Below are 227,176 nucleotides of genomic sequence, written 5' to 3'. Positions count from 1 at the left end.
CCGGGAAACGTACGGGAGCTCCGTAACGTCGCCGATCGCTTCGTGCTTGGCGTGCTCGACGGCAAGGTCATCAACAAGCCCGGGTTGGGTACATCGGATGTGTCGCTGCCTCGACAGTTGGAAAACATCGAGCGATCGATCATCGAGGACGCGCTGCGGCGCAAGCAAGGCGACGTTCAGGCGACTGCAATGCTTTTGGGCATCCCGAAGCAGACGCTGTACGACAAGATCAAGCGCCTTTCGGTCAACGTTGACGAGATCAGGGAGGGAACAAATGTTCGCTCCGGCTCCTGACGACAACAAGCGGCCATTTGCGACACCCTGGACAGGCTTGGCGGCCGAAGCCACGGGTCCGGCCGGATAGCTGACAAGCTCTTGGCGCATACGAGAGCGAAGGGCGCCGACAGAAGCTGCCCGAAGAGGAAACGAACGAAACATTCAATCTTGCTGAGCGAGGGGTAGTTGATGAATCGGCCATTCAATATACCTGACGAATTTGTCGAAGGGTTCATGAAGGCAGGCGCGAGCCTCTGGCGGTCGCTGGGATGGGCGCCGGGTGCCGACGGCGACGGTACGACGTCGAAATCGTCTCTGGGTTCGTCGAGGCGTATCGCCGAACTACAGGCTGACCATCTGATGCGTCTGTACCAACTCACGGAAAGCGCCTTCAAATCGGCTGCGGGAATGCAGACCGAAGCGGCGCTCGAACCCGCGCGCGGCGATCGCAGGTTCAACGCCACGGAATGGCGGGACAATTCGCTCCATAGTCTGCTGAAGCAATGCTATCTGCTGAATTCGCGCTATTGCACCGACTTCGTCGAAGCGCTGGATCTGGACGAAAAGGAGAAGCATCGGCTGCGTTTCTTCACGCGCCAACTCGTCGAAGCGATGAGTCCGACCAATTTTCTTGCCACCAATCCCGACGTCATCAAGCTCGCGACGGACACCGAAGGCCAAAGCCTCAAGGCAGGCCTGGACAATTTGATGTCGGATCTGGGCAGGGGCAGCCTGACGATCACGGACGAGGGCGCTTTCGAGGTCGGGAAAGACGTCGCGACGTCCAAGGGCGCCGTCGTATTCGAGAATGCCCTGTTTCAACTGATTCAATATGAACCGGCGACCGAGCAGGTGGCCGTGCGGCCATTGCTGATCGTGCCGCCCTGCATCAACAAGTTCTATATTCTTGACCTTCAGCCGGCCAATTCCTTTGTCAGGTTCGCGGTCGAGCACGGCATGACGGTCTTCATCGTTTCCTGGCGCAACCCGGATGCCTCTTGCGGGCATTTTGGATGGGATGATTACGTCGAGCATGGCGCAATGCGCGCCGTCGAGATCGCCCGATCGGTTTCCGGTGCTGACAAGGTCAACGTGGTCGGCTGGTGCGTCGGCGGAACGATCCTGTCGTCTGCCCTCGCTATCCTGCGGACGCGAGGCGACGAATCGGTCGCCAGCGTGACACTGCTGACGACCATGCTCGATTTCCGCGAGCCGGGTGACCTCGGCGTATTTGTGGACGAGGATAGCGTGCGACAGCGTGAGCAGACCATTGGGAATGGAGGCATCTACCGCGGCTCCGAACTCGGGTTCGTCTTTCAGACCCTGCGCTCGAAAGAGTTGATATGGCCGAACGTGGTCAACAATTACCTGAAGGGGAAGTCGCCCGAGCGTTTCGATCTCCTGTTCTGGAATGCCGACGTGACGAATCTGCCGGGACCGATGTACTGCTGGTACATCAGGAACATGTACTTGGAGAACAATCTCCGGCACCCGAACAGGTTGATGATGTGCAACACGTCAGTCGATTTGGGGCGGGTCGACCTGCCTGCCTATGTTCTGGCGACCGTCGAGGACCATATCGTGCCGTGGCGGTCCGCCTATCGGACGACGGGCCTCTTCCGCGGCGACACTCGCTTTGTTCTCGGCGCGAGCGGACATATCGCTGGTGTGATCAATCCGGCGTCGAAGAACAAGCGAAGCTATTGGGTATCGACCGATCGATGCGAAGATCCCGCGACATGGCTGGCCGGCGCCAATGAAAAGCCCGGCAGCTGGTGGAATGACTGGATCGGCTGGCTCAAGCCGCAGGCGGAAGAGCAACTGCCGGCGCGCGCGCAACTCGGCAGCAACCTCTACCCTCCCGGTGAATCTGCGCCCGGCCGATATGTGAGGGAAAAGGCCGACTGACAGTATCAATAATGAGCGTGGATATTCGCGAAATCGGGAACACCGTCAACGCCAAGGATGACAGCTTCGCCATCGATCAACTAATCTGCTCAACACCGAGGACAACGAGAAGAGTTTTGCAAACGTTTCAGAAGTGACCGGATATAGCCGGAGAATGGAGGTGGTTTGCAAAACCAAGTGAGAGATTTCAACGGCTTAGCCCGAAAGTCGTTGTGCTACCGTTACACCATTCCCCAATAATTGCTCAGTGACATCAATAGGTTAGGTGGATGTCCGGGCAATCGGCTGGAGCGGGGATTTTGCAAATCGCCGCTTTCGCTGGTGCGTCGTTCTACTCGCTCGGTCCGGGCCTTTTCGGGCCGAATTGCAGGGGGCTGCGGGCGGCATTTACCGCGGTCCCGGGTCAGCCCTGCGAACGATGAGCCGGTTTTTTGCGACCGCGCGAATTGCGAACCGTCGGCGCCGTCATCTCCGCCTGCAGCAACAGCAGCAGGCAATTCGCCAGCCGCTCTTCCATTTCCCGGTCGTGAATCGACAGCGGCCCGGGATCGTTGAGGATAGCATTGACCAGCGTTCCCAGCACGACCTGAAAGCCGAAGGCGATGGCGCGCGTTTTTGCCGCCTTGTCGGCCCGGCCCATGGCGCCAAGCAGGATTGGCGTGGCGTCCGCCACGTTGGCGCGCGCCAGCCCCTTGAAGGTGGACCACCGGTCCGGCCTTGTGTCGTCGTGCTGCAGTGCTGCGCGCAGCACGCCTTCGTGGTTTCGTACCCAGCCGATGGTGCCGCGGACGAGGAGGCGGCTGAGCCCGGCGAGATCGGCATCGGCCAGCCGCTTGTCCTCCTTCATCCGGGACAGTCGGCTTCCGCCGTCGCGCGCGGCCAGTTCGATCAACGCATTGAAATAGGCGTCCTTGCTCTCGAAGCGGCTGTAGAAGGCGCCGACGGTGGCGCCGACCTGCCGGCACAGCACCTCGATCGACAATTCCGCGAGGCTGTGCGTGCGCAACATCTCCGCGCCGGCCTGGAGCAGGGCGGCCGTGGTCTCGCGGCTGCGCTGCTGCCGCGACGGGGTGACGCCGGGAAGGTCGAGTTCGGGCGGTCGCTGCATTGGGAACTTGCGTCTCCGTTCGAAATAACAATAATGATAATTCGGATTATGGTTTCTGGCAATGCGCAGGCAGCGCGTTGCCGTGGCCCCGGCGAACCTGTGGGTCAACCGCGGTCGCATCCAAAAAACGGGAGGAAAGCATGGCGGCAGGCAGCGCAAAGCCGTTCGGCGGCACGATCGGGAAGACGGTGGCCGGATCGAAGCCGTGGTGGCCGTCGGCGCCGAAGCCGCCGCAAGGCGCGCCGAACATCCTGGTCGTGCTGTTCGACGATGTGGGATTCTCCGATTTCGGCTGCTACGGCTCGGCCATCAGGACGCCGACCATCGACAGTCTCGCCGCCGAAGGCCTGCGCTATTCCGGCTTTCACACCACCGCGATGTGTTCGACGACGCGCGCGGCGCTGCTCACCGGGCGCAACCATCATTCGGTCGGTGTCGGCTGCCTCGCCAATTTCGATAGCGGCTACCCCGGATATCGCGGCAAGATCGCGCGCGAGGCGGGGACGCTGGCGGAAATGCTGCGGCCGCACGGTTATCGCAACTACATGGTCGGCAAATGGCACGTAACGCCGTTGACCGAAAGCGGCGCCACCGGGCCATTCGACGGCTGGCCGCTCGGCCGCGGTTTTGATCGCTTCTATGGCTTTCTCGATGCCGAGACCGATCAGTTTGCGCCGGAACTCGTTTCCGACAACACCCACATCGATGCGCCCGGCACCTACGCGGATGGCTATCACCTCACGTCCGACCTGATCGACCAGTCGATCCGCTTCATCGCCGATCACACCGCCGACCGGCCTGATATCCCATGGCTGACCTGGGTGGCGCTCGGCGCCTGCCACGCGCCTCACCAGGCGCCGATGGACATCATCAAGAGCTATGACGCCAAGTTCGCCCATGGCTGGGACGTCGAGCGCGAGCAGCGGATGGCACGGCAGAAGGCGATGGGCATCGTGCCACCGGAAACCCGATTGCCCGCACGCAATGACGGCGTGAAGGCATGGGACGAGCACAGTGCCGACGAAAAGCGCGTCTTCACGCGGCTGCAGGCGGCCTTCGCCGGCATGCTCGATCATGCCGACCAGCATCTGGCGCGGCTGATCGGCTTTCTCGACACAGCCGGCATTCGCGACAACACCCTGATCCTGGTGCTGTCGGACAACGGCGCGAGCCAGGAGGGCGGGCCGCTCGGCTTCGTCAACGCGATGGGGCCGTATAATTTCCGTCCCGAACCGATCGCGGAAAAGCTGCGCCGGATCGACGACATCGGCGGGCCGGCTTCGCACAGCAACTTTCCGCACGGCTGGGCGATGGCGTCGAACACGCCGCTGCGCCGCTACAAGCAGAACACCCATGGCGGCGGCATCCGCGATCCCTTCGTCATGACCTGGCCGAAGAAGATCGCCGCCAAAGGCGAGGTGCGCCATCAATTCGTCCATGCCTGCGACCTGACGCCGACCTTGCTCGACCTGATCGGCATCACGCCGCCGGCCGAAATTGGCGGCGTCGCGCAGATGCCGATCGAAGGCGAGAGCTTTGCTCGCTCGATTGCCGATCCAGCCGCGCCGTCAAAACCTTCGCCGCAATACTTTGAAATGTTCGGGCATCGCGGGATCTGGCAGGACGGCTGGAAGGCGGTTTCCTTCCATCCCTCGGGCACGCCGTTCGAGAACGACAAATGGGAGCTGTTTCACCTGGCGCAGGATTTTTCGGAAACGAACGATCTGGCGGCGCAAGAGCCCGAGCGGCTGGAAGCGATGATCAGACTGTGGTGGAGCGAGGCCGAGAAGCACAAAGTCCTGCCGCTCGACGACCGGTTCGGCCCGCGCTTTGCGGAGAACGCGGCGCGCTTCCACGGCGCCCGTAACAAATTCACTTTTCACGCCGGCATGGGGCACGTGCCGACCGACGTCGCGCCCGATGTGCGCAGCCGCAGCTACACCATCGAAGCCCATGTGGAGATTGGCGATGATGGCGCCGAGGGCGTGCTGATCGCCCATGGCGATGCGACGTCAGGCTACAGCCTCTACATCAAGGACGGCGTGCTGGTGCACGATCTCAATATCGGCGGCGGCCATGAGATCGTGACCTCCAACCGCAAGGTGCCATCAGGCGCGCACCGTCTCGGCGTGCATGTCGAGCGTCTGCTGCGCAAGGAGCCGCCGGCCAAGGGCTCCCGCACCGGCGTGACGGCCTATACGCTCCTGATCGACGGCGAGGCGGCAGGCTCGATCCAGACCCAGCTTGCCTTCAACAACTTCATCTCGTGGTCCGGCCTCGACATCGGCCGCGACCGCTCCAGCCCGGTCTCGTACTACGAGGCGCCGTACGAATTCACCGGGCAGTTGTTGCGGGTGACGGTCGACATGCATGACGACCAGAAGCTGGACGGCGAGGGGGTGGGGGCTGCGGAGATGGCGCGGCAGTAGCTGGTGTAGGACCCGCCGCAAGCAGACCCGTCATTGCGAGCGAAGCGAAGCAATCCATTTTGTCATCTGCGGAGGGATGGATTGCTTCGCTGCGCTCGCAATGACATGGAGAGAGCGCCTACTTAATCTTCTCATACGCCGCGGCGAAATCGCCCAGCGGCATGGGAATTGTAATCGTCTCCTTCGCCAGATTCTGGAACGACACTTTCAACTGCTTGCCGGATTTCAATGCGGCCAGCACGTCGGGCGAAATCTGCAGGTTGGCGTAGCAGCCGCGGGCCTCGCAGGTCTGGATCTGCAACTCGGACGCCTTGCCGTCGTCGACCTGGATTCTGGCGCCGGCCGGCAGGTTGAGCCCGAGCGGCAATTGCACCAGTGCGATCGGCGCGCGGGTTTCGGCTGATACGCGGATATTGATCAGCACGATCAACTGGCCGGTCTTGGTCAGAACCGCGCTCTGCTCGATCGCGCATTCGAGCGGTGCGCCACGGCTTGCGCTGCTGCATCGCGCAATCCAGCCGGGAGGCGCTGGTGTATTCGCACCCTCGGTCGCTGCGGCGGTAGGAGCCGGCGCTGCCTGGGCCAAGGGCGCGGCGTTATTTTTGGCCTTGGGCGCCTGGGCGTGGCTATGGCCGCATAAACCGAAGGTTGTCGCGGCAGCGACTGCAAATTTTACTAAAATTTTCACTGAACCGGCTCCGAAATGAACTACCTTCGGTAGTGCCGGTTCCCGCACAAAGTCAAGTCATTCGGCCGCTTGCTTGACCGAGCCGCCAGCGTCCAACTGCGCATCGTGGTTAGGATTGGACGAACGGCCCCATCGTGCAAACGCGTTAGAGAGCCGGTCGAGATAGAGATAGACCACCGGCGTCGTGAACAGCGTCAGCGCCTGGCTGACGATCAGGCCGCCGACCATGGCATAGCCGAGCGGCTGGCGGATTTCCGATCCGGTGCCGGTACCCAGCATCAGCGGCACGCCGCCGAGCAGCGCCGCCATCGTCGTCATCATGATCGGGCGGAAGCGCAATAGCGCCGCCTTGCGGATCGCGGCCTCGGGCTCGAGACGCTCGTCGCGCTCGGCCGTGATCGCGAAATCGACCATCATGATGCCGTTCTTCTTCACGATGCCGATCAGGAGCACGATGCCGATCAGCGCGATCAGGCTGAAGTCGAACCCGAACAGCATCAGGATCGCGAGCGCGCCGACGCCGGCGGACGGCAGCGTGGACAGGATCGTGATCGGGTGGATGTAGCTTTCGTAGAGAATGCCGAGGATCAAATACACCACGACGAGCGCTGCAAGGATCAACAGCGGCACGGTACCGAGCGACTGCTGGAACGCCTGCGCGGTGCCCTGGAAGCTCGAATTGAGCGTCGCCGGCGCGCCGAGTTCGACCATCGCCTTCTGCACCGCGTCCGTCGCCTGTCCCAGCGCCACGCCCTGCGCGAGATTGAAGCTGATCGTGATGGCCGGGAACTGGCCTTGATGGCTGATCGACAACGGCCGCACCGGCACGCTGGTCCAGGTGGCAAAGGCCGACAGCGGCACCTGGTCGCCGGTGGCCGGCGATTTCACGTAAATCTTGTTCAGCGTGTCGAGACTGCCCTGCAATTCCGGCAGCACTTCGAGCACCACCTTGTAGGTGTTGAGTTGGGTAAAGAACTGCGTCACCTGGCGCTGGCCGAACGCATCATATAGCGTGTCGTCGATCAGTTGCGGCTGGATGCCGTAGCGCGAGGCGGTATCGCGGTTGATCTGCAGCTCCAGCGTGGTGCCATTGGTCTGCTGGTCGGTGGCGACGTCGCGAAGCTCGGGCAGCGTCTGCATCTTCTGAAGGATCTTCGGCGCCCATTCGTTCAGCTCGGCAAGGTCGGCGTCCTGCAGCGTGAACTCGAACTGGGTTCGCGTCGGCCGGCCGCCGAGCCGCACGTCCTGCGCCGCCTGCATGTAGAGACGGGCGCCCTCGACCTTCTCCAATTGAGGACGGAGGCGAGCGATGACCTGCTGGGCGGACGCCTTGCGCTCGTCGCGCGGCTTCAACGTGATGAACAGATTGCCATTGTTGCCGGCGCGGCCGCTGCCGCCGATCACCATCGCGACAGAGGCCACATCGGGGTCGGCCTGCACGATCTTGCCGAGTTCCTCCTGGCGCCGCTTCATGTCGGCGAAGGAGATGTCCTGGCTGGCCTCCGAAGTAGCCGTGATCAGGCCGTTGTCCTGCTGCGGGAAGAAGCCTTTGGGAATGATGACGAACAGATAAACCGACAGACCGAGCGTTGCGAAGAAAATCATCAGCGTCGTGAACTTCCAGCGCAGCGCGAGGTCGAGACCGCGCTCGTAAGCGCGCAGCATCGCATCGAAGGCGCGTTCGCTCCATTGGTAGAACCGGCCGTGCCTGGTTTCGCCGTGCGCGCGCAGGAAGCGCGAGGCCATCATCGGCGTCAGCGTCAGCGACACGATCATCGAGACGAAGATGGTCATCGCCAGCGTCACGGCGAATTCGCGGAACAGCCGCCCGATGATGCCGCCCATCAGCAACAGCGGGATCAGCACCGCGACCAGCGAGATACTGATCGATACGATGGTGAAGCCGATCTCGCGGGCGCCCTTGAAGGCCGCGGCGAGCGGTTTTTCGCCTTCCTCGATATAGCGCGTGATGTTTTCCAGCATCACGATGGCATCGTCGACCACGAAGCCGACGGCGATGGTGAGCGCCATCAGCGAGAGATTATCGAGCGTGTAGCCGAACACCCACATCAGCGCGCAGGCGCCGAGCAGCGCCAGCGGCACCGTCACGGCCGGAATCACGGTCGCCCAGAAACTGCGCAGGAAGATGAAGATCACCATGACGACCAGCGCGATGGTGAGCAGCAGGGTGAACTGCACGTCTTCCACCGCCGCGCGGATTGTCTGGGTGCGGTCGCTGATGACTTCGATCTTGATCGCCGATGGGATCGCAGCGACCAGCCGCGGCAACTCCGCCTTGATCTTGTCGACGGTCTCGATGACGTTGGCGCCGGGCTGCTTGTACACGATCAGGAACACGCCGCGCTTGCCATTGGCCCAGGCCGCCTGCTTGGCGTCTTCCGGCCCGGTAACGGCCTGGCCGATATCGCGAATTCGTAAGGGGCCGCCGTTGCGAAAGGCGATAACGACGTCGTTCCAGTCCTTTGAGTCCGGCAACTGGTCGTTGGCGTAAATGGTGTAGGCGCGACGGTCGCCGTCGATATTGCCCTTGGGACTGTTCACGGTCGTGATCGCGATCTGGTTGCGCACGTCCTCCAGCGACAGGCCCTTGGCGACGAGCTTGGCGGGGTCGATCTGAATGCGGATCGCCGGCTTCTGCTGCCCGCCGATGATGACCTGGGCGACGCCGGATATCTGGCTGATCTGCTGCGCGAGCTGGGCATCGACGGCGTCGCTGACTGATGTCAGCGGCAGCGTGTCCGACGTCGCTGACAGCAGGAGGACGGGCGAGTCGGCCGGGTTGACCTTGCGATAGGTCGGCGGCGAGGGCAGGTTCTTCGGCAATTGGCCGCTGGCCGCATTGATCGCGGCCTGCACGTCGTTGGCGGCGTCGATCGAACGGTTGAGATCGAATTGGATATTGATCGCCGCGGTTCCGAGATAGCTGGTCGACGTCATCTGCGCGACGCCCGGAATTTGCGCGAACTGACGTTCCAGCGGCTGCGCCACTGACGAGGCCATGGTTTCCGGACTGCCGCCGGGCAGAGAGGCCGAGACCTGGATGGTCGGAAAGTCGACTTGCGGCAGGGGCGCAACCGGCAGCAAGGGATAGGCGACGAGGCCGACGAACATGATCCCCGCCATCATCAGCGAGGTGCCGATCGGGTAGCGAATGAAGGGGGCGGAGATTCCCCCGCTCATTGGCCGGTCACCTTGGCCTGGGCCTGAGAGCTGGCGACGGCCGTCGTCACCAGCGTGCCCGGCTGAACCTTGAACTGGCCCGCCGTGATCACCTGCTCGCCGGGCGACAGCCCTTCGTCGACCACGGAGCGGCCGTCGGTCGAGCGCGTCGCCCTGATCTTGCGAAGTTCAGCCTTGTTCTCCTTGTTGACCGTGTAGGCGTAAAGACCATTGGGGCCATGCTGAACGGCATCGTCGGGAACAACGGTGGCGTCTTTCAGCGTCGCTACCAGCAGCTGGGTCGAAACCGACTGGCCAGGCCACAGCGCGTGGTCCTTGTTGTCGAACACGGCTTTGAGCCTGATCGTCCCGCTTGACGTGTCGACCTGGTTGTTGATCAGCGAAAGCGCGCCGGTGGAAAGCACCCGCTTGCCGTCGGTGGAGAGCGCGATCGTCTTGGGAGAGCCGGCGGCGAGCGCGGCCTTGATATCCGGCAACTGGTCCTCCGGCGCGGTGAAGATCACGGCTATCGGCTCGATTTGGGCGATGCTGACGATGCCGGTCTGCGTCGCGGCATTGACGATGTTGCCGACGTCGACCTGGCGCAGGCCGGCAATGCCCGAGAACGGCGCCTTGACGGTCGCGTAGTCGAGCTGCGTCTGCGCATTGGCGATTGCTGCATCGTCGCCGGCCACTTGCGCCGTCAGTTGCGCGACCAAAGCCCGCTGGGTGTCCGTTTGCTGGCGGGTCGCGAACTCACCGAGCCGGGTGGAGCGCTGCAGGTCGAGGTTGGCATTGGCGAGATTGGCTTGGTCCTGCGCCTTCTTGGCCTTGGCCTGATCGAGCGCAGCCTGGAACGGCCGCGGATCGATCTCGACCAGCGTGTCGCCTTCACGAACGAACTGGCCTTCCTGGAACGCGATCCTGTTAATCTGGCCGTCGACCCGAGTACGGACCAGCACCGTGTTGAAGCCTTGCACGGTGCCGAGGCCGGTCAGATAGACTGGAAAATCAGCCTTTTCGACCGGGGCAATCCGCACGGGGACGGCGACACGGGCAGGCACGCGCTTCTGAGCTTCAGCTTGCGCCTGATGATCCCCGCCATGGAATCGCTGCCAGCCCAAAAAGCCCAACGCAGCGATCGCTACGATCAGCAAAGCCCAACGGATGGTGCGTGACCTCGACATATCAGCCCATGGATTGAAGGAAGTTCCCCCGCATGCCGATTTAAAGTCCGCCCGCTTGCCCTGTACAAACACTAAGGCTTGAAAATCCTAAACAATTGGAAAGGTTTGAAACAGCCGTCGAGCAGCGTTCTGCGCCAGCGCCAAATGACGCGCGATCGTCAGTGTGTCTTGCGAGCAGGGTGAATGCGCGATTGGTTGCAGCGGAGTTCTTAGAACCATTTCAAACTACAGATTAGAATCGCTGTGATCTGAGCGTATTCAACCAGAGTCCTGCTCCAATCGCGTTGACCCCAAATTTCTTGCTCGGTACCTACCGCGGGACTACTCGCCGCATGTCGATCTGCGCGAATTGAAATCGATCAAAGGCACGTAATGAATTTTGCAATGGCGCCGGACGCTTCCGCCTGGGAGGACGGCCGCTCTACTGCGGGGGCGCAAATCGGATGGTGAAGCGCAACGAGCAGCTTCCGCCGGACAGCGAGGTTGCGCGAACGCTCGGCAATCGCCTGCTTTCGGCGCTGACGGCCAGTCCGAGATCCATCTCGGCGGCGATCCCGCTGCAGATCTTTCCGCCGCTATTTAATCGCTACGTGGCCTCCGGCGGGCACCATTTCGGCCTCCATGTCGACAACGCGGTGAGGGGAGATCGTCTCACCGGCCAGCGGATCCGGACCGACCTGTCGGTGACGTTGTTTCTGTCGGAGCCGGACGAGTATGATGGGGGCGAGCTGGTGGTCGAGGATCTCTATGGTTCCCACGAAATCAAGCTCGCCGCGGGGGACCTCGTGCTTTATCCTGCGTCTAGTTTGTATCTGGTCACGCCGGTCACACGAGGTATGCGCGTGGCGTCTTTTTTCTGGCTGCAGAGCATGGTACGGGATGCCCACGCCCGCAGCCTGATCTTCGATCTCGATACCTCGATCCAGGCCCTGGTGGAGCGGCTTGGGCGAGACGACCCTGAAACGGTCAAATTGACCGGTATCTATCACAACCTGATCCGCTACTGGGCCGAAGTATGAAGAACATGTCTCTTTCTCGCGTGACGACATTTGCGGTGATCTCGGCGCTGGCGATGCTGTCGCTGGCGGGGTCGTCGTCGGCCCAGCAGGGCGCGACCCCTGCGGCACCATCCGCACCCGTGGCCCAGCAGGCGCCTGCCGTATCGCAGCCTCCGGCCACGCTGTCCCAGCCGGCCGCCGCTGCTGCGCCGGCCGCAGCTTCGGACGCGGCCGCCACGCCGGCGGAGCGCGAGGGCAAATTGCTGAAGGCCGCGGCCGCCGAACTCAAGGAATTGTCGCCGTGGACGATGTTCAAGTCGGCCGACGTGGTGGTCAAGGCGGTCATGATCGGCCTTGCCTTTGCCTCGCTGGTGACCTGGACCATCTTCATCGCCAAGATGCTCGAGCTGACGGTCGTTCAGCGCAAGGTGCGCTCGGCGCTGGCCAAGATCGGCGACGCGCGGTCGCTGGCGGAAGCGCAGTTCGCGCTGGGCGCCAAGGGCAGCGTGCTGGCGTCCTTCCTTGCGGCAGCGATGCGTGAGGCGCGGCTGTCGGCGGGCATATCGAGCGACGCTGGCATCAAGGAGCGCGCCGCTTCCAGTTTTGCCGAAATCGTGCGCGCCGAGGCACGGCGCATCCGGCTCGGCATGGGCCTGTTGGCAACGATCGGCGCAACGTCGCCCTTCGTCGGACTGTTCGGCACCGTCTGGGGCATCATGAACAGCTTCATCGGCATTTCGAAATCGCAGACCACGAACCTCGCCGTGGTGGCGCCCGGCATTGCCGAAGCGCTGCTGGCCACCGCCATCGGCCTCGTCGCGGCAATCCCCGCCGTCATCATCTACAATCACTTCGCGCGGGTTACCAAAGGCTACCTCGAACTGGTCAACCGCGCGTCAGGTGCCGCAGGGCGCCTGTTGTCGCGCGATCTCGACCGCACGCACGTTAGCGGCGGGCAGCGCGCCCGTGGAGCAGCGGAGTAGGCAATGGGCGCCTCGATCGCAGACACCGACCTCGATGACGACAGCGATTTTGCGGAATCGCACGAGATCAACGTCACGCCGTTCATCGACGTCATTCTGGTCCTCCTGATTATCTTCATGGTCGCGGCGCCGCTATCGACCGTCGACCTGCCGATCGATTTGCCGACCTCGACCGCGACCCCGCAGAAGAAGCCGGACAAGCCGACCTATGTCAGCATCAAGCCGGATCTCTCGGTTGCGATCGGGGAAAACATGGTCAAGCGCGTCGACCTGGTGCGCTCGCTCGATGCGATGGCCGATGCCAGCAAGGAACGCCACATCTTCCTGCGCGCCGACCGCGCCGTGCCTTACGGCGAATTGATGGACATTCTCGAAATCCTGCGCGCCGGTGGCTATTCCAAGATCAAGCTGGTGGCGCTCGAAGGCGTTCCCGAAGTAGCCGCGGCGCAAGCGGCGCCGGCAAAGCCTTGACCGGCCCCGACGAGCAAAAGCCATCCCGGCGGCTCTGGATTTCCGCCGCGGTAATCGCGCTCGCGCTTCACGTCGGCGGCGCGGCGCTGGCGATTGTGCATTTGCAGACCGAGGAAGCCGATGACGCGCTTGGTGCATCGGCGATCGAGATCGGGCTCGAAATGGCCTCTGTCCGTCGGGAGGTGACCGACCTCCCACCGGGTCCGGATACCGATGCTTCCGCTGCGTCGCCTCAGCTCTCCGAGCAGAAGGCCGAGGTCAAGGAAACCGAGCTGCCGCAGGACAGGCCGACCGAGCCTGAAGAGGCCGACCGGGTGGTGACGGAGACCGAATCGAAGAAGCCGAAAGAGGACGATCCGAAGATCGCGGCGGTGCAGACGCAGGCTTCCACCGAGTCGATTGCCGCCGAAGCCACCGCGACGCCGAGTTCGGAGGCCATTCCGGAAGGGCAGCGTTCCGTCGCGCCGGTGATCGGTACCGGCGAGAGCGCGCGGCGTGCACGCGCGACCTGGCAGAAGGAGCTGGTCGCGCATCTCGACAAGCACAAGCGGTACCCGAAGGAACGGCAGCAAAAATCCGCCGAGATCCAGATTCGCTTCACGCTCGACCGCATGGGCCACGTGCTCTCGACCGATATCGAAAAGGGCTCGGGCGATACGGCCTTCGACGAGGCGGCGCTGGCGATGGTGCGGCGCTCCGATCCGGTGCCGATGCCACCGCCTGTCATCGCCGACGAAGGCCTGACTTTCACCCTGCCGGTGATCTTCCGCGTCAAGACCAAGAGCTGACGCGTCGCCACTCCCGGCCATGGCGTTTTCGAGCGAAGTGGATACCGGTTCGCGTGAAGAAAACGCGTCAAAACAAGAATCTAGAATATGGCTCTGATTCAATCAGAGCCAGATTCTATATCGGATAATGCTGCGGTCCGGTCTCGATCGTGATCCAGCGTAGCTCAGTGAATTCGGCAATGCCGGCCTTGCCGCCGAAGCGGCCATAGCCCGACGCCTTGACGCCGCCGAACGGCATTTGCGCCTCGTCGTGAACGGTGGGGCCGTTGACATGGCAGATGCCGGAATCGATCCGTTTGGCGACCTCGAAGGCGCGGGCGATATCGCGGCCGAACACGGCGGCCGATAGCCCGTATTCGGTGTCATTGGCGACCCGCACGGCTTCGTCCACACCGTTGACCCGCACGATGCAGACCACCGGCCCGAACGACTCCTCGCCGTAAATGCGCATCGACGAGTTGACGCCGTCGATGACCGTTGCCGACATCAGCGTGCCCTCGCTGCGCCCGCCTGCGACCACCTTGGCGCCCTTGCTGACGGCGTCGTTGATCAGGGCCTGGATGCGGGCCGCGGCATCGGTGCCGATCAGCGATCCCAGCGGCGCATTGCCCTTGCGGGGATCGCCGGCGACCAGCGATCCGGCCTTCGCGGCGAGTTTGGTCACGAAGGTGTCGGCGATCTTCTCGTCGACGACGAGGCGCTCGGTCGACATGCAGATCTGGCCCTGGTTCATGAAGGCGCCGAACGCCGCGGCGGCAACGGCCGCGTCGATATCGGCATCGTCAAGCACGATCATCGGCGCCTTGCCGCCGAGTTCCAGCAACGCCGGCTTGAGATATTTGGCCGCGACCTGTGCGATGATGCGGCCGACCCGCGTCGAGCCGGTGAAATTGACCCGGCGCACGGCGGGATGGCCGATCAGCATTTCGATCAGGGCAGGGGCGTCTTCCGGTGCGTTGGTGATGACGTTGAGGACGCCCGGCGGCAGGCCCGCGTCGCGCAGGCACTCCGCGATCAGCCGATGGGTACCCGGACAGATTTCGGAAGCCTTCAACACCACGGTGTTGCCGCAGGCCAGCGGCAGCGCGATGGCGCGCACACCGAGAATGACCGGCGCGTTCCACGGCGCCATGCTCAGCACCACGCCCGCGGGCTGGCGAACGGCCATGGCGATGCAGCCCGGCTTGTCCGAGGGGATGACTTCGCCCGAGATCTGCGTGGTCATGGCGGCGGCCTCGCGCAGCATGCCGGCGGCGAGGTGAACGTTGAAGCCGGCCCAGCCGGCGGTCGCCCCGGTTTCGGCTGCCATCAGCTCGATGAATTGCGGAGCCTTCGACGCCAGAAGATCGGCGGCTTTCAGCAGGATCGCGCGCCGGGCATTTGGGCCGGTGGCGGACCACGCCGGGAAGGCGGCTGCGGCGGTATCGGCCGCGCGCTTCGCATCCGCGATCTGGGCCGCCGCGGCGCGGCTTGCGACGTCACCCGTGACGGGGTTGAGGCGATCGAACGTCGCACCGTTCGACGCCGGGACATCCTTGCTCTCGAGCAGCAGCGTGATTTCGTACATGGCTTTCTCCTTTGGCGTGGCGTTACGATGATGGTGCGCCGCCGAGATAGGCGCGCTGGACGGCGGGATCGGATTTCAGATGATCGGCGGTGCCATGCCCGACGATGATGCCGTTTTCGAGCACATAGCCGCGATCGGCAATCCGCAGGCTCTCCTGCGCGTTCTGCTCAACGAGCAGTAATCCGACGCCGGCCTCGCGCACCCGCCGAAGCGTTGCGAACAACTCCTGCACCATGGCGGGCGAGAGCCCGAGCGAGGGTTCGTCGAGCAGCAAAATGTCCGGATTGGACATCAGCGCGCGGCCGATGGCGAGCATCTGCTGTTCGCCGCCGCTCATGGTGCGCGCGATCTGGGCGGCGCGTTCGCGCAGGCGGGGGAATAGCCCCAGCACCTGTTCGCGCCGCGCCGCTTCGCCGTCGCGGGCGCGCTTCGGGTTGGCACCGAGCAGGAGATTTTCCTTGACCGTCAGGTCGCCGAATATGCCGCGGCCTTCGGGGACCAGCGCCAATCCGCTTTCGACGATCTCGTGTGCCGGGAGCGCCGAGATATCGCGGCCGGCGAGGCTCACCTGCTTGCCTGGAAGTGTGCGTACGACGCCCGCGATGGCTTTCAGAAGCGAGGTCTTGCCCGCGCCGTTGGCGCCGAGGATCGTCACGATCTCGCCGGCCCCGACACTGAGCGCGACGCCGTCGAGCGCGCGATGCAGGCCATACGCCAGGCTGAGATTTCTGACCTCAAGCATCGGCGGCTACTCCGCCGAGATAGGCCTTCACGACGGCCGCATCGCTCAGAACATCAGCGGTCGCGCCTTCGGCGATCTTGCGGCCACTGCTCATCACGACGCAACGATCGCACAGCGCGCGCACCGCGTTCATCACATGTTCGACCAGCACGATGGTGATGCCATCAGCCTTCAGCGACCGGATCAGGTCGATGCCGATCATGAGTTCGGATGGATTTAAGCCCGCGAGCCATTCGTCGAGCAGCAGCAGCCGCGGCCTGGCGGCGAGGGCGCGTGCGAGCTCCAGGCGCTTGCGGTCGATATAGGTGAGGTCGGCCGCCGGCCGCCGGTCGTGCCCGGCAAGGCCGACGCGATCGAGGAGCGTGTCGATCCGGACCTCGGCCTCGGTGGCGGGCAGATGCGGCTTCTGGAACGCCAGCCCCGCCCTGATGTTCTCGCGGCAATCCATGCCATCGAGCACGCGGACGAGCTGAAATGTCCGCGCCAGGCCGAGCCGCGCGATCCGGTACGAGGCGAGGCCGGCGATGTTCCGGCCCATCAGGCGGATGGTGCCGGCATCGGGACGCAGCACGCCCGACATCAGATTGAGCGCCGTCGTCTTGCCGGACCCGTTGGGGCCGAGCAGGCCCATGATTTCACCGTGCCCGACCGCAAAACCTAGGTCGTTGACCGCAACCAGCCCGCCGAAAGCGCGCCGCAGGCCGGCGACCTCGAGTACCGGTGTTCCGCTTTCCCTGATCATGCGGCCACCCGTCCGGTGGTTTTGCCGCCCGGCGCCGCCGCCAGCTTCTCGATCAATCCCGCTACGCCCCGCGGCAGCATGTAAACGATCAGCAGGAAGATGCAGCCGAGGATGATCGTGAACGTATTCGGAAAACGCGCGCTCAGGAGCTCGAACAACAGGGTCAGCGGCACGGCGCCGAGCACCGGCCCCCACAGCCGGTGCGCACCGCCGAGCAGCGCCATGATCAGCACCTGAAACGAGATCATCGAATTGAAGGCGATCGATGGTTCGATATAGGTCCAGCGCGGCGCCATGATCGCGCCGACCAGCGTCATGACGGTGGCGCTGATCGTGAACAGGGCGACCTTGGCGAAGGTGGTATCGATCCCGCAATGCTTGGCGACGGTCTCATCTTCGCCAATGACGCGCAGCGCAAAGCCGAGGCGAGATCGCGCGATCAGCCAGCCCAGCAGGAACACGGCCGCCGCGAGCGCCAGCAACTGCCAGTAAATATCGGCCTGGGTGATGTCGACGAAGACATAGCGCCCGAGCACGCGCGATTTGTTGACCTCGAACCAGACCACGAGTTGGCGGATCAACTCAGTGAGGCCAAATGTGAAGATGACGAAATACACGCCGCTCAGGCGCAGCGTCGAGAGCCCGACAATGGCTGCCACGAAGGCGCCGAGGGCCGCTGCGATCAGCAGCACCAGCGGCCAGGGCAATATCTCGCCGAGCACGGCAACCGTGTAGGCACCGACACCAAAGAAGGCGGTCGTTGCCAGCGAGACGTAGCGTGTGGGGCCTGAGAACATGCCCCAGGCCGTTGCCAGCACGGTGTACTGCAAGAGGCTGATGGCGAGCGCGAGGTAATAGGGATTGCCGAGACGCGGCACGAAGGCCAGCAGCACAAGGGCTACGAGCGTGAGGACACCGAGGCCTGCGGTTCGCGCGGTCATCGTGTCGCCCTGCCGAACAGGCCGGCCGGCTTCACCAGCAACACGGTGAGGAACAGGGCGAAATTGACCGCCAGCGTCAGGCCGGGATCGACATAGGAGGCAACCAGCGACTCGCTGAGACCAAGCGCCAGGCCCGCAACCAGGCAGCCGAGCATGTTGCCGACGCCGCCCATCACGACGACGATCAACGCCTTCATCGTGAAGACCACGCCGGATGACGCGCTGAAGGTGAGGAAGGTGCTGACCAGCACGCCAGCCGCCGCGACCAGCGCGCCGCCCAGTGCAAAGGTAAGAGCGGAGGCCTGCGGCACGTTGATGGCGACAAGCTGGGCGGCAAAGGGATCGACGGCAACGGCGCGTACCGCCGTGCCGGCGCGGGTCCGTGTCAGAGCCAGATAAAGCACAAGGCCAAGCAGGATGGTGATGCCGAGAGCGGCGAGGCGGTTGGCCGCAACGGTCTCGCCGAGAAACTGCACCGGGAAGGCGAGGAACGAGTAGCTGTAATAGGCCCCGCCAAACAGCGCGAGCATCGAGCCCTGAATGACGAAGGTAAGCCCGAAGGTTGCGAGAATGCTGTCGACCTCGAGTGCGTCGCGGTTGGGCGCGCGGCGCACCAGCGGCGTGAGCAGCAGCTTGTAGATCGCGAAGTTCAGCAGGAAGGCCGCAGGCACGACCAGCGTCAGTCCGACAAACGGACTGATCGCCCAGCCCGTGAACAGCCAGTGCGAGGCAAAGGCGGCTGCAATCAGAAACTCGCCGTAGGAGAGGTTCATGATGCGCGCAACGCCGTACTGGAGCGTGAGCCCCATGGCGATGAGCGCATACATGCCGCCCAGCATCAGGCCGGTCAGGATAGCATTCGTCATGACAAGACCGGCCGCGTTAGTGTGACGTTACGGCGCCACCCACGCCGGCTTCGGAACGATCGCTTTACGCGCACCTTCATTGCCAGCCGGAGCGATGCCGTAGAACTCGCCATCCTGCCATTGACCGACCCACCAGTAGCGGGTCGGCATGTTGTTCTCGAGCTTGACCTTGCCGATCACGGTATCGAACGAGCCGGTCTGCAGGTCCTTGATGACAGCGGCACGATCGATCTTGCCGACGCGTTCGATCGCCTGCTGCAGCATCTGCAGGCTGGCGTAGGTGACTGCGCTCGCCCAGCGGTCCGGCTCGGCGCCGTTGGCGGCGGAGGCCTTGTGGCGGGCGAGATAGTCCTTGATCGCCGGGCTGTCGCCGCTCCAGCCGCCGATGCCCATCACGCCTTCGGTGTTCTTGCCGAACTTCCCGCGATAGAGCGGGAAGGCGGTGCCGACGCCGGTGTAGAACACCTTCGGATTGAAGCCGGCGATGCGCGATTGCTCGGTCAGCGCCAGCGTATCCGGCGGATAGCTGAAGGCGATGAAGACATCCGGATTGAGCGCCTTCACCTCGTTGATGATGGGCGCGAGATCCTGGGTGCCGATCGGATAGCTCTTGTCGTAGGCCAGCTTGAATTTCGCGTTGGTGATCGCCGGCCGCGCCGCGCTCGACAGGTCGATGCCGAAGCCGTCGGCAATGCTGACCATCGCAACCGTGTCGCCGATCTTCTTTTCATCACGCAGCTTGGACAGCAGTTCGACCAGCGTCTTGGCGGCATCGGCGCTGGTGCCGAGCATCCAGAAACTGTTGGGCCAGCGCTTGGCGAGTTCCGGCGCACGGTCGGTCACGGCGGTGGCGGCCAGGTGCGGATAGCCTTCGCGGTTGAGCGTCGGGCCAACCGCCAGATTGAGGCCGGTGCCCCATGGCGGCAGGATGAAATCGACCTTGTCCTGATTGATCAGCCGCTCCAGCGCGCGCACGGCTTCTTCGGCGTTGGAGCGGTCGTCATACTGCACGACCTCGATCGGGACGCGCTTGTCGCCGAGCTTGATGCCACCGGCGGCATTCACTTCCTTCACCCACAATTCGTAGTTGGGGATCGTGGTGACGGCGGCGCCGCCGGTGTTCGGGCCGGTGCGCGAAATGGCGTAGCCGATCTTGATCGAGGTTTGAGCTTGCGCGACGGCGGCCAGGCCGAGCGTGGCGGCGCAGGTGGCGGCCACAAGCAGTGCCGTGCGTCGCGTCAGGAATGTCGTCATGTTGTCCTCCCCGGGGTGCATCTGCCGGCGCCATTGAACTGGCGCTCATGATCGCCCTGACGTTAGGGGAGGTCCCGGGATGCTTGGAATTGGACGAAGCCGGGGAAAGATTGTACTTTTCTGGCAATTCGGCCTGTTCACAGGCGGCGGATTGTCTCAGGAGACGGGGTATGTCGGCATCGCCAGGGCTGAACGGATTGTCGGTCGGCACCGCGCTGGCGGTGCGTGCGGAGGTGTTTTCGGCATCGCTGGCGGCGCGATCGTGGGTGATCCGTCAGAAGTCCGGGCGCCGGGCGCATCTGTTGTTGCTGCAATCGGACCGCGGTCATGCGTCATGGCACGGGACCGGCGTTGCGCTTGAAGCGCCGGCGCTGCTTTGGCTGCCGGGGAGCATCGATGCGACGGTGGAAGTGGGGCCGGGCGCGCACGGCTTCCTGTTGTCGGTAGATGATGATTTCCTGATCAAGATCGTCGCCGGCAATGCCGAGGCGCTGCATCTGCGCAGGACCACCGAGCGCGTTGCGCTGATCGCCGGCGAAGTGCTTCCGCCAACTCTCGACACCATCGCTGAATCATGCCGCGCCATCGTGGCGGAGCTGCGCACGCCGGGCTATGGCGGTGCGACGCTGATCTCCTCGCATTTGCTGTTGCTGTGCTTGCAGCTCTGGCGGCTCAGCGCTTCGCACGACGAGCGTCACGAGGTGGCGGCACGCGGCGGTCCGGCGCTGGTCGGCAATTTCCTGCAAATGGTCGAGCTGCATTATCGCGACGGCTGGCCGGTGGCACGCTATGCGGACGCGCTTGGCGTTACCTCCGACAAGCTGCACGCCCATTGCCAGCGCGAGAACAACTGCGGCCCGCGCGCGATCATCCACGAGCGGCTGGTTCGCGAAGCCTGCACGCGGCTGCAGCAGCTCGACCTGCCTGTCGAGCAGATCGGATACGGTCTGGGTTTCCGCGATCCAGCCTATTTCAATCGATTCTTCCGAAAGTATCGCGGGGCGTCGCCGGGCAACTATCGCCGGCAGATCAGGCTGGAGCACGCGCGCAGCGGGCCGTCGTATGCGGCGTGGCCGTGAACTAAGGGTGCAGAATATACGGCCTCACGCTATCCGTTCTCAGTCTGAGACACGCGATCTCCTTGTCGGAAAGGGGGCGCAAGGCGGTCCTCTTGTCTTCCCGAACGATACCCGGATAGCGCAGGATAGCCTCTTCCGCGTCACCTACCTCACGCGTTCCAACCGCAAAGAATCTGGGATCAGCTTCCCGTTCCGCCAAGCGTAGCTCGACGAGCCAACCACATTGCGCAAGTCCCGTTACGCCCGATTCATCTCCGCACGACTGCTCTCCCAGGCTGACTTGGCTGGCTATCGGATATGAGTTTTCGAGGCTCGGTATCGGCACCGGTACGGACTAGCGACGTCCTGATCGCTTGAGTTCGGCGACCTGAAGCTTCTCCCCGGAAAGCTTGCCCGCGGCGTGCAGGCTGCTGCAATACCACCAGACCTCATATTGTCTCCAGGCCAAAAACATTCCGGTCTCCCTGCACTCCTGGTAGGTTTTGTAGTTGCGTCCGTTTCTGCACGTTGTCGATAAAGTAAAATCCCCGGACGACGTGGAGCATCCGTTCCACGGTTGATTGCCGTATTTGAAGCTTGTTTGGCAACCGTCGGTGCAATTGCTGGAGGTCTTCTCAAGCGCGGCAATCCTCGCCATCACTGAACCGGGCGCCGGCTTTTGAGCGGTTGTCGGTGGGGTTTGAGGGGCTGGCGAGGTCGGGCGAGCTGCAATCGTGTTTGCCACCGGCGGCGCCTGCCTCTGTGGTCTTGCCACCGGCCTTGCCACCTGCTTCGGCGCCTGGACCGTGATGCTGGGAAGCTGGTTGGTGGGGCCTGTTGCGGTTTGCGAGGCTGCCGTGCCGCTCAGCAATGCGGTTGACAGAACAGCGACAGCTGAGGGCGCGACAAGGCTCGATGACATTCTCATAACTCGTTCTCCCAAATCCGGAAATAAATGCCGTCCCCGGTGCGGACACCGTGTCTTCCAACCAGCATTTCCGAAGACAAATGACAGACGGGGTTCAGCTGTCCGCTATTGAGCCTCGATACGCATGCGCTACCTGTTTCGATTCTCTGCGGTGACCCGAAATTTCCCCCCAGCCAGCATGCCGGTGCAATACCACCAGACTCGTTGTCGGTCCCAGCCCAGGAACATTTTGGTTTCTACGCATTGCACGTAGTCCCTGTGAGTGAGTGTGTCTTTGCAGGTTGCTGAGAAAACTGAGAAGTATCCCGCCGATTCGCTGCATCCAACCCAAGGGTCCTTGCCGCGTTTGAAGCTTGATTCGCAACCATCGTTGCAACTGCTGGCCTCTCTCTCGAGCCGGCCAAGCTTCGCCATGACAGGCCCCCGCGCAACCGACGGCGTCGCTCCCGCTGTTTGAGCCGTCGTCCGGGTGGCCAGCCCTCTCCGGAGACCTGCACCGGTGTTTGCCGCCCGCTCCTGCCTCTGTGGCGGCCTCGCCCTTTGCTCAGGCGCCGTGACCGTGACGCTGGGAAGAGTGGAGCTTGGCGTGGTTTGCGAGGCTGCCGTGCCGCTTAGGCCGCACAATAACGAAGTTGACAGGATCGCGACAGCTGAGGGCGCGACAAGGCTTGATGACATTCTCATGACTCGTTCTCCCAAATCCGGAAATAAACGCCGTCCCCGGCCTCTCCTGGCAGCGCGAGCATGTCCTTGTCCGGGTCGACCGACATCGCAAGCATGATTGGAAGTGTCCGATGTATCCTGCGAATTTCCGCCTGTGCCGGTTTTGAAATTTTCTATGTCGGGCCGGCAGGACGATACATTACGTTACAAAATGGGATGTCACTTGCCGCGGCGGTTGGATACTCTGGCGTGTATGGAGAAGCCGGACCATATTCTCGTCGTCGACGATGACCTGGGTTTGCGCGAACTGCTGGACCGATACTTTGTCGGCAACGGCTATCGGGTCACGACGGTGGCCAACGGCCGGCAGATGCGCGAGGTTCTCGCCAACCACCGGATCGATCTGATCGTACTCGACCTCATGCTGCCGGGGGACGACGGCCTTACGCTCTGCCGCAACTTGCGCGCGAATCAACCCTATGACATTCCGATCCTGATGCTGACGGCGCGGGGCGATGAAGCAGACCGCATCGTCGGCCTGGAGATGGGGGCGGACGACTACCTCACGAAGCCGTTTGCCCCGCGCGAGCTGCTCGCACGAATCCGCTCGGTGTTGCGCAGGGCTGAGATGCTGCCCCGCAACCTTGCGGCATCGGAGAAAGCCCGGCTCTTTCGGTTTGGCGAATGGAAGCTCGACACGGCCGGGCGTTGCCTGGTCGACGCCCACGAGACCGTGGTCTCGTTGAGCGGCGCCGAGTATCGACTGTTGCGCGTGTTTCTCGATCACCCCCAACATGTCCTCAATCGCGACCAACTGCTCGACCTGACGCAAGGCCGCGAGGCCGAAGTGTTCGACCGGTCGATAGACCTTCTTGTCAGCCGCCTTCGCCAGCGATTGCGCGAAGACGCCCGGGAGCCGTCCTACATCAAGACGGTGCGCAGCGAAGGCTACGTCTTTACAGCCGCCGTCGAGGCATTGCAGGGGCCGACATGAGCGCTCGTTTTCGGCCCATGGCGGCGCGTCTTTGGCCGGACTCCCTGTTCGGTCGGCTGGCGATCATCCTGTTTTCCGGCCTTGTGGCGGCTCATGTGCTGGCCTTCGTTTTGATTGCCCTCGACCGCATCGCTATCGAAGACGAGCTGGGGAGTAAATATGCTGCCGTGGACATCGCGGAAGCGGTCGCTTTCCTCGACTACCTCAAGCCTGAAGAAAGACCCGCCTGGCTCGACCGCCTCTCTCGACGCCATTGGCGATACATTCTCAGCGGCGAGGGAGAGCTAGAAGCGGAGACACCCAAACGACGGCAAGCGAACATCGCGCGTTTGCGGGCCGCGCTGGGGCCCGACCACGACGCGAATTTTGTCCACTTTGATCCACCGCAGCGACTGCGACGGGGCATACGCATGCACCTGAAGGACGGTAGCCCCGTGACGATCGCGGTCTTTCCGCCGAAGGAAATCATTTCGCCGTGGTTGCCGGCGGCGCTCGCCGTTCAACTCTGTATCATCGCATTCTTCGTCTGGGTTGCCGTAAAGCTCGCGACGCAACCGCTGGCGCGCCTCGAGCGCGCGGCCAACGGCCTGGGCTCGGATTTGCGCGGCGAGCCGCTCCCGGAGGATGGTCCGAAGGAAGTGGCGCGCGCCGCTGCCGCGCTCAACGCCATGCAGCGACGCATTGCCGAGCAGGTCGCGGAACGAATCCAGATTCTGGCGGCGATCTCGCACGATCTTCAGACCCCGATCACGCGGATGCGGCTGCGCGCTGATTTCCTGGGCGACAGCGACGCCAGGGAAAAGCTGCAGGGCGACCTGCAGGAAATGCAGACGCTCGTCAAGCAGGGGCTTGCCCTGGCGCGAGAGTACGACATTGTCCCGTCGGACACCACGCATGTCGCCGTCGAAGCATCGCGGGAGCCGTCATGAGCGCCCAGCTTCGACGTATGGCGGCGCGTCTTTGGCCGGACTCACTGTTCCGCCGGCTGGCGATCATCCTGTTCGCCGGTCTGCTGGCTGCGCATCTGCTGTCCTTTGGTCTGGTCGCCCTCAATGTATTCGGCCCCTCCAACGAGTTATCGGATGACTATTTCATGAGGGCCGTCGCGACGGAGGTCGCTATCCTCGACCGGGTCAAGCCCGAAGAAAGACCCGCATGGCTGGAGCGCCTCGCTCGACCTACATATCGGTACGTTCTCAAAGGCGGCGGCGAGGTATATGCGCCGCTCAGACGTCGAGGGGAACTGTTTTTGGCGGGCCTCAGGGCCGAGCTTGGGGCCGACCACGACGTGAACTATGTCTACTTCGATCCGCCGACGCGATCGAAACGAGGCATGCTCATTCACCTCAAGGACGGCAGTCCGTTGACGATGGAATACCTCGCGCAGAGGAGGGTCATGTCGCTCTGGCTACCCGCGGCGCTCGCGGTTCAACTCTGTTTTCTCGCCTTCTTCACCTGGATTGCCGTGAAGCTCGCGACGCGACCGTTGGCGCGCCTCGAGCGCGCGGCCAACAGCCTGGGTTCGGATCTGCGGCGTGAGCCGCTCCCGGAGGATGGTCCGAAGGAAGTGGCGCGCGCCGCGACCGCGTTCAACGCCATGCAGCGGCGCATTGCCGAGCAGGCTGTGGAACGGATCCAGATTCTGGCGGGAATCTCGCGCCGCCTTCAGACTCCGATCACGCGCATGCGGCTGCGCGCTGATTTCCTTGGTGACAGCGACGCCAGGGAAAAGCTGCAGGGCGACCTGCAGGAAATGCAGACGCTCGTCAAGCAGGGTCTTGCCCTGGCCCGCGGACGCGACGAGATCGCCAAGCAGCGGTGCCAGACCGACCTGCATGCGCTTATCGACAGCATCGTCTGCGACTATTCCGACGCCGGAGAATCCCTTCGATTTTCCGGAGAACGCGGGGTGACGATTCTCACGCACCCGCAGGCCTTGCGCCGCATCATGATCAACCTGATCGATAACGGGCTGAAATTCGGCGAAGATGTCGCAGTCGCCGTCGATGTGCAACGGTCGAACCGCATCACGATCACCGTATCGGACCGCGGACCCGGTATTCCCGAGGAGCATCTGAAGTCGGTATTCCTGCCGTTCTATCGGGTGGAAGCTTCGCGCAATCGCGAAACCGGCGGCACCGGGCTTGGCCTTGCCATCGCCCAGCAACTTGTCAGCGCGCTTCGCGGCACACTCACGCTCGCCAATCGCGACGGCGGCGGATTGGAAGCGCGTCTCGAATTTTCGAGCTGACAACACGATGACGTTGACTCAGCGCACATCGCGCAAGCTGCGGTCAACGGCTGCCTCCTGGTCGAGAGCGGACGCGAGCGCTTGACCCGGTTGGGTTTCTTAGGGACGAAAACCAAGTTGACGAAGTATCCCGATAGCAGTCAGCGCCCGCAACGGTCGGCTCCAACTGCGTGGCCCGCAAGGTGCCTGAACGAGAGCAGGGTTGAGATCGGTTTCTGCCGCGGTGGCTGAGCAGTTCGTGACTGGGTCACGCGGCGGCGAAAAGTGCCGCGAATTCAAGCCCGTCTCTACTGTGCATGGGGTTGTTTTCGATATTTTGTGTTCGGACATGCAAAAGCCCTCTCCCGGCGACGGGAGAGGGCTTCGTGACGTCATCCGGGATCGCAACCCTCAGGTCCTCTTGAGCATCGGGCAGACGCTCTTTCGCGAATATTCCGCTGCGCGGCGAATTCGCGAAAAGGAGGCTCAGCAATGTGAGGAAACGCGCGTCAGCGCCAGTAATAGCGGATGCCGACATAGACCACGGCGAGGCAGGCAAAGATCAGCGCGACCGGCAACCGTGGTTTGGCCACCGGGCCGGATGCGGCGGGCTTGGGCCGCGGGGGCGGCCGTCGGAACGCGGTGACGGTGCCGGTATCGGCGACCGGCTCGCTGGCGCGCGTGGGAATTTCGGGGGGCGTTCCGGAGCCGCCCATCTCGGCATAATAGCTCTTGTACATGAGCTGGATGGTGGCCTCGGAGGCGTCCGCCTCGGTCATCCTCGCCAGTAACTGCCTATAGCCTTCCAGAAAGCTCTGCGCCTCGGCGGGCAGGGCGGAGAAGCCGTTGAGCTTGGCCAGCATTTTCCAGGTTGCAAAATCTGCCCTCGCACGGGTATCGGCGCGGCGTGCAATCAACATATCGGCAGCTTTTGTCGCCATGGCCCGAGCTGATTCTTCCCTGTCCTCTGTTTTCTATCTGAAGTTTAAGCGTTGCCGGTGATGAAGAGAAGCGCGCTGATCACATATCCGGTCAGTGTCCGAAGTATCGCCGAAATAACATCAAGATTTAGGCCGAGCTGCGCGCCGATGACGGGCAGCAGGATCAAAAGGCCGAGCAGGATCAGCATCCCGTAGGGTTCCAGCCGCGACAGCGGGTAAGCCAGCACCTGCGGCAGCAGCCCAACGGCGACCCGGCCGCCGTCCAGCGGCGGGATCGGCATCATGTTGAAGATCGCCAGCACGATATTGATCAGGAAAGCATTTTTGAGGTTGTCCGCCGTCCATTTGGCGGCGTCCGCCGGCACCAAAGGCAGGGCATGGAAGGCAAACGCCACGATCGTCGCCAGGATGATGTTGGTGACGGGGCCGGCCAGCGCCACCCAGACCATGTCGAGCCGCGGGTTGTTCAGGTTCCGGAAATTCACCGGGACCGGCTTGGCGTAGCCGAACAGGAACGGGGAGTGCGCCAGCAGCAGCACGCCCGGCAGAATCACGGTCCCGAACGGATCGATATGCTTGAAAGGGTTGAAGCTGACCCGGCCAAGCTGCCAGGCGGTATTGTCGCCGAGCTTGTATGCCACAAATGCGTGCGCGGCCTCATGGAAGGTGATGGCGATGAGGAGGGGGAGAATCCAGATCGAGATGCCGTAGAGTGAGATGTTCAATCGATCTGCCCCGGTTTGCCCGGCATCGTAGCCCGGATGGAGCGAAGCGCAATCCGGGATCGATCCATCCGCATGTGAAATAATCCCGGATTACGCTGGCGCTCCATCCGGGCTACGGAACCGTCTCCTGATATTGCGGTAAACCGTCGTCGAGCCGCACCCAGGCCATCTTTTCCGAGACCCAGATGTGCCCGGTCGGTGCAAAGGCGTTGCGGTCGTCGAAGACGGCCAGCGCAACGCCGACCACGGTACCGTTGGTCCGCCGGGAAAATAGGCGCGTCCCGCAAACCTTGCAGAACACCCGGTCGAGCGCCTCCGATGACGGGTAGCGCGCGGTGTCGCCCTCGACCGAAAGCGCCCGTTGGTCGAACAGCGCGCGGGCAAAGAACGGCGAGCCCATCGCCTTCTGGCAGTTGCGGCAGTGGCAGACGCGGACGTTGAGCGGCTCGCCCTCGGCCTTGAACCGGACCGTGCCACACAGGCATCCACCTTCTCTGGTCATTGTGTCTCCGCGGCTGCATTCGCCGTTCTGGCGGTTGGTATCCTGGTGATACTCGTTACGCCTCGGCAATGGCCTCTATTTCCAATAGCCAGGCTTCGTCGAAAATGCCTGCAATGATAACTGTAAGCGCGGGGGCGTGATCACCCAAAGCCTCGTGTCGCGCTTGACGGTTTTCGAGCGCGTATTTTCTGTCAGACAGGAAGATCGTAACCTTCACAAGATTGCCGATCGTCATGTCTGCGGCTTCGAGCTGCGCAAGGACGTTGGCCCATACAAGCTTCGCTTGTTCAGCAAAGCTGTGCGGCACCGCGCCGCCGCGAGCCATGGGAATCTGACCGCTGATGTAAAGCCGCCGGATGCTGTTCGTTGCTTCCAGGGCTTGGGAATAACCGCCGACCGCCTCAGGGGCCGACTTGGCGTTTATCGATCGAAGTTTCAATGGCATCGTTTTTTGTCCAGCAGTTTGCTCGGGCGATCCAACCGACGGGCCGTAAGAAGGCAGCCGCCGTTGTCGTATGGGTCTCGCCTCGGCGCCAACAGTCTATCGGCTAATAAGTCGCCCGGCCGCCGGAAATGTCGAACACCGCGCCGGTCGAGAACGCGCAGTCTTCCGACGCCAGCCACGCCACCATCGCCGCGAGTTCTTCCACCAGCACAAATCGTCCCTTCGGAATCTTCGACAGCATGAAGTCGATGTGCTGCTGCGTGAGCTGGTCGAAGATCGCGGTTTTCGCCGCCGCTGGCGTCACCGCGTTGACGAGGATGTCGTGTTGCGCGAGCTCCTTGCCGAGCGACTTGGTCAGTGCGATCAGGCCGGCTTTCGAGGCGGAATAATGCGCGGCGTTGGGGTTGCCTTCCTTGCCGGCGATCGAGGCGATGTTGACGATGCGGCCGTATTTCTGCGCCAGCATCGCCGGCACCACCGCCTTGCAGCAGATGAAGGGGCCGTCGAGATTGATGCGCAGCACCTTGCGCCATTCCTCGAGGTCGGTCTCCCACACCGTCTTGTTGATGCCGGCGATGCCGGCATTGTTGACGAGGATGTCGATCTTGCCGAGCGCCTTCAGCGTCTCGTCACGCGTCTTCTCGACCGCGGCGAGATCGGAAACGTCGACCTTGAAGGCCGACACGGCAGGGCCGATTTCCCTGGCGGTCTTTTCCGCAAACGGCAGGTCGTGATCCCAGATCGCGACCTTGGCGCCGGAGGCTGCGAAGCGCTCGGCGATGGCGCGCCCAAAACCCTGCGCCCCGCCGGTGACCACGGCGCAACGGCCGTTCAGATCGATCTTGTTCATGAGATTTCTCCTGCGTTACAGCGTCCAGCCACCGTCGATGACATGCGCGACACCCGTGGTGAACGCGCTTTCGTCGCTGGCGAGATAGACGGCGAGCGAAGCGATCTCCTCGGCGGTGCCGAGCCGTCCCATCGGCTGCCGTGAGATGAACATCTCGCGTCCGTTGGGGCCGGCGGCGGCGGCGCGATCGAGCATCGAAGGGGTTTCGATGGTGCCGGGGCAGATGCAGTTGCATCGTACGCCCTTGCTGACGAAATCGACGGCGACCGAGCGCGTCAGCGCGGCGACGGCGGCCTTGGTCGCGCCGTAGACGTAGCGGTTGGGTGCTGCCTTGAACACGCCGGCGGCGGAAGAGATGTTGACGATCGCGCCGCGGCCATTTTCCAGCATGCCCGGCAGGAATGCGCGGATCGTGCGGTGCATCGACTTGACGTTGAGGTCGAACGAAAAATCCCAGTCTTCGTCGGAGCAATCCAGCACGGTACCGTGATGCACGAAGCCGGCGGCATTGAGCAGGATGTCGGTGTTGCCGGCGCGCTTGGCCATGGCGGCAACCGCTGCGCTGTCGCGCGCATCGAGCCTGGCCACTTCCGCGATTCCTTCGCTCTTGAGCGCGGCGAGCTTGGCCTCGTCGATGTCGGTGGCGAACACGGTCGCCCCTTCGCGCGCAAAAGCCACTGCACAGGCGCGGCCGATGCCCACGGCGGCGGCGGTGACGAATGCGCGCTTGCCCTTCAGACGGTCTGACATTTTTTTCTTCTCCTTATCCTTTCGTCATTGCCTGCGACAAACGCGACGCGTTTGCACAAGGGAGCGAAGCGACGAAGCAATCCATTCTCGCCTTGCGGCACGATGGATTGCTTCCGCCTTCGCTCGTTGAGCTACGGCGGACAAGTCGCTGCGCTCGCAATGACGGCAATGGTCAATGATTATCCCGCGCCACGCCGACCGTGCCCGCAATATTTTGATAGCGCGTGGCGAGCTCCATGCAGGCGCCGGTGGCCTGCTGGCCGACGGTCGAACGATAGAGCTCCTGCCACGGTGTCTGGTTGGCCGGGTAGGGGAAGCCGCCCTTGTCCTTCAGCTCGGCGCGACGCTTCTTCAACTCATCGCTCGTGATCAGGATGTTGGCGTCGCCCTTGTTGAGGTCGATGCGAACCTTGTCGCCGGTCCTTAAGATCGCAAGCCCACCGTCGGCGGCGGCTTCCGGCGAGGCGTTGAGGATCGACGGTGAGCCTGAGGTACCGGACTGCCTTCCGTCCCCGATGCAGGGCAGCGACAGGATGCCGCGTTTGATCAGCGCCGCCGGCGGCTGCATGTTCACCACCTCGGCGCCGCCGGGATAGCCGATCGGCCCGGCGCCGCGGATGAACAGCACGCAGTGCTCGTCAATATTGAGCGCGGGATCGTCGATCCGGTCATGATAATCCTCAGGCCCTTCGAACACGATGGCGCGGCCTTCGAACGCGTTCGGGTCCTTGGGATTGATCAAATAGCGGTCGCGGAATTCCTTCGAGATCACGCTGGTCTTCATGATCGCGGAATCGAACAGGTTGCCGCGCAGCACCAGGAAGCCGGCGTCCTTCACCAGCGGCTTGTCGTAGCTCCAGATCACGTCGCCGTCGGGCTTGGGTGCCTCGCGGCAGTTCTCGCCCATGGTGCGGCCGTTGACCGTCACGGCGTCCTCATGGATGCGCTTGTGCGCCATCAATTCGCGTACCACCGCCGGCACGCCGCCGGCGCGATGATATTCCTCGCCGAGATAAAAACCGGCCGGCTGCATGTTCACCAGCAGCGGAATGTCGTGGCCGTGCTTCTGCCAGTCGTCGATCGAGAGCTCGACGCCGACATGCCGGGCCAGCGCGTTGATATGGATCGGCGCGTTGGTCGATCCGCCGATCGCCGAATTCACCACGATGCAGTTCTCGAACGCCTTGCGGGTCAGGACGTCGGAAGGCTTGAGGTCCTCCCAGACCATCTCGACGATCCGCTTTCCCGTCTCGTAGGCGATCTGGCCGCGCTCGCGATAGGGCGCGGGAATCGCCGCGCAGCCCGGCAGCGACATGCCGAGCGCTTCCGCAAGCGAGTTCATGGTCGAGGCGGTGCCCATCGTGTTGCAGTGGCCGACCGACGGGGCCGAAGAGGCCACGATTTCGATAAACTCGTTGTAGTCGATCTCGCCGGCGGCAAGCCGTTCGCGTTGCTTCCAGACGACGGTGCCTGAACCGGTGCGCTCGCCGTTGAACCAGCCGTTCAGCATCGGGCCGCCCGAGAGCACGATCGCGGGCAGATTGACGGTCGCCGCCGCCATCAGGCAGGCCGGCGTGGTCTTGTCGCAGCCGGTGGTCAGCACCACGCCATCAAGCGGATAGCCGAACAGGATTTCGACCAGGCCAAGATAGGCGAGGTTGCGGTCGAGCGCCGCGGTCGGCCGCTTTCCGGTTTCCTGGATCGGATGCGTCGGAAATTCCATCGCGATGCCGCCGGCCGCGCGGATGCCTTCGCGCACCCGGTGCGCCAGTTCGAGATGGTGGCGGTTGCACGGGGAGAGGTCGTTGCCGGTCTGCGCGATACCGATGATCGGCTTGCCGGATTGCAATTCCTCGCGGGTCAGGCCGTAATTGAGATAGCGCTCGAGATAGAGCGCGGTCATTCCCGGGTTATGCGGGTTGTTGAACCACTCGAGGGAACGTAGTTTCCGGCCCTTGCCGTTGGTGGCAGTTTTGTTGTCGTTCTTTTTCATTGGTTCCTCCCGCACTGCAAACTCGTGGACGGCTTAAGTCACGGCAGCGACCATGCCAAGAATTTCATCCGCTGCAACGCGCTTGCCTTCTCCCGTCCGAGCAATCCGATCTTAGTTCGACCCAAAAGGTAGCGCTACCATTTTCTGTCCACGCGCAATCCAAGCCGCAGACGGCGATCAAGTGCTTTGCGGCGTCGAGCTCTCGCGGACCATCAACTGAAAACCAAGGTTGAGAACCGGCTCCCGCGGGCGACGGCCCTCGATCGCGTCGATCACCATCGTCACGGCGTGCCGGCCCATTTCGTAGCGATTGGTGCGCACGCTGGTGAGTGAGGGGACCGCGGAAGCCATGAACTCCAGGTCGTTGAAGCCGACAATGGCCAGGTCACTGGGAACCGATATCTGGCGGCGCTGGCATTCAAACAGAACGCCGAGAGCAAGGTCATCGTTGACGCAGAAGACCGCGTCGATGTCGGGCGCTTGGGCGAGAAGATCGGCGAACAGTGTGCCGCCAAGCGTGACGGTGGTTGGTACGGAGGTGGTGACAACGAGGTTCGGATCGAACAGGGAGACCGCTTTCATGGCATCACGATACCCTTCGAGCCGCCGCTGGACGCGAGGATCCATGCGTGCACCGAGAAATCCGATACGCCGGCACCCTTGCTCGAGAATGTGGGAGATGGCCGCAAAACTCGCATCGTAGTGCGAGAAACCGACCATCATGTCGACCGGACTGTCGCCGATCTCCATGATCTGCGTGACCGGACAATTCATGGACTCCAGAATCGCGCGCGATTCCGCGGTCTGGTTGATGCCGGTCACGATCAGTCCCGCCGGCTTCTGCGCCCGGAACAAACGCAGGAGCTTCTCTTCCTGCAATATACTGTAGCGGGTGTTGGCAAGCTGAATACTATAGCGGCTGCCTTCGGAAGAATCGTAGACACCGCGCAATACATCTGCGAACACGTTGTTGGTGAGGGAAGGGATCACGACGCCGATGACTTCGGTACGGTGCGAGGCCAACGCGCGCGCCGCGAGATTGGGTACATAACCCAGTTCCTTCACGGCGCTATCGACGCGTTCCCGCTTGCTCAACGACAGCGCTTCGGGGTTCCTGAAAAAACGCGATGCCGTGATTGGGCTGACGCCAGCGAGCTTGGCGACCTCGGTGAGGCGGATTTTGCCAGACTTTGTCTGTTTTCGTCCCATCTTGCGCTCATATCACAACAGATTAGACGTTTGAACAATTATTGACAGCGCTACCATCGGATTGCTAAAAACCGCCAAACTGCGGATGATGATGACGGTTGAATTCGGCTTCCGGCATTAAAGTCGAAAAAGACAGCAGAGCGCCGCCGCCCACCCGTGGCGCGCCACAAAACAGAAAATGAGGGGAGAGAGTTCGATGTCGTCGGTACAGATTCGCGACGTGCGGAAGTCGTTCGGCAATTTTGAAGTTTTGCACGGCGTGTCGATTCCGATCGAGGATGGCGAGTTCGTCGTGCTGGTCGGCCCATCCGGCTGCGGCAAGTCGACCTTGTTGCGGATGCTCGCGGGCCTCGAAAACATCACCTCGGGAACCATTTCGATCGGCGATCGCGTCGTCAACAATGTCCAGCCGAAAGAGCGCGACATTGCGATGGTGTTCCAGAACTACGCGCTCTATCCGCACATGACCGTCGCCGACAACATGGGCTTCTCGCTCAAGCTGCGCGGCGCGAGTGCCGATGAAATCTCGAACGGCGTCAAGCGCGCCGCGGAAATCCTGGCCCTGACGCCGCTGCTCGAGCGCTATCCCCGGCAATTGTCGGGCGGCCAGCGCCAGCGCGTCGCGATGGGCCGCGCCATCGTGCGCGATCCGCAGGTGTTCCTGTTCGATGAACCCTTGTCCAACCTCGACGCCAAGCTGCGCGTCGCGATGCGCACCGAAATCAAGGAGCTGCACCAGCGGCTGAAGACCACGACGGTCTACGTCACCCACGACCAGATCGAAGCCATGACCATGGCCGACAAGATCGTCGTAATGCATGACGGCGTCGTCGAGCAGATGGGCACCCCGCTCGAGCTCTACGACACCCCGGCCAACCAGTTCGTGGCGGGCTTCATCGGCTCGCCGGCGATGAACTTCCTCAAGGGCCAGGTGAAGTCGAACGGCAGCGCGGGCTTTGAGGGACCGAATGGCGTCAAGCTGCCGCTGGCGTCGGCGCCGGCCAATTCGGAAGGGCGGCCCGCAGTTTATGGCGTCCGTCCCGAACATTTCACCATCGCCGATGACGGCGCCGAAGCCGAGATCGTCGTGGTCGAGCCGACTGGCTCGGAAACCCAAGTGTTCGCCAAGCTCGGCGGCGAGCAGGTCGTCGCCGTATTCCGCGAACGTCACCAATTCAACCCGGGCGACAAGGTCCGGCTGAAGCCAGACCCGGCGCTCGTGCATCTGTTCGACGAGCAGACCGGGAAACGACTGAACGCCTAAAAAATAAAGTCAAAATTATAAATCAACGGGAGGATGGACTATGCAGGATTTTACTCGCCGCACTCTGCTTCAGGGCGGCACCGCGCTCGCTGCGGCCGGCGCACTGACCGGGCCGGCGCTTCTTGATTTCGCCAAGGCCTGGGCGCAAGCCGCGCCGTGGAAGCCGGAGAAGGGTGCCAAGCTCACGGTGATGCGCTGGAAGCGCTTTGTGCCGTCGGAGGACGACGCGTTCAATGCGATGGTCGCGGCATTCAAGGCGGCGACCGGCGTCGAGATGAACGTATTCAGCGAGGGCTTCGAGGACGTGCAGCCAAAGGCTTCCGTCTCCGCGAACACTGGCTCGGGCCTCGATCTAGTCTGGGGCCTGCATACGACGCCGCAGTTGTTCCCGACCAAAGCGCTGAAGATGAACGACGTCGCCGATTATCTCGGCAAGAAGTATGGCGGATGGACCGACGCTGCCGCAAAGACCTGCAAGCAGGGCGACGACTGGCTCGCCATTCCCGTCGCGACGGGTGGCGGTTACATGACCTACCGCAAGTCGGCAACGGACAAGGCAGGCTTCAGCGAATTCCCCAAAGACCTCCCGGGCTTCCTTGAGATGTGCAAGGCCCTCAAGAAGAACAACACGCCAGCCGGCTTCGCGCTCGGGCATGCGTCGGGCGACGCCAATGCATGGCTGCACTGGATGCTGTGGGCGCACGGCGCCTACACCGTCGACAAGAACGACAAGGTCATTATCAACTCGCCGGAAACCGTGAAGGCGCTCGAATACTGCAAGGCGCTTTCCGACACCTTCATTCCCGGTGTCGCTTCATGGAACGACGGCTCCAACAACAAGGCGTTCCTGGCGGGCGAGCTCTATTGCACCTCCAACGGCATTTCGATCTACGTCGCCGCCAAGGACGACCCGACCAAGAAGGAAATCACCGAGGATACCTATCATGCGCTGTGGCCGATCGGTCCGGTCGGAAAGCCGACCGAACTGCAGCTCTGCTTCCCGATTATGGCGTTCAATTTCACCAAATATCCGAACGCTGCAAAGGCCTTCGTCGCCTTCATGCTGGAGAAGGAAAACTTCGATAAGTGGCTGACCGGGTCGCGCGGTTATCTGACCCACACGCTCAATGCCTATGACAACTCGCCGGTCTGGACCGCGGACCCGAAGAACCAGGTGTTCAGCCAGGCCAGCAAGCGCTCGCTTCCCGCCTCCGGCATCGGCACGGTGGGCGAGAAGGCGGCGACCGTGATCGCCGACTTCCTGGTGGTCGATATGTTTGCCAACTACTGCACCGGCCGCGAAGACATCAAAGGCACGATCGCGGTGACGGAACGGCAGTTGAAGCGCATCTATCGCTAACGACACTGAAGCGAGCCGCGAGCGATTGCGGCTCGCTTCAACAAGAAAAATGCGGACGACGGTAATGCCGTCGATGACATCGCGGGATTTCGCCAATGGCTGACATCGCACTGCAACCCCGGACGGCCAAGCGGCAGATTCGCGAGGCCACCGCGTGGGATCAGCTCAGGACCAACCGCAACTGGCTCGGTTTCTGGTTTATGATGCCGGCGATGGCGTTCCTGATATTCTTCTTGGCCTATCCGTTGGGCCTCGGCGTCTGGATCTCCTTCACCGACGCCAAGATCGGCCGGCCCGGCGAATTCATCGGCGTCGAGAATTATGAGTGGTTGTGGGGCGACACCATCTTCTGGCTGTCGGTATTCAACACACTCCTGTACACATTCATCGCAAGCGCGATCAAATTCGGGATCGGGCTTTATCTGGCGCTGCTGCTGAACGAGAACATGCCGTTCAAGGCGATGCTGCGCGCGCTGGTGCTGATCCCCTTCATCGTGCCGACCGTGCTGTCGGCGCTGGCGTTCTGGTGGATTTTCGATTCGCAATTCTCGATCATCTCGTGGTCGCTGAAGCAGATGGGCGTGATCACCGAGAACATCAACTTTCTCGGCGATGTCACCTGGGCACGGATATGCGTGATCTTCGCCAATATCTGGCGCGGTGTTCCCTTTGTCGCGATCACGCTGCTCGCCGGCCTGCAGACGGTGCAACCCTCGCTCTACGAGGCGGCAACGCTCGATGGCGCCAGCAAATGGGAGATGTTCCGCTTCATCACCTATCCGCTGCTGACCCCGATCATCGCCGTGGTGATGACGTTCTCCGTGCTCTTCACCTTCACCGACTTCCAGCTGATCTGGGCGATGACGCGGGGTGGTCCGGTCAACGCAACGCACCTGATGGCGACGTTGTCGTATCAGCGCGCCATTATCGCCGGCCAGCTCGGCGAGGGCGCTGCGATCTCGAGCGCGATGATCCCGTTCCTGCTCGCCGCGATCATGGTTTCCTGGTTCGGGCTGCAGCGTCGCAAGTGGCAGCAGGGTGAAAACAATGACTGATCTTCCCACCTCGCGGATTGATCTCAAGGCCGTACTGCATGGCTCGGCGCCGACCGTTGCGAAGGACGATCACAGCGAGGGCATGAGCTATCTGCAGTCGGTGCCGCGACGGATGGTGACGCTCTATATGCCGCTGGCGATCATCGTGTTCGTGCTGCTGTTTCCGTTTTACTGGATGGGGCTGACGGCGATCAAACCGGACGAGCAACTGCTCGACCTCGACAAGTACAACCCGTTCTGGACCTGGAATCCGACCCTCAAGCACTTTTACAAGCTCCTGTTCGAAAGCCACTATCCGATGTGGCTCTGGAACACGATGTATGTCGCGGTCTGCGCCACCATCCTGTCAATCATCGCCAGCGTACTGGCGGCCTACGCGATCGTACGGCTGCGCTATCGCGGCGCGCAATGGGTCGGCGGGCTGATCTTTCTGTCATACTTGGTGCCGCCCTCGATCCTGTTCATCCCGCTTGCGACCGTCGTGTTCCAGTACGGTCTGTTCGACTCGCCGATGGCGTTGATCCTGACCTATCCGACCATCCTGATCCCGTTCTCGACCTGGCTGCTGATGGGTTATTTCAAGACCATCCCGTTCGAGCTGGAAGAATGCGCGCTGATCGATGGCGCCAGCCGCTGGCAGATCCTGGTCAAGATCGTGCTGCCGCTGGCGATCCCCGGGCTGATTTCGGCGTTCATCTTCTGCTTCACGCTGTGCTGGAACGAGTTCATCTATGCGCTCACGTTCCTGCAATCGACCTCCAACAAGACGGTGCCGGTCGCGATCGTCAACGAATTCGTCGATGGCGATGTCTATCGCTGGGGTTCGCTGATGGCCGGAGCACTGGCGGGCTCGCTGCCGCTGGTCATCCTTTACGCCTTCTTCGTCGAGCATTATGTGTCGGCCATGACGGGAGCCGTGAAAGAGTGAGCGCTTGAGGCCCGTGTCGGACATTATTTCTTGACGCGTTTTCTTCACGCGAACCGGTTCCCACTTCGCTTGAAAACGCTATAGAAGAATTCAAAAAGGAGACGGGTCTTGCACATTCTGATTTTGGGCGCCGCCGGCATGGTCGGCCGCAAGCTGACCGAACGGCTGCTGCGCGAAGGCCGCCTCGGCAAGCACGACATCACCCGCATGACGTTGCAGGACGTGGTGACGCCAGCCAAGCCCGCCAACGCGTCGATTCCGATCGAGGTCGTGGCCTCTGATTTCGCTGACGCCGGGGCGGCGGCGCCGCTGATCGCCAATCGGCCGGACGTGATCTTTCATCTCGCCGCGATCGTCTCCGGCGAGGCCGAGGCCGAATTCGACAAGGGTTATCGGATCAATCTCGACGGCACGCGATTTCTGATCGATGCCATCCGCCACGCCGGCGGCGGCTACAAGCCTCGGCTGGTGTTCACGTCCTCGATCGCGGTGTTCGGCGCGCCGTTCCCGGAAAAGATCGGCGACGAATTCTTCCACACGCCGCTGACGAGCTACGGCACGCAGAAGTCGATCTGCGAACTCCTGATCAACGACTACACTCGCAAGGGCATGCTCGACGGCATCTCGATCCGCCTGCCGACGATCTGCGTGCGGCCGGGCAAGCCGAACAAGGCCGCTTCCGGCTTCTTCTCCAACATCATCCGCGAGCCGCTGGCGGGCGAGGAGGCGGTGCTGCCGGTCTCCGAAGACGTGCGGCACTGGCACGCCTCGCCGAAATCGGCGGTGGGTTTTCTGATCCACGCCGGCACCATGGACCTCAACGCGATGGGGCCGCGGCGTAACCTGAGCATGCCCGGCATGTCGGTGACCGTCGGCGAACAGATCGCAGCCCTCGATCGCGTCGCCGGCAAGAACGTCACCGCGCGCATCAAGCGGGTGCCCGATCCGACCATCATTGGCATCGTCTCTGGCTGGCCGCGCGACTTCGTCGCCGACCGCGCGCTCAAGCTCGGCTTCACCACCGCCGAGAAGACGTTTGACGATATCATCCGAATTCACATCGAGGGTGAGCTGGGCGGCAAGTTCGCAGGCTAACGTGACTTCACGTTTCTTCACGCGAATGCGGTCATGAGCAAGGTAGCCTGCATCGGCGAATGCATGGTCGAGCTGAAGCAGGCTGACAGTGGCCTGTTTTCGCGCGGCTATGGCGGCGACACGCTCAATACCGCCGTCTATCTCGCCCGGCTCGGCGTCGGCGCCGACTATGTCACCGCGCTCGGCGACGACAGCCTCAGCGACGAAATGATCGCCGGCTGGGCGGCGGAGGGGATCGGGACCAGGCGGGTGATGCGGCTGCCGGGCAAGCTGCCGGGCCTCTACATGATCCAGACCGACGACAAAGGCGAACGCCGATTCTTTCACTGGCGCGATAGCGCAGCGGCCCGCAGCCTGATGGATTTGCCGCAGACGCCGGAGATCCTGAATTCGCTCGCTGGCTATGATTTGATCTATCTCTCGGCGATCACGCTCTCGCTTTATGGTGGAGAGGGCCGGGCGCGGCTGTTTGCGGCGCTCAAGGGCGCGCGTGAAAGTGGGGCACGTTTTGCCTTCGATACCAATTTCCGTGCGCGCGGCTGGCCCGATCTCGACGTCGCACGCGCCGTTTTCCAGGAGGCCTTTGCCGCAGCCGATATCGTGCTGGCGTCCAGCGAGGACTTGCTGCCGCTCTATCCCGGCGAAAGCAATGAAGCCTTGCTGGCGCGGATTCCGGGTGCCGAGGTGGTGCTGAAGCTTTCGGAACCGGCGAGCATTCTTCGCCTTCAGGGCACGCTTCATCCGGTCAAGGCCGAGCCGTTGAAGGCGCCCGTTGTCGATACCACGGCGGCCGGCGACAGTTTTGCTGCCGCCTATGTTGCCGCGCGCCTCCTTGGCGCGGAGCCGATCGAAGCCGCGCGGGCGGGGCACCGCCTCGCCGGGGTTGTGGTATGCCATCCCGGTGCGATCATCCCGCGCGCGGCGATGCCGCCCGGACTCATTCCCGCTATCTCTCGCAAGGCATCTCCATGACCGCAGCCACAAGGCAGGAAAAACTCGCCGCCATCTTCAAATCCGCCACGGTGATCCCCGTGCTCACCATCGAACGGCTTGAGGACGCGGTGCCGCTGGCGCGCGCGCTGGTTGCAGGCGGGGTGCGCGTGCTGGAGGTTACCCTGCGAACGCCGGTCGCCGCAGACGCAGCCAAGGCCATGATCGCGGAGGTGCCGGAAGCCGTCGTCGGTATCGGCACGATCCTGAACGGCGACGATCTGGCGCGAGCCTGCGCGCTCGGAGCCAGATTCGGCATCAGCCCGGGGGCGACGCCGGAACTATTGAAAGCCGCCGCCGCGAGCGACCTGCCGTTTGCGCCGGGGATCGCGACAGCTTCGGAGCTGATGCAGGCGCTGGCGGCCGGCTTCGATCTCGTGAAATTCTTTCCCGCCGAGCAGGCCGGCGGTATCAAGGCACTTCGGGCGCTGGCCGGGCCGTTTCCGAATATCTGGGTTTGCCCGACCGGCGGCATCGGCGAGGCCAATGCGGCGAGCTGGCTGGCCGAGCCGAATGTGGTGGCGGTGGGCGGTTCCTGGCTCTGTCCGGCCGCCGATATCAGGTCCGGCAACTGGGCTGGCATAACCGCCATGTGCGCACGGGCCCTGAAATCGCTGAAACCGGCGTGAAGTCTTTTTCCCGATAGGCTACAAAGGCTTCAGAACCGAAACAGGGAGAACGACCATGACAGCCAGCATCGTCGGATGGGCGCACACGCCATTCGGCAAGTTCGACGCGGAAACCGTCGAGAGCCTCGTGGTCAAGGTTGCGACCGATGCGCTGGCCGACGCCGGCATATCAGCCGAAGACGTTGACGAGATCGTACTCGGGCATTTCAATGCCGGCTTCTCGCCGCAGGATTTCACGGCCTCGCTGGTGCTGCAGGCCGACCCGAAATTGCGCTTCAAGCCGACGACGCGCGTCGAGAACGCCTGCGCCACCGGTTCGGCAGCGGTGCATCAGGGCATCCGGGCGATTGCTGCGGGCGCGGCCAAAATCGTGCTGGTGGTCGGCGTCGAGCAGATGACGCGGACGCCCTCGGCCGATATCGGGCGTTATCTCCTGAAGGCGTCCTATCTGCCTGAGGACGGCGACACCGTCGGCGGCTTTGCCGGAGTGTTCGGCAAGATCGCGCAAAGCTATTTCCAGAAATATGGCGACCAGTCGGACGCGCTGGCGATGATCGCGGCCAAGAACCACAAGAACGGCGTCGCCAACCCCTATGCGCAGATGCGCAAGGACTTTGGCTACGAGTTCTGCCGCGCCGAGAGCGAGAAGAACCCGTTTGTCGCCGGCCCCCTGAAGCGTACGGACTGTTCGCTGGTGTCGGATGGCGCGGCGGCGCTGGTGCTGACGGATTCGGAGACCGCGAAGACGATGGCCAAAGCCGTCAACTTCCGCGCCACCGCGCACGCGCAGGATTTCCTGCCGATGTCCAAGCGCGACATCCTGCAGTTCGAAGGCTGCACGGTTGCCTGGCAGCGCGCGCTGGCGCAGGCCGGCGTGCAGCTCTCCGATCTGTCGTTCGTGGAAACCCATGACTGTTTCACGGTTGCCGAACTGATCGAATATGAAGCGATGGGCCTGACGCCGCGCGGGCAGGGCGCCCGCGCGATTCTGGAAGGCTGGACCCAGAAGGACGGCAAGCTGCCGGTCAATCCGTCCGGCGGCCTCAAGGCCAAGGGCCACCCGATCGGCGCCACCGGCGTCTCCATGCACGTGATGAGCGCGATGCAGCTCGTCGGCCAGGCGCCCGAGGGCATGCAACTCAAGAACCCCAAGCTCGCAGGCATCTTTAACATGGGCGGCGCGGCGGTGGCGAACTACGTCTCCGTGCTGGAGCCTGCGAAGTAGCCAGAAACGTGCTACCGTAGGGTGGGCAAAGGCGCGCTAGCGCCGTGCCCACGCGTTAAGTGCCGTCGGATGAGGCTGGTGGGCAGGCTTCGCTTTGCCCACCCTACAATTTCCGGAGCGTGCATCATGAGCAACGAAAGTTCGTTGTCATCGGCAGAACTGAACAGCCGGATCAGGATTCTGGAAGACAATATCCGGCAGTTGATCGAACAGGCTGCCGCCGCCTCCGGAGAACGGAACGAAGCGCGCATCGCCGACCGCCTCAGCCAGCAGAATGAAGAGCTGGAGCGCCTGACCCGGGAACGCGACGCCAGGTCCAAGAAATAGCCGCTAACACCGCTCTATCGTCGTCCCTGCGAACGCAGGGACCCATAACCACAGGGTGTGGGTTAAGGCAGGCCGGGGCGAAGGCAACCAGAACTTCCCGTAACCACCGGCCGCACGGCGTATGGGTCCTGTGTTCGCAGGGACGACGTCGGTTATTGGTCTCCAGCGCATACGCCCATACGCCAGGCGCGCTTGATCTTGGTAATATCCTCCCGCTACTTGGCCGGAACGACAATCCGGGAGCGAATTGACCATGGGACCATTGGAAGGCATCAAGGTCATCGACATGACGACCGTGCTGATGGGGCCCTATGCGACCCAGATGCTCGGCGACTACGGCGCCGACGTCATCAAGGTGGAATCGCTCGACGGCGACGTGACGCGGCAGATCGGGCCGACCCGTCATCCCGGCATGGGGCCGGTGTTCCTCAACACCAACCGCAGCAAGCGCTCGATCTGTCTCGATTTGAAGAAGCCGGCCGGGCGCGACGCCGTGCTGCGGCTGATCAAATCCGCCGACGTGCTGGTCTACAATGTGCGCCCACAAGCGATGGCGCGGCTGAATCTCGGCTACGACGTGGTGTCGGAAATCAACCCGCGCCTGATCTACGCCGGTGTGTTTGGCTTCGGCCAGGACGGGCCCTATGCGGCAAAGCCCGCCTATGACGATCTGATCCAGGGCGCGACCGCACTGCCGGCGCTGATGGCGCAGACCGCCGACGGCGTGCCGCGCTATGTCCCGAATGCGCTGGTCGACCGTATCGTCGGGCTCACTGCGGTCGGCGCGATCTGCGCCAGCCTCGTCGATCGCAACCGCACCGGACGCGGCCAGCGCGTCGATATCCCGATGTTCGAGACCATGGCCGGTTTCGTGATGGGCGATCATATGGGCGGTCTCACCTATGAGCCGCCGCTCGACAAGGGCGGCTATGCGCGGCACCTGTCGCCGGACCGGCGGCCGTACAAGACTTCGGACGGCTATATCTGCGTGATCGTTTATAACGACAAGCAGTGGCAGAATTTCTTTGATGCCACCGGGCGCGACGACCTTCGCGTCCACCCGAAATTTGCGACCTTCGCCGGCCGCGCCGTCAATATCGATACAGTCTATGCCGAACTGGCGCGCATCCTCGAGACCAAAACCACCGCCGAGTGGACCGCTATCCTGGAAAAGGCCGACGTGCCGGTCATGCCGATGCACGACCTCGAAAGCTTGTTGCAGGATCCGCACATCGTCGCGACGGATTTCTTCCCGGTCGTCGATCATCCGACCGAGGGCCGCATCCGCAACATGAGGCCGTCGGCGCGATTTTCGGAAACGCCGGTGGAAACGAACCGGCTGGCCCCGCGCCTGAGCGAGCACGGCGCGGAAATCCTCCAGCAAGCAGGCTTTTCGGCGGATGAGATCGCAGCGCTGGTGCGCGATGGCGTCACCAAGACCGCTTCAAACACGTAAGGACGGATAGATGGATTTCGCACTCTCAGCCAACCAGGAATCGATCCGGGATGCGGTCGGAAAAATCTGTTCGCGCTTCGACGATGCCTATTGGTTGAAAAAAGACAAGGAGGGCGGCTACCCCGCCGACTTCCATCGTGCGCTGGCGGACGCCGGCTGGCTCGGCATCTGCATCCCCGAGGAATATGGCGGGTCGGGGCTCGGCATTACCGACGCTGCGATCATGATGCGGACGATTGCGGAATCGGGCGCCGGCATGTCCGGTGCTTCCGCCGTGCATATGAACGTGTTCGGGCTCAATCCCGTCGTCGTGTTCGGCACCAAGGAGCAATGCACGCGCATGTTGCCGCCGATCATCGACGGTCGCGACAAGTCATGTTTCGCCGTGACCGAACCCAATACCGGGTTGAACACGACGCAGCTGAAAACCCGCGCAGTGCGCCAAGGCGACAAATACGTCGTCAACGGCCAGAAGGTCTGGATTTCCACCGCCCAGGTCGCCAACAAGATCCTGCTGCTGGCGCGCACCACGCCGCTGGAAGAGGTGAAGACGCCGACGCAGGGCTTGAGCCTGTTCTACACCGACTTCGACAAGCAGCGCGTCACTGTGCATGAGATCGAAAAGATGGGCCGCAAGCCCGTCGATTCCAACGAATTGTTCTTCGAGAATTTCGAGATCCCGGTCGAGGATCGCCTGGGCGAAGAAGGCCGCGGCTTCGAATATATCCTGCACGGCATGAATCCCGAGCGCATCCTGATCGCGGCGGAAGCGGTGGGGCTCGGCCAGATCGCGCTGTCGCGCGCCGCGGCCTACGCCAAGAACCGCATCGTGTTCAACCGCCCGATCGGCATGAACCAGGGCATTCAGCATCCGCTGGCGAAAAACTGGATGGAGCTGGAAGCCGCGTGGATGATGGTGCTGCGCGCGGGCTGGCAATACGACCAAGGCATGCAATGTGGCCCGGCTGCCAATGCTGCAAAGTATCTCGCAGCGGAAGCCGGGTTCCACGCCTGCGAACAGGCGGTGATGACCCATGGCGGATTCGGTTATGCGAAGGAATATCACGTCGAGCGTTATTTGCGGGAATCCCTGATCCCGCGCATCGCGCCGATCAGCCCGCAGCTCATTCTCAGCTTTATCGCCGAGAAGGTGCTGGGTTTGCCGAAGTCGTACTGAAGATGAGATTACGGTTTCCCCACAGCGTCATTCCGGGATGCGCCGTCAGGCGCAGGCCCGGAATCCATTGCAATGCATGCGACGGCGGTGAAATGGATTCCGGGCTCGCGCTCCGCGCGCCCCGGAATGACGGGGAGAGACGATCATGAGCTTCATCACCGGCGTCGGACTCACGTCCTATGGCAAGCACGAAGGATCGTCCTCGCTCGATCTCATGAGCAAGGCGGCCGAGCTTGCCATTGCCGATGCCGGGCTGAAGCGATCTGAGATCGACGGCATTCTCTGCGGCTATTCGACGGTTTCGCCGCACATCATGCTGGCGACCGTGTTCGCCGAGCACTTTGGCATCCAGCCATCCTATGCGCATGCCGTGCAGGTCGGCGGCGCCACCGGGCTCGCCATGACCATGCTGGCGCATCATCTGGTCGATGCCGGCGTCGCAAAGCATGTGCTCGTGGTCGGCGGCGAAAACCGCCTCACCGGGCAGAGCCGCGACGCTTCGATCCAGGCGCTGGCGCAGGTCGGCCATCCCGATTACGAAGTGACCTTGGGACCGACGATCCCCGCTTATTACGGCCTTGTGGCGTCGCGCTACATGCACGAATATGGCGTGACCCAGGAAGACCTCGCCGAGTTCGCGGTGCTGATGCGCGCCCACGCCTTGACCCATCCCGGCGCGCAGTTCCGCGAACCCATCACAGTCGCCGACGTGATGGCCTCAAAGCCGGTGGCGATGCCGCTCAAGCTGCTGGATTGCTGTCCGGTGTCCGACGGAGGTGCTGCGTTCGTGGTCAGCCGCGAGCCGACCTCTGCGACCGGCATTCGCGTGCGCGGTTGTGCGCAGGCGCATACCCATCAGCACATCACGGCAGCGCCCGCACTGAGCGAACTCGGCGCCGAGATCGCGATCGCCAAGGCCAAGGCTGAGTCCGGCGTCGCGATATCGGATGTGCGTTACGCCGCGGTCTATGACAGCTTCACCATCACGCTCGCAATGCTGCTGGAAGACCTCGGTCTTGCCAGGCGCGGCGAGGCGGCGGCGCGGGTACGGGCAGGGCATTTCAGCCGCGAAGGGGCTATGCCCCTCAACACCCATGGCGGGCTCCTGAGCTACGGCCATTGTGGCGTCGGCGGCGCGATGGCGCATCTGGTGGAGACGCATTTGCAGATGACGGAGCGCGCCGGCGCCCGGCAGGTCCGCGACGCCTCGGTCGCGCTGCTGCACGGCGACGGCGGCGTGCTGTCGTCGCATGTCAGCATGTTCCTGGAGCGGGTGCGATGACCGACCAACTGGCTGACTGGACCAAGGGCGCCGAGGCCATCGTCTATCAATCCTGCGATGCCTGTGGAGCCGTGCAATATTTCCACCGCAGCTTCTGCGCCGCCTGCGGTGCGCCGAATCCGGTAGAGAAGCGTGCCAGCGGAACCGCGACGGTCTATGCGACCTCGCTGGTGTGCCGTGCCGCGACGCCGGAGACTCGCGCGCATGTTCCCTACAATATCGTGCTGGTCGATGCGGCGGAGGGCTTTCGCATGATGGCCCACGGCGACAACGATCTGGCGATCGGCGACGCCGTCATCGTAAGCTATCGGCCGTTTGCGGGAAGGCTGGTGCCGTATTTCGAGAAGGAGGTGAATGACAGGCATCAATGCTCACGCTACGAAGCAACCCAGAATTACGCGGAACAGGTGAAAATCTGAGTGCTTCGACGCGTCAACATTCAGTGCCAGTAGAACACGACGCTGGCGATAACGAGCATTGCTGTTACCGCCATCATCTGCGCAAGCGCTTCCGAGGCCGCCTTTTTGGTGGCTTCCTTCATGCCTAACTCCCTAGACTTGGGCATGAGTCATCAATGCCCGCGAAGGCTTGATGGCTCAGTCGGTTTTTACTCGGAACACCCCGCGACGAGTATTCGCTCTTTTGAGTCCCCACTCAGCGAATATCGACAGTCCTGAGAATCGACCAGCATTGAGGCGGCAATTTGGCTCGCTCGCAGCCGGTTTGTGCACGAGAGAGGGAGTTTTTTGGCGCGACCAGAACCGCTTGGGCGCAGGCGCGAACCCGTGGCGGCCGCGTTTCGACAGTTGATCAGCTTCCTGCTGCGGTGCATGATCCCGCTGTCAACAAATCAGAAAATCCCCAAACCCCAAGGTGATGCATGGCCCGCGTCGAATACAGCGATCCCGCCAAGCACAGCGAGCGCACCCGCGAATTGCTGGGCAAAAACCGCAATGCCAACATCTTTCGCATGATGGCGCATTCGCCGAGCTACCTCGAGCAATACTGCCGACTCGGCGGGGCAATCAGGCACAAGGGCGAACTGGACCCGATCGTGCGCGAGCTCGCCATCACCCGCACCGGCATCCTGTGCGAGGCGCCCTATGAAATTGTCGCCCACAAGCGGATCGGCAAGAATGTCGGCGTCACCGACGAGCAGAACGAGGCGCTGGAGAACTGGGAAGCGGCGACCTGCTTCAACGAAGTACAGCGCGCGGCGCTCGCCTTCACCGATGAAATCGTCAGGCGTCACAAGCCGACGGACGCGACCTTTAACGCCATTGCCGCCAAGTTGACCCCGGCCGCATTGGTCGAGCTGCAGCTCTCGGTCGGCTTCTACATCATGACGTCGAAATTCCTGGAAACGTTTGCCATCGATCTGCAACCGGTGACGGAAGTGGTGGGCTGATCGACGGTCGTTCTCAGCTCAAAGGCCCGTATCGTCGTAGCGCCTCCAGCGTCAATCCTTTTCCGACGGCGCCGAAGATGTCGCCTTCGACGACCCGGGCCGACGGCACGGCTTTGGTGATCGCCTTGTGGACGTGAGCGAGGTTCACCGAGCCGCCGGTCAGGAACACGGCGTCGATATCACCGGCAGCCAATCCCGCCTGAACAAGGCAGTTGTTGATTCGCGCCGCGATGCGATCGGCCAGCTGCTTTGTATGGCTGACGAGATCGGGGCGGCTGATATCAGCGCCAAGACCGGGGGTAACCCACTCCAGCGGGATGTCCGCCCGGCGCTTCTCGGACAGGGCGATCTTGGCGTCTTCGACTTCCATCGCCAGCGTATGGCCGCGCTGTTCGTGCACCACGCGTATCAGCCGGTCGAGAAGTTCCGGCTCGCTCGCCTCCTGCCGCACCTGGCGGATATCGGCCATCACGCGTGGCTCATACATGCGGTTGATGCTCGACCAGGTCGCGAGATCGTGGAAGTAGCTCGACGGCACGTCAAGCCCGGGACGCTTCATGGTGCTGCGGAAGCCGAACAGCGGCATGACCACGCCGAGGCTGAGCTGGCGGTCGAAATCGGTACCGCCGATGCGCACGCCGTCATTGGCGAGAATATCGGCTGCGCGATCGGCCTTGCCGTGGCGCTCGGGCCCCAGACGCACGATCGAAAAGTCGGACGTGCCTCCGCCGATATCGGCGATCAGTGCGACTTCCTCGGATGTGATCTGTCGCTCATAGTCCAGCGCCGCAGCGATCGGTTCGAATTGAAACGTGACCTCGTCAAAGCCAATCCCCCGCGCAATTATCCGCAGCATTTCCTCCGCCTTGCGATCGGCGTCCGGCGCATTGTCGACGAAGTGAACCGGCCGTCCGTGGACAACATTACGCAGTTCATGGCCAGTGGCCTGTTCCGCGCGACGTTTGACCGCACCGAGGTAATAGGCGATCACATCGCGAAAGCTGACCCGTGCGCGTCCGAGCCGGGTGGTTTCGTCGATGAGCGAAGTTCCGAGCACCGACTTGAGACTCCGCATCAGGCGGCCGGGCGCACCTTCGACATAGGCTTCCACGGCCCTGCGGCCGATCAGAACGCCCCCGTCCACCTCATAGAACATCGCACTGGGTATAGTGGTCTGTGCGGCCTCCAGGGCTACCAGAACCGGCGCATGGCCCTCGATGGTGCCAAGCGTCGTGTTCGACGTTCCGAAATCAAGGCCACAGATTGACATGGGTGCTCCTGGAAGGAGCGTCCGTTTACACACTACAACGTCATCGATCCACCTTTATCTTGTGTCATCGCAACCGGTTGTTCGCACATATTGAATTGTTCGATTAAGGCCATCCACAGATCAATTTGTTTCCCGCGACGCCTTGATGAAATAATCTGCGATGGTCCATAAGCGGCCTCCGGCAGCGGGGGGCGATTCACCTGCCGCCCTGGTTTCGGGAAAGATTTGGCCGTGGCAAATATCAATCGACAGATCGCGGAAGAACTCGGCGTTCGCGAGCAGCAGATCGTGGCGACGGTGGAACTGCTCGACGGCGGCGCCACCGTGCCGTTCGTGGCGCGCTATCGCAAGGAAATCACTGGCGGGCTCGACGACGCGCAATTGCGCACGCTGGAAGAGCGGCTGACCTATCTGCGCGAACTCGAGGAGCGCAGGACCACCATCCTCAACTCGGTCCGCGAGCAGGGCAAGCTCGACGCCGCGCTGGAAGCCGCCATCATGGCGGCCGACAGCAAGGGGCGTCTGGAAGACATCTATTTGCCGTTCAAGCCGAAGCGCCGCACCAAGGCCGAGATCGCCAAGGAAGCCGGGCTCGAACCATTGTCCGAACTGTTGCTGATGCAGCCGCAGAACGATCCGCAAGCCGTGGCCGCGACCTTCGTCGACGCCGAGAAGCAGGTGGCTGATGTCGCCGCGGCGCTCGAAGGCGCGCGTGCAATCCTGGTGGAGCGCTTTGCCGAGGATGCCGATCTGATCGGGCGCTTGCGCGAAGAAATGTGGTCGAACGGGGTGATGACATCCACCGTGCGCAAGGGCAAGAAAACCGAAGGCGAGAAGTTCAAGGACTATTTCGACTACAACGGAGCCCTCCACAAGCTACCGTCGCATCGCATTCTCGCGCTGTTTCGGGGCGAGAAGGAAGAAATCCTCGAGCTGCAGATGATGCCCGAGGCGAATGTTCCGGCGGCCGGCGTCCCCAGCACGTATGAACTGAAAATCATGCAGCGCTTTGCGATTACCGATCAGGGCCGCCCGGGCGACCGCTGGCTGATCGAGACCGCGCGCTGGGCCTGGCGCACCAAGATCCAGGTGCACCTCAACATCGACCTGCGGATGCGGCTGTGGACGGCGGCGGAGACCGAGGGCGTGCGGGTGTTCGCCTCGAATTTGCGCGACCTGCTGCTGGCGGCACCGGCCGGCGCGCGCGTTACCATGGGGCTCGATCCCGGCTACCGTTCCGGCGTCAAGGTCGCCATCGTCGACGCCACCGGCAAGGTGGTCGCGACCACCGCGGTCTATCCGCACGAGCCACAAAGGCAATGGGACGCGACGTTGGCGACGCTGGGCAAGCTGGCGGTCGCGCACCGCGTCGACCTGATTGCGATCGGCAACGGCACCGCCTCGCGCGAGACCGACAAGCTGGCGACCGAGCTGGTCAAGCTGCTGCCGGACCTGAAAATGTCGAAGATCGTGGTGTCCGAAGCGGGCGCGTCGGTCTACTCCGCCTCGGCCTTTGCATCAGAGGAATTGCCGGAGCTCGACGTCACCTTGCGCGGCGCGGTGTCGATCGCGCGGCGCCTGCAGGATCCGTTGGCCGAACTCGTCAAGATCGACCCGAAGGCGATCGGCGTCGGGCAGTACCAGCATGACCTCGGCGAAACCAAACTGGCGCGCTCGCTCGATGCCGTGGTCGAAGACTGCGTCAACGCCGTCGGCGTCGATGCCAACACGGCTTCCGCGCCGCTGCTGGCGCGGGTATCGGGCATCGGCGCAGGGCTGGCGCAAAGCATCGTGCAGCATCGCGACGCCAACGGGCCGTTCAAATCGCGAAAGGCGCTGAAGGAAGTGCCGCGGCTGGGACCGAAAGCGTTCGAGCAATGCGCAGGCTTCCTGCGCATCAACGGCGGTGAGGACCCGCTCGATTCGTCCGGTGTGCATCCGGAAGCCTATCCTGTGGTGCGGCGGATACTCACCGCAGCCAAGAGCGACATCAAGGCGCTGATCGGCAACGCCGAGATCGTGCGCCAGTTGAAGCCGCAGGCCTTTGTCGACGACACGTTTGGTCTGCCCACGGTGACCGACATCCTGCGCGAGCTGGAAAAGCCCGGCCGCGACCCGCGTCCGGCATTCAAGGCCGCGGTGTTCAAGGAAGGCGTCGAGGAGATCAAGGACCTCAAGCGCGGCATGATCCTGGAAGGCACGGTGACGAACGTCGCGGCCTTCGGCGCCTTCGTCGATATCGGCGTGCACCAGGACGGCCTCGTGCACATCTCGGCGATGTCAAAAACCTTCATCAAGGACCCGCGCGAGGTGGTGAAGCCGGGCGATATCGTCAAGGTAAAGGTGCTGGAGGTCGAGGTCGCCCGCAAGCGCATCGCACTGACGCTGCGGCTGGATGACGAAGTGGGCGAGAAGGGCCCCAAGCTGTCGGAAAACAAGATGCGCGAGTATTCCAAGGCGTCGATGACGTCATCCGCGCCGCGCAAGGCACAGGAACAGGGCGGTGCACTGGCTGATGCCCTGCGGCGTGCCGCCGAGAAGAACGGACGGGGCAAGGCGGGGTAGGAAATGCGCCTTGCCGCAGGTGGCTTCATCCTTCGAGACGCCGGTGCGCGGCTCTTCGTAGGGTGGGCAAAGGAGCGAAGCGACGTGCCCACCATCTCTCACCGAGCGCGGTGCGAAATGGTGGGCACGCTGCGCTTTGCCCACCCTACGAATCGAACCATGTGGCCCGAGATCAGCTCGACGTCAACACATTCAACTTGGCGTTGGCCAGGATCAGGCGATCGGCCAGCAAATGCGCAAGATTGCGCATGATCCGCTCGCCGGCGTGCGGATGCTGTTTTCGGAATCGCTCGAAATCGCGCAGCGGCACTTCGTACGCGGTCGCGGCCATGTCGGCCAGCACATCGGCCGAGCGGCGCGGCTCCAATAGTGCCATCTCGCCGAACGGCATTCCCGCCGTCAGCGTCGCCAGGCGGATGCCGTCGGGCAGGGTGACATGCACCACGCCGCTCCGCAGAAAGAACACCGAGGTTGCGGGATCGCCGGCGGCCATGATCTTTTCGCTCGCCTGATAGGTCCGGATCGACGCGAGCGAGGCAAGATCGGTCAGTTCCTCGTCCGTCAGTCCCGCTAGCAGCGCCTGTTCGGAGAGGTGGGTCGCCTCGAAGAAATCGATCGCGCCGCCGTAACGATAGACCACCTGGTCTTCCGCCCATTCGATGGCGGCATCGAGCAAATAGTAGTTGCGGATGTTGCTGAGGCCTTCCGTCCATTCCCCGATCATCTTCCATTCCGGCGAGGATCGCCTGATGCCGGACAGGATCACGGTCACGTTGTACGCGGCGAGCTCGCGGAATTCCTCGGCGAGCAGGCGGGCGCCGGCGCGGGTCATGGCCGTGACACGGCGCAGGTCGAAGATGACGAGCTGCGGCCGCGGCTTGGCAGCGAGCTGGCGCGAGACATAATCGACATTGGAGAACGACAGCGTGCCCACCAGTTCGATGACGCGAACGTCCTGGTGGTGCGCGGCCAGGATGTTCTGTTCCTGCGCGCGCCGCACACGCCGCGACGGGCTGTTGCCGATGTCGTAATCGGCGATGATGCTGTTGCGCGCGTCGTCGCTGCGGTTCAGCATATGCAGGTCGTAATGCGATGACAGCGCCTCGCAGACCTTGATGCCGCGGACGCTGTTGCCGTGCTTGTCGAGTTTCGGCGAATAGCTGCCGAGCCCGAGCCGCGCGGGTAGCGCCGCGAGGATGCCGCCGCCGACGCCGCTCTTTGCGGGGATGCCGATCCGGTAGATCCATTCCCCGGCGTAATCATACATGCCGGAGCTCGTCATGACGGAGAGTGTCCGCGAGATGGCATACGGCGTCAGCACCTGTTCTCCGGTCACGGGATTGATGCCGCGGTTGGCCAGCGTCGCAGCCATCACAGCGATATCGCGCGCCGTCACCAGGATGGCGCATTGCCGGAAATACACCTCCAGCACGGCTGCCACGTTGTCTTTGATCACGGCGTTGGTGCGCAGCAAATAGCCGATCGCGCGGTTGCGGTCGCCTGTAGCGCTTTCGGAGGCATAGACGGCGTCGTCGACGTCGAGATCGCGCCCGGCAAACCGGCCCAGCGCTTGACGGATATAGTCGAACGCGGCGTCGCCCTTGGCCTCATGGATCAGGCCGGAGCAGGCGATCGCGCCGGCATTGACCATCGGGTTGAAGGGATGGTTTTCAGCGTTGAGGCGGATCGAGTTGAAAGGATCGCCCGACGGTTCGACGCCGATCACGCTCTCGACCCGCGCCGCGCCCAGCGTGTCCAGCGCGAGCGCGAACACGAATGGCTTCGACATCGACTGGATGGTGAAAGGGACTTGTGTGTCGCCGACCTCGTAGACATGGCCGTCGAGGGTGGCGAGGCTGATGCCGAAATGGGCAGGGTCGGCCTTGCCGAGTTCGGGGATGTAATTGGCGACCGCGCCGCTGGTCTCGTCAGCGAATTCCGCGTGGCACGCATTCAGGAACCGCAGCAAGGGCGGCTTTGAACTGGTCCAAGCCGCGGGGCTGGCGTTAAGCGGAGGAGGCGATTGTTTCATCGCCTCCTCTTGTGCAACGCAATCAGGGAGCGTGCAACTGGTTCGCCGCTGGAGGCTGGCGCCGTATCAGCACCAGCGCGATTAGAACGGTCGGGATCAGGATCGCCAATCCAAGAGAGGTGATCTGCCATTGCGACAGCGGCATGATGCCGCCGCCGGGCGTCGCGATCACGAAGCCGCCGATGACGAGCAATACCCGCAGCGGCCATTCCAGCATGCCTGCGCCCCGGAGGTCGCCGACAAACACCTGGTAGCCCTGAATGCCGCCGCAGATGAATAACGTGCCGAAGCCCGCCAGCGCCATCAGCCCGAGCCCTTCGAGATACGGGCTTGGTCCCTGCAGCACCAACGCCGGGTTCAGCACGAAGAAGAACGGGATAAAATAGATGATGCTGCCGACCCACATCGATTCCCATCCCGTCTTCATCGCCGGTGAGCCGGCGATGCCGGCCGCGGCAAAGGAGGCGATGGCGACCGGTGGTGTGATCGAAGACAACATGCCCCAGTAGAAGATGAACATGTGCACGGCCATACGGTTGAGGCCGAGTTTTTCCAGTGCGGGCGCCACCAGGATGGCGAGGAAGATGTAGCAGGCCGTCGTCGTCAGTCCGAGCCCGAGGACGAGGCTGGTAAAGGCGCACATCACGAGCAGCAGCAACGCATTGTCGCCCGCGATCCGCAACAGATCGTTGGCGAGGCTGGAGACCACGCCGGTCATCGAGAACGCGCCGATCAGGAGGCCGCAACCAGCCAGGATGCCGACCAGCTCGACAAAGGTGCGTCCGTTGACCTCGAAGAACTTGTTGATGGTCGAGAGCGTCCAGCGCGTGTCCTTCGAGAAAAGCTGGTTCAAGACCAGAAGCAGCGCGGTCGCGTAGAACGGCGCGTGGCTCTCGCGCTTGAAATACAAGAGCATCACGATCAGGAGCGCGATGACGAAGATGTAGTACCATCCTTCCTTGATGGTGTCCCAGACCTTCGGCAGTTCGGCGCGCGGAATGCCTTTCAGGTTGTGACGCGCGGCATAGGAATCCACCTGCATGAACAGTCCGGCGTAATAGAGCACCGCAGGAATGATCGCGGCGAGCGCGACGTCGGCGTAGCTGATGTTGAGGAACTGCGCGATCACGAATGCGGTCGCGCCCATCACCGGCGGCGCCAGCACCGCGCCGGTCGACGCGCAGGCCTCGATCGCGGCGGCATAGGAGGCGCGGAAGCCGCTCTTCTTCATGACCGGAATGGTCATGGTGCCGGCGGTCAGCACGTTGGAGATGATCGAACCCGACATCATGCCGAGCAGCCCGGAGGCGAAGATGCAGACTTTTGCCGCGCCGCCGCGGAAGGTGCCGCATAGCGAGAATGACAGGTTGATAAAAAACTTTCCGGCGCCCGTCATCATCAGCGCGGTGCCGAACACCAGAAAGCCGATTACGGTGTCGGCAAAAGCCTGGATCGGGATGCCGAGCAGGCTTTCCCCCGACAGCACGTGATAGGACGTTGCCTGTTCAAGCGTCGATTGCGTGCCGCGGAACGGTCCCAACCACTTCGCGTCTGCAAACAGCGGATAAACCGTAAATGGCAGCACGCTCAACAGCAGGCTCCAGCCGCCGGTGCGCCGCAACGCTTCCATCAGCACTACCCACATGATGACGCCGGCGACGATGACGTCCGTCGGCGCGCCGCCGAATTCCCAACCAGCTTCCGCCGCCTTGCGGACGCTGCGCATCAGGAGAATGGCGCAGGCGAAGGTGACGACGAAAAGCAGGATGTCATACCAGGGAATGCGATCGAGCGGCGAGCGCTCGGTTCCTGGAAAGATCAGGAACGTGAACGGCAGCATCAGCGCGATCAACAGATAGAAATACTCGGTGTTGAGCTGCGTGTAGCCGAGGAAGAAGCGCAGCGAGAATTGCTGGTTGATGCACAGCAGGATGGTTACCGCGGTGGCAACAACCAGCGCCCAGCGCCAGGCCCCACGCAATGTTCGCACCCGCGTGACTTCGGCTTCCTGCATGTTGGCATGCGGGTCGTCGAACTCAATTCGTTTTGCTGGCGCGACGATGCTATCGCTCGCAGAAGGTGACATCATTTCCCCCGAGACGGTGTTGGCCTTCGACTTGAGCGAGTAAAGGCGGTACTATTGTTCAAAGCCGTTCGACATATTCGCCTTTGCCAGCGCCGCAGCGCGCGCCTTCATCCAGCCGTCAAGAAACGCCTTGTCATCCGATGGCGGATTGGCCTTGCCATAGTCCGTCCATGCGGCGGCTAGCACTTGCTGGCGCTTCAGCAATTCCTTGTTGTGGGCTTCCTGTGCGTCGGTCCACTGACCGGCTTCCTTCAGCGCCTTGGCTGCGCCCGGATGCACCGGGACCACCCAGTTCTTGGTCTGGCGGTCGGCCGCAAGGCCGCCCGCGCCCGGCGCGGCATCCTTGTAAGCGTCGTAGCCCGTGATCATCGCCTTGGTGATGGCATAGACCTCGTCGGCGCCCAGCGATCCGTAAGACACGAAGATCGGGTAGGGGTAGTTGCCGAGCTCGATCGGCTTGTCCTTGGTGATGCCGGCACCGCAGGTCGCGGTGTGCGGGAAGAAGAACGAGCCAACCTTTTTCACGCGCTCCCAGCCGGCCTTGTCGCTGGCGGGCAGCGGCGGCCAGATGATGCCGCGCGGTGATGTCTCAAGTTCTTTCGCCGGGCCGGTGATGGTGGTGGCGAAGGCGGCATCGACGTCGTTGTTGATCATGCCCTTCCACATCGCGCCATAGCTCGAGAATTCGACGATCTTGACGTCGCTTTGCTTGAGGTCGCCGAACGCCAGGATCGCGAGCGCATTTTGGTTCAGCGCCGGCGAACCGACGACGAAGCCGACGCGCTTGCCCTTGAGCTGCTTGATCTCGGTCACGCCGGTATCCTTGGCGACCCCGAGCGTAGCGGCGTTGCAGTCGACGGTAGACAGCACCAATTGCAGGGCTTGCGGACCCCATTCCTTGGTGCCGAATTCGAACACGCCTTCCTGAGCGAAATAGGAGCCGGAGCCCATCGCGGACATGGCCGCGCGCTTGGCGCGCAACGGTGCCAGTCGCGCCACGTCGTTGCCGGCGGGCAGCACGCGGACATCGGTACCGTATTTGTCCTTCATCATCTTGCCGATGCCGACGGCGATGTTGAAGCCCGCCGTTCCGGTGTCATAGGCGGTGACGACCATGGTCGGTGGCAGCTTGACGTCTTGGGAATAGGCCGGCGAGGCCAGCAGCGAGATGCCTGCCAGGGCAATTGGCGCGAGCGCCGTCAACCGATGAATCATAGTTTTTCCCTCAGATGGTTTTCGCTTTGCGAAAGTCTCTTGTTAGCGTTGATCATGTCATCGGCCGCTGGCGATGGCAACGTTAGGTGCGCAGACGTCTACACCCGAGCTGGACAGATTGTCGCGGAAATCGTCGCAAGCACGTCGCAAGCACATCTATGCCGTGATCCGGTTAAGCTTCGATGATTGCGACGACCTGTCCTTCGGCGATGACGTCGTCGAGTTTGACCAGGATAGCCTTGATTCTTCCTGCCGTCGTCGACGTGACCGGAATTTCCATCTTCATGGCTTCGACGAAAGCAATCTCGTCGCCGTCACCGACATCTCCGCCGGTTGTGACGGGAAGTGCGCACACGCGACCGGCGACTTCGGTGACGATCTTGATGTCTGGCATTTCCGTTCTCCGGGGACCGTCTGACGGACTGGTGTCCTCGCGAACGGCTTTTTGTTGTGGCCGCAGATTGCCTGAGGTAGTTTGTTCTGCAAGTGGAATTTTGTTCCGCAGGGCGGAATTAGGCCATGGAGCCATAACAATGGGAAGACGCTCGGAACGGCTTAGCAAGCAGGGAATGCTCGCCAGCGATCTCGCAGGCGAGGGTGATGTGATCCAGGTGGTGTCGCGGGCCTTCGATGTCCTGCGATGCTTCGAGGGTCATGAAGCGAGACTGGGTAATCTGGAAATTTCCAGCCGTTGCGGACTGCCGCGATCGACGGTGTCGCGGCTGACCCACACGCTGACGCGGATGGGCCAGCTCGTTTATCTGCCGCGCGATCAGAAATACCGTATCGGTCCAAGCGCGGTGGCGATGAGCACCTCGATGATGAAGGGGTTGCAGCTTCGCAACCTGATCAGGCTGCGGCTGCAGGACGTCGCCGATCAATTGCCGGGTACCGTCGGCTTCGTGATTCCCGATCGCTATCATCTGGTCTATCTCGAATTCGCGCGTGCCGCGAACGCGCTCGGCCTGCATGAAGGCACCGGCAGCCGCATCTCGATGACGAGCACCGCGGCCGGCTTTGCCTACACCGCAGCGCTCGATATAGATGTCGGCGATGCCTTGATCGCCGAAATGGAGCGCGAGATTCCGGGAAACTCGGGATTGTTGAAGTCGCGCATCGAGGACAACCGCCGCCATTTGCGCGAACACGGCTATGTCGTGGGCTGCGGCACCTGGAGTCCACACATCAACGGTTGCGCGGTGCCGGTGTGGTCGCCGCAGTATCAAACCTTCGTCGTTGTGACGATCGGCCTTCTCGCCGCGATGTTTGACGAGAAGCGGCTGCACAGGGAAGTGGCGCCGCAGATGCTCCAGCTCGGCGTTGCGATTGGCAGCCTGCTCGAAGGCGCCGAGGGCGACATCTTCGCCAACCGTATCGAAAGAAAGCCGCTTCCGGTACCGATCCATAATAACAACAAGATCATCAAGACGGAGGATACGAATGAACTGGAAGCCGGAGCTCGACGACCTCGCTCGGCGCGAAGCGTTCGCGCGCGAGATGGGAGGCGTTGACAAGGTCAAGCGCCAGCATGACCAGGGCCGGCTCACGGTTCGTGAGCGCATCGACAGACTGATCGACAAGAATTCCTTCCACGAGATCGGCGCCATCTCCGGCATCGCCGAATACGACGACAACAGCGAACTCAAGCACCTGACGCCGGCGAACTGCGTGTTCGGCCGCGGCAAGATCGACGGCCGCACCGTGGTCGTCGTCGGCGACGATTTCACCGTGCGCGGCGGTTCGGCCGACGCCTCGATCTCGGCCAAGCCGCTGATGGCCGAGGAAATGGCGCATGATTTCCGCCTGCCGATCATCCGCGTGATCGAAGGTTCGGGCGGTGGCGGCTCGGTGAAGACAATTGAAACGCGCGGGGCGGCTAATCTGCCCGGCGGCGTCGGCGGCACGCGCTGGTACTGGTTCACGACCGCGAACATGGCTCGCGTGCCCGTGGTCGCCCTCGGGCTCGGTTCGGTCGCGGGCCTTGGCGCGGCGCGGCTTGCCGCCAGCCATTATTCGGTCATGACCCGGAATTCCGCGATGTTCGTCGCAGGTCCGCCGGTGGTGAAGCGCCTCGGCCAGGACCTGACGAAAACAGAACTTGGCGGCGCCGAGATCCAGACCCGCGCCGGCGGCGTCGACGATGCCGTCGATACCGAGGAGGAGGCGTTCGAACGCGCCAGGCGCTTTCTGTCCTATCTGCCGTCATCGGTGTACGACCTGCCGCCGACCACGCCCTGCACCGATGATCCGGAGCGCGCGGAAGAATCGCTGTTGAAGGCAGTGCCGCGCAATCGCCGCCAGGTCTACAAGATGCGCCCGATCATCGACGCCGTGGTCGACAAGGGCTCGTTCTTCGAGGTCAACGCCAATTTCGGCCGCCCTGTTATCACCGGGCTTGCGCGGCTCGAGGGGCGCGCGGTGCTGCTGCTGGCCAGCGATCCCTTCCACTATGGCGGGTCGTGGACCGCGGAGGCCTGCCAGAAGGTGGTGCGCTGGGTCGATTTCGCCGAGACCTTCCATCTGCCGGTGGTCTACTTGATGGATTGTCCGGGCTTCATGATCGGGCTTGAGGCCGAGAAGTCGGCGACCATCCGTCACGGCGTGCGCGCGATGGCCGCCGTCAACCAGTCGACCGTGCCCTGGTGCACCATCATCGTGCGCAATGCCTTTGGTGTTGCCGGCGTCGTGCACCAGCCCGCCAATCGCTATTCGATGCGCTATGCCTGGCCGTCGGCCTATTGGGGTTCGCTGCCGCTGGAAGGCGGCATCGAGGCGGCCTACCGCGCCGACATCGATGCTTCAGATGATCCGGCCGCGAAGCTGAAGGAGATCGAGGATCGCCTCAACAAGCTGCGCTCGCCGTTCCGTTCGGCCGAGAAATTCTGGGTCGAGGAAGTGATCGATCCCCGCAAGACGCGTTCGCTGTTGTGCGAATTCGCACGGCTCGCCGAACCGATCCGCACCGTAGGGCCGGCGACGAACATGGCGATCCGGCCGTAGTTGACGCCCAGATTGTAGGGTGGGCAAAGCGAAGCGTGCCCACCATTCTGTGCCGATGAGAAAAGATGGTGGGCACGGCGCAAGTGCGCCTTTGCCCACCCTACGAGATACTCACGCCGCCACCGGCTTCGGCCGTGAGATCGCCAGTACAATCAGCGCGGCGACAATGCAGAGCGCACCGGCGACGAAGAACGCCGGCAGATAGGTCTGCAGCATCGTTCGCGACAGGCCGGCGCCGAAGGCCGCGACGCCCGCACCCAACTGATGGCCGGCAAAAATCCAGCCGAACACGAGGTTGGCGCGCTCCGGGCCGAATCGTTGCGCGGTGAGCCGCACGGTCGGCGGCACGGTCGCGATCCAGTCGAGCCCGTAGAACACCGCAAATAGCGACAGGCCGTAGAGCGTGAAATCGGAGAAGGGCAGGAACAGCAGCGACAGGCCGCGCAGCCCGTAATACCAGAACAACAGCTTCCGATTGTCGTAGCGATCCGACAGCCAGCCCGAGGCAATGGTGCCGACAAAATCGAAAATTCCCATCGCCGCGAGCAGGCTTGCGGCCTGCACTTGCGGAATGCCGAAGTCGAGGCACATCGGAATCAAATGCACCTGGATCAGGCCGTTGGTGCTGGCGCCGCAGATGAAGAACGTCGCAAACAGGATCCAGAACACACCCGACTTCGAGGCATCGCGGAGAGTGCCGAGCGCTGCCGCCATGATCGGTGCGTTGTTCGGCGGTGGCGCCGGCAGCGGCTCGGTGCCTTCGTCGCCGTACGGCCGCAGGCCGACGTCGCTCGGCCGGTCGCGCATGACCAGCAGCACGGCGAAGGCGGCCACACCCAGCATCACGCAGATCAGCGCCAGCGCGATCCGCCAGCCGTAATGATCGGTCAGGCTTGCCAGCAGCGGCAGGAACGCGAGTTGTCCCGTCGCGACGCTCGCGGTGAGAATGCCGACGACGAGGCCGCGCCGCGCCACGAACCAGCGCGCGGCGACCGTTGCGCCCAGCACCAGCGCCGTCATGCCGGTACCGAGCCCGATCACCACGCCCCACAGCAGCATCAGCTGCCAGACCTTGGTCATCGCCAGCGACGCGACGAGCCCTGATACGACGATCAGCAGCCCCGACAGCGCCACATTGCGCAGGCCGTAGCGGTTCATCAGCGCCGCGGCAAATGGCGCCATCAGCCCGAACAGGATGAAGCGGATCGAGAGCGCCGAGGAAATCTCCGCGGTGGTCCAGCCGAACTCCTTCTGCAAGGGCACGATGAAAACACCGGGCGCGCCGACCGTGCCGGCCGAGATCAGGGCGGTGAGGAAGGTCACGCCAACCATCGCCCAGCCGTAATGGATGTTGCGGCGGGAGAGGGCGGCTGACAGCCAGTTCGAGATCATTGGGCCTCAGAGAATCCAGTGGGAAGGTTTGTCTGGTTTGCTGTGTGCATTCTGACCCGACGGCAGTCTGACATAAATGTCATACTTCCCTCGTTTCAGGACACGAAATGGGAACGCCCTGCGTCAGCATTGATCCGCGCGCGGGTCAGCTGCGCCCATTGAATTATACTTATAATATTATGCGCGGCGGAGAATCGCAACGGATCATTCCATGAAAAAACGCGGCCATTCGCATGAGAGAAATTGATCGATCTCCGTCCGGGCAAGGTTTGTCGAACGCTCGCTATTCCAGTCCGTCGAGCGCGGTCTCGATGGCTTTCCTGAAGGCCGCGACGTCGCCGAGTTCGTGGCCGAGCACGAGCGCAAGCCGGGTCAGGAACAGCGCTTCGCGTGCGGCCCCCGCCTGATCGATCGCGGTCGCCAGCGTCTCATAGGCGGTCTCGAAGTCTTCGAACGGCATGGCGCTCATGGCGTCTCGCTTCCCAGGCAAAGGCCTGCGGTTTTCAGGATCTCGCCGGGAGCGACGGCCTTCCATCGCCCGGCAATATGCAGGTCGGGCCGCAGCAGATAGAGCGTACCGGGCACGGCAGCGAACACGCGGGCGATTTCGCCGTCACCGTCCGCAATGGCTTTCGCTTCGAAGGCGGAGCCGCTTGACGTGACCACCACCGGAACGAAACGCTTGTCGATCCGGCCGAGTTGCGCGAGCAGCGCCGCCTGTTCGGCAGTGGGTTGCCCCTCGCAGAACAGGATCGCCGTCATGCCGTTGCCGGCGCGATCCAGCAGATAGCTTCCGTCAGCGAGCCCAGCGTTCGGCGCGGCGCTGCCGCAAGCAGGGCCGCCGGCAAATTCAGCGTCGCGTCCGGCATAGGGCGTCAGCAGGCTTTCCGAATAGGTGTACGGCTGCATCTGGCGCGGATTGGCGAGCCCGCGCGGAAACTCGTGCTTCAAGCTGAGCGACAGGGCCGCCTCGCGCGCCAGTCGCCAGCCGCGCGTCGGCGGCGTCATGAAGCGCGTGCTCTTGGTGGCGTTGGCAAACACATCCAGCGTGGCGCCGCGCCGTTCCGGCGAATAGCTGTCGAGCAGGCGGTCGTCCGCCTCGCCATGCAGAACAAGCGCGAGCTTCCAGCCGATGTTTTCGGCATCCGCCAGGCCGTTGTTCAGTCCGCGCACGCCGAAGATCGGCACGATGTGCGCGGCATCGCCGATGAAGAACACGCGATCGTGCCGGTAATCGTCGAGGCAGAGGGTGTTGGCGGAGTAGACGCTCCACCAGTCCAGTTCCCACGGTTTTGTGTGGCCGATATCGGCGAGGATCGCGCTGACGCGTGCGCGGATGTTTTCCTCCTTGAGAGCTTCTTCCTCGCTCTCGCCTTCGCGAAGCTGATAGTCGACGCGCCAGATATCGTCCGGCTGCTTGTGGATCAGCACAGTGCCTCCGGGGTTGCCGCTTGGCTCAAAGAACGCCCGCCGCTCGGTCGGGAAGTCATGATCCATGCGGATGTCCGCGATCACATAGCGGCCTTCGTAATTGTCACCTTTTAGGCGGAGCCCGAGCATCGACCGGATCGGCGAGCGCGCGCCGTCGGCCGCCAGCAGATAGAGAGCGTCGAGATAGTAGTTTCCTTCCGGCGATGAAATACGGGCAGAAACCCCGTCTACGTGGCGCTCGAGGCCGGTAAGTTCGCTCTGCCAGCGCATGTCGATGAGTTCGCTGGTCGCGACCGCATCGTGCAGGAATTTTTCGATGTACTGCTGCTGCAGATTGTACATCGGCAGATATTTTTCGCCCGGCGGTTGCGGCATCTCCAGCCGGAAAATCTGCTCGCCGCGATAGTAGCTGCGGCCGAACCGCCAGCCGAGCGCCTTTTCGACGAACGGCGCGATCGCGCCGATCCGTTCCAGAATATGCATGCTCGGCCGCGCGATGCAGATCGCGCGGCTGCCGTCATTAAATGTGTCCTTGCGATCGATCAGGACGCTGCGGATGCCGTAGCGCGCCAGCACCAGCGCCGCGGTCATGCCGATCGGGCCGGCGCCCGCGATCAATACCGGGCGTCGTGTCGTGGCGCCGTCAAGTTCGGGGACACGCCGCGCAGCGAACCTAGGATATTCGAAATAGAGCGATTCCAGCGCTCCCTTGCCGGCAGGTCTCATATCTCTCTTCTCTCTCCGTCTATTTCTTGCGGTCGAGAAACCCTTGCATCAGCCGCTGCGGCTCGCCGGTCAGGAAGGATTTTCCGAAGACGCCGACGCTTAAGTTGACGGATTCGGTCAGCGGCAGTTCCTCCCACTGGCGCATCAATGCCTTCTGCGCGCGCAGCGCTTCGGGACCGCATTCGAGCAGCGCGTTGACCGTATGCTCGACCGCATCGTCGAGCCCGCCTTGCTTCGCTACCACGTCGACCAGGCCCCAGGCGAGCGCGGTGGGCGCGTCGATATTCTCTGCCGTCATGACAAGCCAGCGGGCGCGGCCCCAACCGATCAGCCGCGGCAGCAGCGCGGCATGGATCACCGAGGGGATGCCGACCCGCACTTCCGGCATGCCGAACTTGGCATCATGGGCCGCAATCCGGAAATCGCAGGCGGCGGCGACTTCGAGGCCACCGCCGAGGCACCAGCCCGGAAGCCGCGCGATCACGGGCGCCGGAAAGTGGCGCACGGCCTCGCAGAGGTCGCGCAGCCGGGTGATGAAGGCTTCCGCGGATTTCTGGTCGAGCTTTGCCATCTCCTTGATGTCGGCGCCGCCGATCATGCTCTTTTCGCTCTGGCCGGCGAGGATCACCGCGCGAATGTCCTTGTCGCCGGCGAGATCCTCAAACCCTTTGCGGACCCCGTCGGTGACGGCGGAGGAGAGGATGTTGAGGGAGCCTGCGTTGCAGATCGACAGGCGAATGACGCCTCTGCCGTCGCGGTCGACGCCGCAATGGGGATTGAGCATTTCCATTTTGTTTTTCCCGGACTTGTTCTGGCGGTTGGCGTCACTTCCAAGACATTACGCCGGCTTGTCAAGGGCAGGCGGATGGGCGTTGCGTGGCGGAATATGCCGTTATAAAATGACGATCATCATTCAAAGGAGCTGCCATGACTACGACCGAGACCGCCGATCTGTTTTCGTTCGATACGCGCAGGCACCGGGTGGTGGACTGGCAGGCGCCGGGGCCGGTGGCGAAGGCGGCCTCCGGCATGTCCGGGCTGGAGACGATGTGCGCGATCCGCGACGGCATCCTGCCACCGCCGCCGATGGCCCGATTGATCGGTTTCGAGATGCGCATCGCCGAACCCGGCCGTATCGTGATGGAACTGGACCCGGATGAAAGCCTCGAAAATACCATCGGACTGCTCCACGGCGCGACCGCCGCGGCACTCCTGGATACCGCCATGGGTTGCGCCATTGCCACCATGCAGCCGGCGGGGCAGACCTCGGTCACGCTGGACCTCAAGCTGACCTATCTGCGGCCGTTGTCGGTGCAATCACGCACGATCTCGGCGGAAGGCAGAGTGGTAAAACTCGGCCGCCAGACCAGCTATGCCGAAGGCTTCGTCCGTGACGGCGCGGGCAATCTTGCAGTGCACGCGACCGCCACATTCACGATGATCGGCGTTGAAAAAGCGAAATAGATGCAGCTTTTCGCCCGCACAACTGCTATTATATGACTGCAAACATTTCATGGGACGCGTTGATGCGTTATTCGAAAGAGCACAAGCAGGAGACCCACGCGCGGATCGTGAAGAAAGCCTCGGTGCGGCTTCGCGAAAAGGGCGCGCATGGCATCGGTGTCGCCGACCTGATGAAGGAGGCAGGCCTGACCCATGGCGGCTTCTACGCGCATTTCGATTCCCGCGACGCGCTGGTGATCGAGGCCTTTGCCTATGCGATGGACCGCTCGGCCGAGCATTGGCGGAAGATCGCCGCCGAGACGCTGCCGGAGAAGCGGCTCTCGACGATCGTCGATTCCTACGTCTCGACGGTGCATCGCGACGATCCCGGCCGCGGCTGCGCGGTCCCGACGCTCGGCGCCGAGATCGCCCGCGAAAGCGCCAAAACCCGCAAGGCCTTTAGCGCCAAGCTCGAACAGTTGATCGATGTGATGGCCGAACAGATTCTGGATGTGCCGCGAAAGACGGCGCGCAAGCAGGCCATGGGCACGCTGGCGACCATGATGGGTGCCCTGGTGATGTCCCGCGTGGCCGGCAGCGGTGAACTGTCGGACGAAATTCTCGTCGCCGGCCGCGAGGCGGCGCTGGCCCGTGCCGAGGCGACGAAGCCAGCCGTGAAGAAGGCGCGGGCGAAGGTGAATTGAATTCGAAATTCGCCGCCGTCATTGCCTGCGACAAACGCGAAGCGTTTGCGCAAGGGAGCGAAGCGAAGCAATCCATGCTTCGGCTTGCGGCGCTATGGATTGCTTCGCTTCGCTCGCAATAACGTGGTGAGAGTTCACCTTCCTCCAAACAGCGCGCGCTCGCTGTCCACCGTCTCGTGGATGTAATCGGCAACCGCCCTGATCCGCGCCAGATCCTTGCTGTCGGCGTGCATCAGCATCCAGAAGCTGCGCGAGATCCTAATCTCATCAGGCAATACCGGGCGCAATTCCGGATGCGCCGTCGCCATGAAGTGGGGCAGCACGGCGATTCCAAACCCCGCGATGGTGGCGTTGAGCTGCGCGATCAGGTTGGCGCTGCGGAATTTGGCGGAAATCTTTGGCGAGACCTGGGGCAGGTAATCCAGTTCCGGCGTGAACAGCAGTTCCTCGATGTAGCCGACGAAGCGATGCGCGGGCAGGTCGCCGCGGCTCCTGATCGCGGGCGCGCGGTCGAGATAGGCGGGGGCGGCGTAGAGCCCGAGGCTGTAGTCGAGCAGCTTGCGCCCGACGATCCGGCCTTCCTTCGGCATCGTCAAGCTGATGGCAATGTCCGCTTCGCGCTTCGACAGGCTGAACAGCCGCGCGGTCGCCACGAGCTGCAGGTCGAGATCGGGATACCGTTCGGTGAATTTGACCAGCCGCGAGGCCAGAAAATGGCTGCCGAAACCGTCGGGGGCGCCGATCCGCACGGTGCCGGTCAGATGCGCGCGCGAGCCGCCGACCGCCTCCTGGTTGGCGACGATGGTGGATTCCATCGCTTCCGCGCTGTCGGCGACGCGCTGGCCGGCCTCGGTCAGGAGATATCCGGTCTTGCGGCGATCGAACAGCTTTGCCGTGAGATGCCGTTCCAGGCGGTCGACACGCCGGATCACTGTGGCATGATCGACGGCAAGCTGCTTGGCGGCAGCGGAAACCGATCCGCCGCGGACGATCGCCAGCACGAAACGGAAGTCATCCCAATCGATCGTCTTGGTGCCTTGATCCAGCATTTCCGCACATCTAAGGTGCAATATATCGGACTTGTATCCTAAGAAATGCAGGTCAAAAAGGGCTCCATAGCGCTTTCGAGCGAAGTGGGTACCGGTTCGCGTGAAGAAAGCGCGTCAGAACATCGTTTAGAGCCTCGGTTCGACCGAGGCTCGGCTCTCAGGGAGATCATTCATGCGCTCAATCGGACATTTCATCGGTGGTAAAGAGGTCAAGGGCACGTCCGGGCGGACGGCTGACGTTTTCGAGCCGATGACCGGCGACGTCCAGGCCAAGGTGGCGCTGGCCTCCAAGGCCGAGGTTCGCGCCGCCGTCGAAAACGCCAGGGACGCGCAGGTCGAGTGGGCCAACACCAATCCGCAGCGCCGCGCGCGCGTGATGATGAAATTCCTCGAACTCGCGCAGCGCGATTACGACAAGCTCGCCGACATGCTGGCGCGCGAACACGGCAAGACCGTTCCCGACGCCAAGGGCGACATCCAGCGCGGCCTCGAGGTCGTCGAGTTCGCCTGCGGCATCCCGCATTTGATGAAGGGTGAATACACCGAAGGCGCCGGTCCCGGCATCGACATCTATTCGATGCGGCAACCCTTGGGCGTCGTCGCTGGCATCACGCCGTTCAATTTCCCGGCGATGATCCCGATGTGGAAATTCGCGCCTGCGATCGCCTGCGGTAACGCTTTCATCCTGAAGCCCTCGGAGCGCGATCCTGGCGTGCCGATGATGCTGGCGGCCTTGATGATCGAGGCAGGCCTCCCGCCCGGCGTCCTCAACGTCGTCAACGGCGACAAGGAAGCGGTCGACGCCATTCTCGACGATCCCGACATCAGGGCGATCGGCTTCGTCGGCTCTTCGCCGATCGCGCAATATATCTATGAGCGCGCAGCCGCCACCGGCAAGCGCGCGCAGTGTTTTGGCGGCGCCAAGAACCACGCCATCGTGATGCCCGACGCCGACATGGACCAGACCGTCGATGCACTGATCGGCGCCGGCTATGGCTCGGCGGGCGAGCGCTGCATGGCGATTTCGGTCGCGGTGCCCGTCGGCAAGACCGCCGCCGACCGCCTGATGGAAAAGCTGATTCCGCGCGTGGAGTCGCTCAAGATCGGCACCTCGGTCGATCCGTCCGCCGATTTCGGCCCGCTGGTGACGCGCGAAGCGGTCGAGAAGGTGAAGAACTACATCGATATCGGTGTCAAGGAAGGCGCGACGCTTGCCGTCGACGGCCGCGGCTTCAAGATGCAGGGCTACGAGAAGGGATTCTATCTCGGTGGTTCGCTGTTCGACAACGTCACCAAGGACATGCGTATCTACAAGGAAGAGATCTTTGGCCCGGTGCTGTCGGTGGTGCGCGCCCACGACTACAAGGAAGCGCTGGCGCTGCCATCGGACCATGACTACGGCAACGGCGTTGCGATCTTCACCCGCGACGGCGACGCCGCCCGCGATTTCGCGGCCAAGGTGAATGTCGGCATGGTCGGCATCAACGTGCCGATCCCGGTGCCGATCGCGTACTACACCTTCGGCGGCTGGAAGAAGTCCGGCTTCGGCGATCTCAACCAGCACGGTCCGGATTCGATCCGCTTCTACACCAAGACCAAGACGATCACCTCGCGCTGGCCGTCCGGTGTCAAGGAAGGCGCGGAGTTCTCGATTCCGACGATGAACTGACGCATCACAGCGCGAGGCGCGGAGATGCAGTTCGCTCTCAATGAGGACCAGGTGGCGGTTCGCGACATGGCGCGCGAATTCGCCGCGGAGAAGATCGCGCCGCATGCGTTGCGCTGGGACGAGGAGAAGCATTTTCCGGTCGATGTGATGCGCGAGGCCGCAAGCCTCGGCATCGGCGGCATTTACATCAAGGACGACGTCGGCGGCTCCGCCATGACCCGCTTCGACGCCGCGCTGATCTTCGAGGCGCTGGCGACCGGCTGCCCGACCGTGTCGGCCTTCATCTCGATCCACAACATGGCGTCGTGGATGATCGATGCCTATGGCAATGACACCCAGCGCCAGAAATGGCTGCCAAAGCTCTGCACCATGGAGCTGTTGGCGAGCTATTGCCTGACCGAGCCGGGCTCCGGCTCGGACGCCGCGGCGCTGCGCACCCGCGCGGTGCGCGACGGTGACCATTATGTGCTCAACGGCCAGAAGCAGTTCATCTCCGGCGCCGGCAAGGGCGATCTTTATGTGGTGATGGTCCGGACCGGCGCCGACGGTCCCGGTGGCATCTCGACGCTTGTCATTCCGGCCGACACGCCGGGCGTCTCGTTCGGCGCCAACGAGCGCAAGATGGGCTGGAACGCGCAGCCGACCCGCGCGGTGATTTTCGAGAATGCGCGCGTGCCGGTCGAAAATAGACTTGGCGACGAGGGTATCGGCTTCAAGATCGCGATGGCCGGGCTCGACGGCGGCCGCATCAATATCGCGGCGTGTTCACTCGGCGGCGCGCAAAGCGCGCTCGACAAATCGCTCGCCTACATGAAGGAACGAAAAGCCTTCGGAAAACGCCTCGACGAATTCCAGGCGCTGCAGTTTCGCCTCGCCGACATGGCGACCGAACTGGAGGCGGCGCGGACTTTTGTGTGGCGTGCGGCGGCTGCGCTCGACCGCAAGGATGCCGACGCCCCCATGCTGTGCGCGATGGCCAAACGTTTCGGCACCGACGTCGGCTTCGAGGTCGCCAACCAGGCGCTGCAACTGCATGGCGGCTACGGTTACCTCAGCGAATACGGCATCGAGAAGATCGTGCGCGACCTGCGCGTGCACCAGATCCTGGAAGGGACCAACGAAATCATGCGGATGATCGTGTCGCGCAAGATGATCGAGGGCGCGCGATGACAGCAACTGCTGCAGCCGCGCTCATCGAAGGCGACGTGATCGCGCAGCGCGAAGGTGGCGTTGGTGTGATCCGGCTCAATCGGCCGAAGGCTATCAATGCGGTGACGCTGGAGATGTTTCGCGACATCGACAAGGCGCTCGATGCCTTCGAGGCCGATCCCGCAGTCGCCGTGATCCTGCTGGAAGGCGCGGGCGAGCGCGGTCTCTGCGCCGGCGGCGACATCCGCGCGCTCTGGGAGAGCTCGAAGGTCAGGGGTGACCTCGGCAAGATCCTCTGGCGCGAGGAATACATCCTCAACGCCCGCATCAAGAAATTCCCGAAACCGTACGTCGCCTTCATGGACGGCATCGTGATGGGCGGCGGCGTCGGGTTATCGGCGCACTCCAGCCACCGCGTCGTGACCGAGAAAACGAAGCTGGCCATGCCCGAGGTCGGCCTCGGCTTCTTCCCCGATGTCGGCGGCACCTGGCTGTTGTCGCACTCGCCGGGTGAGATCGGCACTTATTTCGGATTGACCGGGCAGACCATGAATGGCCCCGACGCGATCCATGCAGGCTTTGCCGATCTGGTGGTGCCGTCCGAAGAACTGGCCGCCCTGCGCGAAGTTCTCACTCGGGCCGGACCCGGTATAACGTCCGGCGAAATCAGAACCCTCATCGAAACCTTTGCGACAGGCGAGACCGCCGGCCCCGTCGCAGCGATGGAATCGAAGATCGACGCATGGTTTGCCCATGATCGCATGGAAGATATCGTCGCAGCGCTGCAGCGCGATGGGTCGGAACTGGCGCTGTCGACGTTGAAGACGCTGAACGAAAAGTCGCCGCGTGGCATGGTGGTGACGCTCAAGTTGTTGCGGCTGGCGCGTACGGCCCGCTCGCTGGAGGAATGCCTGGTACGGGAATATCGCGCCGCGCTGGAAGTCTTCGCCAGCGACGATTTCCGCGAGGGCGTGCGCGCGGCCGTGATCGACAAGGACCGCAGTCCAAAGTGGTCGCCGCCGCGGATCGAGGACGTGACGCCGGCAATGGTCGCGCCGTATTTCGCCGAGATCGGCGCCGCCGAATTGAAATTCAGCTGATCAAAATAGAAAAGTTTCAAGCGGAGGATTCGAGATGGCAACTATCGCATTCATTGGTCTCGGCAACATGGGCGGGCCGATGGCGGCCAATCTGGTCAAGGCCGGCCACAAGGTCACCGCGTTCGATCTGGTCGCGGCCTCGCGCGATCAGGCCAAGGCCGACGGCGCGGCCATTGCGGAGAGTTCGGCTGCTTCCGTGAAGGGCGCCGACGTCGTCGTCACCATGCTGCCTGCGGGCAAGCATGTGCTGTCGGTCTGGAACGAGGTGATCCCCGTGATGACCAAGGGCACGCTGATCATCGATTGCTCGACCATCGACGTCGAGAGCGCCAAGCAGGCGCACGCGCTGGCGTCCAAGAGCGGAATGCTTTCGGTCGACGCCCCGGTGTCGGGCGGAACCGGCGGTGCCAAGGGCGCAACACTGACCTTCATGTGCGGCGGCGAGGACAAGGCGTTCGCGGCAGCAAAACCGGTGCTGGAGAACATGGGCAAGAAGCTCGTGCATTGCGGTGGCGCGGGCGCGGGGCAGGCGGCCAAGATCTGCAACAACATGATCCTGGGCATTTCCATGATCGGCGTCGGCGAGGCCTTTGCGCTCGCGGAAAAGCTCGGCCTGTCGCATCAGGCGCTGTTCGACGTCGCCTCGACCTCCTCGGGGCAGTGCTGGGCGCTGACGTCCTATTGCCCGGTGCCGGGCCCGGTGCCGGCCTCGCCGGCGAACAACGGCTACAAGCCGGGATTTGCCTCGGCGCTGATGGTGAAGGACCTGACGCTGGCGCAGGACGCGGCCAACGCCGCGGGCGCTGCGACGCCGCTGGGCAAGCACGCGCAGGAGCTCTACAAGGCGTTCGACGCCGCCGGCCACGGCGGGGTGGATTTTTCCGGGATTATCCAGCACGTTAGGAGTCTCGCCGGGAAATAACGGAGACCTGATGACGACCTTCCAGGAAGCGCGCGCCTTTCTGCTCAAGCACCGCACGGATTACGATACGGCCGTAAAAGGGTTCCGCTGGCCCGATCCGGTTCCGTTCAACTGGGCGCTCGACTGGTTCGATGCGGAACTCGCACGCAATGCCGACAGCCGGGATCGCACGGCGCTCTGGATCGTCGATGCCGGCGACAAGGAGACAAAACTCTCCTTCGCGGCGCTGTCGCGCCGTTCCAACCAGGTCGCGAACTTCCTGCGTGCGCAGGGATTGAAGCGCGGCGACCATCTGTTGTTGCTGCTCGGCAATGTTGTGCCGCTATGGGAGACCATGCTGGCGGCGATGAAGCTCGGTGTGGTGGTGATCCCCGCCACCACGCTTCTTACCCCGGACGAATTGCGTGACCGGCTCGATCGCGGCAAGGCGAGGGTGGTGGTGGCTTCACAGGATCAGGTCGCGAAGTTTGCTGGCCTTGGCGCCGACAATCTGGCGCGCATCGTGGTCGGCGCGACCTCGAAGCACGACGGTTGGCTCCCCTTCGAACAGTCGGCGAGCGCATCCGAAACCTTTGCGCCTGACGGTCCGACCAACGCCGACGACCCGATGCTGCTCTATTTCACCTCGGGCACGACCGCAAAACCAAAGCTGGTGCGGCACAGCCAGCGCAGCTATCCGGTCGGCGCACTGTCGACGATGTTCTGGCTCGGGCTGCAGCCGGGCGATGTGCATCTGAATATTTCCTCGCCGGGCTGGGCCAAGCATGCCTGGAGTTGCTTCTTCGCGCCATGGAATGCGGGGGCCACTGTGTTCGTGGTCAACCAGCCGCGTTTCGATGCAAAAGCCTTGCTCGCGACCATCGGGCGCTGCGGCGTCACCACGCTGTGCGCGCCGCCGACGGTGTGGCGGCTGTTCATCCAGGAGAAGCTTGCCGAGTTCAAGGTGAGCCTGCGCGAGGTCTGCGGCGCCGGCGAGCCGCTCAACCCGGAAGTGATCGATCAGGTGAAGACGGCGTGGGGCCTGACCATCCGCGACGGCTACGGCCAGACCGAAACCACCGCACTCGCGGGCAACTCGCCGGGCCAGAAGGTCAAGGTCGGGTCGATGGGGCGCCCGCTGCCCGGCTACCGTGTGCAGATTACCGACAATGACGGCCACGTCACCAAGGAGGGGGAGGTGACGCTGGTGCTCGGCGCCGACCGCCCGGCAGGCCTGATGCAGGGCTATCAGGGCGAGGATGGCAAGCTCTCCGGCGCCGACGGCGATCTCTATCGCAGCGGCGACGTGGTGTTCGCCGACGACGAGGGCTACCTCACGTTCGTCGGCCGCTCCGACGACGTCTTCAAATCATCCGACTACCGCATCAGCCCGTTCGAGCTGGAGAGCGTGCTGCTGGAGCATGAATCGGTGGCCGAAGCCGCAGTCGTACCGAGCCCCGATCCGATCCGGCTGGCGATCCCCAAGGCCTATGTGCTGCTGGTATCGGGCGTGGAGCGTTCGCCCGAAACCGCGCTGTCGATCTTCAAGCACCTGCACACCCGGCTCGCGCCGTTCAAGCGCATCCGCAAGATCGAACTGGTCACGGAACTGCCGAAGACGATTTCCGGAAAGATCCGCCGCGTGCAGTTGCGCCGGCTCGAACATGATAATGTCAGAAGCGATGCGTTGCGCGGCGCCGAGTTCCGCGAAGAAGAATTCCCGGAGCTGCAGAAGGTGCGGACCGCCGGGCTGGAGAGCTGATCAATGAATGAAGTCTGGAAGAAACCGCCGGTCTCGTTTGAGGCCTATCAGGCCATGGTCGGCAAGGAGATCGGCGTGTCGTCATGGCACTTGATCGACCAGAGCCGGATCAACGTTTATGCCGACGTGATCGAGGACCATCAGTTCATCCATGTAGATCCGGAACGGGCGAAGAAGGAAACCGCGTTCGGCAACACCATCGCGCATGGCTTCCTCACCATGTCGCTGATGAGCATCATGTCCTATGAGGTGATGCCGGTCATCGAGGGCACCGCGATGGGCGTCAACTATGGCTTTGACAAGCTGCGCTTCCTCTCGCCGGTCCGTGCCGGCTCGCGCGTCCGCGGCCGCTTCACGCTCATGGAGGCCAAGCTGCGCAAGCCGAAAGAGCTGCAGTCGCGAACCAACGTCACCGTCGAGATCGAGGGCGAGGATAAGCCGGCGCTGGTAGCCGACTGGATCGGGCTGATCTATTTCAATTGACTTCGGCCCGTAATGGCCGGGCTTGTCCCGGCCATCCACGTCTTGCTATGCAGCAACCAAGAAGACGTGGATGCCCGGCACAAGGCCGGGCATGACGAGAGAAACCCACATCCAGGAATTCCACTCATGGCAATCAGGTTTGACGGACGCGTCGCTATCGTCACCGGCGCGGGCAATGGTCTGGGACGGGCGCATGCGCTGGGGCTGGCAAGCCGCGGCGCCAAGGTGGTGGTCAATGATTTCGGCGGCGCGCGCGATGGCACCGGCGGCTCGCTGACCCCTGCCGAGGCCGTGGTCGAGGAGATCCGCAAAGCCGGCGGCGTCGCCATGGCCGACGGCGCCGACGTCTCGAAGTTCGGACAAGTCACGGCGATGGTCGAGCGGGCTACGAAGGAGTGGGGCAGCGTCGATCTCCTGTGCGCCAACGCTGGCATTCTCCGCGACAAGTCGTTCGCAAAAATGGACATCGCCGACTTTGCCAAAGTACTCGATGTTCATCTCGTCGGCACTTTTTACTGCTGCAAGGCGGTGTGGGATGGCATGCGCGAGCGCAACTACGGCCGCATCGTGCTGACCACCTCGTCGTCGGGCCTGTTCGGCAATTTCGGTCAGGCTAATTACGGCGCCGCCAAAGCCGGCATGGTCGGCCTGATGAACGTGCTGGCCGAGGAAGGCCGCAAGAACAACATCCGCGTCAACACGATTTCGCCGACGGCCGCGACCCGGATGACGGAAGAACTGCTGCCACCGCAGGCGCTGGCCCTGATGCGCCCCGAGGCGATCACGCCGGCGGTGGAATTCCTGCTCAGCGAGGACGCGCCCACCCGCACCATCATGGGCGCCGGCGCAGGCTCGTTTGCGGTGATCAAGATCATCGAGACCGAAGGCATCAACCTGGCTCAATCCGACTGGACGCCGGATGCGATTGCCGCGCATTTTGCCGAGATCGACGATGTTTCGAAGGCGAAGGCGCTGCAAGGCGCGTTCGAGCAGACACAGAAGTATGTAGCGCAGGCCGCGGCGCGCGCGGGGATCAAGCTGTAGCTCGCCGGCCAATTCGTAGGGTGGGCAAAGGCGCACTTTGCGCCATGCCCACCACGCATCTCCGATGCCGGTGAATATTGGTGGGCACGCTTCGCTTTGCCCACCCTACAAACTGTGAATCCGGCTTACACTCCCGCCATGTCATCACCTCCCAAGAACGTCGCCATCATCGGCGCCGGCCCGGCCGGCCTGATGGCGGCGGAAGTGCTTGCGCAAGGCGGCGCTGAAGTCACCGTCTATGACGCGATGCCCTCCGTCGGCCGCAAATTCCTGATGGCGGGGCGAGGCGGGCTGAATCTCACGCATAGCGAGCCATTGCCGCAATTCCTTGCGCGCTACCGCGAGGCGATGCCGCATCTGAAAGCCGCGATCGAAGCGTTTCCGCCGAGCGGCTTGCGCGACTGGAGCGAAGCGCTGGGACAGGAAACTTTTGTCGGCTCCAGCGGCCGGGTTTTTCCAAAGGCCTTCAAGGCGTCGCCGTTGCTGCGGGCGTGGCTGCGGCGGCTGGATTCGATGGGCGTAAAACTGGCGCTGCGTCACCGCTGGACCGGCTGGGACGAGCAGGGCCCGCTGCGCTTTCAAGCACCGGATGGACTGCATGCCGTCAAGGCGGGCGCGACGGTACTGGCGCTCGGCGGCGCAAGCTGGCCGCGGCTGGGCTCCGACGGCGCATGGGTCGAAACGCTCGCCGCGAAAGGCGTGCAGATATCGCCGCTGCGCCCGGCCAATAGCGGCTTCACCGTCGCTTGGTCGGATATCTTTCGCGACCGGTTCGAAGGTCAGCCGCTGAAAGGCGTGGCATTGAGCTTTGGTGCGCACACCGTGCGCGGCGAAGCGATCATCACCCGAGCCGGCATCGAAGGCGGCGCGATCTACGCGCTGTCGGCCGATTTACGCGAAGCCATTATCCGTTCAGGTCGGGTGACGCTGTACGTGGCGCCGCGGCCCGATCTCGACCTGAAAGCGCTGATCGCGAAGGTCTCGGTGCCGAAAGGCAAACAGTCTCTGTCGAATTTCCTGCGCAAGGCCGTTGGCCTCTCGCCCGTTGCGATCGGATTGCTGCAGGAGGCGGCCAAGGCATCCGGCGCTTCGCTCGCGTCGTTGTCGCAGCCCGACCTTGCCAGCCTGATCAACGCCGTCCCGATCGAACTTACGGGCGTCGCGCCGATTGCGCGCGCGATTTCCACCGCGGGCGGGATACCGTTCAGCGAACTCGACGGCGACTTCATGCTGCGCCGCTTGCCCGGCGTGTTTGTCGCCGGCGAAATGCTGGACTGGGAAGCGCCGACCGGCGGCTATCTGCTACAGGCGTCGTTTGCGACCGGGGCGGCCGCAGGGCGGGGCGCACTGAAGTGGCTAAGAACGTAGGATGGGTAGAGCGCAGCGAAACCCATCATCATGCGGAAACAAATTGATGGGTTTCGCTGCGCTCTACCCATCCTACAAGATCAACGCAGCTTCCCCCGCGCCGCGACCGGCAGCGTGCCGATGATTTCGTCGCCGCGCACCATCACCACCTCGTCCATCATGTTGACGACGACGCAGACGTGATTGGGAACGATCCGCACGACGTCGCCGACGACAGGCCGCGTGTTGCTGCGGGCCAGATCGAGAAAGCCGTGCTCTTCGGCAAAGCGTGCGATCTTGGCTTCCGGGTGCTCCAGGATCAGCCCGTAACCGTCGAGCCCGCCGCCGGGGTCCGAGGTCAGCGTTTTCGAGCCCGCATCCAAAATGCCGCGATCGGGACCGGCGCGGCTCACCACGGTGGCATAGATGTTGAGCGCGCAATCGTCCCATTCGGCGACGCCAGCCGCGACCTGCATGCGGTCGTTGTAGATATAGGTACCGGGACGATGCTCGGTCGCGCCCTTGAGCTTGCCGAGGTTTTTAAGGTTCGGCGAGCCGCCGGTTGAAACCATCGTCGCATCCAGCCCGTGCGCGCGGACGCCGGCCAGCGCCTCGTCGAAAAATTTTTGCGCCTCGGTCCAGCCGGTCTCGGTCGGGTACAGCATGAAGCCCGCAAACTTCAGCCCCTTCGAGGCCGCGATCTCGCGGGCCAGCGCGATGGCTTCGGCCGGCGTCTCGACGCCGGCACGCTTGCGCCCGGTGTCGCATTCGACCACGACCGAGAGCGGACGGCCCGAAGTGGCGGCGGCCTGCGGCAGGCCCGCGATCACGGTCGAATTGTCGGCGGCGACCGTCATGTTGGCCTTGGCCTGCAGTGCCGCGAGCCGGGCCATCTTCTCCTCGCCGATCAGATTGTAGCTGATCAGGATGTCGTCGATGCCGGCTTCCGCCATCACCTCGGCCTCGCCGAGTTTCTGGCAGGTGATGCCCTTCGCGCCGGCCGCGACCTGCATCTGCGCCAGCAAGGGGCTCTTGTGGGTCTTGATATGCGGCCGGTTGGCGACGGCTGCCGTATCGCAGGCCACCTGAACCCGCGCGATGTTGCGCTCGACCCGGTCCATGTCAATCACGGCGCAGGGCGTGCCATATTCACGGGCGATTTTGGCGGCGAGGGGCGTTGTCATGCTCTTCTCTCTGTTCGAAATCGATGGACCGTAGGATGGGTGGAGCGCAGCGATACCCATCAGTCTTGTCGATGCCACGTGATGGGTATCGCTTCGCTCCACCCATCCTACAAACTACGCCTGTTCTATCTCTTCCCGCAAAACCTCAAGCTCCAGCCACCGGTCTTCCGCAGTCGCGAGTTCTTCCTGCGCCTTTGCGATCGCTGATGAAGCCGCGTCGAATTTCTTTCGATCCTTGGTGTAGAGATCGGGATCGTCAAGCAGCTTTTGCTGTTTTGCAATCTCGGCATGCAGTTTCGCGATCGTTTTCGGCAGGGTCTCCAGCGCGTGTTTTTCGTTGAAGTTCAGCCGGCGCTTTGATGCCGCGGAGGGGGCGGCAGCCTTGGTTTCCTTCTTTTCCTCGACGGGAGTCATGCTGGGAGCCTCGCGCGCGAGATCCTCGCCGCGTTGCGCCAGCATGTCGGTGTAGCCGCCGGCATATTCGATCCAGCGGCCATCGCCCTCGGGCACGATCACGGAAGTGACAACGCGGTCGAGGAAGTCGCGGTCGTGGCTGATCAGGATCACGGTGCCCTCGTAGTCGCCGAGCATCTCCTCCAGCACGTCGAGGGTTTCGAGGTCGAGGTCGTTGGTCGGCTCGTCCAGCACCAGAAGATTGGAAGGCTTTGCCAGCGCGCGCGCCAGCATCAGCCGGCCGCGCTCGCCGCCGGAGAGCACCTCGAGCGGCGTGCGCATCTGTTCCTGGGCGAACAGAAAGTCCTTCATGTAGCTGACGACGTGCTTCGGCTTGCCGCCGACCATGACATGGTCGCCACGCCCGCCGGTCAGCGCCTCGGCCAGTGTCGATTTGGGGTCGAGGCTTTCGCGATGCTGGTCGAGCGTCGCCATCTCGATATTGGCGCCGAGCCGGATCGTGCCGCTGTCGGGCGGATCGTTGCCGATCAGGAGATGAACCAGCGTGGTCTTGCCGGCCCCGTTCGGTCCGACGATGCCGATGCGGTCGCCACGCTGGACGCGGATCGAAAAGCTATCGATGATCGTGCGATCGTCATAGGCTTTGGCGATGTTCTTGGCCTCGATGACGAGCTTGCCGGATTTGTCGGCCTCCGCGGCGGCGAGGTTGGCATTGCCGGTCGCGCCGCGATAAGTGCGCCGCTGGTCGCGCAGCGCATGCAGATTGCCGAGCCGCTTGACGTTGCGCTTGCGGCGGCCGGAGACGCCGTAGCGCAGCCAGTGCTCTTCGTTGACGATCTTGCGGTCGAGCTTGTGCTGGTCGCGCTCTTCCTCCGCCAGCACCTCGTCGCGCCAGGATTCGAAGGCGGAAAAGCCGCGGTCGATCTGCCTGATCTGACCGCGGTCGAGCCAGGCGGTCGCGCGCGAAAGATTGGACAGGAAGCGGCGGTCGTGGCTGATGATGACCAGCGCGCAACGTCGGCTTTCCAGTTCGCCTTCCAGCCATTCGATGGTCGGGAGGTCGAGATGGTTGGTCGGCTCGTCCAGCAACAGGATGTCGGGCGAGGGCGCCAGCACCCGCGCCAGCGCCGCGCGGCGGGCCTCGCCGCCCGAGACATGCGCGGGGTCTTCGTCGCCGTGCAGCCCGAGCTGCTCCACCAGATAGCGCGCCTGGTAGTGATCGTCGCCGGGGCCGAGGCCAGCCTCGACATAGGCCAGCGTCGTCTTGTGGTCGCCGAAATCAGGCTCCTGCGGCAGATAGCGGATGGTGGCTCCGGGCTGCACGAAGCGGCTGCCGCCGTCGGACTCGACGATGCCGGCGGCGATCTTCAGAAGCGTCGATTTGCCGGAGCCGTTGCGGCCGATCAGGCAGACGCGCTCGCCCGCGGACACGGATAGCTCCACGCCCGACAGCAGCGGCGTGCCGCCAAAGGTCAGCCGGATATCTTTTAACTGGATCAGCGGCGGCGCCATCGTTCAATCCTGATTTGGCGCAGGCTGTTGCGCCTGCTGGCGCTGGATGCGGCGGATGGTTTGGTCGAGCGCCGACAAAAATGCCGAGCGGTCGCGCGGGGAGTAGGATTTCGGACCGCCGGTGACTTCGCCCGATGAGCGCAGGTCGGTCATCAGATTGCGTACCGCCAGCGTCATGCCGATCGATTGTTCGGTAAACGGCTTGCCATTCGGTGCGATCACCTCAGCGCCCGATTTCACGCAGCGGCTGGCGAGCGGGATATCCGATGTGATGACGATGTCGCCTTTGCCCGCGCGCTCGGCGATCCAATCGTCGGCGGCATCCATTCCGGAACCGGCGGCGATGCGCTCGATCAGCGGATCCTGCGGCACGCGGATGAAATTGCCCGCGACCACGCTGACCGGCAAGCGGTGCCGGATCGCGACGCGATAGATCTCGTCCTTCACCGGGCAGGCGTCGGCATCGACATAGATGCGGGTGGGGTTCAATTCAGGCATATCTCAGCGGTGTCTTCTTTCCCGCGTGGTAGCCTATTCGATGCCCGAATGCGAGGAAAACAGGGGTGGGAACACGCTTGCCACGATACATTCCTTGCGTACGATAAATGGCTGAAAACAACCAAGAATAAGAGGAAACCGGCATGACTATCGAGCCGTATCGCGTCCAGGCCTACAACACCGCCAAACAATCCGAAAACAAGATGCATGACGACACCGTGGCAAAGCGGTTCGGATTCTCGGGTGGGCTGGTCCCGGGCGTGGACGTGATGGCCTACATGATGCATCAGCCGGTCGCAAAATGGGGCCGCGCTTTCCTCGAACGCGGCCTGATCGACGCCCGTTTCATCAAGCCGGTCTATGATGGCGAACTCGCGGAGCTGGCGGCGGAGGAAAGCAATGGCGTGCTTTCGATAGAAGTGCAGAGCCGCGGCGAGCCTTGCGCCACTGGCACGGCGTCATTGCCGGCATCTGCGCCGGCTGTTTCGATTGCGGACTACTCGGAAGTTGTAGCCGTGGCAGAGCGCAAGCCCGTCAGCGCTGCTTCCTACGAAGTCGGTAAATGGCTCGGCACCACGCCGCTCGACTGGGCGGACGGTGCGGCCAGTGAATATCTCAGAAATATCAGGGAAGCCGATCCGATCTACGCCAGGGAAGGTCTCGGTCATCCCGGCCTGCTGCAGCGGGTGATGAACCGGGCGCTGGTCGACAACGCCATTCTGGGGCCATGGATTCACGTCGGCAGCCGCATGCAGCTTCTTTCCGCGGCAAGGATCGGTGACGTGATCACGGCCCGCGCAAAGGTCATCGGCAATTACGACAAGAAGGGCCACCGCTTCGTCGAGCTCGACGCGCTGGTGGTTGCCAACGGCAAGACGCCACTGGCGCATTGCCATCACGTCGCGATCTACCAGCCGCGCGAGCAGGCTGCGGCGTAACACGACGTGCTATTGCCGGGCTTGACCCGGCAATCCATCCGCCGCGAGAGGCTGTTCCTCCCTGGCCTGCCGCCATGTAGCGGGCGGCGAGCCGACCACCCGCCGGAACGCCCGGTTGAAAGCCGCGTCGGAGTCATATCCGACGCGTCCGGCGATCTCGGCCACGCCAAGCGTGCTGTCTTGCAGCAGGTGCTGGGCCAAATGCATCCGCCAGCCCGCGAGATACTGGATCGGCGACTCGCCGACCAGTTCGACGAATCGTTTGGCGAGCGCCGCACGCGAGACCCCGACTTCCCTTGCAAGCGCTTCAACGGTCCACGGCCGTTCCGGCTGCGCATGAAGCAGGGTGAGCGCGGGACCCACCTGGGGATCATGCAGGCCCGCCAGCCATCCGCCGCCATGGCCCTGTGTCGCAAACTGCAACTGCCACCGCAGCAGCTCGAGGAAAAGCGACTCGGCCAATCGCGCCAGCACGGCACGATTGCCGGGACCCGGCGTCGCGGTTTCGCTCATCAGGTAGCGCACCGACGCCCGCCACCACTCCTTCTCCTGCGGATGCGTGATCGCCTGCACACGCCTTCCGGTGGCGTCCAGCGTCTCGAGCGTAAGGGCGTCTTCGCGCGAGCGGACGCAAAGAATCGCCGGCAGCGATTTCAGCAGCGGATCGAACCGCTGATCGGCGTGCAGAAAGCCGCAGATGAAGCGCGCCGGCGGGCCGCCGCCGCCGTGATTCACGACCGTGATCCGCTCCGCGGACGGCTGCGAATAGATGTCCTGTATCGGGACAGGCGCCAGTTCAGGGTCGCTGGCCATCACATGCTGGTCGCCGCGCGGGAACACGATCACGTCGCCGCTTTCGATGTGGATTGGCGGCAATGCCCCCGATGTCACCAGGCAATTGCCCTCAGTGACCACATGAAACGGTGTCACCGATCCTTCGGAGGATTGCAGGCGCGCCGCAAGCAGCGCCGGCGGGGATGAAAGAATGGCCCACGGATGCGTGAATTCCGCGCGAAAATGAATCGTTCCGGACAAACGGACGACGCGCAGGACTTCCGACAATACGTCCACAATCTGATCCCAAATTCCTGCTGTCGGCGCGCCTGCGGGCTGGGCGAAAGCTTTTCAGAATGCACGCTCCAGTCAAGCGCCATAGCGTCGCGGCAAAGCTTCCTGGAGCCGTGGTCATTGCGCTATTGGCCAAGCTTCGCCACATACTGCGCACATTATCTGTACCTAACGATAAAACAGCATACGGGAGAATACGATGCCGAGTTCAGTGAAGGATTTACTTGCAGCGGCTAACAGCTCCGTTCCAGCCATCAGCCCACAAGACGCGAAAGCCCTGATCGAGCGCGGCCAGGTCCTGGTGGTCGATGTGCGTGACGGGCTTGAGCTACAGAGCACCGGCAAGGTTCAGGGCGCGAAACACGTCGCGCGCGGCATGCTCGAGTTCAAGGCGGATCCTGACAGCCCTTATTATGACAATGCATTCGATCGGGAGAAAACCGTGATCGTCTACTGCGCCTCCGGCGGTCGGTCCGCGCTTGCCGGCAAGACGCTGCAGGACATGGGCTACAAGGACGTGCGCAATCTCGGTGGCTTCAAGGGCTGGGCCGAAAGCGGCGGCGCGGTCGAGAAGGTGTGATCAATAGCGAACAGGCGGCTCGGTTATGGCCGGGCTTGGCTCATCAATCCACCAGTCGTCATGCCCCGCGAAGGCGGGGCATCCAGTACGCCGCGGCCTCTCGATCCTATCGCAAACGTCTCTGGTATACTGGATCGCCCGCCTTCGCGGGCGATGACAGTTTTCTATATGGCTAGTAGTGGAGCGCTCACGCCGCCTTCGCCTTCGCATCCTGGATCGCCCGCCACACCCGCTCCGGCGTCAAGGGCATATCGATATGGGTGATGCCGTAGTCCGACAGCGCGTCGACCACCGCGTTGACGATGCAGACGAGGCTGCCGGCACAGCCGGCCTCGCCGCAGCCTTTGGTGCCCAGCGGATTGGATTTTGCGGGCGAGGGGTGGTCGCCGACTTCCATCGGCGGGATGTCCTCCGCGCGCGGCAGCGCATAGTCCATGAACGAGCCGGTGATCGGCTGGCCGCTTGAATCGTAGCTGACTTCCTCCATCAGCGCCTGGCCGATGCCTTGCGCCACGCCGCCATGCAACTGGCCGGCGACGATCATCGGATTGACCACGGTGCCGAAATCATTGACCGCGAAATAGCGCACGATTTGCACGACGCCGGTCTCGGGATCGATTTCCACTTCCGCGACATGGCAGCCATTAGGGAAGGTGGACGGCGTATCCTTGGTGGCGTGGTCGACGTCGAGCGACAGCGGCACGCCCTCGGGCATCTTGCCTTCGCGCAGGCGCTGCGCCAGCTCCATGATGCCGATCGACCGATCAGTGCCGGCGATGGTGAAGCGGCCACTGGCAAATTCGATATCGCCTTCGGACGCCTCCATCAGATGCGCGGCGGCCTGCTTGCCTTTTGCGATCACGAGCGCGGAAGCCTCCACGATCGCCTGACCCGTCGCCGTGATCGAGCGCGAGCCGCCGGTGCCGTTGCCGAAGCGGACGAGATCGCTGTCGTTCTGCTCCATCGTCACCTTGTCGAAGGGAACGCCGAGCTGCGCCGACAGCACCTGCGCGAACGGCGTGGCGTGGCCCTGGCCGTAATCGAGCGTGCCGGTCGTCAGCTTCACCGAACCATCCGGCTCAAACGTGATCTTGCCGAGTTCGCCGCTCGGCGGCGCGGTTACTTCCAGATAGGAGCCGACGGCGATGCCGCGCAGCTTGCCGCTCTTCTTGCTCTCCTTCTTCCGCTTCGCAAAATTGGCGTGATCGGAAATCTCCAGCGCCTTGTTGAAGACGCCCGCGAAATCGCCGCTGTCATAGGTGACGCCTGAGGCCGCCGCGAACGGCAGTTGCGACGGCTTGATGAAGTTACGCTTGCGCAGCGTCAGCCGGTTGATGCCCATCTCGTCGGCGGCGCGGTCGATCAGCCGTTCCATGTAGTAGTTGGCTTCGGGCCGGCCGGCCCCGCGATAGGCGCCCATCAGCGTGGTGTTGGTCAACACCGTCTTGATGTCGACGCCGAGCAGCGGCGTGCGATAGACGCTGGCGAGATTCTTGCCGGTGTTGAGCGACAGCGGGCCCGGTGCGACGCCGGTGATGTAGGCGCCGAGATTGCCGTAGCCCTGCAGGCGCACCGCGAGAAACTTGCCCTCGGCATCCAGCGCCAGTTCGGCGTGCATGAGCTGCGCGCGGCCGTGGCTGTCGGACAGAAAACTCGTCGAGCGCTCGTCGGTCCACTTCACCGGACGGCCCAAGATCTTCGCCGCATGCAGGATGCAGGTATATTCGGGATAGCTGACGTTCTTCATGCCGAAGGAGCCGCCGACATTGGCGGTCAGGATGCGAACCTTGTCGTTCGGCACGTTGAGGATTTTCGCCAGCGTCACCTTGTTGCCGGAGACGCCCTGCGTCGCCACCTGCAGCGTGAAGCGTTCGGCCGCCTTGTCGTAGGCCGCCAGCGCCACGCGCGGCTCCATCGACACCACGGCAACGCGGGTGTTGACGATGTCGAGCTTGGTCACATGCGCAGCGCTGGCAAACGCCGCGTCGATTTTGGCGATGTCGCCATAGTGATAATCGAGCGCGACGTTGTTCGGGATGTGATCGTAGAGCAGCGGCGCACCGGGCTTGGTCGCTTCAGCCGCATCGGTCACGGCGGGCAAAGGCTCGATGTCGAGTTCGACGGCCTCCGCCGCATCGCGCGCCTGCGCCAGCGTTTCCGCGACCACAAAGGCAATGGGGTCGCCGACAAAGCGCACCTTGTCGGTCGCCAGCGCCGGACGGTTGGTCTGCAACAGCGGCGAGCCGTCGCGGCTCTTCAAGGGCAGGCCGCAGGTGAAGGGGTTATAACCGGCGGCTTCCAGGTCCTTGCCGGTCCAGACGCCGAGCACGCCCGGCATAGCCTTGGCGGCGGCGGTGCCGATCCCCTTGATGATCCCGTGGGCATGGCTGGAGCGCACCATCCAGCAATAGGCCTGGCCGGGCAGGGTGAAATCGTCGGTGTATTTGCCCTTGCCGCGCACCAGCGTGTCGTCTTCCTTGCGGCGCACAGGCTGCCCCACCCCGTATTTTTGCAGTGCGATAGCGTTGTCCAGGGAGGAGGCCGACGTGTGATCTTGCATCGAAAAACACCTGAAATGCTGGATTTTCTTGGATTTATAGGGTTCCGCGGGTTCCCGCTGAGATAACGCACTGCGTCATGCCCGACAACGCCTGATTGGGCATAGTCCTATGTGATGGGTTGTTGCGTAGCCCCTTGGCGCTGCTAAAGTTTCCGTGAACGGTAATTTTCTTCGGCGGCCGGAAGCGGCCGCGGAAAGACAGTTTTGATGAATGACGATACGCGGCTGCGCGCGGGTCTTGAGGCCTGCGCAAGCCCGTCAGGGTCGGTTGTGGCGGCCACGGCAAACGGTGTCTATGCCGCGCTCGACCTTGGCACCAATAATTGCCGGCTTTTGATCGCCAGTCCGGCCGGCGACAGTTTTCGCGTCGTGGATTCGTTTTCGCGGATCATCCGGCTCGGCGAAGGCATTTCTGCGACCGGTTCCATCAGCGAGGCGGCGATCGACCGCGCCATCGCGGCGCTCAGCATCTGCAGCGACAAGATCCGCTACCGCAAGGCCCACCGTCTGCGGCTGATCGCAACCGAAGCCTGCCGCGCCGCCGCCAATGCCGACAGCTTTCGCGCCCGCGTCGCGAGCGAGACCGGCATCCGCCTTGAGGTGATCGATCGCGAGACCGAGGCGACACTTGCCGTGATCGGCTGCTCGCCGCTGCTCGACGCAAGAGGGCGGGGCGCAATCCTGTTCGATATCGGCGGCGGCTCGACCGAATTGGTGCGGATCGAGCGCGATCCGGAAGAGCAGAATGCGCCGCCGCGGATCAAGGCCTGGATGTCGATCCCGCTCGGCGTTGTCACGCTCGCCGAGCACTTCGGCGGCAGGGATGTCACCACGGAATCCTATGGGAAAATGGTGCGCGAGGTCGCGCAGTATGTCGCGCCGTTCGCGGCCGAGCACGGCACGGATTTGCGCGACATGCACATGCTGGGCACCTCGGGCACCGTGACGACGCTCGCCGGCGTCCATCTCAATCTGGCGCGTTACGATCGCCGCCGCATCGATGGCATCTGGATGAACGGTTCCGACGTCACCACGGTGATCCAGCGGCTGCGCGGCATGAGCTATCAGGAGCGCGCCAACAATAATTGCATCAGCGTCGAGCGCGCCGATCTGGTGCTGGCCGGCTGCGCCATTCTCGACGCGATCCGCGATGCCTTCCCGCTGCCGCGGCTGCGCGTCGCCGACCGGGGCCTGCGCGAAGGCATGCTGGTCGAGATGATGCGCGAGGACGGCGCGCTCCGCGCGTGCTAATGCGCGAGCGAAGAGCGGCAGAGAGTCAGCCGCTCTTCGTTAGGTCCGACCGCGGACAGCGCTAGGCGGCTCGCCGGATCTCTTCCATATTCTGGTTGATCTGCTTTCCGGCATCGTCGGCCACTTTGAGCGACATGTCGGCTATCCGATGGCTGCTCTCCAGAACAGTTTCCACGGTCTCACGCACCATGTCACTTTGTATGGCTACAAAATCGTGAGGAGTTCGGCAGGCCCATAGTTCATGCATGTGGTCCATGTTCTTCTCGACCTGGCGCCGAACCAACTGGAGGTACTCTTGAGACATTCCACCCATCACTTTGGCAGCGGCGGTGCTGGTGTAAAGTATGGTTTGGGCGTTGCGGGCCGACCGTTCGGTCGCCTGTTGCACCCCGTCGCCGGACAAGCCGAGCGTGCGGCCAAATTGCTCGGTAGACCGGCCCATGACCGAGGTCGCCATTTCCAGCCCGGAGCGCCAGGCGTTCTGGAATGTCTCGGCGTTTTGCTTGAGCAGATTACCACTTGCCCGAGCCACTTCCTCTCCGGCCGCAGCCGCAGCCTGCCCGACACGCGTCGTCTGCTCGGCAGCAGTTTGACCTAAACGGCCGGTCTGTTCGGCAGCCCTCTCGCCGGCGCGACGGGCTGCGTCTTCCATGCCTTGCGTAGACCTTTCCTCTTGGCGTGGGTTTGCCATCTTATTTCTCCGCGATTGCAGGTTGATGACTTGCCCCAGCTCCTTCCCGAGCAACGCGATCTGGGTGAGACCGTTCCCGGCCTGCCGATCTTTTCCCGCGACCCTCGCCATTGCGCTGGGAAAGACCGCTGCATTTCCGGTTATGCCGTAGACCGGCTCTTCCACTGCCGCAATTGGCTGGCTAAGCACGTCACGAGGCTGAGCAAATGTCCGCTGCTGAAACCGTCCGCGTTATCGTTGTGGTATTCTCCGCAATGGCGGGGTAGGCACGTCGTCATACTCCCTTCAATGCCGATCCGGTTCCGTGTTATTGATTCCAGGCGCCGGGTCTCGGATGACGTTTCAAGACAAGCACGAATATGGCAAAAGACACCACCGGACGGCTGCACGTCACGGTCAAGAGCGGTGGCAAGCGCAAGCTGTCATCGAAGCTCTGGCTGGAGCGGCAGCTCAACGATCCCTATGTGGCGCAGGCCAAGCGGGACGGCTATCGCTCGCGCGCGGCCTACAAGCTGATCGAGATCGACGACAAGTATCATTTCCTCAAGCATGGCATCGCGGTGGTCGATCTCGGCGCCGCCCCCGGCGGCTGGAGCCAGATCGCCGCCAAGCGCGTCGGTGCGACTGGCGGCAAGGGCAAGGTGGTCGCGATAGATCTGCTGGAGATGCCGGAAGTCCCCGGCGTCGATTTTGCGCAGCTCGATTTTCTTAGCCAGGACGCGCCGGAAAAACTCATCGCCATGATGGGCGGTCGCGCCGACGTCGTAATGTCCGACATGGCGCCCAACACCACCGGCCACCGCAAGACGGATCAGTTGCGCATCGTCGGCCTGATCGAAACTGCGGCTGCGTTTGCCACCGACGTGCTCAATCCCGGCGGAACGTTTCTGGCCAAGGCCTTTCAGAGCGGCGCCGATGCCGAACTGGTCGCGCAATTGAAGCGCGATTTTTCCAGCGTGCGCCACGTCAAGCCGGCGTCGAGCCGGCAGGATTCGTCGGAGCGCTATGTGCTGGCGATGGGATTTCGCGGGCACCGCGACCAGCCGTGAAGCGCAACCCTGACGGCGCGACGACTGGACAGCGTCTCCCATGGTTGCGGTATGCGGGGTGGCAGGCGCCGGGCCCTGAGCGAATCCCGCTGGAACTTTCCCCCATAGGGCGTATTCTCTAGCCAGGCGCGGTCTGTTTATCCGCATGCAGCTCTGCCGCCACCGGGAATTCTGCAGCGAGCCGCGCCTCCGTCTGGGAAGGAGTATTCCCGTGATGGAGCAGAGGGCCAGAGTTGGTAATCGACTGTTAGCTGCGTTGCCGCCAGCAGACCTCGATTTGCTTGTGCGTCATTTCCGACTGGTTGAGCTTGAACGGGATGCCGTGCTGGTGCGGTCGGGCGATCCAACAGAACGGATTTATTTCCCCCTTAGCGGCTTGATCGCCTTCATCATGGAAATGCCAAACGGCCAAACGGTCGCGACCGCCGTCGTCGGCAATGAGGGAGCCGTCGGCGTCCTGTCGACACTGGGGCCCACCCGCTCTCCGATGACAGCGGTGGTGCGGGTAGCGGGGCTGGCATTGCAAATTTCGCCAACACGATTTCATGCGGCGCTCAGCCGCAGTAGAGCCTTGAACGGCGCGGTTCAGACCCTCAACAGGGCGCTGATGGCGCAATTCCAGCACGTCGCGGCCTGCAATGCGTTGCACTCGGTCGAGGCGCGTCTGGCGAGGTGGTTGCTGCAGGTGCGCGATCGGGCAGATGGAGACGTGCTGCCGCTGACCCAGGAGACGCTTGCGGAATTTCTTGGCGTGCGGCGGACGACGGTGACGCAGGTCATTTCCAAGCTTCGCGATTCGGGCGCCATCCGATCCAATGCGCGCAGCTCGATCGAGATTGACAGGCCGGGGCTCGAAGCGGCGGCATGCGAATGTTACCAGCTCATGCGCCGCAGGATCGATCGCATCGTCCTGACGGAGGAGATGAAACCGCAGCCGCTTAGGGCTGAAGTCCCCCTGTTTGCCGACGCGGACGAAGTGCAGCGGCGCACAACGACGCCGGGAGCGACCGGCCAACGGCCACGGGGCCATTGACCGGAGTGCAGGGCATCAACGGCTCTACGCCGGTTGCAGGGCGAATGCGGGCTCGTGCATGCGCCCTTTCTCTTCAGGCTCGTGAACCCAGGCCTCCCGGGCAAACCATTCGTGACTGGTCTGGCAGATCGAGCAAAAGGTGCGCGCGAAAAACACCGGGCTGCATCGAAACCTCTCCCGGTCCGCTTTCATGCCTGTCGGGATAGCTCGTCCCGTCCCGGGGCACTTGATCATGACCACGCCCATTTTTCCTCCTTCGTTGCTGGATTTTTTGTGCCGACGGCAAGTTGCTTCGCCATCGGCTGGAATGCGCCCTTCTCACGGGGGAAGCGCTTGTTCCAGCCGATCCCGGCGGGCTGCAAAAGGTTCGACTAAGAACTAGGCCGCCTTCTGCAGCACGCTGGCAAAGCTTTTCTTGATCGGATCGGCGGTCTCGCTCGCGACCTTGCGCGTGAGCTCCCAAAGCTCCCGGCTCTGCGCGGCCGTGGCTTGGAAGTTCTTGCAGCCTTGCGCGGCGGAGAGCTGCAGGATTTCCGAGGGCAACTTCATGCCCAGGAGATGGGTAAGAAAATCAAAGGCGGAACTGGTATTGGCGCCGGAGAACTCGATGACTTTGGAAGCGTAGTCCGCAGCGCCCTTTGCGTTGGCCGAATAGGCTTGCAGGAGAGCGTCGTTGATCGCTCCCGAGGCCATTTTCATCTTCTCGATGTTTTCCTTTGCCCGGGTCATGTTCTGCTCGGCGAGCCCATCAAAAATGCCCGGCACCGCAAGGAACTGCATGCCTGAGGGCTTCTCGTCGGTGCCGGCTTTCGGATCGGCATTCGTTTCCTTCGTATTGGCTTGATTCACGCGTCTTCGTCCTTTCAATCGAAACTGAATTAAGGGAAGAATTCCCAACATGGTGGGTCCCGGCACGGAACGGCTCCGCGCCGCGTCTGACCAGATATGGCTGACAGTTGCGGAGGCTTCCGTTCGCTTTCTGACTCTCACGTCAGATTTTTTACGGCGCGGATGCCCTGCGGTCAGGGAGTGAAGCTAATCCGGCGCTTGAGCCACGTGAAACGCGGTGAACCTTGAGAAGCTACCCCAGCCGCTGGTCCCGCGCGTCCTCGGTGCCTTCGCTGGCGGCCTTGGTCGCCGCCTTTGCCGCGCCCTTGCGGCTGGAAATCTCGACCGCCTTGCGGCCGGAGATTTCGTGGCCGGCGTCATCGGGCATCTGCCAGAAGAAATACGCCGACACGGCCGAGATGACCGCGACCACGAGGAACGCCGGCGGGAATACGCCGGCGCTCAGTTCGGTGACCTGCTGATACAGCATGGTCGATTCCACGGAGAACGCACCGACCGCGACGCCCGCGGAAATCGCCAGTTGCTGATTGACGCTGACCAGCGTGGTGGCGCGGCTCATCTGCGCCGGCTCGACCTCGGCATAGGCGACCGTATTGATCGCGGTGAATTGCAGCGAACGGAAGAAGCCGCCGACGACCAGGATGATGAAGATCAGCAGCAGCGGCGTCGTCACCGTGAACAGGGCGCAGGCGGCGAGGAAGACCGCGCTGACGACGGCATTGACCGTCATCATGTAGCGGAAGCCGAAGGCGCGGATGATGCGCGCGGCCAGCGTCTTCATCCCCATGGCGCCGACGGCCGAGGCAAACGTCACCAGTCCCGATTGGAATGGCGACAGCCCAAAGCCTTCCTGCATCAACAGCGGCAGCAGGAACGGCAGTGCGCCGATGCCGAGCCGGAACAGGAAGCCGCCGATGATGCTGGCGCGCATGGTGGAAAGGCGCAGCAGCGAAAAATCCAGCACCGGCGAGCCGGTTCGCTTGGCGTGCATCACGTAGAGCGTCATCGAGATCGTACCGACCGCGACGAGGCCGGCGACAACAGGCCAGGGCAACAGGCCGAGTCCGGCGACCGAGAGGCCGAAGGCGATGCCGGCAAGGCCGATGCCGGCCAGCACCAGCCCGTAGAGATCGAAGCGCTCGGGATCCTCGCTCTTGATCGGGTCGATGTACTTCATCGCCATGAAGATGCCGAGCAGCCCGATCGGGATGTTGATCAGGAAGATCCAGTGCCAGGAGAAGTAGGTGGTGATGAAGCCGCCGAGCGGTGGGCCGATCACCGGCCCGATCAGCGCCGGCACCGTCACCCACGTCATCGCGTTAACGAGTGCGCTCTTGTCGATCGAACGCAACAGCACCAGCCGCCCGACCGGCGTCATCATCGCGCCGCCCATGCCCTGCAGAATACGCGCGATGACGAAATGGGTCACGTTCTGCGACAGCGCACACCCGATCGACCCGATCATGAACACGCCGATGGCGATCGAGAACACCATGCGCGCGCCGAAGCGATCGGCGGTCCAGCCGCTGGCGGGGATGAACACGGCGAGCGACAGCAGATAGGATGTGATCGCAAGCTTCAGCGTCAGCGGGCTGGTGCCGATATCTGCCGCGATCGCCGGCAGCGACGTCGCAATCACCGTCGAGTCCATGTTCTCCATGAACAGGGCAGTGGCCACGATCAGCGGGATCAGGCGTTCTTTGGTCATCGGGTGAGGCAGACCGGAAGAGAGGCAGGCAAGGGGCCTGTATCATTCCGTTGCCATGCAAGCCATTGCGGAGCCGGGCAGACCACCTAAATCCTGCGTGACGCTGGTATGCACCGCCAGCCGCTGGAGGTCCGCATGATCTATGTACTTGCTGCCTTGTTGCCGCCGCTCGGGCTGCTGCTGAACGGGCAGCCGTTTTCGGCGATCTTCAACCTGGTCCTGATCGTGTTTTGCCTGGTTTTCGGGCTGATTTTCCACGTCCTGCTGCTGGTGCCGTCGGCGCATGCGCTGATCGCGGTTCACATGAAGCGGGAGGACCGCCGGCACCGCGAGGTGGTGGAGGCGATCCGCCAGCACGGCCCGCCGCCGGGATATCGGTCCTAAGGCTGCCGCTAACCCCTTGGGATTGCGGCTTTTCCCGAAAAGCCTGTGCATAGCTGGCAAACGCTTTGATTCGGCGTCCCGCCATGCTATCGACCACCGTCAACCCCACCGATGGGCTTCGATTCGACGGCGATGCCGATAGCATCGCCGGAGGCGGCGTTCATCCATAAGAACTGATCGCGGCGGTGAGCCGCCGAAAGGAGTTGGCAAATGGCGCAGGGACTTCAGGGTATCCGTGAAGCCTTCACGTTCGACGATGTGCTTCTGAAACCCGGTCTCTCGGATATCCTGCCTTCTGAGGCCGATATCCGCTCCCATGTGACCCGCGCGATCCCGCTCAACATCCCGATCATCGCGTCCGCGATGGACACGGTCACCGAAGCGCGCATGGCGATCGCGATGGCGCAGGCCGGCGGCGTCGGCGTCATCCACCGCAATTTCGATCCGGAGGGACAGGCCGCCCAGGTGCGGCAGGTCAAGAAGTATGAATCCGGCATGGTGGTCAATCCGCTGACCATCGGCCCCGACGCGATGCTGTCCGACGCGATGGCGCTGATGAAGGATCACGGTTTTTCCGGCATTCCCGTCGTCACCGGCGCGAGCAAGAATTCTCCCGGCAAGTTGATCGGCATTCTCACCAACCGCGACGTCCGCTTTGCGACCGATCCGAAGCAAAAAGTGTCGGAACTGATGACGCATGAAAACCTCGTCACCGTGCGCGAGGGCGTCAGCCAGGACGAGGCCAAGCGGATGCTGCACAAGCACCGCATCGAAAAGCTCCTTGTCGTCGACGACCAGTATCGCTGCGTCGGCCTCATCACCGTCAAGGACATGGAAAAGGCGGTCGCGCATCCGCTCGCCTGCAAGGACGCGCATGGCCGTCTGCGCGTGGCGGCGGCGACCACGGTCGGCGAGGGTGGCTATGAGCGCACCGAGCGGCTGATCGACGCCGGCGTCGACCTGATCGTGGTGGACACCGCGCACGGCCATTCTTCCCGCGTGCTCGAAGCCGTCAACCGGATCAAGCGGCTTTCCAACGCCGTGCAGGTCATCGCCGGCAACATCGCGACGAAAGAGGGCGCGCAGGCGCTGATCGATGCGGGGGCGGACTCGATCAAGGTCGGCATCGGCCCGGGCTCGATCTGCACCACGCGCATCGTCGCCGGCGTCGGCGTGCCGCAGCTCACCGCGATCATGGACGCGGTGGAAGCGGCGAAGAAGGCAAACGTGCCCGTCATCGCCGACGGCGGCATCAAATATTCCGGCGATCTGGCCAAGGCGCTTGCCGCCGGCGCCGACATCGCCATGGTCGGTTCGCTGCTCGCCGGTACCGATGAGACGCCGGGCGAAGTGTTTTTGTGGCAGGGCCGTTCCTACAAGGCCTATCGCGGCATGGGCTCGGTCGGCGCGATGGCGCGCGGCTCGGCCGACCGCTACTTCCAGCAGGACATCAAGGACACGCTGAAGCTGGTCCCCGAAGGCATCGAGGGCCAGGTGCCTTATAAAGGCCCGGTCGGCAACGTCATGCACCAGCTCGCCGGTGGCCTCCGCGCCGCGATGGGCTATGTCGGCGCGCGCAACCTCGCCGAATTCCACGAGAAGGCGCAGTTCGTCCGCATCACCGGCGCGGGCCTGCGCGAAAGCCACGTCCACGACGTCACCATCACCCGCGAAAGCCCGAACTATCCGGGCGGAGTTTAGTTGATTATGGTCGATTGGTCGGACGACAGGATTGCCGCGCTTTCAAAACAGGATTTGAAGAATCTGCTCGCCAATGCTGAGCGGAAATCCGCCGCCGAAATCATCGCGCGATGCAAAGCCGAGATGGATAAGCGGGATACGTCAAAGCCGCGCAAGGCATCGAAGCCGCGTACCGAGCTGAAAGAGTTCGAGCACGCCATGTCGGAGCAACTCGCTGAAATCGGCAAGGCGATGGCCGCGAAATACGATCTGTCGGAGGAGACCGCGAAAGCAAGATCGGCGGGCGTGAAGGGCTTCAAGGCGCACAAACTGCTGGACTCGAGTGGCTATGCAAAACTGGGCGGGATGCAACGCGACGGCTCGGTCGCGGTCGACCGCTATATTTCATACCGGCGTGGCAAGGATATCGTCTCGATCGGGGTCTTCCTGCTGAAAGATCAGCCCATCGAAGCCCATGAGTTTCACGTGATCGCGCCCCTGGCCGTGCTCAATGGTGGAAAGCCGATCGCGGAGATTCGCCCTTCCGCGACGGAAGCGCAGAAGCAGACCGCCGATGGCGGGCTTGCCTTCACGGATTTGCCGAGCGCGACCGCCGCGTTCGAGGCGGCGCTCTCCAAAATCGCGGCCTGATATTTTGGAGTTCAGGCGGTAATTGCGATCAAAGACCGTCATTGCCTGCGACAAACGCGAAGCGTTTGCGCAAGGGATCAAAGCGACAAAGCAATCCAGCTTTTGTTTGGCAAGAATGGATTGCTTCGCTACGCTCCCAATGACGAAGAACAACAAGCAAAAATTGGAGGAACCATCATGTCCCAGGGCAAACGCATCGTTCTTGCATCCCGTCCCGTCGGCGAACCAAAACCCTCCGACTTCCGCCTTGAGGACTGCCCGGTCCCGACGCCGGGTGCCGGCGAGGTGCTCCTGCGCACCATCTGGCTCTCGCTCGATCCCTATATGCGCGGCCGCATGAGCGACGGGCCGTCTTATGCCCAGCCGGTTCCGATCAACGGCGTGATGGAAGGCGGCACGGTCAGCGAGGTGATCGCCTCGAACAATCCTGGCTTTGCCAAGGGCGATATCGTGCTGTCGCGCGCCGGCTGGCAGACGCATGCGGTTTCCGACGGCAAGGGTCTGGCAAAAATCGATCCGAAGATTGCGCCGATCTCGACCGCCGTCGGCGTGCTCGGCATGCCCGGCATGACCGCCTACACAGGCCTGCTCGACATCGGCAAACCGCAGGCGGGCGAGACCGTCGTTGTTGCGGCAGCTTCCGGCGCGGTCGGCTCGGCCGTGGGCCAGATCGCACGCATCAAGGGCGCCCGCGCGGTCGGCATTGCCGGCGGCAAGGACAAGTGCGCCTACGTCAAGAATGAGCTCGGCTTCGATGACTGCCTCGATCATCGCGATCCCGATCTCGCCGCGAAGCTGAAAGACGCCTGTCCGAAGGGTATTGACGTCTATTTCGAGAACGTCGGCGGCGCGGTATTCGAGGCGGTGTTTCCGCTGCTCAACGCGTTCGCGCGCGTGCCGGTCTGCGGCCTGATCGCGCATTACAATGACACCCAGGCCGTGGCGCCGAAATGGGCGGCGGCGATGATGCGCAACGTGCTGACCAAGCGCCTGACCATCCGCGGCTTCATCGTCAGCGACTTTGCCGCGCGTCACGCCGACTTCCTGCGCGACATGTCAGGCTGGGTGCGCGAGGGCAAGGTCAAGCACAAGGAGTTCGTCACCGAAGGCCTCGACAGCGCGCCGGCAGCGTTCATGGGCCTTCTGAAGGGCGCCAATTTCGGCAAGCAGCTGGTGCGCGTCGGGCCGGATAAAATTTGAGCCAACTGGAACCTGCAACGCGAACCTCACAGCCACTTGAGATGGATGGGGGAACGTCCCTTCGAAAGCATCGTTTGGTTTTGACATCCAATGGAGAAGCCAAATGATGAACTGCAAGAAACTATCGCTCGGCCTGGTTGCCGCCACGATGCTGGCCACTCCTGCAATGGCTCAAGTGGTCTATCAGGAACCCGGCGTGACGGGCTCCAACTATCCGAACTCCGCTTACGTCACAGGAGGCTACGGTGTCAGGGCAACGCCTGGACCGGGCTACTATTACGGTAACCGGTTTCACCCGGCCCCACGCGTCGGCGCCTTTGCGACCGCGCCATGGGACGATCGTTCCTACTCCTCCTATGGCCTCGTTGAGCGCCAGTGGTGATGCGCTCTGACGTGTGAAGCATGATCCGAAAATCTTTCGAGCGAAAATCTTTCGAGAGGGTCATGCTCAAATCAGAGCGATGGAGCGGGTGACGATTTGAAAAAGTCATCCGCTCCGGGATTTCCTGCCAATCAGTGAATCCAGATCAACATCGGTCTGTCCCGGCGCCCTGACGTGGCGGACCTCAAAGGCGTCGGGCTGGAAACGATACTCCACCAGCCCGACTTCCTTTGTGCCGATCACTTCCTGCATCCGATCAGGAATGATGAAGCCGGCGGAGGGAGCCCAGACATGGCGGGTATGACCATAAGTGAAGTCTCGCCGCTGGTGAACGTGGCCGGAGGCAACCAGCCGCAGATCGACCGCCGAAAACATCTCGATCAAGCTCCTGCGCCGGGGCTGCGGCACATAGCGGATCGCCGTTCCCTCCGTCTCGGGATCATCAGGCGTGTTCAGATAAAGCGGCTTGTGCAGGAAAAGCGCGACCGGCCTGCCGTTGATGCGCGCAAGCTCTGAAGCCAGCCAGCCGAACTGCTCGGCCTCGCTCTCGATCCCGGTGTTCATGATCAGCGAGTTCAATCCAATAAAGCTCCAGCCGGCTGCGTCGAAGCGCCAGCGGTCTTCGCCGATCACGGACAGATAATTCTGTCGCTCTTTCTCGGTCGCCGGTTGCTTCGGCACGGGACCGACCGCCGTCGGGTTGTCGCCGATGTCGTGATTACCCGGCAAATGCCGGCACGGCACCGGCAGCGCGTCGTGCAGCTCCTTGGCGAATTCGAGATCGCTGCGGCTGGTGGGTCCGTCGAAGGAGATATCGCCGCTGTTGATCACGATATCCGGGCGTGTCGCGTCGATATGCTCGCTGACGCGGTGAAAATTGTCGGTGAGCTTTTGCAGGCGGCGGGCGAGGTGGGTATCGGAAATTTGCGTGAGGCGAAATTCGGTCATGCAGTAGTCCTTTCGGGCTGATCATAGCGAAACCCGAAGTCGGAACGATGACGATAATTGAATTGCCGCCTCAACTTCAATCGTCGTACCCCGCGAAGGCGGGGTACCCAGTACGCCGCGGCCTATCGGTTCAATCGCTGTCGTCTCTGGAATACTGGATCACCCGCTGGAGCCTGTCATCGGGCGGCGCTTTGCACCGATCCGGTGACGGGTGATGACGACTGTTTGCGTGGCGCACGCTCCCTCAAGCGTCTCACCCCAGCGTCCTTCGCCAGAACGCCAGCATGTCCGCCTTGAACAATTCTGCATCGCCATCGCGACTTCCAATTCTCGCGCCCTTGCGGCCATAGCCGGCCTTCAGCGCATAGATCATCAGGTCGCGATCGACGAGCTTGCTGTCCGCGACGCCCGTGAGCGGATGGATGAAGGCGCCGTCATTGGCGATATAGGCCGTCGGCGCAGCGGGAGAGACGGATGCGTCGGGAACGTTCTCGATATCGGTGCCGCGGTCAAAACTGTGCTGCGCGCCGCCGATCAGCCGCATCGTCGCTCTTCCGCCGGAGAGGCGGATGGCCTGGCAGTGGCCCTGCACCTGCATCGGCGAGCACCATTCATCCGCATCGCCCATGATGACGCGGATTTCGGTTTCGTCGACGGATGGATCGAGAAACTGGTGGCCGCTCCAGGGGTAGGCGGCGAGCACGCTGCGAAAACCTGCGCCGGCGCCGACCACCGCATCGGCAAAGCGACGGGTCGCAGCGGTCAGCACCGCCGAGCCGCCGCGGCTGTGGCCTTGCGCGCCGATGCGGGAGGCGTCGATCTCGGGATGAACAGACAGCACCTGCCAGGCCGCCAGCACGTCATAGGCGCTGGCGGCAAAGGAGAACTGGGTCTGGTTGGCGACGGTGGACGTCACGCCGCGCGCGCCAAAACTGTCGAGCACAAAAGCCGCAAAGCCGTCGCCGACCACCGTCTCGGCGTGCGCAAGGTGCGAGGGCGCGACGCCGAGGCTGCCCGGCACCACCATGACAAGCGGCAGCTTTCCGTTGCGTTTGCGATGGTCCGAGGCCGGCAGGAACAGCTTGCCGTCGATCGCAAGCTTCGGCAGCTCGGCGGAATTACTGATGACGTGGAAGTAATTGGCCGGATTGGCGGTGGGAATTTCGAAATTCTGTCCCTTGCTGGGTGCTGTGGCGCCGTGGGCGAAAACAATGTCCTGATCGCAAAATCGCAAGTTGTAATCCTCCTGCGGCCGCTCTTTTTCGGCGGCCGTCAGGGATAGAGTAGAGCGCTGGTTGTTCCCGTCAAAGCAAATGTCCCCCCGGTCTTGCCGTCTTTGCTTTCTTGATGTTTCCGGGCAACGCCATCTGCATGTTGGCGGGCACAGCGACGCGCGCGCCGCAGATCGACTCCGATATTAGTTATGCCACCGAAATCGCCGGCATTGGCGGCCTTCTCGGTCCATATCGGGTCTTGGTGATGTCCGGATTGATCGCGTCGCCGGCAATTGTCGTCGGGCTTCGCAGGTACCGTCTGCGAATTAAATGCATACTACCCATCGGTAGATTTGCGGTTGAAGACATTGAGCGCATGGTAACTGGGATCAGCGATTGTCCTGAACATGGCGTTGGCAATCTTTTGCGATCCTTCCGCTTGCGATCCTTGGCTCGCCTGTCCTCTCGCGTGGAAGGTGCGCTTCGTGTGGACAGGCTTTTGGGGCGTGGTCGAGTCTTTGATCGAAGCGAGCGACGGCAATGCATTGCGGCGGTGTGCTCTTCTTGCTTTCGCGCGCTTCTCACCTCCATCTCAGCGATGGCGCCTTCGTATCGGCAAATAGAGCGAATGACGAACTCACAGAAATTATAATCAAACTTGACGATTAAAAAATTCATTTGCAACGTTAGAAAGTGTGACTTACGAATACAGTCGGTCGTTGAGTCTGCACATGGCGGTCTTGGGCGACCCTTGGAGTTCTTGTGACTGGGAATTCAGGCCTCTCGCTTAGTCCAGGATCGGGCGAAAGCGTATATGTGCAGCCGGCGAGAAAACGCTTGCTCGTAGCCAGTTGGCGGTGCGAAGCGCAGCACTGGACTTCTTTCATCGATGCTTTGAAGCCTCCAAATCACTGTTCAGCTAAATTGTCTTCCGGTAAGCGTTCCCGGATGTTCGGGATTCGAGCTTCGATTAAGCGATATGGGACAAAGTCGGTGAGTTTCGCAGATCGCATATCGCGCGAACGAGGCTGTCTGTCGTGATGCCCTTCAGCCGCAAGCGTGGCGACTCCAATCCAAGTCAAGCGGTTCGCTTGATCTGGTTTCATTTGTTTTTCCTGTCGCCTATGGCTGCGATCGCCTATGTAGCCACTTATGAGCTCAAGGGCGCGGGCCAAGATGCGTTGATCAGCGTCTTGTTCATACTTGCTGTTTCGCTGATTGTGAGCCTCTTTTGCGCAATTGCGCAGCCGATCCAGATCATCGACGAATCTTTAATGACGAGTGCGGGGCGCGCCAACCTGTGTCTTGCCGTCGTTGATACGATCATCGTAGAGGACGCTAATGACTTGGCAGGTGAAATCGGAAGCGGGCATCACGTGGTCAACGTTGACAATTCGAACTACGCTTCCAGGGCAGGATGGACTGCAGGGCAGCTCCAGGACGAGAGTAGCGTGATAGGCCAACGGATTAGGAAGTTCGCATGATAAGATTTGTCGACCGCTTGCCCTATGCTCTTGTTGTGGCGATTTGTGCAGCGGTCGCACCTCTGTTGGTTATGTTGCCCTTTGCCACCACGGAAGTCCGGCCGTTGGTTGTCGTGCCCGGCATGGGGCTAGTCCTTGGATTTTTCGCAGCGATCATCATCCTATGGAGCAAGAAACTTCGCTGGTCGGCGACCACGGGCGAAATGATGTCAGCGATACGCGCGGAAGGTGGAGCCGACAGCGGGGCGATCTCGTTGTCGTTACGAGAGAACCATGAAGTCGAGAATGGAAGTTATTGGACGCGCGCAGTCAGCTTCAGTGATTTCTATTTCCTGAACCGACCACAAATTACTCGGATGCTGATGATCGATTGGCTCACCGGAATTCTGGGTTGGAGCGTGGCCTTTCTTCTTTTCAGCCGGCCAAGTTTTGCGCTGACTGTGACACTAGCCGGCTTGCTGGCAGTACATATCGCCCGGATTGCGTGGCTAATACGCCAGCACAATTTATTGCTGACACTCTACCAATCCACAGTGACAATTGTAGTTGGAGGAACCGCGGGGGTAACAATTGTACTTCTCGCCTATGTGGGCAGTACGCTGGACCTGATAGGATCGTGGCCAGTGTACCGCCACGTCAGCCTCGCACTGCTGCTCCTTCTCGTTTTCTTCGTGTTTGTTGACATCGCGATCGCTTCGATTTTGCGTAAGTTGCTGAGATAAGAAAAGGAAGGCCGTCATGTCGGTGCTTGAGCTTTTGGACACAATTACAGGCGCTTATAACAACTGGACGGACGGCATTAAGAATGACGATCCAACATTCATCAGTCAAATAAAGGGAGCCTACATCTCTTCAGCGTTGGTATGGCCACAGGAACAATTTTCGCGAAATTCGGCGCCTATGTTTTGGAGGGAGGAACCGTAGGTCAGTTGGCAGCAGGGATCGCTCCCTCCTTGGAAGTCTTTGGTAGGTTCGGGCTGGCGGCAGACGTTGCCTCCAGTGTGATTGGGATAGGCATTGCCTATAACAAATACAACGCAGATCCAACGGCCGCAAACCAGCAGGCGGTTACGGACGCCTTTATCAAGTTCGCGATGCAAGGGTTGCTCGCCCTAGCGGTGGGTTCCTTGGGGGGTGGATTTGTTGCCGCCGCAGTGACCTTCGGGCTTGTGGGACTGGCGATTGATCTAATGGACCCAAAGAACTTAGTAAACCTCTTTGAATTCTTCGATAATGTTCCCAATTTTCTTCATCTGGCGCTGCGCGACCCCATTGTTTTGGACCTCAACGGAAATGGTATCGAGCTCACGGGCCTTGCAAACTCGAATGTTCATTTTGACTTCGCAGGAGATGGATTCGCGGAGCGAACAGGCTGGGTCGCACCGTCCGATGGGATGCTTGCGATCGATGCGAACAACAACGGTCTGATCGACAACGGATTCGAACTCTTCGGTTCGCCGACTGAGGACGGGTATGCCATCCTCGAGAAGCTCGACACAAACGGCGACGGAAAGATTGACGCGCAAGACGTCGACTTTGCTAAGCTAAAAGTTTGGCGTGACCTCAATCAAAACGGACTTTCAGATCCGGGCGAACTCCAATCTCTGGCTGAGGCTGGCATCGCATCTATTTCGCTCGCCACACAAAAACTGGCTGGAGATAACGCGGGGCATGCTTTGGGTTATCAAAGCAGTTTCACACGGACTGACGGAACGGCGGGTGTTGGGCAAACCATCTACTTTCAAACCGATAATCAAGACTCGCTCTCGGACAATACGCCAGGTTTCACGCCTTCTGAGGAAGCTCAGAAAGTTCCTCAACTTGCGGGATCCGGCCTGATTAACAGTATTGCCTACAAGGCGACAAATGATGCCGGTTTTCTCGCTGATTGGACTGCCCTTGCAGACAACGCAGGCAACTTGGACCCGGCTGAGCTGCAGGACGCTTTTGAGCAGCTTATGCTGCGGTGGGCAGGCGTTGAAGAGATTGATCCACAAAGTCGCGGTCCGTATGTAGATGCGAGACACTTAGCTTTTATTGAGAAGTTCTTTGGAGACACCTACCGCTTTTTTGAAGGCGATACGGAAGCAAGCACATATCCAAAGAGCGTTCGTGTTGGTGGCATCGTAGAAGCTGGTTTTCAGGAGATTCTCTCGATCTACAAGACTGCGTTTTTGGCGCAACTTACCCGCAGCGCGTTATTGCGTGGCACTGCCGACGTCGATGACGCTATTGCAAACCCATACTTCTATTATGGTTTATTGGATTTTGGCTCTCACGCCGCTAATGACCCCGCAGCGCCCAATTCTCCAGGCAATGTTGGTATGGTGGTGGATTTCATAATAGCAGCCGCGCCTTCCGCCAGCGGCGCTCAAACGATTTACCTTATTAAGGCGCTAGGTGGCCTGGAGGGAGTAGTCGAAATCATTTTTGCGGGCGATAGACAAGCGTACGTAACAGCGGTCCAGCCGCACCTTGACGCTATCAGCGATGCTACGGTTCGAGACCTTGCTGAAAGCATTATCTCAGGTTTCGGACGTTTCGGAACGAGTTCTGCCGAGGGCATCAACGGCACCTCCGCCAGCGACGTCTTCATCGGCGGCGGTGGCGGCGACGTTGAAAGCGGCGGCGCGGGCAGCGACATCTACGTCTACGCCAAGCATGACGGCAATCTCTGGATCAAGGACAACGGCGAAGCCCCCGCGGACAGCGACAAGCTCGTCCTCACCGACCTGAATGCGTCCAACGTGACACTGGACCGGATCGGCAACGACCTCCTCATCCGCGTCACCGAAACCGGCAAGACGATCGCGGTCACGGGTTTCTTCGCCGGCCAAGGCATCGAGGTGTTGCGCTTCGCCGACGGCACCGAGTGGAGTCGCACCCAGATCAAGGACGCCAGCGTCTTTCGCGGCGATGGCCACAACAACGTTATTCTCGATTCCAGTTCCGATGACGTCATCCATGGCAGCCAGGGCGACGATTACATCCAGATTGGCGCCGGCAACGACAAAATCCTGTACGGCAAGGGCGACGGCTACGATATCGTCAACGATTCATCGAGTTCGCCGACCGAGCGCGACACGGTCGTTCTCACCGACCTCAACGCGTCCGACATTCAATTGTCGCGGGTTGGCGGTCACCTGTTCCTGACGGTGAAGTCGACCGGAGAGTATGTTGATTTCGTCAATTTCTTCCCGGGCAACGCCGAGGTGTGGAGCACGACGGCACCCAACATCGACGAGATCAAGTTCGCGAACGGCGAGTCGTGGAGCCGGCAGCAGATCCAGCAGTATGCCTGGTTTCGCGGGACCGATCGCGCAGACAATATCTTTGCCTCCGAACTGAACGACACCATCGAGGGTGGAAGGGGCGACGATGTCCTGGAGGGGTGGAAAGGAAGCGACACTTTCGTTTGGAAGAAGGGCGACGGCAGCGACCAGATCTCGGATTTCTCGTCCAAGATCGGGGATCCCAGCAATTCCGACATCGATACGCTTTGGCTGAAGGACGTATTGGCGGGGGAAGTTTCTTACTCCTATCAGGGCCGCACGCTGGTCCTGACGATCAATTCAACCGGCGAAATCATCACCGTTCCGAACTTCTTCTCGGGCGTGACCGATCTTTTGACGGGCGCGGGCGACAACCAGGTCGGCATCGACGTCATCAAGTTTGCGGACGGCAGCACCATTGGCCGGCAGCAGATTATCTATAATTCCGGCGCGCAATACATGGGGTGGAAGCCTGTCGTGTCCACCTATGTCATTCAGGGCGCGATCCAGTGGCAGGTTTTCGTCGATGAGTTCGGGCATGAAGGCAATATCGTTGGCCACTTCGTGCCTGGAATCAACGATATTTGGAATGCCTCCTCGTTAGGGGGGCTTGGCGGCACCCTGGGCAGCCCGGACGCGTTGCAGCCTCAGCCGTTCCATGGCGGCGGCAACAACGTCCTGAACGGCAACAAGGGTAACGACGTCATGGCCGCCGGCGGCGGCAAGGACATCGTCAACGGCGGCGAGGGCAACGACATCCTGTATGGCGATAGTGCCGGCGACGATATCTTCGGCGACAACGACGTCATCGACGGCGGCTCCGGCGACGACGCCATCTATGGCGGCGGCGGCATGGATTTGATCTTCGGCTTTACCGGGAACGACTATCTCTCCGGCGGCGCCGGGAAGGATTACATCTATGCGTCCTCTGGTGACGATATTCTTGTCGGCGGCGCCGGCGACGATGTTCTCATCAACAACGACGCGGGAACGTCGGGCAGCGACACCTACATCTATTCGAGAGGGGACGGCAGCGACACCATTTACGAATCCGGCAGCGGCGACTCGGCAGGCGAGACCGATGTTCTGGTTCTCACGGATATCGAAAGCGCGGACGTGCAGCTCACGCGCTCGGGAGACAACCTTCTCATCCTGATCAAATCGACCGGCGACATCATCACCGTCGCTTCCCACTTCTCGGCTCGGTACCCGAACAACTTCGCCGCCGGCAACGGCCTGGAATTGATCCGCTTTGCGGATGGCCAATGGGATCGAAAGCAGATTTTCGAAGCGGCATGGATCCGCGGCACCGACGGCCGGGACGTTCTCGAAAATCTTTCGACCCTCCAGGGAGATGACACGTTTCATGCCGGAAAGGGCAACGATGTCATCCAAGCGGGGCAGGGCACGAATACATTCATCTACGCCAGTGGCGACGGCAACGACGTTATCTCTGACGGCGCCACGAATTTTTACGGGCCGACAGCAATCGATATGCTGAAACTGACCGATTTGAACGCTGCCGATGTCGAATTGAGTCGCTCAGGCAACGATCTGCTGGTCAAGGTCCTCGCCACCGGCGAGATCATAACGGTGCTCTCGCAGTTCAATTCGCTCTCGACGGCGCCGGATCCCGGCCTGGAGGCGATCAGGTTTGCCAACGGCGAGGAATGGGGACGTCAGCAGATCCTGCAGAATGCATGGTTTCGCGGCACCGACGGGCGTGATGCCATCAGCCTAGATGCCCGGTCGAACGATATCGTAGAAGCCGGGCGGGGCGACGATCTCATTTCGTCGGGACTCGGCAGCGATACGTTTGTGTATTCCAGGGGCGACGGCAACGACGTCATCGAGGCGGAAGCCTCGAGCTTTTACAGTACGACGGACGTTGACATCCTGAAGCTCAAGGACATCGACAGTTCCGATGTCCGGCTCAGCCGCTCGGACGACAAGCTCATTATAAAGATCATCTCGACGAACGAGACGATCAGCGTAATGGGACAGTTCAGCGGATCCGCGGCCGCCAACGGCACCGGCCTCGAATACATCCAGTTCGCCAACGGCGATCAATGGGGGCGTGAGACGATTCTCAGCATCGCAACGAGTTCGGCTCCGTTCATCGCGGGGACGAGGGGCGACGACACGCTGGTCGGGTCTTCGGTCGCGCAAAACATCTATGGCGAGGCTGGCAATGACCGCATCGACGGGCTCGGCGGAAACGACCTGCTCTATGGCGGCCAGGGCGACGATACGCTTCTGATCAGCGTCAATGCGCCGGGTGATTTCGTCACCGCTGACGGCAGCCTCGGTACCGATACGCTGGATTTGTCCGGCTTCGGCGCGGCCGCATGGGTCGATCTGGTGACGAACGGTGCGGAGGTCAGAACAACGGATCAGGCCGATCTGACCGCAGGAACATGGCGGGACGTCGCCGATGTCGCGCGGGTCGAAAACGTCACCGGCACGACGTATGCCGACCAGATCTCCGGCGACGCCGGAAACAATATTCTGATCGGAGGTGGCGGTGCGGACATTCTCGATGGCCGCTCCGGCAACGACACCGTCCTCGGCGGTACGGGCAGCGACACCCTGACCGGTGGAATGGGGGCCGACCTGCTCGATGGCGGCGACGGCGCTGACGTTCTGAACGGAGGCCTCGGGACCGACACGCTGATAGGCGGCGCCGGCGACGATGTGCTGACCGGAGGGACCGAAGCCGACGTGTTCGTTGTCGGTGCAGGTTCGGGCTCCGACACGATCACCGATTTCGTTGCGGGAAGCGGCGCGGATCACGATGTCATCAGGTTCGATCGGGCTGTGTTCGCCGATTATGCCGCGGTCTTGGCTAATGCCAGCCAGGTCGGCGCCGATGTCGTCGTTTCGCTCGGCAACGATTTCAATCTTACATTGCAGAATGTAAATATATCCGCAATAGTTGTGGAAAATTTTGAATTCCGCCGCCTGGACAACCAGGCGTCGACGGCGATTTCGGTAACCGGTGGCTCGGTGGCGGAAAGCGCGGCGGCCGGCACGGTCGTCGCCACCTTGGCCGCCGTCGATGCCGGCGACGCCGGAACACACACCTTCAGCCTGATCGGAGGCGACGATCTGTTCGAAATCGTCGGCAACGAGATACGGGTGAAGGCCGACGCCAACGTCGATTTCGGGGCCGGCTCGCAGCACCAGATCAGCGTGCGGGTGACCGATGACGATGGGTTGTCGGTTACATCAGCCATCACGATTCACATTGTCGATCAGACGGAAACGCTGACGGGCACGGCCGGCAACGACGTCCTGACCGGCGATGCCGGAGCCGACGTGCTGGTCGGCGGCGCCGGCAACGATCGCCTCCTCGGCGCCGGTGGGGCCGACGAGTATCGATACAACGCAGGCGACGGAAGCGACCGCATCGTCGATACCGGCGGCGCTTCCGACATCGATCGGCTCGTCCTTGGGGCCGGTCTCGATCCTTCGAGCGTTGTCGTCGGCCGTTCGTCCCTTGGCAATTCCGATGTGGTTCTGCGGTTCGCAAACGGCGAAACCATTGTCCTGCAGGATCAATTGTCCAATCTGCCTGGCGCCGGTCTCGAGGAAATTAGGTTTGCCGACAACACGACGTGGAGCCGATCGGATATCCTGAGCCACCTCAATCCTCATTTGATCATTGGCAGTACGGACAACGCAGCGCTGATCGGCAACGAAGGTGCCGATATCTTTGTAGCTGGAGCCGGAAACGAATCCCTTGCTGGCTACGGCGGTTCGGACACTTACCGCATCGGAGCAGGGGCCGGCAACGATGTCATCGTCGAAGGCGGTACAGGCGGAACGGATCGTATCGAGCTTGTCGGCCTGAACCGCGGCGACGTCCAGTTTTCACGAAGCGGCGCCGATCTGTTGATCACGATCACCACGACGGGCCACACGGTTACGGTGCTCGGCCAGTTTGGCCTGACCTCTGCCGGCGTCGAGGAAATCGCATTTGCCGATGCGACGGTCTGGAGCAGGGCGCAAATTTCCGTCAACTCGGGAACCCCAGGGACATCCGGCGCCGACACCGTCGTGGGCACCGTGGGAGATGACGTTGTTCGGCCGGGCGCTGGAAACGACCTGATCCAGGGCGGTGCCGGCAGCGACACGCTTCTCTATGCTCTCGGCGATGGCAGCGACACGATCGACGATGGTGTCAACGCTCCGGCACAGGTGGACGCTCTGCGGTTCGTCGATTTGAATGCGAGTGATGTGACGCTGGTGCGCCGGGGCAACGATCTTGTCGTCAATGTCCTCAGTTCCGGCGACACAATCACGGTCAAGTCGCAGTTCACGTCTCCGACGGAGTTCTGGGGGATCGAGCAGATCCAATTTGCGAACGGGACCGTCTTGGACAAAGCCGCAATAGCGGCCGGCGCGTTGAGCCTCGTGCTGGGCACCAACGGCGCGGAAACGCTGACCGGAACGTCGGACGCCGACCTCGTGAACGGCCTTGGCGGTAACGATACCCTGCAAGGCGGCAACGGTGGCGACACTTACCTATACGGCGTCGGCTCCGGCAATGACGTGATTTCCGAAGGCAGTGCAAATACGGGAGTCGATATCGTCAAACTGGTCGGTCTCAATGCCTCGGACGTCGAGTTCATGCGTTGGAGTAACAACCTCTACATCACGATCATCGCGACCGGCGAGCGCATCCAGGTCAACGATCAATTCTCCGGCGGGGCCGGCATCGAGCAGGTGAGTTTCGCTGACGGCTCCACGATGGGCCGCGCTCAGATCTCTTCCGCAGCGTGGTACCGCGGTTCAGCGAACGGCGAGAGCATCAGCGGCAGCTCGGGCGATGACATCATTGATGGCAAAGGCGGCAACGACAGCCTGACCGGCTATGGCGGCAGCGACACCTACGTGTACGGCGTCGGCTACGGCAACGACACTGTTGCCGAAAGCGGGTCGGATGCCGGAACGGATAGTATCAGACTCGTCGGACTCAATGCATCGGACGTCGAGTTCATGCGTTGGAGTAACAACCTCTACATCACGATCATCGCGACCGGCGAGCGCATCCAGGTCAACGATCAATTCTCCGGCGGGGCCGGCATCGAGCAGGTGAGTTTCGCCGACGGTACCGCGTGGGATCGCGCTCAGATCTCTTCCGCAGCGTGGTACCGCGGTTCAGCGAACGGCGAGAGCATCAGCGGCAGCTCGGGCGATGACATCATTGATGGCAAAGGCGGCAACGACAGCTTGACCGGCTATGGCGGCGGCGACACTTACATCTACGGCGTCGGCTACGGCAACGACACTGTTGCCGAAAGCGGGTCGGATGCCGGAACTGATAACATCAGACTCGTCGGACTCAATGCATCGGACGTTGAGTTCATGCGTTGGAGTAACAACCTCTACATCACGATCATCGCGACCGGCGAGCGCATCCAGGTCAACGATCAATTCTCCGGCGGGGCCGGTGTCGAGCAGGTGAGTTTCGCCGATGGCTCTTCTTGGGATCGCGCTCAGATCGCCAGCGCTGCATGGTACCGCGGTTCAGCGAACGGCGAGAGCATCAATGGAAGCTCGGGCGATGACACCTTCGATGGCAAAGGCGGCAGCGACACCCTGAGCGGCTTTGGCGGTAGCGACACCTACATCTATCGCGTCGGCTCCGGCAATGATGTGGTTTCCGAGAGCGGGGCGGATGCCGGAACAGATGTCGTCAAGCTGGTCGGCCTCAACGCCTCGGACGTCGAGTTCATGCGTTGGGATAACAACCTCTACATCACGGTCATCGCGACCAGCGAGCGCATCCAGGTCAATAATCAATTCTCCGGCGGGGCCGGTATCGAACAGGTGAGTTTTGCCGATGGCTCCACGTGGGATCGCACTCAGATCGCCTCCGCTGCATGGTTCCGCGGTGCGTCCGGCAACGACACCATCTCGGGAACGTCGGGTAACGACACGATCTTTGGCGGTGCAGGTAACGATTCCATGACCGGAGGAGCGGGCAACGATACCTTCGTTTTCCGCGCCAACCTCGGCCAGGACACCGTTACGGATTTCACGGTCGGCAGCGACGTGCTCGAATTTCGAGATGGCATTTTCGCAGATGCCGCAGCGGCGCTCGCAGCCGCGACGGTCTCGGGAAGCGATACGCTAATCACCATCGACGCCGGTAACACCATACTTCTGAAGAACGTGGCGGTCGCCAACCTGCATGCGGGAGACTTCCACATCATATGAGAAGTGGCTGAAAGCGAACGGCGGTTGCGCGAGCGCCCGCGCGCGTGCGTCAGAGCACGCGGTAGCGGATCGCAAAGTCGTCATGAAGCTCTGACGTCACCGTGCCGCCATTGACGGGGACGATGCCGTCGGCCAGATGCCACGGGCCGAACTGGGGGGAATGCGAGGGAGACGCCGGCAGCCGCAGCCGGAACGTGCTTTGGGCCCGGCCGGGCAGGTTCAGCACCATCACGCGCTCGGTGGTGCGGTAATCAAGCGTCACGGTTCCCCGCAAGATGCTGCGGCCGTCGGGGGCGGAGTCCAGCGCCTCCTGAACCTTTGCCAGTTTCTGGTTCCGGTCGGTCAGCAATTCGACCTGGGTGTCGGCGGCGGTGGTCAAGACCGCCTTCGGCAGGCGGATTTCAAATTCCACCGCGGGCTTCGCCGGATTGAGGCCGAGATAGGCCAGCGCCGCCTGCCGCATGTCCGAGATCGCGAACGCGACCAGGACCAGCACCGCGGAGGCGGCCAGCCCGTGCCTGAACAGATCGTGGCGGCTGCGATAGCTGCTGCGGAAGTAGACGGAGAGCACGATCGCGACCGCCAGCGCCGCGGCGATGCCGGCCAATGCCGACATGACGATGCCGAGGCCGCCATCGGGGCTGTCGCTGAACCCGAGCCCCCGGAGAAAGGAGGTCACGGAATCGCCGGGCAGTTCGGCGGCGCGGCCGGCGCCGGTCAGGATCGGGGAGGTGATGTTCATCGCCTGCTCGCGGGTTACTTTGGGGCCGGTTCGAGACCAGAACCATCGGAATTCTCGATAGTTGGTCGCCGAGGCTTCGTCCGTGGTTCAAAAGGCTCGGGCGGCGGTTCAAGCGATCGTCGGCAAGTGGATTTGTCAGGTGAGAGGCCTCTCGTTATTGCTAGAGGTCTGGCGCAGGTTTCGGGGGAGATTCTCATGTCGGTTCAAATGGTTTTGCTGCCGGTCTTTGTTCTGGTCGGGCTCACTTTCTTCCTGATGCTGTGGATGGTGACGGCCCGCACACGCGCGGTGAAAGCCCGGGAAACCAGCCTGAAGGACATTGCGGCGGGACAGCCGAAATATCCGGCCCGCGTGGCCCAGATCGGCAATTGCTTCAGCAATCAGTTCGAAGTACCCCTCCTGTTCTACATGCTGATCGCGCTGGCGCTGCCGCTGCGCCGGGCTGATCTCTTCATCGTGCTGATGTCCTGGGTGTTCGTGGTGACGCGCTTCGCCCATGCCGGCATTTTCGTCACGTCGAACAACATCCAGCAGCGCAGCCTGGCCTGGTTTGCCGGCGTGCTGGTGTTGTTCGCGATGTGGATCTACTTCGCACTGAAGCTGCTGCTTCTGATCTAGAAAGCTTTGAATGACTCCTGCTGCCCGGCTGTCTGCCGCCATCGAACTGATCGAGACCATCGACGCGCAGCGCGTTCCCGCGGCGAAGGCGTTGAAGGAGTGGGGCACCGCGCATCGCTACGCCGGCTCGGGCGACCGCGCGGCGATTTCCGGCCTGATCTGGGACGTGCTGCGGCGGCGGGCGTCGAGCGCCTGGCTGATGGAGGCGGATACGCCGCGCGCGCGGGTGCTCGGCATGCTTCGGCTCGAGCGCGGCATGGATGCCGATGCTATCTCCAATCTGTGCCACGGCGAACGATTTGCGCCGGCGCCGCTGAGCGGGGCCGAGCGCGCGGCGCTGACCTCGCGCACCCTCGATGGTGCGCCGCCGCACATCGCGGGCGACTATCCGGAATGGCTGGATGCGCCGCTGGCAGCCGTGTTCGGCGACGAACGCGTGGCGGAGGCGACCGCAATGGCGAGCCGCGCGCCGCTGGATCTCCGCGTCAACACGCTGAAGGCCAATCGAGAAAAGGTTCTGCCGCGGCTATCGCATCTCGGCGCCACGCCGACGCCGTGGTCGCCGATCGGCCTGCGCATCGAACTCGGCGCCGATGCGCGCAATCCCGGCATTCATGCCGAGGAGGATTTCATCAAGGGCGGCATCGAAGTGCAGGACGAGGGCTCGCAGCTCGCGGCGCTGTTCTCGGCCGCAAAGCCCGGCGAGCAGGTGATCGATCTCTGCGCCGGCGCCGGCGGCAAGACGCTGGCGCTGGCGGCGATGATGGGTGGCAAGGGCCGGCTGATCGCGACCGACCGCGACAAGCGCCAGCTCGCGCCGATCTACGAGCGGCTCTCCCGCGCCGGCGTTCACAACGCCGATGTGCGCGCGCCGAAAGGGGACACTGATCCATTGGCCGACATCAAGGCCTCCGCCGATCTGGTGCTGATCGACGCGCCCTGCACCGGCACCGGCACCTGGCGCCGCAATCCCGACGCCAAATGGCGGATGCGCCCCGGCGCGCTGGAAGTCCGGTTGAAGGACCAGGCGGAAGTGCTTGATCGGGCAGCCGCGCTGGTCAAGCCCGGCGGCCGGATCGCTTACGTTACCTGCTCGGTGCTACGAAGCGAAAACGGCGACCAGGTGCGCAGTTTCGTTTCGCGCCATCCGGAATTTTCGATTCAGCCATTGAACGAGACGGCGAGCGTGCTCTGGGACAAGGCGGAAGATTTTGAGAAAGCAGCGCTGAAGTCGGCCGAAGGCTGGTTGATGACCCCTCGTCGTACCGGCACCGACGGGTTTTTCGTTTCGGTGCTGAAGAAGGCATGATCGCGTAGGGTGGGCAAAGCGAAGCGTGCCCACCATCTATCCGCGACCGTTGTCTTGAATGGTGGGCACGCTTCGCTTTGCCCACCCTACGATTCCTGCGGAAGGCGCGCGGTTAGAGCATCAATCCACAATGAACAGCTTCGCTCCCGTCTCCGTCGATGAGCGATGCGCGGCGTCGCCGAAATCCGACACCTGATAGCTCATACCCGGCTTGAGCTTGAACGTGCGCCCGTCACGCAATTCGGTGTCGAGCTCGCCTTCGAGCACGTAGAGTACATGCCCGCGGTCGCACCAGTGATCGGCGAAATAGCCCGGCGAATACTCGACCATCCGCACGCGCAGATCGCCGATATCGAGCGTGCGCCACAGCGCTTCGCCGGTTTCGCCGGAATGTTTCGTCGCGGCGACCTGGCTCCAGTCGGTGACGGTGAAGGGCAGTGTCGGAATCTTCATGCGGGAGGTCCTTGGTGAGCTGTGTAGGGTGGGCAAAGCGAAGCGTGCCCACCATCTATCGACAGAGTCATCGCGAAATGGTGGGCACGCTTCGCTTTGCCCACCCTACGATGCCGGTGCTAATGCGCGAGATGATTGGCCGAACCCTGCCTTATCTTTCCCCTCGCATCGAGTCGAAGATACTCGCAGATCTGCGCGCCGCGCTCGTTCTGGTAAAACACGACCACGCTGTCGGGGCTCACATAAGTGTCGATCAGGTCGAAATGCAAATTGGGCAAAAGCTCGAACGCCTTGCCCCAGTACATTCGAAGCTTGTCCTTCCCGCGCAGCGTGCCGCTGGCCTCGAGCCCGAGCGCCTGAATGCGGTCGGAGGTCATCTCGGCATCCTCGGCATAGAGCGCGAGGATGCGTTCGAGGTCGTGCGAGTTCCAGGCGGCGATCCACTCCCGCCCGAGCGCGGCGAGGTCGGCCGCCGCGTAGTGCTGGCTTTGCATGGTTTCCTCCGCTTCTCCCGATTTGCGCTGTGCAAATCGCCCGATCGGCTCTTGGGCACCGTCGGAGCAAACTAGGTCAATAATACTTACCTATATGAATTTGTCCATCCCCGCAGAAGAATGTGGGCCACGGCCTTCTCGCGGTTGCGAGGTCGCCCCCCGTCGCGTATCTGCTTGCCATGACAGCCCCACAGAAAGCCCGCGAGCAGACCACCACAGTGGCCTCGGCGCATGACAAGATTCTGATTGTCGACTTCGGCAGTCAGGTGACGCAACTGATCGCGCGCCGGGTGCGCGAGGAGGGCGTCTATTCCGAAATCGTGCCGTTCCAGAAGGCCGAGGCCGCCTTCGACGAGATGAAGCCGAAAGCGGTGATCCTTTCCGGCGGCCCGGAATCGGTGCATGAAAAAGGCTCGCCCCGCGCGCCGCAAAAGATCTTCGATTCCGGCGTTCCCGTGCTCGGCATCTGCTACGGCCAGATGACCATGGCCGCCCAGCTCGGCGGCGAGGTCGAGGGCGGCCACCACCGCGAATTCGGCCGCGCTGACGTCGAGGTCAAGGCGGCGAGCAACCTGTTCGAGTCCACCTGGGTCTTGGGCGAAAAGCATCCGGTGTGGATGAGCCATGGCGACCGCATCACCAAAATGCCGCCGGGCTTCACCGTGGCTGGCGTCTCAGCCAACGCGCCGTTCGCCGTGATCCAGGACGAGAAGCGCAAATATTACGGCCTGATGTTCCACCCCGAAGTGGTGCACACGCCCGACGGCGCCAAGCTGATCCGCAATTTCGTCCGCAAGGTCGCTGGTCTCACCGGCGACTGGACCATGCGCGCCTTCCGCGAGGAAGCGATCGAAAAGATCCGCGCGCAAGTCGGCAAGGGCAGGGTGATCTGCGGCCTCTCCGGCGGCGTCGATTCCGCCGTCGCAGCGGTGCTGATTCATGAAGCGATCGGCCACCAGCTCACCTGCGTGTTCGTCGATCACGGCATGCTGCGGCTCGATGAAGCAAAGACCGTCGTCGACCTGTTCCGGCATCACTACAACATTCCGCTGGTGCATGTTGATGCATCAAAGCAATTCCTCGGCGAACTCGCCGGGGTCACCGACCCCGAAATCAAGCGCAAGACCATCGGCCGCCTGTTCATCGACGTGTTCGACGCGGAAGCGAAAAAGATCGGCGGCGCGGATTTCCTCGCCCAAGGCACGCTCTATCCCGATGTGATCGAGAGCGTCTCCTTCACCGGCGGCCCCTCGGTGACCATCAAGTCGCACCACAATGTCGGCGGTCTCCCCGAGCGCATGAACATGAAGCTGGTCGAGCCCCTGCGCGAACTGTTCAAGGACGAGGTCCGCGTGCTGGGCCGCGAGCTCGGCCTGCCCGAAATCTTCGTCGGCCGCCACCCGTTCCCGGGCCCCGGCCTCGCCATCCGCTGCCCCGGCGACATCACGAAAGAGAAGCTCGACATCCTGCGCCAGGCCGACGCCGTCTATATCGACCAGATCCGCAAAGCCGGCCTCTACGACACCATCTGGCAAGCCTTCGCCGTGCTGCTGCCGGTGAAGACGGTGGGCGTGATGGGCGACGGCCGCACCTACGAATACGTCGTCGGCCTGCGCGCGGTGACCTCGACCGACGGCATGACCGCCGACTTCTATCCCTTCGACATGAAATTCCTCGGCGAAACCGCGACGCGGATCATCAACGAGGTGAAGGGCGTGAATAGGGTGGTGTACGATGTGACGTCAAAGCCGCCGGGGACGATTGAGTGGGAGTAGGGCGCAGGATAGTGGAGGATGCGTTAGGACAGTATCGCGCATCCAACCGAATGATGGTCTTCGATAGACCTTGAGCGTTACCGAACGACCGCTGATTGCTCAGCTCCACGAAGTTGCGCGGCGCATGACCAACATCACGACCTTCTTCATGTTCGACGTGCCGCCGAAGCGTGGTCACACCGACAAGGCGGCGCGCAGACTGTGTCCAACCTCACTTCTGCGCAACGTCCGCAGCGCCGATGTTCTGGTTGGCGACTCCTGCCGTGATGCCTTCCAGGCGTGGCCGCTGGATGACGCCGGCGGCCATCGAGTTGTCCGGCGTCTGGCTGCTGTCCAGCAGGATCAGCACTTGCGATCGGCCTCTGCCGGCCGATCGCGGTTGTGTTCGACTTAAATACCGGGCAATGCCACCTGCAGCGCCGTCTCCAGCGCCACCATGATCTGCTCGCGGATGATCGATGATAACAAACATATTAGACGCTATGGCTCCGACGGCGATTGTCTTGCACGGTACTACAAGCGCGGGCAAGTCGAGCATCGCCAAGGCGCTGCAGGCGACCGCACCAGTGCCAGCATTCCACATCTCCCTGGATGCATTCGTCACAATGTCGAATCGCCGCGATATGCGGAGCGACGCGGAACGCGCTCAGGCCTACAGCATCCACTGCGAAAACCTGCGCTCGACACTTGCACGTGTCGTGCAAACGCACTTCGACATTGTCCTGGACTTCGTCTTGCGGGATGAGGTCCAAATAGATGCATGTTTGAACGTGCTTCGCGGACGGCCCACTTACGTCGTCCGCGTCTGGGCTCCGCTTGACGTTCTTGAGGAACGAGAACGGTCGCGCGACAACCGCGCGCCTGGGATGGCCCGTGAACAGGTCGATCATCCGGCATACCGTCGCGCTTACGACCTGGAGGTAGACACCTCGCTGTGTACCCCGGAAGAAGGCGCGGTTGCGGTGCGACGCCTCATCGGAAGCATCTAGCCGGGTAATACATCATTAGATGATCCCGCTCTGGGCGGGCTCATGATTCCCGCGGGTCCAGGCCCGACGGCTAACGGCCGGATCGCGCGCTCGGTGAATTACGGTGACGGTGCACTAAATTGCCAAGCTGCCGGGCTTAGCCGGTCTTATCTATACTGGAAGCGTAGCCCCGGGTGGGCGCGCCAATACCCGGACTTCTCCTTCCGCATATCGCTGCGCTCATGCGGCCTACAAATCTGCTCGCCACGCAGATCATCCCGCTCAAACGCCGGCTGCACACCCTAGGCCGCCGTGTTACGACTCTGCATCGCCCCTCCGGAGCCAGCCTTCATGTCCGTCGCGACTGCACCCAGCCAGACCGTCACTCCAACCGCCGCCGAGACCGATCCACAAAGGCTCGGCTGGATGCAGGGCTTTCCTCCGCCGCGCGATAAGACCATCACCTTCCAGGACGGATCGTTCCGCAGCTTCCCCGAATTGCGCTGGGCGTGGAGCAATATCCGCCAGCTGGTGCCGACGGTGAATGTCTGGCGCGGGGCGGGGCCGGCGTCGGTGTTGCCGCGCGAGGAGCATGATATCGGCGCGTCCGCTTCGGTCACCATGGACGGGCGGCCGATGACGTTTGAGCGCATGCTCGAGGAGACCTATGCCGATGGCATTGCCGTGCTGCACCGGGGCAAGCTGATCTACGAGCGCTATTTCGGCGCGCTGAAGCCGCACAAGCCGCATATCGCGATGTCGGTGACAAAATCGTTCACCGGCACGCTGGCCGGCATTCTGGTGGCGGAGGGCAAGATCGATCCGCAGGCGCCGATCACGGACTATGTGCCGGAGCTGAAGACCAGCGCGTTCGGCGACGCACGCGTGCACGAGACGATGGATATGACCACGGGCCTCGAATACACCGAGGTCTATACCGACAAGAATTCCGGCGTGTTCGGGCTACGACGCGCGAACGGCATGGCGCCGATCGAGCCGGGCTATGCGGGCGCGACCAATATTTTCGATTTCCTGTGCGCGCAGAAGAAGCAGGGTGAGCACGGCAAGGCCTTCGCCTACAAGACCGTCAATTCCGACGTGCTGGCCTGGATCTGCCGGCGGGCGAGCGGCATGACGCTGTCCGATCTGCTCTCGATGCGCATCTGGATTCCGATGGGCGCGGAGGAGGACGCGCATTATCACGTCGACCGCATCGGCACGGAAAGCGGCGGCGGCGGCCTTTCGACCAGCTTGCGCGATCTCGCCCGCTTCGGCGAGACGATCCGCAACCACGGCCGCTTCAACGGCCGCCAGATCGTGCCGTCGGCCGTGGTGGAAGACATCGCGCGCGGCGGCGATCCCGCAAAATTCAAGCCGGCCGGCTACAGCACATTGCCCGGCGCCTCCTATCGCAATCAATGGTGGATCACGCACAATGCGCACGGCGCCTTCATGGCGCGCGGCGTTCACGGACAGGGCATCTATATCGATCCGAAGGCTGAGATGGTGATCGCCCGCTATGCCTCGCACCCGGCGGCCGGAAACGCCGCCAACGACCCCGTGACGCTGCCGGCCTACATGGCGCTGGCAAAGGACCTCATGGCGGGAGGCTGAAGCCGTATGCCCGCTCCGGATCAGGCCCGTAGCCCGGGTGAGCCAACGGGTCGCGCGAATGCGCGCCCGATGACAGGCTCCGCGATACCCGGGACTGCTATTCCCGCATATCGCATGCGCTCATGCGGGCTACGAACTCTGACGCCGCTTCGCTCTAGCCGCGCACCGCCGCCTCGATCTTCGCAACGTCGATCTTCTGCATCGTCAGCATCGCCTCGAACGCGCGCTTTGCCACTTCGCCGCCCTTGGCCATCGCGTCGGTCAGGACGCGCGGGGTGATCTGCCACGACAGGCCCCATTTGTCCTTGCACCAGCCGCATGCGCTCTCCGTGCCGCCATTGCCGACGATCGCGTTCCAGTAACGGTCGGTCTCCGCCTGGTCGTCGGTGGCGATCTGGAACGAGAACGCCTCGCTCTGCTTGAAGATGTCGCCGCCGTTGAGGCCGATGCAGGGCACGCCGCACACGGTGAACTGCACCGTCAGGACGTCGCCGGCCTTGCCGCCCGGAAAGTCGGACGGTGCTTTATGAACCCCGTCGACGCTGCTGTCGGGAAAGGTTTTGGCGTAAAACCGCGCGGCCTCTTCGGCGTCATGGTTGTACCACAGGCAGATCGTGTTCTTGTTCACCGTTGTTCTCCTTACATTTTCCGCAGGCGCGAGGCTTGCCCGCGCCGATACCAGCAGAGGACGATCGAACAAGTCGCGTTCCGACATCGCTGAACTCTTTTTTTGCCAGCGTGAAGCAGGGTCCGCTGCCGGCAGGGGTTGTTTGGCCGGCGGGCACGGTCATGCCGGCTTCGATTACGGCATCACAGGCAAATCACTTCTGATTTTCCGAAATCGTGTCAAGCCCGGGGATCAAAAATATTCTGCTTTCGTTCTCACCCAAATCAGTCGCATAACTCCGCCCGTCTCACGGCAGATGAGGGGCGCTTCGCGATCGTCACGAACGTGCGGTGAGATGCGGTGGACGCTGAGGGCGCGATAGACGTACGCGCCGGAAGCGTACGGCGAAGTCGTGTGGTTCGGGCGCCGCGGTGCTGGCGTTAAGTTGGCGGTTGCGCATCGATCCTATCGGATCGAGCGCGGTATCCCGCCGGCGACGGAGGCAAAAGAGCCGTTCTCCGGGAAGAGCACGAAGTAAGCCGTAAAGCCATTGCGCAGGGAAGGCCGGAGTGTTCCCGCTGCCCTGTATGCTCGTGTGCAGCTTTGTTTGCGCAAATTGCACGCGAGACCGCGGGTGCAGCAAGCACCCGGTCTTCCCTGCGCCCTCTGATTTCGAAGAGGGCAAACGAAGAGACAAACCTCGGGCGCAATTGCGCCGCGAGAAAGCGGACCCATGTCCCACGCCGTTAAAATCTTGGATCGAGGCCTTGCCTTGCATGAACGATCGCACGCAACTTGCAGCGTTCGACCTCGGGCACGGTTGCAGGTCTGCCATTCTGGTCGAGAGGCTGCGGCCCACTGCCTGTCGTGGCATGTTCGGCGGAATGTTCGAAGGCTTCACCACATTTTCGGATCGGGCGGCATGTCTGACGATTTGAACTGGCTTTCCGCCCGCGAGATGGTGCGGCGCTTCGCCAAAGGCGACTTGTCGCCGGTTGATGTGCTGGAAGCTACCCTGGCGCAACTGCATACGGTCAATCCGGTTCTCAACGCCACCTGCCTGCTGGATGAACCGCAGGGCCGGCGCCTGGCCGCGGAGTCGGCGGAACGTTGGCGCCGCAGCGCACCGCTCGGGCCGCTCGACGGCGTGCCTGTCGCGATCAAGGACACGGCGCATGTCGCCGGCTGGCCGACGCGCATCGGCTCGCACGCGACGGCAGCGGCGCCGAGCGCGGAGGATACGCCCGGTGTCGCCCGCCTGCGTGAGGCCGGCGCGGTGTTCTTCTGCAAGACATCTACGCCCGAATTCGGGTGGAAAGGCATCACCCACGGCCCGCTGACCGGCATCACGCGTAATCCCTGGGATACATCCCGCACGCCCGGCGGCTCCAGCGGCGGCTCCGCCGCATTGGTGGCAGCAGGCGTTGTACCCTTGGCCACGGGCGGCGATGGCGGCGGCTCGATCCGGATTCCGGCGGCGTTCAGCGGCGTGTTTGGATTGAAGCCGAGCTACGGCGTGGTGCCGAATTTTCCGGGACCAATGGGCACGCTCGCGGTCTATGGCGGCCTGTCGCGTGACGTCGCTGACAGCGCGTTGATGTTGAACGTGCTCACGCGGCCGGACGCGCGCGATTCCTTTGCCATTCCCTATCGCGGCATCGACTATCTCGATGGCCTCGACAGTGGCGTGGCGGGCATGCGGATCGCATGGTCGCCCGATCTCGGCTTCCCGGTCGCCGATCCAGCCGTCGTGGCTGGCATGCAGCCCGCCATCGACGCGCTGGTGAAGGCCGGTGCTGACGTGCAGCGTGTCTCTCTCGATCTTTCCGGTGCGCAGCAATACGCTGGAAGTGATCTGGGGCGCATCGCATGCCGCATTGGTGCGTGATTTCGACGGCGCGCAATTGGCGGCGCTCGATCCGGGCCTGCTGCGGCTGGTCATATCAGCCCAAAATATTTCCGCGAGCGAATTGCAGGCCGCCTATGCCGAGATGCGTGCGCTGAGCCAGAAGATGCAGTTGTTTCATCAGGACTATGATTTCCTGCTGACGCCGACCGTTCCCATCACCGCTTTCGCAGCCGGCGTCGACACGCCCGACGCCACGCACTTCCCGCAATGGTTCGATTGGACGCCGTTGACATGGCCGTTCAACCTCACCCGCCAACCTGCGGCCTCGGTGCCCTGCGGATTTGTCGAGGGTCTGCCGATCGGGTTGCAAATCGTGGGGCCGATGTTCAGCGAGCAGAACATCCTCCGGGCCAGCCGCTGCGTCGAGCAGGCCTGCGCCAGCGGTGCGAGGCCGAGCCTTGGCGCAGGCGGGCATGCCCGCGACATGACGTGACGAGCAAGCCGCCGGGGACGATTGAGCGGGGATAGGGCTGGTTGCAGGCCAGGATGCCTGCTATCGAAGGGTTAGCTAATGGAATGCGGTGGCAATGGTAAACTTTCCTTATGAGGTCGTGGAGACGAGCGGCGAAGACGCGTTGGCCACGTGGGAGAAACTCAAGAACGCCGGCCGCGGCACACCGGTCGTGCTCGGCAGCGGGATAGAAAATTATCTTCCCACCCCGGCGCAACGTGCGCAGCTTCCAACAGTGCAAGATATTCTTGCAGTCGCCGCCACGATCAAATTTCCCGATGATTTTTTGAGATTTCGTCGCGACGAACTCGCGGCGGCCATGGCGAGCCTCAGCGAGATGAATCTGCCGACGGGCGCCGCAGATGAAGAATATGAGCCGCCTTTGGGCGAATGGCCCACAGAAACCGGGGAGTCGACGGGGCTGTCGGTCTTATATGATTATGCGACTGGACTTCGATCGCGTGTGCAGATCGCGCTGATACCTACAGATGATCCAGCGGCTATCCCGGCTTATCTTCATTGGGGCGATTGGAACGATTGTCCTTCGCCGGCCTATCATGTTGCTGCGCTGCGCGCCTGGCGTGCGCAATATGGTGCCGAGCTCGTCGGTATCGACGGCGATACGATGAATTTGCGAGTCTTGCGAAAGCCCGTCACGCGCGAAGAGGCTCTCGACCTCGCGCGTGTGCAATATGCCTATTGCAATGACATCATCGATCAGGGCGTTGGCTCCTACCGGGCACTCGCTGCCGAATTGATGGCGCATAACTGGTGGTTCTTCTGGTGGGATTGATCGATAAAAGACATGACCGGCACGTATGACGTGACGTCAGAGCCACTGGGGACGACTGAGTTGGGGGGAGGGGCACAAGCGGAATGAGCGATATCTATGATCCGCAGTTCGTAAAGGCCGTCTTCGATCGCTGCTCGGATCGCTACATCACCTTCAGCCTGATCTGCTCGTTCGGTTTCACCGAGCGCTGGCGCCAGCAATGCGTGGCGGCGATGCCGGCGCTCGGAGCCGGCGGCGCGCGCGGCTACGATCTGATGGCGGGGACCGGCGAGGTCTGGCCGCATCTGTTGAAGCGCTTTGACGATATTGGATCAATCACCGCCGTCGATATCTCCTCGGGCATGCATCGCCGCGCCATGGAGCGGCTTCATGCCCACCGTGCCCACCGGATCGAATTCATCGAGGACGACGTACTGGCAAGCGATCTGCCGTCGGAGAGCGCGGACTTCGTCATCTCCACCTTCGGGTTGAAGACATTCAATCCCGAACAGCATGCGCGCCTGGCCGCCCTGATCGCGCGCGTGCTGAAGCCCGGTGGCGTCTTCTCCATGATCGAGGCTTCAGATCCGAAAGGGTGGTGGCTGCGGCCGCTGTACCTGCTTCATCTCAAGGTGGTTCTGCCGCTGGTCGAGCGCATCCTGCTCCGCGGCGCACAGGATTTTGCGATGATCGGCACCTACAGCACCAATTTCGGCAGCGCCGCGGAGATCGCGGCTACGTTGCGCAGCCACGGGCTTGAGGTGGAGTTCTCAAAATACTTCTTCGGCTGTGCAACGGGCGTTTCGGGCCGCAAGGTCGGGCCCGGCTCGTAGGGCACACCATGTTCCGAAAACTACTACCGAAACTGCGGACAACGATGCACGTAATCCCAGGGAATATCATACACGCACGTGTAACGGAGATCGTCTGATTGCTTTAGCGGCGGAGCCACTGCTACCGGTTCGCGAACCTCATTCGGTAGACCATAGAAGACGCCGCCGCCCGCAGGGAAGAAACCGCCGCCGCGGTGATGGTGATGATGCCCGGGTCGGGGGAATGACGGGAAAGCCGGACGCGACGGAGCAACCCCCGCGCCCGCACCGCGTGCTACGCCCGGATCGGCAATTGCCTCGCTCGCGGCAAGGACAAGCGCGACTACACCGAGGGACGCGATAATCGTCGTTCTATAGGTCATGGCACTCACCCATTGGTAGGTTACTGAGCAGCATTCCCAAAACGCTAAGCCGTGGCTTTCGTGCCCGCAAAGGCATAATTAATTATTAGTTAAGACGTAATCTTAACGGAGGGACGCATTCATCTCAACTGCGCGACATCTTCTCAAAACGCTTGATCAGCCGCTCGCGCCTGAGGCGGGACAGCCGCTTGATCCAGAACAGGCCGTTGAGCTGATCGATCTCATGCTGGTGGCAGACCGCGCGCAGCCCCTCCGATTCCTCGGTCTGCAGGTTGCCGTGGACGTCCTGATAGCCGATCCGGACCCGCGCATGACGGCTTACCTCGTCGTTAACCCCGGGCATCGAGACGCTGCCTTCCTGATGCAGGATCATCTCTGATGATGCCCAGATGATCTCCGGATTGACGTAGGTCCGCGCGCCCTCGGTTGCGTCGAGATCGAGCACCACGACCCGCTGGGAGATGCCGATATGCGGAGCGGTAATCCCGATCCCCGGCGCAGCGTGCATGGTCTCCAGGAGGTCGCTCGCCAGTTCGCGCAGCGCGCCGTCAAACACGGCCACGGGCTGCGCCGGGAGCGCCAGCCGAGGGTCGGGGTAACGGATGATGGGGCGGATGGTCATGATATGTTACGCTTTGCCGTTGCACCCCACGAGCTAACGATGCCCGTAAAGCCGCTCATCCCACCACACCGGCTCGGGCAGGGCATGCGTGATGCCCCTGGCGTCCGGGTGCGCCGGGTTGATCAGAAAGTTGCGCTCCAGCCGCGTCGGGATGGAGGGGACGATCAGGAGCGCCGAACGCTTCTCTTCGTACCAATTCTGACCGAAAGTCTTGCAGGTCGTTTCATTCCGTGAGTCCCAGCCGGGATGCGCTGCGGTCTGGAAAATCTCATACGAGACGCCGTTTGGAATCGTGATCTCGATGAAGTGCTGATTGGCCGGCATCACCAGATTGGCGTGCACCAGCTTTTCCAGGAGCGCGGTGGAATAGTGCTCCGAGGTGTAGATCACCGGGCTCGTATGCGTATTCCAGCGGCCCGGGTAGAGCCGCGCGCCCTCGGAATCATAGATCGGGAAGGCGCCGTCCGGGTCCCCGATGCGATAGCATTTCAGGACGCGGTCGGTCTTCTGAACGCTCATACGCCGCCGCTATACGCCGCCCGGCCCATCAGGTTGATCACCGCATCGGCGCCGGGGCCGGTCGCGAGCGCCAGTTCGAGCGGCGCCTTGTCGTCCAGCATCGGGTGGGGCCGCTCGAGAAAGGCGCGGACCTTGGCTTCGTCACGGAAGACATCGATCCCGAAGGCGAACACCTTGGCGACGCGCGCGAGGCGGTCGCTTTCTTCGCTGGTCAAGAGCTGCTTGTGCTTGCGCCGCCGTTCGAGCGTTGGCTTGGGCACGATCCGATAGGTGAAGGTGCGGACATCGTTCGGGCTGACACGGTCAGCGAACTTGTCCAGCGCCGAGACCGGCAGGCCCTTCTCGACGGAGTAGGCCAGCGTCAGCGTCGTCTCGGTGTTCTTCGGTTTGACGCCGAGCAGTTCGGCGGCGGTTGCAGCCTGATAGCGCATGAAGCCCTCTGCATCAGTTGAGGCAAAGATATGCCTCATGTGAGGCGAGGTCAAGGGCCCCCTTTGCCGCGGGCGGCCTCGCTACGCCTCAGGCCGGATCAACTTGATGTCTTGGTCGGCGGCCCATTGCGCGACGTCCTCGCGCTTGAGTGCGGTCGCCATCAGATCCGGAAACTGGTCGGGCGTGCAGGCGAACACGGGGATGCCGAGTGCGGCGACCTTTGCCGATAATGCAGGATCGTAGGAGGGGCGCCCGGTATCGGTCAGCGCCAGTAGCACGATCACGTTGACGCCGCGCACCGACAACCGCGCCAGCCGGTCGACCAGCGCGTCGGCGTTACCGCCCTCATAGAGGTCGGTGATCAGGATCAGATGCGCTTTGGTCGGCCGCTCGATCCGCTCCTCGCAATAGGCGACCGCGCGGTTGATGTCGGTGCCGCCGCCGAGCTGGACGCCGAACAGCACCTCGACGGGATCGGCCAGTTCCTCCGTCAGGTCCACGATCGCGGTGTCGAAACACACCAGCTTGGTCGCGACGACAGGCAGCGACGCCATCACAGCCGCAAAGATCGAGGCATAGACGACCGACGTCGCCATCGATCCCGACTGGTCGACGCACAGCACCACCTCTTCGAGATCGACGATGCGCCGCTGCTGGCGCAGGAAGCCGATCAGCCGCTCGGGGACTACAGTGCGATGCTCGGCCTGATAATGGCGGAGATTGGCCTTGATGGTGCGCGGCCAGTCGATATCGGAAAAGCGCGGGCGGTTGGTGCGTTGCGACCGGTTCAGCGCGCCGCGGATCGCATCCGCCGTGCGCCGCTCCAGCCGCTCCATCAACTCCTTGACCACCTTGGCGATCACGATCCGCGCGGTTTCCTTGGTCTTGTCCGGCATCACGCCGCGCAACGAGACCAGGTCGGCGATCAGGTTGACGTCGGCCTCGACGGTGGCGAGGAATTCGGGTTCGATCAGCATCTGGCGCAGGCCCTTGCGCTCGAACGCGTCCTTCTGGATCACCTGCACCACGGGGGCGGGGAAAAATTCGCGGATGTCGCCCAGCCATTTCGCGACGCGCGGCGCCGATCCGCCGAGGCCGCCGCGGCCTTTCTTGGGCGCGTCATCGCCGTCGCCATAAAGCGCCGTCAGTGCGTCGGACATGCGGCGGTCACTGTCGGATAGGGCAAAGCCGCTCTCGGCATCAGGGTCGACACCGAGCGCGAGCGTCCAGCGGCGATTGCGTTCGTCGGTCTCGCTCATCGCGCCGCTCCGGATTTCAAAAGTTCGATCACCCGCGCCTGATGCTTTGGCCAGATATCCGCCGCGCCCGCGATCAGGCGATAGCCTTTGGCGCCGCCGCCGCGGCGTTCGAACAGCGCGTCCATCAGCCGCCGCCGCTCGGCAGGGTCCAGCGCCGAGAACACCCGGCGGAACAGCGGCAGGTTGGCGGTGAAGGCCTCCTCGTCGAGCGCCATCAGCCAGGCGTCGACCGCGCCGCGCAGCGCCGCGTCGTGGATCAGTCGCTGGCCGGCGCCTTCGAAAAAACCCTCGAAGAATCCAGCCGCTTCAGCGACCGGCGTGCCCGGCGAGAGCATCCGCGCCAGCAGGTCCGAGGCTTGCCCGGCGGTGAGCAGTTCGACCTCATAGAGCAGCCGCGCGGCGGTGCCGGCGACCAGCCGCGTCGCCTGATTGTCGCGCAGCAGCGCCTGCAGCGCGTCGCGCCAGCCGGCCACCACGTCCGCCTCGAGCTGCGCGAGCTGTATCGCGCTGTCGGCGGCGAGGATTGCGCCGCGCAGCTTGCCCGCCGCAGCCGCATCCAGATTGCGCGCGGCGTAGGGCAGGGCAAGTGCTGCCTGCACGACGATGCGCGGCATCAGCGTTGCCAGATGCTCGACGGTGCCGGCGCGCGCCTCGCCATAGCGCAGGATGTCGGCCATCGGCGGCAACGCGGCGAGCAGGGCTTCGCAGTCGCTGGTGAGCGCCGCCTTCTCCTCCAGCGCGGCGATGCCGAATTCGGTGGCGCGCGGCAGATCGGCGATCATCGCGTTGCGCACCTGCGTTGCCAGCGCGCCGAGTTCGGCCGCGCTGCGCATCGCTTCCATCAGGCGGCCGCCGGCGGCTTCAGCGATGGTCGAACCGTAGATCAGCTTCTCGACAAGCTGCACCGCGAACTCAGGCTCCCAGCGCAACTGCCAGTTCTCGCGGAAGGTGCCACGGCTGCGCCCGGCGTCGGTCAGCCGTCCCCAGGGCACATCGAGCGCATTCAGCCTGTGCAACAGTGTCGAGCGCATCAGCCCGCTCTCGCTGCGCAGGTCGAGCGTCAGCGCCCGCTCCAGCGCCTCGGGCTTGAGACGGGTCGCCTTCTGCTGGCGCTGCAAATCCTCGAGCAACGGCGCGAGCGGCGTCGCGGCGGGGATCGATCCGACGCCAGATCCGATCAGGAGCTCGGCGGCGACATCGTTCCAGAGCGCGCGCTCGCCGCCGCACAGGCAGGCGATCGCGGCCTCCCGCAATTCCTCGAAGCCGGGCGAGGGGCGGTCGCGAAGCGCTGCAAGCGCAGTACCCAGCCGCTGCGCCTCGATCACCGAGGCGGTCGAGACGAAATGCCCGCGATCGCGCAGCACATACGCGACCCTGGCAAGCCACACCGCACCGCGATCGGCACCGTCGCGCGTCGCCCACAGATGCGCGCACCAGCCGGGCGCGACCACGCCTGCGCCATAGCCGCTCGCGCGTGCCAGCCGCGGGGCGGTCCACGGCGCCCACGTCGCCTTGATCTTCGCCTTCGGCCGCCCCTTGAGCAATTCGCGATCGGCCGCGAGGCTGCGGCGCTCCGCAAGTGCCGGCACATGCCAGGCGCCGCACACCACCGCGATCGCGCCCTCGCACTCCTTCGCAGCCTTCGCGATCTCGATCCGCATATGCGCCTCGCGTGCGGCTTCGCGGGGCGAGAGCGGTTTCGATTCCGCGCGCAGCGCCGTCATCGCATCGGCGACCGCAGCGAACACCGGCCCCGACGCGGGATTTTCCTCGATCACGTCGGACCACCAGGATTCGCCATCGTCATATCCCGCCGCCGTCGCCAGCACGCCGATCGGGTCGCGGCTGATCGGATCGTCGTCGGCAGTCGCCACCGCCTCATCCTCGATGCCGCCGCTGGCCACGCCCAAGCGGTCCGATGCCGGCAGGTCGATGAAGCGCAGTGCTGTGCCGTGGCGGACCGCCCAGCGCGCGGCCTGATATTCCGGCGAGTATTCGGCAAAGGGAAAGAAGCTGGCGTTGGCGGGATTGTCCTCGGCATAGATCAGCAACGCCACTGGCGTCGCCATATCGGGATCGGCCAGCATCGGCAGCAATTCGGACGCTTCCGCAGGCCCCTCGATCAGCACCGCTGATGGCCTGAGGTCGTCAAGCGCCTGCACCAGCCGCCGCGCCGATCCCGGCCCGTGGTGGCGGATACCGAACAGGAATATCTGGCCCGTCATGGTCTCAGATCAGGTCGGTCAGCGATGCGTAATAGCCCTCGAACCCGCGCCGCTTCTTCAGCACGGTCTCGAGATATTCGCCGAGCACGGCCGTATCCTGCACCGGGTCCTTCACGACAGCGCCGAGCATGTTGGCGGCGAGCGTCTCCGGCGTCAGCTTGCCGTCGTTGAAGAAGGTAGCCTGGCTGATGCCGCCGATCATCACGGCGATTGCTTCCGCAGTCGAGAGCCCGCCCGAAGGCGATTTGAGCGCGATCTTGCCGTCCTCGGTCGCGCCGGAGCGCAGCTCGCGGAAGATCGACACCACCCGCGCCACCTCGTCGGCGACGTTCTTCGGCGCCGGCAGGTCAAGGCTTTGCGCCATCTCGCCGACGCGCTTGACGATGATCTCGACCTCCTGCGCGGCATTGTCGGGCAGCGGCAGCACAACGACGTTGAATCGGCGCTTCAGCGCCGAGGACAATTCGTTGACGCCCTTGTCGCGGTTATTGGCGGTGGCGATGATGTTGAACCCGCGCTGCGCATAGATGGCGGTGTTCAGCTCCGGGACCGGCATCATTTTTTCGGAGAGCACCGTGATCAGCGTGTCCTGCACGTCGCTGCCCATCCGCGTGAGCTCCTCGAAGCGGCACAGCTTGCCACCCTCCATCGCCCGCATCAGCGGGGTAGGGACCAGCGCCTCGCGGCGCGGCCCGTGCGCAAGCAACTGCGCATAGTTCCAGCCATAGCGGATCTGGTTCTCGTCGGTGCCCGCCGTGCACTGGATGACGAGCGTCGAATCGCCGGTGATCCCGGCGGCGAGATGTTCGGATACCCACGACTTGGCCGTACCCGGCACGCCAAGCAACAAGAGCGCGCGATCGGTGGCAAGCGTCGCGACGGCGGTCTCGATCAGCCGCTTGTCGCCGACATATTTCGGCGTGATGACCGTGCCGTCACTGGCCTTGCCGCCCATCAGATAGGTCACGACAACCCGTGGCGAGAGCGCCCAGCCCGGCGGGCGAGACCCGCTGTCGCCGGCGGCGAGCGCCTTCAGCTCGGCCGCATAGCTCTCCTCGGCGGGCAACCGTAGTTTCTCGCTCATGGTTTTGCTCCATTGTCGTCCAACGCGGCGTTGAGCCGCAGCATGTCGAGGCGCGGATCGCCCTGCAGCAACCCTGCGCCGTTCAATCGTTCCAATACCTGACGCGCCGCGGCGCGCGAGGCGATCAGGCCGAGCGCAAAGAGCTCCGTCAGTTCATCGGAGGGTTTTGCATCGTCGCGCCGGAGCGCGGTAAGCAGCACCTCGCCTGCAGGTACCGTCAGCGGATTTTCCAGCCGCGCCGTCCCGCCCGCAATCGTCTTCGCCACGTCGAAGCTGAAGCCGCGCGTGCGCAAAACCTTTTCGGCGAGTTCAGACCGCCGGCCGGGCGGAAGGCGCGGCGTCAGCGCGGCAAGGAAGACACTGGCATCGCCTTGGCTCATGGCTTCGGCGGTCTGGGCGACCAGGGAGTCCGTACCGGTGCGCGAGACCAGGTCAGCCAACGCGGCGTCGGCCTGTCGATCCACGTCCCAGCTCCAGGCGTCGACCAGCTCCTGCGGGGTGAGGGTGAGCGCCCGCGCAAGGGAAGTGATATCGGCACTCGCGAGCAGCGCCGCCCGGCGCTGCGCCTGTGCGTGCGTCTTGTTGTTCTCGAACTGGATCACGCGCGCGCGGCGCAGCAGGCCCTTCATCTTCACCGAGAAAAAGCCGGCGAGTTCTGCGATATCCTCGCCGACCGCCGGGCCGCGGCCGAGCCGGGCAAGCAGCGATGCCGCAAGCGCCTTGACCTTGGGTGCGCGATCGTTCGCCGCGAGGCCCTCGAGGAAGGGGACATCGGCTTCCGACAATCCGGTTGCCAATAGTGAAAGCAGGGGCAGCCGCACGTCTGCATTCTCGTTGGCGAGTTTTGCTTCCAGCACCATGCGCGCAGCTTCGGGATCGCGGCGTCTGAGTTCGGTCAGCGCCACCTTGCGCGCCGCCGGCCAAAAGTCCTCCCAATTATCAGCGGTGAGCTGGTCGCCTGCCTGCCGTCGCACAACGCTGTTGGATGCCGCGATCCCGGCCCAGTCGCGCCACGGCGCGTAGACGTCGGGTGCATCCTCGTCATTCGCCGTCGGCATCCATTCGGCAGGATGCGTGGTCCAGCCGCGCGCAGCGAGGAAGTCGAGCAGCTCGGTCTTGCGCTGCGTCTCCTTGAACGCGGCCAGGATGCGCTGCACGAGCGGGCGCAACGCCTCGGGCACCGTCGGCAGCGCGAGAGGCGGAATATCGGGCAACACGCGCAGCTCCGGCGGCGGCTCGGCCGTCACCGCGATGCCGAGGAACTGGCCCGACAGCGCCAGCAGGCGCAACTCGGCCTCGGCAGGTTCAGTGCCAAGCTCGGCGCTCCATACCGGGGCGGCGGGCGCCGCGGCCGATCCCATGGTCCAGCGCGTCAGGACCGAACCCATCGCATCGTAGATTGCCTCAGCCATGGCCGCCGATTCGCCCCCATGAGGTCTGCGCGGCGAGGATCGTCAGCCGGTTGCCGGACCAGATCGCGGCCGTGCGTTTCAGATCGGTGCCGCACAACAGGCCTTCGGCACTGCCCGCGATCGGCAGCGTGTTCGCGCCATCGGCCGACCGCCACCAGGGATGGCCTGCGTCGTCGAGCGCGATCCGCCCTGCCGGCAGCAGCACCGGAATTTCGATCGTCCATGGCTCGGCGAGCAGGGGCCCCGTCAAGGTCTCGGCAAGGGCTGTCTCCGGCGTCGGCCATTCCGGCTTGGCGGCGTCTTCCGCGGCTTCGCGAGCGACGAGCAAAGCGCGCAGCGGCTGTCGGGACGGATAGAACGCGAGCTCGCCCTGAAACCGTTCGCCCGGTGTAAACACCGAGCCGCGCCGGCCCACACTCGCCGGGAAAAAATCGAGCAGCATCGCAAAGCGGGGGTCACCATCATTGAGGCTGAGCAGCCATGTGGTCTGCGACACCAATCCGTCACGCCGCGTCTGCACCTGTTCGGCGAGCACTTCCCAGCACGCCTTGACGCGCAGCGTCTGCGGATTGGTGAGCACGGCCTCGCGTGTTTCCGAGGCCGCAACCGCGCGCCGGATCTCGGCGTCGCGCGGCGTAGTGCGGAAGGCACGCGCGAGCAGCACCAGCTTGCCGAGTTCGACCACCGCGCCGCGCGGCCGGTCGCCCGGCGGAAGCGCGAGGATCCGGCCCGGCAGCTCGTCGATCCGCCCGGCCAGTACGGCTGCCTTGCCGTCGACCAGCCGCGCCGCGATCCGCCGGCAACGCGCGGTCACGTCGTCGACAAACGCGGAAAGGCCCATGCGCAGTTGATCGCCGATCCATTGTTCGAGTGCATCGAGCGCATCAAAAATCGCGCGCTCGGTATCCTCGCTTCGCTTGGCCGCCGCGGCTTCACGACGCGCGGCATCCTTCGGGTCTTCGACCGCTTCCGGTTCGGCCTGCTGCGCGGCGCGCAGATCCTTGGCGGCGGATGGTGCAACGCTGGGCGGCGCTTTGGGTGTGCCGGCGCCGGCGCGCCGCCGGCCGAGCCAATCGCTGACCCAGGCAGGCGTATCGGCCGGGGCAAACGGCATCACCGTCTCCGCCTTCAGCCACAACAGGCCGAGTACGTGCTTGCATGGGAATTTGCGCGACGGGCAGGTGCATTTGTTGCCGAGATCGCGCAGATCGGCCATCACGCGATAAGGATTGGCGCCGGAGCCCGCGCATTCGCCCCAGACCAGCGCGCCGTCATGGCTCACGCCAACGCCCGACCATTTGGCCGGCTTGGCGAGCCCCGCCGCTGCCTTGAGCGAGGATTGATCGGTGGCGAGTTGCTCGATTGCTTTCAGATCAATCGCCACGCAGTGATCCCAACCGAATCCAACTGAGCCATTATATATCGGGATATATCGGGCGACAATGAACGCCCCATGTCGGTGGCATCGTGAAAGTGGCGGGCGTGTGACAGGGGCAACACCCTGTCCCGAGCGTTCAGTTATTCTCAACGCGCCATCGCCGACCCGTTTTCCGAACCGCCCAGTCCCTGCTTCACGCAGTTGCAATCCAGCCGCGCCAGGTAAAAGCGGCGTAGAACAGCTCCACATCCCTGAATCCGGCCTCACGCAGAATTTGCGCGTCCTGTTCCGGGCTGAACAGGTTCAGGTTTGCGTCGACCGCGGCACGCGCATTGTTGGCCTGGTCCGGATCGGCGCCGGAGGCGATCGCATAGGCGGCATAGCGCGACAGCCACCGCGCACGCTCAGCGTCGGCTTGCGGAAAACTGGAATGGGCCGCCACAAAGGGCGCGCCGGGCCTGAGCCGCCGGTGGATTTCCCTTGCCGTCCGCCGCCGTTCGTCGGCATCGAGGAAATGAAACGTGAGCAGGCAGGTGGCGGCATCGAACGGCCCGTCGGGCGCATCATCGATGTAACCTTGCTGCAGCTCCACGCGCGCGTTGAATGGCCCGAGCGTCTGCTCGGCGAGCTTCAGCATCGCCAGAGCGGGATCGACGCCAACGAAGCTCCAGCGAGGCTCGGCCTCCGCCAATGCCTTCAATTCCAGGCCGCCACCGGCGCCAAGCACCAGCACCCGCGCATCTTGCGCAACCTGTTCCGCCAGCAAGATGCGAGTCATGCGGTGAAGGTCCGCAAACCCGGGCACGAAGCGCGGCGGCCCATCCGCATAATGCCGCACCGCCTCGGGATCGGAGAAGTGGGCCAGCCAGGGCTGGACGGCTGTGTCACGATGCATGGGCGGTCTCCAGACGATGGCGGTTGCGCCGGTCGCCCAGGCGCTTTTGAAAGTCGGCGCTCAGCATCGCAAGCGTCACGTCGCCCAGGCGCGACAGCAGCAGCGCCTCCGCGTCATCGAAAGCCCGGTCGAGCGCGGCATTGACGGCCTGCTCGACAAGACAGCCCGGTGCTTCCGTTCGGTTTCCTACCGCGAACAGCGAGGGCTGACCGAGAGCCTCATAGACATCCCGCAGCGATATCGTCGCGAGGTCGCGGGTGAGGGTCCATCCGCCACCATGCCCTTTCTCCGATCGCACATAGCCCTGATCGCGCAGCCCGGACATGATCCGCCGGATCACCACCGGATTGGTGTCCATGGCCTTTGCCAGCACCTCGGATGTCACCGGCGCATCGCGCTCGGCCATGTGGAGCAGGACGTGGAGCACGCCTGACAATCGACTGTCCCGTTTCATGTAACTATCGATATTACATGAGTGGTCGCCGGTCAAGACACGTTGCAACGCATCGCCTCGCAAAAAAGTGAGCCAGCGGCGGTCTCGGCCTGTCGGTTCCAGCCCATCCCGTTCGTCTTCCACCAGAGAGCGCTACAGTGGAGATCAGGAATGGAAGATTCTCGCTATCGCTGGGTCATCGTCGCGGCCGGTGGCCTTCTTGGCTGCGTCGCGATCGGCGGCATGTTTTCGCTGCCGGTGTTTTTGCAGCCGATTGCGCGGGATACCGGCTGGTCGGTGACCGGCATATCCAGCGCCATGACCATCGGCTTTCTCGCCATGGCCTTCTCCAGCATGATCTGGGGCACCTTGTCCGATCGATTTGGGCCGCTGCCGGTGGTGTTGACCGGATCGGTCGTGCTGGCGGTCAGTCTCGGGCTGGCCAGCCTTGCGACATCGCTGGTTGTATTTCAATTCGTCTTCGGGCTGTTGGTCGGCTGCGCCATTGCTGCGATCTTCGCGCCGATGATGGCGTGCGTCACAGGCTGGTTCGATACCCATCGCAGCCTCGCGGTGTCGCTGGTCTCGGCCGGCATGGGCATGGCGCCGATGACGATGTCGCCGCTCGCCGCTTGGCTGGTCTCGAACCATGACTGGCGGACCTCGATGCAGATCGTGGCTCTTGTCGTCGCCGCGATCATGATTCCGGTCTCGCTGCTGGTGCGCCGCGCGCCCGCGCTCGAGAGCGGGGCGTCCACGCCGTCTGGCGATCCTTCACAACCGGACATGACGCTCGCGCAGGCGCTGCGCTCACCGCAATTCATCATCCTGCTGCTGACGAATTTCTTTTGCTGCGCCACCCATTCGGGCCCGATCATCCACACCGTGAGCTACGCCATCAGTTGCGGCATCCCGATGATCGCGGCCGTGACCATCTACAGCATCGAGGGTCTGGCAGGGATGGGCGGCCGTATCGCCTTCGGCCTGCTCGGCGATCGCTTGGGGGCCAAGCGCGTGCTCGTGTTCGGCTTGCTGGCGCAGGCGTTCGGTGCGCTCGGTTATGTGTTCGTGCGCGATCTCGCCGCGTTCTATGCGGTCGCGGCGCTGTTCGGCTTCATCTATGCCGGCACCATGCCGCTCTACGCCGTCCTCGTGCGTGAAAACTTTCCGCTGCGGATGATGGGCACCGTGATCGGCGGCACGGCGATGGCCGGCAGCCTCGGCATGGCGACAGGCCCTCTGGCGGGCGGTTTGATCTACGACACGTTTGCCAGCTACGCTTGGCTCTATATCGGCTCGTGGATCATGGGTCTCGGCGCGTTCCTGATCATCCTGACGTTCCGGCCGATGCCGGCGGTGCGTGCTGCTGCGCCGGTGCCGGCGTAAGACACCACACGACGCCTCTCCGTCATTGCGAGCGCAGCGAAGCAATCCACGTCTCCGCGAGCCGCGCTATGGATTGCTTCGCTGCGCTCGCAAGGACGTGGAGGGGGCGCGGCGTACTGGATCGCCCGGTCGAGCCGGACGATGACATCGGGGCTGTTTGAAAACTGAATCGGAAACGCCGCCTACTTCTCCACGTGCTGATGCACGAACGACGCGAGCGGCTGACCTTGCTCGACGATGTAGGTCGACAGCATCCGTCCCGTCTCCGGACCGAGGTCGCGCGCATTGTGCGGGGTCCGCGGCGGGATCAGGAAACCGTCGCCGGCGCGCAGGATGACGGTGGGACGTCCCTCGACCTTCATCTCGACCTCGCCGGCGATGATGTAGCCGACCTCTTCGCCGGGATGAACGTGCCATCCGGACTCGACGCCTGCGGGAATCTCCGTCTCCACCTGCACGATCTCACGGCCTGGGATCGAAGACGGCGCGCGCTGGATGATGCGCCGGACAAGCTTGCCGGCCAGATCGTCGCGCGGCCGCTCGGATGCCGCCGAGGTTCGATCACCCGCGGCGCCCTGTGTCGTCTGAGCCGATGCCGGTGCGGCTGAAAGCATTAGAGCCAGCGCGAGCGCGGTCACCGGAATAAGAAAGAAGCCCTTGGATAGCGTACGCATTGCAAATCTCCATGATGGGTTGGCTGATGCATCGGCGGCTAAATCGCCAGGAGCTGCCGCCGTTGCCTGCCGTCACAAGCGCTGTTCATGCGGCCTGCTGCTGGCCGCTCTGTTCGTTGACGATGTAGTCGGCGTACCAGTCCGGCCAGTTCTCATCGTGCTTGCCGCCGTTGCGCTTTTCGTATTCGCCATGGGCGGCAGCCGCCCGGCGGAACGTGGCGGCGAGATCGGCCGACGAGGTGAACGACGTGCCGTTGCCGTCGATGCGGCCGGGCAACCGCGCGGTGACTTCCTGCAGCAGCCAGCCATTGCCGTCGGGATCGCTGAACGAGGCATACGAACGATAGCTGCCGCGTGCCGGATCCGGGCCGCTCAGCCGGACGCGCCCGAACAGATAGGGCTCGTCCGCACCAACGTGCACGTCGCCGCCGGCGTGAAACGCTTCACTGATCGCAACGCCACGGCCGAGCAACGCGTTGCGGGCGGCCTCGATGTCGGAGACGATCAGGTACAGGCCCTGCGCGGAGCCGGGCGCGGCAGAGGTGACGTTCTTGCCGAAGATCACCGAGGCGTTGGAGCCGGGCGGGGTGAACTGGATCACGCGATAATCGTCCGGGCCGGCGAAATCGGCATCGAGCCGCCAGCCGAGTTTTGCATAAAACTGCTTGGCGCGTTCGACGTCGGAGACCGGAAGGACGACGATTTCGAGCTTCAGGTCGATCGCCGGCGCATTCGAGGTCTGGTTTGCAGATGTGGTGGTCATGGCTTTCTCCTCTGATTAGATCGCGTGCGATGTATTCGCGTGCGGCCTATAAATACCTGGGAGGCCCGACTGTCAACCCTTCCGATTTAATCGGATGCGATATATATGGATGCGAGACTTCACATGTTCGTGTCAAAAAGGACGACCTCCATGAAATCCAATGATGGTCCCAAATCCGGTCAGGCCGGTTCCAGGGACAATTCCCGAGACAATTCAAAGGCCGGCCAGAAGGGGAAACCATCAGGGGCCGACCGGGGCCTTGGCGATTTCCTGTGCTTTGCGATCTACTCGGCCAACCTCGCCTTCGGCCGGGCCTACAGGAAGGGCCTTGAGGATCTCGGTCTGACCTACCCGCAATGGATCGCGATCGTGGCCTTGTGGGAGCGGGACGGCCAGACGGTGAGCGAGCTTGGCGAAAAGATGTTCCTGGAATCCAACACGCTCACGCCGGTCCTGAAAAAGCTCGAGACCATGGGTTACCTGCGCCGTCAGCGCGATCCCGCGGACGAACGGCAGGTGCGCATCAGCCTTACCGAGGCCGGCCGGCTTCTGCGCGAGAAGGGCATGCACATGAACCTCGTGGCTTCGACCGGACTCAAGGAAGATGAATTCGCTCGGCTGCAGAAAAGCGTCATTGCGCTCCGTGACAATCTGATCGACGCGACGGCGCAGCAGGAGAAGTGATGGCAGCATCGGAGGCTCCGCTTCGCGGACGTATCGCCGTCGTGGCGGGCGCGACGCGCGGCGCCGGCCGCGGCATCGCCACCGCGCTCGGCGAGGCCGGCGCGACGGTGATCTGCACAGGGCGCAGCAGCACGCGCGCCGATGCGCCGACGCGATCCGACTATGACCGGCGCGAGACGATCGAGGAGACAGCCGAACTTGTAACGGGGCTAGGCGGCAAGGGCGTCGCCATCGCCGTCGACCATCTCGAACCGGCACAGGTCGCGGCGCTGGCCGAACGCATCCGCAACGACCATGGCCGCATCGACGTGCTCGTCAACGGCATCTGGGGCGCCGAACGGCTCAAGGGCGGGCCCGCCGAATGGAATACGCCGATCTGGAAGCTCGACCTGCAGAAGGGCTTGCGGATTCTGCGGCTCGGCATCGAGACGCATCTGGTGACGTCGCATTATCTGTTGCCTCTGCTGGTCGCGCAGCCCGGCGGCCTGCTGATGGAAGTCACCGACGGCACCGCCGATTACAACGCGCAGCATTACCGGATCTCGGTGTTCTACGACCTCGTCAAGCAAAGCGTGAATCGTCTCGCCTTCTCGCAAGGTCATGAACTCGCGCCCCACGGGGCGGCGGCGGTGGCGATCACGCCGGGCTGGCTGCGCTCCGAGATGATGCTGGAGAATTTCGGCGTCACCGAAACGAACTGGCGCGAGGCGCTGACGGAGCGGGGAGGCGGCAGGCCACAGGCGCCGCCGGATTTCGCATTGTCGGAATCGCCGCGCTATGTCGGCCGCGCCGTGGCGGCACTCGCCGCCGATCCCGATCGCGGCAAATGGAATCAGAAGTCGGTCAGCTCCGGCGAACTCGCCCGCCACTACGGCTTTACTGATATCGATGGTTCGCGGCCTGACATCTGGCGCTACACGGCCGAGGTCCGCGAGGGCGGCAAGGTGGCGGACCTTGGCGACTACCGTTAGGGTTGTCGTGCCATTGAGTGAGAATGAAAGCAGCCTGATGCCCGTTCACAACAACTCCAGCCATCCCCTCGATTATCCGATCTGGACCGCGCTGACGACCACGCATCAGGCGTTGGCCGAAGGCGATGCCCGCGCGCGGCGCTATCCGACAGAGATCACGCCCTTCGCCGCGACGGCGGACATGTCGCCGGAAAGCTTTGCAGCGCTTCGCGCGCTGATGTCGCCGCAGGACATTGCCGTGCTGTTCACGCCGGATGCCGTCCAGCCGCCTGCCGAATTCAAGGTCGTGCTGGCAGACACCGGTGAACAGATGATTGCTGGAGCGCCGGTTGAAGCGCCGACCAACGGCGTCGATATCGTCACCCTCGGTGTCGACGACGTGCCAGCGATGATCGAACTGACCGCGCTCACCAAGCCGGGACCGTTCTACGCGCGGACCCATGAACTTGGCACCTTCCTCGGCATCCGCGTCGACGGCCAGCTCGTCGCGATGATCGGCGAGCGGATGAAGCCCGCTCACTACACCGAGATCACCGCCGTCTGCGTGCATCCATCCCTTCGCGGCCGCGGCTACGGGCAGATGCTGCTATCTGCCATCTCCCGCCAGATTGTGTCGCGCGGAGAAATTCCCTTCCTGCACGTCTTCACCAACAATCATTCGGCCATCGCGCTCTACCGGCGGCAGGGGATGGAAATCCGCCGCCGTCTCCACGTGACGGTGTTGAAGAAAGAGGAATGATCGCCCAGCGATGCACGCCTTGACCGATATCTTCCTCACGCGTTGCGGGTGCCGCCCGGACCCCGATCCGGGCCGGGATCCTCGCCGGAGGCCGCCTTGGTCAGCCTGTCGATATAATGGATCCAGCCCTTGGCGTGGCTCGCCTGGTGAGCCGCGCTGGGAAGCCCGCTATGGGTCATGCGCAGCAACGTGCCGCCATCCTGTTCGATCAGGTCGATTTCGATCAGGCCCGATCCCGGCGGCACCTCGTCATTGCCTTCCCAGCCAAAGCTGTAGGCAAGGCGATGCACCGGCACCACCTCGCGGAACGTGCCGCGCGCCGTCGCGCTGCCGACGCCCTTCAGGAGATAAAGCCCGCCCGGATGCATCTCCGTCACGGCCTCGCTGCCCATCCATTGCACGATCTTCTCAGGGTCCGTCAGGAAGGCGAACACACTGGCGCGCGGCGCCGCGATCTGCGTCTCGCGCTGGACCACAAATGATTCAGGCATCGAAAACCTCACTGGTCGTTGACATGGCGGGGGCTGCAACCCGTACGAGAACATATGCCGGCGCGAGGATTTACCAAGTGCCGATGATGACAATCGATGGTCCCTGCCGCATGGTCGGCCCATGCAACTGAGTTCGACGCTGACATGGCTGGTCGATGCGGCCAGCGCTTCGCCGGGCGCCGACCGGTTCCTCGCCGAACTCGGCATGCGCTTGATTGCGGACAACATGCCGCTCGCCGGCGGCGCGCTGACGCTCGCCGTACCGCACCCGATCATCGCCCGCCGCACCTGGCTGTGGCGGGCCGAAAATGGCGCGGTGATCGAGGCGGTGGGATTTGCACCGATGGGATTTGGGGGCGCGGGGAGTTCGTCCGGCGATGCGGGCCGGAGCTGGTTGGCCGGGCTCGCGGGCGGTGCGGTGCATGAAGACAGCGTTGGCGCGGGAGAAGGCGGGCCGGTGCTTGGCTGGATAGGGCCGCGCCGGTTCACGGAATCGGAAGTAGATCGGTTGCGCGAAGCCGCCCGCTTTGCCGCAGCGCCGCTCGCCGTACTCTCGGCCCGCGCGACGCTGTCGGCCGCGCTTGAGGCTTATCTTGGCCGGCGCAGCGCCGCGCGCGTGCTGGCGGGGCCGCTGCGGCGTGAAGTCGGCGAGACCATTCGGGCGGTGTTGCTCTATGGCGATCTGCGCAGCTTCACCGCGCTGTCCGAGGCCGAGCCTCCGGCCGCCGTCATCGCCGCACTCGGCGGCTGGTTCGACTGCGTCGGCGGCGCCGTCCACGCCTTTGGCGGCGAGGTGTTGAAATTCATCGGCGATGGCGTGCTCGCGATCTTCCCGGTCGGCGAGAAGCCGCGCGAAGCCTGCGATGCCGCGCTGCGCGCGGTTGCTTCCGCGAAAGCCGGAATGGCGCATCTCGATACGAGCCGGCGAGAGCAGGGGCTGCCGCCGCTGTCATTCGGCGTGGCGCTGCACCTTGGCGAAATTCTGTGGGGCAACGTCGGCGCGGCCGACCGGCTGGATTTCACTGCGATTGGTTCTGCGGTGAATCTGGTCAGCCGGCTGGAAGGGCTCTGCCGGCCGCTCGGTCACACTGTCCTGATCTCCGGTGCGGTCGCCACTGAGACAAGCGCGACACTGATCCCGCTGGGAACGCATGCGCTGCGCGGCATCGCATCTCCCTGCGCCGTCTACACGATGTCGGACGGTTAGTTAGGGCGGGGCCGGAACTCATCACGAAAACGTTAAACCGATCGGTTGACTATCGGCGCTGCGTGTCTATACTAAACCACATGGTTGAGTATTCGACACATCTCGATGCTGTTTTTCACGCGCTGGCGGACCCGACGCGCCGGGCGATGCTTGGTCATCTGGCCGAGCGGGAGCTCACGATCGGGGAACTGGCGACGCCATTCCACATGAGCTTCGCCGGCGCGTCGAAACATGTGCGGGTGCTGGAGAATGCCGGGCTGGTGAAGCGCACGATCCGTGGCCGCACCCATCTGTGCCGCCTCGAGGCGGCGCGGCTCGCGGAAGCCGATGCGTGGCTCCGCCGTTACGAACGTTTCTGGAGCGAAAAACTCGACTCGCTGGAAGCCCTGCTGCGTGCAGAGGACGAGGCGAAAGCAAAGCAGGTGAAGGAGTAGACAATGAATGCAACGACAAAGCCCGATGCCTATGGCGAGTTGATCGAGCCGACCACACTCAAGATCCAAAGGCTTCTGCCCGGTCCGATCGAGCGCATCTGGGCCTACCTCACCGACAGCGGCCTGCGCAGCAAGTGGCTGGCGGCGGGCCAGATGGAGATGAAGGTCGGCGCGCCCGTCGAATTCGTCTGGCGCAACGACGAGCTCAACGATCCCCCGGGCAAGCGGCCGGAGGGATTTCCGGAAGAGCATCGCATGCAGAGCCGGATCACCGAGCTCGATCCGCTCCGCAAGCTTTCGATCGCCTGGAACAACAGCGGCGACGTGACGTTCGAGCTGGAGCCCAAGGGCTCGGGCGTGCTGCTCACCGTGACCCATCGGCGTTTGCCCGATCGCTCGACCATGCTCAAGGTCAGCGCCGGCTGGCACATGCATCTCGATGTCCTGGTCGCCCGTGCCAACGACAAGGAACCGGCACCATTCTGGGACGGCTGGGCCCGCCTGCAGCAGGAATACGACAGCCGGCTGCCGGCCTGACGTGCAACGCAACAAGCACTGCAACAAACAGGAGACTAAGCCATGCAGACTCACGTCGTATCAGCGCAGGAGTGGGAAGCCGCGCGCAAACAGTTGCTCGTGAAGGAGAAGGAATTGACCCACGCTCGCGACGCACTGGCCGCCGAGCGTCGGCGGATGCCGTGGTTGGCCGTGGAGAAGGAATACAAGTTCGAAGGGCCTGCGGGCACGGCAAGCTTGCGCGACCTGTTCGAGGGCCGCCATCAGCTGATCGTCTACCGCGCCTTCTACGAGCCCGGCGTGTTCGGCTGGCCCGACCACGCCTGCCGCGGCTGCTCGATGGTCGCCGATCAGGTCGCCCATCTCGCTCATCTCAACGCCCGTGACACCACGCTCGTATTCGCATCGCGCGCGCCGCAGGCAGACATCGCACGCCAGAAGGCGCGAATGGGATGGGAGATGATCCCCTGGTACACCGTCACGGACAGTTTTGACGCCGACTTCGACGTCGGCGAATGGCACGGCACCAACGTGTTCTTCCGCGACGGCGACAAGATTTTCCGTACCTACTTCATCAACAACCGCGGCGACGAGCAGATGGGGGGCACCTGGAACTACCTCGACATCACGCCGCTCGGGCGCCAGGAGGAGTGGGAGGATTCTCCCGAAGGCTATCCGCAGACGCCGACCTACAAGTGGTGGAATTGGCACGACAGCTACGTCGAAGGCGCAGCGCCCGACAAGAGGTGGGTCGAGGTGTCGGACGCCGGAGAGGCCGCGTTCCGAAAACAGAGTGCGGGTGCGAAGCCATGAGCCAAGGCTATTCCGGCGGATCCGGCGGCGTCTCGCCCCGCCGGAATGCCGTCGCACGTAGGGCGGCCAACGGGCTCTATCTCGCGGCCGCGCCGACCTTCGCGACAATGGCGTTACTGACGGGGGTGTTTGGCGGCGGATCGCCGGATGCGTTGTGTTCGACCGCGAGTGCATCACCCCTCGGTGGAATGGTCCCGATGTATTTGCTGATGAGCGCCTTCCATCTGGCGCCGTGGCTGAAGCTGATCTCCAGCCGCACGCCGATGTCGCAGGTCGGCGTAAGCCGGGCATGAGACGCACGGCGGCGCATTCGAAAAGTTCGTGGTCCCCCCGTGTTGTTTTATCGAAGGAAGAAAAACATGAGTGAAGCTTACACCGGCGGATGCGCCTGCGGCGCGATCCGATATGAAATCTCTGCCCAACCGATCGAGATGAACGATTGCCAGTGCCGTCAGTGCCAGCGCAAGAGCGGCACCGGCCACGGATCCTATTTGACGTTTCCGCGGCCGGCCGTGAAGGCCGAGGGCGAGGCGAAGCATTGGGACCTGGTCGGTGACGGTGGAACGGTCAAGTCCCGCGCCTTCTGCCCGACATGCGGCTCACCGGTCTATCTGACATTCCCCGGCATTCCCGAGATCTTCATCGTCCACGCGGGAAGCCTTGACGATCCCAGCCGATACAAGCCACAGAAAGTTTTATGGACCGCTGCCGGCCACGCCTGGGATCATCCCGATCCGGCCGCGCGAAAATTCGACAAGATGCCGCCCGGCTGAGATGCAGACGGCGTGATTTCAATGAATGCCCGGGCGCGTGTTGGCGCGCCCGGGGTACTTGTTGTCACAGATGGATCAATGCTTCGTCTCTTCCGAAGCCGCGATCCACGCGATCACGGCTTCCGAGAAGCCGTGCACACGCGTCCACGCATCGTATCCGACACCGTGCTGGTACGAGGCCACATTCACCATGGTGCCGCGACCCCTGGGGTCGGGGACGGTGTCGTGGCTCTGCTCGTCGGTGAAGACGATCAGGCGATCGCCCTTGCGGTCGATCTCGCGCGGCGGAATCTTCACGACCTCATTGCTGAACGTGAAGGTCTCCACCTCGTCACAGACTTCGCGGGCGAGGATCGCCAGACCGCAGGCCGCCTCAGCGCGGGTCATCTCCGACTGCGCCGAGAGCGGATAGAACATCGATCCCGACACGTCGATCAGGAGCCGCGTGCGGCCCGGAAGCCGCGCATAGCCCTTGATCGACTTCAGCATCGCGGATTCGAGCTCGGGCTCGAAATCCGGCGCATAGCGCGCCGCCGTGATGAAGCGGTAGGGAAGGATGCGGTCGGTCCGCATCGCCTCGATGGCCTCCGCGATGGTGCTGCGCGGCACCTCCGCCTTCTGCATCAGGCGCAGATTGCGGAGCAGCGCGAGGCCGCCCAGCCTGTTCTCGGCGATCAGCCGCTCGAAGGTCGCGCGCTTGTCCTTGCCGGACGAAAGCGAAACCTCCCAGGTGTCGGGAGAAGCCAGTTCGCCGTCGACGAGCTGCTTCCACACCTTGGCCTGGTCCGCGTCCTTCGGCTTGGCGTGGACCAGGAACAGGACGTCCCTGATACGCACCGCGCCGTCGCGGTCGTACTTCGCAAGCTGATAGGCGTCGAACTTGGTCACCGCGCGCGCCAGGCCCTTCTTGACCTGCGCCGAGACGGGCTGACGCTTGCGCTGCTGCATCGGTCCGAGCGCATCCGCCCAGTAGATTGCAAGCAGCTCCGTCATCTCGTCGGGGCGCTGGATCAAATGGGCCAGGGTATCGGCGACGAGCGCACGATGCTTCTCGTGCCGCGCCATCTCGCGCACCACCAGCAGCGGCGCATGCCGAAGCTTCATCACCTCGCGCGCCTCGATGGCGAGCGCCGCGACGCGCGCGGGATCGACCTGCGGCACCAGCGCCTTGATACGCTCGGCGATCGCAACGCCATCCTCGTAGAACTGGCTCTCCCACGGGAGGCAGTTCATCAGCGCGCGCCTCAGCGCCATCTCTGGCGTGAAGCGCTTGGCCGGCGCGCCCTCGAAGGTGAGAGCGCGAACGATCTTGTTCAGTCTGACCATGACGGCCTCCTCTAGGGTTGATTATTGATCGGAAAGGGCGCCGGGGAACGGGCGAGGCTGTACTGCCCTTGCGGGCGTTGTCACACGCTCTCCCTCTGAGCTACGGACTTATCGTCCGGAAGGAATCGAACCTTCGACCTTGTGAGTGCGAAGTAACAGAACTCTTCACCACCGGCATTTTGGAAACCACGATCCGGGAACAGGCGATGCTGAGACCCCGATCGGCAGCTTACCCTGCCGATTGGGAAGCGCTCTACCACTGAGCTACCAGCGCACATGACGCCGGGCGGGATTCGAACCCGCGACCTCTCGTTCCAAAGACGATGTAACAGCGATCTTCACCACGGACCGTGGAGAGAGTTGGCGGGGAACGGACGATGCTGTTGCCACCCTTGCGGGCGTACGGGCCTTGAACCCGCCCGGCGCCATAGCGCCCTACCGAAGTAACAGCCATCTTCACCACCGCCCTGCCGATGCCTGCGCATCGGCAGTTGAAAGGCACGCTGGGGAACAGGCAATATCGGCGTCAGTGACAACAACGCAGTTTCGCTCCTTGCGGAAGCGAAACTGCGCCGGGCCGCGTGCAAGCCCTCGCGAGGCCGCATCCCGGTGCGTGCGTCAAGGGCGGGATTCGAACCCGCTCTTTCCATGGTGCGAAGTATCCGAAATCTTCACCACCAGCGTCGGTTTAGCCGCAAGAGGCGGCAAACCGGATTGGAAAACAAATTTCATTCGCGGCGCTCTGAACGGCGCCGCTGCTGCGAACCCCCTGGGGTTCGCTCTGCCATCGGTATCCGGCTTGCGCCTCGTTCCCTCCGACAGGCCCCGCGCTTCGGGGCACGCGCCTGCCGGCGCGAGCCCCGGGATCCGGGTCTCCCGTTCCGGCTTGCGCCGGGATGTTTCGAATGAGCCTGCTTCGGACAACAAAAAACCCTCCGGAGCGGTTGGCTCAGGAGGGTCCGAATAGAGCGGACTGTCGATCTCGCTTAAGCGAGATCGCTCCCATGAGCCGGGCGTGCGTCATCGAGTGGCCGATAGCCATTCGATAGTCTGACGCGCTTTGCGCAACTGTGGTTCATCACACGGCTCATGTTCAGTCGCGAACCCAATGCTCGCGAAGGGCGCGGGAAATACGCTTGTAATTTTGGATTGTCAACCCGAAGAATGGACAAAATTGCAAACGCCACGCGACACCGGCGGTAGCTCGCGTGATCAGAAGCCGATGTCTCGCTATCGGCAACGCCTGAAGAATTGCTATTCTTCCTGCACCCCGTCGCTACGCGTGGCAAGCGGGAGTAAGGTGCCCCTGATTTTATGAAAAGCAGGCGCTAGATTGGTGCCCCATCCAAAACGACAAGAAAGAGCTTCGCGGCACGCGTGCGTTGTATTGCCAACTGGGAAATGAGATGCGTCTGAAAAACTGCCACAACTTTCACGATTTTCGTCAAATGGCCAAGCAGAGCCTTCCTGCACCGATTTTCAACTACATCGACGGTGCGGCCGACGACGAAGTCACGCATCGTCGCAATACGCGAGCCTTCGAAGATTGCGACCTGGTGCCGAACGTGCTGCGCGGGGTGACCGATGTGGACATGTCGGTGACGATCATGGGGCAGAGGCTGGCCATGCCAGTCTATTGCTCACCGACTGCGCTGCAGCGATTGTTCCATCCCCAAGGCGAGCGCGCGGTGGCGGCGGCCGCTGGCAAATACGGCACCATGTTCGGCGTTTCCTCACTCGGCACCGTAAGCCTCGAGGAAGCGCGCAAGATCAGCAGCGCTCCGCAGGTTTATCAGTTCTATTTCCACAGGGATCGCGGCTTGAACCGCGAGATGATGAATCGCGCCAAGCAGGCTGGTGTAGAGGTCATGATGCTGACCGTTGACAGCATCACCGGCGGCAACAGGGAGCGCGACAAGCGCACCGGCTTTGCCATCCCGTTCAAGCTGAATCTGGCCGGCATGGCGCAGTTCGCGATCAAGCCGGCCTGGGCGATCAACTATTTCATGCATGAAAGCTTCAAGCTGCCGCAGCTGGACACCCATGTCGACATGGGTAGTGGCACCATGTCCATCAGTCGCTACTTCACCGAGATGCTTGACCCGTCGATGAATTGGGACGACGTGGCCGAGATGGTGCAGCACTGGGGTGGGCAGTTCTGCCTCAAGGGTATCATGTCGGCGGCAGACGCCAGACGCGCAGTGGAGATCGGCTGCACGGGGATCGTGCTTTCCAACCACGGCGGTCGGCAGCTTGACGGTTCGCGCAGCGCCTTTGACCAACTGGCGGAGATTGTCGACGCGGTGGGCGACAGGATCGACGTCATCATGGACGGCGGCGTGCAGCGCGGCAACCATGTGCTCAAGGCGCTGTCGCTCGGAGCCAAGGCAGTAGGCGTCGGCCGCTATTATCTCTTCCCCCTGGCTGCTGCTGGCCAGGCTGGCGTGGAACGCGCGCTTGAGCAGATGCGGACCGAGATCGAACGGGGCATGAAGCTGATGGGCGCTACATCTCTCGACCAGCTATCGCGCGAGAACCTGCGCTTCCATGCTAGCAGCTTCACTTCTTCGCGCTACTCGTCGTAATATTGATGAGCTGCGGCCAGCGCCTCGCTGGCCGCTCGCGTGAATTGCGGACGGCTAATATTTCTTGCTCAAACGATCGAAGGAAACCTGATGGCACGCGTGCGCTGTATCACCGAAATGGGCATGGGCGTCGACGTTCACGGCCGCGATGCCACCAAGGCTGCCAAGCGCGCCGTCTCGGACGCCATCCGCCATTCCAGCCTCGGCTTCTTCCGGATGCTGGGGAAGACCGCCAACGACATGTTCGTCGAGGTCACCGTCGCGGTACCGGACCCGAGCGGGGTCGACACTGCGGCAGTTGCCAAGGAATTGCCGTACGGCACCGTAAACGTGACGGCGGTCAAGGGCGGGCTGGAAGTGCCTGCCGAGAGCGGAAGCGACTCCATTATCATCGCGAACGCCGCCGTGATTGTGAGCTTCGACGACGGCAAACCTGGCTAAACAAGACCGGCTAACAAGACTGGCTAAATCGTTTAGTGCCAATCAGGCCGGACGCCGAAACCGCGATCAACCAGAAGATCTGGAGCACCCCATGACGACGCAGGACAGCAGCACCTACTGGAAGCGGGGGCGGGTTGAGCTGCGCGCCGCCGGATTCGATCCGGACCGCGCGGCGGAGACCAACGCGGTGGTGACGATTGCCAGCGCCTACACCAATGCCCATCGCTGCAACAACCGCGTGCGCGCTATCACCGGCCTGCTGGTCGATATCCTGGCGGAGCGCGGCGGGCAGGGGTTGATCGTCGGTGCGCCGGCGGTGTCGGATGCCCTGACGCAGGGCACGCCGACGGCGGGCTATAGCCTCGCCTCGCGCGACGTCGTTGCCGATTGCTTCGAGATCGGTCACTACGCGCATCACGGCGACGCCATGATCGTGATTTCCGGCTGCGACAAGACCGGTGCGGCCGCGCTGATGCCGCTCGCGCGCACCAATGCTTTCGGGCTCGTGCTCTATCCCGGCACCGGCACGCCGGGCCGCGTCTCGTTCGGGGCATGGGCCAGCAAGGGCAACAACATCACGATCCTCGATTACGCTGAAGCTCGCGCCGCAAACGAGTCCGGCCGCATCTCCGGTGAGGAGTTGCTGGAAGTCGAGCGCAATGTGATGCCGGGCAGCGGCACCTGTGGCGCGATGTTCACGGCCAACACCATGAGCACGATCGCGGAATCGATCGGCATGATGCTGCCGCGCGGCGCATCGCATCCCGCCGACTACGACGCCGGCAGCGACATCCACGCCGACGTCCGCGCGCAGGCCCGCGCCTCGGTCGATGCGCTGTACCGGCTGATGGAGGCCGGCATCCGGCCACGCGACATCATGACCGAGCGGGCGTTCGAGAATGCGATCACGACCGTCTACGCGATGGGCGGCTCGACCAACATGTATCTGCATCTGCTCGCGGTCGCGCGCGAGGCGCAGGTGCCGATCACCATCGAGCGCATTCAGGCAGTCGGTGAGCGCGTCCCGCTATTGGCCAATCTGCAGCCGCATGGCCCGTTCGCGATGGGCAGCCTGCATGCGATCGGCGGCGTGCCGGTTGTGATGAAGGAACTGCTGCGCGCGGGCCTTCTGCATGGTGACGTCATGACGGTGACCGGCAGGACGCTGGCGGAAAATCTCGCTGATGTTCCGACGCTCGAACAGATGCCGCCGCAGGAGATCGTCCTTCCGGTGTCGAAGCCGATCGCGCCGGCGAACAATCACATCAGCGTCCTCAAAGGTAATTTGGCGCCGGAGAGCTGCTTGCTCAAGCTGTCGGGCAAGGCGCTCGAGAAGGGCCAGTTCCGCGGCACGGCGCGCGTCTTCGAGTCCGAAGCCGATACAATGGCCGCGATCCGCGCCGGCGAGATCGTGGCTGGCAATGTCATCGTGGTGCGCAATGTCGGCCCGGTAGGCGGACCCGGCATGCCTGAAATGGTGATGTTGACGATCCAGCTGCAGGGGCGCGGCCTTGGCGAGGACGTCGCGCTGATCACCGACGGCCGCTTTTCCGGCGTCTCGCACGGCATCCTGATCGGCCACGTCTCGCCGGAAGCGGCGCGCGGCGGCCCGATCGCCGCGGTGCGCGACGGCGATGCCATTGTCATCGACCCCGGCGCCCGCACCGTGAACCTTGAAGTGCCAGCGGAGGAGATCGCCCGCCGCATGGCCGACTGGCGCGCGCCGGCTTCTGTTGCGGCGGTACGGCCGGGATCCGTGCACGACAAATACATCCGGCTGGTGTCGTCGGCGCATTATGGCTGCGTGCTGTGAAGGAGCTTGGTACAGTGGCGGCATCAGAACTAATTCGCTAGACTTTCAACCCATCCTCTGGCCGAGACCCGGCCATTTGCTGCAACGACGCATATGCAAGCCAAGGATCAATCCCGCTTCAGTATCGATGCATTGCGAGACCTCGCCGGCGATAAGGCGTTTGCGCGCGGAGAGGCTTATCATCGCGGCGGTCAGGTGCAGATTCTTACGATCGAACCGAAGCGCGTGTTGGCGCAAGTCGCGGGCACCGAGGATTACCGTACCGAGCTCACCGGACGCGGCAGCAATATCGGTGGCCATTGCTCCTGCCCCGCATTCAGGGATTGGGGAGTTTGCAAGCACATGGTCGCCGTGGCGCTGGCGGCCAATGCCTTGGGCCCCGAGGCGGAGGCGGAAGGCGCGGGTGTGCTGTCGCGCATTCGCGACCATCTGAAACAAAAAAGCGTCGATGCACTCGCCGGAATGATCATGGAACTGGCAGAGCGGGATCCTGCCTTGTTGAGCAGGCTGGACGTGGCGGCGGCGGTCGTGCACGCCGACGACGGGACGCTCCGGACGCGCCTGCGCAAGGCAATTGACGCGGCGACGCGGACACCGGACTATTTGGAATACGGCGAGGTGCCGGACTGGGCATCAAGCGTGGCGGCATCGCTCGATGCCATCGCCGATCTTGCTTCGGGATCCCGCGCCGGCCTCGCGCTGGAACTTGCGGAATACGCGATCGACCGGATCGAACGCGCCATCGACAGCATTGACGATTCCGAGGGCGGTTGCAGTGAGCTGTTGGATCACGCGCGCGACATCCATCTCGCCGCGGCCGAGTCCGTGCGGCCCGACCCCGTGCAACTCGCCCGCGACCTCTTTGCCCGCGAAGTGGATGGCGACTACGGTACGTTCGGAGATGCCGCACAATTTTACGCCGACGTGCTCGGCGAGCCGGGCCTCGCCGAATATAACCGCCTTGCCGTGAAGGCATGGGAGAAGCTGCCCAAACGCAGCGGGAGAGGGCACGACGACGAATTCCCCGCCGGCTACGAGCGGCTGAAAGGAATCCTCGACTTCTTTGCCGAGCGCGCCGGCGATGTCGATACACGGATCGCGTTGCGGGCCCACGACCTGTCCTCCGCTTGGCGCTATCTGCAACTGGCGCAATTCTGTCATTCGCAGGGCCGCGTCGATGAAGCGCTGCGCCGGGCCGAGGAGGGCTTGTGGATGTTCGAGGACCAGCAACCCGACGAGCGGCTCGTATCGTTCACTGTCGAACTGCTGTCGAAAGCCGGCCGGAAGGCAGACGCCGAAGCGCTCTTGTGGCGGGCTTTCGAAAAGGCGCCGAGCTTCGAGTTATACAAGCAACTCCGGGAGCTTGGCGGCAAAGCCGCACTCCAGCGCATCATTGGAATCCTCGAGATGCGATCGGCCGGCAAGAAGCGCGCGGGCTGGTACACTACCGCCGATCTTCTCGTCAGCATCCTGATCGAAGAAAGCATGTTCGATGCGGCGTGGGCCATTACGCGCAAGGACGAGGTATCATTCGGAGCGAGGATTGCCCTCGCCGACGCGAGCAAGACCAGGCACCCGCGCGAAGCGCTCGAAGTCTACGCTGAGCGCGTCAACCAGTTCGTGAGCACGGGTGGCAATCACGCCTATGGAGAGGCGGCGAAGCTCATCGCCCGGATGGCTGCCTTGCAAAGCGAGGCTGAGCAAGCAGCTTACGTCGCGACGCTGAAGGAACGCCACAGACAGAAGCGCAACTTCATGAAGCTGCTGGGGTGAGGCGATGCGGCGCGCGAAGATCGAGCAGCAGAACGAATATCTTCTGATTCAACAACGCCGGTTTCGCGTGGCCGCAGACGTCGTGACGGATGCGTGGATGGCGTTTCCGGAGGTCCATGCGGTTGCTGTGATAGGCTCGGTTGCGAAGGCGCTATGGAAGGAGATTCCGCGTTTCAGCGATTTCCGTCGCGAGCGCATCGAGGTTTGGCATGAATGCCGCGATCTCGATCTGGCGCTCTGGATCGAATCCCAGCAAAATCTCCGCGAAATACACCGGGCGGCTAATCGTGCTTTGAGCAACGCATTTGAGTCCGGTGCCGACACCAGCGTTGTCCCCCATCAGCTCGATATCTTTATGTTCGATCCGGCGAGCGACGCCTATCTGGGCAGACTCTGCTCGTTCAACCAATGTCCCAAGGGAAAACGCGATTGCCTCGTTCCCGGTTGCGGCGCAATCGCGTTCAACAAAGTGATCGACGGATTTGTGCCGCGCGCTGATCTTTTGGCGCCGGCCCAGTATGCGATGCTCTATCGGCGCGGCGTCGGGCGATTGCGGTCCGCACTTGATTTGCCGGGTGTAGAAGCCTGACCCAGAGACGGCTCTCCACAGCAAAATTCGTAGACGTCGCGAGCGGCTGCAAGCAGCACCGGCTCGGAAATAGCCACGGCTCACTTCTCGGCTTTTGCCTCCCTGGACTCCCACGGGGCGGTGCGTTGAAAGAGTTCGACCATTTCAGGTACTGGGCGCACAGGCTGCGAAAGGACTTCAACAAGGGCCTTGAAGCCGGTCGGACTCATCCGAATGACCACTGCTTTCCATCAGAACAATCCTCCGCTGCACGTACCTCTGCCTCGCGCATGAAATCGGCGCGCGAACGGCCTTGTCAAACAAATATGTTCATGTTCTGTTCTAGTCTACCATGGACGAGTTTGCAAGCAGTGGTGGTGCCCGCTTATTTCTCGCAGCCGTTCCCGACGCGGGCACGGCCGAGCGAATCCACCAATTGGCCGGCGTGCTCAAACGCGCCCATAAATTCGACGGCAAACTCATCGCGCCGCAGCGCCTGCACATTTCGTTGTTCTTTCTCGGCGGCTTGCCCGAGCGCCATATTCGGGCGGCTTGCGAGGCTGCTACCGAGGTGCGGACGGAGCCGTTCGAGGTTTCGTTCGACCGCACCGCGAGCTTCCGGGGCAGGCCGGGCAATCGTCCGTTTGTCCTGATCGGAGAGAGTGGATTGCGCCGGTTGGAGTCATTTCGGCGGATGCTCGGCGCTGCGCTGACGCGAAGCGGGTTGAGACGGGTGGCGAACACGAATTTTACGCCGCATATCACGCTGTTGTATGACGCGCGCAGTGCCGACGAGCATCCGATTCAACCGATCTTCTGGACCGTGACGGACTTCGTGCTCATCCACAGCATGAAGGGCCACGATTATCGCGGGCGCTGGCCGTTGCTGGCATGACGGGAATTGGCGCGAGGCTGGCGTGGATGCATTCGGCTGCGCTATCTCGCCCCGGCAAGCCGCTGCGTCATCTCTTCAACGGAATTGAACAGATGTGTCGGCCCAGCCGCCTGCAACGCCGAGGGGAGAGCGTAGCCCCACGCTACCGCACCTGAATCCATGCCGGCGGCTTTCGCGGCTTCGATGTCGCGGATCTCGTCGCCGATGCAGATCGTCTCCGAAGGCTTCGCGCCAAGCTTCCGTGCGACGCGTCGAAATTTCCAGTGCTTTCCGAACACCGCCGCGCCGCAGTCGAAGCGGGTGATCTGGGCGGTGGTGGGTCCGAGTACCTGCCGGACGGATGCTTCGCTATCGGAACTGACGATGGCGGTCTTGATGCCGAGGTGTTGCAGGTCGGTCAGTATCGCCGGGATGCCGGAGAACAGCGATATCTCGCTCGCTGCCGCGAGCTTGCGTTTTCGCATGTCGCTGACGATGGCCGGCAGTTGCCACATGGATACATTGAGCCGCGCCATGATTTCGCGCGCCGACATTCCGCGCAGCCCTTCCACCTCGTCGTCGCGGACGGGCGCAAGATCGAACCGCGTAATCATGTCCTGGAACGAGGCACGAAACCAGGGAAGCGAATCGGCCAGCGTACCGTCAAAGTCGAAGATGGCGAGGCGATAGCGGGTCATGAGGAAAGGGCCTTCAGCGGGTTACGTGTCATCGCCGCCGAAATAGGCGGGCTTGCCCGTGGTCCAGGTTTCGCCCCAGAGCTGGCCGCCGCCGTCGACCGTCAGCGTCTCACCGGTCACGAATTTCGCGGATGGTCCGGCGAGGAAGACGCTGGCCTCGGCGACGTCCCATGGCGAGCCGACGCGCATCATGGGGTTCGAGCGCGGGTAGGCGGCGCGGGCTTCCGGCGAGTAGACGTTCCAGCCTTCGGTTTCGATCGCGCCGGGCGCCACGCAGTTCACCCGGATGTTCAAGGGAGCCCATTCGACCGCGACGGCGCGGGAGAGCCCGATCACGCCGCTTCGCGCCGCGATGGTGTGGGCAATGCCGTAGAGGCCGTGCGTCGTTACGACCACGATGTTGACGATGCTGCCGGGATGCTTGTGGTCGCGCCAGCGTTGCGCGGCGGCCTGCATCATGTACCAGGTGCCGTTCAGATTGGTGTTGATGACGGCGTTCCAGCCCTTCACGGAGAAATCGATCGCAGCTTGCGGAAATTGTCCGCCGGCACTGTTGATGAGACTGTCGAGGCGGCCATGCGCGACCCAGATCGTGTCGAACAGCGCGTTGACCGCATCGGGCTCCCTGATGTCGGCGACATGCGCGGATGCCTTGAAGCCGCGGCCGGCCAATTGGGCGACGAGCGCATCGAGCTTGCCCCCGTCGCGCCCGATCACGGCGACATGCGCGCCCAGCCGCGCGAACAGCCAGGCGATCGCCCGCCCGATGCCGCCGGCGCCGCCCGTGACGACGACGACCTGATCCTTCAGCGAACCGGCCGCGAACATGGTCGGATGAGCCGCAAGCTCTTCATCAGTGAGGCCGAGCTTCGCCGGAGACGGTTGATCGGTCATGTACGGCGCGGGCCCTTGTTATATGCGGCATCAGCCGTACATTAGCCGCGCAGCAGCAACCATGCAAAACGAGTTTCGATGTCCGATCTCTCCGCCTTCCCGATCACCACACGCTGGCCCGCCAAACATCCCGACCGCCTTCAGCTCTATTCGCTACCGACGCCGAACGGCGTCAAGGTCTCGATCATGCTTGAAGAGATCGGATTGCCGTACGAAGTGCATCTGGTCGACTTCAACAAGGACGACCAGAAGACGCCGGAGTTCCTGTCGCTGAATCCGAACGGCAAGATCCCGGCCATCCTCGATCCGGACGGGCCCGGCGGCAAGCCGCTGCCGCTGTTCGAGTCCGGGGCGATCCTGCAATATCTCGCTGACAAGACCGGCAAGCTCCTGCCGGCCGATCCGGCGCGGCGATACCAGACCATCCAGTGGCTGCACTTTCAGATGGGCGGGATCGGACCGATGTTCGGGCAGGTCGGCTTTTTCCACAAATTCGCCGGCAAGGAGTATGCCGACAAGCGGCCGCTCGAGCGTTATGTAGCCGAGTCAAAACGTCTGCTGGATGTGGTGGAGACGCGGCTTGCCGGACGGCAGTGGATCATGGACGACGAGTATTCCATCGCCGACATTTCCATGCTCGGTTGGGTGCGCAACCTGATCGGCTTCTACGGTACGCGCGATCTCGTTGCGTTCGATACGTTGAAGCAGGTACCGGCATGGCTGGAACGCGGGCTCGCCCGGCCGGCGGTGCAGCGCGGGCTCGACATACCGAAGCGGTCTTAAGCCGTGCGCTTGAGCAGTTCGTAAACGACGGGGTTGTCGGCGCAGGCGCCGAAGCCGCATTCCAGCAGCGTCGTCACCACGTTGGCCGCCGTGAGCGCGATCACGAGCCACACCGCGGTTTGCGCGAAGCCGCCGGTGGCCGGCAGCACGGCTTTGTCTTCCCCGAACTGGCGGTCGAACAGCAGGATCGCGGCAAGCAGGACGATGGCGGCAATGAAGCCGAGCAGTGCCCACGTATAATAATGGTAGCCGAGCAGCGCCGAACCATAGCCGGCGTCGCCGGGCATGATGTGCAGCAGCACCTGCCGGGTCGACGCCACCGCGCCGGCGACCGCCGCCAGCAGCGACATCGCATAGTGGCTGGGGCGGGGGCCGAAGCGGATATTGAGGATCGGACCGACGGCCAGCGCCGCGAACAGGATACGCTGCAGCAGGCAGAGCGGGCAGGGCAGCTCACGAAGGATGAACTGCGCCGCATAGGCCGCCGCCAAGACCAGCGCCACCGCGTAGAGGCTGAGTGCATTCAGCGTGATGGCGCGCGCCGGGGTCATGCGTCCCTCAGAACGACAGTTTCAGCGTATCGGTCGCGTGGTGCAGATAGGTGGCGACGCACGCGATCAGGATGGCTCCGAACAGGCCGAGCGCCAGTGGACGTTGACCGCGCCAGGCGATCAGCATCACGATGGCCGTGGCCAGAAACAATACGGTGAATTCCATCGGTTGGTCCCGGCAGAAAGGGATACGCCAGTCTATGATAGATTCGCCGATCCGCTTAACTCTAATCCGGTCCGACAGGACCAATAACGCCAGTCCGGAATGCAACGAAAATGCCCATCACGATCTACGGCATCAAGAACTGTGACACCATGAAGAAGGCGCGCGCCTGGCTTGACGATCACGGCGTGGCTTACGACTTTCACGACTATAAGCTTGCCGGCATCGCCAAGGACAAACTCAAGCAATGGTCCGACGAACTCGGTTGGGAAACGCTGCTCAACCGCGCGGGCACGACGTTCAAGAAGCTGCCCGACGGCGACAAGGAAGGCCTCAACGAGCGCAAGGCGCTGGCGTTGATGCTGGCGCAGCCTTCGATGATCAAGCGTCCGGTACTCGATCTCGGCGGCAAATTGCTGGTCGGATTCAAGCCGGAGGTCTACGGCAAGGAAGTGCCGTCCAAATCGCGCGGGCGCAAGGCCTAGAGCCTTTTCCGTTCCGATGGAATCGGAACGGGGCTCTAGATTTTTGATTTGACGCGTTTCCTGACGCGAACCGGTCGCCACTTCGCTGGAAAACGCCCTAATCGAACTCGACGATCTCGTCGGACGACGACGCGTCCGCCGGGGCCGCAGCCGGCACGAACTGGCGATCGATGATCGCCCTGACAAGCGTCACCGGCCCGGCCTTTGGCCTCAGGCCCATCAGATTGCTGATCTTGAATCCGCCTTCGATGCTGATGCTCTTGAAGGATCCGACGATCTGGCTGACCACATTGCCGTCGCCGAGCGGCATCAGCAGCCGTTCATAGGATACGTCCTTGCCGTCGGCGTCCTGTACCGTCGAAATGGAATAGGTCGGCCGCTGACGGGCCACGCAGGCCCGGTACAAGGCAACGACGTTGGCATATCGTTCGGGTCCGATCGCATCGTCGAGATAGCGGTTGGTTCGCTGTGTGGGCTCGATATGGTCGCTGCCGTAGGTGGTAGCGAGCCTGGCGCCTTCATGCGTGATTAGAAATCGCGCGCCATCGCCCTGGCCGACGACCTCATATTGCATCATGTCGACCAGTTCGTCGGCGACCTGCTCCGGCTGAAAATCACCGGGCGGAGGCATGGTTCGCTGCTTGCCGGCCGCGCGCAGCCATTCGTTCAGGAGATAGCGCTGCCTGATCGACTTGACGACCGAAGGATCGGCACTTTCGAATTGCATCGCGGCTTAACTGAATTCGAGTTCGTCGCCGGACGGAATGCGGCCGGGCGCGCGATGGAAGAGATCGCGGTCGATGATGGTGCGCAGCTTCGGCACCGGCAGCTTGTCGTTTCCGCGCATCAGGTTCTTGATCTCGAAGCCGCCGTCCTCGCTGATGGTCTTCAGCGAAGCGATGATGTGGGTAATGCCGCCGCCGTCGGAGAACGGCAGCAACAGCCGCTCATAGGCGACGATTCGCCCGTAGATGTCATCGATATTGGCGATGGTATAGGCGGGAAGGCGGCGCGCGATGCATTCATGATAGACCGGCATCACGATCGGAGCGAGCCTTGCGCCCAGATACTCGTCGAGATAGCGGCCTTTGCCGGTATTCCCATAAGCCGTCGACATCCGCGTCCCGTCGCTCTGAATGGTCAGGCGTGGCGGCTGCGTGCTGGTATCGACGGTGTAGAGTACCAGGTCGGGAAGTTCGTCCTCGATCCGCGCCGGCTGGTATTCCGACATGCGCGGTATCGACTGGTCGCGGGCGTATTGCCGCAGCCAGGTGTTCAGCAGGTCGCGCTGTTTGATAGATTTGACGACCGACGGTCCGGCGCTTTCAAATTCCAAGGCGGCAATTCCTGGCTGTCTAAATCGCGTGATGATGCGGCTGAGGCGGAAATATTGTATGAAAGCGCCCGATTGCAGCAGAACACCGTTAACGATGGCTTGCCGGCGCAAAGATCGCGGTTGAGCACGGATAGCGGGCCAGCCAGGCCGGGCAATCGGCGCAATTCGACTTATGGCGCATCCGGAACCGGCACGCGCGTTTTCCCCGTGGCAGCTTTCCACCTTGCCTAACCCATACCGTTGACGGCATATTCCGGCCCGGAGGCGGCGGGCTCGGGACGGTTTCCAGGACGTCCGGCAGAGCCTGCCCGAACAGGAAAAATTGGCCGCGCGCGGGCGAACTCGCGGAGACGGCTGACGGGGGAAATTTGTTTGGCTGATGAGTTCATTCTCGAAACCCACGGATTGACCAAGGAATTCGCAGGTTTCTTCGCCGTTCGCGATGTCGCCCTCAAGGTGCGTCGCGGTAGCATTCATGCGCTGATCGGGCCTAACGGCGCCGGCAAGACGACATGCTTCAACCTGCTGACCAAGTTCCTGAGGCCGTCGGCAGGCCAGATCCTGTACAAGGGACAGGACATCACCGCGATGGCGCCGGCCGATGTGGCGCGTCTCGGGCTGGTGCGTTCGTTCCAGATTTCGGCGGTGTTTCCGCACTTGACGGCGCTGGAGAACGTCCGCGTCGCCTTGCAGCGCCAGCACGGGGCTTCGTTCGATTTCTGGCGTTCCAAGAGCGTGCTCGACCGCTTCAACGGCCGCGCGCATGAGCTTCTCAACGATGTGGGCCTGAGCGAGTTCGCCAGCACGCCGGCGGTCGAGATGCCCTACGGACGCAAACGGGCGCTCGAAATTGCGACGACGCTGGCGCTCGACCCCGAGATGATGCTGCTCGACGAGCCGATGGCCGGCATGGGCCATGAAGACATCGACAAGATCGCGGCGCTGATCAAGCGCATCTCGGCGAAGTACACCATCCTGATGGTCGAACATAATCTCTCCGTGGTCGCCAACCTGTCCGACATCATCACGGTGCTGACGCGCGGGCAGGTGCTGGCCGAAGGCAATTATGCTGAACTGTCCAAGGACGAGCGCGTCAAGGAAGCCTATCTGGGGGCCGGTCATGCCTGAGTTGAAAATGGCCGAAGCCGCCGCCAAGCCGGCGGGCGGGGAAATTCTTTCCGTTTCGGACCTGCAGGCCTGGTACGGCGAATCCCACATCCTTCACGGCATCAACTTCAATGTGAAGGCCGGTGAGGTGGTTACGCTGCTCGGCCGCAACGGCGCCGGCAAGACTACGACGCTGAAGTCGGTGATGGGAATTATCGGCAAGCGTACCGGTTCGATCCGCTTCAACAATGAAGACATCATCCGCGCCTCGTCCGACAGGATCGCGCGGATGGGCATCGCGTTTTGTCCCGAGGAGCGGGGCATTTTCGCAAGCCTCGACGTGCGCGAAAACCTGCTGCTGCCGCCGATCGTGCGCAGCGGCGGGCTCTCGCTCGACCAGATCTTCGAACTGTTTCCGAACCTGAAGGAGCGCCTCAACAGCCAGGGCACCAAGCTTTCCGGCGGCGAGCAGCAGATGCTCGCGATCGCCAGAATCCTGCGCACCGGCGCGCGCTTCCTGATGCTGGACGAGCCGACCGAGGGTCTCGCGCCTGTCATCATCCAGCAGATCGGCCACACCATCGCGCGGCTGAAATCGGAAGGCTTCACCATCCTGCTGGTCGAGCAGAATTTTCGCTTCGCCTCCACGGTGGCCGACCGCTACTACATCGTCGAGCACGGCAAGGTCATCGACGGGTTTGCGAATTCGGAGCTGTCGGCCAACATGGACAAGCTCCACACCTATCTCGGCGTCTGATTGTTACTGCGACTGCACTCAGGATTAATGGAGACAATATGAAACATCGCATTTCAGCTCTTTTCCTCGGCACCGCCCTGGCGTTTGCCGCAGGCGGCGCCCTGGCACAGGACAAGAACGTCAAGATCGGCGTTCTCACCGACAATTCCGGGCTTTACTCCGACCTCGGCGGCGCCGGCTCGACGTTGGCGGCGCAGATGGCGATCGAGGATTCCGGCCTTGCGGCCAAGGGGTGGAAGATCGACCTGATCTCCGCCGACCACCAGAACAAACCCGACATCGGCACCACCGTCGCGCGTCAATGGATCGACGTCGAGAAGGTCGATATCTTCGTGGATGTTCTGAACTCCGGCGTTGCGCTGGCGGTGAACAATCTGGTGAAGGAAAAGAACGCCATCATGATCAATACCGGCGCGGCGACGTCGGACCTCACCAATGCCCAGTGCTCGCCGAACACAATTCACTGGGTTTACGACACCTACATGCTGGCGAACAGCACCGGGCAGGCGCTGGTGAAGGCCGGCGGCGACACCTGGTACTTCCTGACCGCGGACTACGCGTTCGGCCACGCGCTGGAACGCGATACCGCCGCAGTCGTGGTTAAATCGGGCGGCAAGGTTATCGGCACCGTCAGGCATCCCCTGAATTCGTCGGACTTCTCCTCGTTCCTGCTGCAGGCGCAGGCCTCCAAGGCCAAGATCGTCGGCATGGCCAATGCCGGCGGCGACACTACCAACACCATCAAGCAGGCCGCGGAGTTCGGCATCGTCTCGGGCGGCCAGAAACTCGCGGGACTGCTGCTGTTCATCAACGACGTTCACTCCCTCGGCCTCAAGGTGGCTCAGGGCCTGAATTTCACCGAAACGTTCTACTGGGATTTGAACGACGGCACTCGCGCGTTTTCGAAACGCTTCTCCGAGCGCATGAAGAACAAGGCGATGCCGTCGATGGTGCAGGCTGGCGTGTATTCGGGCCTGATCCACTATTTCAAGACGATCGATGCGATGGGCGGCAATCCTCATGACGGCGTCAAGGTGGTTGCGAAAATGAAGGAAGCGCCGACTGACGACCCGCTGTTCGGCAAGGGCACGATCCGCGCCGACGGCCGCAAGCTTCATCCGGCCTATCTGTTTGAAGTCAAGAAGCCTTCCGAATCCAAGGGACCGTGGGACTATTACAAGCTGGTCGGAACAACCCCGGCGGACCAGGCCTTCCGACCGCTTTCGGAAAGCGCCTGTCCGCTGGTAAAGAAGTAAGAACGATAGCCCGCCGGCATCCGTGCCGGCGGGCGCCCTCTCGCGTCACAACGCGATTTGCGTCATAAACGAGATTGAGTGCGAAACCGATGCAAGCTCTTTACGCCCAGCTCTTGGTGGGATTGATCAACGGATCGTTCTACGCGCTGCTCAGTCTCGGGCTCGCCGTGATCTTCGGCATGCTCAACATCATCAATTTCGCCCATGGCGCGCTCTATATGATGGGTGCGTTCTGCGCGTACTTTCTGTTGAACATCGCCGGCATCGGCTATTGGCCGGCGCTGATCATCGCGCCCATCGTCGTCGGTATCTTCGGCATGATCCTGGAGCGGACCATGCTGCAATGGCTCTCCGGCCTCGACCATCTCTACGGATTGCTGCTGACCTTCGGCATCGCGCTGATCGTGCAGGGCGTGTTCCAGAATTATTTCGGCTCTTCCGGGTTGCCTTACGCGATCCCGGATGAGCTGAAGGGCGGCATGAATCTCGGCTTCATGTTCCTGCCGATCTATCGCGGCTGGGTGGTGGTGTTCTCGCTCGTGGTCTGCATCGCGACCTGGTTCCTGATCGAGAAAACGCGGCTCGGCGCCAATCTGCGCGCCGCGACCGAAAATCCGACCCTGGTGCGCGCCTTCGGCATCAACGTGCCCAGGATGATCACGCTGACCTACGGGCTCGGCGTCGGTCTTGCCGCGCTGGCCGGCGTGTTGTCGGCCCCGATCAACCAGGTGCGGCCGCTGATGGGCGCCGATCTGATCATCGTCGTGTTCGCGGTGGTGGTGATCGGCGGCATGGGCTCGATCATGGGATCGATCATCACCGGCTTCGCCCTCGGCGTGATCGAGGGACTGACCAAGTATTTTTATCCCGAGGCTTCCAACACCGTGGTGTTCGTCCTGATGGTGCTGGTGTTGCTGGTGAAGCCTGCGGGACTGACCGGACGGGCTGCCTGACATGAGCGCATTGACTGACGACACACTGCCGACAAGCCCGCGGGCCATCCGCGACGAAATGATCGTGTTCGCGGCGATGGCGGTGCTGCTGGCCATGGTGCCCGCGACCGGCATCTACCCGTTCTTCGTCATGCAGGCGCTGTGCTTCGCGCTGCTCGCCTGCGCGTTCAATCTCCTGATCGGCTATGGCGGCCTGCTGTCGTTCGGCCACGCGATGTTCCTGGGCACCGCGGGTTACTGCACGGCGCATGCGCTGAAGGTTTGGGGTTTTACGCCTGAACTCGGAATTCTGGTCGGAGTCGCCGCCGCCGCGGCTCTTTCGGTCGTCACCGGCTTCATCTCGATCCGTCGGCAGGGCATCTATTTCTCGATGATCACGCTGGCGCTGTCGCAACTGCTGTATTTCATCTATCTGCAGATGCCCTTTACCCATGGCGAAGACGGCATCCAGGGCATCCCGCAAGGCTATCTGTTCGGTGTCTTCAATCTCGCTAACCCGACCGTACTTTACTACGTCGTGCTGGCCGGCTTCCTCGGCGGATTCCTGCTGATCTACCGCACCATCAACTCGCCGTTCGGCGAGGTGCTGAAGTCGATCCGCGAGAACGAGCAGCGCGCGATCTCGCTGGGCTACAAGACCGACCAGTACAAGCTGCTCGCCTTCATCCTCTCCGGGACCATCGCGGGCTTTGCCGGCTCGCTGAAGGTGTTCGTGGCGCAGAACGCCTCGCTCACCGACGTGCACTGGACGATGTCGGGCGAAATCGTGCTGATGACGCTGGTTGGCGGCCTCGGAACGGTGTTCGGCCCGGTGGTCGGCGCCTTCGTCATCATCGCCATGCAGCAATATCTGGCCGGGTTCGGCCAGTGGGTGACGGTGATCCAGGGCGTCATCTTCGTCGCCTGCGTGCTGACCTTCCGCCGCGGCGTGATCGGCGAAATCGCGCATTATTTCCGGAGATCGCTGTAAAACTGCCGGTTTTGACGCCTGTTTCGGTGCCACAAAGCGGTGGATGACCCGTTTCCCGGGGCCTGCCGTCGCGCGCTTTGTCTTCGGATGGTCTATGACAGCTTCGTGACGGGCCGCCCCGGGCGGCCGTTCCTGAACGATGGATAGTACCTATGCTGCGCTGGTTTCGTGCCTTTTTGCCCAAGGAGGAGCGGTTTTTTGACCTGTTTGACCGGCACGCCCAGACGGTGCTGCAGGGGGCGTTGGCGCTGCAGGACATGCTGCGCGGCGGCGACGAGACGCCGGTGTTCTGCCAGCGCGTCAACCAGTTCGAAAATGACGCCGACGGCATTACCCGCGAGGTGCTGACAGCGGTCCGACGCACTTTCATTACCCCGTTCGACCGCGGTGACATCAAGAACCTGATCACCGCGATGGACGATGCGATCGATCAGATGCAGCAGACTGCGAAGGCGGTGGTGCTGTTCGAGGTCCGCATCTTCGAGCCGCCGATGCGCGAGATCGGGACCCTGCTGGTCGAGTGCGCCAATCTGGTCGGTCGTGCGCTGCCGCTGATGCAGTCGATCGGAAACAACGTCGCGATGCTGACCGCCATTACCGAGGAGATCGGAAAGCTGGAGGGCCGCATCGACGATCTCCACGACATCGGATTGAAGGAACTGTTTCTCAAGCACCGAGGCGGCAACTCGATGGATTTCATCGTGGGCGCCGAAATCTACAAGCATCTTGAGAAAGTATCCGACCGCTTCGACGACGTCGCCAATGAGATCAATTCCATCGTGATCGAACAGGTATAGGGCAGGGCCAATCAAGTGGACGCCTCGCTCGGTCTTCCGATTCTGGTCTTCCTGATCGCGGTCGCGCTGCTGTTCGACTTCCTCAACGGGTTGCACGACGCCGCCAATTCGATCGCAACGATCGTGTCGACCCGCGTGTTGCGCCCGCAATATGCGGTGATCTGGGCCGCCTTTTTCAATTTCATCGCCTTCCTGGTGTTCGGGCTCCACGTCGCCAATACGATCGGCACCGGCATCATCGAACCGAGCGTTGTCGATGCCACCGTGATTTTCGCGGCACTTGTGGGCGCCATCGTCTGGAACCTGATCACGTGGGCGCTCGGGATTCCCTCGTCCAGTTCGCACGCGCTGATCGGCGGGTTGGTGGGCGCCGGCATGGCAAAGGCCGGGATTTCGGCGGCTGTCTGGACCGGCCTGTCGAAAACGCTGCTGGCGATCGTGCTGTCGCCGCTGGTCGGGTTCCTGCTGGCGCTGGTGCTGGTCGCGATCGTGTCCTGGCTCTCGGTGCGCTCGACGCCGTTTGCGGTCGACCGCGCCTTCCGCATCCTGCAATTCGTCTCGGCGTCGCTCTATTCGCTCGGCCATGGCGGCAATGACGCGCAAAAGACCATGGGCATCATCGCGGTGCTGCTCTATTCGCAGGGTCACCTCGGCGCGGACTTTAACATCCCGTTCTGGGTCGTGATTTCCTGCCAGGCGGCCATGGGCCTCGGCACCCTGATGGGAGGCTGGCGGATCGTCCGCACCATGGGGCTGCGGATTACGAAGCTGACGCCGATGCAGGGTTTTTGCGCTGAAACCGGCGGGGCGGCGACCCTGTTCATGGCGACCTTTCTCGGGGTTCCCGTATCCACGACCCACACCATTACCGGCTCGATCATCGGCGTCGGCGCGGCGCGGCGGGTTTCGGCGGTGCGCTGGAACGTGGCGAGTTCGATCGTCTATGCCTGGGTGATCACCATTCCGGCTTCCGCGATCGTGGCGGCGTTGACCTATTGGGCGGCACTGCTGTTGCGCTGATCAGGTGACAAGCTTGAGCCCGGCAATGCCGGCCACGATCAGGCCGATGCAGGCGAGGCGGGCGGCGGTAGCAGGCTCGCCGAACAGGGCGATGCCCAGGATGGCCGTTCCGACCGCGCCGATACCGGTCCACACCGCGTAGGCGGTTCCGATCGGCAGCGCTTTCAAGGCAAGGCCGAGCAGGAGGATGCTGCCCGCCATGCAGGCGAGCGTCAGGACGGATGGAACGAGGCGTGTGAAACCTTCAGTATACTTGAGGCCGATAGCCCAGCCTATTTCCATGAGGCCGGCGACGAACAATACGATCCAGGCCATCACGACCCTCCGAACCAGGCAGGGTCGTCCCCGCGGATGAGCTGTGAAATGGAAGGCCGTCCTTCCGCTGCCGATATGGGTCTGGCCAACGCCCTCCGCAACCACCAAATGAGGCTTGATTAGCCCGGTTTTCCCTGCCAAACGCTCGAGCCTCATGTCCGACATTGCCGTCACTGCCGAATCGCCGTCCCGCTCGCCGCTTGCCGATGAAGTGGCGCGGCGGCGCACGTTTGCGATCATCTCCCACCCGGACGCCGGCAAGACCACGCTGACCGAAAAACTCCTGCTGTTCGGCGGCGCCATCAATCTGGCGGGACAGGTCAAGGCCAAGGGCGAGCGGCGCAATACCCGTTCCGACTGGATGAAGATCGAGCGCGAGCGCGGCATCTCGGTCGTGACCTCGGTGATGACGTTCGAGTTCCAGGACCTCGTCTTCAACCTCTTGGATACGCCGGGCCACGAGGACTTTTCCGAAGACACCTACCGCACGCTGACCGCGGTCGATTCCGCCGTGATGGTGATCGACGCCGCCAAGGGCATCGAGGCGCGGACGCGAAAGCTGTTCGAGGTGTGCCGGCTGCGCGACATTCCGATCATCACCTTCATCAACAAGATGGATCGCGAGAGCCGCGACACGTTCGAACTCCTGGACGAGATCGAAAAGACGCTGGCGCTCGACACCACGCCGATGACCTGGCCGGTCGGCCGCGGCCGCGACTTCCTCGGCACCTACGACGTCGTCAATGGCGGTGTGCGCCTGCTCGAAGGCGGCGGCGCCAAGACCGGCGCGACCGAGCAGATCGACATCGCCGATCTCACCGGCCGCAACGCCAATCTCGACGTCGCCGAGATCAAGGATGAACTCGCGCTGGTCTCGGAAGCCTGCAAGCCGTTCGAGCTGCAGGCATTTCGCGAAGGCCATCTCACGCCGGTCTATTTCGGCAGCGCGCTGCGCAATTTCGGCGTCGGCGACCTGCTGGAAGGTCTTGGCAAGTTTGCGCCTGCGCCCCGGGCGCAAGATTCGAACCTGCGCAAGGTCGAGGCGGCCGAGCCGCGCATGAGCGCGTTCGTGTTCAAGATCCAGGCCAACATGGATCCGAACCACCGCGATCGTATCGCCTTCGCGCGCCTATGTTCAGGCAAACTCAGCCGCGGCATGAAGGCAAAACTGGTGCGCACCGGCAAGAACATGTCGCTGTCGTCGCCGCAGTTCTTCTTCGCCCAGGATCGTTCTGTGGCAGACGAAGCCTTTGCCGGCGACGTCGTCGGCATTCCCAACCACGGCACGCTTCGGATCGGCGATACGCTGACCGAGGGCGAGGATATCACCTTCGTCGGAGTTCCGAGCTTTGCGCCGGAAATCGTCCGCCGCGTGCGCCTGACGGACGCGATGAAGGCGAAGAAGCTGAAGGAAGCCCTGCAGCAGATGTCGGAAGAGGGCGTGGTGCAGGTGTTCCGGCCGCGCGACGGCGCACCGGCGCTGGTCGGCGTCGTCGGTCCGCTGCAGCTCGACGTGCTCAAGGCGCGGCTCGACGCGGAATATTCGCTGCCGGTGGAATTCGAGGTCTCGGAGTTCCAGCTCGCGCGCTGGGTCTCGTCCGACGATCGCAAGAAACTCGACGCTTTCATCGCCGCCAACGGCTCCGGCATCGCCGATGACGTCGACGGCGATCCGGTATTCATGGCCAAGAACGAGTTCTATCTCGGCTATACCCGCGAACGGGCCGAGGGGATCAATTTTTCCAACGTCAAGGACGTGAAGAAGAAGGCGTAGTCGGAGCGCTGTCGCTCCGCCCCATCTGTCGTCCTCCGCGAAAGCGGGGACCCAGTACGCCGCGGCCTCACGGTGAATCACTATTGTCTCTGGAATACTGGATCGTCCGGTCAAGCCGGACGATGACGCCTCTTTGCCGGGAGCCAGCAGGCATTCGCCGAGACATATGCATCCAGTGGATGCCAGCATGCATTTCCCGTCTGGAGAAATCCCTTGCGCCGGATCCGTGTCCGCTAAAGTATCCACTGGATACTTATAACGACAGGGAGGCAAATCATGACTGATCTCGCGACCTATTCCCGTTCCGGCCCGGTCGGCGCCATTGTGATCGACGACGGCAAGGCCAATGTGATGTCGCTTGCGATGCTGAATGCGCTGCACGCGGCGTTCGATCAGGCGGAAAAAGACAAGACCGTCGTGATCCTGAAGGCGCGGGGCAAGCATTTTTCCGGCGGCTTCGATCTTAGCGTCTTCGCCAAGGGGAGCGCCGAGGACCAATATCTGATGGTGAAAGCGGGCGCAGAACTGGCGCTGCGCATCCTCTCGTTCCCGACACCTGTGGTGGCGGCCTGCCAGGGCAACGCCTATCCGATGGGGGCCTTCCTCATCATGTCCAGCGACCATCGCATTGCCGCCGAGGGCGACTACCGGATCGGCATGAACGAGGTCGCGATCGGGCTTACCGTGCCGCGCTTCGCCATCGAGATCGCGCGACAGCGGCTGACGCCGGCCTGTTTCAGCAGGGTGGTGATGACAGCGGAAATGTTCGGCCCCACCGAAGCCGTCACCGCCGGCTTCTTTGACCGCGTCGTTCCGGCTGACGCGCTGGAGCGCAGCGCCGAGGAGGCCGCGCAGGCGCTCGCCACCCTCAACATGACCGCTCACGCCGCCACCAAGGCACGAGCGCGCGGGGCCGTGATCAAGATGATCCGAGGCATGATCGACGAGGACATCACGCCGCAATATGGCGAGGACCGTGTTGCCCAGCGGGCGTCGGCCTGAGACGCCAACTTCGACCCGTCCGGTGGTGGCGTTGCGTCCCGTGCCTTTGTATGAAGGAGGCATGACAGTGAAGCCACGCCGGGCGACCTATCGCCATGGCAATCTGAAATCCGCGGCGCTGAAGGCCGCCACGCGCCTCGTGGCCGCGGCCGGCCATGAGCAGCTGAGCTTGCGTGAGGTCGCGGAGGCCGTCGGCGTCGCGCATCGCTCGCTGTACAATCATTTCGCCGACCGCGAGGCGCTGCTGGATGCGGTGGCGACCGAGGCCTATACCCGGCTCGCCGCCATCCTCGTCAAGGCAGAGACGCCGCAGGACTATACCGCGAAATATGTCCGTTTCGCCCTGGCCAATCGCGCGCTCTACGCTCTGATGACCAGCCGCCCGCACGCGACCATGAAGCACAATCCGCCGCTGCAGGCCGCGGTCCACAAGGTCATCACCCAGGCCATGCGGATATTCTGCCAGGATATCGAGAGCCCGGCCGATCGGCGCCGCGCGGTGATGAAGGTCTACATCACGCTTTATGGCGGCATCTCGCTCTATACGGCCGGCGTCCTCGACCAGCCCGGCGAGAAGGCCCTGATTGCGGAACTGTCGGCCATGAACGCAGGGATGTGAACGCCATCAGCCTTGATGCGGACGAATATGCGCACCAGCTTGGTTGGGTCGTCCATGAGGACCCGCCCGCATGCTTCGGTGCATCATCGTCTGTCTGATCGGCCTGTTCGTCGGGATGAGCACGGCCGATGCCCAGTCGCGGCGGCAGATCGACGCGACGCCGTTTGCGCATGCGCCCTGCAGCGTGCTCGACGGCCAGCCCTGCACACCGTCGTTTTGCAGCGTGTTCAATGATGGTCCGTGCATTCCCGAGATCGATTATCCCTACGGCCAGAACCTGCAACTCACGATCGAAACCGTGCCACCGCAGGACCAGGCCGCGAAATATCGCAAGCCCGACCACGATCTCGATACCATCGGCGACCTGTTTGCGGCGCTCCGGTCCTGCTGGTCGCCGCCGCCTTCCGATATCGCGCGGCCGGGCATGCAGATGTCGGTTCGCTTCAGCTTCAAGCGCTCGGGCGAGATCATCGCCGCCCCGCGCGTGACCTATGCCACGGCCGGCGCCCCGGCAGATACCCGCGCTGCCTATCTCAAAGCGATCAACACCTCGCTCGCGGGCTGCGCGCCGCTCAAGTTCACGTCCGGACTGGGCGGTGCGCTGGCCGGGCGGCCGATCGCGATCCGCTACGTCGACAACCGCGATTTGGCAAAGCAGGCGGAGAAGCCGTGACGACGTCCGCGTGGCGCATTGCGCACCAAGCCCCTAAGATGATACGCGGATAATACCGGCAAACCAGCCGCGCAACGGGAGGACATCATGGGACTGCTGGTGTTGATCCTGGGCCTGCTCCTGTTCTTCGGCGTCCACACGCTCACCATCCAGCGCAAGCTGCGCGCGCAGGTCATCGCCGCGACCGGCGAGGGCGGTTACAAGATCGGCTATGCGCTGGCCTCGTTCGCAGGGCTTGCGCTGATCATCTGGGGTTTTGCGAAGTATCGTGCGACCGGCTGGATCGACGTCTGGACCCCGCCGACGGCGCTCAAGCACATTACGCTGGCCCTGATGCTGCCCGCGGTCATCATGGTGGTTGCGTCCTACATTCGCGGCCGGATCTATACGACGCTGAAGCATCCGATGCTGACGGGCATCAAGCTGTGGGCTGCGGCGCATCTGCTCGCCAACGGCGATCTCGGCTCGATCATCCTGTTCGGGTCGTTTCTCGCATGGGCGGTATATGACCGTATTTCGCTGAAATCTCGTTCCGACGCCGGCGCGCCGCCGATCCCCGTCGGTGGTCCCGGCAACGATCTGATCGCGATCGCGGTCGGCCTCGTCGCCTATCTGGCGCTCGCATTCGCGTTCCACCCGGTCGTGATCGGCGTCCCCGTGGTTGGAGTCTAGCATGTCGGTTCAATCTGCGATCAAGCGCAAAACTGCGCCGGATATCCGCGCGCGCAAGAACGGCGAGCCGATCGTGATGCTGACGTCCTACCATGCGCATACCGCAGCGCTGGTGGATCGCCACTGCGACGTCATTCTGGTCGGCGATTCCCTCGGCAACGTCATGCACGGTTTCGAGACCACGGTGCCGGTGACGCTCGACATGATGATCCTGCAGGGGCATGCGGTGATGCGCGGGTCGCAGCACGCGCTGGTCGTGGTGGACATGCCGTTCGGCTCCTATGAGGCCTCGAAGGAGCAGGCATTTCATTCCGCGGTGCGGATATTGAAGGAAACCCATTGCGGCGCGGTGAAGCTCGAAGGCGGAGCGCGGATGGCGGAGACCGTCGCGTTCCTGTCCGAGCGCGGCGTTCCTGTCATGGGCCATATCGGGTTGACGCCGCAATCGATCAACACGCTCGGTTCGTTTCGCGCGCAGGGCCGCGACGAGGGCAGTTGGGACCCGATCCTGAGGGATGCCCAGGCGATTTCGGATGCCGGGGCATTCTCGGTCGTGGTCGAGGCGGTCGCCGAGCCGCTGGCGCGAAAGATCACGCAGACCATCGCCATTCCGACCATCGGCATTGGCGCCAGCTCAGCTTGCGACGGGCAGGTGCTGGTGCTGGAGGACATGCTGGGCCTGTCGCCCAGGACGCCGAAATTCGTTCGCCGCTACGGCGATCTCGGCCCCGCGATCGAAGCCGCGGTCCAGGGCTACGCCAGCGACGTGCGCTCGCGCGCTTTCCCGGGGCCTGAGCACGTCTACGAGATGAAGAAGAGCTGACGAGGCACGCCATGGACTGGTCGCAGCATTCCATTCCGGCGATGCGGCTAGAACCGCGCTTCGGCGATCGTATCGTTCCGGCTTTTTGCGAACGGCCCAAAAGCATCCCGGCGATGGTAGCCGATGCAGTTGCTATGAATCCGGACGGCGAAGCGCTGGTCTGCGGTGACAGGCGAATGACCTGGCGCGAAGTCGCGCAGCAGTCTGCGCAGATCGCGGCAGGCTTCGGGAAGTTTGGCCTCAAGCGCGGCGACCGCGTCGCGGTGCTACTCGGCAACAGAACCGAATTCGTGCTGACGATGCTGGCCGCGGCGCATGCCGGGCTGGTCACGGTGTTGCTTTCGACCCGCCAGCAAAAGCCCGAGATCGCCTATGTGCTCACCGATTGCGGCGCGCGGCTCCTGATCCACGAGGCTGCGCTGGCCGACCGTGTGCCCGATGCGGGCGACATTCCCGATGTGACGCACCGGATCGCGGTCGATGATGATCCGAAACTCTCGCGCTTCTCGGATCTGGCCGATCACGCGCCGCTGGCTGCGCCGGTCGAGGTCGGCGAAGAAGACACCGCCATGATCCTCTACACGTCGGGCACGACCGGGCGGCCCAAGGGCGCGATGCTTGCCCATTGCAACATCATTCATTCGGCGATGGTGTTCGTGTCGTGCCTGAAGCTAACAGCGGCGGATCGTTCGATCGCCGCGGTCCCGCTCGGCCACGTTACAGGCGTCGTCGCCAACATCATGACCATGGTCCGCTGCGGCGGTGCGCTGATCGTCATGGCGGAGTTCAAGGCGGCGGAATATCTGAAGATGGCGGCGCGTGAGCGCGTCACCTACACCGTGATGGTGCCGGCGATGTACAATCTCTGCCTGCTGCAGCCGGACTTCGACAGCTACGATCTGTCGAGCTGGCGGATCGGCGGCTTTGGCGGCGCGCCGATGCCGATCGCCACGATCGAGCGGCTGGACGCCAAGATTCCCGGTCTGAAGCTGATGAATTGCTACGGCGCGACCGAGACCACGTCGCCGTCGACCATGATGCCCGGCGAACTGACCGCCAGCCACATCGACAGCGTCGGCTTGCCCTGTCCGGGCGCGCAGATCGTCGTCATCGATGCCGAGGGCCGTGAGCTGCCGCGCGGCGAGATCGGCGAAATCTGGATTCACGGCGGATCTGTCATCAAGGGCTACTGGAATAATCCGAAAGCCACCGCCGAGAGTTTTACGGCCGGCTTCTGGCACTCCGGCGATCTCGGCTCGATTGACCAGGAGAACTTCGTTCGCGTATTCGATCGGCAGAAGGACATGATCAACCGTGGCGGATTAAAGATCTATTCGGCCGAGGTGGAGTCGGTACTCGCCGGTCACCCCGATGTGTTCGAGAGCGCGATTATCGCCAAGCCGTGCCCGGTGCTGGGTGAGCGCGTGCATGCGGTCGTCGTCATCCGCGGCGCGGCCGGGGCCGAGGTGCTGCGCGCCTGGTGCGCCGAGCGGCTGTCTGATTACAAGGTGCCGGAAACCGTGGATGTGCGGACGGACCCGTTGCCGCGCAATGCCAACGGCAAGGTGATGAAACGGCAGCTCCGCGACGCCGCTGATCAAGCCGAGGTTCTGCCTACGAATTCCTCCAGGTAGGCAGGCACTTCGTGCCCCTCGATGTCGCAACGACAGCGGATTTCTCGCGCGACATCCTTGGACAAATCGTCGGTCCAGTGCTCCAGCGTGTTGAAAGCAACGACCTCGATCGGGTCGTTGAATTGTCCCGACAGAAGATCGGCAATGACCGTCTCGATGTCAGCGCGCTCGGTTTGCCGAGCGGTGCCATGCGGCCCTGGACCTTCCACGACCAGATATATTGTCTGATCAGCGCCATACGGCACAGTCGGAGGAAATCCGCGCATTGCCCGAACTCCATGTAACGGAGATTCAATGACAGCGCGGGCGATAGGTTCCCGTGACGCGTTTCAAAAAAACGTCTGGCGGATGGCACCGATGAACGCGCCTACCGTCGCCGCGTGTCGGCGCGCGCGAGGGCTAGAGTTTCGGCGCGCTGCCCTTGGGCATTGAGCCTTCGCTCGACCCGCCGGCAAGCGCCGCACTGTCGATCGCGGCAGCGCTGACGAGCTGCTTGACGTCCAGCAGGGTGAATTGCGCGATGCCGACGCGGTCGGCGGGCGTGCCCGGGACGAACTGCACGCTCAATACGCCGTCGCAATTCGCACCCTTGGCCTCGGCGAGCATGGCGCTAGGTTCTTTGGCCTTGGTCTGCGCGCGCTTGACGACCGCCACGCAACTGCCGCGGACGGTGTCGCCGTTGAGCTTGACGGCGGCCCTGGGGTCAAGCGGCTTGTCGATCGCTTCCAGCGCGGTCGCTTCCTTGTACTTGCCGCCGACCGACATGATCGAGCCCTTGCGGTAGATGTAATACAGATGCTGATCGCCGACGATGGTGGGCACGCCGTATTTGCCCATGACTTCCTTGATCATGTCGGCCTTCGACGGCTGCTGGTCCTGGGCGAAGGTCAGGTTGCGCGCGACGAAATAGGCGCGGTTGGCGCTCGCGGGCGAGGAGAAGCTGGTCGAGAGCATCTCGCCGTTCTGTTTCGAACCGGCGGGGAGGCTGAAACTCAACGCAGCGACGTAGCTGGCGCTGCCATTGCCGAATTTTTGCTGCTGGATGTCGGTCTTGGTGTCGGTACGGCCCTTGAACAGGGAATCAAAGATGGCGCGCGCGGATTCGGCGTTCGATTCGGTCGAGATACCCAAAATGTCGGGGCGCAATTTGCCCGAGAACGCCGTCTCGGGCGCCTTCGGCTTGATGTCGTCGGCCAGTGACGCCGCGGGCAGGGATGCCAGTCCCAATACCAAGCTCATGGCAAGCATCGAAACCAACGCATGGCGAGGCATGAAACACCCAGGAAATCGGGATAAGATTCGAAATGGAAGCGGGCGGGATTACGCCAAACTTTGAACCGCGATGTCAACATTGTCAGCCGATTTCGGAGGCATATCGAGCCGCTGTTAACGCTTTGATCCACCTCGCTTTGCCTTGCCACCGCCATATCGATAGGCTACGTCGCGGCCATGCGGGGATCGGGCGCACGATGCTGCCGCCCAAGGCGCGGTTCCTCGGGGATGGGATATCTTTAAGTGTCTGAATTATTTGATGAAGTCGACGAGGAGGTCCGTCGCGATCAGCTCAAGAAGCTGTGGGACCGATACTCGCTTTATATCATCGCCGGCATGATTTTGATCATCGCCGCCGTGGGTGGCTGGCGCGGCTACCAATATTTGGAGGCCAAGAAGGCGGCCGAGGCGGGGGCTGCGTTCGACAAGGCCGTCGAGCTTTCGGAAGCCAACAAGCACGCCGAGGCCGAGGCGGCCTTCGCCGATCTCGTCGCGAAGGCGCCGTTCGGCTATCGCGTGCTGGCGCGGTTGCGCATGGCGACGGAAGTCGCCAACCGCGATCCGCAGGCCGCGGCAAAGATGTTCGATGAGATCACCGCTGATCGCAGCGTCGGCGTCGCCGAGCAGGATCTGGCGCGGATTCGCGCCGCCCAGTTGCTGTTGGAAAGCACGAGCTATCCCAACATGAAAGAGCGCCTCGAAGCTGCTGCGGCGCCGGGCGCGACTTTCCGCCATACTGCGCGCGAATTGCTGGCGCTATCGGCCTGGCGCGCCAACGATGCCTCCGCGACGCGGCAATGGCTGGATATGATCGCCAATGACGGCCAGACGCCGCCGAGCCTGCGTTCGCGCTCTGAGGCGCTGCAGGCCTTGCTTCCGCCGGTCGCCAAGAGCTGACGGAAAAAGAGTTGAGTGGGAAAACAACCATGCGCCGCCCGCAACGTTTGATCGCAGCCGCCGTTCTCGTCGCACTTTCCGGCGCGCTGGCGGGCTGTGGCGGTGGCGGCATCGGCAATTTCGATCCCTCCGACATGCTCGACTTCCTCGATACCAAGAAGAAGCTGCCCGGTGACCGCAAGCCGGTGTTCCCCGAAGGCGTGCCGGGCCTCGAGCAGGGCGTGCCGAAGGATCTCTACAAGGGCTCCCGTCAGCAGGTCGACGACCCGAACGCGCAGGCTGCCGCTGCAGCTCCTCCGCCGGAAGAGCCGAAATCGAAGCGTGGCGCGAAATCCAAGGGCAAGCAGGCTGCCGCACCCGCGGCCGTGGACCCCGACGCCGCGCCCGAGGAAGAGGGCAGCACCGCCGCCGCGCCGCCGGCGCCCAAGCCGGCCAAGATCGTGCGCAAGCGCACCACCGCGCCGCCGCCCGATCAATCGGCGGCGCCTGCACAATCCCCGCAACAATCCGCGTTCCCGGCGCCGGTGCCGAGCGGTACTTTCACGCGCTGATTTGTCCTTTTCGTTCGATTGACACGCCCTTCAAAAAAGGGCGTTTGGATCATTTATGTCCTTTACGATCGCCATCATCGGCCGCCCCAATGTCGGCAAGTCGACGCTGTTCAACCGGCTGGTAGGGCAGAAACTCGCGTTGGTGGATGACGAGCCTGGCGTCACCCGCGACCGCCGCGAGGGCAATGCGCGTCTCGGCGATCTCGAATTCACCGTGATCGACACCGCCGGCCTCGACGAAGGCGCCAGGGGCTCGCTCACCGCGCGGATGCAGGAGCAGACCGAAACCGCGATCGGCCTTGCCGACGCGCTGATGTTCGTGATCGACGCGCGCGCTGGGCTAACGCCCAACGATCGCGCCTTTGCCGATTTCGCGCGCCGCGCCAACAAGCCGGTGGTGCTGGTCGCCAACAAGAGCGAAGGCAGGCACGGCGAAGTCGGCGCGATGGAATCCTACGCGCTGGGGCTCGGCGATCCCATCCAGATTTCGGCCGAGCATGGCGAGGGCATGAGCGATCTCTACGACGCGCTCGCTGCGCTGATGCCGGAGCCGGTCGATCAGGATGAAGAGTTCGACGACGACGACATCATCATATCAGATGAGGAACTCGCGCAGCGTCCGATCCGCGTCGCCATCGTCGGCCGCCCCAATGCCGGGAAATCCACGTTGATCAATCATCTGCTCGGCGAGGAGCGGCTGCTGACCAGCGCCGAGGCCGGCACCACGCGCGATTCCATTTCGGTGGAGATCACCTGGCAGGGCCGCGAGTTCCGCGTGTTCGACACCGCGGGGCTGCGACGGCGCTCGCGGATCGAGGCGAAGCTGGAAAAGCTTTCGGTGGCGGACGCGCTGCGCGCGGTGCGCTTTGCCGAAGTCGTCGTGATGATGATGGATGCGCAAAACCGGTTCGAGGAACAGGACCTGCGCATCGCCGATCTGATCGAGCGCGAGGGGCGGGCGATCGTGCTCGCGGTCAACAAGTGGGACCTGATGGAGCGGAAGGGAAATCTGATTTCCGCGCTGCGCACCGATGTCGATCACTGGCTGCCGCAGGTCAAGGGCGCGCCTGTTGTCGCGGTGTCCGGGCTGATGGGCGAAGGCATCGACCGGCTGATGACGGCGATTGAGGAAGCCTATGCAGTGTGGAACAAGCGCGTGCCGACGGCCACGCTCAATCGCTGGTTCGAGCAGGCGGTCGATGCCAACCCGCCGCCCGCGGTCTCCGGCCGGCGGCTGAAGCTGAACTACATTACGCAGGCCAAGGCGCGGCCGCCGAGTTTTATCTTGTTCTGCTCGCGCGCCGACGCCGTTCCACAATCCTATCTGCGTTATCTGACCAACTCGATGCGCGAGGCCTTCGACCTGCCGGGTGCGCCGATACGGATCACGCTGCGCGAAAAGGCCAATCCGTTCGCCCACAAGCGCAAGCGGCCGTCATGAGCGAAAAAGCGTCCGCGCACCCTGGCCAGGTGCCGCCGGTACGCAGCGGCGCGGCGGCCTTCATCTTCGTCACCATCCTGCTCGACATGCTCGCGCTCGGCTTGATCCTGCCGATCCTGCCCAAGCTGGTGGAGAGTTTCGTCGACAACGATACCGCAACCGCTGCGCGGATCTTCGGTCTGTTCGGCACCGCCTGGGCGCTGATGCAGTTCCTGTTCTCGCCAATTCTCGGCGCGCTCTCGGACCGCTTCGGCCGGCGGCCGGTGGTGCTGCTATCGAATTTCGGATTGGCGCTGGACTACGTGTTGATGGCGCTGGCACCCTCGCTGACCTGGCTGTTCATCGGCCGGGTGATCTCAGGCATTACGTCGGCGAGCATCTCGACCGCCTTCGCCTATATCGCTGACGTGACGCCGCCGGAACGTCGCGCGGCGGTGTTCGGCAAGATCGGCGCGGCCTTCGGCGCCGGCTTCATTCTCGGCCCCGCCATCGGCGGCCTGCTCGGCGGCATGGATCCGCGCCTGCCGTTCTGGATCGCGGCAGGCTTGAGTTTTGCGAATACGCTCTACGGCTGGCTGATCCTCCCCGAGTCGCTGCCGTTGGAGCGGCGCGCGCCGTTCCGCTGGAAAAGCGCCAGCCCGCTCGGCGCACTGCATCTCTTGCGCTCGAACCGGATTCTCGCCGGCCTGTCGCTGGCGAATTTCTTCGGGCAGGTTGCGCATGTGGTTCTGCCCTCTACTTTCGTGCTCTATGCGACCTACCGATATGGCTGGGATACGACGACCGTCGGCCTGACGCTGGCCCTAGTCGGCGTCTGCGCCATGGTGGTGCAGGGCGCGGGTGTCGGACCGATCGTCACGCGCCTCGGCGAGCGCCGGGCGCTGCTGCTGGGGCTTGCTTGTGGCGCGTTGGGATTCTTCATCTATGGCGCAGCCCCGACCGGACCGCTGTTCTGGCTCGGCATTCCCGTGATGGCGCTGTGGGGCGTGGCGGGCGCGGCGATCCAGGCGCTGACGACGCAACTGGTTGCGCCGGATCAGCAGGGTCAGTTGCAGGGCGCGACCAACAGCGTCAACAGCATCGCCCAGATGGCAGGACCGTTTCTGTTTACGCTGACCTTTGCCTATTTCATCAGTGACCAGGCGCCAGTGAAAATGCCGGGCGCGCCGTTCCTGCTGGCGGCGGCGCTGTTAGGGCTGGCGCTGGTGGTCGCGTGGCGCACGCTGGCGACGGTCGCATCCGCTCGCCAGACTGATTGCCGCGAATAGGCGGTTGCTACTGTAGCCAGTTTGCAACAGCGATTCCGATTTCTCGACCTTTAGCCACGCGGGACTGCTCGGGAACTTTCGGCAGCGCGGTTCCCGTATAAAGTAAATCAGTTGATTCGTTTTTTCTATTGAAGGCCGGGGCCGCGGACGTCTCGGATGCAAGCCATTCAAATGACGCGCGTGCCGGTTCGGATACGGTGTTTCCCCCGGCCGCGATTGCCGTTTTGGCAAGCCGCCGCCGCTCTTGCGATCGCTGGTTGCGCCACTCTGGCGCTTGCGAGCGGGGCATCCGCGGCCTGTTCGCCGGCGGCCGACAATAGCCCCAATCCTCCGCCGGGCACGACCGTTACATGCTCAGGCGTGACGACCGATCAGAACGGGACCGACGGTTACGGGACGGGCAACCAGACCGGCATTGTCATCAATGTCGACAGCGGTGCCTCTGTCACGGGAAGCGCGAATAGCGGAATCAATATCGGCAGTGCGACGGTCAGCAATTCGGGAAGCATCACCGGCGCAACGAACGGTGTTTTCTCTCAAAATGACGTCACGGTCACCAACAACACCGGCGCCACCATCACCGGCACTACCGTATCCGGCGTCGGCTCGAACAATGGCAGTGTGACTGTCGTCAACTCTGGCACGATCACGGGCAACGCAAACATTGGCGTATTCGCCTTCGTCAACGCCACCGTTACCAACAATGCCGGCGGCACCATCACCGGCGATCTGGGGGTCAATTCCGGCTACTCTGCTGTCGGGAATGTCACCAATGCCGGCAATATCGTCGGCACCTCTTTCGGTTTCATTGCCTACGGCACGGGGATCGTCTCCAACCATGCGGGCGGTCTGATTTCCGGCGGGACAAGCGCTATCCAGGCCAACCAATTATTGACTGTCACCAATGCCGGCACGATTGCCGGTACCGCCAACTATGGCCTGGAGGTGACCGGCGATATGGAAGTCACCAACGCGGCCACCGGAACGATTACCGGCGCCACGGATGCCCTCCGCACCCACAGCGGATCGATCACGGCGACAAATTACGGCACGATCTCAAGCGCTACCGGCATTGCGGCCGATGCGCATGCCAATCTGACGATAACGAACGGCGCCAGTGGAAGCGTAAGCGGTGGAATGGTGGCCAATCTGGGTTCTGCCCACGTTACCAACCAGGGGACCATTGCCGGCCTGAACCATACCGCCATTTATGCCTTTGCCGATATCAATGTCATCAATGGCGTCGGCGGGCAGATCACGAGCCTGATCAATAACGGGATATATGCCAGCAATGGCGTCGCTACCGTCGTCAATTCCGGAAACATAAGCGTTGGCGGCTTTGGCTACGCCATTCGCGCCGAGACGAGCGCGGTGGTGACCAACAATGCCGGCGCACAGATCAGCGGCGGCGACACCGGCGTCCGGGCCAGCCTGGGGTCCGTCTCAGTCACCAACTACGGCTCCATTTCCGGCCTCACGGGCAACGGCATCTATGCGGGCACCGGCGGGTCGACCGTCTTCAATGCGGGAACGATCAGCGGCGGAACGGCCGCCATTCAGTTTGCCGGCAGCGGCAACGTTCTCACGCTCGCACCGGGATCGGTGATATCGGGCAACGTACTCGGCGGCGGCAGTGACACGTTCCAGCTCGGCGGCAGCGGTGCCGCGAGCTTCGATGTCAGCACGCTGGGCGCCGCCGCCCAGTATCAGGGTTTTGGTACCTTCAACAAGGTTGGCGATTCCGCCTGGACGCTAACCGGCACCGGCTCCTTCGCCGGAGACATTCATGTCAATGGCGGCACGCTCGTTGTGAATGGCAATGTTGCGTCGGCCAGCAATCTCTTTGTCAATGCCGGCGGCACGCTGGGTGGCAACGGCATCGTCGGCAACTCCGTCATCGGCGGCGGTACGCTGGCTCCGGGTAACTCAATCGGGACGATCGCCGTGCAGGGGAGCCTCGTCTTCACGGCGGCTTCGACCTACCTGGTGGAGGTGTCGTCATCGGCATCCGATCTCACCAATGTGACGGGGGCGGCTAATTTGGCCGGGACGGTTCGGGTTGCTCTCGCAAACGGCACCCTGCGGTTCAATTCGCCCTACACCATCCTGACTGCGGCGACGTTGAACGGCTCGCACTTTGATTCTGTGGCGACGCCGACGGGGATTTCCGGTTCGCTGACCTATTCCGGCAGCACGGTGCAGCTTGTTCTGGGGTCGGGCCTTGCGGAGATTACCGGCCTCAATATCAACCAGAGAGCCGTCGCCACCGCGCTCGACAAGGCATTCAATTCCTTTGGCAGCGTGCCGGCGACATTCGGCGGCATCTTCGTCGGCAATGTCCCCGCAAACCTGACACAGGCCTCGGGCGAGTTGGCGACGGGTTCGCAGCAGACAACGTTCGACGCGATGAACCTCTTCGTCAATTTGCTGGCCAATCCGTTTGCTGCGGGACGCGACGGGACCGCGCCGGCGGCCGCTGCATTCCAGGAAGAGGGAGCAGCCGATAGCTATGCCGGCGGTCGCCGCCGGGCCAGTGCCGAACGCGACGCCTACGCTGCGATGACCAAGGCGCCGGGGGCGGTTGGTTTCGGCCACCGCTGGAGCGTGTGGGGCGCGGGCTATGGGGGCTCGCAGACCACCGCCGGCAATGCGGTACAGGGATCGAACACGGCCACCAGCCGCATCGCCGGCACAGCCGCCGGGGCCGAGTACCGGATTTCGTCATTCACGCAGGTCGGGTTCGCCCTGGCTGGCGGCGGTACCAACTTCGTCGTCGCCAACGGCCTCGGGTCGGGCCGCTCCGACCTGTTCCAGGCTGGCGCATACGTTCGTCATACGGCCGGTGCCGCGTACTTTTCGGGCGCTCTGGCCTATGGCTGGCAGGATGTCACGACGAACCGAACGGTCACGATTGCGGGCAGCGACCAGTTGCGTGCGCAGTTCAACGCCAACGCGTGGGCGGGGCGTCTCGAGGGCGGCTATCGCTTCATCACCCCGTGGGTCGGCATCGGCATTACACCCTATGCCGCCGCGCAGTTCGCAACCTTCGAACTGCCGGGCTACGCCGAACAGGCCATTGTCGGTGTCAACACCTTTGCGCTGGCCAATGTGGCCAAAAGCGTTACCTCGCCGCGCTCCGAACTGGGATTTCGCACCGACCGATCGTTTGCATTGCCGGGGGCGATCCTCACCCTGCGCGGCCGCTTCGGCTGGGCACACGACTACGATATCGATCGCAGCATTGCCGCTACCTTCCAGACGTTGCCGGGCGCATCCTTCGTCGTGGGCGGTGCATCGCCTGCGCGAGACGCCGCGCTCACTTCGGTAACTGCCGAGGCGAAGTGGCTGAACGGTTTCTCGCTCGCCGCGACCTTCGAGGGTGAGTTCTCGAACGTCACCTCAAGCTACGCCGGAAAGGGCGTGGTGCGCTATGCCTGGTAAGAAGCGCTGATCGGCGGGCGCATCCTTGATGTAGAGGAAGGCGGGCACATGGCGCGAGCGGCGCCTTGCCCGCCTTCTGCTTGCCTTTAGTTTACTTCTTCACCAGCGGACACTCGCTGGCTTCGAGCGGCTTGGCGGCATCTTCCGCCGAGATCGTGGCGATCTGCTTGTAATAGTCCCACGGTCCCTTCGACTCTTCCGGCTTCTTCACCTCGAACAGATAGGCCGGGATGATGCGGCGGCCGTCGGCGCGCAGCGGGCCCTTGCCGAACAGCGGATCGTCGGTCGGCAATTCCTTCATCTTGGCCACGACCTTGGCGCCGTCATGGGGATTGCCGCCGAGTGCTTCCATCGCCTTCAGATAATGCAGCACCATGGCGTAGTTGCCGGCCTGCGTCATGGACGGCATCGCGTTCTTGCTGGCCTGTGCCGAGAACCGCTTCGACCAGGCGCGCGTCTGGTCGTTCAGGTCCCAGTAGAAGGATTCCGTGAACGTCAGGCCCTGCGCGGTCTTCAGCCCGAGCGAATGCACGTCGTTGATGAACAAGAGCAGCGCGGCGAGCTTCTGGCCGGCCGCGACGATGCCGAATTCGGCCGCCTGCTTGATCGCATTGGTGGTGTCGCCACCGGCATTGGCAAGGCCGACGACCTTGGCCTTGGAAGCCTGGGCCTGCAGCAGGAAGGACGAAAAGTCGGACGTATTCAGAGGATGCTTCACACCGCCGAGCACCTTGCCACCGTTGGCGGTGACGACCGCGGACGTGTCGCGCTCGAGCGCGTGACCGAAGGCATAGTCGGCGGTGAGGAAGAACCAGCTATCGCCGCCGGCCTTGGTCAGCGCCTTGCCGGTGCCGGTCGCGAGCATGTAGGTGTCGTAGGTAAAGGAAATCGTGTTCGGCGTGCAGGCCTTGCCGGTGAGGTCGGCGGTTGCCGCACCGGAGTTCAGCAGCACCGCGTTCTTTTCCTTGACGAGGTTGCTGACGGCGAGCGCGACGCCGGAGTTCGGGGTATCGGCGATCGCATCGACCTTCTCCGTGTCGATCCACTGCCTTGCGATATTGGTGCCGATGTCCGGCTTGTTCTGGTGATCGCCGCTCACGACCTCGATCTTCCAGCCTTTCTGGTTGAGGCCGGAATCTTCGACTGCCATCCTGACCGCAACCACCGAATTGGGGCCGCCGATGTCGGCGTAGAGGCTCGACATGTCGTTCAGCACGCCGATCTTGACGGTCTTGTCCGAGGCCTTGTCTTGGGCCAGTGCTGGCGTCGCAAGGCTGAGTGCGGCAAGCGCTACGGAGGCGGCGAAGCGCCGCGCAATTCTAGTCGTCATGGTATTCCTCCAGAAATGGTTGTTCGCCGGCTCTCTTTTCGGAACCTGCCAGCGGCTTTGCGATAGTCCTTCTCGCTGGGACGGGCAATGCACCTATCGTAGCGCGTCCGAAGTCAGCTTGAACTTCTGGATCCGCTTCCCGGTATCGACTTCGGCGGTATAGACGTTACCCTTGGCATCCACCGCCATGGCGTGAATCCAGTGGAACTGCCCGGCATTGCGGCCGCTGCGCCCAAAACTGCCGACCACGGTACCATCGTTCCGTTTCAGCACGCGGATTTCATTGTTCTCGCCGTCGGCGCTCAGCAGATAAGTCTGCTTTGGGTCCGGCCAGATCGCGATATCCCACACCGCGCCGTTGCCGCGTGTGTTCTTTTCGTAGAACCATTCCTTAACGAAGGTTCCATCTTTCCTGAATACCTGGATGCGGTTGTTGATGCGATCGCAGACATACAGCAACCCGTCATTGGCGAGCTTCACGCAATGCACGGGGTTGGCGAATTGCTGCGGGGCTGGTCCATTGGGATCGTAAGGTGGTTGCTTGTCATCGCTGGGCGGCTTGCCGTAGGCGCCCCAGTGCCGCTTGTAGGCGCCAGTCGTCGCATCAAACACGATGATGCGGCGATTGCCGTAGCCGTCGGCAACGAAGATTTCATTGGCGTCCTTGTCGACCGCGGTCTCGGCGGGCTTGCCGAGTTGCGTGGTGTCACCGGAGCCCTTGCTCGGCGCGATCTTTCCGATCTGCATCACGAACTTACCGTCGCCGGTGAATTTCAGGATCGCATTGTCGTTGTCGGCGTTGCCGCCGACCCATACGAAACCTTTCTCATCCACTTCGATGCCGTGCTCGCGGCCGACCCATTCATAGCCTTCGCCAGGGCCGCCCCAGGAGCGCAGCAGATTTCCGTCGGCGTCGAACTCGAGCACCGGCGGCGCCGAAACGCAGCATTTCGAGCGGGGCGGATTCAGCGCAGCACCCTTCTCATCGTCGGTGAGCGAGCGCGGACGATGGATCACCCAGATATGACCCTGCGCATCGACGGTGATGCCGCCGACCTGGCCGAGGATCCAGTTGTTCGGCAGCGGTTTTGGCCAGGACGCATCGACGGCGAAGGTTGGGATTTCGCCGGCGCGCGACGGAGGGAGCGTCGCAATCAGCATTGCGGCGGTGAAGCAGGCTGCGATGGTTCCGGAAAGAGTCAGGCGAGCGCGCGTAGATGTCGGCGTCATAGATGCCTCCCGATATTTTTCTTGGCGGGTTTGTCCCGCTTGGGCGGGCAGTCAATCGTGGGGAGGGGGAGGAGTCAACGGTATGACGCCGTCATTGCGAGGAGCGTAAGCGACGAAGCAATCCATGCCTCAACAAGCGGCAAAATGGATTGCTTCGCTTCGCTCGCAATGACGCGAGAAACCCGCACGCTCACTCCGGCCCGCGGAAACTCATCAGCGTGCGGCTCTTGTAGTCATACAACTTGCCGGTCTCGTTCCAGTCGGGCGCGCACATCGGCACGATGAATTCCGCGGCCTGTTCCGGCGTATCCAGCGTCATCGGGTCTTCGCCGGGAAATACGCCGGCGCGCATGCGGGTGCGGATCGGGCCGGGACTGAACAGATTGACCCGCAGTTTCGTGCTCACGGTCTCGTTGGCCCAGGAGCGCACCAGCGTGTCCAGCGCAGCCTTGGAGGCGGCGTAGGGGCCCTGATAGGCGTTCGCCTTGCTGGCGGCACCCGAGGTCACGAACACGGCGCGGCCGGCATCCGAGACCCTGAGCAGCGGGTCCATGCAGCGGATGAGCTGGAAGTTCGCGGTGACGTTCACCGCCATCACATCGTTCCACGGCTTCAGTTCGATATGGCCGAGCGGCGAGGAGGGGCCGGCGATACCGGCATTGCCGACGAGAATGTCGAGCTTGCCATGACGTTCATGCAGCGCCGCGCCCAGCCGCGCGATGCCGTCGTAGTCGGTGAGGTTCAGCGGCACCAGCGTGGCGCTGCCGCCGTCTTTTCCGATCTCGTCGTCGAGTTCCTCCAGCCCGCCTTGCGTGCGCGCGACGGCCACGACATGCGCGCCCGCGCGGGCGAGCGCACGCGCTGTGGCATAGCCGATGCCGCGTGAGGCGCCGGTGACGAGGGCGATGCGGGAGGCGAGGGGTTTGGTCATTCAAATTGCTCTTATCGTCGTCGTCCCTGCGAACGCAGGGACCCATACGCCGTGAAGGTTATAATGGCGGAAGGTGTTCGTAGCTATGGCGTCCGAAAACGAAGGCCGGTGGCTATGGGTCCCTGCGCCGGAGCGCAATTGCGCCCTAGGCAGGGACGACACCGGTGGGCTTGTCAGCTCGCTTCCGCCAGCAGCGACAATTGCCGGGGCTGCGGCTCGACCTGGGTCTGGTCGGTGAGGTGGGTCGGATAGGCGCCGGTGAAGCAATGATCGGAGAATTTCGGATTGGCGGGATCGCGGCCGGGTTCGCCCATGGCGCGGTACATGCCGTCGATCGACAAGAACGCCAGCGAGTCCGCGCCGATGATGTCGCGCATCTCTTCCAGCGAATGGGTGGCCGCGAGAAGGCCACCGCGGTCCGGCAGGTCGATGCCGTAGTAATCGGGATACAGGATCGGCGGCGAGGCGAGGCGGAAATGCACCTCGCGCGCGCCGGCATCACGCATCATGCGGACGATCTTCTTCGACGTGGTGCCGCGCACCAGCGAGTCGTCGATCAGGATGATGCGCTTGCCCTCGATCGCGGCGCGGTTGGCCGAATGCTTCATGCGCACGCCGAGTTCGCGCACGCTCTGCGTCGGCTGGATGAAGGTGCGGCCGACATAGTGGTTACGGATGATGCCGAGTTCGAACGGCACACCGGAATGCTGGCTGTAGCCGAGAGCGGCAGGCACGCCGGAATCCGGCACCGGCACCACGACGTCGACCTCGACATGGCTTTCGCGCGCGAGCTGCGCGCCGAAGGCTTTGCGGACGTCGTAGACCGAGCGGCCGCCGACGATGGAGTCCGGTCGCGAGAAATAGATATATTCGAAAATGCAGGGCCGCGGCGGCTTCGGCGGGAACGGCTTGTGGCTGTTAGCGCCGGTCTCGTCGAACACGATGATTTCGCCGGGCTCGATGTCGCGGACATATTTGGCGCCGATCATGTCGAGCGCACAGGTTTCCGAGGTCAGGATCGGACGACCGTCGAGATCGCCGAGCACCAGCGGGCGGATGCCGAGCGGGTCACGCGCGCCGATCAGTTTCTTGTTGGTCAGCGCGACCAGCGCGTAAGCGCCTTCGATCGCACGCAGCGACTCGATGAAGCGGTCGATGAAACGGCCGCGCTTGGATTGCGCGACCAGATGCAGGATGACCTCGGTATCGGTGGTCGACTGCATCATCGCGCCGCCCTTCACCAGCTCGCGGCGCAGCGTCAGTCCGTTGGTGAGATTGCCGTTATGGCCGACTGCGAAGCCGCCGGCATTCAATTCGGCGAACAGCGGCTGGACGTTGCGCAGGATGGTCGCGCCTGTCGTGGAATAGCGGACATGACCGACGGCCATAATGCCGGGCAGGCGCTCGATCACCTCGCGGCGGGAGAAGGTATCGCCGACGAGGCCGAGGCGGCGTTCTGAATGGAAGCGGCTGCCGTCGAAGGAGACGATGCCCGCGGCTTCTTGGCCGCGATGCTGAAGGGCGTGTAGTCCGAGTGCGGTGATGGCGGCGGCCTCGGGGTGGCCGAAGATGCCGAACACGCCGCATTCCTCGCGTAGCGTGTCGCCTTCGAGATCGTCCTGCAACTCGATGCCAAAATTCGGGTCGAGTTGGCCGGCGGGATCGGAAGGGTTTTGCATCGCGTCCATCGCCTCTCTATCTTGGCCAGAATTAGCGTGCCGCGGGTTTCTCGATCAGCTTTTTAAGGCTGTCGCGGGCAGGTTTACTGTAGCCATCGCCGGACGCAGGGGCTGCCTGGTCGGCGTCAGTTTGATCGTCTTCCGGTTTATTCTTCTTGAATCTCTTTAAGATGGTGTTCTCGGGATCGTCCGGCAAGAGCGACATTAACCAATCCCCGGTTCCCTGCAGGACCACTCGCGACTTGGCGCCGGTGATCCAGTCCGGCCGCTGCTTGTCCGGGACCAGCCAGCTGAAGAACAGGAACGCGACCACCACGATCAAAAGGCCGCGACCCAACCCAAACAAGAATCCAAGCGTGCGATCCAGCGCGCCGATCCGGGAATCCAGGATCATGTCCGAAATCCGCACGGTGATGACGGAGACCACGATCAGGGTGCCGATGAAGGTGCCGGCCACCACCACCACGGACGCCACCGTGTCGTTATTGAAATAGGCCTTGGCGGTCGGCAGCAGCTTCGAGAAGGCATACAGCGTCACCAGCGCCGCCGCGCCCCATGCCGCGATCGACAGGATTTCGCGCATGAAGCCGCGCACCATGGCGAGCAGCCCCGAAATCAGCATCACTCCGAGCAGGACGAGATCGAGTATCGTTATCGGCATCGGCTGGTCAGGTCCGCTCGTAAGTTCTCAAGCAGCGAATCGACGGGTCAGGGTCACCCCAAGTGAGGGGCAGAAGGCGCATCCCGCAAGGCCGGATATCGCGCCATCCCGCCCGCCTTTCGCGCGCGTTGTATAGCGGCGAGGGCGGGGCGCGTCACGCCGCTTTAGCTGTTTTCACGACGGAATCGCGCCGGTGTGGCATTTTTCTCCCTCACACCCTCGCGACCGGTGTCCCGGTTGCCTCTGGGAGTGCCGCGCGCCGCGATTTCGGCAACCAGGCTGGTCAACCCGCCGACGCTGTTCAGCGACAGGCCGCCATCGGAGCCGACCTCACCGCGGGCCGATTCGGGCAGAACGGCGCGGCCAAAGCCGAGTTTCGCGGCCTCTTTCAACCGGGCCGAGGTCTGCGCCACCGGCCGGACCGCGCCCGAGAGCGAAATCTCGCCGAAATAAACCGCATCTGTCGGTAACGGTGCGTTCACCAAGGACGACACCAGGGCGGCTGCCGCCGCAAGGTCGGCCGCGGGCTCCTGGATCCGCAGACCCCCCGCCACGTTCAGATAGACGTCGTAGCCGGACAGTTTGACCCCGCAATGGGCCTCCAGCACCGCCAGCACCATCGACAGGCGGCTGGGGTCCCAGCCCACCACGGCCCGCCTGGGGGTGCCGAGCGTGGTCGGGGCCACCAATGCCTGCAATTCCACCAATACCGGGCGGGTGCCTTCGATGCCGGCAAATACCGCCGTGCCCGGGCTGCCCAGGTCTCGTTCAGAAAGGAACAATTCGGAGGGGTTGGATACCTCGCGAAGGCCCAGGCCCGTCATCTCGAACACGCCGATCTCATCGGTCGGGCCGAAACGGTTCTTCATAGCGCGCAAAATCCGGAAATGCTGCGAGCCTTCGCCCTCGAACGACAGCACCGCATCGACCATGTGCTCGACCACGCGCGGGCCCGCGATCTGGCCGTCCTTGGTGACGTGGCCGACCAGGATGATGGCTGCACCCGATTTCTTGGCGAACCGAATGAGCGCCTGTGCGGAGGCGCGGACCTGCGTCACCGTTCCCGGCGCCGATTCCACCGTGTCGGTCCACATGGTCTGGATCGAATCGATCACGATCAGGCGCGGCACCGCGCCCTCCGACAGCGTCGAGACGATGTCTTCGACCGACGTTTCGGCGGCGAGTTGCACCGGCGCGTCCGCGAGCCCCAGCCGCTCGGCGCGCAGCCGCACCTGCGCCACGGCTTCTTCGCCCGATATGTAAACCACGCGATGGCCGGCGCGCGCCATCAGGCTGGTTGCCTGCGTGAGCAGCGTCGATTTGCCGATGCCGGGGTCGCCGCCGACCAAAAGCACCGAGCCGCGGACAAACCCGCCGCCGGTGACGCGATCGAGCTCCATCATGCCGGAGGACAGGCGAGGGGCGTCCTGGGTCTTGCCGGTCAGCGATTCCAGCTTGAACGTCCGGCCCTTGCGTTTGGAGCGGATAGACACCGGCATCGAGGTCGCGCCGGTCGTGTCCTCCTCGGCCAGCGTATTCCACTCGCCGCAGGACTCGCACTTGCCCTGCCAGCGATTATACGCAGCGCCGCAGTTCTGGCAGACAAAGGAGAGGGTGGATTTGGCCATGAAGGGAGTGAGTCGCAGTCTCAGTGGAACGGGCGGGACTTCATAGCATAAAAAAAGCAGCGCCACGCGATAGAGCGCTTTGCAAACGCCTCCATCTTCTTCGGGCGTCAGGCATTGATGTCGGCACACGTCCAGATGCCAACCGGCTGCTCGAGACCGCGAATCGTCCGTGGTGGCTGGGCGGCCAGATGCGCGAAGTCGGCATCTGAACTGCTGGCCTCCGCGCGCGCCTGCCGCACCAGGTCGTCGCTGGCTATCATGGCGCAGCCAAGCTCGCGGGTAAGTGATTCAAGCCGGCTTGCCGCGTTCACCGCCGTGCCGATGACCGCGAATTCGAGCCGGTTCAAGCCGATATCCCCGAGCACGACTTCACCATAGTGTAACCCGACGCTGACGCGGATCGGCGGCTCGGCGCGATTTTTTCGTTCGCGATTGAACTCGCTGATCGACGCGATCATGGCCTGCGCGCAACGCAGCGCGTTTCCGGCGTCCGACTCGCTGGCGGTGGGGGTGCCGAACGTCGCCATCAATCCGTCACCCAGATACTTGTCCAGCGTTCCGCCATGCCGGAACACCTCCCGTTCCATCCGCTCGTGGAATAGTCGCAGCGTCCCGATGACCTCCATCGGGCTCCGGCCATCCGTATAGGCGGTGAAATCGACGATATCAGCAAATAGCACCGCGACATTCTGCGTTCGGACCTGCTTGAGAGGTTCGTCATTTCCAGACAATTGCTCGACGACATTGGGGGAAAAATACCGCGCGAGGTTGGCCCGTTCGCGCTCGATTCCGGCGTGACTGATCAGCAGGGCGTTGGAACGGCGCACCGCCAGCGCCAACGTCATGGCGACGATCAGGAACACCGTGATTTCCTGGAATCGTGTCGGAATGCCGATCGCTGTGGGGTTGATGATGTCGAACATTCTGACGTCGGAGCCGACAGCGGCTCGCACGCGTTCCGACAGCTCGGCGTGGGTCTCGGGCTGCAGGTAGACCCAGCCGACCCCGATCGCCCACACGGCAGAGGTCCAGAAGCCCATCGCGACCACCGTTCGCCACGAATAGGCAAGGGTCGCGGTTCCCAGGAAAACAAAGAAATAGATGAAAGTCTCGAACCGGAATTGCATGCCGAGCGGCCAGCTCTCGGCACTCAGCGGATTGGGCACGACGGTGAGGAGGGTCATTAACGCCAGATCGCAAAAGATCAGGAAAAGCTCCGGCTGCGAACGCCCGACCTTGCCGACCTTGAGTTGGGCCCAGCCGATCAACGCAAAAAAGCCGAGCATCACCACGTAGTAAATCACGTCCCAGTTCGGGTTGATGATCGGCAAGGTAATGGCAATCACCGCCAACGCGACCCAGCGGGCCCGGACGGCGAGCAGAAGACCTTCGCGCTTGCTGTCCGCAATGGCCGCTTCGGCGAACTTCTGGGTGTCTTGCTGGGCGTTGGTTCGCCCGGCTGCTTCGCTCCGGGGATTTGTGATATCGGCCGTTTCCGCCAATGTGCTCAAGACACTCGTCCCCAAATTGAATGTATCGGATGATGTACCATGCCACGGTACAAGGCACCGTTCACGCCAGCATGATACCACCGGAGGGCGTGCGTACTAGCTATTGAAAAAGTGCAGGGCGAAACGTTCGACGTCCGACCAGGAATGCGCCAGATGCACGGCGCCGGCATCGCGCAGCTTGAGATCATGGCCTTCGCGAATGTGGCTGGCCGCGCAGAGGCCGACGACCGTCATCCCGGCGGCAACGGCCGCCCGGATTCCGCCTGCGCTGTCCTCAATGACGAGACACTGATCCGGGCGCACGCCCAATTTGCCGGCGGCGAACAGAAAAATGTCCGGGTGCGGCTTTCCTCGCGCGACCATATCGGCGCTGAAAACATGACTGCCGAATTCCGCTTCCAGGGCCAGCACCGAAAGGCACAGCTGCAGGCGATCAATCGAACTGGAGGAGGCAATGCATCGGGGGATGTGCGCAAAACGTCTGATGAAATCTGTCGCCCCGCTCACTTCCTTCAAATCCGTTCGGAACCGGTCCAGCGTCGCAAGCTTGAGCTGGCCGGAAAAATCGGAAGGCAGCGGCTGTCCGATCGCAGCTTCAATCTCCGCCACGGCTTCGTCCCATCTCCGGCCGGAATAGCGGGTGAGCGCCTCGTCGAGCGTCGTTGAATGACCGAGCCTGGTAACGGTTTCCGCCAGAACGGTATTGGCAATCGCCTCGCTGTCGGCGATGACGCCGTCGAAGTCAAAAATCAGTGCGCCCACAATTTCAATCCCGGGAAAAATCAGAGGGTTCGCGCATTTAACATGCGGCCCTGCATGATGGGACTCGCGCAGCCGAAAACAGTCGAACACTTTCCGTTGCGTTGTGTATCAGCGGCCGCACGAAAATGCCCGGGATCGCGATCCCGGGCACTGCCGCTTCCTGATTGATCCGGAGCCTATTTCACCGAGACGAACGGCACCGCCGAGCCCGGCACCATCGTGGTCGGCAGCACGCCGTTCCAGCGTTCGGCCTGCACCAGGGTAACGAGGTTGGGGTTGGTGCCGAGCGCCTTGGCGCGGGCCTCGATGGCGGCGGCTTCGGCTTCGCCGGTCAGCTTGATGTTGGTCGCCCGTGCTTCGCCGTTCAGCCGCAGCGCGTCGGCGCTGGCCTGGGCCTCGGCGCGGACGGCGTTGGCCTTGGCGGTGGCCTGGGTGACGGTGATCTGCGCCTGCACCTTTTCGCGCTCGGCGTTCTGCTGCAGCTTCTGCACTTCGACCTCGGCCAGCATGCGCTGCTCGATCGAGTGCAGATAGTTGGCGCTGAACTCGATGTTTTCAAGCTGGACGCTCTCGATCATGATCATGGGGTCGTCCTTCAGCGATGCCGTGATGGCGTCCTTGATCGAGGCGTTGAGCGCTCCACGCTCCTGGATAGCCTTCACCGCTGTGTAGCGGCCGAACACGATCTTGACCTGCTGATTGACGGCGGGGCTGACCACCTGTTTGACCGCGGTGTCCAGTCCGCCGAACTTGGCATAGAGATCGGCCACCTTGTCGGGCGAGGCGCGCAAGGTCACGCTGATCTTGAGGTCGGCGGGCTGCTGGTCGTAGGAATAGGAATTCATCTTGTCCCAGGCATAGGTGAAGGTCTTGACGCTGACCTTCTCCACGCTGTCGATCAGCGGGACCTTGAAGCCCAAACCCGGCTGCGCTGTGCCAATGACCGCGCCGTAGCGCAGCTTCACGCCGCGCTCGGTCTGATCGACGGTGTACCAGCTTCCCGCGACGATGATGGCAATGACAATGACGGCGACGATGGCGCCGATGATTCCCCTGGGCATTTCGGTCTCTCCAGACGTGGGTGATGCGAATCCATGCGCGGCATTGATCTATGGTCACTTGCCGAATGGATATGACAGGCGTCACTTGGTCGGGCATTGATGGCGAATGGTTCAGGCGGAGCGCCGCATTCCTATGAAAATGCCGTCCACAACAGGGTGAGACCGGCGACCAGCATGATGCCATCCATCAACAATCGAAAGACGTCGGGCTCGAGACGCAGCACGAAGCGTTTGGCGATGAAGGCGCCGAACATGAGCGAGGAGCCCGCAATCAGGCCCTTCACCGCGATATCCGGCGTCAGCGCGCCGAAGCGTTCGAACGTGACCGACTTGCTCAGATAAAGCCCGAGCGAGCTTGCGGCTTCGGTGGCGAGGAAGGCGCCCTTGTTCAATCCGTAGAACAGAAACAGCGGCACGCTGAGCGGACCGGTCGAGACCACGATACCCGTGAGATAACCGATGATGGCGCCGCCGACCGCCAGGTGCCAGAGGCGTGCTTTAAGCTGATGGCGGGACAGCCAGTGCCGAACCGGCACCATCGCGATAAGAAACAGGCCGATCGCGATGTCGACGGCGTGCGAGGGCAGCGCCAGCAGCGTCCGTGCGCCAAGCGCGGCGGCCGGAATCCCCGTGACCGAATAGGCAAGGCAGGCCCGCCAGTCGACCTCGCGCCACCAGGCGAGAATGCGCGACAGGTTCGCCATCACGGCCGCGACCGCCATGATCGGCACCGCTTCCTTCGGCCCGTATTGATAGACCAATACCGGCATCAGCATGATCGACGAGCCGGTGCCGACAATGCCCGAGATGGTGCCGGCGAGCAGGCCGACAATGAGGACGAAGAGGAAGCCCAAGGATTACAGCTCCGGGACTGGCGGGTGCCGGGAATCGTGATGGCGAGGGTAGCGGCAATGGCAAGCCCGGAACATGGGCGTCGGCTTGGCAAATGTCACCTTTGGTTGTGAGCTAGCTCACATTCACGCCGCTCGTTTTCTGCAAGGTTTGTGTCGTGGGACGGGATCTTGGCTGGTTAGAGCGATCGGCGGCGCAATTTCGCCAGTACTGGTCGCCGGATGAGGGAGACCGCGATCATGGAGAAAGCACGCGCCACCTTCTTTGCGTCGTATCTGAGCGGGTTGAAGCCTAGTCTGTTGGCCTTGCTTTTCGGCGGGGTAACCACGGCGACCGCTGTGTTCGCCATGATCAGCCAGGCAGGAACTGCCATTCCGATGATTCTCAAGGCGCTCAATCTTCCGAGTTGCCGCACCTCCGACGTCTATCGCGGTACGCAGAGCGATTTCAAAAAGGAGGGCGCCGTCTGGCGTGAGTACTCGCCTGGTGCCGTCGCCTACCGCTATCAGTTCGAGGAGATCAATCGCACGCATGACAAGATCATGTTGCGCAACCTTACGCCGCGCGACACGCAGGATTGGAAGACCCTGACGGTTCACTTGCCGGTTTGCGGCGGCATCGCCAAGTTGAGTGAGGGACTTCCCGAGCGCTGGACAGACCTGCAGGAGGTCTGGCGGCCGCGGGAGAGCTGACGCCGCTTTTCGGCACAAGCACGCATGCCTGCTGACAGTATGCTGGCAGCAGGCGTCAGCTACCACCGTTGCTCCGTCGGATATATTACAGGGGAGCGGACCGTGGCCATCAAAGGAAGCTGCCATTGCGGGCGCTGCACCTGTTCGCTTTGTTCCAAGCGCGGCGCGCTGTGGGCTTATTACACCCCGGCGCAATTTCGCCTGACCTCGCCGCCGGAAAATGTCGCGACCTATCTGTGGGGCAGCCGCACCGTCAAGCATCATTTCTGCGCCGGTTGCGGCTGCGGCACCTATTCGGAATCGCCTGATTGGTCGACCGGCAAGCCGGACTTCGACAATCCGAAGGTCGGCGTCAATGCGCGGCTGTTCGACGATTTCGACCTCGATGCCGTGCCGGTCACCGTCATCGATGGCAAGAATTTGTGGTGACAGGCGGCCGGCCAGCAAGGCTAGGCGGCGTAAAGCTCGATCGGGGTATCGAACCCCTTGAGCTGGAATGCCTTTGATTGGCTGTCCTTCAAATCCGGTTGGGCGCGGTCAAACACAGCCCTCGTCACGAGGATCTGGTCGGCTTCGGCGACCGACTGGGCCCGGGAGGCGGTGTTGACGACCGTGCCGATCGCGTGAGGTCCCGGTGCGATCGGCCGAACTCGCCAAAACTTAGTTCGCCGCAATGGATGCCGATGCCGATCCCCAGTTCGCTCGCGGTGAGGCCGTGCGCTTCGACAAGGCTCTCGCGCCGGTTGCGCCAGTTGTTCTGGATTTCGCGCGCGGCGAGCACGGCGTTTCTGGCGTGTGCTTCCCGCTTCAAGGGAAAATTGAAGACGGCCATCACCGCGTCGCCGATGGTTTTATTGAGGAGCCCCTCGTGCTCCCAGATTGCATTGGCGCATTCATCGTAGAACGCGTCGAGCAGGCCTGAGACGGCATCCGGCGATTGCGACTGCGACAGGCTGGTGTAGCCGCGGAGGTCGGCAAACATGATGGTCGCGTCGATGGTGATCTTGCGAGCCCGCATCACCTTCGTGAACATCAGCTCGCAGATGGTGCAGGTGTTGGGGTTCATCCGGCTCGGACGAATGCCGAATGCGCGAAACGGCGCCGACGCCACGCCGCGAAGCAGCACCGGCACATGCATCTGCTCCCAGCACCCTTTGCAGATAAGCGAATGTTGCAGAGCTGCCATTTCCAGCCGTGACTCCCGAGCGTGGCAGGTATGACGATCCTATCGTCGGCAGCGGGGTTGAGCAAGACAAGCGCCACCGCAGCGCACACCTGCCGGCTGGCGGCCCAAGGCAAAGCTGCTAGGATCGCGTCAAAATAACCGGGAACGGAGGACCGCCATGGACGCCGTGACGCCGACGGGCGCGCAGACCGCTGACACGCATTCCCATCTGGTTCGCCCCGACAGCATGGAATGGCAGAAGACGCGTTTTCCCGGCTGCGAAGCCAAGACGCTGCTGTTCGATCGCAAGACCGGCCTGATGACCGCGCTGATGCGGTTCGCGCCGGGCGCGGTGCTACCCGACCACGAACACGTCAACATCGAGCAGACCTACGTGCTCGAAGGCTCGCTCGTCGACAAGGAAGGCCCGGCGCAGGGCATCGAATGCAAGGCCGGCGAATTCATCTGGCGCGAGGAGGGCAGCCGCCATGTCGCCTGGTGTCCGGAGGGTGGGCTGATGCTCGCGATCTTCCAGGTCCCGAACAAGTTCTTCGAGGCCGATGGCCGCGTCATCGATGCCGCAGGCGAGGATTGGGACGCAGCCTGGGGGCACACCCGCAAGGGCTGAACAGCCGTCCTGCCCGGATCAAGGCGACGTTCACCATGACGTCCGCCGGCCCCGGGTTGCGGTTAAGCCTTGTTTAGGGGCGGCTCGGTACCGTGCCGGGAATTGCCGGTGCCGGGGATATCGATGTCACTCTTCCATGCTTCGGACCGGATATCGACTGGCCTTGATCGGCAGGCGGCAGGCATCCGGCTCTTGCCGTTTCTCTACGGGCTGACGCTATTCGTCTCGGCGCTGCTTCTGTTCTCGATCCAGCCGATGTTTGCAAAGATGGTGCTGCCGAAACTCGGCGGCGCGCCGGCCGTGTGGTCGGTCGCGATGGTGTTCTTTCAAACGACGTTGCTGGCAGGTTATGCCTACGCCCATGTGTTGAACCGCACGCTGCGGTCTCGCCGGGTCGCGATGCTTCATCTGGTGCTGGTCGCAGTCACGGCGATGACGTTGCCGATTGCCGTTGCGCCGGGATGGTCAGCGCCGCCGCCGGATGGTACGGCGCTCTGGCTGTTCGGATTGTTTGCGATCTCGATCGGCCTTCCATTCTTCACGCTGTCGGCCAGCGCGCCTCTGCTGCAAAGCTGGTTTGCCGCGAGTGGGCACAGGCAGGCGGGCAACCCCTACGTGCTCTACGCCGCGTCCAATCTCGGGTCGTTTGCCGCGCTGTTCGCCTATCCCGTCGTCATCGAGCCGATCCTGACGCTGAAGGCGCAAACCGCGGCCTGGTCGTTCGGATTTGCGCTGTTCGCAGTGCTCCTGGCTGTCGCCAGCCTGTTCACCTCGGGCGCAGCACCGGTCGCAGCGCAGGCAGCGCCGCAGGACGAAGTTCGTGCGAGTGCCATTGAACGAATGCGCTGGATTGCGCTTGCAGCGGTGCCGTCCGGACTCGTTATCGCAGTCACGGCGTATCTGACGACCGATATCGCGGCCGCGCCGTTCCTGTGGGTGCTTCCGCTGGCGATATACCTGCTCACCTTCGTCGCCGCGTTTCGCGAACGACCGTGGATCGCACATGCCAATGTGGTCCGGTTTGTTCCGTTCGCAGTGGCGCCGCTCGCGGTGAGCCTGATCGGCGGGGACAAGGTGTTCTGGCTGACGATGATTGCCCTCAATCTCGTCGCGTTCGCGCTCCTGACGCTGATGTGCCATGGCGAACTCTATGGGCGTCGTCCGAGCCCTCGGCGGCTGACGGAATTTTACCTTTGCACCTCGTTCGGCGGGGTGATTGGCGGAGCGTTTGCGGGCCTGCTGGCGCCGCAGATATTCAACGGCAATTACGAATACCCGATCCTGGTCGCGCTGGCGGTGCTGTGCATGCCCGGAATCTTCGCCGGCGGCATCCGCAAGGCGGCCGCCGAACTTTGGCCGTGGCTGCTGCCGAGCATGGTCCTGACACTGGTCTGGTGCGTCACCCGTCTGCAGCTGCCTGCGACCCTGGAGCTGCCGTTTCAAGTGCTGCTCGCGTTGCTGGCGGCCGCGATGCTGTTTCTGCGGCAGCGGCTGATGCCCTTCTTTGGGCTCGTCGTCCTGAGTTTTGTTATCACCGGCGTGTGGCGCCCCGGAATAGCGCCAATCGAGACGGCCCGCAGTTTCTTCGGCGTCCACAGGGTGGCCGAAGTTGCCGACGGCAAGGCGCGCATCCTCTATCACGGCACCACGATCCACGGGGCTCAGCGGTTGCGTAACGACGACGGTACGCCGGTCGATGGTTCGCCGACGCCGCTGACTTACTATTACCCGCAAGGTCCGTTGGCTGAAGCAATCAATGCCGCCCGGGCTGCCCATGGTGTTCTCGGTCATGTCGCGGTGGTCGGGCTCGGTACGGGGTCGCTGGCCTGCCATCGCAAGGCCGGGGAGCACTGGACGTTTTTCGAGATCGACCCGGAAGTGATCCGTATCGCGCGGGATCCGCGCCTCTTTACGTTCCTGTCGAGCTGCGCGCCCGATGCACCCGTGGTGGCTGGCGATGCGCGACTGACGCTGGAAGCGTCGTCCGGCCGCTATGACCTGATCGTTCTGGATGCTTTTTCGTCCGATAGCATCCCGGCGCATCTGCTGACGCGCGAGGCGCTGGCGGGATATCTCTCGAAACTCTCGCCTCGCGGCGTGATCGTCGCACATATTTCCAACCGCCACCTCGATCTCGCGCCGGTGGTGGCCAACGTCGCCCGGTCCCAGGGTCTGGTTGGCTTCCTTCGCGAAGATGACCGCGCCGGCGATTTCATGGCGACATTCGCGTCCAACGCCCGGGTCGTCGCAATGGCGCGCGAGGCCGGTGATACCGGAAGCGTTGCGGGAAAATGGGCGCCGTTGCACCCGGGCCCGGCAAGCGCGCTTTGGACGGACGACTATTCCAACATTCTCGGCATCATGCTGCGCAGGAAATTTGGCGGGTAGCGGCTTGCTGGCAGCTACTTCAGCACGATCCATGCCGGCGCGTGGTCGCTCGCGCCTTCTTCGCCTCGCACCGCGCGGTCGACGCCGGCCTTCGTCAGGCGCGGAGCTATCGCCGGGCTCAGCAGCAGATGATCGAGTCGCAATCCGGCGTCGCGCGGCCAGCGGTTGCGCTTGTAGTCCCAGAACGTGAACATCGGTTTCGAGGGGTGAAGCGTCCGGATCGCATCGGTCCAGCCCTGGTCCACCAGCGCCTTGAACGCGGCGCGGCTCTTCGGCTGGATCAGCGCGTCCTTGTCCCAGGATTTCGTCGGATAGATATCCGATGCGGTCGGCGCGACATTGTAGTCGCCGGCCAGCACCACGGGGATATCCTGCTTGAGCAGTTTGCCGGCATGCGACCGCAGCCGTTTGAACCAGTCGAGCTTGTAATCGAATTTCGGTCCGGGCTGCGGGTTGCCGTTCGGCAGATAGATGCTGGTGACGATGACGCCATTGACGGCGGCTTCGATATAGCGCGCCTCGTCATCATTGCGATCGCCGGGCAGCGCGGTTCGGGTCAATACCGGCTCGGCGTTGCGCGCAAGAATGGCGACGCCATTCCATGTCTTCTGTCCGCGCCACACCGCGCCGTAGCCGGCCTTCTCGATTGCCAAAATCGGGAACTCGGCATCAGTCGATTTCAATTCCTGCAGACAAACGATTTCGGGTTTAGCCGCGCGCAGCCAGCGCAACAGGTTCGGCAGGCGGCGGTTGACATTATTAATGTTGAAGGTCGCGATCTTCATGTAGAGCTAGCCGGCATCACGATGCTTCGCCTGACACTTCGCTGACATTTGGAGATTCCATGTCGAAACTACGCTTCGCCGTTCTCGCGCTCGCCATCGGATGCTCCGGACCTGCGGTTGCTCAAACCACCGACCAGCGCGGCGCCTGCAAGGCGGACTATGACAAATTTTGCGCCGGTACGCTGCCCGGCGGCGGCCGCGTCGTCGCATGTCTGAACAAGCAGCAGCACCAACTCAGCGACGCCTGCAAGAAAGTGTTGGCTGGCCGGAAGACACAATAATACGGGGCGTCATGCCGGATCGGGTTTCGCAGTTATTGCTTTGACGGTCACTAGGTAGAAGCGGCAGCCGGCTCCGCTGGAGACGGAGCAGGCGGCTCTGCAGTGGCATTGCCGCCCTTGTAGATTCGCGCGTATCGCTTGCCGAGGCTGGTCAACACTTCGTAGCCGATGGTGCCGAAATGGTGGGCGAGTTCATCGACCGTAATGCCTTCGCCGATCAACGTCACCATATGGCCGCGCCGCACGGCGCTCTTGTCGAGATCGGTGACGTCGACCGCCGTCAGGTCCATCGAAATCCGTCCAGCAACCGGGCAGCGCTTGCCGGCGACCACCACCTCGGCGCCGCGGGTGCCGTCATTGGCGCTGGCGGCGCGGAAATAGCCGTCGGCATACCCTGCGGAAACGATCGCTAATCTGGTCGGACGCCGCGCCGTCCAGGTGCCGCCATAGCCGACGGTATCGCCGCGCTCGACGTTGCGGATCTGCACGATGCGCGCCTTCAGTTCGACGACCGGCTGCATCGGATTGTCGGCTTCCGGCGTCGGATTGATGCCGTAGAGGGCACAGCCGGGGCGCACCAGATCGAACTGGAATTGGGCGCCCAGGAAGATGCCGGATGAATTCGCCAGCGACGCCGGCACGCCGGAGAACACGCTCGCGATCTCACGGAAGGCCGTGAGCTGCCTGGCGTTGGCGGGATTGTTGAGCAACTCAGCGGAGGCGAGGTGGCTCATCACAAGCGTAATGCCGTGATCGCCCGCGTTGATGCGCGGGATGATGCCCTGTGCCTCGGTTACCGTCAGGCCGAGCCGGTTCATGCCGGTATCGATATGGATGGCGGCGCCGCCCGACCAACCCGAGCGGCGGCAGAACACGTCCCATTCGGCGAGTTCGTTGAGGTCGCCGATCACGGGCTTGCAGTCGATCTTGGCGTAGGCCTCGCCGGTGTTCTGGAAGAAGCCGTCGAGCACATAGATGGCAGCCGCAGGCGCCGCGGCGCGAACCACGCGGGCCTCATCGAGGGTGGCAACGAAAAACGTCTTGCAGCCGGCGGCAGCAAGCGCTCGCGCCACCTGTTCGGCGCCGCAGCCATAGGCGTCCGCCTTGACGACACCGGCGCATTCGGCCGGCACCGCCGTCTTCTCGAGCTTGCGCCAGTTGGCGACGATGGCGTCGAGATCGACCGTCAGCACACCGGTGGCAGTCGCGGCAGCCTGGTTCGCCTCGGGCGAGAGCAGGGGAATGGATTTGGGATCGGGGGCAATGTTCATGCCCCATTTTAGGCGGCGGAACGCGGCGGTTCAACCGCCGTTCGCCTCAATAGCCGCGGTCGGGCAAGTGGCCATCCTGCGCGAGATCGCTGAAGCGCGTGAACTGGCCCTCGAACTGCACCTCCACCGTTCCGGTGGGGCCGTGGCGCTGCTTGCCGATGATGATTTCGGCCTTGCCGTGCACCAGCGACATGTCGAGCTGCCATTTTTCGTATTCGGGCGTGCCGATACGGGGCTCCTTGTTGGCGAGGTAATATTCCTCGCGATACACGAAGATCACGACGTCGGCGTCCTGTTCGATCGAGCCGGATTCACGCAGGTCGGCCAGTTGCGGCCGCTTGTCGTCGCGGTTTTCGACCTGACGCGAGAGCTGCGACAGGGCAATGATCGGAACGTTGAGCTCTTTTGCCAATGCCTTGAGGTTGGTGGTGATCTCGGTCACTTCCTGCACGCGGTTGTCAGACTTCTTGCCCGATCCCTGCAGAAGCTGGATGTAGTCGATCACGATCATGTCGAGGCCCTTTTGCCGCTTCAGCCGGCGGGCACGTGCGGTGAGCTGCGAGATCGACAGGCCACCGGTTTCGTCGACGTAGAGCGGCAGCGACTGCAGCTCGATCGAGTAGTCGCGGATCTTCTCGAAATCGGCCTCGCTGATGCCGCCGCGGCGGATCATGCTGGAGGCGATGCTGGTCTGTTCGGCCAGAATACGGGTGGCGAGCTGTTCGGCCGACATTTCGCACGAGAAGAAGCCGACGATGCCGCCGTTGACGGTTTTCATCGTGCCGTCGGGCTGCACCTCGGCGCGATGCGCCTTGGCGATATTGTAGGCGATGTTGGTGGCGAGCGCCGTCTTGCCCATGCCGGGGCGGCCAGCGACGATGATCAAGTCGGAGGCCTGCAGCCCGCCCATCTTGGTATCGAGGTCGCGCAAGCCGGTAGCGACGCCCGACAGACTTCCGTCGCGCTGGAAAGCCTTGGCCGCCATGTCGACGGCGGTTGTCAGCGCCTGCGAAAAGCGCTGGAAGCCACCGTCATAACGGCCGGACTCGGCGAGTTCATAGAGCTGGCGCTCGGCGTCCTCGATCTGCGCGCGCGGCGCAAAATCCACCGGCGCATCGAAGGCGACATTGACCATGTCCTCGCCGATCCGGATCAGGTCGCGGCGCAGCGACATGTCGTAAATGGTCCGGCCGTAGTCCTGCGCGTTGATGATCGTGGTGGCCTCGGCCGCGAGACGCGCGAGGTACTGGCCAACCGTCATGCCGCCGATATCGGTATCGGCGGGCAGGAAGGTCTTCAACGTGACGGGGGTAGCGACCTTGCCCATCCGGATCAGGCTGCTGGCGGTCTCGAAAATGGTCTGGTGGATCGGCTCGAAGAAGTGCTTCGGCTCCAGAAAGTCGGAAACCCGGTAGAACGCGTCGTTGTTGACCAGGATGGCGCCCAGCAGGCTCTGCTCCGCCTCGATATTGTGCGGCGCGCTCCGGTAGACCGGAGTTCCCGCGTCGGGAGCGAGTTTGAGGACATTCGAATCAGTCAGAGCCATGGGTCGGATTATGCTTCAGATTCTTGGCGTTGTTGGGATTCCGCCGGAAGGTTGCGATCCTCAGAAGTGGGGGGCGATAAAGCGCCACTCGCGGGTCCGGTGGAAGTGTGAAGCTGCCTTATGCACGATTCACACATGTGAGGTGTGAATGAATCCCGGCCGGTAGACATCTTCCCTTGACGGGGTTGCGGCGAGAGCCGGGCGACGCGGGTACGCATTCGCCGAAAATGCCAAGGAAAATCCTAGGTAAGATCTTAGGAGAACCTGAACCTTACCACGACTTGGACAGACACATCCGAACGCGGGGACACGTTTTCGACCCGCGTCTTAAGCGTTGATCAAACCAGGATCAGGTAGATGAACGCGAACAGAGCGGCGCCCACGCCGGCTACGATCAAGGCGTAGTCGATCCTGATGTCGGAATCGAACGGGGCTGGGTAGGTCTGTCGGCTCATGGCGGAGATGTACGACGAGCCGCCGGGGGCTTCTGTGAAGTAGATCACATCGGGTGTGATTTTCTTCGCCGCAGAATGGATTGGTTAGGAAATCGGGAACGGGCCGGCGATTTTCGAGTTGCCAGTTGTAACGGACCGGAAGGACAGGCGATGGGTCAGCAAATCCAGGGATGGCGATCGGCAAGCGGGCAGCGCTTGTGGCTGTCGATGCTGATCGACACGATGGAAGAGATTTCGCGCCCGGAGCTGCGTGCTGTCCCCTGCGATGATCAGTTGCTCGCAGCGTTGCGAGCCCAACTCGCGCGTCCGGCACTGACTCATACGCCTTATGCCTCGGCGTACAGCCTGCGGAACTGACGCCACGACGATCGGGGCGGACTATTCGCCCGCCAATTGCAGCCGCGGCTGGCTCCCGAGTTCCATTCCGCGCAGCCTCGCTTCTTCCCGGGTAATGTAATCCCGCGTCATCGGCACGATCCCCTGGCGCTTGGTGAGCTGGATCTGGAAATTCATCAGGTTTTGCTTCCGGAACGACATTTCCGACGCCGCCAGATAAAATTCCCACATGCGGGCAAAACGCTCGTCATAGAGGCGCACCGCCTCTTCGCGCCGCGCCATGAAGCGGTCGCGCCAGGCCTTCAGCGTTTCAGCATAATGCAGCCGCAGGATTTCGATGTCGCAGACCAGAAGGCCTGCCTTCTCGATCGCGGGAACGACCTCGGAAAGGGCGGGGATATAGCCGCCCGGGAAGATGTATTTCGTGATCCATGGGCTCGACACGTCGGGCCCGGTAGAGCGGCCAATCGAGTGCAGCACCATGACGCCGTCGTCGCTGAGAAGTTCGGCGCAGCGCCGGAAAAAGGTTTCATAGAAATCGATGCCGACATGTTCGAACATGCCGACCGACACGATCCGGTCGAACGGGCCGGTAATATCGCGGTAATCGCTCGGCAGGAATCTTGCCGACCCCGTCAGGTACTTCTCGGCGGCGCGCGCGTTCGAGGCCTGCAATTGCTCTGATGACAACGTGATGCCGGTGACGTCGGCGCCGGTCATTTCGGCCAGATAGAGGCCAAGTCCGCCCCAGCCCGAGCCGATGTCGAGCACGCGGTTGCCGCGCCCGATCAGGAGCTTGGCGGCAAGGTGGCGTTTCTTGGCGAGCTGGGCATCGTCGAGGGTCGTCTCCGGCGTTTCGAAATAGGCGCAACTGTATTGCCTGTCGGCGTCGAGGAAGAGGGAATAGAGCCGCCCGTCGAGATCGTAGTGGTGGGCGACGTTGTTTTTCGCCCGGCCGCGCCAATTGAATTGCCTGGCGTGCCGGCTGAAATAGCGCAGCCACCATTGCAGCTTGGCCCAACGTGGGAGCATTTCGGGCTGGCCGAGCAGTATTTCGAGCGCATCCGCGATCGAGCCGTCCTCGACCACGAAGGTGCCGTCCATATAGGCTTCGCCAAGCGCCAGTTCGGGATTGAGCAGAATACGGCGCTGGGTCCGTTCGGTCAGGAACTTCGCCGACACCGGGCGGCCGGTTCCGTCACCGCAGGTAAACCTCGTCCCACTCGCGGCCGTAAATATCATCGTGCCGCGGCGAATGAACTGACCCAAAAAATAACGCAACAACCGATCCATCGAAGCACCAATGGAACGAGCTACCCTTATACCGACGCGCCACGGAAAGGTTGGTTCCACGGATGGATCAATTTTGTCACAAGTACGAATGCCGTGGCGCTACTGTGTTGGAGTCAAAGCGGATATTCCCGAATGTGGCGATCACGCAGATGCGCAATAAGCGCGCTTCCATTAGCGTCATAATCGGCTAAAAGGTGACCCCGCCGCCGGCTACGTTATGCGATGCCGGCAGCGATTCCACGTCTGGAGAAGCAGGGAATGTTGAGCCGAGCGCTCAGTTTGGCGACGGTGACGCTCCTGATCGGCTGCCTCACAGCAGGCGCGGCGCGTGCAGTGGAAAATCTCGACGCCGGCAAGAGCCCCTCCCAGATATTCTCGAACACCTGCAGCGCCTGTCACAAGAGCCCGCGTGGCCTGTTGAAGAACACGTCGCCTTCGTCGTTGCCGGGCTTTCTGCGCCAGCACTATACGACCGGCACCGACATGGCCTCGGTGCTTTCTTCCTACCTGATATCCAACGGGGCTGCTGACCCCCGGTATCAGGGCAAGGATCAGCAGAAGAAGGACGCCAAACAGGATGGACGGCCGGATCAGCCCGACCGGCTCGGTCGCCGGCAGCCACCGGCCGCACCTGCGCGGGACGCTTCCCGGCCTGACGCCGACGGAGCGCCACCGCAAGGCGAGGGCGCGCGTCCGGGCCGCGACGCGAAGCGGCTCGCACGTCCGCAAGCGGATGCCGCCAAACCTGCAGATGGACAGGCTCCGGTGCAGGCCGCTACCGACAGCAAATCAGGCGTCAGGCAGAAGCAGGGCAGACGTGGCAAGCCCGCCGCCGAAGAACCGCCGAAAACCGAGCAGGCAGCCCCCGGCGATGCCGCGAAGGAAGAAGATGCGTCGCGGGATGCCGCCAAGGCTGAAACTGCCGCGACCGATCCCGCCAAGACCGATCCCGCCAAGACCGATCCCGCCAAGACCGACGCGATCAAGACCGACGGCGACAAGCCGGCCAGCGAGGCAGCGAAGCCCGTAGGCGAAACGGAAAAGCCGGCACGCGAGGACAGACCCGAGACCGCCAAGGTCGATGCTCCCAAGGAGAACGTCGGCAGCGAGCCCAACCCGCTCAGGCCAGATCCGGTGCCGCCGGTCACGCCGGCGCCGCCAGCTTCCGCAGCGACCGCCCCTGAGCCGGCCCCAGGTTCTCCCGCAGAGGCGCCTCCACCGGTAACGGCTACGGCGCCCGCACCGCCGCCGGCCGCGCCCGCCGGCCCGCCCGTGCCGCCCATCTCGCGCTAGAATTTTCAGATTTCCGGACCCCGGTCCGACGGTGTGATGTCGCTTGACCGGCTCTAGAGCGTAGCTCTAGAGTAGTGATCCAACGGTCTCGAAAGACGGACGCGAATGACCACGGCACGCGAGGATCTGCTGGCGGCGGGATTGGCGGTGTTCGACCGCGACGGTTTCGAAGGCGCCACCGTTGCCGCCATCAGAACCCGCGCGCGGGCCTCCAATGGCAGCTTCTTCCATTTCTTCGGGTCGAAGAAGGAGCTGGCCGGCACGCTGTTCCTGGAAATTCTCGCCCGTTATCACTTAGCCGTCATCGCGGCGGTCGATGAATCCTGCAGCGCGCGGGAAGGCGTGGCACGGCTGATCCGGGCGCATCTCGAATGGGTCGTCAATTCCAGGCGCGAGGCGCGCTATCTGTTCGAAATTTCCCGCAGCGAATGGACCGAGGAAATCCGCGGCGCGCAGCGCGCACAGAATTCACGCCTGGCGGAAGCCGTCGAGCGATGGCGCGCGCCGCTGGTTGAGCGCGGCGAATTGCTGCCGATGACGTCGTCACTGTTCTTCAGCCAGATCATCGGACCGGCGCAGATTTTTTGCCGCGCATGGCTGTCGGGCCGCGACCGCGCCGATCCAGGAGCACAGGCCGACATCCTGATCGCCTGTGCCATTCGCGCGGTGGTCGCGCCCGATGCGATCGATAAACCGGGAGAAACCGTATGAATGCGAATAACGATCCCGACTTCGCGCCGATCGCGAGCCGCATCCGCGACAATGTCGGCCGCCAGGGCTTCATGACTCATATCGGGGCGGAGCTGTCCGAGCTGACGCGCGGCACGTGCACGCTTGCGGTCGACCGCCGGCCGGAACTGTTACAGCAGCACGGCCTGTTCCATGGCGGCGTCACCGCTTTCCTCGTCGACAACGCAACGACGATTGCGGCTGCGACATCGCGCGGGCAGTCGGCACTGACGGCGGAATACAAATTGAATCTGCTGTCGCCGGCGACGGGCGAGCGGCTGATCTGCCGGGCGCGCGTGATCAAGCCCGGACGTCAGGTCGCCGTGGTTGCGGCCGACGTGTTCTGCGTGATCGATGGTGTAGAGAAGCACACTGCGACCGCGCTGGCGTCGATTGCCATGCTCGACGAGAAAGCGGCTGCCAGAATCCCAAGCCCGGCCTGAAGGGGCCGGGCTTGAACTCATCACAGTGCGATAAGGCGCGTTACTTCTCGGTCGGAGCGGGTGCCGGCGCCTCGTCGTCGTGCTGGGCTTCCGGATCGAAGAACTCGCCGGCGGCGGCGAGCGCTTCGGCGGCGGCGTCCTGATCTTCCTGACGGCTCGAGATGTCCTCGCCGCGGTTGATGCGCTCGGCTTCATCGGCGCTGCGCGCCACGGTGACGCTGACGCTGACTTCGACTTCCGGATGCACGGCGATGGCGATCGCGTGCTTGCCGATGGTCTTGATCGGCGCATCTAGCAGCACCTGGCTGCGGCTGATGGTGACGCCGTCGGCCTCGAACGAGGCGATGATGTCGCGCACGCTCACCGATCCGAACAGCTGGCCGGTTTCCGATGCCTGACGCAGCACGATCACGTTGCGCCCGTTGATCTTCTCCGCGACCTTGCTCGCTTCGCCCTTGGCCTTGAGGTTGTTGGCCTCGAGGTCGGCCTTCATGCCGTCGAACTTGGCGCGGTTGTCGGCGGTGGCGCGCAGCGCCTTGCCGCGCTTGAGCAGAAAGTTGCGGGCAAACCCGTCCTTGACGCGGACGACTTCGCCCATCTGACCGAGCTTGGCGACGCGTTCCAGCAAAATGACTTCCATTTTCATTCTCCTCTTGATGTGTACGTATTCAGTTTGAAGTGGATGGTTGGCGTTTCAGGATGCGGGCAAGGGCGGTGGCTTGCCGCGCAGATAGCGTTGGCGAATGCCAAAGATCGCGTCCGCAAGGCCGAGCGCGATCATCGCCAGCACCGGCCAGCCGAAGGTGACGACAACTGCGTAGGCGCAACAGAGCCAGAAGACTCGGCTCTTGAGCGCCAGCGTTAGCGTGTGCAGTACGGCAAAGCCGGTGAGGGCGTAGGCCATCATCAGCGCAGTCGTTGTGATTTGTGCGAACATCGCGGCGAGCCCGCCGATAAAGCAAAAGGCCAGCGCGACGGACAGCGCAACCAGCGTCATCGGCGGCAATTCCGCGCTCTTCAGATCGGGCCATGGCCGGTGCAGCCGGCCGGACGTCGCGGTGATCTTGCTGGCGAGCCAGAGGTTGAGCGTCAACGTCATCATGGCGACGATCGTTGCGGCCGCCGGCGCGATGATGGCAAGCGCTGCGACCCAGCGTTCGATATCGCCCGACGACGCGGCATCGCGCGCCCCCAGAATTCGCGACAGGCCACGGCGCAGCGAATTGGTGATGGTCTCGGCATCGGTGCCAAGCGTCAGCATGGCCGCAATCGTGGCCAATGCGGCAAAGCCGGCGATCCAGAGCAGAATGCGGCCGACCGGATACCATTCGAGCTCCGGCGCGGCCGGCGTCGAACCATTGCCGGAGGCTGCACCAGGCAGCGGCCGTCCCAATAGCGAGAGGTGGCCGAGCCACCAGGCGGGCACCGCAACCGTGATGGCAAAGGCGATGCAGTAGGGCAGGCCGAAGATCGCGCCGAGGCCGGAAGCGGCGACAATGCCGCCGATCGTCGCCGCGATCGGTCCCCATCCCAAGGCCGCCACCATCAGCGGCAGCGGCGCCAGATAGAACAGCAGCAATGAGATCAGCGCGCCCGAGATGATCGAGGCGAACATCAGCGCCGACGCACAGCCGGCTGCAAGACCAATGAGGACAATCGCGATCATCAGCTGTCCCGCTCCTTTCGAGCGGTTAGAGGTCTTCTCGACCCCAACCATCGGCGACCGGACGACCCGGAAGCCTTATGAATAGTCAGGTCCGCGGCGCGAACGCCGCGGACCAAAGTGTCTTAGCGAATGACGTAGGGCAGCAGGCCGAGGAAACGCGAGCGCTTGATGGCGCGCGCGAGTTCACGCTGCTTCTTGGCGGAGACGGCGGTGATGCGGCTCGGCACGATCTTGCCGCGCTCGGAGACGTAACGCATCAACAGCTTGGAATCCTTGTAGTCGATCTTCGGCGCATTCGGACCCGTGAACGGGCAGGTCTTGCGGCGACGGAAAAACGGACGGCGTGCACCAGCTTCAGCCATGATTCTTACTCCTCTACCGTCGCTTCAACAGCGTCTTCGCGCGGACGGCGCGGGCCGCGGTCGCCGCGGAAGCCACCGCCTTCACGATCGCCACGGAAGCCGCCTTCGCGGTCACCGCGGAAGCCGCCGCCGCGATCGTCGCGCTCGCGGTCACGATCGGCCTTGCGCATCATGGCCGAGGGACCTTCCTCGTGCTCTTCGACGCGGACGGTGAGGTAACGGATGACGTCTTCAGAGATCCGCTCCTGCCGCTCGATCTCGGTGACCGCAGCAGAGGGCGCCTCGATGTTCATCAGCACGAAATGCGCTTTGCGATTCTTGTTCATGCGGTAGGTGAGCGAACGCACGCCCCAGTTCTCGGTCTTGGTGACCTTGCCGCCGAGCCCTTCGACGATGCCCGTCATCTGGGTGGTCAGCTCTTCAACCTGCTGGGTGCTCGCATCCTGACGCGCGAGAAAAACATGCTCATAAAGAGGCATGGGTGTCCTTTCCTGTGTTGGCGCGGTTCCCGGCGGCAAGCCCTTCGAGACCTCCGGAAAGGACTCGATAATGCTCAGAAGGCGGAAGCACGGGACGACGGGCCAACTGGCCCTGCCACATCAACATCGCCAAAAGGTGAGATTGCTGAGACCGTCCGTTCAGCTCCCGGCCGGGATCCACGGATGGCGCGGTTTATAAGGATTTTCAGCGCGCTGGCAAGGCTTCTTGCCGGGGCTGCCGGGGTTCTTGGCCTCGCCGCAGGAGGGCGGTGGGGCCGACGCGCGGATTGACTTATTTGTTTGTATATCATACAATAATGGACGAGAGGGCAAAATGGCTCCCAAGTCCGTCCAGACAGCTCCCGAAACGCCGGCTGGCGACCCCAAGCACGCCGCCCGCGCGACGCGTTCGGCGGGGCGCCAGATGCGCTCGCGCCTGCTCGACGGCGCCAGCCGGCTGTTCAAGGAGCGGGGCCTCGCCGGAACCTCGATCTCGGACATCGCAGCGGCTGCGGACGCGTTTCCGAGCCAGATCACCTATTACTTCCGCACCAAGGAAGCGTTGTTCGTCGAAGCCGCCTGCCGCGACGTGCTGTACCTGGCGCGTGCGGCCGAACAGGCCGCATTGCAGGCCCACACGCCGTGGGAATACACCCGCGCACTGGTCGAAACAGTTACGGCGACGGATTCGGTCGCCTTCTTTACCGAAGCGCTCACGCTCACTCGCCGCCGCCCGGATCTCGCGCCGCTGGTGGAGCGCACCATCGAACGGCTACACGGCGAGGGCATGCGCGCCTTTGCCGACCAGATCGAACGACACGGCTGGAAATCCTCGCGCGATCCTGACGCCAGCTCACGCCGGTTCTGGGCGCTTGCGATCGGCGTGATGGTCGAGGGCCATGCCATGGGCCGCTCGGCCGAGGAAATGTGCGCCGAGATGCTGCGCGTGCTGGGCGACCAGGCGACGACAAGGACCAGCGGTGACAATGCGCGGCTACGTCTCGTCGGCGACCGCGACGCTTCGGATTCACCCGACGGGGAGGGATCGTCATGACCGCGCTTCGCATGCGTGCCCGCGACTTCTTGAACGAGGATCAATTGATCGCCGTTCGCCAGCGCGTGACCTGGAAGGGTGTAGCCCTGATCGCGCATGCGTGGGCGCTGATCTTGGGGGCGATCGCGCTGGTGGTATGGTGGCCCAACCCGCTGACCTTTTTGTTGGCGGTCGGCATCATCGGCTCGCGTCAGCTCGGGCTTGCGATCCTGATGCATGACGGCGCGCATGGTTGCCTGTCGGCGGACGAGAAGGTCAACCTGACGCTGAGCCAATGGTTCTGCGCCTATCCGATCTTCGCCGAGACCCGCGCCTACCGCCGCTATCACCTGCAGCACCATGCGCGCACGCAGCAGGAGGACGATCCCGATCTGGTGCTATCAGCGCCGTTTCCGATCACCGGAATGAGCTACCGCCGCAAGTTCGTGCGCGATATCACCGGGCAGACCGGCTACCAGCAGCGCAAGGCGCAGTTCTTGAACGCGCTCGGGCCCAAGGAATGGCCGCTCGCGCAACGCGCCGCGTATTTCCGGGAAAAACTTGGTCCGCAGTGTGCCGTCAATGCGGTGCTGTTTGCGGGCCTGGCGGCTGCTGGCGTGTGGTGGGCCTATCCGCTGTTATGGCTGTTGCCGCTGCTCACCTGGCAGATGGTCATCACCCGCATCCGCAACATTGCCGAGCATGCGGTGGTCCCGGATTCGAGCGATCCCCTGCGCAATACCCGCACCACGCACGCGAACTTCCTCGAGCGGCTGTTTATCGCGCCGTACTACGTCAACTATCACCTTGAGCATCACCTGCTGTTTTACGTGCCTTGCTATAACCTGCCGCGCGTCCACCGCATTCTCTCTGAAAGCCGGTATGCGGAGCGGATGGAGGTGCAGCCCAGTTACCCCGCCGTGCTGCGGCTCGCGACCGCCAGGCCGGACCACGAGGACCGGCCGGGCAAACTGGTGAGCGGCGCACGCCGCGCCCGGGCCGGGAAAGAAGTTGGCGGTGATCAGGCTGCAGGCGGCCTCTAGAGCTGCCTTCCTCGCCCCATAGGGGTGACTTCCCTGAGCGTACAGTATCTGTGAGAAAGGAGCCACCGCATGATCGATCTGACCACCTTGGCTGCTTATGCGGCGGTCGTGCTCGGCTTCGTATTCATTCCGGGCCCCGCCACGCTACTCACCATTGCACGGGCAACGAGTTCGGGCACCAAGGTGGGAATTGCGACCGGCGTCGGGATCGCGGCTGGCGACATGATTCATACCCTTATGGCGATCGTCGGCATCTCGGCGATCATTGCCACTTCGGCATTGCTGTTCAGCATCATCAAATACATTGGCGCCGCGTATCTGGTTTACCTCGGCATTCGTGCATTCCTTGAGAGAACGCCGGCAAATCTGGCGGCCGGCGCACTACCAATCTCGGCCGGCAGGGCATTGAGGCAGGCTATTTTGGCCGAGGTGCTAAACCCAAAGACCGCGCTTTTCTTCCTCGCGTTCCTCCCCCAGTTCGTGGTGCCTGAAAACGGATCGGTCATGCTTCAACTGACGATCCTGGGGATCCTTTTTGTCCTGTTGGGGCTCGTCAGCACGGTGGTTTTTGCGGTCTGCGCGGGAGGACTGGGCAATTTTCTCCGTCGAAATCCCACTGTGCTGAAATGGCAGGGCAAGGCAGTGGGCGCCATCTATTGCGCTCTGGGCGTCCGGTTGGCGCTGCAAGAACGCTGAGCCGGTCCGCCCCAATTCTCGACGTTCCTAAGGAATGCGTCGTCCCGCACCGCGGCTTGACATCCCGGCCTTGGTCAGTGTCTTACGGCCCCATTCGAATGAGGGAGCGCCGATGACGGCTGCATTTACGTTTCCGGGACAGGGTTCCCAGGCGGTCGGCATGGGCAAGGCCCTGGCGGAGGCCTTTCCGGCCGCGCGGGCGGCGTTCGACGAGGTCGATTCGGCGCTCGGCGAGAAGCTGACCGCCATCATCTGGGACGGCCCGGCCGAAATCCTCCAGCTCACCGAAAATGCCCAGCCGGCCCTGATGGCGGTCTCGATCGCCACGCTGCGGGTACTGGAGACCGAGGCGGGCTTTTCCGTGGAGCGGGATGCAGCCTTCGTCGCCGGCCATTCGCTCGGCGAATATTCCGCGCTGGCCGCAGCCGGCAGCCTCAGCATCAGCGATACCGCGCGCCTGCTGCGTACCCGCGGCCTTGCGATGCAAAAGGCCGTGCCGGTCGGCGCCGGCGCCATGGCCGCACTGCTTGGGCTCGATTATGAGGCCGCGATGGCGGTTGCCAGCGAAGCCGCGCAGGGTCAGGTCTGCCAGGCCGCCAACGACAATGGCGGCGGACAGGTGGTGGTGTCCGGCGACAAGGCCGCCGTCGAGCGCGCGCTCGAAATCGCCAAGACCAAAGGCGCCAAGCGCGCAATGCTGCTGCCGGTGTCCGCGCCGTTCCATTGCAAGCTGATGCAGCCCGCGGCCGATGCGATGGCGGAGGCGCTGGCCGGTGTAACGATCAAGACGCCGGCCTCGCCGCTGGTGTCGAACGTGCTGGCGGCGCCGATCACCGATCCCGACGAGATTCGCCGCCGCCTGATCGAGCAGGTCACCGGCACCGTGCGCTGGCGCGAGTCCGTGGCCTACATGGCAGGTCATGGCGTCACGCGGTTCTTCGAAATCGGCGCCGGCAAGGTGCTGAGCGGGCTGGTCAAGCGCATCGCCGACGGCGCGGTCGGAGTGTCGATCGGGGGACCCAACGATATTGCGGCGGCCAAGGACGCATTGGCGGCTTCGGCCTAAAGCTCCCGGAAGGAGACATTGATGTTCGATTTGACGGGCAGGACGGCGCTGGTGACCGGCGCGACCGGCGGCATTGGCGGGGCGATCGCACAGGCGTTGCACGCGCAGGGCGCGACGGTAGCGATATCGGGAACGCGCCGCGAGGTGCTGGATTCGTTCGCCGGCAAGCTTGGCGATCGCGTCCACGTGCTGCCGTGCAACCTTTCCGATAGCGCTGATGTCGAGGCGCTGGTGCCCGCGGCGGAAGCCGCGATGGGGCAGGTCGACATCCTGATCGCCAATGCCGGCATCACGCGCGACAACCTTTTCGTGCAGTTGCGTGACGAGGATTGGGACGACGTCATCCAGGTCAATCTGACCGCGACCTTCCGTCTCGCCCGCGCTGCAACCAAACTGATGATGCGCAAGCGTTTCGGCCGGATCATTGCGATCACCTCGATCGTCGGTGTGACCGGCAACCCCGGCCAGGCCAACTACACCGCGTCGAAGGCCGGAATCATCGGCCTGATCAAGACGCTGGGTGCGGAATACGCCAAGCGCAACGTGACCGCCAATTGCATTGCGCCGGGATTCATCAAGACGCCGATGACGGACGCGCTCAACGACAAGCAGCGCGAGACCATCCTGACGAAGGTTCCTGCGGCGCGGCTGGGGACGCCGGAGGACATCGCCGCGGCGGCCGTCTATCTCGCCTCGAACGAGGCGGCCTACGTCACCGGCCAGACGATTCACGTCAACGGCGGAATGGCCATGTTTTGAGCCAGTTATTGCCCCGATCGGTGCGGCCAAAGGCCGTTTCCCGGGACGGTTGAGGCTTGTAGTCAAGGCTAGGGAAGTATGATAACCGAACCCCCGACGGATGGGCAAACAAGGCCATTGCAGGATTTTGAAACCCTGTATATTGGCGTGGCGACGCCTGCCGTTCGCCGGGGCTTTGTCGGCTACCACCGGGCCGAATCAAGACTATGCGCGATAGCGAAGGAAGTTTAACGACCACGATAGCTCGTAGCGTCTCTATAGCGTCTTGGGGTCGGGTCCAATGGAACAAGCACGAGGTTGAACGATGAGTGAGATTGGCGAGCGGGTTAAGAAGATTGTGGTCGAACACCTCGGTGTTGAACCCGATAAGGTTGTCGACAACGCAAGTTTCATCGACGATCTCGGCGCCGACAGTCTCGACACCGTCGAGCTTGTGATGGCATTTGAAGAAGAGTTCGGTTGCGAAATCCCGGATGACGCCGCCGAGACGATTTTGACCGTCGGCGACGCTACGAAGTTTCTCGAGAAGAACGCGAAAAGCTGAACGTCCCGGGCGGGTAGAGACAGAGCCGGACGGGCCGTTGTCGAACGGTCCCCCGGTTTCTTGTTTTGTGCCGTTGGTTTCGGGTTGGAGTTTTTGACATGAGGCGGGTTGTCGTCACGGGGCTGGGCATGGTTACGCCGCTCGGCTGCGGCGTTGACACAACGTGGGCGCGTATCCTCAACGGCCAGAGCGGCGCCAGGAAGATCGATACATTTGAAGTCGCCGATCTTGCGAGCCGGATCGCTTGCGTGATTCCACGCGGCGACGGCAGTGATGGCACTTTCAATCCCGACCAGTGGATGGAGCCAAAGGAACAGCGCAAGGTCGACGATTTCATCATCTTTGCGATGGCTGCGGCGCGTCAGGCGCTAGATGACGCCGACTGGCATCCCTCGACCGAAGAAGACAAATGCGCCACCGGCACCCTGATCGGTTCGGGGATCGGCGGCCTGTCCGGCATCGCCGACACCGCGTTGCTTCTGAAGGAGCGCGGGCCGCGCAGGGTATCGCCGTTCTTCATTCCGGGGCGCCTGATCAATCTCGCGTCCGGCTATGTCTCGATCGAGCACGGCCTCAAGGGCCCCAACCATTCCGTGGTGACGGCGTGTTCGACCGGCGCGCATGCGATCGGCGACGGTGCGAGGCTCATTGCGCTCGGCGACGCCGACGTCATGGTGGCGGGCGGGACCGAATCGCCGATCTGCCGGTTGGCGATGGCGGGCTTTTGCGCCGCGCGTGCGCTCTCGACCGGTTACAACGAGGCACCGCAAAGAGCCTCGCGACCCTACGACAAGGATCGCGATGGTTTCGTGATGGGTGAGGGGGCCGGTATCGTGGTGCTCGAGGAATATGAGCACGCGAAAAAGCGCGGTGCGAAGATCTATGCGGAAGTGGTCGGCTATGGCCTGTCGGGCGATGCCTATCACATCACCTCGCCAGCGCCGGATGGTGATGGCGGCTTCCGCAGCATGAGCGCGGCGATCAAGCGCGCCGGGATCGCGGTATCCGATATCGACTACATCAACGCGCACGGAACCTCGACGCAGATCGGCGACGAGATCGAACTCGGCGCGGTGGAGCGGCTGCTCGGCAACGCCGCCTCCAAGGTGTCGATGTCGTCGACGAAATCGTCGACCGGGCACCTGCTCGGTGCTGCCGGCGCGATCGAGGCCATTTTCAGTATCCTTGCGATTCGCGATAACGTTGCTCCGCCCACCATCAATTTGGAAAATCCGTCGGTGGAAACGGCAATCGATCTGGTGCCGCAGACGGCGCGCAAGCGCGAGATTAACGTCGCGCTGTCGAATTCCTTCGGTTTCGGGGGGACCAATGCCTCCGTGATCGTTCGGCGCGTGGCTGACTAGCAAGTGTTTATAACGACTCCACCGTTTTGCCGTATTCGGCGATGACTTCTACATATGGGCGTATGCTATCGGCTGGGCAGGGGATTGCCGGGCCGCGATTGAACCGACAGGATTCAGGTTGCATCGATGAGTGAGAGGCCGCCCATTTCACCACGGAGCCCGCGCGCTGCGTTGGAGCCCGAGCAGGTGCCGCCGCCGCCGAAGCGGTCGGAGCGCGCCCGCAATCCTTTCGTGGTCGTCGGCAATGCCATCATCACCATCCTGATCATTCTGATGATCGGGGCGGGGACCACGTATTATTACGGCCGGCAAATGCTGGAGACGCCGGGGCCGCTGCGGGAAGACAAGATCGTCAACATTCCGACGCGGGCCGGCAAGGCCGACATCGCCGACACGTTGCTGCGCGAGGGGGTGATCAACGTCGGTCGTTGGGCGTTCATCGGCGGCGTGTTTGCGCTGAAGGCGAGTTCCGACCTCAAGCCCGGCGAGTATTCCTTCCAGAAGAATGCCAGCCTGCGCGACGTCATCGCCACCATCGTCGAGGGCAAGGTGGTACAGCACGCCGTCACGGTTCCCGAAGGCCTGACTTCCGAACAGATCGTGGCGCGGCTTATCGACAACGACATCTTCGCTGGGAGCGTGCGGGAAATGCCGCGCGAAGGCACGCTGCTGCCGGAAACCTACAAATTCCCGCGCGGCACCACGCGCGAGCAGGTGATCCACCGCTTGCAACAGAGCCAGAAGCGAGTGCTCGCTGAAATCTGGGAACGCCGCAATCCGGATGTTCTGGTCAAGTCGCCGGAGCAGCTCATCACGCTGGCCTCGATCATCGAGAAGGAAACCGGCCGGGCCGACGAGCGCAGCCGCGTGGCCGCCGTATTCACCAATCGCCTGCGGCAGAGGATCAAGCTGCAGTCCGATCCGACCATCATCTACGGCCTGGTCGGCGGCAAGGGTACGCTGGGCCGGCCGATCAAGCGCTCCGAGATCACGCAGCCTTCGCCCTACAACACCTACGTGATCGAGGGCCTGCCGCCCGGACCGATCGCCAATCCGGGCCGCGCCTCGCTCGAAGCCGCCGCCAACCCGGCGCGCACGCGCGACCTGTTCTTCGTGGCTGACGGGACCGGCGGGCACGCCTTTACCGAGACCTACGACCAGCACCAGAAGAACGTCGCCAAGCTGCGGGCGCTCGAAAAACAGATTCAGAACGACACCGTCGAACCATCAGAGGATGCGCCGCCGCCCACGTCGGCCGGAGGGCCGGCCGATACCAATCCAACCGCGACCACGCCGCGGCCGGCCGGGCCGAAGAAGCCGCCCGCCCGTCCTGCGGCGCCTGCGACGGCGCCGGCCCGCCAGGGCGCCGCGCAGTCGACCACGACGCCGCCGGTGGTTCAGCGCTGACGCCCGGCCGGTTAAGTCGGCATTTCCGCTACGGCCGGAACGCAATTCCACTTTGGCGGAAATCGGCTTAAGGTCGCGCCGTCCCTTTCGAGTCTCGAAATCCCTGTCTTTTGGAGAGTGTTACGCGATGGCGCTATCGAGCATGACCGGTTTTGCCCGGAGTCACGGCGCCAGTGGCCCCTATACGTTCGAGTGGGAACTGAAGTCCGTCAACGCCAAGGGTTTTGACCTGCGCTTGCGCCTGCCGCCGGGCTGGGACGAACTGGAGGCCTTTGCCAAGAAACGCGCGGGTGAGGTGCTGTCGCGGGGCACGGTCTACGCCAACCTCAGCGTCAAGCGCGCCAACGCGGTCTCCACCGTGCGCATCAATGAAGACGTGCTGGCCTCGATCGTGAAGGTCGCGGGCGAACTCGCCGGCAGGATCGATGCAGTGGCGCCCAGCATCGACGGTCTCCTTGGCATCAAGGGCGTCATCGAAGTCGTCGAACCCGAAAGCGACGAGGCGGAAGACAAGGCGGCGAGGGATGCCGCCGCCGCCGCCTTCGAGCAGGCGCTCGCCCATCTCGTCGAGATGCGCCGCCGCGAGGGCACGACGCTCGGGCAAATTCTGATCCAGCGCATGGATGAGATCGAGAGGCTGGCGAAGCGGGCCGAGGCGGCACCCGGCCGCAAGCCGGAGGCGATCAGGGCGCGCCTGGCCGAACAGGTGGCCGCACTGCTGGACACTTCGGAACGCTTCGATCCTGACAGGCTCAATCAGGAAGCGATCCTGATCGCGACCAAGGCCGACATCCGCGAAGAGCTCGACCGCATCGCCTCGCACGTCGCGCAGGCCCGTGAGATGATCGGCAAGGGCGGACCGGTCGGGCGGCGGCTCGACTTCCTCGCCCAGGAATTCAACCGCGAGGTCAACACCTGCTGCTCCAAATCGAACGATCTGGAATTGACCCAGACCGGGCTCGAGATGAAGAACGTGGTCGAGCAGTTCCGCGAGCAGGTCCAGAACCTGGAGTAACCGATGACGGCTGGAGGTTTCGACGGGGTGGAACGGCGAGGGCTGATGTTCGTGCTGTCGTCGCCTTCGGGCGCGGGCAAGACCACGCTGTCGCGCATGCTGCTTGAGCGCGAGCCGGGCCTGAAGATGTCAGTTTCGGCGACGACGCGCTCGATGCGACCGGGCGAGGTCGAGGGACGCGATTATTTCTTCGTCGACAAGCCCAAATTCGAGACGATGGTGGAGCAGGGCGAACTGCTCGAATGGGCGACTGTGTTCGACAATCTCTACGGGACGCCGCGCGCGCCGGTCGAGGCGGCATTGTCGGCGGGACAGGACGTCTTGTTCGACATCGACTGGCAGGGCACCCAGCAGCTGCATCAGAAGGCAAGCGTCGATGTGGTCCGGGTGTTCATCCTGCCGCCATCGGCCGCCGATCTGGAGAAACGGCTGCACACCCGTGCGCAGGATTCCGACGAGGTGATTCGCGGCCGCATGAGCCGCGCCAGCCATGAACTCAGTCACTGGGCGGAATACGACTATATCGTCGTCAACCACAGCGTCGATGACGCCTTCGCCGAAGTGCAGTCGATCCTCAAGGCCGAGCGGCTCAAGCGCGAGCGCCGCACCGGCCTCACCGAGTTCGTTCGCAAGCTGCAGCGCCAGCTGGAGAAATAGCCGCCGCTTCCGTTTCGGTCAGGTCTGCGCGCTGCGGGCGAGCCGGGACAGCATTTCTGTAACTTGCCGCTCCCGCTCCCGATCCTGGTTGGGCGCGTGTCGCCGTTCCTGGGGCGGGCGCGGCCGCTCTCGGGGTACGCGTGTTGTCCTTTCCTGGGGCACGCGCGGATGGTGCACGCCTCCGGCACGCCGCAGCCCGGCGTCCTCGTCATGGAACATCGGTTGCGGCGAACGCCGCTTAGTCTTTGCGGAATCCCACATCGCGCGCCGCTTGCGGCGCATGGCGCGACGCGCCCGCATGCGGCCGATCCTGACGATCGCGCTTACCGTGAGGCCGGCCAGCGCGAGGGCGGCGGCCATCACCAGCAACAGCTTCTGCAGCGATGCGGTCGGCTTTGCCGTCGCCGCGTCCGCTGCGGCGGGCGCAACCTGATCTGCCGCGGGCTGCTGCACTTCCGCGGCCTGCGGCGGCTGGCCTGCGGGCGGGTTGGCGGCGGCGACCTGGAGATCAGCTGGATTGCCCAGAGATCTCGTGGTGGGAGCGTCGTTCCATCGCATCGACGACAGCGGCGCTGGCGCGAGCACGTTCGGCATGGCTGCGCGCTGGGCATTCTGAGCGGCCGGTGCGGGGGCTGCGGCAACCGTTCGCGGCTCGGCTTTGGCGGGCGAATTCGGTTCGGCGCGGGGTTGCTGGGAGACCCATTCGGCACGTGCGTCGGCGATCGACTTGCGCGTGATCGTTCGTTGCTGCGGCGACGCCGGTTCTGCTGCGGCCGAAGACGGCGCCGGGGCCGAAGCTGGCGGCGCGGCGCGCGCGAACTTGTCGTCGGCCGTGTCGCTCTCCTCCCGGAGGTACCAGCATTGACGTTTGGTGACGCGATCGATGCGATAGTACCAATGGCTGCCCGAGGGGATCGCGCCCTTCGGGGCGGACAGGCAACTGTCTGCGCCGGCCTGGGTCGCTGGCGTGGCGGCTTCCGCGGCTGCTATTACCTGGGCCCGGAGATCCGTCATGGTGGCCAGATTGGCTCCAGCCACGACACCGGCAACGAGAGCCGGGACGAATTTCACGGAACGGTTCGACATCAACATCCCCGGCAACGCTACGCAACGCGACTCTTGACGCCCCCAATCTGGTCAGAGACTTGGGTGGCAATGAGCCGCAATTCCGGAAGGGATGGGGTATAATTGGGGCTAGTGTTCCGCCTCAATTGAGGCGGGCTAAGCCTCTCGAAAAACCGGCCTTTTTCCTACTGTTTGGAGGCGGTCCAGCGTCCGGTACAGCCATCGGATCGCACGAATGAGCCGGAGCCGCTGCGGCCCGAAAAACGCCCGGAACTGTTCCAGCTCAAACCCTGGACGGATCCGCCGCTCCTCGTGGCGCCATTTGGGCTGACCGACCCGGAGCTCAACTCGCCCGAAATCCTGCCGCCGAAGATGACAAATCTCTCGGTGGCGCTGCCGCAAGGCGTGCCCACGGCAACGGAAACCCATGAGCCATCGAAATTGCTACCGCCACCGCCACCGCCACCGCCGCTGCCCTCACCACCGCTTCTGCGCGACGCGCGGCGCGGCTCGTCGGCTTCGGGCTTGGCGCGACGCGCCGGCTTGGAGGATTCGACCGCGCGTGGCTTCTCGCGTGAACCGGACAGCGATTTTTCGTCGTTGCCGATGCTGCCGCCGGCGCTGCCGGATTGCGCATAAGCGAGGCCGGAGCTGCACGCCACCGATATCAGCAGGGAAAGGAGGACGATCGGGATCGAACGTCGGACGGCATGTTGCATGAGCAGGTGCTTCCAATATCGCGAACAAAAATTAGCGGCCCGACCCGTCGGCACAGACCGCGCCAATAATGCGGCAGGATTTGCCAGCCTTGCCGCACTCGTCAAGCGCCGCTTTCCTGGCCTGCGCAACGGTGTCGCGCTGAATCAGCGACCACGACTCGTCCGAGATCGCGAACGCGCCGCATCGCGACCCGTAGAAACTCAGCTCCATCGGACATTTGTTCGCGCCGCACTTGCTGCGTGCGTCGTCGATCGCCGCCCGGCGCGAAGCGTGATTCCAGGACATTCCCCATTTGTCGCCGTCGGGGCCGTAGACGATCGAGGCCCACGGCTTCAGGTCTTCCATCTTGCGCAGCCGCGTCAGCACGCCTTCGGTGGCTTCACCATTCGGCGTCATCCTGACCTTGTCCTGAAACTTGGAGATCGCCAGGCGCATGCCGTTCTTGCTGTCCGGCGGCTCCGGGTCGTAATTCAGCTCGAACAGGCGGTCGCTCAATTCGCGCAGCAGCACGGGATCCTTGATCGGGATGCGGTCGGGATCGGGACGCAGCGTCGAGGCCAGCGGCTCGGGCGGCGCCGCGACCGCAAGCTGTTGGGATGAAGCGACTGGGGCAGGGGCCACGAAATAGAAATTGCCGTCGATCGGCGAGGAGGACACCCAGGGCTGTTGCGATCCGCCGGTCTGGCGTTTCACGGCGAGGCCGACCTGGTTGAAGGTCTGGAAGATGTCGAGCCCGGCCTGCTTGATCGTCGTGGCAAGCGCCCTGGTGTAGGGGCTGTGGCCGTCGGTGCCGTCGAGCGCGACATTGCCGGGCTGCGTCGCATAGGAAATCAGCGTGCCCTCCGGCGCGCGCATCTGCGCGAGGCCGCCGTCGGAGGCGCGCAATCCGCGGGCGCCGAACGGGTTGTTACGGCAGGCATCGAGGATCACCATGTTGAAGCGCGTGCCGGAGCCCTGCATCTGGCGCAGCACGAGGCTGACGTCCACCATCTGGAAATCGACATCGGCCTCGCGCGTCGGGTTGGCGCTGACCGGAACGAGATAATTCGCGCCGGCGACCTGCACGCCGTGGCCAGCATAATAGAACAGCGCGACGTCGGCGCCCTGAACCAGACGGCCGAAATTCTGCACGGCCAAATCCATCGCCGGCTTGTCGAGATCGAGCTGGGCGCGGCCGCCGATCAGCGTGAAGCCGAGACCTGAGAGCGTCTCGGCCATCAGCGCCGCGTCGTTGCGGGGGTTATCGAGCCGGGTCACGTTCTGATAGGCGGAGTTGCCGATGACCAGCGCGACGCGCTTCTCTGCCGCGGCAGGTGTAGCGAGGGCAAGCGCAGCCAATGACGCCAGCGCCGCGATTTTCCAGATTTTCCCGCCGAAAGCCCCGCGCATCTTCTAATAAAACCCATAATGAAATGACGGCAGATTATCAGGAGGCGTGTCCTGCGGAAAGCGCCGCGGCGTCGCAAACAGGGCTGATTGGGTAGAGCGATGTCGGTACTCCCTGCGCGTAGTTGTTTTCGATAGATGCGGCCGGCGGCTGGATACGACATTGCGATCTCGCGGCGCGGTGCGCCCGAAGTTATAAGTCTACGATGCCCTCTCGAAAGCAGAGGGCGCAGGGAAAGCCGGGTGCCCATGACACCCGCAGTCGTGCGCAAGAATGCACACGGCGGACCGCAGGTGCGCCGGATCACCCGGCTTTCCCTGCGCGATGGTTTTAACGGCTTATGCCGCGCTCTCCCCGGAGACGAATTCCTTTTGCCTCCGTCGCTGACGGATTAGCGATTGATCGAAGCCCGGTTGGGCCCGACAATCTCCATCAGCTTGACACCAGCAACGGGTGCCAGGACCACACGGTTTTGCCGTCCACAGCTTCCTCGAACCATACGCCTCAACCGGCCCGCATGCTGCCGGAAGAAGTTTCAGCCGAGGCGTTTAAGCGCCGTTCGTCTGCGCGATATGTCCGCTCACGGAAGAACCGCCCTGCGAACACACCTCGCGCCCGACGCTGCCGCGTCCACCGCAACCCGTCCCAACGTTCGTGACGATGGCCAACGCCCCTCTGGCGGGACAGGATAGCGGGAGTTGTAGGTTTGATTTGGGTGGCGCGTTAAGCGAAAAATCTTTAGCGAGCGCGAAATATGTTTCTTGCCATGTCGGGCAAATCAGTGATTAGGGCGCGGGAGGAAATCGCGCGAGCGCGAAGTGGCTGTTGCGCAGCGAGAATTACGGTGCATTCAATACAACGCGCCTTCGCGAGGATCATAGGCAGTCAGGTGCACGGTCACCGTAGTTGCACGCAATCTTCCGGCTGCAGTAAGGACAGATCTTTCTGATGCTAAGCACAGACGAAGAGATACTACTGAATCAGTTGGCGCAGGGGATCGTAAGTGATTCAGAAGGCGACGCATGGTTCCAGGCGCAGAACGGAGATTGCAAACGTAGGCTGCTTCTTGGTTTAAATGTCCTCATCTTGCAGGCGAGTCCGCGTGAGGAAGACGCGGCCGTTGCGATTTCCGAAGCGCGGCTAAAGGAAACGCTCACCCCAAGTGTATTGATCATGAAGCCGGACCTCAGGATTCAGTTAGCTAAACTTGTGAGGCTTCCAGAGCCTGAGCTACCCCGAGTTTTTAGACTCCTCATTAAGTTGCTGGCGGTCGTAGACAATAGGCGACGCAGGGAAAAGCCGTTAGATCTCGTGAACCATTGGTGGCACAGAGACTTGAGGGACCCAAAGGTCGCAAATGACATCAAGCGAACTAAAGCTTGAAGGATGGGAAGAAGCGAGAAACGAAAATTCGCAGGGCGGCAACGTCATTTCGAAGCCGGCATCAAGTTAAGTGCACTGTAATCGCGGTTTCGGCCCAAGAAGCGCAAGAAGAGTCCCGGCGGGTCCCTGAGACCCTTCTTTTGCGGGAACGATGTCGCGGGGGAGTGCGACATCGTTCCAATTCCTGACCTACCGATCGGTTCAGCATCCCCGACGGACCCCGAGCTGATCGTGGCTACCGTCGAGCGCGTGTTTAGTCGCAGATGCGCTCGCGAATCCTGACGCGTTCACCAAAGCGGTTGGTGCGTTCGCGGATAACGATCCGGCAGTCATCTCTGTAATCACGGTAGTAGGGGCGATCATAGCCGGGACCAACGTAGACGCCGCCGGGACCGACGCCAAACTCGAGAGCGTTGGCCGAACCGATGGTTCCGACCGTAAGCAGTGTTGCAATCGTCAAGGCAGATAGCTTCATAGATACCTCCTCTTGTCGATCAAAACCAAAGGCTTCGGAAGGCATTCGTTCCGCTTGGCGGAGATTTTTGATGACGCGCTGTCATCTCAGGTTCCGCCAAAGAAACATTGCGGCGAACCGTCTCGATTTCGATCGCGATCGCTCATCGCGCGACCGGTAGAACCCGTTGCTATTTGTCGTCCTCGATGCAGGTTTCACGCCTGTGGTTGCGAGCGGAGGAACCTGACGCCGTTCTGAATGGTTGATCGATTTGTTCTTCGCACCCCTCCCGCTCCGTACTCGGATGAGGTCACCATGACTTCACTTGCGAAACTTCTCACTCAAAAGCAACAACTGCTGGGCAGGTTGGAGGAGGACCCGGGGCCCAATGAGCGCGCCGAACTGGAACGCCTTATGGAGAAGGTCGATGCAGCGTTGAGCTCACTGGAGCCTGCGCCCAGCGACATGGCCGAGGATCATGACGGCCGCTCAGACCCGGCGGCAATCAATAAGACGACTTCGCCTTCCGCAGCCGGGCGCACCCTCCGCTCAGGCAGACGCTGATCATCACCGGGACTCGGATGAGTACAGCGCGAGGGTTGACCTGTCGAGGAAGGGCGCCGGGCGATGTCGTGTGGTTTCCGTCATTGCCGACAGTGCACTCGTTGCGAATTCATAGCCTCGCGGCAAATTAAGTGCACTGTGACAGACGGTAATACCGGCTTCGCCGAAAACATTTGGGGCGATCAATGCGCAACTCCCGCCGCAAAAGCCGCGAGCAAGTCCTTCCCCTGCGACCAGTCCTCAAGCCCGCTTGCCTCGTTGATATGGCCAAGCTCCCCCACTTCGACGATGCCGCTGCCCCAATGGCTCGCTTTCCCGCGCGCATATTCGATGGTGCCATACGGATCGTTCGCGCTTGCGATCACGAGCGAGCGGAAGCGGAATTTGGTCGATGGCGGATTGGCGAAACCGGCGGCCTCGGCGGGGAAGGCTGGCGTTTCCGGATTCGGAACGGCAACGAGGAATGCGCCTGCGACCGACGCTGTGGAAACCTGCTGCCAGTGCGCAACTAGAAGACATGCCAGGCTATGAGCGACGAGGAGCGGTGGTTTCGGAGTGGCGCCAACTGCGCGATCCAGCGCTAAAATCCAGTCCTTGAGTTCAGGCCGATTCCAGTCGGTCGGCTGGAAACGTCGATACCTCGGATCGCGCTTTTCCCACCGGGTTTGCCAGTGCAACTCACCCGATCCTCCGATCCCCGGCAGAATAACAATCTCGGTCATATCAACTCCGTTGTCTTTGCGAAACGGGGCGAAACTGACGTCTTCCGCTACGATCTGGAATGGGCAATCATCGGAAAAGATGTCCTCTTACCGATGGATTTAAGGTCTTCAATGTCATTTCGAGAAAGCTCCGTCCCAGCGCTGGACCCGACTGATGTCGCGATCATCGAAGTCCTCCAGGAAGACGGACGCATCGCGATATCGGAGCTCGGCCGCCGGGTCGGACTCTCACAGCCGGCGACCTCAGAAAGGGTCAAGCGGCTGGAGGAGCGCGGAATCATCACCGGCTATGCCGCGAAGATCAATCCGGCCGCGCTGGGGTTGAGGATGATGGCCGTCATCCGCCTGCGCACGACCCACGAACATATTCAGTCCTGCCTGAAGCAATTTTCCGAAATGCCTCACGTCATGGAGGTGCTGCGACTGACCGGAGAGGATTGTTTCATTCTCAAGGTCTTCGTGCCGTCCCCACAGGAGCTTGAAACGATCGTGGATGCAGTCGCGCGGCACGGCTCGGTCACGACGTCGCTGGTCTTGCGCAGCGAGCCGTCAAAGCCGATCGGGCGGGCGTTGATCCAGCGCTAACTTTGCGTTCCGATCGAATTGGATCGGTAGTGCGGTGACAGTGCGTGGGGCGGGTTAGCGAAGCGTGGCCCGCCATCGTCTTGCAGAGAAATGGTGGGTTACGCTTCGCTAACCCACCCAAGCTGCACTCAATCAACTAGACTTAATAGACCGCAAGCAGAATGCTCGAGTATGTCGGAATGTACTTCAATGGCGTGTTAGCAACCCAATTTCCAGGCACGATCAGGAACAAGAGGAAGATACAACAAAGAACGACGACGAATCTCCGGTCGCGATAATCCGAAAGCTGTCGTCCGAGAAAATATGTGACCATCAGTACAACTGCGATCGGCCAGATGATCGATCCGAACGGCTCCATGTGTCGGGATCTTACATCGTCTATAAATCCGCCAATGAACCACCCCAATCCATAGACGAATCCAAGCAAAAGATTCGTTGGCCTTTGAATTGGCCCCACAGTTGAGACCATTGGCAGAAACATGCCAACGAAAGCGGAAACCAAAGCAAGGCTCCCACTGACCAGGTAATTCGCCACAGACGCCTCATCGTAAATCGAAGTACAGAGATGAAGGCTGTCTCATCGAAAGACGACGGCATCATCGCACTGAATCCTATCAGCGACCGCTTCCCCCCGGCTAGGTGATTTCGCCGTGGCGCGCTATTCTTCTTCCACCCCACGTTGTCTCGGCTGCAACAAAACTGGTGACCCATGGACAGCGATCCCTCACAGATTCCGGTTGAGCCGATTCCATTCGAGCAGGGCCTGACCCACTTTGCGCAGAGCCTCAGAGGACGAGCCAAGATCGTCGCGATCGGCTCGTCGTCGACGGTGGGCCACGGCAATATCAAGCCCTACCCGGAGCGGCTGCTGTCGTTTCTTCAGGCCGGATATCCGAACGCCAGGATCACCATGGTCAACCAGGGGATCGGCGGCCAGGAAGCGCCGGTCGAGCTTCAGCGGTTCGATACCGACGTCATCGCCGAGAAGCCCGATCTGGTGATCTGGCAGGTCGGAACGAATGCGGTCTGGCAAAGTCCGAACCTGGATCCTCCACCTCCTTCCTTCGACGAAACCACCAGCGCCATCCGCGATGGACTGGTCAAACTGCGCAACCAGACGCAGGCCGATATCATCCTGATGGACCTCCAATACGTGCCGGCCGTGCTGACGCTGGCCAAGAAGGACAAGGCGATCGCTATGGTCGAAGCGATCAGCGAACTGGCGCGGGACGCTGGCGTCAATGTGTTCCGCCGCTTCGCATTCATGAAGGGCTTGTCTGAGGTCGAACAGGTCTCGTTCGACCGGATGGTTGAGTCGGCGGATGAGCACAGGCTGCACGACAGCGACTGGGCCACGCATCGTGTGGCGTGGGCGATGAAGCTCGCGATCGTCGGCGGCGTCGACAAGGCCCGGTCATCGGTAGCCGTGCCTTCGCGACCATCACAGGCAAGTTAAGCGCGCTGTCACCAGCACTGTTACCGCATTAGCAAGATCGCGCGCTCATTGTGCACGACGGAACGAGTTCATCCGCGGCCGACAAGATCGACCGGAGTACGGTAGAGCTCGTTACTGTCTTCGTCGGTAACGCGCACGGCACATCCTGTCGAACGCAACTCGGGACGAACGATGCAAAGCTCGCTCGCGAGGCTATCGGCTTTATCGATTGCGTAATCTGTGTTTTCGAGGATCATGCCGCCCTGGTTTTTGAAGTCCGCGCCGACGACGAGATCAAAATTGAAGTATGGCATTGGATTCCCCTGCCAAGTTCCAACTGCATGGACTCTAACCTGAGTCTGGCTGGTTCCTACGTTACAACTCTACTTCTGACGTTTGATTGCGGTCGCCTGTTGCGTTTCGGTGCCGCGACGGCACCATCGCGTGCACATCGACGAGGCACCCGCGCCATCGCTCGGTTGCAGAAGCCTGCCTGTGAAGATCGTTCTCGATTCTAAAAACGCACAGCGCCTTCAAGCGATGGTCAGCGTTCCGTGGAATTACGGTGACGCCGCTCGTTCCATCTCACGCAGAGGTGTTGGAACTGCAGGGAACAGGGGGAACAAGCTGCTTTCGTCGGCGCTTGTTCCTCGTCCGCTTGCTCGGGCTCATCTTCAAACATGCGATGGAGTAAATCCTGATGAGACGATTGTCGCTGGCTCTGGGCCTCCTGGCTGCGTGCGCCGCCACTGGCGCCTCGGCCGAAACGGTCAACCTGACCGGCACCTACCGCTGCATCCAAATGTGCCGGAACGGCATGCTCGACGCTCCCGCCTTCGTCACGCAGAACGGGGACGCCGTGAACCTCACGACGGAAACGGGTGAGTCCTACCGGGCCTGGCCCGACTGGAGCGCGCCCTACAGTCGAATCTGGATCGATGCGCGCGACGAGGGCGCTGTCTATTCGCCTGATGGCATGCGCATTCAGTTCGACGATGGCCGCGTCTGGCAGCGCGACATCGGCCCGCCGCCGCGCGTGGCGTTCCGCCGCGCGCCCGTGGTCTACAGCAGGTAGTTTCAAGCGTGGGCACGGCACTTCGCGCCGTGCCCACCTCTCAGGCCATTTCGACGAAGGCAGCTCGACAGGAAGCTATCGGAATCAAAAGGACGGAGCGGGCCGAAGGCTCCGTCGTTGCAGTGACGCGAGCGCACCGCCTCAATTCTTCAGCACGATCCGCCCCACGACCTTGCCCGCCCGCAGCTCATCGATCCATTTCTGGACATCGGCCATCGGCTCTTCCTTCATCGGGGTCGGCTTGATCTTGCCGGCGCGGGCGAGCGCCATCAGCTCCTTCGCCTCGGCGAGAGTGCCGACCATGAAGCCTTCGATGGTCATGCGCTTGTAGACCCATTGCACCATCGGCAGGCTGAAATTTCCGCCCATCAGGCCGGAGACCACGACCTTGCCGCCGCGTGCCACCGTGGCAACAGCGAACGCCATCGATTTCTCATTGCCGGCAAAATCGACCACGCCGTCGAAGCCGCCTTCGGTTTCTTTCAGGATGCGCCTGACGATCTCGGGCTCGGACGGATCGTAGGCGACGGCGGCGCCGTTCTTCAGCGCAGTCTCGCGGGCAGCGGGACTGAGATCGGCGACCGTGATGTTCTGCTTGAACATCGCCTGCGCAAATGAAAGCCCCATCATGCCGACGCCGCCGAGGCCGATCAGCAGCAGGTTGCGCTGGCGCGGGCGGTCGACCAAGCGCTTCAGCGCGCCATAGGCGGTGACCCCCGAGCACATCAGCGTCGCCGCCTGATTGACGGGCAGGGGATCGTAATCCAGCAGATATTTCGCGTCGGGCACCAGCACGTGGGTGGCGAAGCCGCCGTCGATCGATACGCCGAGGAAGCGCTGCTTGACGCAGAGGTTTTCATCGCCATTGGCGCAGTCGCGGCACTGGCCGCAGCCGATCCAGGGGAATACCGCCTGCTTCTTTCCGATCAGCTCCTTCGGGGCATCGGGACCGACTTCATCGACGACGCCGGCGATCTCGTGGCCGAGCGTGAACGGCAGCGTCATGCCGCGCGTGGTGTCGAGCCGCTTGCCGCCGCCCAAATCGGCATAGCCGTCCTGGATGTGCAGGTCGGAATGGCAGAGACCGCAGCGCTCGATGCGGACGAGGACTTCGCGTCCCTGCGGCTTCGGCGTGTCGACGATGGTTTCGCACAATGGCGCATCGAATTTGACCAGCGACTGGCGACGCATCAGCGCCATGGCAATATCTCCCTTGAGCCCCACGTTTCTTCAGGACGTTTGAGTTTTTGTGTTTCGTATATCGGTCAATTCGCGGGCCATGGCAACAAAGCCTGAGACCGGGATCGTCTCAGCTCTCCGGGTGGCGTCGACGCCGGCGGCCGCGGCCAGCCTGGCTGGGTCAACCGACAGCGATTTGAGGCTTTGGCGCAGCATTTTCCGGCGCTGGCCGAAGGCCGCGGCGGCCACCTGTTCCAGGACGCGGCGGTCGCAGGGCTCGGGGGCGCTGCGCGGCACCAGCCGCACCACCGAGGAAGTTACTTTTGGCTGCGGCACGAAAGCGGCCGGCGAAATGTCGAACAGGATTTTGGTCTCGGCGCGCCAGTTGGCGAGCACCGCGAGCCGGCCATAGGCCTCGTCATTCTCTCTTGCGACGATGCGCTCGGCGACCTCGCGCTGAAACATCAGCACCATCATGTCGTACCAGGGCGGCCACGGCTCGATCGAGAGCCAGTCCACCAAAAGCGCGGTCGCGATATTGTAGGGCAGGTTGGCGACCATCTTTGCCGGCTCGCCGCCCAGCATCGGACGAGGATCGAAGCGCTGCGCGTCGGCATGCACGATCTCCAGCCGGCCGGGATAGCGCTTGGCGATATAATCGA

General features: G+C 63.0%; 212 protein-coding genes and 3 pseudogenes (2 of these 215 only partly in view). 120 read left to right on the top strand and 95 right to left on the bottom strand.

What is annotated here, in order from left to right; translation table 11 throughout:
- Positions 1-294: the final stretch of a sigma-54 dependent transcriptional regulator gene (locus tag IVB05_RS24530; RefSeq protein WP_247778472.1), read on the top strand. Its footprint begins 1,083 nt before the window's first position; only the last 294 of its 1,377 coding nucleotides appear in the window; its start codon lies off the left edge, out of view; its stop codon occupies positions 292-294.
- Positions 295-465: 171 nt separating this feature from the next.
- Positions 466-2,184 (top strand): class I poly(R)-hydroxyalkanoic acid synthase, encoded by a 1,719-nt coding sequence (phaC, locus tag IVB05_RS24525; RefSeq protein WP_247778471.1) that lies wholly within the window; start codon positions 466-468, stop codon positions 2,182-2,184.
- 403 nt (positions 2,185-2,587) lie between these two features.
- Here the strand turns inward: phaC and IVB05_RS24520 are convergent, their stop codons facing one another.
- Complete coding sequence (locus IVB05_RS24520; protein ID WP_247778470.1) at positions 2,588-3,292, bottom strand: TetR/AcrR family transcriptional regulator; 705 nt, start codon at positions 3,290-3,292, stop codon at positions 2,588-2,590.
- 140 nt (positions 3,293-3,432) lie between these two features.
- On the opposite strand from IVB05_RS24520, the gene IVB05_RS24515 reads away from it, so the two are divergent.
- A complete protein-coding gene (locus IVB05_RS24515; protein ID WP_247778469.1) occupies positions 3,433-5,721 on the top strand; it encodes an arylsulfatase in 2,289 nt (762 codons plus the stop codon).
- Between the two features lie 118 nt (positions 5,722-5,839).
- Here the strand turns inward: IVB05_RS24515 and IVB05_RS24510 are convergent, their stop codons facing one another.
- The 3 genes from IVB05_RS24510 to IVB05_RS24500 all read right to left on the bottom strand — a co-directional run bounded on the left by IVB05_RS24510 (position 5,840) and on the right by IVB05_RS24500 (position 10,776).
- Entirely contained in the window at positions 5,840-6,403 is a 564-nt protein-coding gene (locus tag IVB05_RS24510) for an invasion associated locus B family protein (protein ID WP_247786881.1), read from the bottom strand.
- 63 nt (positions 6,404-6,466) lie between these two features.
- Positions 6,467-9,610, bottom strand: a complete 3,144-nt coding sequence (locus IVB05_RS24505) for a multidrug efflux RND transporter permease subunit (RefSeq protein ID WP_247778468.1) — start codon at positions 9,608-9,610, stop codon at positions 6,467-6,469.
- Positions 9,607-10,776: an efflux RND transporter periplasmic adaptor subunit gene (locus tag IVB05_RS24500; protein WP_247778467.1), complete on the bottom strand. Its 1,170-nt coding sequence runs from the start codon at positions 10,774-10,776 to the stop codon at positions 9,607-9,609. The genes IVB05_RS24505 and IVB05_RS24500 overlap by 4 nt, the downstream gene beginning before the upstream one ends.
- A 393-nt stretch (positions 10,777-11,169) precedes the next feature.
- Between IVB05_RS24500 and IVB05_RS24495 the strand changes: the two are divergent.
- From IVB05_RS24495 to IVB05_RS24480, 4 genes and pseudogenes are all read left to right on the top strand, one after another.
- Positions 11,170-11,795 (top strand): annotated as a pseudogene (locus IVB05_RS24495) (Fe2+-dependent dioxygenase); the annotation flags it as partial.
- A gap of 5 nt (positions 11,796-11,800) precedes the next feature.
- Positions 11,801-12,757 carry a tonB-system energizer ExbB gene (gene exbB / locus IVB05_RS24490; RefSeq protein WP_247778466.1) on the top strand — a complete coding sequence of 319 codons (957 nt, stop codon included), beginning with the start codon at positions 11,801-11,803 and terminating at the stop codon, positions 12,755-12,757.
- Between the two features lie 3 nt (positions 12,758-12,760).
- Positions 12,761-13,228 (top strand): TonB system transport protein ExbD, encoded by a 468-nt coding sequence (gene exbD / locus IVB05_RS24485; RefSeq protein ID WP_247778465.1) that lies wholly within the window; start codon positions 12,761-12,763, stop codon positions 13,226-13,228.
- Complete coding sequence (locus IVB05_RS24480) at positions 13,225-14,016, top strand: energy transducer TonB (RefSeq protein WP_247778464.1); 792 nt, start codon at positions 13,225-13,227, stop codon at positions 14,014-14,016. Before exbD ends, IVB05_RS24480 begins: the two co-directional genes overlap by 4 nt.
- Positions 14,017-14,131: 115 nt before the next feature.
- On the opposite strand, the gene IVB05_RS24475 is transcribed toward IVB05_RS24480, so the two are convergent.
- The 6 genes from IVB05_RS24475 to IVB05_RS24450 are packed head-to-tail and all read right to left on the bottom strand — an operon-like array spanning position 14,132 to position 20,128.
- Positions 14,132-15,583, bottom strand: coding sequence for an aldehyde dehydrogenase (locus IVB05_RS24475; RefSeq protein WP_247778463.1), 1,452 nt, complete (start codon positions 15,581-15,583; stop codon positions 14,132-14,134).
- A 22-nt stretch (positions 15,584-15,605) separates the two neighbouring features.
- Positions 15,606-16,325, bottom strand: a complete 720-nt coding sequence (locus tag IVB05_RS24470) for an ABC transporter ATP-binding protein (RefSeq protein ID WP_247778462.1) — start codon at positions 16,323-16,325, stop codon at positions 15,606-15,608.
- Positions 16,318-17,067, bottom strand: a complete 750-nt coding sequence (locus IVB05_RS24465) for an ATP-binding cassette domain-containing protein (RefSeq protein WP_247778461.1) — start codon at positions 17,065-17,067, stop codon at positions 16,318-16,320. Before IVB05_RS24465 ends, IVB05_RS24470 begins: the two co-directional genes overlap by 8 nt.
- A complete protein-coding gene (locus IVB05_RS24460; RefSeq protein WP_247778460.1) occupies positions 17,064-18,008 on the bottom strand; it encodes a branched-chain amino acid ABC transporter permease in 945 nt (314 codons plus the stop codon). The genes IVB05_RS24465 and IVB05_RS24460 overlap by 4 nt, the downstream gene beginning before the upstream one ends.
- Positions 18,005-18,874 carry a branched-chain amino acid ABC transporter permease gene (locus IVB05_RS24455; RefSeq protein WP_247778459.1) on the bottom strand — a complete coding sequence of 290 codons (870 nt, stop codon included), beginning with the start codon at positions 18,872-18,874 and terminating at the stop codon, positions 18,005-18,007. The genes IVB05_RS24460 and IVB05_RS24455 overlap by 4 nt, the downstream gene beginning before the upstream one ends.
- Positions 18,875-18,901: 27 nt before the next feature.
- Entirely contained in the window at positions 18,902-20,128 is a 1,227-nt protein-coding gene (locus tag IVB05_RS24450) for an amino acid ABC transporter substrate-binding protein (RefSeq protein WP_247778458.1), read from the bottom strand.
- Between the two features lie 170 nt (positions 20,129-20,298).
- Between IVB05_RS24450 and IVB05_RS24445 the strand changes: the two genes are divergently transcribed.
- The 4 genes from IVB05_RS24445 (at position 20,299) to IVB05_RS24430 (ending at position 26,022) form a co-directional block, all read left to right on the top strand.
- Complete coding sequence (locus IVB05_RS24445) at positions 20,299-21,207, top strand: helix-turn-helix domain-containing protein (RefSeq protein WP_247778457.1); 909 nt, start codon at positions 20,299-20,301, stop codon at positions 21,205-21,207.
- A 1,823-nt stretch (positions 21,208-23,030) separates the two neighbouring features.
- Positions 23,031-23,771, top strand: coding sequence for a response regulator (locus tag IVB05_RS24440; protein ID WP_247778456.1), 741 nt, complete (start codon positions 23,031-23,033; stop codon positions 23,769-23,771).
- Between the two features lie 17 nt (positions 23,772-23,788).
- Positions 23,789-24,700: a histidine kinase dimerization/phospho-acceptor domain-containing protein gene (locus tag IVB05_RS24435; RefSeq protein ID WP_247778455.1), complete on the top strand. Its 912-nt coding sequence runs from the start codon at positions 23,789-23,791 to the stop codon at positions 24,698-24,700.
- Positions 24,697-26,022 (top strand): ATP-binding protein, encoded by a 1,326-nt coding sequence (locus IVB05_RS24430; protein WP_247778454.1) that lies wholly within the window; start codon positions 24,697-24,699, stop codon positions 26,020-26,022. Before IVB05_RS24435 ends, IVB05_RS24430 begins: the two co-directional genes overlap by 4 nt.
- Before the next feature lie 488 nt (positions 26,023-26,510).
- On the opposite strand, the gene IVB05_RS24425 is transcribed toward IVB05_RS24430, so the two are convergent.
- The 8 genes and pseudogenes from IVB05_RS24425 to IVB05_RS24390 all read right to left on the bottom strand — a co-directional run.
- Positions 26,511-26,942 carry a hypothetical protein gene (locus tag IVB05_RS24425; RefSeq protein WP_247778453.1) on the bottom strand — a complete coding sequence of 144 codons (432 nt, stop codon included), beginning with the start codon at positions 26,940-26,942 and terminating at the stop codon, positions 26,511-26,513.
- 44 nt (positions 26,943-26,986) lie between these two features.
- Positions 26,987-27,667, bottom strand: a complete 681-nt coding sequence (locus IVB05_RS24420) for a site-2 protease family protein (protein ID WP_247778452.1) — start codon at positions 27,665-27,667, stop codon at positions 26,987-26,989.
- A 112-nt stretch (positions 27,668-27,779) separates the two neighbouring features.
- Positions 27,780-28,169, bottom strand: a complete 390-nt coding sequence (locus IVB05_RS24415; protein WP_247778451.1) for a GFA family protein — start codon at positions 28,167-28,169, stop codon at positions 27,780-27,782.
- Between the two features lie 55 nt (positions 28,170-28,224).
- On the bottom strand, positions 28,225-28,608 hold the full coding sequence (locus IVB05_RS24410; protein WP_247786879.1) for a RidA family protein: 384 nt from the start codon (positions 28,606-28,608) through the stop codon (positions 28,225-28,227).
- Positions 28,609-28,717: 109 nt separating this feature from the next.
- On the bottom strand, positions 28,718-29,464 hold the full coding sequence (locus tag IVB05_RS24405) for an SDR family NAD(P)-dependent oxidoreductase (protein WP_247778450.1): 747 nt from the start codon (positions 29,462-29,464) through the stop codon (positions 28,718-28,720).
- Positions 29,465-29,479: 15 nt separating this feature from the next.
- Complete coding sequence (locus IVB05_RS24400) at positions 29,480-30,214, bottom strand: SDR family oxidoreductase (RefSeq protein ID WP_247778449.1); 735 nt, start codon at positions 30,212-30,214, stop codon at positions 29,480-29,482.
- A 172-nt stretch (positions 30,215-30,386) separates the two neighbouring features.
- Complete coding sequence (locus IVB05_RS24395) at positions 30,387-32,207, bottom strand: IlvD/Edd family dehydratase (RefSeq protein ID WP_247778448.1); 1,821 nt, start codon at positions 32,205-32,207, stop codon at positions 30,387-30,389.
- Between the two features lie 180 nt (positions 32,208-32,387).
- Positions 32,388-33,416 (bottom strand): annotated as a pseudogene (locus IVB05_RS24390) (LacI family DNA-binding transcriptional regulator); the annotation flags it as partial.
- 196 nt (positions 33,417-33,612) lie between these two features.
- On the opposite strand from IVB05_RS24390, the gene ugpC reads away from it, so the two are divergent.
- The 14 genes from ugpC to IVB05_RS24320 all read left to right on the top strand — a co-directional run bounded on the left by ugpC (position 33,613) and on the right by IVB05_RS24320 (position 47,612).
- Positions 33,613-34,680 carry a sn-glycerol-3-phosphate ABC transporter ATP-binding protein UgpC gene (gene ugpC, locus IVB05_RS24385; RefSeq protein ID WP_247778446.1) on the top strand — a complete coding sequence of 356 codons (1,068 nt, stop codon included), beginning with the start codon at positions 33,613-33,615 and terminating at the stop codon, positions 34,678-34,680.
- Positions 34,681-34,720: 40 nt separating this feature from the next.
- Positions 34,721-36,040 carry an ABC transporter substrate-binding protein gene (locus IVB05_RS24380; protein WP_247778445.1) on the top strand — a complete coding sequence of 440 codons (1,320 nt, stop codon included), beginning with the start codon at positions 34,721-34,723 and terminating at the stop codon, positions 36,038-36,040.
- 95 nt (positions 36,041-36,135) lie between these two features.
- Positions 36,136-37,095, top strand: a complete 960-nt coding sequence (locus IVB05_RS24375) for a sugar ABC transporter permease (protein ID WP_247778444.1) — start codon at positions 36,136-36,138, stop codon at positions 37,093-37,095.
- Positions 37,088-38,023, top strand: a complete 936-nt coding sequence (locus tag IVB05_RS24370; protein ID WP_247778443.1) for a carbohydrate ABC transporter permease — start codon at positions 37,088-37,090, stop codon at positions 38,021-38,023. The genes IVB05_RS24375 and IVB05_RS24370 overlap by 8 nt, the downstream gene beginning before the upstream one ends.
- A 108-nt stretch (positions 38,024-38,131) precedes the next feature.
- Positions 38,132-39,118: a D-erythronate dehydrogenase gene (gene denD, locus IVB05_RS24365; RefSeq protein WP_247778442.1), complete on the top strand. Its 987-nt coding sequence runs from the start codon at positions 38,132-38,134 to the stop codon at positions 39,116-39,118.
- Positions 39,119-39,151: 33 nt separating this feature from the next.
- Positions 39,152-40,090 carry a sugar kinase gene (locus IVB05_RS24360; protein WP_247778441.1) on the top strand — a complete coding sequence of 313 codons (939 nt, stop codon included), beginning with the start codon at positions 39,152-39,154 and terminating at the stop codon, positions 40,088-40,090.
- Positions 40,087-40,737 carry a bifunctional 4-hydroxy-2-oxoglutarate aldolase/2-dehydro-3-deoxy-phosphogluconate aldolase gene (gene eda / locus IVB05_RS24355; RefSeq protein ID WP_247778440.1) on the top strand — a complete coding sequence of 217 codons (651 nt, stop codon included), beginning with the start codon at positions 40,087-40,089 and terminating at the stop codon, positions 40,735-40,737. The genes IVB05_RS24360 and eda overlap by 4 nt, the downstream gene beginning before the upstream one ends.
- Positions 40,738-40,792: 55 nt before the next feature.
- Complete coding sequence (locus tag IVB05_RS24350; RefSeq protein ID WP_247778439.1) at positions 40,793-41,962, top strand: acetyl-CoA acetyltransferase; 1,170 nt, start codon at positions 40,793-40,795, stop codon at positions 41,960-41,962.
- A gap of 126 nt (positions 41,963-42,088) precedes the next feature.
- Positions 42,089-42,289, top strand: a complete 201-nt coding sequence (locus IVB05_RS24345) for a hypothetical protein (protein WP_247778438.1) — start codon at positions 42,089-42,091, stop codon at positions 42,287-42,289.
- A gap of 253 nt (positions 42,290-42,542) precedes the next feature.
- The gene (locus IVB05_RS24340; protein ID WP_247778437.1) at positions 42,543-43,745 is read left to right on the top strand and encodes a CoA transferase; all 1,203 of its coding nucleotides are present in this window, start codon (positions 42,543-42,545) and stop codon (positions 43,743-43,745) included.
- A 10-nt stretch (positions 43,746-43,755) separates the two neighbouring features.
- A complete protein-coding gene (locus tag IVB05_RS24335; protein WP_247778436.1) occupies positions 43,756-44,922 on the top strand; it encodes an acyl-CoA dehydrogenase family protein in 1,167 nt (388 codons plus the stop codon).
- 145 nt (positions 44,923-45,067) lie between these two features.
- Positions 45,068-46,204 carry a thiolase family protein gene (locus IVB05_RS24330; RefSeq protein WP_247778435.1) on the top strand — a complete coding sequence of 379 codons (1,137 nt, stop codon included), beginning with the start codon at positions 45,068-45,070 and terminating at the stop codon, positions 46,202-46,204.
- Positions 46,201-46,623, top strand: coding sequence for an OB-fold domain-containing protein (locus tag IVB05_RS24325; RefSeq protein WP_247778434.1), 423 nt, complete (start codon positions 46,201-46,203; stop codon positions 46,621-46,623). The genes IVB05_RS24330 and IVB05_RS24325 overlap by 4 nt, the downstream gene beginning before the upstream one ends.
- A 461-nt stretch (positions 46,624-47,084) precedes the next feature.
- Positions 47,085-47,612, top strand: a complete 528-nt coding sequence (locus IVB05_RS24320) for a carboxymuconolactone decarboxylase family protein (protein ID WP_247778433.1) — start codon at positions 47,085-47,087, stop codon at positions 47,610-47,612.
- 13 nt (positions 47,613-47,625) lie between these two features.
- Here the strand turns inward: IVB05_RS24320 and IVB05_RS24315 are convergent, their stop codons facing one another.
- The gene (locus IVB05_RS24315; protein WP_247778432.1) at positions 47,626-48,882 is read right to left on the bottom strand and encodes an Hsp70 family protein; all 1,257 of its coding nucleotides are present in this window, start codon (positions 48,880-48,882) and stop codon (positions 47,626-47,628) included.
- 231 nt (positions 48,883-49,113) lie between these two features.
- Here IVB05_RS24315 and IVB05_RS24310 point away from each other — a divergent pair, with 231 nt between their 5' ends.
- Entirely contained in the window at positions 49,114-51,447 is a 2,334-nt protein-coding gene (locus tag IVB05_RS24310) for a Tex family protein (protein WP_247778431.1), read from the top strand.
- A gap of 172 nt (positions 51,448-51,619) precedes the next feature.
- Here the strand turns inward: IVB05_RS24310 and glsA are convergent, their stop codons facing one another.
- From glsA to IVB05_RS24290, 4 genes are all read right to left on the bottom strand, one after another.
- On the bottom strand, positions 51,620-53,479 hold the full coding sequence (gene glsA, locus IVB05_RS24305; RefSeq protein ID WP_247778430.1) for a glutaminase A: 1,860 nt from the start codon (positions 53,477-53,479) through the stop codon (positions 51,620-51,622).
- 22 nt (positions 53,480-53,501) lie between these two features.
- A complete protein-coding gene (locus tag IVB05_RS24300; protein WP_247778429.1) occupies positions 53,502-55,565 on the bottom strand; it encodes a TRAP transporter permease in 2,064 nt (687 codons plus the stop codon).
- Between the two features lie 51 nt (positions 55,566-55,616).
- Positions 55,617-56,780 carry a TAXI family TRAP transporter solute-binding subunit gene (locus IVB05_RS24295; protein WP_247778428.1) on the bottom strand — a complete coding sequence of 388 codons (1,164 nt, stop codon included), beginning with the start codon at positions 56,778-56,780 and terminating at the stop codon, positions 55,617-55,619.
- Between the two features lie 172 nt (positions 56,781-56,952).
- Entirely contained in the window at positions 56,953-57,174 is a 222-nt protein-coding gene (locus IVB05_RS24290; protein WP_247778427.1) for an acetyl-CoA carboxylase biotin carboxyl carrier protein subunit, read from the bottom strand.
- 139 nt (positions 57,175-57,313) lie between these two features.
- Between IVB05_RS24290 and IVB05_RS24285 the strand changes: the two genes are divergently transcribed.
- The gene (locus IVB05_RS24285; RefSeq protein WP_247778426.1) at positions 57,314-58,291 is read left to right on the top strand and encodes an IclR family transcriptional regulator; all 978 of its coding nucleotides are present in this window, start codon (positions 57,314-57,316) and stop codon (positions 58,289-58,291) included.
- Entirely contained in the window at positions 58,221-59,780 is a 1,560-nt protein-coding gene (locus IVB05_RS24280) for a carboxyl transferase domain-containing protein (RefSeq protein ID WP_247778425.1), read from the top strand. The genes IVB05_RS24285 and IVB05_RS24280 overlap by 71 nt, the downstream gene beginning before the upstream one ends.
- A 111-nt stretch (positions 59,781-59,891) precedes the next feature.
- Here the strand turns inward: IVB05_RS24280 and IVB05_RS24275 are convergent, their stop codons facing one another.
- From IVB05_RS24275 to IVB05_RS24260, 4 genes are all read right to left on the bottom strand, one after another.
- Entirely contained in the window at positions 59,892-61,172 is a 1,281-nt protein-coding gene (locus IVB05_RS24275; protein WP_247778424.1) for an MFS transporter, read from the bottom strand.
- Between the two features lie 283 nt (positions 61,173-61,455).
- Positions 61,456-61,641 carry a hypothetical protein gene (locus tag IVB05_RS24270; protein WP_247778423.1) on the bottom strand — a complete coding sequence of 62 codons (186 nt, stop codon included), beginning with the start codon at positions 61,639-61,641 and terminating at the stop codon, positions 61,456-61,458.
- Positions 61,638-63,329 carry an FAD-dependent monooxygenase gene (locus tag IVB05_RS24265; RefSeq protein WP_247778422.1) on the bottom strand — a complete coding sequence of 564 codons (1,692 nt, stop codon included), beginning with the start codon at positions 63,327-63,329 and terminating at the stop codon, positions 61,638-61,640. Before IVB05_RS24265 ends, IVB05_RS24270 begins: the two co-directional genes overlap by 4 nt.
- Before the next feature lie 19 nt (positions 63,330-63,348).
- Complete coding sequence (locus IVB05_RS24260) at positions 63,349-64,119, bottom strand: enoyl-CoA hydratase (protein WP_247778421.1); 771 nt, start codon at positions 64,117-64,119, stop codon at positions 63,349-63,351.
- Positions 64,120-64,256: 137 nt separating this feature from the next.
- On the opposite strand from IVB05_RS24260, the gene IVB05_RS24255 reads away from it, so the two are divergent.
- Positions 64,257-64,793 (top strand): PaaI family thioesterase, encoded by a 537-nt coding sequence (locus tag IVB05_RS24255; RefSeq protein WP_247778420.1) that lies wholly within the window; start codon positions 64,257-64,259, stop codon positions 64,791-64,793.
- Between the two features lie 62 nt (positions 64,794-64,855).
- Complete coding sequence (locus tag IVB05_RS24250; protein WP_247778419.1) at positions 64,856-65,476, top strand: TetR/AcrR family transcriptional regulator; 621 nt, start codon at positions 64,856-64,858, stop codon at positions 65,474-65,476.
- 134 nt (positions 65,477-65,610) lie between these two features.
- On the opposite strand, the gene IVB05_RS24245 is transcribed toward IVB05_RS24250, so the two are convergent.
- Positions 65,611-66,525: a LysR family transcriptional regulator gene (locus IVB05_RS24245; protein ID WP_247778418.1), complete on the bottom strand. Its 915-nt coding sequence runs from the start codon at positions 66,523-66,525 to the stop codon at positions 65,611-65,613.
- 172 nt (positions 66,526-66,697) lie between these two features.
- Here IVB05_RS24245 and IVB05_RS24240 point away from each other — a divergent pair, with 172 nt between their 5' ends.
- From IVB05_RS24240 to IVB05_RS24205, 8 genes are all read left to right on the top strand, one after another.
- Positions 66,698-68,194: a CoA-acylating methylmalonate-semialdehyde dehydrogenase gene (locus tag IVB05_RS24240; protein ID WP_247778417.1), complete on the top strand. Its 1,497-nt coding sequence runs from the start codon at positions 66,698-66,700 to the stop codon at positions 68,192-68,194.
- A gap of 24 nt (positions 68,195-68,218) precedes the next feature.
- On the top strand, positions 68,219-69,364 hold the full coding sequence (locus IVB05_RS24235; protein ID WP_247778416.1) for an isobutyryl-CoA dehydrogenase: 1,146 nt from the start codon (positions 68,219-68,221) through the stop codon (positions 69,362-69,364).
- Positions 69,361-70,443 (top strand): enoyl-CoA hydratase/isomerase family protein, encoded by a 1,083-nt coding sequence (locus IVB05_RS24230; protein WP_247778415.1) that lies wholly within the window; start codon positions 69,361-69,363, stop codon positions 70,441-70,443. Before IVB05_RS24235 ends, IVB05_RS24230 begins: the two co-directional genes overlap by 4 nt.
- A gap of 34 nt (positions 70,444-70,477) precedes the next feature.
- Positions 70,478-71,365: a 3-hydroxyisobutyrate dehydrogenase gene (gene mmsB, locus IVB05_RS24225; protein ID WP_247778414.1), complete on the top strand. Its 888-nt coding sequence runs from the start codon at positions 70,478-70,480 to the stop codon at positions 71,363-71,365.
- Between the two features lie 10 nt (positions 71,366-71,375).
- Positions 71,376-73,106, top strand: a complete 1,731-nt coding sequence (locus IVB05_RS24220; protein WP_247778413.1) for an AMP-binding protein — start codon at positions 71,376-71,378, stop codon at positions 73,104-73,106.
- Positions 73,107-73,109: 3 nt separating this feature from the next.
- Entirely contained in the window at positions 73,110-73,589 is a 480-nt protein-coding gene (locus tag IVB05_RS24215) for a MaoC family dehydratase (RefSeq protein WP_247778412.1), read from the top strand.
- A 126-nt stretch (positions 73,590-73,715) separates the two neighbouring features.
- Positions 73,716-74,633 carry an SDR family NAD(P)-dependent oxidoreductase gene (locus IVB05_RS24210; protein WP_247778411.1) on the top strand — a complete coding sequence of 306 codons (918 nt, stop codon included), beginning with the start codon at positions 73,716-73,718 and terminating at the stop codon, positions 74,631-74,633.
- 138 nt (positions 74,634-74,771) lie between these two features.
- Positions 74,772-76,001: a TIGR03862 family flavoprotein gene (locus tag IVB05_RS24205; RefSeq protein WP_247778410.1), complete on the top strand. Its 1,230-nt coding sequence runs from the start codon at positions 74,772-74,774 to the stop codon at positions 75,999-76,001.
- An 80-nt stretch (positions 76,002-76,081) separates the two neighbouring features.
- On the opposite strand, the gene IVB05_RS24200 is transcribed toward IVB05_RS24205, so the two are convergent.
- From IVB05_RS24200 to IVB05_RS24190, 3 genes are all read right to left on the bottom strand, one after another.
- Positions 76,082-77,164: a D-TA family PLP-dependent enzyme gene (locus IVB05_RS24200; RefSeq protein WP_247778409.1), complete on the bottom strand. Its 1,083-nt coding sequence runs from the start codon at positions 77,162-77,164 to the stop codon at positions 76,082-76,084.
- A 114-nt stretch (positions 77,165-77,278) separates the two neighbouring features.
- Positions 77,279-79,090, bottom strand: coding sequence for an ATP-binding cassette domain-containing protein (locus IVB05_RS24195; RefSeq protein ID WP_247778408.1), 1,812 nt, complete (start codon positions 79,088-79,090; stop codon positions 77,279-77,281).
- Between the two features lie 3 nt (positions 79,091-79,093).
- On the bottom strand, positions 79,094-79,588 hold the full coding sequence (locus IVB05_RS24190) for a YaiI/YqxD family protein (RefSeq protein WP_247778407.1): 495 nt from the start codon (positions 79,586-79,588) through the stop codon (positions 79,094-79,096).
- A gap of 143 nt (positions 79,589-79,731) precedes the next feature.
- On the opposite strand from IVB05_RS24190, the gene IVB05_RS24185 reads away from it, so the two are divergent.
- Complete coding sequence (locus IVB05_RS24185) at positions 79,732-80,526, top strand: hypothetical protein (protein ID WP_247778406.1); 795 nt, start codon at positions 79,732-79,734, stop codon at positions 80,524-80,526.
- Positions 80,527-80,535: 9 nt separating this feature from the next.
- Here the strand turns inward: IVB05_RS24185 and IVB05_RS24180 are convergent, their stop codons facing one another.
- Positions 80,536-81,597 (bottom strand): AraC family transcriptional regulator, encoded by a 1,062-nt coding sequence (locus tag IVB05_RS24180; RefSeq protein ID WP_247778405.1) that lies wholly within the window; start codon positions 81,595-81,597, stop codon positions 80,536-80,538.
- Positions 81,598-81,793: 196 nt separating this feature from the next.
- On the opposite strand from IVB05_RS24180, the gene IVB05_RS24175 reads away from it, so the two are divergent.
- Entirely contained in the window at positions 81,794-82,174 is a 381-nt protein-coding gene (locus IVB05_RS24175; protein WP_247778404.1) for a rhodanese-like domain-containing protein, read from the top strand.
- A gap of 187 nt (positions 82,175-82,361) precedes the next feature.
- On the opposite strand, the gene IVB05_RS24170 is transcribed toward IVB05_RS24175, so the two are convergent.
- On the bottom strand, positions 82,362-84,734 hold the full coding sequence (locus IVB05_RS24170; protein WP_247778403.1) for a xanthine dehydrogenase family protein molybdopterin-binding subunit: 2,373 nt from the start codon (positions 84,732-84,734) through the stop codon (positions 82,362-82,364).
- Positions 84,735-84,941: 207 nt separating this feature from the next.
- Here IVB05_RS24170 and IVB05_RS24165 point away from each other — a divergent pair, with 207 nt between their 5' ends.
- Positions 84,942-85,985, top strand: coding sequence for a Ppx/GppA phosphatase family protein (locus IVB05_RS24165; RefSeq protein ID WP_247778402.1), 1,044 nt, complete (start codon positions 84,942-84,944; stop codon positions 85,983-85,985).
- Positions 85,986-86,046: 61 nt separating this feature from the next.
- Here the strand turns inward: IVB05_RS24165 and IVB05_RS24160 are convergent, their stop codons facing one another.
- Positions 86,047-86,841: a phasin family protein gene (locus IVB05_RS24160; protein WP_247778401.1), complete on the bottom strand. Its 795-nt coding sequence runs from the start codon at positions 86,839-86,841 to the stop codon at positions 86,047-86,049.
- A 194-nt stretch (positions 86,842-87,035) separates the two neighbouring features.
- On the opposite strand from IVB05_RS24160, the gene IVB05_RS24155 reads away from it, so the two are divergent.
- Positions 87,036-87,725 (top strand): RlmE family RNA methyltransferase, encoded by a 690-nt coding sequence (locus IVB05_RS24155; RefSeq protein WP_247778400.1) that lies wholly within the window; start codon positions 87,036-87,038, stop codon positions 87,723-87,725.
- Positions 87,726-87,870: 145 nt separating this feature from the next.
- Positions 87,871-88,758 (top strand): helix-turn-helix domain-containing protein, encoded by an 888-nt coding sequence (locus IVB05_RS24150; protein ID WP_346771775.1) that lies wholly within the window; start codon positions 87,871-87,873, stop codon positions 88,756-88,758.
- A 378-nt stretch (positions 88,759-89,136) separates the two neighbouring features.
- On the opposite strand, the gene IVB05_RS24140 is transcribed toward IVB05_RS24150, so the two are convergent.
- Complete coding sequence (locus tag IVB05_RS24140) at positions 89,137-89,607, bottom strand: phasin family protein (protein WP_247778398.1); 471 nt, start codon at positions 89,605-89,607, stop codon at positions 89,137-89,139.
- Between the two features lie 232 nt (positions 89,608-89,839).
- Positions 89,840-91,315 carry a DHA2 family efflux MFS transporter permease subunit gene (locus tag IVB05_RS24135; protein WP_247778397.1) on the bottom strand — a complete coding sequence of 492 codons (1,476 nt, stop codon included), beginning with the start codon at positions 91,313-91,315 and terminating at the stop codon, positions 89,840-89,842.
- Positions 91,316-91,450: 135 nt separating this feature from the next.
- Here IVB05_RS24135 and IVB05_RS24130 point away from each other — a divergent pair, with 135 nt between their 5' ends.
- The 5 genes from IVB05_RS24130 to IVB05_RS24110 all read left to right on the top strand — a co-directional run bounded on the left by IVB05_RS24130 (position 91,451) and on the right by IVB05_RS24110 (position 95,612).
- Positions 91,451-91,699, top strand: coding sequence for a hypothetical protein (locus IVB05_RS24130; RefSeq protein ID WP_108513616.1), 249 nt, complete (start codon positions 91,451-91,453; stop codon positions 91,697-91,699).
- Between the two features lie 210 nt (positions 91,700-91,909).
- Entirely contained in the window at positions 91,910-93,400 is a 1,491-nt protein-coding gene (gene guaB / locus IVB05_RS24125; RefSeq protein WP_247778396.1) for an IMP dehydrogenase, read from the top strand.
- Between the two features lie 6 nt (positions 93,401-93,406).
- The gene (locus IVB05_RS24120; protein ID WP_247786874.1) at positions 93,407-94,030 is read left to right on the top strand and encodes a hypothetical protein; all 624 of its coding nucleotides are present in this window, start codon (positions 93,407-93,409) and stop codon (positions 94,028-94,030) included.
- Positions 94,031-94,207: 177 nt separating this feature from the next.
- Positions 94,208-95,230, top strand: a complete 1,023-nt coding sequence (locus tag IVB05_RS24115) for an NADP-dependent oxidoreductase (protein ID WP_247778395.1) — start codon at positions 94,208-94,210, stop codon at positions 95,228-95,230.
- A 103-nt stretch (positions 95,231-95,333) separates the two neighbouring features.
- The gene (locus IVB05_RS24110) at positions 95,334-95,612 is read left to right on the top strand and encodes a hypothetical protein (RefSeq protein ID WP_247778394.1); all 279 of its coding nucleotides are present in this window, start codon (positions 95,334-95,336) and stop codon (positions 95,610-95,612) included.
- A gap of 105 nt (positions 95,613-95,717) precedes the next feature.
- On the opposite strand, the gene IVB05_RS24105 is transcribed toward IVB05_RS24110, so the two are convergent.
- Together IVB05_RS24105 and IVB05_RS24100 are read right to left on the bottom strand one after the other, a co-directional pair.
- Positions 95,718-96,560, bottom strand: a complete 843-nt coding sequence (locus IVB05_RS24105) for a metallophosphoesterase (protein ID WP_247778393.1) — start codon at positions 96,558-96,560, stop codon at positions 95,718-95,720.
- Between the two features lie 253 nt (positions 96,561-96,813).
- Positions 96,814-97,794, bottom strand: a complete 981-nt coding sequence (locus IVB05_RS24100) for a dienelactone hydrolase family protein (RefSeq protein ID WP_247778392.1) — start codon at positions 97,792-97,794, stop codon at positions 96,814-96,816.
- Between the two features lie 1,017 nt (positions 97,795-98,811).
- On the opposite strand from IVB05_RS24100, the gene IVB05_RS24095 reads away from it, so the two are divergent.
- From IVB05_RS24095 to IVB05_RS43650, 3 genes are all read left to right on the top strand, one after another.
- The gene (locus IVB05_RS24095; RefSeq protein WP_247778391.1) at positions 98,812-99,258 is read left to right on the top strand and encodes a hypothetical protein; all 447 of its coding nucleotides are present in this window, start codon (positions 98,812-98,814) and stop codon (positions 99,256-99,258) included.
- Positions 99,255-99,980 carry a hypothetical protein gene (locus tag IVB05_RS24090; RefSeq protein ID WP_247778390.1) on the top strand — a complete coding sequence of 242 codons (726 nt, stop codon included), beginning with the start codon at positions 99,255-99,257 and terminating at the stop codon, positions 99,978-99,980. The genes IVB05_RS24095 and IVB05_RS24090 overlap by 4 nt, the downstream gene beginning before the upstream one ends.
- A gap of 141 nt (positions 99,981-100,121) precedes the next feature.
- A complete protein-coding gene (locus tag IVB05_RS43650) occupies positions 100,122-108,755 on the top strand; it encodes a calcium-binding protein (protein WP_276578705.1) in 8,634 nt (2,877 codons plus the stop codon).
- 49 nt (positions 108,756-108,804) lie between these two features.
- Here IVB05_RS43650 and IVB05_RS24060 read toward each other — a convergent pair whose 3' ends face one another.
- A complete protein-coding gene (locus tag IVB05_RS24060) occupies positions 108,805-109,497 on the bottom strand; it encodes an acriflavin resistance protein (RefSeq protein WP_346771774.1) in 693 nt (230 codons plus the stop codon).
- A gap of 195 nt (positions 109,498-109,692) precedes the next feature.
- On the opposite strand from IVB05_RS24060, the gene IVB05_RS24055 reads away from it, so the two are divergent.
- Positions 109,693-110,115, top strand: coding sequence for an MAPEG family protein (locus IVB05_RS24055; protein ID WP_247778389.1), 423 nt, complete (start codon positions 109,693-109,695; stop codon positions 110,113-110,115).
- Positions 110,116-110,125: 10 nt separating this feature from the next.
- Positions 110,126-111,424, top strand: a complete 1,299-nt coding sequence (locus tag IVB05_RS24050) for an RsmB/NOP family class I SAM-dependent RNA methyltransferase (RefSeq protein WP_247778388.1) — start codon at positions 110,126-110,128, stop codon at positions 111,422-111,424.
- 120 nt (positions 111,425-111,544) lie between these two features.
- Here the strand turns inward: IVB05_RS24050 and IVB05_RS24045 are convergent, their stop codons facing one another.
- Positions 111,545-111,877, bottom strand: coding sequence for a DHCW motif cupin fold protein (locus IVB05_RS24045; protein ID WP_247778387.1), 333 nt, complete (start codon positions 111,875-111,877; stop codon positions 111,545-111,547).
- A 119-nt stretch (positions 111,878-111,996) separates the two neighbouring features.
- On the bottom strand, positions 111,997-112,371 hold the full coding sequence (locus IVB05_RS24040) for a nuclear transport factor 2 family protein (protein WP_247778386.1): 375 nt from the start codon (positions 112,369-112,371) through the stop codon (positions 111,997-111,999).
- A 179-nt stretch (positions 112,372-112,550) separates the two neighbouring features.
- Between IVB05_RS24040 and guaA the strand changes: the two genes are divergently transcribed.
- Complete coding sequence (gene guaA / locus IVB05_RS24035) at positions 112,551-114,146, top strand: glutamine-hydrolyzing GMP synthase (protein WP_247778385.1); 1,596 nt, start codon at positions 112,551-112,553, stop codon at positions 114,144-114,146.
- Between the two features lie 211 nt (positions 114,147-114,357).
- Here guaA and IVB05_RS24030 read toward each other — a convergent pair whose 3' ends face one another.
- The gene (locus tag IVB05_RS24030) at positions 114,358-114,495 is read right to left on the bottom strand and encodes a hypothetical protein (RefSeq protein WP_247778384.1); all 138 of its coding nucleotides are present in this window, start codon (positions 114,493-114,495) and stop codon (positions 114,358-114,360) included.
- 154 nt (positions 114,496-114,649) lie between these two features.
- Between IVB05_RS24030 and IVB05_RS24025 the strand changes: the two genes are divergently transcribed.
- Both IVB05_RS24025 and IVB05_RS24020 read left to right on the top strand, forming a co-directional pair.
- On the top strand, positions 114,650-115,135 hold the full coding sequence (locus tag IVB05_RS24025; RefSeq protein ID WP_247778383.1) for an AAA family ATPase: 486 nt from the start codon (positions 114,650-114,652) through the stop codon (positions 115,133-115,135).
- A 330-nt stretch (positions 115,136-115,465) separates the two neighbouring features.
- Positions 115,466-116,728: a serine hydrolase gene (locus IVB05_RS24020; RefSeq protein ID WP_247778382.1), complete on the top strand. Its 1,263-nt coding sequence runs from the start codon at positions 115,466-115,468 to the stop codon at positions 116,726-116,728.
- A 154-nt stretch (positions 116,729-116,882) separates the two neighbouring features.
- On the opposite strand, the gene IVB05_RS24015 is transcribed toward IVB05_RS24020, so the two are convergent.
- Positions 116,883-117,356 carry a VOC family protein gene (locus IVB05_RS24015; RefSeq protein ID WP_247778381.1) on the bottom strand — a complete coding sequence of 158 codons (474 nt, stop codon included), beginning with the start codon at positions 117,354-117,356 and terminating at the stop codon, positions 116,883-116,885.
- Positions 117,357-118,257: 901 nt separating this feature from the next.
- Between IVB05_RS24015 and IVB05_RS24010 the strand changes: the two genes are divergently transcribed.
- The 4 genes from IVB05_RS24010 to IVB05_RS23995 all read left to right on the top strand — a co-directional run bounded on the left by IVB05_RS24010 (position 118,258) and on the right by IVB05_RS23995 (position 121,300).
- A complete protein-coding gene (locus IVB05_RS24010; protein ID WP_276578704.1) occupies positions 118,258-119,223 on the top strand; it encodes an amidase family protein in 966 nt (321 codons plus the stop codon).
- Positions 119,165-119,677 carry an amidase family protein gene (locus IVB05_RS24005; protein WP_247778380.1) on the top strand — a complete coding sequence of 171 codons (513 nt, stop codon included), beginning with the start codon at positions 119,165-119,167 and terminating at the stop codon, positions 119,675-119,677. Before IVB05_RS24010 ends, IVB05_RS24005 begins: the two co-directional genes overlap by 59 nt.
- 94 nt (positions 119,678-119,771) lie before the next feature.
- The gene (locus IVB05_RS24000; protein WP_247778379.1) at positions 119,772-120,488 is read left to right on the top strand and encodes a DUF4253 domain-containing protein; all 717 of its coding nucleotides are present in this window, start codon (positions 119,772-119,774) and stop codon (positions 120,486-120,488) included.
- A gap of 83 nt (positions 120,489-120,571) precedes the next feature.
- Positions 120,572-121,300 carry a class I SAM-dependent methyltransferase gene (locus IVB05_RS23995; RefSeq protein WP_247778378.1) on the top strand — a complete coding sequence of 243 codons (729 nt, stop codon included), beginning with the start codon at positions 120,572-120,574 and terminating at the stop codon, positions 121,298-121,300.
- A 486-nt stretch (positions 121,301-121,786) separates the two neighbouring features.
- Here IVB05_RS23995 and IVB05_RS23990 read toward each other — a convergent pair whose 3' ends face one another.
- The 10 genes from IVB05_RS23990 to IVB05_RS23945 form a co-directional block, all read right to left on the bottom strand.
- The gene (locus IVB05_RS23990; RefSeq protein ID WP_247778377.1) at positions 121,787-122,284 is read right to left on the bottom strand and encodes a peptide deformylase; all 498 of its coding nucleotides are present in this window, start codon (positions 122,282-122,284) and stop codon (positions 121,787-121,789) included.
- A 33-nt stretch (positions 122,285-122,317) separates the two neighbouring features.
- Positions 122,318-122,803, bottom strand: a complete 486-nt coding sequence (locus IVB05_RS23985) for an RES domain-containing protein (RefSeq protein WP_247778376.1) — start codon at positions 122,801-122,803, stop codon at positions 122,318-122,320.
- A complete protein-coding gene (locus tag IVB05_RS23980; RefSeq protein ID WP_247778375.1) occupies positions 122,800-123,234 on the bottom strand; it encodes an antitoxin Xre/MbcA/ParS toxin-binding domain-containing protein in 435 nt (144 codons plus the stop codon). The genes IVB05_RS23985 and IVB05_RS23980 overlap by 4 nt, the downstream gene beginning before the upstream one ends.
- A gap of 81 nt (positions 123,235-123,315) precedes the next feature.
- Positions 123,316-124,494: a VWA domain-containing protein gene (locus tag IVB05_RS23975; RefSeq protein ID WP_247778374.1), complete on the bottom strand. Its 1,179-nt coding sequence runs from the start codon at positions 124,492-124,494 to the stop codon at positions 123,316-123,318.
- Positions 124,491-126,719: a DUF5682 family protein gene (locus tag IVB05_RS23970; RefSeq protein WP_247778373.1), complete on the bottom strand. Its 2,229-nt coding sequence runs from the start codon at positions 126,717-126,719 to the stop codon at positions 124,491-124,493. Before IVB05_RS23970 ends, IVB05_RS23975 begins: the two co-directional genes overlap by 4 nt.
- A gap of 4 nt (positions 126,720-126,723) precedes the next feature.
- On the bottom strand, positions 126,724-127,803 hold the full coding sequence (locus IVB05_RS23965) for an AAA family ATPase (RefSeq protein WP_247778372.1): 1,080 nt from the start codon (positions 127,801-127,803) through the stop codon (positions 126,724-126,726).
- On the bottom strand, positions 127,800-129,215 hold the full coding sequence (locus tag IVB05_RS23960; protein ID WP_247778371.1) for a DUF5691 domain-containing protein: 1,416 nt from the start codon (positions 129,213-129,215) through the stop codon (positions 127,800-127,802). Before IVB05_RS23960 ends, IVB05_RS23965 begins: the two co-directional genes overlap by 4 nt.
- Positions 129,208-130,599 (bottom strand): SWIM zinc finger family protein, encoded by a 1,392-nt coding sequence (locus IVB05_RS23955; RefSeq protein WP_247778370.1) that lies wholly within the window; start codon positions 130,597-130,599, stop codon positions 129,208-129,210. Before IVB05_RS23955 ends, IVB05_RS23960 begins: the two co-directional genes overlap by 8 nt.
- Positions 130,600-130,786: 187 nt before the next feature.
- Complete coding sequence (locus IVB05_RS23950) at positions 130,787-131,488, bottom strand: class I SAM-dependent methyltransferase (RefSeq protein ID WP_247778369.1); 702 nt, start codon at positions 131,486-131,488, stop codon at positions 130,787-130,789.
- Positions 131,478-131,942, bottom strand: a complete 465-nt coding sequence (locus IVB05_RS23945; RefSeq protein ID WP_247786868.1) for an Rrf2 family transcriptional regulator — start codon at positions 131,940-131,942, stop codon at positions 131,478-131,480. The genes IVB05_RS23950 and IVB05_RS23945 overlap by 11 nt, the downstream gene beginning before the upstream one ends.
- 150 nt (positions 131,943-132,092) lie before the next feature.
- Between IVB05_RS23945 and IVB05_RS23940 the strand changes: the two genes are divergently transcribed.
- A complete protein-coding gene (locus IVB05_RS23940; protein ID WP_247778368.1) occupies positions 132,093-133,307 on the top strand; it encodes an MFS transporter in 1,215 nt (404 codons plus the stop codon).
- Positions 133,308-133,489: 182 nt separating this feature from the next.
- Here IVB05_RS23940 and IVB05_RS23935 read toward each other — a convergent pair whose 3' ends face one another.
- Positions 133,490-133,981: a cupin domain-containing protein gene (locus IVB05_RS23935; protein WP_247778367.1), complete on the bottom strand. Its 492-nt coding sequence runs from the start codon at positions 133,979-133,981 to the stop codon at positions 133,490-133,492.
- Positions 133,982-134,066: 85 nt separating this feature from the next.
- Complete coding sequence (locus IVB05_RS23930; protein ID WP_247778366.1) at positions 134,067-134,744, bottom strand: VOC family protein; 678 nt, start codon at positions 134,742-134,744, stop codon at positions 134,067-134,069.
- A gap of 150 nt (positions 134,745-134,894) precedes the next feature.
- Here IVB05_RS23930 and IVB05_RS23925 point away from each other — a divergent pair, with 150 nt between their 5' ends.
- From IVB05_RS23925 to IVB05_RS23915, 3 genes are read left to right on the top strand one after another with little or no spacing between them, the layout of a single operon-like run.
- Positions 134,895-135,428, top strand: a complete 534-nt coding sequence (locus tag IVB05_RS23925) for a MarR family transcriptional regulator (RefSeq protein WP_247778365.1) — start codon at positions 134,895-134,897, stop codon at positions 135,426-135,428.
- The gene (locus IVB05_RS23920) at positions 135,428-136,399 is read left to right on the top strand and encodes an SDR family oxidoreductase (protein WP_247778364.1); all 972 of its coding nucleotides are present in this window, start codon (positions 135,428-135,430) and stop codon (positions 136,397-136,399) included. Before IVB05_RS23925 ends, IVB05_RS23920 begins: the two co-directional genes overlap by 1 nt.
- Positions 136,400-136,436: 37 nt before the next feature.
- Entirely contained in the window at positions 136,437-137,138 is a 702-nt protein-coding gene (locus tag IVB05_RS23915) for a GNAT family N-acetyltransferase (protein ID WP_247778363.1), read from the top strand.
- A 35-nt stretch (positions 137,139-137,173) separates the two neighbouring features.
- Here the strand turns inward: IVB05_RS23915 and IVB05_RS23910 are convergent, their stop codons facing one another.
- Positions 137,174-137,629 (bottom strand): SRPBCC family protein, encoded by a 456-nt coding sequence (locus IVB05_RS23910; protein ID WP_247778362.1) that lies wholly within the window; start codon positions 137,627-137,629, stop codon positions 137,174-137,176.
- 121 nt (positions 137,630-137,750) lie between these two features.
- Here IVB05_RS23910 and IVB05_RS23905 point away from each other — a divergent pair, with 121 nt between their 5' ends.
- The 6 genes from IVB05_RS23905 to IVB05_RS23880 all read left to right on the top strand — a co-directional run bounded on the left by IVB05_RS23905 (position 137,751) and on the right by IVB05_RS23880 (position 141,372).
- Positions 137,751-138,836 (top strand): adenylate/guanylate cyclase domain-containing protein, encoded by a 1,086-nt coding sequence (locus IVB05_RS23905; RefSeq protein ID WP_247778361.1) that lies wholly within the window; start codon positions 137,751-137,753, stop codon positions 138,834-138,836.
- A gap of 80 nt (positions 138,837-138,916) precedes the next feature.
- Positions 138,917-139,270, top strand: coding sequence for a metalloregulator ArsR/SmtB family transcription factor (locus IVB05_RS23900; protein WP_247778360.1), 354 nt, complete (start codon positions 138,917-138,919; stop codon positions 139,268-139,270).
- A 3-nt stretch (positions 139,271-139,273) separates the two neighbouring features.
- Positions 139,274-139,807, top strand: coding sequence for an SRPBCC family protein (locus IVB05_RS23895; protein WP_247778359.1), 534 nt, complete (start codon positions 139,274-139,276; stop codon positions 139,805-139,807).
- Between the two features lie 42 nt (positions 139,808-139,849).
- Positions 139,850-140,599 carry a DUF899 domain-containing protein gene (locus IVB05_RS23890; protein WP_247778358.1) on the top strand — a complete coding sequence of 250 codons (750 nt, stop codon included), beginning with the start codon at positions 139,850-139,852 and terminating at the stop codon, positions 140,597-140,599.
- A complete protein-coding gene (locus IVB05_RS23885; RefSeq protein WP_247778357.1) occupies positions 140,596-140,892 on the top strand; it encodes a hypothetical protein in 297 nt (98 codons plus the stop codon). Before IVB05_RS23890 ends, IVB05_RS23885 begins: the two co-directional genes overlap by 4 nt.
- 66 nt (positions 140,893-140,958) lie before the next feature.
- Complete coding sequence (locus IVB05_RS23880; protein ID WP_247778356.1) at positions 140,959-141,372, top strand: GFA family protein; 414 nt, start codon at positions 140,959-140,961, stop codon at positions 141,370-141,372.
- A 75-nt stretch (positions 141,373-141,447) separates the two neighbouring features.
- Here IVB05_RS23880 and IVB05_RS23875 read toward each other — a convergent pair whose 3' ends face one another.
- Complete coding sequence (locus IVB05_RS23875; protein WP_247778355.1) at positions 141,448-142,698, bottom strand: TROVE domain-containing protein; 1,251 nt, start codon at positions 142,696-142,698, stop codon at positions 141,448-141,450.
- A 1,406-nt stretch (positions 142,699-144,104) separates the two neighbouring features.
- Between IVB05_RS23875 and IVB05_RS23870 the strand changes: the two genes are divergently transcribed.
- From IVB05_RS23870 to IVB05_RS23860, 3 genes are all read left to right on the top strand, one after another.
- Positions 144,105-145,283: an alpha-hydroxy acid oxidase gene (locus IVB05_RS23870; protein WP_247778354.1), complete on the top strand. Its 1,179-nt coding sequence runs from the start codon at positions 144,105-144,107 to the stop codon at positions 145,281-145,283.
- Positions 145,284-145,373: 90 nt separating this feature from the next.
- Entirely contained in the window at positions 145,374-145,724 is a 351-nt protein-coding gene (locus IVB05_RS23865; RefSeq protein WP_247778353.1) for a Lin0512 family protein, read from the top strand.
- A 91-nt stretch (positions 145,725-145,815) separates the two neighbouring features.
- A complete protein-coding gene (locus tag IVB05_RS23860) occupies positions 145,816-147,537 on the top strand; it encodes a dihydroxy-acid dehydratase (RefSeq protein WP_247778352.1) in 1,722 nt (573 codons plus the stop codon).
- Between the two features lie 45 nt (positions 147,538-147,582).
- Here IVB05_RS23860 and IVB05_RS43785 read toward each other — a convergent pair whose 3' ends face one another.
- Positions 147,583-147,837: a hypothetical protein gene (locus IVB05_RS43785; protein ID WP_346771773.1), complete on the bottom strand. Its 255-nt coding sequence runs from the start codon at positions 147,835-147,837 to the stop codon at positions 147,583-147,585.
- A gap of 42 nt (positions 147,838-147,879) precedes the next feature.
- On the opposite strand from IVB05_RS43785, the gene IVB05_RS23855 reads away from it, so the two are divergent.
- The 3 genes from IVB05_RS23855 to thpR all read left to right on the top strand — a co-directional run bounded on the left by IVB05_RS23855 (position 147,880) and on the right by thpR (position 150,773).
- Positions 147,880-149,310, top strand: coding sequence for a DUF6880 family protein (locus tag IVB05_RS23855; protein WP_346771772.1), 1,431 nt, complete (start codon positions 147,880-147,882; stop codon positions 149,308-149,310).
- 4 nt (positions 149,311-149,314) lie between these two features.
- On the top strand, positions 149,315-149,899 hold the full coding sequence (locus tag IVB05_RS23850) for a hypothetical protein (RefSeq protein WP_247778350.1): 585 nt from the start codon (positions 149,315-149,317) through the stop codon (positions 149,897-149,899).
- Between the two features lie 331 nt (positions 149,900-150,230).
- Positions 150,231-150,773: an RNA 2',3'-cyclic phosphodiesterase gene (gene thpR, locus IVB05_RS23845; RefSeq protein WP_247778349.1), complete on the top strand. Its 543-nt coding sequence runs from the start codon at positions 150,231-150,233 to the stop codon at positions 150,771-150,773.
- Between the two features lie 41 nt (positions 150,774-150,814).
- On the opposite strand, the gene IVB05_RS23840 is transcribed toward thpR, so the two are convergent.
- Both IVB05_RS23840 and IVB05_RS23835 read right to left on the bottom strand, forming a co-directional pair.
- A complete protein-coding gene (locus tag IVB05_RS23840) occupies positions 150,815-151,450 on the bottom strand; it encodes an HAD hydrolase-like protein (protein ID WP_247778348.1) in 636 nt (211 codons plus the stop codon).
- Positions 151,451-151,471: 21 nt separating this feature from the next.
- The gene (locus IVB05_RS23835; protein WP_247778347.1) at positions 151,472-152,344 is read right to left on the bottom strand and encodes an SDR family oxidoreductase; all 873 of its coding nucleotides are present in this window, start codon (positions 152,342-152,344) and stop codon (positions 151,472-151,474) included.
- 78 nt (positions 152,345-152,422) lie between these two features.
- Here IVB05_RS23835 and IVB05_RS23830 point away from each other — a divergent pair, with 78 nt between their 5' ends.
- Positions 152,423-153,127, top strand: coding sequence for a glutathione S-transferase N-terminal domain-containing protein (locus IVB05_RS23830; protein ID WP_247778346.1), 705 nt, complete (start codon positions 152,423-152,425; stop codon positions 153,125-153,127).
- Here the strand turns inward: IVB05_RS23830 and IVB05_RS23825 are convergent.
- Positions 153,124-153,678 (bottom strand): disulfide bond formation protein B, encoded by a 555-nt coding sequence (locus IVB05_RS23825; RefSeq protein WP_247778345.1) that lies wholly within the window; start codon positions 153,676-153,678, stop codon positions 153,124-153,126. The genes IVB05_RS23830 and IVB05_RS23825 overlap by 4 nt on opposite strands.
- A 7-nt stretch (positions 153,679-153,685) precedes the next feature.
- On the bottom strand, positions 153,686-153,844 hold the full coding sequence (locus tag IVB05_RS23820; protein WP_247778344.1) for a DUF5993 family protein: 159 nt from the start codon (positions 153,842-153,844) through the stop codon (positions 153,686-153,688).
- A 110-nt stretch (positions 153,845-153,954) separates the two neighbouring features.
- On the opposite strand from IVB05_RS23820, the gene IVB05_RS23815 reads away from it, so the two are divergent.
- Complete coding sequence (locus IVB05_RS23815; RefSeq protein WP_247778343.1) at positions 153,955-154,326, top strand: ArsC family reductase; 372 nt, start codon at positions 153,955-153,957, stop codon at positions 154,324-154,326.
- A gap of 97 nt (positions 154,327-154,423) precedes the next feature.
- Here the strand turns inward: IVB05_RS23815 and IVB05_RS23810 are convergent, their stop codons facing one another.
- Together IVB05_RS23810 and IVB05_RS23805 are read right to left on the bottom strand one after the other, a co-directional pair.
- Complete coding sequence (locus IVB05_RS23810; protein WP_247778342.1) at positions 154,424-155,053, bottom strand: hypothetical protein; 630 nt, start codon at positions 155,051-155,053, stop codon at positions 154,424-154,426.
- A gap of 6 nt (positions 155,054-155,059) precedes the next feature.
- Complete coding sequence (locus tag IVB05_RS23805; protein ID WP_247778341.1) at positions 155,060-155,662, bottom strand: PAS domain-containing protein; 603 nt, start codon at positions 155,660-155,662, stop codon at positions 155,060-155,062.
- Between the two features lie 372 nt (positions 155,663-156,034).
- Between IVB05_RS23805 and IVB05_RS23800 the strand changes: the two genes are divergently transcribed.
- From IVB05_RS23800 to IVB05_RS23770, 7 genes are all read left to right on the top strand, one after another.
- Positions 156,035-156,790, top strand: a complete 756-nt coding sequence (locus IVB05_RS23800) for an ABC transporter ATP-binding protein (RefSeq protein ID WP_247778340.1) — start codon at positions 156,035-156,037, stop codon at positions 156,788-156,790.
- Positions 156,783-157,526, top strand: coding sequence for an ABC transporter ATP-binding protein (locus IVB05_RS23795; protein ID WP_247778339.1), 744 nt, complete (start codon positions 156,783-156,785; stop codon positions 157,524-157,526). The genes IVB05_RS23800 and IVB05_RS23795 overlap by 8 nt, the downstream gene beginning before the upstream one ends.
- 38 nt (positions 157,527-157,564) lie before the next feature.
- Positions 157,565-158,782, top strand: a complete 1,218-nt coding sequence (locus IVB05_RS23790; protein WP_247778338.1) for an ABC transporter substrate-binding protein — start codon at positions 157,565-157,567, stop codon at positions 158,780-158,782.
- Between the two features lie 89 nt (positions 158,783-158,871).
- Positions 158,872-159,735, top strand: a complete 864-nt coding sequence (locus IVB05_RS23785) for a branched-chain amino acid ABC transporter permease (protein WP_247778337.1) — start codon at positions 158,872-158,874, stop codon at positions 159,733-159,735.
- 1 nt (position 159,736) lies between these two features.
- A complete protein-coding gene (locus IVB05_RS23780; RefSeq protein ID WP_247778336.1) occupies positions 159,737-160,705 on the top strand; it encodes a branched-chain amino acid ABC transporter permease in 969 nt (322 codons plus the stop codon).
- Between the two features lie 152 nt (positions 160,706-160,857).
- Positions 160,858-161,502, top strand: a complete 645-nt coding sequence (locus tag IVB05_RS23775; protein WP_247778335.1) for a DUF47 domain-containing protein — start codon at positions 160,858-160,860, stop codon at positions 161,500-161,502.
- Between the two features lie 15 nt (positions 161,503-161,517).
- Entirely contained in the window at positions 161,518-162,522 is a 1,005-nt protein-coding gene (locus IVB05_RS23770; RefSeq protein ID WP_247778334.1) for an inorganic phosphate transporter, read from the top strand.
- On the opposite strand, the gene sugE is transcribed toward IVB05_RS23770, so the two are convergent.
- Complete coding sequence (gene sugE / locus IVB05_RS23765; protein ID WP_247778333.1) at positions 162,523-162,837, bottom strand: quaternary ammonium compound efflux SMR transporter SugE; 315 nt, start codon at positions 162,835-162,837, stop codon at positions 162,523-162,525. It abuts the gene before it with no gap.
- 154 nt (positions 162,838-162,991) lie between these two features.
- Between sugE and IVB05_RS23760 the strand changes: the two genes are divergently transcribed.
- From IVB05_RS23760 to IVB05_RS23730, 7 genes are all read left to right on the top strand, one after another.
- Entirely contained in the window at positions 162,992-164,611 is a 1,620-nt protein-coding gene (locus IVB05_RS23760) for a peptide chain release factor 3 (RefSeq protein WP_247778332.1), read from the top strand.
- 276 nt (positions 164,612-164,887) lie between these two features.
- Positions 164,888-165,613 (top strand): crotonase/enoyl-CoA hydratase family protein, encoded by a 726-nt coding sequence (locus tag IVB05_RS23755; protein ID WP_247778331.1) that lies wholly within the window; start codon positions 164,888-164,890, stop codon positions 165,611-165,613.
- A gap of 61 nt (positions 165,614-165,674) precedes the next feature.
- Positions 165,675-166,232, top strand: coding sequence for a TetR/AcrR family transcriptional regulator (locus tag IVB05_RS23750; RefSeq protein ID WP_247778330.1), 558 nt, complete (start codon positions 165,675-165,677; stop codon positions 166,230-166,232).
- Between the two features lie 70 nt (positions 166,233-166,302).
- Entirely contained in the window at positions 166,303-166,905 is a 603-nt protein-coding gene (locus tag IVB05_RS23745; protein WP_247778329.1) for a hypothetical protein, read from the top strand.
- 87 nt (positions 166,906-166,992) lie between these two features.
- A complete protein-coding gene (locus IVB05_RS23740) occupies positions 166,993-167,577 on the top strand; it encodes an NnrU family protein (protein WP_247778328.1) in 585 nt (194 codons plus the stop codon).
- A gap of 1 nt (position 167,578) precedes the next feature.
- Positions 167,579-168,400, top strand: coding sequence for a 3-methyl-2-oxobutanoate hydroxymethyltransferase (gene panB, locus IVB05_RS23735; protein WP_247778327.1), 822 nt, complete (start codon positions 167,579-167,581; stop codon positions 168,398-168,400).
- 11 nt (positions 168,401-168,411) lie between these two features.
- The gene (locus tag IVB05_RS23730; protein ID WP_247778326.1) at positions 168,412-170,034 is read left to right on the top strand and encodes a class I adenylate-forming enzyme family protein; all 1,623 of its coding nucleotides are present in this window, start codon (positions 168,412-168,414) and stop codon (positions 170,032-170,034) included.
- Here IVB05_RS23730 and IVB05_RS23725 read toward each other — a convergent pair.
- Both IVB05_RS23725 and IVB05_RS23720 read right to left on the bottom strand, forming a co-directional pair.
- On the bottom strand, positions 169,998-170,300 hold the full coding sequence (locus IVB05_RS23725) for a hypothetical protein (protein ID WP_247778325.1): 303 nt from the start codon (positions 170,298-170,300) through the stop codon (positions 169,998-170,000). The two genes, IVB05_RS23730 and IVB05_RS23725, sit on opposite strands and share 37 nt — an antisense overlap.
- A gap of 133 nt (positions 170,301-170,433) precedes the next feature.
- Positions 170,434-171,273: a hypothetical protein gene (locus tag IVB05_RS23720; protein WP_247778324.1), complete on the bottom strand. Its 840-nt coding sequence runs from the start codon at positions 171,271-171,273 to the stop codon at positions 170,434-170,436.
- 276 nt (positions 171,274-171,549) lie between these two features.
- On the opposite strand from IVB05_RS23720, the gene IVB05_RS23715 reads away from it, so the two are divergent.
- From IVB05_RS23715 to IVB05_RS23695, 5 genes are all read left to right on the top strand, one after another.
- Positions 171,550-172,203, top strand: a complete 654-nt coding sequence (locus IVB05_RS23715) for a tetratricopeptide repeat protein (protein WP_247778323.1) — start codon at positions 171,550-171,552, stop codon at positions 172,201-172,203.
- 29 nt (positions 172,204-172,232) lie between these two features.
- Positions 172,233-172,754, top strand: a complete 522-nt coding sequence (locus IVB05_RS23710) for a hypothetical protein (protein ID WP_247778322.1) — start codon at positions 172,233-172,235, stop codon at positions 172,752-172,754.
- Between the two features lie 55 nt (positions 172,755-172,809).
- Positions 172,810-174,195, top strand: coding sequence for a ribosome biogenesis GTPase Der (gene der / locus IVB05_RS23705; protein ID WP_247778321.1), 1,386 nt, complete (start codon positions 172,810-172,812; stop codon positions 174,193-174,195).
- Positions 174,192-175,463: a TCR/Tet family MFS transporter gene (locus IVB05_RS23700; RefSeq protein WP_247778320.1), complete on the top strand. Its 1,272-nt coding sequence runs from the start codon at positions 174,192-174,194 to the stop codon at positions 175,461-175,463. The genes der and IVB05_RS23700 overlap by 4 nt, the downstream gene beginning before the upstream one ends.
- A gap of 360 nt (positions 175,464-175,823) precedes the next feature.
- Positions 175,824-178,904, top strand: coding sequence for an autotransporter domain-containing protein (locus IVB05_RS23695; RefSeq protein ID WP_247778319.1), 3,081 nt, complete (start codon positions 175,824-175,826; stop codon positions 178,902-178,904).
- A gap of 91 nt (positions 178,905-178,995) precedes the next feature.
- Here IVB05_RS23695 and IVB05_RS23690 read toward each other — a convergent pair whose 3' ends face one another.
- From IVB05_RS23690 to IVB05_RS23645, 10 genes are all read right to left on the bottom strand, one after another.
- Positions 178,996-180,234, bottom strand: coding sequence for an ABC transporter substrate-binding protein (locus IVB05_RS23690; protein WP_247778318.1), 1,239 nt, complete (start codon positions 180,232-180,234; stop codon positions 178,996-178,998).
- Positions 180,235-180,327: 93 nt separating this feature from the next.
- Entirely contained in the window at positions 180,328-181,395 is a 1,068-nt protein-coding gene (locus IVB05_RS23685) for a hypothetical protein (protein ID WP_247786866.1), read from the bottom strand.
- 259 nt (positions 181,396-181,654) lie between these two features.
- On the bottom strand, positions 181,655-182,395 hold the full coding sequence (locus IVB05_RS23680) for an SDR family NAD(P)-dependent oxidoreductase (RefSeq protein WP_247778317.1): 741 nt from the start codon (positions 182,393-182,395) through the stop codon (positions 181,655-181,657).
- A gap of 173 nt (positions 182,396-182,568) precedes the next feature.
- On the bottom strand, positions 182,569-184,074 hold the full coding sequence (gene purF / locus IVB05_RS23675) for an amidophosphoribosyltransferase (RefSeq protein WP_247786865.1): 1,506 nt from the start codon (positions 184,072-184,074) through the stop codon (positions 182,569-182,571).
- Positions 184,075-184,105: 31 nt separating this feature from the next.
- Positions 184,106-184,735, bottom strand: coding sequence for a CvpA family protein (locus tag IVB05_RS23670; protein ID WP_247778316.1), 630 nt, complete (start codon positions 184,733-184,735; stop codon positions 184,106-184,108).
- 164 nt (positions 184,736-184,899) lie between these two features.
- On the bottom strand, positions 184,900-186,363 hold the full coding sequence (gene radA, locus IVB05_RS23665) for a DNA repair protein RadA (protein ID WP_247778315.1): 1,464 nt from the start codon (positions 186,361-186,363) through the stop codon (positions 184,900-184,902).
- A 107-nt stretch (positions 186,364-186,470) separates the two neighbouring features.
- Entirely contained in the window at positions 186,471-187,874 is a 1,404-nt protein-coding gene (locus IVB05_RS23660) for an adenylate/guanylate cyclase domain-containing protein (RefSeq protein WP_247778314.1), read from the bottom strand.
- A 96-nt stretch (positions 187,875-187,970) separates the two neighbouring features.
- A complete protein-coding gene (locus IVB05_RS23655) occupies positions 187,971-188,636 on the bottom strand; it encodes an HAD family phosphatase (protein WP_247778313.1) in 666 nt (221 codons plus the stop codon).
- A gap of 176 nt (positions 188,637-188,812) precedes the next feature.
- Complete coding sequence (locus tag IVB05_RS23650) at positions 188,813-189,697, bottom strand: prohibitin family protein (protein ID WP_247778312.1); 885 nt, start codon at positions 189,695-189,697, stop codon at positions 188,813-188,815.
- Positions 189,698-189,828: 131 nt separating this feature from the next.
- Positions 189,829-190,551, bottom strand: coding sequence for a sulfite exporter TauE/SafE family protein (locus IVB05_RS23645; RefSeq protein WP_247778311.1), 723 nt, complete (start codon positions 190,549-190,551; stop codon positions 189,829-189,831).
- 237 nt (positions 190,552-190,788) lie between these two features.
- Between IVB05_RS23645 and IVB05_RS23640 the strand changes: the two genes are divergently transcribed.
- The gene (locus IVB05_RS23640) at positions 190,789-191,241 is read left to right on the top strand and encodes a hypothetical protein (RefSeq protein WP_247778310.1); all 453 of its coding nucleotides are present in this window, start codon (positions 190,789-190,791) and stop codon (positions 191,239-191,241) included.
- A 102-nt stretch (positions 191,242-191,343) separates the two neighbouring features.
- The gene (locus IVB05_RS23635) at positions 191,344-191,670 is read left to right on the top strand and encodes a GFA family protein (RefSeq protein ID WP_247778309.1); all 327 of its coding nucleotides are present in this window, start codon (positions 191,344-191,346) and stop codon (positions 191,668-191,670) included.
- A 20-nt stretch (positions 191,671-191,690) separates the two neighbouring features.
- On the opposite strand, the pseudogene IVB05_RS43435 reads toward IVB05_RS23635, so the two are convergent.
- Positions 191,691-192,418 (bottom strand): annotated as a pseudogene (locus tag IVB05_RS43435) (adenylate/guanylate cyclase domain-containing protein).
- Between the two features lie 166 nt (positions 192,419-192,584).
- Here IVB05_RS43435 and IVB05_RS23625 point away from each other — a divergent pair.
- Entirely contained in the window at positions 192,585-193,034 is a 450-nt protein-coding gene (locus tag IVB05_RS23625) for a cupin domain-containing protein (RefSeq protein WP_247778308.1), read from the top strand.
- 123 nt (positions 193,035-193,157) lie between these two features.
- A complete protein-coding gene (locus IVB05_RS23620) occupies positions 193,158-195,422 on the top strand; it encodes a fused MFS/spermidine synthase (RefSeq protein WP_247778307.1) in 2,265 nt (754 codons plus the stop codon).
- Positions 195,423-195,436: 14 nt separating this feature from the next.
- Here the strand turns inward: IVB05_RS23620 and IVB05_RS23615 are convergent, their stop codons facing one another.
- Positions 195,437-196,207 (bottom strand): exodeoxyribonuclease III, encoded by a 771-nt coding sequence (locus IVB05_RS23615; protein ID WP_247778306.1) that lies wholly within the window; start codon positions 196,205-196,207, stop codon positions 195,437-195,439.
- A 59-nt stretch (positions 196,208-196,266) separates the two neighbouring features.
- On the opposite strand from IVB05_RS23615, the gene IVB05_RS23610 reads away from it, so the two are divergent.
- The gene (locus tag IVB05_RS23610; protein WP_247778305.1) at positions 196,267-196,488 is read left to right on the top strand and encodes a cysteine rich repeat-containing protein; all 222 of its coding nucleotides are present in this window, start codon (positions 196,267-196,269) and stop codon (positions 196,486-196,488) included.
- A 50-nt stretch (positions 196,489-196,538) separates the two neighbouring features.
- Here IVB05_RS23610 and alr read toward each other — a convergent pair whose 3' ends face one another.
- From alr to IVB05_RS23595, 3 genes are all read right to left on the bottom strand, one after another.
- Positions 196,539-197,759, bottom strand: coding sequence for an alanine racemase (gene alr / locus IVB05_RS23605; protein WP_247778304.1), 1,221 nt, complete (start codon positions 197,757-197,759; stop codon positions 196,539-196,541).
- A 46-nt stretch (positions 197,760-197,805) separates the two neighbouring features.
- Positions 197,806-199,305 (bottom strand): replicative DNA helicase, encoded by a 1,500-nt coding sequence (locus tag IVB05_RS23600; RefSeq protein ID WP_247778303.1) that lies wholly within the window; start codon positions 199,303-199,305, stop codon positions 197,806-197,808.
- A 338-nt stretch (positions 199,306-199,643) separates the two neighbouring features.
- Complete coding sequence (locus IVB05_RS23595) at positions 199,644-199,808, bottom strand: hypothetical protein (RefSeq protein ID WP_247778302.1); 165 nt, start codon at positions 199,806-199,808, stop codon at positions 199,644-199,646.
- 102 nt (positions 199,809-199,910) lie between these two features.
- On the opposite strand from IVB05_RS23595, the gene IVB05_RS23590 reads away from it, so the two are divergent.
- Positions 199,911-200,117, top strand: a complete 207-nt coding sequence (locus IVB05_RS23590; RefSeq protein WP_247778301.1) for a transcriptional regulator — start codon at positions 199,911-199,913, stop codon at positions 200,115-200,117.
- 21 nt (positions 200,118-200,138) lie between these two features.
- Here IVB05_RS23590 and IVB05_RS23585 read toward each other — a convergent pair whose 3' ends face one another.
- The gene (locus IVB05_RS23585; protein WP_247778300.1) at positions 200,139-201,389 is read right to left on the bottom strand and encodes a cyclopropane-fatty-acyl-phospholipid synthase family protein; all 1,251 of its coding nucleotides are present in this window, start codon (positions 201,387-201,389) and stop codon (positions 200,139-200,141) included.
- A 258-nt stretch (positions 201,390-201,647) separates the two neighbouring features.
- Between IVB05_RS23585 and IVB05_RS23580 the strand changes: the two genes are divergently transcribed.
- The 3 genes from IVB05_RS23580 to IVB05_RS23570 all read left to right on the top strand — a co-directional run bounded on the left by IVB05_RS23580 (position 201,648) and on the right by IVB05_RS23570 (position 203,854).
- Entirely contained in the window at positions 201,648-202,682 is a 1,035-nt protein-coding gene (locus IVB05_RS23580; protein ID WP_247778299.1) for a hypothetical protein, read from the top strand.
- Between the two features lie 105 nt (positions 202,683-202,787).
- Positions 202,788-203,393: a TetR/AcrR family transcriptional regulator gene (locus IVB05_RS23575; protein WP_247778298.1), complete on the top strand. Its 606-nt coding sequence runs from the start codon at positions 202,788-202,790 to the stop codon at positions 203,391-203,393.
- Complete coding sequence (locus IVB05_RS23570; protein ID WP_247778297.1) at positions 203,390-203,854, top strand: PaaI family thioesterase; 465 nt, start codon at positions 203,390-203,392, stop codon at positions 203,852-203,854. Before IVB05_RS23575 ends, IVB05_RS23570 begins: the two co-directional genes overlap by 4 nt.
- Before the next feature lie 40 nt (positions 203,855-203,894).
- On the opposite strand, the gene rplI is transcribed toward IVB05_RS23570, so the two are convergent.
- The 4 genes from rplI to rpsF all read right to left on the bottom strand — a co-directional run bounded on the left by rplI (position 203,895) and on the right by rpsF (position 206,361).
- Positions 203,895-204,494, bottom strand: a complete 600-nt coding sequence (rplI, locus tag IVB05_RS23565) for a 50S ribosomal protein L9 (protein ID WP_247778296.1) — start codon at positions 204,492-204,494, stop codon at positions 203,895-203,897.
- Between the two features lie 54 nt (positions 204,495-204,548).
- Entirely contained in the window at positions 204,549-205,520 is a 972-nt protein-coding gene (locus IVB05_RS23560) for a hypothetical protein (RefSeq protein ID WP_247778295.1), read from the bottom strand.
- Positions 205,521-205,642: 122 nt separating this feature from the next.
- On the bottom strand, positions 205,643-205,882 hold the full coding sequence (gene rpsR, locus IVB05_RS23555; RefSeq protein ID WP_002711478.1) for a 30S ribosomal protein S18: 240 nt from the start codon (positions 205,880-205,882) through the stop codon (positions 205,643-205,645).
- Positions 205,883-205,887: 5 nt separating this feature from the next.
- Positions 205,888-206,361: a 30S ribosomal protein S6 gene (gene rpsF / locus IVB05_RS23550; RefSeq protein WP_247786862.1), complete on the bottom strand. Its 474-nt coding sequence runs from the start codon at positions 206,359-206,361 to the stop codon at positions 205,888-205,890.
- A 334-nt stretch (positions 206,362-206,695) separates the two neighbouring features.
- On the opposite strand from rpsF, the gene IVB05_RS23545 reads away from it, so the two are divergent.
- The 10 genes from IVB05_RS23545 to gmk all read left to right on the top strand — a co-directional run bounded on the left by IVB05_RS23545 (position 206,696) and on the right by gmk (position 215,945).
- Positions 206,696-207,415 (top strand): TetR/AcrR family transcriptional regulator C-terminal domain-containing protein, encoded by a 720-nt coding sequence (locus tag IVB05_RS23545; RefSeq protein ID WP_247778294.1) that lies wholly within the window; start codon positions 206,696-206,698, stop codon positions 207,413-207,415.
- Entirely contained in the window at positions 207,412-208,437 is a 1,026-nt protein-coding gene (locus IVB05_RS23540; protein ID WP_247778293.1) for a fatty acid desaturase family protein, read from the top strand. Before IVB05_RS23545 ends, IVB05_RS23540 begins: the two co-directional genes overlap by 4 nt.
- A 69-nt stretch (positions 208,438-208,506) precedes the next feature.
- Positions 208,507-209,133 carry a LysE family translocator gene (locus IVB05_RS23535; RefSeq protein WP_247778292.1) on the top strand — a complete coding sequence of 209 codons (627 nt, stop codon included), beginning with the start codon at positions 208,507-208,509 and terminating at the stop codon, positions 209,131-209,133.
- A 112-nt stretch (positions 209,134-209,245) separates the two neighbouring features.
- The gene (fabD, locus tag IVB05_RS23530; protein ID WP_247778291.1) at positions 209,246-210,199 is read left to right on the top strand and encodes an ACP S-malonyltransferase; all 954 of its coding nucleotides are present in this window, start codon (positions 209,246-209,248) and stop codon (positions 210,197-210,199) included.
- Between the two features lie 21 nt (positions 210,200-210,220).
- Positions 210,221-210,958: a 3-oxoacyl-[acyl-carrier-protein] reductase gene (fabG, locus tag IVB05_RS23525; RefSeq protein ID WP_247778290.1), complete on the top strand. Its 738-nt coding sequence runs from the start codon at positions 210,221-210,223 to the stop codon at positions 210,956-210,958.
- Positions 210,959-211,262: 304 nt separating this feature from the next.
- Entirely contained in the window at positions 211,263-211,502 is a 240-nt protein-coding gene (locus IVB05_RS23520) for an acyl carrier protein (protein WP_008969609.1), read from the top strand.
- 98 nt (positions 211,503-211,600) lie between these two features.
- Positions 211,601-212,866 carry a beta-ketoacyl-ACP synthase II gene (gene fabF / locus IVB05_RS23515; RefSeq protein ID WP_247778289.1) on the top strand — a complete coding sequence of 422 codons (1,266 nt, stop codon included), beginning with the start codon at positions 211,601-211,603 and terminating at the stop codon, positions 212,864-212,866.
- A 126-nt stretch (positions 212,867-212,992) separates the two neighbouring features.
- Positions 212,993-214,273 carry an endolytic transglycosylase MltG gene (gene mltG / locus IVB05_RS23510; RefSeq protein WP_247778288.1) on the top strand — a complete coding sequence of 427 codons (1,281 nt, stop codon included), beginning with the start codon at positions 212,993-212,995 and terminating at the stop codon, positions 214,271-214,273.
- Between the two features lie 127 nt (positions 214,274-214,400).
- The gene (locus IVB05_RS23505; RefSeq protein WP_247778287.1) at positions 214,401-215,288 is read left to right on the top strand and encodes a YicC/YloC family endoribonuclease; all 888 of its coding nucleotides are present in this window, start codon (positions 214,401-214,403) and stop codon (positions 215,286-215,288) included.
- A 3-nt stretch (positions 215,289-215,291) separates the two neighbouring features.
- The gene (gene gmk / locus IVB05_RS23500; RefSeq protein WP_247778286.1) at positions 215,292-215,945 is read left to right on the top strand and encodes a guanylate kinase; all 654 of its coding nucleotides are present in this window, start codon (positions 215,292-215,294) and stop codon (positions 215,943-215,945) included.
- 18 nt (positions 215,946-215,963) lie between these two features.
- Here the strand turns inward: gmk and IVB05_RS23495 are convergent, their stop codons facing one another.
- The 4 genes from IVB05_RS23495 to IVB05_RS23480 form a co-directional block, all read right to left on the bottom strand.
- Positions 215,964-217,031 carry a hypothetical protein gene (locus IVB05_RS23495; protein ID WP_247778285.1) on the bottom strand — a complete coding sequence of 356 codons (1,068 nt, stop codon included), beginning with the start codon at positions 217,029-217,031 and terminating at the stop codon, positions 215,964-215,966.
- Positions 217,032-217,195: 164 nt separating this feature from the next.
- A complete protein-coding gene (locus IVB05_RS23490) occupies positions 217,196-217,729 on the bottom strand; it encodes a hypothetical protein (protein ID WP_247778284.1) in 534 nt (177 codons plus the stop codon).
- 31 nt (positions 217,730-217,760) lie between these two features.
- Positions 217,761-219,119: a caspase family protein gene (locus tag IVB05_RS23485; RefSeq protein ID WP_247778283.1), complete on the bottom strand. Its 1,359-nt coding sequence runs from the start codon at positions 219,117-219,119 to the stop codon at positions 217,761-217,763.
- Between the two features lie 1,634 nt (positions 219,120-220,753).
- Positions 220,754-221,020, bottom strand: coding sequence for a hypothetical protein (locus IVB05_RS23480; RefSeq protein WP_247778282.1), 267 nt, complete (start codon positions 221,018-221,020; stop codon positions 220,754-220,756).
- 249 nt (positions 221,021-221,269) lie between these two features.
- Between IVB05_RS23480 and IVB05_RS23475 the strand changes: the two genes are divergently transcribed.
- On the top strand, positions 221,270-221,518 hold the full coding sequence (locus IVB05_RS23475; protein ID WP_247778281.1) for a hypothetical protein: 249 nt from the start codon (positions 221,270-221,272) through the stop codon (positions 221,516-221,518).
- 182 nt (positions 221,519-221,700) lie between these two features.
- Here the strand turns inward: IVB05_RS23475 and IVB05_RS23470 are convergent, their stop codons facing one another.
- Positions 221,701-222,240, bottom strand: a complete 540-nt coding sequence (locus IVB05_RS23470; protein ID WP_247778280.1) for an alpha/beta hydrolase — start codon at positions 222,238-222,240, stop codon at positions 221,701-221,703.
- 111 nt (positions 222,241-222,351) lie between these two features.
- On the opposite strand from IVB05_RS23470, the gene IVB05_RS23465 reads away from it, so the two are divergent.
- Both IVB05_RS23465 and IVB05_RS23460 read left to right on the top strand, forming a co-directional pair.
- The gene (locus tag IVB05_RS23465; RefSeq protein ID WP_247778279.1) at positions 222,352-222,825 is read left to right on the top strand and encodes an Lrp/AsnC family transcriptional regulator; all 474 of its coding nucleotides are present in this window, start codon (positions 222,352-222,354) and stop codon (positions 222,823-222,825) included.
- A 709-nt stretch (positions 222,826-223,534) separates the two neighbouring features.
- A complete protein-coding gene (locus IVB05_RS23460; RefSeq protein ID WP_247778278.1) occupies positions 223,535-224,281 on the top strand; it encodes a GDSL-type esterase/lipase family protein in 747 nt (248 codons plus the stop codon).
- A gap of 68 nt (positions 224,282-224,349) precedes the next feature.
- On the opposite strand, the gene IVB05_RS23455 is transcribed toward IVB05_RS23460, so the two are convergent.
- Positions 224,350-224,574 (bottom strand): hypothetical protein, encoded by a 225-nt coding sequence (locus IVB05_RS23455; RefSeq protein ID WP_247778277.1) that lies wholly within the window; start codon positions 224,572-224,574, stop codon positions 224,350-224,352.
- 386 nt (positions 224,575-224,960) lie between these two features.
- Between IVB05_RS23455 and IVB05_RS23450 the strand changes: the two genes are divergently transcribed.
- Positions 224,961-225,335, top strand: a complete 375-nt coding sequence (locus IVB05_RS23450) for a hypothetical protein (protein ID WP_247778276.1) — start codon at positions 224,961-224,963, stop codon at positions 225,333-225,335.
- A gap of 141 nt (positions 225,336-225,476) precedes the next feature.
- On the opposite strand, the gene IVB05_RS23445 is transcribed toward IVB05_RS23450, so the two are convergent.
- Together IVB05_RS23445 and rsmA are read right to left on the bottom strand one after the other, a co-directional pair.
- Positions 225,477-226,535 carry an alcohol dehydrogenase gene (locus IVB05_RS23445; protein ID WP_247778275.1) on the bottom strand — a complete coding sequence of 353 codons (1,059 nt, stop codon included), beginning with the start codon at positions 226,533-226,535 and terminating at the stop codon, positions 225,477-225,479.
- 30 nt (positions 226,536-226,565) lie between these two features.
- A protein-coding gene (gene rsmA, locus IVB05_RS23440; RefSeq protein WP_247778274.1) for a 16S rRNA (adenine(1518)-N(6)/adenine(1519)-N(6))-dimethyltransferase RsmA crosses the window boundary here: on the bottom strand, positions 226,566-227,176 show its 3' portion. 256 nt of this gene lie beyond the right edge of the window; the window shows 611 of its 867 coding nt (coding positions 257-867); its start codon lies off the right edge, out of view; the stop codon is at positions 226,566-226,568.

Origin of the sequence: Bradyrhizobium sp. 170 (assembly GCF_023101085.1) — a bacterium.
Lineage (GTDB): Bacteria > Pseudomonadota > Alphaproteobacteria > Rhizobiales > Xanthobacteraceae > Bradyrhizobium.
The sequence above is the reverse complement of the archived record's forward strand: the minus strand, read 5'-3'. Positions and strand labels throughout refer to the sequence as shown.

Coding starts and splice junctions, on each gene's coding strand:
- phaC (WP_247778471.1), top strand. CDS start 466: ATGAATCGGCCATTCAATATACCTGACGAATTTGTCGAAGGGTTCATG.
- IVB05_RS24520 (WP_247778470.1), bottom strand. CDS start 3,292: ATGCAGCGACCGCCCGAACTCGACCTTCCCGGCGTCACCCCGTCGCGG.
- IVB05_RS24515 (WP_247778469.1), top strand. CDS start 3,433: ATGGCGGCAGGCAGCGCAAAGCCGTTCGGCGGCACGATCGGGAAGACG.
- IVB05_RS24505 (WP_247778468.1), bottom strand. CDS start 9,610: ATGAGCGGGGGAATCTCCGCCCCCTTCATTCGCTACCCGATCGGCACC.
- IVB05_RS24500 (WP_247778467.1), bottom strand. CDS start 10,776: ATGTCGAGGTCACGCACCATCCGTTGGGCTTTGCTGATCGTAGCGATC.
- exbB (WP_247778466.1), top strand. CDS start 11,801: ATGTCTCTTTCTCGCGTGACGACATTTGCGGTGATCTCGGCGCTGGCG.
- exbD (WP_247778465.1), top strand. CDS start 12,761: ATGGGCGCCTCGATCGCAGACACCGACCTCGATGACGACAGCGATTTT.
- IVB05_RS24475 (WP_247778463.1), bottom strand. CDS start 15,583: ATGTACGAAATCACGCTGCTGCTCGAGAGCAAGGATGTCCCGGCGTCG.
- IVB05_RS24470 (WP_247778462.1), bottom strand. CDS start 16,325: ATGCTTGAGGTCAGAAATCTCAGCCTGGCGTATGGCCTGCATCGCGCG.
- IVB05_RS24465 (WP_247778461.1), bottom strand. CDS start 17,067: ATGATCAGGGAAAGCGGAACACCGGTACTCGAGGTCGCCGGCCTGCGG.
- IVB05_RS24460 (WP_247778460.1), bottom strand. CDS start 18,008: ATGACCGCGCGAACCGCAGGCCTCGGTGTCCTCACGCTCGTAGCCCTT.
- IVB05_RS24455 (WP_247778459.1), bottom strand. CDS start 18,874: ATGACGAATGCTATCCTGACCGGCCTGATGCTGGGCGGCATGTATGCG.
- IVB05_RS24450 (WP_247778458.1), bottom strand. CDS start 20,128: ATGACGACATTCCTGACGCGACGCACGGCACTGCTTGTGGCCGCCACC.
- IVB05_RS24445 (WP_247778457.1), top strand. CDS start 20,299: ATGTCGGCATCGCCAGGGCTGAACGGATTGTCGGTCGGCACCGCGCTG.
- IVB05_RS24440 (WP_247778456.1), top strand. CDS start 23,031: ATGGAGAAGCCGGACCATATTCTCGTCGTCGACGATGACCTGGGTTTG.
- IVB05_RS24435 (WP_247778455.1), top strand. CDS start 23,789: ATGGCGGCGCGTCTTTGGCCGGACTCCCTGTTCGGTCGGCTGGCGATC.
- IVB05_RS24430 (WP_247778454.1), top strand. CDS start 24,697: ATGAGCGCCCAGCTTCGACGTATGGCGGCGCGTCTTTGGCCGGACTCA.
- IVB05_RS24425 (WP_247778453.1), bottom strand. CDS start 26,942: ATGGCGACAAAAGCTGCCGATATGTTGATTGCACGCCGCGCCGATACC.
- IVB05_RS24415 (WP_247778451.1), bottom strand. CDS start 28,169: ATGACCAGAGAAGGTGGATGCCTGTGTGGCACGGTCCGGTTCAAGGCC.
- IVB05_RS24405 (WP_247778450.1), bottom strand. CDS start 29,464: ATGAACAAGATCGATCTGAACGGCCGTTGCGCCGTGGTCACCGGCGGG.
- IVB05_RS24400 (WP_247778449.1), bottom strand. CDS start 30,214: ATGTCAGACCGTCTGAAGGGCAAGCGCGCATTCGTCACCGCCGCCGCC.
- IVB05_RS24395 (WP_247778448.1), bottom strand. CDS start 32,207: ATGAAAAAGAACGACAACAAAACTGCCACCAACGGCAAGGGCCGGAAA.
- ugpC (WP_247778446.1), top strand. CDS start 33,613: ATGTCGTCGGTACAGATTCGCGACGTGCGGAAGTCGTTCGGCAATTTT.
- IVB05_RS24380 (WP_247778445.1), top strand. CDS start 34,721: ATGCAGGATTTTACTCGCCGCACTCTGCTTCAGGGCGGCACCGCGCTC.
- IVB05_RS24375 (WP_247778444.1), top strand. CDS start 36,136: ATGGCTGACATCGCACTGCAACCCCGGACGGCCAAGCGGCAGATTCGC.
- IVB05_RS24370 (WP_247778443.1), top strand. CDS start 37,088: ATGACTGATCTTCCCACCTCGCGGATTGATCTCAAGGCCGTACTGCAT.
- IVB05_RS24360 (WP_247778441.1), top strand. CDS start 39,152: ATGAGCAAGGTAGCCTGCATCGGCGAATGCATGGTCGAGCTGAAGCAG.
- eda (WP_247778440.1), top strand. CDS start 40,087: ATGACCGCAGCCACAAGGCAGGAAAAACTCGCCGCCATCTTCAAATCC.
- IVB05_RS24350 (WP_247778439.1), top strand. CDS start 40,793: ATGACAGCCAGCATCGTCGGATGGGCGCACACGCCATTCGGCAAGTTC.
- IVB05_RS24345 (WP_247778438.1), top strand. CDS start 42,089: ATGAGCAACGAAAGTTCGTTGTCATCGGCAGAACTGAACAGCCGGATC.
- IVB05_RS24340 (WP_247778437.1), top strand. CDS start 42,543: ATGGGACCATTGGAAGGCATCAAGGTCATCGACATGACGACCGTGCTG.
- IVB05_RS24335 (WP_247778436.1), top strand. CDS start 43,756: ATGGATTTCGCACTCTCAGCCAACCAGGAATCGATCCGGGATGCGGTC.
- IVB05_RS24330 (WP_247778435.1), top strand. CDS start 45,068: ATGAGCTTCATCACCGGCGTCGGACTCACGTCCTATGGCAAGCACGAA.
- IVB05_RS24325 (WP_247778434.1), top strand. CDS start 46,201: ATGACCGACCAACTGGCTGACTGGACCAAGGGCGCCGAGGCCATCGTC.
- IVB05_RS24320 (WP_247778433.1), top strand. CDS start 47,085: ATGGCCCGCGTCGAATACAGCGATCCCGCCAAGCACAGCGAGCGCACC.
- IVB05_RS24315 (WP_247778432.1), bottom strand. CDS start 48,882: ATGTCAATCTGTGGCCTTGATTTCGGAACGTCGAACACGACGCTTGGC.
- glsA (WP_247778430.1), bottom strand. CDS start 53,479: ATGAAACAATCGCCTCCTCCGCTTAACGCCAGCCCCGCGGCTTGGACC.
- IVB05_RS24300 (WP_247778429.1), bottom strand. CDS start 55,565: ATGTCACCTTCTGCGAGCGATAGCATCGTCGCGCCAGCAAAACGAATT.
- IVB05_RS24295 (WP_247778428.1), bottom strand. CDS start 56,780: ATGATTCATCGGTTGACGGCGCTCGCGCCAATTGCCCTGGCAGGCATC.
- IVB05_RS24290 (WP_247778427.1), bottom strand. CDS start 57,174: ATGCCAGACATCAAGATCGTCACCGAAGTCGCCGGTCGCGTGTGCGCA.
- IVB05_RS24285 (WP_247778426.1), top strand. CDS start 57,314: ATGGGAAGACGCTCGGAACGGCTTAGCAAGCAGGGAATGCTCGCCAGC.
- IVB05_RS24280 (WP_247778425.1), top strand. CDS start 58,221: ATGAACTGGAAGCCGGAGCTCGACGACCTCGCTCGGCGCGAAGCGTTC.
- IVB05_RS24275 (WP_247778424.1), bottom strand. CDS start 61,172: ATGATCTCGAACTGGCTGTCAGCCGCCCTCTCCCGCCGCAACATCCAT.
- IVB05_RS24270 (WP_247778423.1), bottom strand. CDS start 61,641: ATGAGCGCCATGCCGTTCGAAGACTTCGAGACCGCCTATGAGACGCTG.
- IVB05_RS24265 (WP_247778422.1), bottom strand. CDS start 63,329: ATGAGACCTGCCGGCAAGGGAGCGCTGGAATCGCTCTATTTCGAATAT.
- IVB05_RS24260 (WP_247778421.1), bottom strand. CDS start 64,119: ATGGAAATGCTCAATCCCCATTGCGGCGTCGACCGCGACGGCAGAGGC.
- IVB05_RS24255 (WP_247778420.1), top strand. CDS start 64,257: ATGACTACGACCGAGACCGCCGATCTGTTTTCGTTCGATACGCGCAGG.
- IVB05_RS24250 (WP_247778419.1), top strand. CDS start 64,856: ATGCGTTATTCGAAAGAGCACAAGCAGGAGACCCACGCGCGGATCGTG.
- IVB05_RS24245 (WP_247778418.1), bottom strand. CDS start 66,525: ATGCTGGATCAAGGCACCAAGACGATCGATTGGGATGACTTCCGTTTC.
- IVB05_RS24240 (WP_247778417.1), top strand. CDS start 66,698: ATGCGCTCAATCGGACATTTCATCGGTGGTAAAGAGGTCAAGGGCACG.
- IVB05_RS24235 (WP_247778416.1), top strand. CDS start 68,219: ATGCAGTTCGCTCTCAATGAGGACCAGGTGGCGGTTCGCGACATGGCG.
- IVB05_RS24230 (WP_247778415.1), top strand. CDS start 69,361: ATGACAGCAACTGCTGCAGCCGCGCTCATCGAAGGCGACGTGATCGCG.
- mmsB (WP_247778414.1), top strand. CDS start 70,478: ATGGCAACTATCGCATTCATTGGTCTCGGCAACATGGGCGGGCCGATG.
- IVB05_RS24220 (WP_247778413.1), top strand. CDS start 71,376: ATGACGACCTTCCAGGAAGCGCGCGCCTTTCTGCTCAAGCACCGCACG.
- IVB05_RS24215 (WP_247778412.1), top strand. CDS start 73,110: ATGAATGAAGTCTGGAAGAAACCGCCGGTCTCGTTTGAGGCCTATCAG.
- IVB05_RS24210 (WP_247778411.1), top strand. CDS start 73,716: ATGGCAATCAGGTTTGACGGACGCGTCGCTATCGTCACCGGCGCGGGC.
- IVB05_RS24205 (WP_247778410.1), top strand. CDS start 74,772: ATGTCATCACCTCCCAAGAACGTCGCCATCATCGGCGCCGGCCCGGCC.
- IVB05_RS24200 (WP_247778409.1), bottom strand. CDS start 77,164: ATGACAACGCCCCTCGCCGCCAAAATCGCCCGTGAATATGGCACGCCC.
- IVB05_RS24195 (WP_247778408.1), bottom strand. CDS start 79,090: ATGGCGCCGCCGCTGATCCAGTTAAAAGATATCCGGCTGACCTTTGGC.
- IVB05_RS24190 (WP_247778407.1), bottom strand. CDS start 79,588: ATGCCTGAATTGAACCCCACCCGCATCTATGTCGATGCCGACGCCTGC.
- IVB05_RS24185 (WP_247778406.1), top strand. CDS start 79,732: ATGACTATCGAGCCGTATCGCGTCCAGGCCTACAACACCGCCAAACAA.
- IVB05_RS24175 (WP_247778404.1), top strand. CDS start 81,794: ATGCCGAGTTCAGTGAAGGATTTACTTGCAGCGGCTAACAGCTCCGTT.
- IVB05_RS24170 (WP_247778403.1), bottom strand. CDS start 84,734: ATGCAAGATCACACGTCGGCCTCCTCCCTGGACAACGCTATCGCACTG.
- IVB05_RS24165 (WP_247778402.1), top strand. CDS start 84,942: ATGAATGACGATACGCGGCTGCGCGCGGGTCTTGAGGCCTGCGCAAGC.
- IVB05_RS24155 (WP_247778400.1), top strand. CDS start 87,036: ATGGCAAAAGACACCACCGGACGGCTGCACGTCACGGTCAAGAGCGGT.
- IVB05_RS24150 (WP_346771775.1), top strand. CDS start 87,871: ATGCAGCTCTGCCGCCACCGGGAATTCTGCAGCGAGCCGCGCCTCCGT.
- IVB05_RS24135 (WP_247778397.1), bottom strand. CDS start 91,315: ATGACCAAAGAACGCCTGATCCCGCTGATCGTGGCCACTGCCCTGTTC.
- IVB05_RS24130 (WP_108513616.1), top strand. CDS start 91,451: ATGATCTATGTACTTGCTGCCTTGTTGCCGCCGCTCGGGCTGCTGCTG.
- guaB (WP_247778396.1), top strand. CDS start 91,910: ATGGCGCAGGGACTTCAGGGTATCCGTGAAGCCTTCACGTTCGACGAT.
- IVB05_RS24120 (WP_247786874.1), top strand. CDS start 93,407: ATGGTCGATTGGTCGGACGACAGGATTGCCGCGCTTTCAAAACAGGAT.
- IVB05_RS24115 (WP_247778395.1), top strand. CDS start 94,208: ATGTCCCAGGGCAAACGCATCGTTCTTGCATCCCGTCCCGTCGGCGAA.
- IVB05_RS24110 (WP_247778394.1), top strand. CDS start 95,334: ATGATGAACTGCAAGAAACTATCGCTCGGCCTGGTTGCCGCCACGATG.
- IVB05_RS24105 (WP_247778393.1), bottom strand. CDS start 96,560: ATGACCGAATTTCGCCTCACGCAAATTTCCGATACCCACCTCGCCCGC.
- IVB05_RS24090 (WP_247778390.1), top strand. CDS start 99,255: ATGATAAGATTTGTCGACCGCTTGCCCTATGCTCTTGTTGTGGCGATT.
- IVB05_RS43650 (WP_276578705.1), top strand. CDS start 100,122: ATGGCCACAGGAACAATTTTCGCGAAATTCGGCGCCTATGTTTTGGAG.
- IVB05_RS24060 (WP_346771774.1), bottom strand. CDS start 109,497: ATGAACATCACCTCCCCGATCCTGACCGGCGCCGGCCGCGCCGCCGAA.
- IVB05_RS24055 (WP_247778389.1), top strand. CDS start 109,693: ATGTCGGTTCAAATGGTTTTGCTGCCGGTCTTTGTTCTGGTCGGGCTC.
- IVB05_RS24050 (WP_247778388.1), top strand. CDS start 110,126: ATGACTCCTGCTGCCCGGCTGTCTGCCGCCATCGAACTGATCGAGACC.
- IVB05_RS24045 (WP_247778387.1), bottom strand. CDS start 111,877: ATGAAGATTCCGACACTGCCCTTCACCGTCACCGACTGGAGCCAGGTC.
- IVB05_RS24040 (WP_247778386.1), bottom strand. CDS start 112,371: ATGCAAAGCCAGCACTACGCGGCGGCCGACCTCGCCGCGCTCGGGCGG.
- guaA (WP_247778385.1), top strand. CDS start 112,551: ATGACAGCCCCACAGAAAGCCCGCGAGCAGACCACCACAGTGGCCTCG.
- IVB05_RS24020 (WP_247778382.1), top strand. CDS start 115,466: ATGTCCGTCGCGACTGCACCCAGCCAGACCGTCACTCCAACCGCCGCC.
- IVB05_RS24010 (WP_276578704.1), top strand. CDS start 118,258: ATGTCTGACGATTTGAACTGGCTTTCCGCCCGCGAGATGGTGCGGCGC.
- IVB05_RS24000 (WP_247778379.1), top strand. CDS start 119,772: ATGGTAAACTTTCCTTATGAGGTCGTGGAGACGAGCGGCGAAGACGCG.
- IVB05_RS23995 (WP_247778378.1), top strand. CDS start 120,572: ATGAGCGATATCTATGATCCGCAGTTCGTAAAGGCCGTCTTCGATCGC.
- IVB05_RS23990 (WP_247778377.1), bottom strand. CDS start 122,284: ATGACCATCCGCCCCATCATCCGTTACCCCGACCCTCGGCTGGCGCTC.
- IVB05_RS23985 (WP_247778376.1), bottom strand. CDS start 122,803: ATGAGCGTTCAGAAGACCGACCGCGTCCTGAAATGCTATCGCATCGGG.
- IVB05_RS23980 (WP_247778375.1), bottom strand. CDS start 123,234: ATGCGCTATCAGGCTGCAACCGCCGCCGAACTGCTCGGCGTCAAACCG.
- IVB05_RS23975 (WP_247778374.1), bottom strand. CDS start 124,494: ATGAGCGAGACCGACGAACGCAATCGCCGCTGGACGCTCGCGCTCGGT.
- IVB05_RS23970 (WP_247778373.1), bottom strand. CDS start 126,719: ATGACGGGCCAGATATTCCTGTTCGGTATCCGCCACCACGGGCCGGGA.
- IVB05_RS23965 (WP_247778372.1), bottom strand. CDS start 127,803: ATGAGCGAGAAACTACGGTTGCCCGCCGAGGAGAGCTATGCGGCCGAG.
- IVB05_RS23960 (WP_247778371.1), bottom strand. CDS start 129,215: ATGGCTGAGGCAATCTACGATGCGATGGGTTCGGTCCTGACGCGCTGG.
- IVB05_RS23950 (WP_247778369.1), bottom strand. CDS start 131,488: ATGCATCGTGACACAGCCGTCCAGCCCTGGCTGGCCCACTTCTCCGAT.
- IVB05_RS23945 (WP_247786868.1), bottom strand. CDS start 131,942: ATGAAACGGGACAGTCGATTGTCAGGCGTGCTCCACGTCCTGCTCCAC.
- IVB05_RS23940 (WP_247778368.1), top strand. CDS start 132,093: ATGGAAGATTCTCGCTATCGCTGGGTCATCGTCGCGGCCGGTGGCCTT.
- IVB05_RS23935 (WP_247778367.1), bottom strand. CDS start 133,981: ATGCGTACGCTATCCAAGGGCTTCTTTCTTATTCCGGTGACCGCGCTC.
- IVB05_RS23930 (WP_247778366.1), bottom strand. CDS start 134,744: ATGACCACCACATCTGCAAACCAGACCTCGAATGCGCCGGCGATCGAC.
- IVB05_RS23925 (WP_247778365.1), top strand. CDS start 134,895: ATGAAATCCAATGATGGTCCCAAATCCGGTCAGGCCGGTTCCAGGGAC.
- IVB05_RS23920 (WP_247778364.1), top strand. CDS start 135,428: ATGGCAGCATCGGAGGCTCCGCTTCGCGGACGTATCGCCGTCGTGGCG.
- IVB05_RS23915 (WP_247778363.1), top strand. CDS start 136,437: ATGCCCGTTCACAACAACTCCAGCCATCCCCTCGATTATCCGATCTGG.
- IVB05_RS23910 (WP_247778362.1), bottom strand. CDS start 137,629: ATGCCTGAATCATTTGTGGTCCAGCGCGAGACGCAGATCGCGGCGCCG.
- IVB05_RS23905 (WP_247778361.1), top strand. CDS start 137,751: ATGCAACTGAGTTCGACGCTGACATGGCTGGTCGATGCGGCCAGCGCT.
- IVB05_RS23900 (WP_247778360.1), top strand. CDS start 138,917: ATGGTTGAGTATTCGACACATCTCGATGCTGTTTTTCACGCGCTGGCG.
- IVB05_RS23895 (WP_247778359.1), top strand. CDS start 139,274: ATGAATGCAACGACAAAGCCCGATGCCTATGGCGAGTTGATCGAGCCG.
- IVB05_RS23890 (WP_247778358.1), top strand. CDS start 139,850: ATGCAGACTCACGTCGTATCAGCGCAGGAGTGGGAAGCCGCGCGCAAA.
- IVB05_RS23885 (WP_247778357.1), top strand. CDS start 140,596: ATGAGCCAAGGCTATTCCGGCGGATCCGGCGGCGTCTCGCCCCGCCGG.
- IVB05_RS23880 (WP_247778356.1), top strand. CDS start 140,959: ATGAGTGAAGCTTACACCGGCGGATGCGCCTGCGGCGCGATCCGATAT.
- IVB05_RS23875 (WP_247778355.1), bottom strand. CDS start 142,698: ATGGTCAGACTGAACAAGATCGTTCGCGCTCTCACCTTCGAGGGCGCG.
- IVB05_RS23870 (WP_247778354.1), top strand. CDS start 144,105: ATGCGTCTGAAAAACTGCCACAACTTTCACGATTTTCGTCAAATGGCC.
- IVB05_RS23865 (WP_247778353.1), top strand. CDS start 145,374: ATGGCACGCGTGCGCTGTATCACCGAAATGGGCATGGGCGTCGACGTT.
- IVB05_RS23860 (WP_247778352.1), top strand. CDS start 145,816: ATGACGACGCAGGACAGCAGCACCTACTGGAAGCGGGGGCGGGTTGAG.
- IVB05_RS43785 (WP_346771773.1), bottom strand. CDS start 147,837: ATGGCCACCGATATTGCTGCCGCGTCCGGTGAGCTCGGTACGGTAATC.
- IVB05_RS23855 (WP_346771772.1), top strand. CDS start 147,880: ATGGTCGCCGTGGCGCTGGCGGCCAATGCCTTGGGCCCCGAGGCGGAG.
- IVB05_RS23850 (WP_247778350.1), top strand. CDS start 149,315: ATGCGGCGCGCGAAGATCGAGCAGCAGAACGAATATCTTCTGATTCAA.
- thpR (WP_247778349.1), top strand. CDS start 150,231: ATGGACGAGTTTGCAAGCAGTGGTGGTGCCCGCTTATTTCTCGCAGCC.
- IVB05_RS23840 (WP_247778348.1), bottom strand. CDS start 151,450: ATGACCCGCTATCGCCTCGCCATCTTCGACTTTGACGGTACGCTGGCC.
- IVB05_RS23835 (WP_247778347.1), bottom strand. CDS start 152,344: ATGACCGATCAACCGTCTCCGGCGAAGCTCGGCCTCACTGATGAAGAG.
- IVB05_RS23830 (WP_247778346.1), top strand. CDS start 152,423: ATGTCCGATCTCTCCGCCTTCCCGATCACCACACGCTGGCCCGCCAAA.
- IVB05_RS23825 (WP_247778345.1), bottom strand. CDS start 153,678: ATGACCCCGGCGCGCGCCATCACGCTGAATGCACTCAGCCTCTACGCG.
- IVB05_RS23820 (WP_247778344.1), bottom strand. CDS start 153,844: ATGGAATTCACCGTATTGTTTCTGGCCACGGCCATCGTGATGCTGATC.
- IVB05_RS23815 (WP_247778343.1), top strand. CDS start 153,955: ATGCCCATCACGATCTACGGCATCAAGAACTGTGACACCATGAAGAAG.
- IVB05_RS23810 (WP_247778342.1), bottom strand. CDS start 155,053: ATGCAATTCGAAAGTGCCGATCCTTCGGTCGTCAAGTCGATCAGGCAG.
- IVB05_RS23795 (WP_247778339.1), top strand. CDS start 156,783: ATGCCTGAGTTGAAAATGGCCGAAGCCGCCGCCAAGCCGGCGGGCGGG.
- IVB05_RS23790 (WP_247778338.1), top strand. CDS start 157,565: ATGAAACATCGCATTTCAGCTCTTTTCCTCGGCACCGCCCTGGCGTTT.
- IVB05_RS23785 (WP_247778337.1), top strand. CDS start 158,872: ATGCAAGCTCTTTACGCCCAGCTCTTGGTGGGATTGATCAACGGATCG.
- IVB05_RS23780 (WP_247778336.1), top strand. CDS start 159,737: ATGAGCGCATTGACTGACGACACACTGCCGACAAGCCCGCGGGCCATC.
- IVB05_RS23775 (WP_247778335.1), top strand. CDS start 160,858: ATGCTGCGCTGGTTTCGTGCCTTTTTGCCCAAGGAGGAGCGGTTTTTT.
- sugE (WP_247778333.1), bottom strand. CDS start 162,837: ATGGCCTGGATCGTATTGTTCGTCGCCGGCCTCATGGAAATAGGCTGG.
- IVB05_RS23760 (WP_247778332.1), top strand. CDS start 162,992: ATGTCCGACATTGCCGTCACTGCCGAATCGCCGTCCCGCTCGCCGCTT.
- IVB05_RS23755 (WP_247778331.1), top strand. CDS start 164,888: ATGACTGATCTCGCGACCTATTCCCGTTCCGGCCCGGTCGGCGCCATT.
- IVB05_RS23750 (WP_247778330.1), top strand. CDS start 165,675: ATGACAGTGAAGCCACGCCGGGCGACCTATCGCCATGGCAATCTGAAA.
- IVB05_RS23745 (WP_247778329.1), top strand. CDS start 166,303: ATGCTTCGGTGCATCATCGTCTGTCTGATCGGCCTGTTCGTCGGGATG.
- IVB05_RS23740 (WP_247778328.1), top strand. CDS start 166,993: ATGGGACTGCTGGTGTTGATCCTGGGCCTGCTCCTGTTCTTCGGCGTC.
- panB (WP_247778327.1), top strand. CDS start 167,579: ATGTCGGTTCAATCTGCGATCAAGCGCAAAACTGCGCCGGATATCCGC.
- IVB05_RS23730 (WP_247778326.1), top strand. CDS start 168,412: ATGGACTGGTCGCAGCATTCCATTCCGGCGATGCGGCTAGAACCGCGC.
- IVB05_RS23725 (WP_247778325.1), bottom strand. CDS start 170,300: ATGCGCGGATTTCCTCCGACTGTGCCGTATGGCGCTGATCAGACAATA.
- IVB05_RS23720 (WP_247778324.1), bottom strand. CDS start 171,273: ATGAGCTTGGTATTGGGACTGGCATCCCTGCCCGCGGCGTCACTGGCC.
- IVB05_RS23710 (WP_247778322.1), top strand. CDS start 172,233: ATGCGCCGCCCGCAACGTTTGATCGCAGCCGCCGTTCTCGTCGCACTT.
- der (WP_247778321.1), top strand. CDS start 172,810: ATGTCCTTTACGATCGCCATCATCGGCCGCCCCAATGTCGGCAAGTCG.
- IVB05_RS23700 (WP_247778320.1), top strand. CDS start 174,192: ATGAGCGAAAAAGCGTCCGCGCACCCTGGCCAGGTGCCGCCGGTACGC.
- IVB05_RS23690 (WP_247778318.1), bottom strand. CDS start 180,234: ATGACGACTAGAATTGCGCGGCGCTTCGCCGCCTCCGTAGCGCTTGCC.
- IVB05_RS23685 (WP_247786866.1), bottom strand. CDS start 181,395: ATGCTGATTGCGACGCTCCCTCCGTCGCGCGCCGGCGAAATCCCAACC.
- IVB05_RS23680 (WP_247778317.1), bottom strand. CDS start 182,395: ATGACCAAACCCCTCGCCTCCCGCATCGCCCTCGTCACCGGCGCCTCA.
- purF (WP_247786865.1), bottom strand. CDS start 184,074: ATGCAAAACCCTTCCGATCCCGCCGGCCAACTCGACCCGAATTTTGGC.
- IVB05_RS23670 (WP_247778316.1), bottom strand. CDS start 184,735: ATGCCGATAACGATACTCGATCTCGTCCTGCTCGGAGTGATGCTGATT.
- radA (WP_247778315.1), bottom strand. CDS start 186,363: ATGGCCAAATCCACCCTCTCCTTTGTCTGCCAGAACTGCGGCGCTGCG.
- IVB05_RS23650 (WP_247778312.1), bottom strand. CDS start 189,697: ATGCCCAGGGGAATCATCGGCGCCATCGTCGCCGTCATTGTCATTGCC.
- IVB05_RS23640 (WP_247778310.1), top strand. CDS start 190,789: ATGGAGAAAGCACGCGCCACCTTCTTTGCGTCGTATCTGAGCGGGTTG.
- IVB05_RS23625 (WP_247778308.1), top strand. CDS start 192,585: ATGGACGCCGTGACGCCGACGGGCGCGCAGACCGCTGACACGCATTCC.
- IVB05_RS23620 (WP_247778307.1), top strand. CDS start 193,158: ATGTCACTCTTCCATGCTTCGGACCGGATATCGACTGGCCTTGATCGG.
- IVB05_RS23615 (WP_247778306.1), bottom strand. CDS start 196,207: ATGAAGATCGCGACCTTCAACATTAATAATGTCAACCGCCGCCTGCCG.
- IVB05_RS23610 (WP_247778305.1), top strand. CDS start 196,267: ATGTCGAAACTACGCTTCGCCGTTCTCGCGCTCGCCATCGGATGCTCC.
- alr (WP_247778304.1), bottom strand. CDS start 197,759: ATGAACATTGCCCCCGATCCCAAATCCATTCCCCTGCTCTCGCCCGAG.
- IVB05_RS23600 (WP_247778303.1), bottom strand. CDS start 199,305: ATGGCTCTGACTGATTCGAATGTCCTCAAACTCGCTCCCGACGCGGGA.
- IVB05_RS23590 (WP_247778301.1), top strand. CDS start 199,911: ATGGGTCAGCAAATCCAGGGATGGCGATCGGCAAGCGGGCAGCGCTTG.
- IVB05_RS23585 (WP_247778300.1), bottom strand. CDS start 201,389: ATGGATCGGTTGTTGCGTTATTTTTTGGGTCAGTTCATTCGCCGCGGC.
- IVB05_RS23580 (WP_247778299.1), top strand. CDS start 201,648: ATGTTGAGCCGAGCGCTCAGTTTGGCGACGGTGACGCTCCTGATCGGC.
- IVB05_RS23575 (WP_247778298.1), top strand. CDS start 202,788: ATGACCACGGCACGCGAGGATCTGCTGGCGGCGGGATTGGCGGTGTTC.
- IVB05_RS23570 (WP_247778297.1), top strand. CDS start 203,390: ATGAATGCGAATAACGATCCCGACTTCGCGCCGATCGCGAGCCGCATC.
- rplI (WP_247778296.1), bottom strand. CDS start 204,494: ATGGAAGTCATTTTGCTGGAACGCGTCGCCAAGCTCGGTCAGATGGGC.
- IVB05_RS23560 (WP_247778295.1), bottom strand. CDS start 205,520: ATGATCGCGATTGTCCTCATTGGTCTTGCAGCCGGCTGTGCGTCGGCG.
- rpsR (WP_002711478.1), bottom strand. CDS start 205,882: ATGGCTGAAGCTGGTGCACGCCGTCCGTTTTTCCGTCGCCGCAAGACC.
- rpsF (WP_247786862.1), bottom strand. CDS start 206,361: ATGCCTCTTTATGAGCATGTTTTTCTCGCGCGTCAGGATGCGAGCACC.
- IVB05_RS23545 (WP_247778294.1), top strand. CDS start 206,696: ATGGCTCCCAAGTCCGTCCAGACAGCTCCCGAAACGCCGGCTGGCGAC.
- IVB05_RS23540 (WP_247778293.1), top strand. CDS start 207,412: ATGACCGCGCTTCGCATGCGTGCCCGCGACTTCTTGAACGAGGATCAA.
- IVB05_RS23535 (WP_247778292.1), top strand. CDS start 208,507: ATGATCGATCTGACCACCTTGGCTGCTTATGCGGCGGTCGTGCTCGGC.
- fabD (WP_247778291.1), top strand. CDS start 209,246: ATGACGGCTGCATTTACGTTTCCGGGACAGGGTTCCCAGGCGGTCGGC.
- fabG (WP_247778290.1), top strand. CDS start 210,221: ATGTTCGATTTGACGGGCAGGACGGCGCTGGTGACCGGCGCGACCGGC.
- IVB05_RS23520 (WP_008969609.1), top strand. CDS start 211,263: ATGAGTGAGATTGGCGAGCGGGTTAAGAAGATTGTGGTCGAACACCTC.
- fabF (WP_247778289.1), top strand. CDS start 211,601: ATGAGGCGGGTTGTCGTCACGGGGCTGGGCATGGTTACGCCGCTCGGC.
- mltG (WP_247778288.1), top strand. CDS start 212,993: ATGAGTGAGAGGCCGCCCATTTCACCACGGAGCCCGCGCGCTGCGTTG.
- IVB05_RS23505 (WP_247778287.1), top strand. CDS start 214,401: ATGGCGCTATCGAGCATGACCGGTTTTGCCCGGAGTCACGGCGCCAGT.
- gmk (WP_247778286.1), top strand. CDS start 215,292: ATGACGGCTGGAGGTTTCGACGGGGTGGAACGGCGAGGGCTGATGTTC.
- IVB05_RS23495 (WP_247778285.1), bottom strand. CDS start 217,031: ATGTCGAACCGTTCCGTGAAATTCGTCCCGGCTCTCGTTGCCGGTGTC.
- IVB05_RS23490 (WP_247778284.1), bottom strand. CDS start 217,729: ATGCAACATGCCGTCCGACGTTCGATCCCGATCGTCCTCCTTTCCCTG.
- IVB05_RS23485 (WP_247778283.1), bottom strand. CDS start 219,119: ATGCGCGGGGCTTTCGGCGGGAAAATCTGGAAAATCGCGGCGCTGGCG.
- IVB05_RS23480 (WP_247778282.1), bottom strand. CDS start 221,020: ATGCCTTCCGAAGCCTTTGGTTTTGATCGACAAGAGGAGGTATCTATG.
- IVB05_RS23475 (WP_247778281.1), top strand. CDS start 221,270: ATGACTTCACTTGCGAAACTTCTCACTCAAAAGCAACAACTGCTGGGC.
- IVB05_RS23470 (WP_247778280.1), bottom strand. CDS start 222,240: ATGACCGAGATTGTTATTCTGCCGGGGATCGGAGGATCGGGTGAGTTG.
- IVB05_RS23465 (WP_247778279.1), top strand. CDS start 222,352: ATGTCATTTCGAGAAAGCTCCGTCCCAGCGCTGGACCCGACTGATGTC.
- IVB05_RS23460 (WP_247778278.1), top strand. CDS start 223,535: ATGGACAGCGATCCCTCACAGATTCCGGTTGAGCCGATTCCATTCGAG.
- IVB05_RS23455 (WP_247778277.1), bottom strand. CDS start 224,574: ATGCCATACTTCAATTTTGATCTCGTCGTCGGCGCGGACTTCAAAAAC.
- IVB05_RS23450 (WP_247778276.1), top strand. CDS start 224,961: ATGAGACGATTGTCGCTGGCTCTGGGCCTCCTGGCTGCGTGCGCCGCC.
- IVB05_RS23445 (WP_247778275.1), bottom strand. CDS start 226,535: ATGGCGCTGATGCGTCGCCAGTCGCTGGTCAAATTCGATGCGCCATTG.